The sequence below is a fragment of the Streptomyces sp. NPDC102441 genome (assembly GCF_044765585.1).
In the GTDB taxonomy this organism is placed as follows: Bacteria; Actinomycetota; Actinomycetes; order Streptomycetales; family Streptomycetaceae; genus Streptomyces.
Genome location: NZ_JBIWKH010000001.1, coordinates 118,359 through 349,044, shown reverse-complemented (window position 1 = coordinate 349,044; position 230,686 = coordinate 118,359). Strand labels below are relative to the sequence as shown.

The window sequence follows — 230,686 nt, the reverse complement described above, 5'->3', positions numbered from 1 at the left end:
AGCGCCAGGTGGTGACCGGATCACTCCATGCCTCGACGGTGTACGTCCAGTGCCCCTCCGACCCCGGGGTGACTTCGGCCCCCCACCGGTCCGTGCCCGGGGCGAGCTCACGCATCGGCGTCCAGGCACCCGGTCGTCCGTTCGGGTCGCAGAGCACGACGTTGGCGGCCACGGCGTCATGGCCCTCGCGGAACACGGTGGCGCTGACCTCGAAGGTCTCGCCCGCGACGGCTTTGGCGGGCCGTCTGCCGCAGTCGACGAGCGGACGGACGTCCAGGACGGGAATGCGACCGATCATGGAATCACCTGGGGGTCGGAGCTCGGCATGCGCGGCGCGCGACGTGGGCGTGAAGGGCTGACCGCGCTCGCCGCGATGGTGGGGTTGCGTCCTTTGTAGCTGCTCGGTTGACGGCTGACGGGCTGTGGGCATGGCCGCTCCTGTGCGCGTTCACTCGAATGGCACTCGAATGGCAGGCGCGCGGGGGATTCGTGCTCCGGACGGGCACCCGGACGGGCACCTGGATGTGCGGCGCGGGGTTACGACCCGGTGCGCGACGGAGAGCGGATCAGGTCGTTACCGGGGGAGCCTTCCCACCGTTTTCGGGCGGCCAACCCGATGGTGTGTTAACTCCTGGGTGCAACCGGTGCACGCGTCGTGGGCCGCACGCCGGTCCCCCGGCCGACGAGCGGGCACCCCCGCAGCCTTCCCTGCGGTGCGAGGTGCCACAAGCCCGCGTGAGGTGGGGAAATCAGCCATATCGCCCGTGACGGAAGGGGACGTAACTGGCGCATCTGGCCCATGGGGCGCCAGGGGCCCGAGATGCCTGCGGGCCCCCCGCGACGGGGGGCGCCCAGGAGCCGGCAGCGGGAGGGCGCGCACTGTGCGGCGCCGGGGGCGGGGGCGGGTGGACGGCGCCGTGCCGGACCCACTGAGCCGGTCGCGCGCCGTGGTCGCGTACGGCGGCACACCGCTAACGTCGAGGGTGACGGAGAGGGCGCCCACCGTCGTGCGTCCCCTCGGATCCGTACGTCCCCTGTAAAGGTGGGATACGTGAAGGCCATTCGTCGATTCACCGTGCGTCCCGTCCTCCCCGAACCCCTGCGACCGCTCAGCGACCTCGCACGCAACCTGCGCTGGTCCTGGCACACCGAGACCCAACAGCTCTTCCAGGCGGCCGACCCGGAGGGCTGGCGGCCCGCGGACGCCGACCCCGTGCGTCTGCTCGGGGCCGTCTCCACGGCGCGCCTCGCCGAGCTGGCCGGGGACCAGCACTTCATGCGCCGGCTCACCGAGGTGTCCGAGGACCTCCGGGAGTACCTCGGCGGCCCGAGGTGGTATCAGAGCCAGCTCTCCCAGGGCGCGGAGCTCCCCGCGGCCATCGCCTACTTCTCACCCGAATTCGGGGTCACCGCGGCCCTGCCCCAGTACTCCGGCGGGCTCGGCATCCTGGCCGGTGACCATCTGAAGGCCGCCAGCGACCTCGGCGTACCGCTGATCGGGGTCGGCCTTCTCTACCGGCACGGCTACTTCCGCCAGAGCCTGTCCCGGGACGGCTGGCAGCAGGAGCACTACCCCGTCCTGGACCCCAACGAGCTGCCGCTCACCCTCCTGCGGGAGGCCGACGGCACCCCCAGCAGGGTGGTGCTCGCCCTGCCGGGCGGTCGCTCCCTGTACGCCTCGGTCTGGCAGGCCCAGGTCGGGCGCGTCCCCCTGCTGCTCCTCGACTCCGACGTCGAGGAGAACGCACCGGGCGAGCGCGACGTCACCGACCGGCTCTACGGCGGCGGCAGCGACCACCGGCTGCTGCAGGAGATGCTGCTCGGCATCGGCGGCGTGCGCGCGGTGCGCACCTACTGCCGGCTGACCGGGCACGCCGACCCCGAGGTGTTCCACACCAACGAGGGGCACGCCGGATTCCTCGGCCTGGAGCGGATCCGTGAACTCTCCGAGACCGGTCTGGACTTCGACGCCGCGCTGGAGGTCGTACGGGCCGGCACGGTGTTCACCACGCACACCCCCGTGCCCGCCGGGATAGACCGCTTCGAACGCCAGCTCGTGGCCCGTCACTTCGGTGACGACGGCGAGCTGCCCGGGGTCGGCGTGGAGCGGATCCTGCGCCTCGGGATGGAGACCTACCCCGGTGGTGAGCCCGACCTCTTCAACATGGCGGTGATGGGGCTGAGGCTCGCCCAGCGGGCCAACGGGGTCTCCACCCTGCACGGAGCGGTCAGCCGGGAGATGTTCTCCGGGCTGTGGCCGGGATTCGACCCCTCCGAGGTGCCGATCACCTCGGTGACCAACGGGGTGCACGCCCCGACGTGGGTCGCCCCCGAGGTCCTCCGGCTCGGCGCCGGAAAATTCGGCTCCGAACGGGCGGAGAACGCCCTCGCCGGAGCGGAGGTCGGCCAGGGGTCAGGCACCGACGGCGGGACGGCGGGCACCCCCAGACGCTGGGACGCCGTGGCCGCCATCGGCGACCGGGAGATCTGGGAGCTGCGCAGGGGGCTGCGCGAGCAGCTCGTCACCGAGGTGCGTAAGCGGCTCTACGCCTCCTGGCGCAGGCGCGGCGCCGGCACCGCGGAACTGGGCTGGATCGACGGGGTGCTCGACCCGGACGTGCTGACCATCGGCTTCGCCCGCCGGGTGCCCTCGTACAAGCGGCTGACGCTCATGCTGCACGACCGCGACCGCCTCCGTGAGCTGCTGCTCCACCCGACGCATCCGATCCAGATCGTCGTCGCCGGCAAGGCCCACCCGGCTGACGACGGAGGCAAGCGGCTGGTCCAGGAGCTGGTGCGGTTCTCGGACGACCCACGGGTACGCCACCGCATCGTCTTCCTTCCCGACTACGGCATGGGGATGGCGCAGAAGCTCTACCCGGGCTGCGACGTCTGGCTCAACAACCCGCTGCGCCCCCTGGAGGCCTGCGGCACCAGCGGAATGAAGGCGGCGCTCAACGGCTGTCTCAACCTCTCCGTGCGCGACGGATGGTGGGACGAGTGGTTCGAACCCGACTTCGGCTGGGCGATCCCCACCGCCGACGGGTCCGCCACCGACGAGGAGCGGCGCGACGAGCTGGAGGCCAACGCCCTCTACGCGCTGATCGAGGACCGGGTCGCACCCCGCTTCTACGACCGTAACGCCGAGGACCTGCCCGAGCGGTGGATCGAGATGGTCCGCCGCACCCTTGTCACCCTGGGCCCCAAGGTCCTCGCGGGCCGCATGGTGCGCGAGTACGTCGAAAGGCTCTACACCCCCGCGGCGCAGTCCCGCCGGGCGCTGGAGCCGGCCGCCGCACGCGAGCTCGCCTCCTGGAAGGCCAAGGTCCGTGCGGCCTGGCCGCAGGTGGCGGTCGACCATGTGGAGACCGCCGCCGACGCGGTCGTCGGCGGCTCCGCGGAGCTGGGGGCCACCCTGGCGCTCCGGGTCCGGATCGCCCTGGGCGGCCTCGACCCGGAGGACGTGGAGGTGCAGGTGGTCGCCGGGCGGGTCGACTCCGGGGACGCGATCGCGGAGGCCCAGACGTTCCCGCTGAAGCCGGCGGGCGGTCACGACCTGGAGGACCGCTGGCTGTACGAGGGCCCGCTGGCCCTGGACCGTACGGGGCCTTACGGCTACACCGTCCGCGTCCTGCCCGCGCACCGGTTGCTCGCCTCCGGCGCGGAACTCGGCCTGGTCGCCGTGCCGAACGCGGCCACGGGCGACGGCGGCGGGGTGCTCCTGCGCTGACATCCTTCGCTCACGGTGGGCCCGGCGTGTTTCCACGCCGGGCCCGCCCCTGTGCCCTGCCGGTTCACCGGGTCCCGGCAGGGGTGGATCCGCCGCGACGTCGCTACCATGACAGCCCTGCCGGTGCGGTCCTGCGGCCACCGACACAGTTAGGGTCTTTCGTTTGGATCAGGCTGGGTCAGGGAGCGGGGTCTGGTGCCGTGCATCGCAAGGCGGAGGAGGGAGTCATGGCGGAGCCATGGCGACCGACGACAACGCCGCGAGGTGCGGTGCCAGGGCACGCGAGCCCGGCATGATCCAAACGAAAGACCCTAGGCGTCCCACCGGGCGCGAGTGGAGGTCAGCACGGTGAACGGCGGCGGAGGCCGAGCGAGACGCCTGACCCGTCGGCTGGCCGCCCGGAGCGGCACATCCCGGCAGCTGCGCACCCGCCCGCCGGAAGCCGCCGGGGCGCCGCGGGGCGACCGCTTCACCATCGCGGCCCGGTTGCGCTGGCTCAACGCGGCGAGCACCCGGATAGGCACCACGCTCGACCTGGAGCGAACGGCCCAGGAGCTGGCCGGATACAGCGTCCCGAGGCTGGCCGACGGCGCCGCCGTCGATCTCCTGGAGTCCGTGCTGCGCGGCGAGGAGGGCGAGCGTGTCACCGGCACGGCGGTGCCCGTCACCCGTGCCATGGCGGTGCGTGCCATCGACGCGCTGGACGGACTCGAACCCGCCCCCGTGGGCGAGGTGGTCGACCGCAGGGAGCGCCGCGAGACGCTGCTGACCACCGAGTGCCTGCGCAACGGCCGGCCCGTGCTGGTCAGCCGGATGACCCTGGAGGACTACGAGCGCGTCGCGCCGACGCCGAGCGCGGCCGTCGCGATGCGCCGTCAGGGAGTCCACAGCTACATGGCCGTGCCGCTGATCGCCCGCGGTGTCCTGCTGGGCTCCGCCGACTTCGTACGCGCGGGTGACAGCCCGCCCTTCAACCGTGTGGACCTCGACCTGGCGGGTCAGCTGGGCTCCATGGCGGCCGTGTTCATGGACAACGCCAGGCTCTACGGGCGCGAGCGCGAGCACGTCGTCTCGCTCCAGCGCTCGCTGCTCCCGCGCGCCACACCGCACACCCCCGGCCTGCGTGTGTACGCCCACTACGCGCCGGCCGTCGACGCGCACGGGGTGGGCGGCGACTGGTACGACGTGGTCGCGCTCCCCAGCGGGCGTACGGCGCTGGTCGTCGGTGATGTCACCGGTCACGGCCTGCCCGCCGCCGCCACGATGGGCCGGCTGCGGGCGGTCGCCCGTACGCTCATGATGCTGGACATCGCCCCCGACCGGCTGCTCGCCCGGCTCGACCTGGCCACCCGGGACCTGGAGGACGACCAGGTCGCCACATGTCTGTGCGCGGTCTACGACCCGGCGGACTCGAGCTACACGATCGCGAGCGCGGGTCATCCACCGCCGCTGCTGGTGGACGCGGACGGGGCCGCGCGCTACCCCGACGTGCCGGTCGGAGCGCCCCTGGGCGCCGGGGTCATCCCGTACGACCCGCTGAGACTGCGCGGGCCGGCGGGCGGCCGGCTGGTGTTCTACACCGACGGCCTGATCAAGACACGCACCGACGACGTGGACGTACAGCTGGAAGGGCTGCGCGCGTCCGTGTCCTCGATGGCGCCCGAGGAGCTCGACGCCGGCGGTCCGCTCACCTCGCCCCGACAGGACGACGGCCGGTTCGACGAGGCGGTGCTGCTGGTCGCGGGCGGCCACGAGCTGTCCCCCGAGGTGCGGTTGCGGGAGTGGGACCTGCCCACGGAGGGCAACCCCGCGTCCACCGCCCGCAAGCTGGTCACCGAGCAGCTCGCGCGGTGGGACCTCGCCGAACTCGCGGACGTGACGGAGCTGGTGGTCAGCGAACTGGTCGGCAACGCCCTGCGCTACGGCGGCGGTCCCGGCCGGCTCCGGCTGCTGTGCGACGAGCGGCTCCAGGTGGAGCTGGCCGACACCGGGCCCGACCTGCCGCAGATCCAGCACGCCGACGTCAGTGACGAGGGCGGCCGGGGGCTCCAGCTCATCAACCTGCTGTGCCGCAGGTGGGGTTCGTGCCGTACGGCGACCGGCAAGATCGTCTGGGCCGAGCAGAACATCCCGGGCCGGGGCGCGAACTCCCCACACTGACAGGCGGAACGGCGAACGGCCCCGGGGGGACGTACCCCCCCGGGGCCGGCTCATTCCCCCGGTGCTCAGAAGGTGAGCTTCAGACTGTTGAAGGTGCCGGTGTCGCCCGAGTAGACGTCCTGGACCCTGAGGTTCCACGTGCCGTTGGCCACCTCGGAGGAGGCGTTGACCGTGTAGGTCGCCACCACGTTGTCCGCGGAGTCGCTCGACGAGGAGTTCTTCAGGCGGTACGCCGTCCCGTCCGGGGCGACCAGGTCGAGGACGAGGTCACCGCGGTAGGTGTGGCTGATGTTCACCGCCACCGACAGGTCGGCGGGCGCCTTGCCGGTGACGCCGCTGACGACGACGGGGAAGCTGGTGGTGCTCCGGTCCGCGATCGCCTTGACGGTCGTGTTCTGGAAGACCGTGCCGCCCGGGTCGGGGTCGGTGCCGCCGCCGGGGCGGGAGCCGACGGCTATGCCGGCCCAGGCGTTGGCGACCGCGGTGTACTCGGCGCTCGTGGTGCCGTAGAGCTCACCGGCCACGGCGAGGGTGCCGGTGCGGGCCGCGGCGTAGTTCGTGGTGGAGGTGAACTTCGTGGTGAGCGCCTTGAACCAGATCTGCAGCGCCTTGTCCCGGCCGATGCCGGTCACCGGGAGCCCGTCGGACGTCGGGGAGTTGTAGGAGACCCCGTTGACGGTCTTGGCGCCGCTGCCCTCGGAGAGCAGGTAGAAGAAGTGGTTCGCCGGGCCCGAGGAGTAGTGGACGTCGACGCCGCCGAGGCCCGAGTACCAGGAGTCCTTGGACGCGCCGTCCTTGCTCGGCTTGTCCATGTAGCGCAGCGGGGTGCCGTCGCCGTTGATGTCGATCTTCTCGCCGACCATGTAGTCGCCCGGGTCCGCAGCGGTGTCGGAGTAGAACTCCACGCCGGCCGCGAAGATGTCCGAGGTGGCTTCGTTGAGCCCGCCCGACTCGCCGCTGTAGTTCAGACCTGCGGTGTTGGAGGTGACGCCGTGCGTCATCTCGTGCGCTGCCACGTCGAGCGAGGTCAGCGGCGCCGCGTTGCCGCTGCCGTCGCCGTACGTCATGCAGAAGCAGCCGTCGGTCCAGAAGGCGTTGACGTAGCTGTTGCCGTAGTGGACGCGGGAGTACGCGCCGACGCCGTCGCCCTTGATGCCGGTGCGGCCCATGACGTTCTTGTAGAAGTCCCAGGTCTCCGCGGCGCCGTAGTGCGCGTCGGCGGCGGCCGTCTCGGCGTTGGACGGGCTGCCGTTGCCCCAGACGTCGTCGGTGCCGGAGAACAGGGTCCCGGTCCCGGACGTCCCGTGGTTGAGGTTGTATGTCTTGTGGTTCCCTCGCGCGGAGTCGGTGAGGTTGTACGAGCTGCCGGAGCCCGAAGTGCCAAGCGTGACCGTGCCGTTGTACTGCGTGTTGCCGGTGCCGTTCTCGATGGCCTGCCACTCGAAGAGCTTCGCGCCCGAGGAGGCGTCCGTGATGACGTGCAGCTCGTTCGGGGTGCCGTCGTGCTGGAGGCCGCCGACCACGGTCTCGTACGCGAGCTGCGGGGTGCCGCTCGCCGCCCATACGACCTTGCGCGGGGCCTTGCTCGCCTCCGTGCTCTTCGAGCCGTCGGCCCTGGCCAGGGTGAGTGCCTGCTTCTCGGCGGTGGCCGGCGCGACGTCCGCGGTGGTGCCGACCGCCTTCAGCTGCGCGCCGGTCGCCCCGGAGGCCTTGGTGACGCCCTCGGTCGTCCCGGACTTCGACTCGGCCACGACCAGGTCGCCGCCGAGGACGGGGAGACCGTCGAGGGTGCGTTCGTAGCGGGTGTGCGTGGTGCCGTCGACGTCCTTGACGACATCGCGTACGACGAGCTTCTCCGTGGCACCGAGCCCGAGTTCATCGGCGGTGGCGGCCTTGGTGGAGTTGGCCTCGCGGAGCAGCTCGGCGCGCTGCGCGGGGGAGAGCTTCGCGGGGAGCGCGCCGGGGTCGGCGCCCTTCACCGCGGCCGCGGGGGCGGCGGTCGCGCCGTCCGGGGCGGCCGTTGCGGCACCGCCCTGCATTCCGACGGCGAGGAGAGCGGCTGCGGCAATCAGAGCGCCGGTCGCGGTGGCACGACGGCTGGGCGTGGGTCTCACGCGGACTCCTTCTGCGAAGGGGAGCCGGTCGACTGGGTGAGCCGGCCGGGCAGAGCAGGCGGTGCGTGGAACGGGGGAAGAGTGTCAGCCGGAGCTGGGGTGTGTCAGGACCGCGTCAACACATTGGCCGGAATTCGTCCGTTGGCGGAATGGTCATGTTCGTTAAGCGGACGTTTCGTTGTGTGTCATCCGTGTGGCGCGGGGGGTTGATGGGGTTGTCATCTTCCGTACACCGCAGGGCAGAGAGGGGTTTCCGTCGGTAGCCGCCGTGCACGGCGTGTGTGCGGGAAGCGGACGGGGACCACGGGCTGAGACGGCGCGCGGGGATGGCCGGTTCCGGGGCCGGGGCGGAAGCGCGCCACACGCTGTCAGCCTTCGAGATGACGCGACGGGCTCCCGCCCTGTCGTCCCCACCCCGGTGGGGCGGCCACGGGACCGGTGCGAGGCCCACCACTCCGCAAGCGGCCAGGCCGAGGGCGAGCACGGCGGGAGGTGCGGCCAGGACGTGCCGGCAGGAACGCGACACGGGTCACCTCAGCACTCGGTGCGGGACACAGGCGACGGGGTCGACCGGTGCGACCCGGAGCGTGGACCAGGAGGTCGGGAGGTGGCCGGCCGGGGGCGGACGCGGCGGTCCCCCGGGCCGGCGAGGCGTGGCCGGCCCGGGTGTGCCGCCGCCGGATACTCTCAGGCCAGGCTCTCCCGCCACGCGCGGTGCAGGCCCGCGAACCGGCCCGTACCGCCGATGAGTTCGGCCGGTGTGCCGTCCTCCACGATCCGGCCGTGCTCCATCACCAGGACCCGGTCCGCGATCTCCACGGTCGACAGCCGGTGCGCGATCACCACCGCGGTACGCCCGTGCAGCACTGTGTCCATCGCCCGCTGCACCGCCCGCTCACCGGGGATGTCCAGCGAGCTGGTGGCCTCGTCGAGGATCAGCACAGCCGGGTCCGCGAGCAACGCACGGGCGAAGGCGACCAGCTGGCGCTGTCCCGCGGAGATCCGGCCGCCCCGCTTACGGACATCCGTGTCGTACCCGTCGGGCAGGGAGCTGATGAAGTCATGCGCCCCGATGGCCTTCGCCGCGTGCTCGATCTCCTCCGGCGTCGCCTCCGGACGGCCGATCGCGATGTTCTCGGCGATCGTCCCGGAGAACAGGAACGCCTCCTGGGTCACCATCACCACGCCCCGGCGCAGCTCCGCCGTCGCCAGGTCACGCAGATCGGTGCCGTCCAGCAGGACCCGGCCCTCCGTCGGGTCGTAGAAGCGCGCCAGCAGCTTGGCCAGCGTCGACTTGCCCGCACCCGTCGACCCGACCACGGCCACGGTCTGGCCCGCCGGCAAGGCCAGATCGAAGCGCGGCAGGACCTCGCCACCCGTGCGGTAGGCGAACCGCACCCCGTCGAACGTCACCTCCCGGCCAGGCCGCTCACCGGCGAGGGCAGGCAGCGTGCTCGGCGCCACGGGCTCGGGCACCGTGGGCGTCTGTGCCAGCAGACCGGCGATCTTCTCCAGCGAAGCCGCCGCCGACTGGTAGGAGTTGAGGAACATCGCGAGCCGGTCGATCGGGTCGTACAGCCGCCGCAGATACAGCACCGCCGCGGCCAGGACACCGAGCGCCAGCGTGTCCGACGCCACCCGGTGGGCGCCCCACAGCACCATCGCCGCCACCGCCGTGTTGGCGAGGAGCCGGGAGCCGACGACATAGCGGGCCATCTCCAGCAGCGCGTCGCCGTTCCTCCGCTCATGACGGCGGTTGAGGACCGCGAAGTCCTTGTCGTTGGCGCGCTCCCTGCGGAAGGCCTGCACGGGGCGGATCCCGTTCATCGTCTCGGCGAACTTCACGATGACCGCGGCGATCGCGGAGGAACGCGCCGAGTACGCCTCGGCGGCGCGCCGCCGGTAGTTCCGCACCAGCAGATACAGCGGGACGAAGGAGGCCACGGCGATGGAGCCGATGCCGAGGTCGAGCCAGAGCAGCATCAGGGAGATCGACACGAACGACAGGACCACCCCGATGAGTTCCTGCAGCCCCTCGCTCAGCAGCTCGCGCAGGGACTCCACATCGGTGGTCGAGCGGGAGATCAGCCGGCCCGAGGTGTAGCGCTCGTGGAAGTCCACACTCAGTGCCTGCGCGTGGCGGAAGATCCTGCCGCGCAGATCGAGCAGCACGTCCTGGTTGATCCGCGCGGCCGCCCGGATGAAGGCGTACTGGAGCACGCCGGCACCGACCGAGCACACCGCGTATCCGATGCCCACGGCGGCCAGCGGGCCGTAGTCGTGGTCCCGGAACGCCGGCACACCGCTGTCGATGGCGAACGCGACCAGCAGTGGCCCCGCCTGCACGGCGACCTGCTGGACGAGCAGCAGGAGGGAGGCCACGACCACTCTGGCCCGCAGCGGTGCGAGCAGGGAGATCAGCAGCGCCCGGGTGGCACCGCGGGGGGTGGGCAGGGCGTCGGCGTCGAACTGGTCCCCGTCGCCCCGCGGCCGGCCGGACTTCTCCTCGGGGAGGTCCTCGTCTGCGAGGGCGGGGCCGTCGGCAGTCGTACTGGTCATCGGGTGCTGCCCTCCTCGGGGACGAGAACACCGGTGTCATGGGCTCCGGACATCAGCCAGGCGTACTCGGCGTGGGTGCGCAGGAGTTCCTGATGGGTCCCCACCGCGCTGATCCGGCCCCCGGACAGCAGGGCCACCCGGTCCGCGAGCATCACCGTGGACGGCCGGTGGGCGACGACCAGGGCCGTCGTCTCCTCCAGCACGCGCCGCAGCGCCGCCTCCACCAGCGTCTCCGTGTGCACGTCCAGTGCCGAGAGCGGGTCGTCGAGCACCAGGAAGCGTGGTGCGCCGACGACCGCGCGGGCCAGCGCGAGGCGCTGCCGCTGGCCGCCGGAGAGGCTCAGCCCCTGCTCGCCGACCTGGGTGTCCACGCCCTGCGGAAGCTCGTGCACGAAGTCGGCCTGCGCGACGGAGAGCGCACGGCGCAGCTCCTGTCCGCTCGCGCCCTCCGCACCCATCAGGACGTTCTCCCCGACGGTCGCCGAGAAGAGGGTGGGCTCCTCGAAGGCCACCGACACCAGCTCGCGCAGCCGGGGCCGCTCCATGGTGGCGACGTCCTCGCCGTCCAGCAGGATCCGGCCGCCTGTGACCTCGTGCAGCCGGGGGACGAGAGCGGTCAGTGTCGTCTTGCCGGAGCCCGTGGCGCCCACCAGGGCCATCGTCTCGCCGGGACGGATCCGAAGGTCGATCCGGGCGAGGACGGGAGGTGAGCCGGGCCCGGCGTCGGGGTAGCGGAACTCCACCCCTTCGAAGACGATGCCCTGGCCCGTCCCCCCGGCCGCCTCTCCCGGCGTCGCGCTCCCGGGCTCCTCCGCGACGTCCATGACCTCGAAGTAGCGGTCGGCGGCCGTCGCCGACTCCTGGCTCATCGCCAGCAGGAAGCCGATCGACTCGACCGGCCAGCGCAGCGCCAGGGCCGTCGAGAGGAACGCGACGAGCGTGCCCGCCGACAGACCGCCGTCCGCGACCTCGATCGTGCCGAGCACCAGCGCGGCTCCGATCGCCAGCTCGGGGATGGCCGTGATGAGCGCCCAGATCCCCGCGAGCAGCCTGGCCTTGCCCAGCTCCGTGGCGCGCAGCCGCTGTGCGAGCGCGCGGAAGGCCAGCGCCTGGCTGCGGTTGCGGCCGAAACCCTTGACGATCCGGATGCCCAGCACGCTCTCCTCGACGACCGTCGTCAGATCGCCGACCTGGTCCTGGGCCCTGCGCGCCACCAGTGCGTACTTCGTCTCGAAGAGCGAGCACAGGACCATCAGAGGGACGGCGGGCGCGAGCAGCACCAGCCCCAGCGACCACTCCTGGACGAACAGGATGACGAAACCGACCAGAATCGTCGTGGCGTTGACCAGCAGAAACGTCAGCGGAAAGGCCAGGAACATCCGCAGCAGCATCAGATCCGTGGTCCCGCGCGAGAGGAGCTGCCCCGAGGGCCAGCGGTCGTGGAACGCCACCGGCAGCCGCTGCAGATGGCGGTAGAGGTCGGCGCGCATCGACGCCTCGACACCGGCCAGCGGCCGGGCCACGAGCCACCTGCGGAGCCCGAACAGCGCCGCCTCGACGATCCCCAGCACCAGCAGGAAGAGCGCCCCCAGCCAGACCCCGCCCGGATCACGGTCCGCGACGGGGCCGTCCACCATCCACTTCAGGATCAGCGGGATCGCCAGGGCGAGACAGGACGCGAGAACCGCCACGAGGGCAGCACTGATCCAGCGCGCACGCACCGGTCTGACATAGGGCCACAGTCGCAGGAGGGAGCGCACGGCGGACCGGTCCGTGGGCTCTGCAGGTTGTTCGGGCATCAGGACCGAGCCTAAGGCCGGCCGGCACATGGGGGGCGGCGTCGCGGGGCTGGGCACGCACATCTGCGGCGTTGTCGTCAATCTTCCCCAAGGTCTCGGCTTCGCTCGACCAGGGGAGACCCCAATCGCTCCGCGTTGCCTCAATCCTCCGCCTTGCAGCTGCACGCACCCAACCCCGCTCCTTCTCCCACCCCCCATGTGCCGGCCGGCCTAGGTTCACCACTGACATCCCTCACGTGGTTTTCCGGTCACACGCCGCTGGTCGGAGGGGCCGGTCAACCGATCGGCTGATGCCGGGACGGGAGGGACGGCGGATACCGGCGCCGACCGCCCGCCGGAATCCTTACGGGCATGGCAATCATCGAAGTACACGGGGTGCACAAGGCCTACGGCGGCCGCCCCGCGGTCGACGGGGTGAGCTTCACCGTCGACGAGGGGGAGATCTTCGGGATCCTCGGCCCCAACGGGGCCGGCAAGACCACCACCGTCGAATGCGTCGAGGGACTGCGGGTTCCCGACGCGGGCACGGTCAGGGTCGCCGGCCTCGACCCCGCCGTCGACCGTCACGCGGTCACCCAACTCCTGGGCGCCCAGCTCCAGGAGAGCGAGCTCCAGCCCAAGCTGACCGTGCGCGAGGCGCTGGAGCTCTACAGCGCCTTCTACCCGCACCCCGCCGACCGGGGCGCGCTCGCCGAACGGCTCGGCCTCGACAGCCACCTCGACCGCCGCTTCGCCAAGCTGTCCGGCGGCCAGAAGCAGCGGCTGTTCATCGCCCTCGCCCTCATCGGGAACCCGCGCGTGGTCGTCCTCGACGAACTGACCACCGGCCTGGACCCCCGGGCCCGCCGTGACACCTGGCGGCTCATCGAGGAGATCCGGGAGAGCGGGGTGACCGTCCTTCTCGTCACCCACTTCATGGAGGAGGCCCAACGGCTCTGCGACCGGATCGCGGTGATCGACAAGGGCCGCGTCGTCGCGCTCGACACCCCCGGCGGGCTGATCGGCGGATCGAAGGGATCGACCGCCATCTCCTTCACCCCCTCGGAGCCGATCGCGTACGACGAACTCGAGGCGCTGCCCGGCGCCGTCTCCGTCGACGTGACCGGATCCGGCGGCCGGGTGGTCATCCACGGCACGGACGAGACCGCCAACGCCGTGATCACGCTCCTGGCCCGCCACCACATCACCGCCCGTCAGCTGCGCGTCGCAGAGGCCGGCCTGGACGACGTATTCCTCGACCTCACGGAACAGGCCTCATGACCATGACCACGACCGTCACCACGGCCCCGTCCCGCCCGGCCCCGCTCGCCGCCGTCCTCAGGACGGAGACCCGGCTCTTCCTGCGCGAACCCGGCAGCCTGTTCTGGATCCTCGTCTTCCCGATGGCCCTGATGACCATCCTCGGTCTGATCCCGTCCTTCAGGAAGGCCGACGACGCCCTCGGAGGCCGCAGCGTCATCGACCTGTACGTGCCCGTGGCCGTCCTGCTGGCCATGATCATGGCCGGCCTCCAGGCCATGCCGCCGGTCCTCACCGGATATCGCGAACGCGGCATCCTGCGCCGGATGTCGGCCACGCCCGTGCGCCCGTCGGCCCTGCTCGCGGCGCAGATCGTGCTGCACGGCGCGGCCTCGCTGGGCTCCGCGATGCTCGTCATGGCCGTCGGACGGATCGCCTTCGGCGTGCGGCTGCCGGGACAGGCCTTCGGTTATCTGCTGGCTCTTCTCCTGGCCGTCGCCTGTGTCCTCGCGCTCGGCGCGACCATCTGCGCACTGTCCCGGACGTCCAAGGTCGCGACCGCCGTCGGTTCGGTGGCCTACCTCCTCATGATGTTCACCGCCGGGGTCTGGGTGCCCGTCCAGACCATGCCGGACCTGCTGCGCCGGATCGTCGAGTTCACCCCGTTCGGCGCGGCCTCCCAGGCTCTCGATCAGGCGGCCTCGGGCAACTGGCCCGGCTGGGTGCACCTCGCGGTCATGGCGGTGTGGACAGTGGTGCTGGGCAGGGCGGCGACCCGGCTCTTCCGCTGGGAGTGACCCGCGTGAAGACTGTCCCCATGCGGACGGCACGGGACGGCACGACGGTCGAGCAGCGCTTCTTCCGGTACGGCCCGTACACGCTCCTGGGCATCGCCGTCCTGATGTCCGCCCTGTCCTCCGGCCTCGTCGGGATGACCGTGACGGACATGTACGCGGCGGGGATCCTGACGGCGGCTGCCTGCGCCCTTCAGCTGTGGTGGGGCCGCACCCGGCCGGGCTCCACCCCGCACGCGCCCGGCGCTCCCGTGTACTACGTCCTGCGGACCGTCATCGGTTTCGCGCTCTGCTGGTTCAACCCGTTCTTCTCCATCTACGCCATCACCGGCTACTTCGACGTCGGCGTACTGCTGCCGAAACGCTTCGCGCGTGCCGGGCTGATGTGCACCGCCGTCACGATGGCGGGGTCCCAGTCCGGGGGCGGTATGCCGCCGGCCTCACTCACCAACTGGGTGGCCTTCGGCGCGCTCTTCGTCCTGCACGCCTCTCTGGCCCTCGTCTTCGGCAACATCGGTGCCCGCGAGGCGGAGCGGACCCAGCGCCAGGCCGAGACCATCACCGAGCTGGAACGCGCCAACACCCGCCTGGAGCAGGCCCTCGCGGAGAACGCCACCCTGCACGCCCAGCTCCTGCTCCAGGCCAGGGAGGCCGGGATCGCCGACGAACGGCGGCGGCTCGCCGCCGATATCCACGACACCCTCGCGCAGGGTCTGACGGGGATCATCGCCCAGCTCCAGGCCGTCACCTCCATCGCCGATCCCGTACTGGCCCGTGAGCACCTCGACCGCGCGGCGGGGCTCGCCCGGCACAGCCTCGGGGAGGCACGCCGCTCGGTGCACAACCTGGTGCCCGCCGCGCTGGAGGACGACGACCTGCCGGCGGCCCTCAAGAAAACGGTCGCCGGCTGGACGGAACGCACCGCCGTACGCGCGGACCTCACCGTCACCGGGACCGTCGAGCCGCTCCACGACGAGGTCGGCGTCACGCTGCTCCGCATCGCGGAGGAGGCCCTCTCCAACGCCGCCCGGCACGCCGGTGCGACCCGGGCCGGCGTCACCCTCTCGTACATGGGCGACGAGATCACCCTGGACGTACGCGACGACGGCTGCGGCTTCGACCCGGCGGACCTGGCCCCGCACAGCGGCAGGGGCGGCTTCGGCCTCGGCGGGATGCGGGCCCGCGCCGAACGGATCGCGGGCACGGTCGAGATCGAGACGGAACCCGGGCAGGGCACGGCCGTCTCCGCCCGGGTGCCGCTGGTCCGGCGCACCTGACGGGACGTAACCTGGGCCGATATGACCGATGCTCCGGGAACCTCGCGCGTCATCACCCTGCTCGTCGTCGACGACCACCCCGTCGTGCGGGACGGCCTGCGCGGCATGTTCGCCTCGGCCCCCGGCTTCGAGGTGCTCGGCGAGGCGGCCGACGGGGTGGCGGCCGTCGAGCTCACCACCCGCCTGGACCCCGACGTCGTGCTGATGGACCTGCGGATGCCGGGCGGCGGGGGAGTCGCGGCCATCACCGAGCTGACCAGACTCGGTGCCCGGTCCAGGGTGCTCGTCCTCACCACGTACGACACCGATACCGACACCCTGCCCGCCATCGAGGCGGGCGCGACCGGCTATCTGCTCAAGGACGCGCCCCGGGACGAGCTCTTCACCGCCGTACGCGCCGCCGCCGACGGCCGCACCGTGCTGTCGCCCGCCGTGGCCTCACGGCTCATCTCGCGGGTGCGCGCCCCGGCCGCGCCCGGCCACGAGTCGCTGTCCGCGCGTGAGCGCGAGGTGCTCCGGCTCGTCGCCAAGGGCACCTCGAACAGGGAGATCGCCGCCGAGCTGTTCATCAGCGAGGCGACGGTGAAGACCCACCTCACCCATGTCTTCGCCAAGCTGGGCGCGAAGGACCGCGCGGCGGCCGTCGCCGTCGCCTACGAGCGCGGCATCCTCGGCTGAGACCGGTCACTCCACCACCCGCAGCAGCAGCACCGACCTGCCCTCCACCGTGAGCTCCGTGCCACCCCGGTGGAGTGTGCCGGGGGCCGTGGACTGTTCGTCGGCCGAGGTGTCCAGGACCAGTTCGTAGGCCTGGGCCCAGGGCGGTCCGGGGAGCCGGAAGCCGCAGGGCCGGTGGTCCGCGTGCAGGACCGCCAGGAAACTGTCGTCGGTGATCTGCTCGCCCCGGGCGTCCCGGCCCGGGATGTCGCGCCCGGAGAGATAGAGCCCGAGCGTCGCGGCCGGTGCGTACCAGTCGCCCTCCGTCATCTCCTCGCCCTGCGCGGTGAACCACGCCAGGTCCCGCAGGCCGTCCGGGGCCTGCGGTGTCCCGGCGAAGAAGGCACGCCGGCGCAGCACCGGATGGCGGTGGCGCAGGGCCAGCACCCGGGAGGTCAGCTCGGTCAGCCCCCGCCACCGTGGCTCCTCCAGGAGCGACCAGTCCAGCCAGCTGACCTCGTTGTCCTGGCAGTAGGCGTTGTTGTTCCCGCCCTGCGTCCGCCCCATCTCGTCGCCCGCCACCAGCATCGGCACCCCGGTCGACAGGAGCAGGGTGGTCAGCAGGTTGCGCAGCTGCCGCAGGCGCAGGGCGTTGACGCCGGGGTCGTCGGTGAGGCCCTCGGCGCCGCAGTTCCAGGCCCGGTTGTCGTTCGTGCCGTCGCGGTTGCCCTCGCCGTTGGCCTCGTTGTGCTTGTTCTCGTGACTGACCAGGTCGCGCAGGGTGAAACCGTCGTGCGCGGTGACGAAGTTGACCGAGGCGTACGGTCGCCTGCCGCCCCAGGCGTACAGGTCGCTCGACCCGGTGAGCCGGTAGCCGATGTCGCGCACGTCGGGCAGGGCGCCGCGCCAGAAGTCGCGTACGGCGTCGCGGTAGCGGTCGTTCCACTCGGTCCACAGCGGCGGGAACGCGCCCACCTGGTAGCCGCCGTTGCCGACGTCCCAGGGCTCGGCGATCAGCTTGACCCGGCGCAGCACGGGGTCCTGGGCGATCACCGCGAGGAACGGGGAGAGCATGTCGACGTCGTGCATCGAGCGGGCGAGTGCCGCCGCCAGGTCGAAGCGGAAGCCGTCGACACCCATCTCCGTCACCCAGTAGCGCAGCGAGTCCGTGATCAGCCGGAGGACCTGTGGCTGCACCACGTGCAGGGTGTTGCCGCAGCCGGTGTAGTCCGCGTAGCGGCGGGCGTCCTGCTGGAGGCGGTAGTAGCCGCGGTTGTCGATGCCGCGCAGGGACAGCATCGGGCCGAGCTCGCCGGCCTCCGCCGTGTGGTTGTAGACCACGTCGAGGATGACCTCGATGCCGGCGTCGTGCAGGGCGCGCACCATCTGCTTGAACTCGCCCACCTGCTGGCCGGTCGTGCCGCTCGCCGCGTAGTCCGCGTGCGGGGCGAAGTAGCCGATGGAGTTGTAGCCCCAGTAGTTGTGCAGCCCGCGGCGCAGCAGATGGTCCTCGTGGGCGAACTGGTGGACGGGGAGCAGCTCGACCGCTGTCACGCCGAGCCGCCGCAGATGACCGATCGCGGCGGGATGGGCGAGTCCGGCGTAGGTGCCGCGCAGCTCGGGCGGGATGTCCGGGTGGAGCTTCGTGAAGCCGCGTACGTGCAGTTCGTAGATGACGGAGTCGGCCCACGGGGTCTTGGGCCTGCGGTCCTCCGCCCAGTCGTCGTCGTCATGCACGACGACGGCCTTGGGGACGTACGGCGCGGAGTCCCGGTCGTCGCGCACGGTGTCGGCGACATGCTGCTCGGGCCAGTCCCTCACATGGCCGTACACCTCGGGCGGCAGGGTGAACGATCCGTCCACCGCACGGGCGTACGGGTCGAGGAGCAGCTTCGCCGCGTTCCAGCGGGCACCGGTCCAGGGGTCCCAGCGGCCGTGCACCCGGTAGCCGTACCGCTGTCCCGCGCCTACGCCGGGGACGAAGCCGTGCCAGATCTCATGGGTCAGCTCGGTCAGCGGGAGCCGGGTCTCGGTGCCCCGCTCGTCGAAGAGGCAGAGCTCGACGGCCTCGGCTCCACCCGCCCAGAGGGCGAAGTTGGTGCCCGCCACACCGTCCGGTCCGACGCGGAAGCGTGCCCCCAACGGCATAGGGGCACCCGGCCATACGGGTGGTTCGTCCCGTTCGTCCCTGAGGGTCGACGGGGCCGCCACCACCCTTCCCGTCGTACGCGGCGTTTCCTCCTGCTCGGCTGTGCTCGACACCTGTCAGCCTCCTGCGGCTCGTAGGAGCGGCCACCCGGCAGAAGGAGTGCGCGGCGTCCCGGCCGCGGCCTTCCTTGCGGTGTCCTCCCCTCTGTTCTGCCCACCCGGGAGCCCGCACTCACGTTTCCCCGGGGCGGCCACGTCGTTGGGGGGAACGTGAACCACGTAGCGAAGAGAGCACGGGCGGGTTCGGCCGCCGTGCTGACATGGGCAGGACTGTTCACCGTGCTGGCTGTACTGACGGGCTGCACCGAGGCGACGTCGTTCTTCGGGGACAACCGCTCACCCGGGGATGCCATCCGGGTCGTTCCCAGGGACGGCGCCGAGAACGTCGGCGCCGACAGCCGGCTCGGGGTGACCGTCCCCGACGGACGGCTCGAGCGGGTGAAGGTGACCCGGATGGAGGACGCGGAACACCAGGAGGTGCCCGGCCGGATCGCGGAGGACGGCCGTTCGTGGGCCCCCCGGGACGACGGATACCGGCTCGGGCTGGCCGGGAAGTACAGCGTGGAAGCCGTCGCGGTCGACGGTGACGGCCATCGCTCGGCCCGCAGCACCACGTTCACCACGCTGGTCCCCAAGGACCGCTTCATCGGCTACTTCAAGCCGGAGAACCGGTCCACCGTGGGCACCGGCATGATCGTCTCCTTCGACTTCAACCGGCCCGTCACGCATCGGGCCGCAGTGGAGAAGGCCATCAGGATCACCACGGAACCCGAGGTCGAGGTGGCCGGCCACTGGTTCGGCAAGGACCGGCTCGACTTCCGTCCCGCCGGGTACTGGGAGCCGGGGACCGAGGTCACCGTCGAGGTCGGCCTGCGCGATGTGGAGGGCGCGCCGGGGGTGTACGGCAGTCAGCAGAAGAAGGTGTCCTTCCGGGTGGGCCGCTCCCAGACGTCCGTGGTGGACGCCCGGGCCCACACCATGGAGGTACGCCAGGACGGCGAGGTCGTCAGCACGGTGCCGGTCACCGCGGGCGCCGCGAAGACGACCACGTACAACGGGAAGATGGTGGTCTCCGAGCTGCACGACATGACCCGCATGGACGGCAGCACCGTCGGTTTCGGCGGTGAGTACGACATCAAGGACGTGCCCCACGCCATCAGGCTGACGAAGTCGGGCACCTTCCTGCACGGCAACTACTGGGAGTCCCCGGACATCTTCGGCTCCGAGAACACCAGTCACGGCTGTATCGGACTGCGCGACGTGAAGGGCGGCGGCTCGGACACCCCGGCCGGCTGGTTCTTCGAGCGGACGCTCGTGGGCGATGTGGTCGAGGTGGTCAACTCCACCGACAAGACCGTCGCCGCGGACAACGGCCTCGGCGGCTGGAACATCAACTGGCCTCAGTGGAAGGCGGGCTCCGCCCTGCGCTGACCCCGGCCCGACCAGGGAAGGTCCCGGAGGCGGGCGCTCCGGGGCCACCCGTCGGCGGTGCGGGACGACTTGGGACCGAACAGTGACATTCCGGGGAAGTTCTCCTTACGCGCAGTGTGATTATCTTGCGCCGAGCGTGCGTGTACAGCGCGCTGGAGTGCGGGCCATGGCGGGGCCAGGCCGTGCGAGGGGAGACGACCACATTGAACGGGCAGCCGATATCGGGGGCATGGGCCGGCGCGAGCGGGGAACGGCGCGGGCGTGGAGCCCGTGGCCTCCTCGCACTGGTACTGGGTGCGCTGCTGCTGCTGGTGACCGCGTGCGGTGGCAGCGGGAACGCGGCGGACAAGAACGGTGAGAAGCCGGGAGCGGAGGTCGGCGACACCAGCGCCTCGCAGGCGGTGGTGACCATCGCGCCCAAGGACGGCGCCGACGACGTGGCGACCAGCGGGGCGCTGAAGGTGTCGGCGGCCGAGGGCAAGCTGAGCACGGTGAAGGTGGCCGACTCCAAGGGCAAGGCTGTCGACGGCAAGATCGCCGCGGACGGTCTGAGCTGGGTGCCCGACCGCCACCTGGCCGCCGCCACCAAGTACACGGTGCACGCGGTCGCCAAGGACGACGAGGGCCGCCAGTCGGCGAAGGACACCAGCTTCACGACGCTGGTCCCGAAGAACACCTTCATCGGTCAGTACACGCCCGAGGACGGCTCGACCGTCGGTGTGGGCATGCCGGTGTCGATCCACTTCACCCGGGGGATCACCGACCCGGCGGCCGTGGAGAAGGCGATCAGCGTGACGGCGGAGCCCGCCGTGCAGGTCGAGCCCCACTGGTTCGGCAACGACCGTCTGGACTTCCGCCCCGAGGACTACTGGGCGGCGGGCACGAAGGTGACCGTGCGGCTCGACCTCGACGGCGTCGAGGGACGGCCCGGGGTCTACGGCAAGCAGGCCAGGACCGTGAAGTTCACCATCGGCCGCAGCCAGGTCTCCACGGTCGACGCGAGCTCCCACCGGATGAAGGTGGTCCGCGACGGCAAGCAGATCAAGGACATCCCGATCTCCGCGGGAGCCCCTGCCACGACCACGTACAACGGGCAGATGGTCATCAGCGAGAAGCTCAAGGTGACCCGGATGAACGGTGACACCGTCGGCTTCGGCGGTGAGTACGACATCAAGGACGTGCCCCACGCGATGCGCCTGTCGACCTCGGGCACCTTCATCCACGGCAACTACTGGGGTGCGTCGAGCATCTTCGGCTCGACCAACACCAGCCACGGCTGTGTCGGTCTGCGGGACGTGCGCGGCGCCTACGACAGCAAGACGCCCGCCGCATGGCTCTTCGACAGCTCCCTGATCGGCGACGTCGTCATCGTGAAGAACTCGAACGACAAGGTGATCCAGCCGGACAACGGCCTCAACGGCTGGAACATGGACTGGTCGGAGTGGATCAAGTAGATCCGTTCCACGAGGCGGGCCCGGTGCTGTGACCAACGGCACCGGGCCCGTCCGCGTCAGTCCTGGTAGGGGCCTCTCGTTCTGGTCAGGCCGGGCTCGCGGGGCCTGACCAGAACGAGAGACCCTAACCTGCCTCCCATGACCGTAACCCTCGAAGTACACGACAACGTCGGCACGATCCGGCTGGACCGGCCGCCGATGAACGCCCTGGACGTCGCCGTCCAGGACCGGCTGCGCGAGCTCGCCGAGGAGGCGGGCCGGCGTGAGGACGTGCGGGCGGTGATCCTCTACGGCGGCGAGAAGGTGTTCGCGGCCGGCGCGGACATCAAGGAGATGCAGGCGATGGACCACGCGGCGATGGTCGTACGTTCCCGGGCTCTGCAGGAGTCCTTCACGGCCGTGGCGCGCATCCCCAAGCCCGTGGTCGCGGCCGTCACCGGCTACGCCCTGGGCGGCGGCTGCGAGCTGGCGCTCTGCGCCGACTTCAGGATCGCCGCGGACAACGCCAAGCTCGGCCAGCCGGAGATCCTGCTGGGTCTGATCCCCGGCGCCGGAGGCACCCAGCGGCTGGCCCGGCTGGTGGGCCCGTCCAAGGCCAAGGACCTGATCTTCACGGGCCGTCAGGTGAAGGCCGAGGAGGCCCTGACGATCGGTCTGGTGGACCGTGTGGTGCCCGCCGCCGAGGTGTACGAGCAGGCGCACGCCTGGGCGGCCCGGCTGGCCAAGGGGCCCGCGCTGGCGCTGCGGGCCGCGAAGGAGTCCGTGGACGCGGGGCTGGAGACGGACATCGACACCGGGCTCACGGTCGAGCGGACCTGGTTCGCAGGGCTGTTCGCCACCGAGGACCGTGAGCGCGGCATGCGCAGCTTCGTCGAAGAGGGCCCGGGCAAGGCCGAATTCCTCTGACCGAGCGTGAGTTGCGTACCGGGCGCGCACGTTCATCCGTGCGGGCGGATTAGCCGGGCCTTAAGAGAACCTTAAGGCCCGGCGTCCGCCCCGCTCGTGCAATTACTCGGTCCCCCTCCGTCGCCGCAGGTGGATGTGGCTGTCCGGGGCCTCTTTCTGCCCCTGGCATATGCCGGAGAACCGGCGCGGAATGACTGGTTCCGGTAGCAGGATTCGCCGGAACGGTCACGGAGAGCGTTCTGTGCGGCCATGATGGTGGGTATGGCGGGCCTGGAGGGTGTGGAACAGCCGCGACAGCGCAGTGACGCGACAGCGGCGCGCTGGACGACTGCCGTCGAAGACGAACAGGCGTTCAAAGCGCTGGAGTTGTTCGGAAATCCGACGGAGGGTGAAGTCCGGCTGCCCTCCCGCCCGGAGTCCGCCGCGACCGCCCGGCGGATCACCTCGTGCGTGATGCTGCGTCAGTGGCAACTGCCCCCGCAGACCGCCGAACACGGTGTGCTACTGGTCTCCGAACTCGTGGGCAACGCGGTACGGCACACGGGGGCGCGGGTCTTCGGTCTGCGGATGCTGCGCCGTCGCGGCTGGGTCCGGATCGAGGTGCGCGACCCCTCTCGCGGGCTGCCGTGCCTGATGCCCGTCCGTGAGATGGATGTCAGCGGGCGTGGTCTCTTCCTGGTCGACAAGCTCTCCGACCGCTGGGGCGTGGATCTCTTACCGCGCGGGAAGACGACCTGGTTCGAGATGCGCACCACCGACCGCTGACACGCAGAAGCCCCCGGGCCGCCTGGGTGATGGCATGTCGGGGGCTTCTGAGGGGGCCGCGGAATGGGGGGTGTGTCCACGGCCGCGCGTGGGACCTGGCTCGGGTCGGAGGAGGTCGTGTCCCCGACTATGGCAGACGGGCGACCTCGGAGCCAAAGCCGCAAATCGATCAAACCTCACCAAACATACTCATTGGGTTTCTGAATCATAGGTGTGATGGGTCACTTGCCTGGCATTTACCGCGTGCCAGGCAGCTTCACTCGGTGATTCATCGATCACTCCATGGTGTTAGCCACGCTCGGCCACCCCGGGTTTTCCGCTCGTTCCGCCTTACTGTGACTCGGGTCTCGGGGAAACAGCACCCGAACCGACCCGCGAGGTGGACGCCCATGAGCGGTCGCAGGACACCCGTGCCCCGCCGCAGCGCCCTGCGCGCGGCGGCCGGAGCGGCCCTCGCGGGAACCTCCGCCGTGGGCTGCGCACAGGACGGTGCCCCTGCGGGCCCGGCCCCCAAGGCGCAGAAGGGCGAGAGTGCCCAGGAGGGCGAGAGCGCCCAGAAGGCCCACGGCGCCGTACGCCCCGCCGCCGCCCCGCGGAGCTTCCCCGGGCAGCCGGTCCAGATCGAGCACGGACCCCGCGGCCGCCCCCGGGTCGCCCTCACCTTCCACGGCCAGGGCGACCCCGCCCTGGCCCGCGCCGTCCTCGCCGTAGCCGAACGGGCCGGCGCCCGGCTCACCGTCCTGGCCGTCGGCGCCTGGCTCGACGAGCACCCCGGCATGGCCCGCCGGATCCTCGACGGCGGCCACGACCTCGGCAACCACACCCAGAGCAACCTCGACATCAACACGATGGACGAGACTCGGGCGTACGAGGAGATCACCGGCTGCGCCCAGCGTCTGCGCCGGCTCACCGGTTCGATCGGCACCTGGTTCAGGCCCTCGCGCGCCCAGTACGCCACCCCGCTCGTCCAGGACCTCGCGCGCCGGGCCGGATACCCGCACGTCCTGTCCTACGACGTGGACTCGCTCGACTTCACCTCACCCGGGGTCGCGTCGGTCACCCGCAAGGTCGCCGGTGAACTCCGCAACGGCTCAGTGGTGAGCCTGCACTTCGGCTACCGGGACACCATCGCCGCACTGCCTCTCCTCCTCACCGAGATCGACCGGCGCCGGCTGCGCGCGGTGACCACCACGGAGCTGTTGACCTGATGCCTCCCTCCCCGCGCGCCCTCACCGCCGCCGCCCGGTCGCCCGCCGGATCCGCCGTCCGGGGCGCCGGATAATCTGACCTTCGTCAACGACGCTTAACGAAGGGGCGGAACAGTGGCGGACATCGAGTCGGCACGCACGGCATTCGAGCGCTTCGACCAGAACGGCGACGGCCGCATAACGGCCGGCGAGTACAAGAGCACGATGGCGCAGCTCGGTGACCCCTACGTCACCGAGACCGTCGCCCAGGCCGTCATCAACGCCCACGACGGTGACGGTGACGGCGAGCTCACCTTCGACGAGTTCTGGGCCTCGCAGAACAAGGTCTGATCCGTACCGGTCCGGCGGCCGGCGGTCCGGCCCTTCGCGCCGGCGAAGGGCTCAGGGCCTCTCGTTCGGATCATGCCGGGCTCGCGGGGGTCCGCCACCGCACCTCGCGGCGTTGTCGTCGGCCGGCATGGCTTCGGACCCACCGCCGGCAAGGACTCTAGCTGCGCGGGCCGGACGGATAGACGGTCTCGAACGACGCCCGGAACAGGGTCTGCACCTCCTCGGCGCCGAGGCCCTCTCCGCGCGCCTGGTGCAGCCATTCGTTCAGCGCGGTGCGCAGCGGCCACTCGGGTCCGGAACCCGGCTCGGCGAGGGTGCGGGTGACGAAGGTCCCCGCCCCCTGGCGCACCTCCGCCAGCCCCGCGCGCTCCAGCTCCCGGTAGGCCTTGAGCGTCGTGTTCGGGTTGACCTTGGTGGTGGCGGCGACCTGCGCCGCCGTGGGCAGCCGGTCACCCTCCTCCAGCGCGCCCATGCGCAGGGCCTGTTCGACCTGCCGGACGATCTGGAGATACGTCGCCACTCCGCTGCGCCGGTCGATGCGGAACACGACCACGGACATCACCTTCCGCTCGATGAGTACATTTTACGTAGGGAACGGCCGGCTCTACAGCGGGCGCCGGGAGGCCCACCACAGGGAGAACGCCGTGAGCGCGACGGCGGCGGCCAGCAGGAGGCCGGCGCCGGTCCACTGCATGGCGGCCATCTGGTCGTAGTCGAGGTATTCGTAGACGTTGTTGACGATGCCCTTCTCCTTGATGCACGCGTCCGTCGCCTTCTCGGTCGCCTCGGCGCACGAGCCCCATCCGTACAGCTGACCGTCCGCGGTCCCGATCCAGCTGTCCACCTCGTACGAGTCGTCGAAGCGCGCCGGCCGTTCGGCGTCCAGCGGATAGGTGATCGTGCGTGACGCGGCCAGCTGGACCCGGAGTACGGACCAGGCGACCTTCGCGGCCACACAGAAGACGAGGGTCGCCACCATGGAGGCGAGGACCCGGCGCAGCAGGATGCCGATCGTGATCCCGGCCGCGGTGAAGAACAGGGCGAGCGCCGGAAGGACGGGGCCCGTGGTGTCGAAGGCCGAGGAGTCCATCCATGGGGCGGGGAGGACCGAACGGTAGGGCCGCCACCACCAGGTGAAGACCGCGGAGAGCACCGAGCAGGCCACCAGAGTGATCAGGAGACACCAGCCGAGCTTCGCGACGAGCCAGCGGCGGCGCGTCACGGACTGCGTGGTGACGAGCTGCGCGGTGCCCTGCTCCTGGTCGGCGGCGATCAGCGGGGCGCCGAGGAAGACGGCGAGGCCGACGGGCAGCAGGCCCAGGAGGGAGGTGAGCCTGCTGTAGCTCCCGCCCACGACGGTCTGCGGCGCGGACTTCTCGGGCCACCCCGCCGCGGCGAGCAGATCGATCAGCTGGCCGCGCTGGTACACGATCCAGAGCGAGCCGAGCACCGTCAGGGCCAGGACGCCGATCAGCGTGGTCCGGTGCTGGCGCAGGACCAGCCAGGTCAGGCCGCGCAGCACCCTCGGGCGGGTGGTGCGGTCGGCCGGCGTGCCGGTCAGGGTGGTGCTCATGCGGTCCTGGTCCCCTCGGTCTCGGTCTGCGCGCCCGGTGTGTACAGCGTGGGAGCGTCCGGTGAGCGCAGATGCGCGAGCAGCACTTCCTCCAGGCTGGGCTCGGCCACCTGCCAGTCCCCGGACAGCGGGCCGTCGGTCCGCACCATGGCCTGGAACTGCCGCCCCTGCACCCGTTTCTCGATCACCGTGTGGCGGCCGAGAGCGGCGGGCAGGCCCCCGTCCTCGGCCAGCCCGGTCACCAGCGCGTGCGCAGGGACCAGTGCGTCGGCGTCGCCCGCCATCCGGATCCGGCCGGCGGCGACGACCAGCAGGTAGTCGCACATGTCCTCGAGCTCGGCCACGATGTGCGAGGACATCACCACCGTGGTGCCGCGCTCGACGGCCTCGGCCATCAGCAGGGTGCCCATCTCGTCGCGGGCCAGCGGGTCGAGATCCGCCATCGGCTCGTCGAGCAGCAGCAGGTCCGGCCGCTTGCCGAACGCCAGGGCGAGGCCGACCCGGGTGCGCTGTCCGCCGGAGAGCGTCCCGACGGCGGCGTCCATCGGCACGTCGCCCGAGCGCACGATCCGCTCCGCCGCCGCCCCGTCCCAGCCGGGGTTGAGCTCGCTGCCGATCCGCAGCGTCTCCGCCACGGTGAACCGCTTGTACATCGGCTTGTCCTGCCCGAGGAAGGCGAACCTCGGCATCACCTCGGGGTCGCCCACCGGCACCCCGAACACCCGCAGTTCACCCTGCGTCGGTACCACCTGGCGGGACGCGAGGCCCAACAGGGTGCTCTTCCCGGCCCCGTTGGGCCCGACCAGGCCGCAGATCCGCCCGGCCGGCAGCCGGAAGGAGCAGTCGCGCAGCGCCCAGCCGCGTCGGTAGCGCTTCCCCAGCCCGTCGGCCTCCAGGGCCCAGGGGCCCGGGTTGCTCGTACCCGCCATGCGCCTCACCTCAATTCCATTAGTCAATTAATGGAATCATGGTCATCGCGGAGCGTGACTGTCAAGCGGGGGCGCCCCGGGGTCCGGGGCCGGTGGATGGCCGCGGACCCCGGGGCGCCCGGGGCGTTCTCGTCTACCTCGCCGCGGCGTGGAACTCCCTCCGGAGCGCGACGATGCCGTCGCCCTCCCGCGTCGGATGAACCCGGTTGGTGAGCAGCACCGCGTGGCGTCCCGTGCCGGGATCGATCCACAGGCTCGTGCCGGTGAAACCGGTGTGGCCGTACGAGGCCGGGCCGAAGGACGGGCCGACGGGGGAGCCGTCCGGGTCCTGGCCCTGCCAGGCGAGGGCGCGGCGGAGGTTCAGCCCGTCGGTGTGACCCGCGGTCATCAGGGCGAACGTCTCCGGGCGCAGCAGCTCACGCGCCCCGCTCGCGAGGCAGAGGGCGAGCCGCTCCGTGTCGGCCAGGGTCGCGAAGAGTCCCGCGTGCCCGGCGATCCCGCCCAGGACGGCCGCGTTCTCGTCGTGCACCTCACCCACCACCGTCCTGCCGCGCCACGGGCACCGCTCGGTCGCCACGGCGCGCTCCCGGTCACCGGGGCCCGGGTTGAAGCCGGTGTCCTTCAGGCCCAGCGGGGCGCACACCAGCTCGGCGACCAGGGTCTCCAGCCCCTGCCCGCCCGCGTGTTCGGCGATCAGGCCGAGCAGCATGAAGCCCTGGGAGGAGTACTCGACGCGTACGCCCGGCCCGGACCGCAGCGGCAAAGTGCCGAGCGCGGTGAGCAGGGCCTCCCGGGTGGGGTGGCTGCGGTACATCGGGACCCGGCCGGGCAGGCCCGAGGTATGCGTGAGGAGGTCCGTGACGGTCAGCCGCGCCTTGTCGGTGTCCCGGTAGCGGGGGAGGAGTTCCCCCACCGTGCCGTCGAGGGGCAGGGTGCCGCGCTCGGCGAGCGCCATCACGACCAGACCCACCACGGGCTTGGTGACGGAGGCGAGATCCCACAGCTCCGTGCCGTCCAGCTCCGCCCCGCCCCAGCTCCTGGTGCCCAGCCACCCCCGGTCCACAGGGTCCTTCGCGGAGCCCGTCGACCACGCGGCACCCGAGTAGAGGCGCCGCGCCCGGCCCTCGGCCAGCACGGCGGCACGCCGGCCGTCGTCCGTCTTCCCGTCACCGCTCACAGGGCCGCGCCCCGGGTGTCGGACCGTGCCGTGTCGCGGGCCATCGTGAGCCGGGCCCGCCCGACGGAGCCCAGCCCCGCGGAGACCGCGCGCGCGGCGGCACGGACCATCGGGCCGTACAGCTCGACGCCTGCCCGGTCGAGGGTGAAGACGAGGCCGGTGAGTGCGACGGCCCCCACGATCCGCCCCCCGTCGTCCTGTACGGCCGCGGCGAGCGCGCGCCGGTCCTCCTGCTCGTACTGGTCGTCGAGGGCGTAGCCGCGCTCCCCGGCCGCGGCGATCTCCTCGCGCAGGTCAGCGGCGGGCACCGGCAGTGGGTGCCCGGCCGACTCCCCTGCGGTGAAGGCCAGTTCGGCCTCCGGGGCGGGGAGGGCGGCGAGCATCGCGAGGCCCGGTGCGGAGAGCAGCAGCGGTGCGCGTGAGCCGGGGCGCAGCTCCAGGGCGTACTCCCGGGCGGGCTCCGACACCTCCAGGCAGACAGCGAAGTCCCCGTCGCGTACGGCGTAGTGCGCGAGCAGCCCGGTGCGGGTGCGCAGATCGGCCAGCACCGGCCTGATCGTGCGCAGCCCCGGACCGCTGTCGAGCGCCGCCGCGGCGAGGCCGAGCAGCCGGGGCCCCGCCCGGTAGCTCCCCCCTGCGGAGGGCTCGACGAAGCCGGAGTCCGCGAGACCGCGCAGCAACCGGTGCACGGTGGGTTTGGTGAGCCCCGTGTGGCGGGCCAGGTCGGCCAGACGGTGCGGTGCACCGGTCTCGACCAGCGCGGACAGGACCTCCATGGCCTTGTCCACCGGGCCCATGACGGAGTGTTCGACAGCCCGGCCCGCAGGCGGCTGCTCCTTCGAACGGCTATTGACCGGTTTCCCCATGTCGCTTAGCTTACCCCCACTGCATTCCATCTGCCGGAACGGATGTGTTGGTCAATGGAACGAATACGTGGAGGGTGGATCGGGGACCGCAGCCGCCCCTCCCGCCGCACGATCCTGCGGTACGGCAGCGCGCTGCTCCCCGCGATCGCCGCGCCGGCACTGCTCACCGGCTGCGGCACCGACCCCGCAGCCGACGCCGGCAACGTCCTGCGGGTCTCCCAGACGGGCGATCCCAAGACCATGGACCCGCAGAAGCAGGGCGACATGATCTCGATGAACGCCCTGATCAACATGTTCGACACCCTCACGGCGCGGGGTCGCGACAACACCCTGATGCCCCGGCTCGCCCTGTCCTGGAAGGCGGTGTCGCCCCGCGTCTGGCGCTTCCGGCTGCGGCCCGGCGTCACCTTCCACAACGGTGAGGTCTGCGACGCCGCCGCCGTGAGGTTCAGCATCGAACGCCTCCTCGACCCGGCGACCAAGTCCCCCATCGTCGAACTGCGTTACGTCGAGGGCGTCACCGTCGTCGACCGGCTCACCGTGGATCTCCACACCACCGTCCACGACCCGATCCTGCCCGACAAGGTGTCCCTCTTCGGCGGCGTCGTCGTCCCTCCGCGCTACCTCGCCCAGGTCGGTGACGAGGGCTTCGCGGCGCGCCCCGTCGGTACCGGGCCCTTCGCCTTCAAGAGCTGGCGGCGCGACCACGAACTGCGGATGCGGGCCTACGCGCACCACTGGGACAGCAGGCCGGCGGTCGGTGAACTCGTCTTCACCCCCGCCCCGAACGCGTCCTCCGCGCTCGCCGCGCTCCAGAGCGGTGGTGTCGACCTCGTCGCCGGACTGACCCCCGACGCGGCCCAGCAGCTCGACGGCTACACCGGTGTGAGCCTCGACAACCACACCGGGATCCGCACCTCCTACCTCTCCCTCGACACCCTCACCGAGGGCCCCCTCCAGGACCGCCGAGTGCGCCAGGCGCTCAACCACGCGATCGACGTGCCTCTTCTCATCAAGGCGGTCCTCGGCGGGAAGGCGGCCGAGGTCCCCGCGATGATCCCGCGCGGCGCCTACGGATTCGACGCCGCCGTCAAGCCCTTCACCCGTTCCGTCGCCAAGGCCCGGGCCCTGCTCGCCGATGCCGGGCACCCGGACGGCATCAGCACGACCCTCACCGCGTCCAACGAGGACGCCAACGTCGCGGAGGCCGTCGCCGGCCTGCTCGACCGCGCCGGGGTGCACACCACGGTCGACCTCCTCGACCCCGGTACCTACGCGCAGCGCCTCACCTCCGACAACCACGGCGCGCTGGGCCCGATGTACCTGGCCGCATCCACCGTATGGACCCTCGACGGCGAGAGCATGATCCAGTCCAACGTACGCAGTGACCGGCGGCAGAGCCGCTGGCACAACAAGGAGGCCGACCGGCTCGTCGACCTCGAGGAACTCTCGGTCGACCCGGAGACCCGGCGACGCGCCTTCTCCGGCCTCCAGCGGCTCATCAAGACCGAGGCGCCCTTCGTGCCCCTCTACCAGGTCGACAACATCTACGCCCGCAACGACCGGCCGCACTGGACACCGGGCTTCGCCGGCGTCCTCGACATGGCGAGCGCGGAGGTCTCCCGATGAGCGACCTCGTGACCCTCCCCGCCCCCGGCGAGGACACCGAACGGCCGGCCGCACCGCGCCGCGATCCACTGCACATCCTGCGCATGACCGCGGCCCGCGTGGGAACCGCGCTGCTCGTCCTGCTGTGCGCCGCCACCGTGGCGTTCTTCCTCGTACGGCTCTCCGGCGACCCCGTCAAGGTCCTGCTGCCGCCGGACGCCACCGCGCACCAGGAAGGCGTCCTGCGCCACAGCCTCGGGCTCGACCGCCCCCTGCTCACCCAGTACCTCGACTACCTGTGGGGCATCCCGCGCCTCGACTTCGGCGACTCCCTCTTCTACAACCAGCCGGTGCGCGCGGTCCTCGCCGACCGCGTCCCCGCGACCCTCCTCCTGGCCGCCGGAGCGCTCGTCGTCACCCTGGTCGTCGCCCTTCCCGCCGGGACCCTCGCCGCGATGCGCCGCGGCCGGGCCACCGACCGGACCGTCATGACCGGTGTCCTGCTCGGCCAGTCCACCCCGCCGTTCTGGGTCGGCATCCTGCTCATCCTGGTCTTCGCGGTGGGCCTGCACGCCCTGCCCGCCTCGGGCTACGGGAGCTTCGCCCACCTCGTCCTGCCCGCAGTGACGCTCGCGGTGTACTCGGTCGCCGTCGTCGCCAGGCTCCTGCGCTCCTCCCTCATCGACGTACTGGGCGCCGACCACATCCGCACCGCACGCGCCAAGGGATTCGGCCCCGTCAAGGTCGTCCTCACCCACGGGCTGCGCAACGCCTCCCTGCCCGTGGTCACCGTCGTCGGCCTGGAGGTCGGCGGTCTCCTCGGCGGCGCCATCCTCACCGAACAGGTCTTCTCCTGGCCGGGAGTCGGACAGCTCACGATCGAAGCCATCTCCAACCGCGACTTCCCCCTCGTCCAGGCCACCGTGCTGCTGTTCGCCGCGACCTTCGTCGTGGTGAACCTGCTCGTCGACCTCTCCTACAGCCTCCTCGACCCGAGGGTGAGGACCTCCCGATGACGACCGTCTCCCCGAACCCGGCACTCGCCGGTGACCGCGCCCCCGCCGCGCCCGCGCAGCGGGCCGTGGCCCTGCGCACGCTGCTGCGCAACCGGCTCGCCGTGGCCGCCGTCGCCTTCCTCGCCCTCGTCGTGATCTGCGCGCTGCTCGCCCCGCTCATCGCGCCCGCCGACCCCAACGCGCAGAACCTGCTGGACCGGCTCCAGCCGCCCGCCTGGCAGCACGGCGGCAGCGGCGCCCACCTCCTCGGCACCGACCAGCTCGGCCGCGACCTGCTCTCCCGCGTCATCTACGGCACCCGTGTCTCGCTGCTCGTCGGTGCGGGCGCGGCCCTCCTCGCCGGGGTCATCGGCACCGTCGTCGGCCTCTCCTCCGGCTACTTCGGAGGATGGCCCGACCGCATCCTCATGCGCGTCGCCGACGTCCAGCTCGCGTTCCCCGCGATCCTGCTCGCGCTCGCCGTCGTCGGCTTCCTCGGCTCCGGCCTCTGGTACGTCATCCTCGTCCTCGGCGTGACCGGGTGGGTGTCGTACGCCCGCGTCGTCCGCTCCGAGGTGCTGTCCCTGCGCTCCCGGGACTTCATCACCGAGGCCCGTGCCATCGGCGTCACCGACACCACGATCATGCGCCGTCATCTGCTGCCCAACGTGATGGCGCCGCTGGCCACCATCGGCACCCTCCATGTCGCCGCCGCCGTCGTCGCCGAGGCCTCGCTCAGCTATCTCGGCCTCGGTGTCCCCAAGGAGACCGTGACCTGGGGCTCGATGCTCGCCGACGGACAGCTCTACCTCGGCACCTCCTGGTGGGTCGCCGTCTTCCCCGGCGTCGCCCTCATGCTCACCTCCCTCGCCGTCAACATCACCGGCGACGCCCTGCGCGACGTCGCGGACCCGAAGGCCTACCGCCGATGACCTCCACCACCTCCGCAGCGCCCGTCCTCGAGATCCACGACCTGCGCGTCGACTTCCGCCTCGCCAGCACGACCGTCCACGCCGTACGCGGAGTGAGCTTCGCCGTCGCGCCGGGGGAGACCCTCGCCGTCGTGGGCGAATCCGGCAGCGGCAAGTCCGCGACCGCGCTGTCCACACTCCGTCTCAACCCCGAACCGCCCTGCGTCTACGCCGGCGGCCACATCCTCCTCGACGGGAAGGACCTCCTCACCCGTGGTGAACGCGAACTCGGCCGCATCCGGGGCGCCGAACTGTCCATGATCTTCCAGGACCCGATGACCAGCCTCGACCCGCTGCAGCGCGTCGGGAACCAGGTCGCCGAGGTACTCCGCCACCACGGCGCCCACAGCCGGGCGGAGGCCAGGGCCGGCGCGCTGTCCGCCCTCGACGAGGTCGGCATCCCGGACCCCGAACGCCGCTACCGCCAGTACCCCCACGAGCTCTCCGGCGGACTGCGCCAACGCGTCATGATCGCCGCCGCGCTCGTCGCGCGTCCCCGCGTGCTCATCGCCGACGAACCCACCACGGCGCTCGACGTCACCGTGCAGCGCCAGATCCTCGACCTCCTCGTACGGCTCCAGCAACGGCACGGCATGGCCGTCGTCCTCATCACCCACGACCTCGGCGTCGTAGCGGAAACCGCCGACCGAGTGGTCGTCATGCACCGGGGCGAGGCCGTCGAGAGCGGCGACGTCCACGACGTCTTCGCCCGGCCCGAGGATCCGTACACCCGCCAGCTGCTCGACGCGACGCCCCGACTGGAGACCGCCGGATGACAGCCACAGCACCGCCTCTGCTGGAACTCGAAGCCCTGCGGAAGGAGTTCGGTGGCCGGCCCGGCAGTGTCGCGGTGGACGACGTGAGCCTCACCGTCCGCGAGGGCGAAACCCTCGCCCTGGTGGGGGAGTCCGGCTGCGGCAAGACCACACTGACCCGGCTGCTCCTGCGCCTGCTGGAACCGACCTCGGGCACCGTGCGCTTCGCCGGCACCGACCTCCTCGGTCTCGACGCGGCCGCGCTGCGCAAGGTCCGGCGTGAGATGCAGGTCGTCCTCCAGGACCCCTACTCCAGCATGAACCCACGGCTGCGGATCGTCGACATCGTCGCCGAACCGCTCGTCACCCACGACCCACGGGCCCGGGGGAGGCGCGGCCGGGCCTACACGCGGCAGCGCGTCGGCGAACTCCTCGAAGCCGTCGGCCTCGACGACACGATCCTCGACCGCTACCCCCACGAGTTCTCCGGCGGCCAGCGCCAGCGGATCTCCATCGCCCGCGCGATCGGCCTCGAACCCCGCCTCGTGGTCCTCGACGAACCCACCAGCGCCCTCGACGTGTCCGTCCAGGCCCGCGTCCTCGACCTGCTCGCCGAGCTCCAGCAACGCCTCGGCCTCACCTACGTCTTCGTGAGCCACAACCTCGCCGTCGTCCGGCAGGTGGCCGACCGGGTCGCGGTGATGCGCCGGGGCAGGCTGGTCGAAGTGGGAACCGCCGACCAGGTGTTCACCGCTCCCGCGCATCCGTACACCCGGCAGCTCCTCGACGCCGTACCGATACCGGACCCCACGAAGGCCCGCAGGACCCGGCGATCCGCCCCCGGCGACGGGGAGACGGCCGGAGCGGCCGCCTCCACCGCAGGACCCGCATGAGCACCGCCCCGCGCCTACCTGCCCGACAGCACGAGACCCGCCCCGCCGAGCAGTGCGACATCGTCCACCGCCGCCTCGCTCACCACCACCCGGGGGAGCTCGCCACCGCCCAGGGCGTCCGAACGCAGCCGGGACTCGACCAGGGCACGGAACGGCTCCCCGCCCTCACGGGCCTCCCCGTGCAGGACGAAGAGCCCGCAGGCGAAGAGCTGCTGGACCGTCGCGAGGCCCAGCACCAGATTCTCCGCGTACTCCGCCACCAGGGCCCGCGCCGCCTCGTCCCGCGACGCGACCAGCTCACCGAGCGAGACACCGGCCGCTCCGAGACCGAGCGCCTCGGCCCGGCGCCGCAGCCAGCGCGTGGTGGCCACCGTCTTCCAGCAGCCGCGACGCCCGCACGTACACAGCTCACCACTGGCCGACACCGTCATGTGTGCGCCGCTGCGGCCACCCTCGGGGGCCAGCACCTCACCCCCGTACAGGATGCCCACCCCCAGCACCTCGCCGGTGGACACCGAGGCGAAGGAGCGCCGCCCCCGGCCCGGCCCGAACCACCGGTCCCCGAGGACCTGGACCCGCGCGCGGTGCTCGACCCGCACCGGCGCCCCGGTCAGCTCCTCCAGCCGCTCGGCCACCCGGTAGCCGCGCAGCGCCGGCGCCTCGTCGACCTCGATCACCCGGCCGCCGGCCGGATCGATCACCCCCGCCGCCGCCACCCCGATCCCGGACGGACGGCGCCCATCGAACACCGCCGCGACCCGCGCGAGCGCAGCGTCGACCCCGGCAGGGGACGCGGACGCCGTGTCGAACTCCGCCTCGGCCCGGTCGAGCACGGCCCCCGAGCGGTCGAGCAGCGCCGCACGGATCCGTCCGGGCAGCAGCTCCACAGCCCCCAGGGCGCCGGGGACGGCCCGCACCTCCGGGCCCGCCACGGGGTCCGGCACCAACCGCAAGGGAGAACGTTCATGCGCCATACGCCGACTCTGCCACGTCGGTGTTCCGGGGAGACAGCCGTATGAGTTACCGGAACCTGACCGAAACCACCTGGCGGGAGACCAGGGCGGCGGCGCCCGACGCCATCGCGGTGCTCCCGATCGGCTCCCAGGAGCAGCACGCCGAGCATCTGCCGATGGGCACCGACACCCTCCTCGTGGAGGCCGTGCTCGACCGGGCCCTCGCCCTCCTCGACGAGGAGGCGGCGTCGGATGTACCCGCACTCGTCCGGCTGCCGACGCTGCCCTACGGCCACAGCCCGCACCATCTGTTCGCGGCGGCGCTGACACTCTCCGCCCCCACCCTCGGCGCGGTGCTCGGCGAGATCCTCGACTCCCTGGCCGAATCCGGCCACCGCCGCATCCTCGTGGTCAACGGGCACGGCGGCAACGACGAGATCATGAAGCTCGCCGTCAAGCGCTTCGCCCTGCGCGCCGAGGTCACCGCCGCCGCCTGCTCGTACTGGACCGTGACCAGCGGCGAGGAGGACGGCGGACGCCCGGACGTCACACCCGGCCACGCGGGCTGGTTCGAGACCTCCCTCATGCTCGCCGCGCACCCCGACCTGGTGCGCACCCCCGTGCCGGGGCGGGCCCCCGTGGATCCGCCGCCGCTCTTCGACCGGCCGCCCTACCCGGGGCTCACCGTCGAGCGGCACGGCGAATGGGAACGCGTCGGCGGCTCCACCGACGACGCCTCGACCGCCGACGCCACGCACGGCCACAGGCTCCTCGACGACCGTGCGCGCGGTCTCGCGCGTGCCCTCCTGGCGTTCGACACCGCCACCCGCACGAGCCCTTGAACCGCACCGACCGCATCGACCGCATCACCCGAACCGAACGAGGAACAGCATGAAGATCACCGATGTCGACGTCCAGGTCGTGAACCTGCCCCTGCTCAACCCGTTCACCAGCTCGTTCGAGACGAAGACCGGTGAGACCCGCACCGTCGTACGCATCCGTACCGACAGCGGCGTCGAGGGCTGGGGCGAGACCATGTGGGGCCGGCCCGTCGCCGAGATCGTCAAGATCCTCGCCGAGGACCTCATCGGCATGAGCCCCTTCGCCCTGGAGGCGTTCCACCGTAAGCAGCACATGGTGCCCTTCTTCTACGGCTACCTCGGCTACGCCGCGATCGCCGCTCTCGACGTCGCCTGCTGGGACGCCATGGGCAAGGCCACCGGCCAGTCCCTCACCGACCTCCTCGGCGGCCCCGTACGTGAGGAGGTCCCGCTCACCGCGCTGATCACCCGCGCCGACGCCCCCGGAGTCCGGCCCGCGGACCTGCCCGCCGCCCTCGCCGAGCACACCCTCCGTGTCGTCACCGAGGGAGGCTTCCAGGCCGTCAAGCTCAAGGGCACCAAGGACGTCCAGGGCGACGTCGCGATCCTGCGCGCCCTGCGCTCCGCCCTGCCCGAGGTCAGCCTGCGCGTCGACCCCAACGCCGCCTGGTCCGTCCCCGACTCGGTTCGGGCCGGCATCGCCCTGGAGGAGCTGGACCTCGAATACCTGGAGGACCCCTGTGTCGGCATCGAGGGCATGAGCCAGGTCCGTGCCAAGGTCCGCATACCGCTGTGCACCAACATGTGCGTCGTACGCTTCGAGGACTTCGCGCCGGCCGTACGCCTGGGCGCCGTGGACGTCATCCACGGAGACGTCTACAAGTGGGGCGGCATCGCGCCGACCAAGGCCCTCGCGGCGCACTGCGAGACCTTCGGGCTGGGCATGAACCTGCACAGCGGCGGCGAGCTCGGCATCGCGACGGCCGCGCATCTCGCGGTGGTCGCCAGCACCCCCGTCCTGTCCCGTGCCATCGACTCCATGTACTACCTGCACGCCGACGACATCACCGAGCCGATCCCGCTGGAGAACGGCAGCCTGCGCGTCCCGACCGGACCCGGCCTCGGTGTCACCGTCGACGAGGACAAGCTCCGCCACTACGCCGAGGTCAACGCCCGCGAAGGAGACCTGACCCGATGACCGGACCCACCCCCGGCGCCCGTCCCGCCGGGCGCGCCGTCCGCACCGACCGGGCGCCCGCGCCCGCCGGCGCCTACAGCCAGGGGATCGCCGCGGGCCCCTACCTGTTCACCTCGGGCTTCGGCCCCCAGGACCCGGAGACCGGCGCTGTCGCGGACACCGTCGGGGAACAGACCGCCCAGGTCCTGCGGAACATCGGGGCCGTACTGGAGGAGGAAGGACTCGGACCGCGGGACGTCGTCAAGGTGACGGCCCACCTCCAGCACCTGCGCCGTGACTTCGCGGCCTACGACGCCGCGTACCGCACCTTCTTCACCGCACCCCACCCGGTCCGCACCACGGTCGGCTCCGACCTCATGGACATCCTGGTGGAGATCGACGTCGTCGCGCTGCGCCCGGAGGCGCCCGCACGCGACTGACGGTCACCCGCCCGGCCGTCCATCAGTGGGCGGCCGGACGGGCCCGCTGGTCCACTGGCGCGGAGACCACGCCGGGTGCCCGGGGCGCGGGAACCCGGAGCTCGCCCGGTTCCAACAGGCTTATGGCCAGGTGGCCGTAGGCGTAGCCGCAGAACATGAGGAGTGGCACCCTGTGGACGCGACCATGGCGAACGATCCGAAGCTCCTCACCGAGGCGTTCCTGGAAGCCCTGCGGGAGCACCTCGGCGACCTCGTCGACGGCTCGTCCCTGGCCAGGGCGCTCTACTCGGCCGACGCGTCGAACTACCGGGTCGTCCCCCTGGCCGTGCTCACGCCCAGGTCGAAGGAGGACGTGATCACCGCCCTCGGCATCGCACGCTCCTTCCGTGTCCCCGTCACCGTCAGGGGCGGAGGCACCTCCTGCGCCGGCAACGCCGTGGGTCCGGGCCTTGTGATCGACTTCTCCCGCTTCATGAACCGCGTCCTGTCCGTCGACCCCGGTTCCTCCACGGCGGTGGTCGAACCGGGTGCGGTCCTGAGTACGCTCCAGAGCGCGGCGCTGCCCTTCGGGCTGCGGTTCGGGCCCGACCCCTCCACCGCCACCCGCTGCACGATCGGCGGGATGATCGGCAACAACGCGTGCGGTCCACACGGCCTCTCCTACGGGCGCACGGCCGACAACGTCCTGTCCATGACCTGGCTGACCGGCCGCGGCGACATGATCGAGGCCGGCTCGGGGGACGACGCGCTCACGGGGGTGCCCGGTCTCGAAGCCTTCGTGTCCAGGGAACTAGCCGTACTGCGAACCGAGTTCGGACGTTTCGGACGCCAGATCTCCGGCTACTCCCTGGAGCACCTGCTCCCGGAGAACGGACGCAACCTCGCAGCGGCCCTGACGGGCACCGAAGGCAGTTGCGGAATCCTCCTGGAAGCCACGGTCCGGCTCGTCCCCCAGGCGCCTGCACCGGCTCTGGCCGTCCTCGGCTACAGCGACATGGCCACCGCAGCGGACGACGTGCCGAGCCTGCTGCCCTTCCGGCCGCTCGCCCTGGAAGGCATGGACGCCCAGCTCGTCGATGTCGTCCGCCGGGCACACGGCAGCGCGGGCGTCCCCACCCTGCCCGCCGGCGGCGGATGGCTGATTGCCGAGGTCGGCGGCGCGACCACGGAAGAGGCCGTCGAGGCGGCGCGTGAGCTCGTCGCCTCCTCCGGCTCGGTCGACACCGTCGTCCTGCCCGCAGGCCCCGAGGCGACCAGGCTCTGGCAGATCCGCGCCGACGGTGCCGGCCTGGCCGGACGCACCGCCGACGGCAAGCAGGCCTGGCCCGGTTGGGAGGATTCCGCCGTTCCCCCGGAAAAGCTCGGAGACTACCTGCGCGGACTCGAAACCCTGATGGCTGATGAGGGCGTCTCGGGGCTGGCCTACGGCCACTTCGGTGACGGCTGTGTCCACGTCCGCATCGACTTCCCGCTCGACGCCGGGAGCACGCCCATGCGCAGGTTCCTCGAACGCGCCGCTGCCCTGGCCGCCGAGCACGGCGGCTCCCTCTCGGGCGAGCACGGGGACGGGCGCGCCCGCTCCGAGCTGCTGCCCACCATGTACAGCCCTGACGCCCTGCGCGCGATGGAGACCTTCAAGGCGCTGCTGGATCCCGATGACCTGATGAACCCCGGCGTCGTAGTCCGCCCGGCACCGCTGGACGCGGACCTCCGACGGCCTCAGGCCGGCCGGCTCCGCGCCACCGACGGCTTCGCCTTCGCGCACGACGGAGGGGACGTCACCGATGCCGTCCACCGGTGCACCGGGGTGGGCAAGTGCCGGGCCGATCTGCGCGGACAAGGGGGATTCATGTGTCCCTCGTACATCGCCACCCGCGACGAGAAGGACTCCACCCGAGGCCGCGCGCGGATGCTCCAGGAGATGCTCAACGGTGGAGTGGTCAGGGACGACTGGAGCTCCCCCGAGGTCCATGAGGCCCTCGACCTGTGCCTGAGCTGCAAGGCGTGCGTCAACGACTGTCCCACCGGCATCGATATGGCCATGTTCAAGTCCGAGGCCCTCCACCAGACGTACAAGGGGCGTCTGCGGCCGCTCGCCCACTACACGCTCGGCAGGCTCCCGCAGTGGCTCAGGCTCGCCGCGCCGGTGGCCCCGCTCGTCAACCTCGCGGGCCGTGTCCCTCTGCTCCGCAGAGTCATGACGACGATGATGGGAGCCGACCCCCGCCGTTCGCTGCCGACGCTGCCCCGGAAGCCGTTCCGCCGGACCAGGCCGGCTCCGACGGCGGGCGCGCGGACGGGCGGGCCCAAGGTCCTGCTCTGGGTCGACTCCTTCTCCGACGCCCTCGATCCGGACATCCCCCGGGACGCCCTCGAAGTCCTGACCGCCGCCGGTTGCGACGTCGAGATCGCGGGCCCCGGGGCCTGCTGCGGTCTGACCCTTGTCTCCACCGGCCAGCTCACCGCCGCGAAGGCCAAGCTCCGTAAGACACTCGACATCCTGATCCCGCACGTCAGGGACGGACGGACCGTCGTCGGTATCGAGCCCAGCTGCATCGCGACGCTCCGCTCGGACCTGGTGGAGCTCCTGCCCGACGACCCGCGCGCCGCCGAGCTCTCCCGCTCGGTCAGAACCGTCGCCGAGTTCCTCACCTCGACCGGATGGACACCACCGCGAGCAGCCGGGAAGCTCCTCGTCCAGCCCCACTGCCACCACTACTCGGTCATGGGGTACGACGCGGACCGGGCGCTCCTGGACGCCATGGGCTGCGACGTCGAGACCTCTGCGGGATGCTGCGGCCTCGCCGGGAACTTCGGTATGGAGAAGGGCCACTACGAGGTCTCCGAGAAGATCGCGCAGGACGGCATTCTCGCGAAGGCGTCCGCCGCCCCGGACCGGCGGATCCTCGCCGACGGGTTCTCCTGCCGCACCCAGGTGCGGGACCTCGCGGGCCTCGAAAGCCGCCACCTCGTGCAGATCATCGCGGAGGCCCTCCGACGCTGACGCGTCCCGCCGCGGCCCTTCGGTGCAGGTACGAACGCGCTGGTCAGGGCCTATGGCCTCAACACTCGATGATGTTCACCGCGAGTCCGCCGCGGGCGGTCTCCTTGTACTTGACGGACATGCGGACGGCTGTTGATCACGGGACTGACCTGCAGTTTTGACATGCCCAGGCTTGTCTTGAATCACGTCAGGGACTTTGTGGGGACTTTCTGTCGAGGGCTGATTACAAAGCATCGCGTGTTGCGTGAAAAGCTTGCGGGATTGCCCCGAAGGCCTGGTCGGTCGGCCAGGCCTGGTTCATGACCACGTGAGGGTCGCCGCACTCCAAGTGAGGGTGACGGCATCGCCGTTGAGGAGTGTGTCTGCGAAGACAGTGACTTGCCGGACGACGTCCGTGAAGCGCTCGGGGTAGCTCGTTGCGGCGGTGCCTTGCCGGCGGCGCCAGGCGGTGTAGGAGGTCTGGCGGCGCTCGCCGAGGTCGGTGATGGTGGTGCTGAGGGGTTTCAGAGTGATGCCGCGGTGTGTGGCGGTGGCGGCCAGCGCTGTGGTGAGTTCTTGGCCGTCCAGGTCGTTGAGGGTGAGCAGGCGGTAGAGGTCGCCGTAGTCGCGGTCGCGGGTGTTGAGGTCGCCGAGTGAGATGGCGGTGGAGAGTTTTTCGGCGATGACGGTGGCGAGTGGGTAGCCGAGGAGCTGGAAGCTGTCCGTCGTGAGTTGCTGCGGATAGTCGATGATCCGGGGGCCGGGGGTGACGGGGTCGCCGAAGCTGACATCCAGTTGGAGCTTGAGTCGTGCTCGGGCGATGGAGGCGGCCATCGACAGGCGTAGACCGTGGTACTCGTCCTCCTCACGAATGGGGACGGTCTTGAGTGTCGTGGGATCGAATACGACGCCGTCGTCGCCCTCGGTGGCGGCGATGGCCGCGATTCTGTGGATGATCTCTGTTTCTGTGCCTGTGAAAGATCGACCGAGGATGTCGATGTCGCGGGTCATTCGACGTGCGCCGAACTGGGCGAGCAGCAGGCCACCCTTGAGAACGAAGTGCTCCCGGCCCAGGGGTGATGAGGCCAGGCGGTAGAGGAACCGTTCGAGGACGTACTCGACCATGACCTCGTCCGTTGACCGGCTGGTGCGACGGGCCAGGTTACGCAGGTCGTTGTAGACGCGGCCGGCGGTGGTGTCGCGGGTGGGGTTGGCCATCAGGCGAGCACCGCCTCTACGGCGGGGCGGACGACGGAGAGGGCGTCCAACTCGCGTGCGATGTGCTGGAGTTCGCCAACCCCGCCGCGCCCGCTTCGACGCAGGTAGCGGCCGAGCGCGGACAGGGCGAGGGTTTCGCCGAGGCGGCTGCGGTGGCGCATTGCGTCGACGACGCTGCGAGCTGCGTTGTACATGGGGATGGTTTCTCCCGGGGCTGCTTCGAACCGTTCGATACCGAGGTCGAAGGTCTTTGCGGCGTACTGCGCCACCACGGTCGGCGGGTAGGAAATCGTCGGGCGGCGTGAACCGCGCGGCACGGCGATGTGTACTGCTGCGGGGATGTCGTCGATCAGTTCATGCAGGGCCAGGGCGGATTCACCGCACACGACGGCGCGATGGGCCCGTGCGCACACGGCCAGCAAATCCGCGTGTGCCGTTTCCGGGGCGTCCGCCCGCCGATACACCCCACGGGACAGTTCGTCTATCTCCCCCTCCGTGACCAAGTGCGCCAGATCGCGAGGGGAGAGCAGGGCCTGTCGCGCCTGCGCCGTCGTGAATGTGGGGGAGAGGCCGGCCAGCCGCTGCTCCAAGCGCGGGTTTTCCGCAGCGTTCATGTATCGGATGATACCCCTTGGGTGGGGGCGGGGGATCGATTTGATACATCAGCTGGTGGGTGAGCGGCCCATCCGGCGTTGATCACATGCCGCGAACCCGCAGGTCAAAAGCCCCTTCCAGAGGGATATCCCAGGGCGTTCCAGGGACTTTCCGCCGCATAGCAGGGAAGGCCCCGACAGCGCCGAAAGGCACGAACGCGCTGGTCAGGGCCTATGGCCTCAACACTCGATGATGTTCACCGCGAGACCGCCCCGGGCCGTCTCCTTGTACTTGACGCTCATGTCGGCGCCCGTCTCCTTCATGGTCTTGATGACCTTGTCCAGGGAGACCTTGTGGCTGCCGTCGCCGCGCAGCGCCATCCTGGCCGCCGTGACCGCCTTGACCGCCGCCATGCCGTTGCGCTCGATGCAGGGGATCTGGACGAGGCCGCCGACCGGGTCGCAAGTGAGGCCCAGGTTGTGCTCCATGCCGATCTCGGCGGCGTTCTCCACCTGCTCGGGAGAGCCGCCCAGGACCTCCGCGAGGGCGCCCGCGGCCATCGAGCAGGCGGAGCCGACCTCGCCCTGGCAGCCGACCTCGGCGCCGGAGATGGAGGCGTTCTCCTTGAAGAGCATGCCGATGGCACCGGCGGACAGCAGGAAGCGGACGACGCTGTCGTCCTTCTCGGCCTCGGTGCACCCGTCGGCGGCGAAGTTCATCCAGTAGTGCAGGACGGCCGGGATGATGCCCGCCGCGCCGTTGGTCGGGGCGGTCACCACGCGGCCCCCGGCGGCGTTCTCCTCGTTGACGGCCATCGCGTAGAGGGTGATCCACTCCATCGCGTGCGTCCGGGGGTCGCCCTCGGCCCGCAGCTGCCTCGCCGAGTTCGCGGCGCGGCGTCGGACCTTCAGGCCGCCGGGCAGGATGCCCTCGGTGGCCATGCCGCGCGCGATGCAGGCCTGCATGACGCGCCAGATCTCCAGCAGGCCTGCCCGGATCTCGGCCTCGGTCCGCCAGGCCTTCTCGTTCTCCAGCATCAGGGAGGAGATGGAAAGACCGGTCTCCCCGGCGAGCCGCAGCAGCTCGTCGCCGGTGCGGAAGGGGTGCTTCAGGACTGTGTCGTCCGGGACGATCGGGTTGTCACCCGCCACGGCGTCCTCGTCGACGACGAAGCCGCCGCCCACCGAGTAGTACGTCTTCTCCAGCAGCGGGGCGCCCTCGTGGTCGTACGCGAGGACCGTCATGCCGTTGGCGTGGTACGGCAGGGCCTTGCGCCGGTGCAGCACCAGCTGCTCGTCGGCGTCGAAGGGGATCTCGTGCATGCCCAGCAGGTTGATGCGCCCCGAGGTGCGGATCCTCTCGACGCGGGCGTCGGCGCCCTCGATGTCGACCGTGCGGGGCGACTCGCCCTCCAGGCCCAGCAGGACGGCCTTCGGGGTGCCGTGCCCGTGCCCCGTCGCGCCGAGCGAGCCGTACAGCTCGGCGCGTATCGACGCGGTGTGGGCCAGCAGACCCTCGTTCTTGAGGCGGCGGGCGAACATGCGGGCCGCGCGCATCGGGCCGACCGTGTGGGAGCTGGACGGGCCGATGCCGACCGAGAAGAGGTCGAAGACCGAGAGGGCCACGGGAGTACTCCTAAGGCGTTGGTGGACGTCGTTGTCCGCCGGGTGGTGCGGGAACGGGCCGGTGGGCCCGGGAGCGCGGGGCAAAGGGGTGGGGGCACCGTGCTCACTGTGTTCAGTGTGCGCGGTGCCCCCACCCGGTGTGCAAATTGCGGGTGACTACTTGATGCCGGGGTACAGCGGGAACTTCTCGGCCAGCGCGACCACGCGGGCCTTGAGGTCGTCGGCGTCGTACGTGGGCTTCAGGGCCGCCGCGATGATCTCGGCGACCTCGGTGAAGTCCTCCGTCCGGAAGCCGCGGGTGGCCAGGGCGGGCGTACCGATGCGCAGGCCCGAGGTGACCATCGGGGGCCGCGGGTCGTTCGGGACGGCGTTCCGGTTGACCGTGATGCCGACCTCGTGGAGCCGGTCCTCGGCCTGCTGGCCGTCCAGCTCGGAGTTGCGCAGGTCGACCAGGACCAGGTGGACGTCCGTGCCGCCGGAGAGGACGGAGACACCCACCTCGGTGACGTCCGGCTGCACCAGGCGCTCGGCGAGGATGCGGGCACCGTCCAGGGTGCGCTGCTGGCGCTCCTTGAACTCGTCGGTCGCCGCGACCTTGAAGGAGACGGCCTTGGCCGCGATCACGTGCTCCAGCGGGCCGCCCTGCTGGCCGGGGAAGACCGCCGAGTTGATCTTCTTGGCGAGCTCCTGCGTCGACAGGATGACGCCACCGCGCGGACCGCCGAGGGTCTTGTGCGTGGTGGTCGTGACGACGTGGGCGTGCGGCACCGGGCTGGGGTGCAGCCCCGCGGCGACCAGGCCCGCGAAGTGCGCCATGTCGACCATCAGGTACGCGCCGACCTCGTCCGCGACGCGGCGGAAGGCGGCGAAGTCCAGCTGGCGCGGGTAGGCGGACCAGCCGGCCACGATGAGCTTCGGCTTGGACTCCTTGGCGAGGCGCTCGACCTCGGCCATGTCCACGACGCCGGTGTCGTCGACGTGGTACGGGACCACGTTGTAGAGCTTGCCGGAGAAGTTGATCTTCATGCCGTGGGTCAGGTGACCGCCGTGGGCCAGGTTCAGGCCCATGATCGTGTCGCCCGGCTTCAGCAGCGCGAACATCGCGGCGGCGTTGGCCTGCGCACCGGAGTGCGGCTGGACGTTCGCGGCCTCGGCGCCGAAGAGCGCCTTGACGCGGTCGATCGCGATCTGCTCGATCACGTCGACGTGCTCGCAGCCACCGTAGTAGCGGCGGCCGGGGTAGCCCTCGGCGTACTTGTTGGTGAGGACGGAGCCCTGCGCCTCCATGACCGCGACCGGAGCGAAGTTCTCCGAGGCGATCATCTCGAGGGTGGACTGCTGACGGTGGAGCTCGGCGTCGACGGCGGCGGCGACGTCCGGGTCCAGCTCGTGGAGGGAGGAGTTGAGAAGCGACATCAGTTAAGTCCCTAAGGTCTCAGTTGCCGGAGAGCGCGGTGTACTCGTCGGCGGAGAGAAGGTCCTTCGGCTCCTCCGCGACGCGCACCTTGAACAGCCAGCCGCCCTCGAAGGGAGCGGAGTTCACCAGCGACGGGTCGTCCACGACGTCCTGGTTGGCCGCGGTCACCTCGCCGGTCACCGGCGAGTACAGGTCGCTGACCGACTTGGTCGACTCCAGCTCACCGCAGGTCTCGCCCGCGGTCACCGTGTCACCGACCTCCGGGAGCTGGGCGTAGACGACGTCACCGAGCGCGTTGGCCGCGAACTCGGTGATGCCGACCGTGGCCACGCCGTCCTCGAGGGCCGACAGCCACTCGTGCTCCTTGCTGTACCGCAGCTGCTGGGGGTTGCTCATGACCTGAATTCTCCTGTACGCGGGGGAGTGCTGATGAACGGTGGTCTTACGGTTTGAGACACGACTGCGTCACGTGCGCGTAGCGCCGTGTCACTTACGGCGCTTGTAGAAGGGCAGCGCCACGACCTCGTACGGCTCGTGCGTGCCCCGGATGTCGACGCCGACACCCTCGGTGCCGGGCGCGGCGTGCGCCGCGTCCACGTAGGCCATGGCGATCGGCTTGCCCAGGGTGGGCGACGGCGCGCCGGAGGTGACCTCGCCGACGACCTCCCCGCCGGCCACGACCGGGTAGCCGGCGCGCGGCACCCGGCGGCCCTCGGCGATCAGGCCGACGAGCTTGCGCGGCGGGGCGGTCTCCGCCCGCTCCGCCGCGGCGGTGAGCGCCTCGCGGCCGACGAAGTCGCCCTCCTTCTCGAACTTCACGACCCTGCCGAGGCCCGCGTCGAAGGGCGTCAGCGCGGTGGTCAGCTCGTGCCCGTACAGCGGCATGCCCGCCTCCAGGCGGAGCGTGTCGCGGCAGGAGAGCCCGCAGGGGATCAGGCCGTACGGGGCGCCGGCCTCGGTGAGGGCACTCCACAGCTGCTCGGCGTGGGCCGGGGCGACGAAGAGCTCAAAGCCGTCCTCGCCGGTGTAGCCGGTACGGGCGATGAGCGCGGGGACGCCGGCCACCGTTCCGGGGAGTCCGGCGTAGTACTTCAGTCCGTCCAGGTCGGCGTCGGTGACCGACTTCAGTACGGCGGGGGAGTCGGGGCCCTGGACGGCGAGCAGCGCGTACGCGTCGCGGTCGTCCCGCACCTCGGTGTCGAATCCTCCGGCGCGCGCGGTGAGGGTGTCCAGGACGACCTGGGCGTTGCCCGCGTTGGCCACCACCATGTACTCGGTGTCCGCCAGGCGGTAGACGATCAGATCGTCCAGGATCCCGCCGTCCTCCGCGACGATCATGGTGTAGCGGGCCCGGCCCGCGCCCACGGTGGCGATGTTGCCGACCAGCGCGTAGCTCAGGAAGGCCGCGGCCTGCGGACCGGTGACGGTGATCTCGCCCATGTGCGACAGGTCGAACAGGCCGGCCCGGGTGCGTACGGCGTTGTGCTCGTCGCGCTCGCTGGCGTACCGCAGCGGCATGTCCCAGCCGGCGAAGTCGGTCATGGTCGCGCCCAGGGACCGATGCAGGGCATCGAGGGCGGTGAGGCGGGGGGCGGCGCTCGGGGCAGTGCTCATGGACATGGCTCCAGGGCATGACGACAGGGGGTGGTTCCCTCCCCATCTGTCATCGGAACCTGAGAGGTTCGCCGAAAGCCCCTGAAAGGGTCCTGACGGGTTCACCCCGTCGACGTCGGCTTGCACCTTGGGTGGAGCCGCCGCAGCGGCCCGCTTTTCAGATCTGCCTCATCCACGCGGTACGGGGCCTGAGAGATTCAAGGGAGGAACTTGCTCCTTCGGCGCCCGGCGCACACGGTGACCGGGACTCTCCCGCGCGGATTCGAACGGCCTGTATGCAGTTGGCGGGGTCATCATCGCACGCATTGCGGAAGAGTGGGGCGTCCAGGTCCGGACGGGGGCCCGTCCTGACACGTACGGGTGGAACCGGTTGTGCCGCATTACCTTTTCTTTACACTTCTTGGGCAGGTCAGTGGGTGACTCGGCAGGGGGAGGGCGATGACGTTGCAGCGCTACGCGACTACCGCGGGGGCGGCACGCGGTGCGATGCCCGAGCAGCCGGGCGTACCCGCCCGGGAGCCGGCGGACGGGCACGCGCCGGTCGTGCGTGATCTGCGGGGCAGGGGCGGCCGGGGGCCGAGCGGCCTGGACTTCGCGGCGGGAGACGTCGTGGTGGTCTCGGGGCTGCCCGGCAGCGGGAAGTCGACGCTGATCCGGCGGGCCGTCGAGGACCACGCGATCGACTCACAGGACACCAGGGACCGCTGGGCGGCCGCACTGCCCCGGTTACTCCCCTACTCCCTCTACCGTCCCCTGGTGCGCGCCGCGCACTACGCCGGGCTGTGGCGTGCTCTGCGGTCGGGCGGATCCGCAGTCGTGCACGACTGCGGTACGCAGGCCTGGGTGCGGCGCTGGCTGGCGCGTGAGGCCCGGCGCCGGGGCAGCGGCCTGCATCTCGTCCTCCTCGACGTCACCCCCCGGACCGCCAGGCAGGGGCAGCGCGAGCGCGGGCGCGGAGTGTCCGGATACGCGTTCGCCCGGCACCGGCGAGCCGTCGGCCGGCTGCTGCGCGACATGGAGACCGGCCTGCTGCCCCCTGGGTGCGCCTCGGCTGTGCTGCTCGACCGGGAGGCGGCGTCGGCGATCGGCAGGATCTCGTTCCCGGAGGCCTGGCTCCCACGCGAGTAGAGGTGGGTGGGGCGAGTGGCGCGTCACCATTCGCATACGCACAGTTCCCGGCGCCCAGGTCGGCTGTCCGGAATCTGGACGGTGCGGTGGACACCGAGGCACCTCCCGCCCGCGGCGCCGCCCCTCATGTGCCGGACCGCCCAGGAGCATCTAAGGTTTCAGCCGCACCGCATGGCGAGAAAGGGACACAGACACCGTGGACATCCCGGCTCAGGCCCAGGCCCCGTCGCATCCGCCGCAGGGGTGGCCGGCCAACGAGCTCGAAGAAGTGCTCAGCGCCTCGCTCGGCGTGCCCGGAGCGGGCGGGCGACTTGTCGAGGTGCTCGGCCGCAGTCAGGTCTGGGTGCCCCTGCCGAACGGCGGCGGGCCCGACAGCACCGGCCTCGACCTGCCGACGGTCGACATCGGCGGCGGCGCGTTCGTCCCCGTGTTCAGCTCCGAGGCGCAGTTCCTCCAGTGCGTCGGCCCCCATCTCTCCTTCACTGTCGCGCCCGCACGCGAGTTCGCCCGTGGGCTGCCCCCGCAGCTCGGTATCGCGGTCAACCCCGGCGGTGCCGTCGGCGTGCCCCTGCCGCCGCCCGCCGTCGCCGAGCTCTGCCGGGCCGGGCGCACCCCGCTGGACGGCCCGGCGAGCGGGGGCCGGGTCCGGCTGTACGAGCCGGACTGGAAGGAGGACCCCGTCGACTTCCTCTCCGCGGTGTCCGCCGAATTCCAGGAGACCGGTGTGGTGAACACCGCGCGCCGGGTGCTGGCCAGCATCGAGGGCGACAGCCCCGTCCTCTTCGTCGGCGTCGAGTCCGCCGTATGGGAGGCCGCGGCGCAGAGCGCTCCGCTGGACGCGCTGGGCCGCGCGCTGGGCCGGATCCAGGTGCCCTGGCCGGTCAATCTCCTGCTGCTCGACGTGGCGCAGGACCCGGTGGGGGACTGGATGCTGGAGAAGGTACGCCCGTTCTACCGGCGCGACACGTACTGAGAGCCGGAGCACCCGGGCCACGTGGCGTCAAGCCGGTGTCGGGGGCGGCGCATAAGCTGGTTGGATGACGAGGCCGCTCCGTGTGCCCGGGAGCGGCACCACAGCACCGTGCGGCACGCGTGAACAGAGGAACTAAGAGGGGCGGGACCCAAGGGTGAGTGCGTCAGGCACCGCGGCGGCCGGGATCGAGCACATGCTTCGCCAAGTGACCCCGGGGCGCCTCGACGCGTACGAGGCGCTGCTGCGGTCCCTGGCGGACGGCCAGGTCTGGATGCTGCTCTGGCACGGCACGGCGGGCTCCCCCGACGCCCAGTACGGCAACATGGAGGTCGAGGGCATGGGTTACGCCCCGTGTGTGACCTCCGCCCAGGAGCTCTCGGCCAGCGGCTGGAACAGGGCCCACGAGGTGACCACGGGCCGAGACATCGCCCGTTCCCTCTTCCCCGACCGCTGGGGGATCTGGCTCAACCCGCACGCCCCCGGCGGCGGGGTCGGCATTCCCTGGCTGGACCTGCGCCGCATCGCCACCGGCCTCGACCGGATGCCCGCGGGGCCGCTGCGGCTCACCGAACCCGCCATCGAGCTCCCGCAGTTCTACGCCCTGCTGTCGCAGAACGCCCACCGCACCTCCGCCGTCCGCGCGCTGCGCCGCGCCTGGGTGCAGCCCGCGCTCGGTGCTCCGTACCTCGCGATCGGGCTCGACCTCTACGACACAGGCCGGCCTTCCGTCGACGCGGTCCGCGCGATGATGCAGCAGTCGATCGGTGTGGTCCCCGACGGGCTGCCCGTCTCCACGGTCTCGCTGTCCGACGAGTACGACCCCGTCGCGATGTGGCTGAACGCCAACTCCCGGCCGTTCTACGACCGTGAGGCGCACGCGGCTCCCGCGGCTCCCGGTTACGGCTACCCGCCCGCCGCAGGCCCGGCACCGCACGCGTACTGAGCGCCTGACGCCGTCACGGCCCGACGGCCCGACGGCCAAATAGTCACCCGAACAATGCAGTTGGGTGGCATGTCCGTTACCGACGGATTGATGACCAGAAGATCCGCTCACCAAGCACAGCTGTCCGGATAACGGAAGCCTCTTGGCAGCATCACGTTTGAGCAAACATTCCCCGCCAGGTCTGGCGGGTGATCGCAAAGTGGTTGAAGACTCCACACAGCAGGTGCTCCATGCCCGACTAACCCCTCCTTCAAACAGGGTCAGTTCGGCATGCATGATCGCATCTGTCATGTTTTGTTAGAGCCGCTACAGCGGCGGTCACAGGCCGGCCACCGTCGGCCGAGAGGGGTCTCCAGCGCAATGACGGCACCGATCGAGACCACCGGGGCGGATGCGCGGCCCGAAACGGTGCTGGAAGGCGCCGGGCGCAAGGAGATCGAGGGCCGCTCGCTCGGCCGGATCGCCTGGACGCGCTTCAAGCGGGACAAGGCCGCGATGGCCGGTGGCATCGTTGTCGTGCTGCTGATCCTCACCGCGATCCTGTCCAAGCCGCTCCAGTCGCTCCTCGGGCTCGACCCCGACGCGTTCAACCAGAGCCTGGTCGACCCCGTCATGCTGGCGCCCAAGGGCTCCCTCGGCGGGATCAGTTGGGACCACCCCCTCGGAGTCGAACCACAGACCGGACGCGACATCCTGGCGCGCATCCTCGAAGGCTCCTGGGTCTCCCTCGTGGTCGCCGTGGGCTCCACGCTGCTCTCGGTCGTCATCGGCGTCGTCATGGGCGTCGTGGCCGGGTTCTACGGCGGCTGGGTGGACAGCTTCATCAGCCGGCTGATGGACACCTTCCTCGCCTTCCCGCTGTTGCTCTTCGCGATCTCCATCTCCGCCTCCCTGCAGGGCAACGCCTTCGGGATGGAAGGGCTCACGCTGCGGATCGCGGTCCTGATCTTCGTGATCGGCTTCTTCAGCTGGCCCTACATCGGCCGTATCGTCCGCGCGCAGACCATGTCGCTGCGCGAGCGGGAGTTCGTCGAGGCCGCCAGGTCGCTGGGCGCACGCGGACCGTTCATCCTCTTCCGCGAGCTGCTGCCGAACCTGATCGCGCCGATCCTCGTGTACTCGACGCTGCTGATCCCCACGAACATCCTGTTCGAGGCCTCCCTGTCCTTCCTCGGCGTGGGTATCGCGCCGCCGCAGGCGTCATGGGGCGGCATGCTCACGCAGGCGGTCGACCTCTACGAGGTGGACCCGATGTTCATGGTCATCCCCGGTATGGCGATCTTCATCACCGTGCTGGCCTTCAATCTGCTGGGGGACGGGCTGCGTGACGCACTCGACCCTCGTGGCAAGTAATCGCGGCAGTGCCGCACCGGACTAGCGAGGGGGCTTTCCTCAGCATGCAGAACAGAAAGACAGCGGCAGCCATAGCCATGGCCGTAGCGGTGTCGCTCGGCGCATCGGCGTGCAGCGGCAGTGACTCGGGCGGTGACAGCAACGGCGGTGGGGGCAACGCCAAGGCTGACGCCGGTCTGACGAGCGTCGTCAACGCGACCGACAAGAAGGGGGGGACGGTCACGTACGAGCACTCCAGTGGCCCGGACTCCCTGGACCCCGGCAACACGTACTACGGCTGGGTGCAGAACTTCTCCCGCCTGTACGCCCGCGCCCTGGTGACCTTCAAGCCCGCCGCCGGCAAGGAGAGCCTGGAGGTCGTCCCCGACCTCGCCACCAGCCTCGGCAAGGCCAGCGCGGACGCCAAGACCTGGACGTACACCCTCCGCAAGGGCGTGAAGTTCGAGGACGGCTCCGAGATCACCTCGAAGGACGTCAAGTACGCCGTCGAGCGCTCCAACTTCGCGCCGGAGGCCCTGTCCAACGGCCCGACGTACTTCAAGTCGTACCTCGAGGGCGGCAAGGAGTACAAAGGTCCGTACAAGGACAAGTCGCCCGAGGGTCTCAAGTCCATCGAGACGCCTGACGACTACACGATCGTCTTCAAGCTGAGCAAGCCGTTCGCGGACATGGACTACCTCGCCGCGTTCTCGCAGACCGCGCCGATCCAGCAGAAGGCCGACACGGGCGCCAGCTACGTCCAGAAGATGGTCTCCTCCGGTCCGTACAAGTTCTCGGCGTACGACGAGAGCAAGGGCGCGACGCTCGTCCGGAACCCGGAGTGGGACCAGAAGACGGACCCGATCCGCAAGGCGCTGCCGGACAAGATCGAGCTGAAGCTCAACGTCAACGCCACCACGGTCGACGACCACCTTCTCAACGACGTGAGCACCGCTGACGTCGCCGGCACGGGTCTGCAGTCCAAGACCCAGCCCAAGGTCCTGGTCAAGGCCGACCAGAAGGCGAAGACGGACAACCCGTACGCCGGTGCCCTGCAGTACATGGCGCTGAACGTCAACGTGAAGCCGTTCGACAACATCGAATGCCGCAAGGCCGTTCAGTACGCCGTCGACAAGCAGAGCCTGATCGACTCGATCGGTGGCTCGGTCAAGGGCGACCCGGCCAGCACGGTCATTCCGCCGACCGTCGCCGGTTACAAGAAGTTCGACCTGTACCCGACCGAGGGCAGCAAGGGCGACATCGCCAAGGCGAAGGAGCACCTCACCAAGTGCGGTCAGCCCAAGGGCTTCAAGACCACGCTGACGGCGCGCTCCGACCGTCCTGACGAGATCACCGCCGCCACGCAGCTCCAGGGCAGCCTGAAGGCGATCGGCATCACCGCCGAGATCAAGCAGTTCCCGGCGGACAAGTACTTCACGGACTTCGCGGGTGTACCCGAGTGGGTCCACAAGAACAACGCGGGCATGATGATGATGCAGTGGGGTGCCGACTGGCCGACCGGCTTCGGTTTCCTGGACCAGATCGTGAACGGATCGGCCATCAAGCCGTCCGGTGGCACGAACCTGATGGAGCTCGACGACAAGGGTGTCAACGAGGCCCTCGTCAAGGGCATCGGCACCGTTGACACCACGGCGCGCAACGCCGTGTGGGGCGAGGTCGACCAGAAGGTCATGGAGAACGCCTCGGTCGTTCCGCTCGTCTACCGCAAGAACCTGCTCTACCGCCCGGAGTCCGCGGCGAACGTCACGGTCACGGACGCGTACCTCGGCATGTACGACTACGTGCTGATGACGTCCACCAAGTAACACCTGTTCATCGACAGCATCCCTTGAAAGGCAGGTGAAGGCGCCGGGCCGGCGGGCGTACCCCGTCCGCCCGCCCGGCGCCGCACGGCTGTGGCTGCGTACATCATCCGACGCGTATTCGCCGCGGTGTTGCTGCTGCTGGTGGTCAGCGCAGTCACGTTCGCGATCTTCTTCCTCGTGCCCCGCCTCGGCGGGCAGACCCTCGACTCCATGGCCGCCCAGTACGTCGGGAAGAGCCCCGACCCCGACGTCATCGCCGCGGTCAAGAAGAACCTGGGGCTCGACCAGCCCCTGTACCTCCAGTACTGGAACTTCGTCAAGGGCATCGTCGTCGGCGCCGACTACCAGTTCGGCCCCGACCCCGTCACCTGCAACGCCCCGTGCTTCGGGTACTCCTTCAAGACCCACACCGAGATCTGGCCGCAGCTCGTCGACCGCATCCCGGTCACGCTGTCGCTGGCCGTCGGTGCCGCGGTCATCTGGGTCGTCTCCGGTGTCGCGATCGGCGTCCTCTCCGCACTGAAGCGGGGTTCGTTCTTCGACCGCCTCTCCATGGGCGTCGCCCTCGCCGGTGTCTCGCTGCCGATGTTCTTCACCGGTCTCGTCGTACTGGCGCTGTTCGGCAACGGGGAGTACGTACCCTTCGCCGACAACCCGCTCGAGTGGGCGGGCAGTCTGGTCCTGCCCTGGTGCACACTCGCCCTGCTGTACTCCGCGCTCTACGCCCGGCTCACCCGGGCCGGGATGCTGGAGACGATGAGCGAGGACTACATCAGAACCGCACGGGCCAAGGGACTCCAGGAACGCAAGGTGGTCGTCAAGCACGGGCTGCGCTCCGCGCTGACCCCGCTCGTCACGATCTTCGGCATGGACTTCGCGCTGCTGCTCGGCGGCGCGGTCATCACCGAACGGGTCTTCTCCTTCCAGGGGCTGGGTGCTTTCGCCATCCAGGGCGTGACCACCGCCGACCTGCCCAAGGTGATGGGCGTGACCCTGGTCGCCGCCTTCTTCATCGTCATCTGCAACCTGCTGGTGGACCTCGTGTACGCCGCGATCGACCCCCGGGTGAGGCTCTCATGAGCGACGCAATCAAGAAGGACTCCCCGGCGGCGGACACCGTTCCCGCCCCGCGGTCCGGCGACGACAAGCAGTTCCTGTCCGTACGCAACCTCAGCGTCCACTTCGACACCGACGACGGTCTGGTCAAGTCCGTCGACGGCGTCAGCTTCGACCTGAAGGCCGGCCAGACCCTCGGCATCGTCGGCGAGTCCGGCTCCGGCAAGTCCGTGACCTCGCTGGGGATCATGGGCCTGCACACCTCGGAGCGCGCCCGGATCGGCGGTGAGATCTGGCTCGACGGCGAGGAGCTGATCGGCGCCGGCCCCGAGCGGGTACGCAAGCTGCGCGGTCAGAAGATGGCCATGATCTTCCAGGACCCGCTGTCCGCCCTGCACCCGTACTACAGCATCGGCGCGCAGATCGTGGAGGCCTACCGGGTCCACAACAAGGTCGACAAGAAGACCGCGAAGAAGCGCGCGGTCGAGATGCTGGACCGTGTCGGCATCCCCGAGCCGCACCGCCGCTACGAGGACTATCCGCACCAGTTCTCGGGCGGTATGCGCCAGCGCGCGATGATCGCGATGGCTCTGGTCAACAACCCGCAGCTGCTCATCGCCGACGAGCCGACGACTGCCCTGGACGTCACCGTCCAGGCGCAGATCCTCGACCTCATCCGCGACCTGCAGAAGGAGTTCGGCTCCGCGGTCGTCATGATCACCCATGACCTCGGTGTCGTCGCGGAGATCGCGGACAACCTGCTCGTGATGTACGCGGGACGCTGCATCGAGCGCGGCACCGCCGAGAAGGTGTTCTACGAGCCCCAGCACCCCTACACCTGGGGTCTGCTCGGTTCCATGCCGCGCATCGACCGGGAGCAGACCGACCGGCTCATCCCGGTCAAGGGCTCGCCGCCCAGTCTCATCAACGTCCCGTCGGGCTGCGCCTTCCACCCGCGCTGCCCGTACGCCGACGTCCCCCCGGACAACATCACCCGCACCGAGCGTCCGGAGCTGCAGCAGGTCAGCGACGGGCACTACTCCGCGTGCCACATGTCGCGTGAGCAGCGCGACCGGATCTGGACCGAAGAGATTGCGCCGAAGCTGTGACTGATCGAGACAAGAAGACTCCCGCGTCTCCTGCGGCCGGGTCGGACGGGTCCGGGTCCGAGCCGCTCCTCAAGGTCGAGGGCCTGGTCAAGCACTTCCCGATCACCAAGGGCGTGCTGAAGCGCAAGGTGGGCGCGGTCCAGGCAGTGGACGGGCTCACCTTCGACGTGCGTCCCGGGGAGACCCTGGGCGTGGTCGGTGAGTCGGGCTGCGGAAAGTCGACCATGGGCCGGCTCGTGACCCGCCTGCTGGAACCGACCAGCGGCAAGGTCGAGTTCCAGGGCCGCGACATCACCCATATGTCCGCGGGGCGGCTCCGGCCGATGCGCCGCGACATCCAGATGATCTTCCAGGACCCGTACGGCTCGCTGAACCCGCGCCACACGGTCGGCGGGATCGTCGGCACCCCCTTCCGGCTCCAGGGCGTCAAGCCCGAGAACGGTGTGAAGGCGGAGGTCCAGCGGCTGCTGGAGCTGGTCGGGCTCAACCCGGAGCACTACAACCGCTACCCGCACGAGTTCTCCGGCGGCCAGCGTCAGCGCATCGGCATCGCACGGGCACTCGCGCTGAATCCGAAGCTGGTCGTCGCGGACGAGCCGGTCTCGGCGCTGGACGTGTCGATCCAGGCGCAGGTGGTGAACCTGCTGGACGACCTCCAGGACGAGCTCGGTCTCACCTACATGATCATCGCGCACGACCTGTCGGTCATCCGCCATGTCTCGGACCGGATCGCGGTCATGTATCTCGGCAAGATCGTCGAGCTGGCCGACCGCAAGTCGCTGTACGAGGCGCCCATGCACCCGTACACCAAGGCGCTGATGTCCGCGGTGCCCGTGCCGGACCCGCGCCGACGCGGTACCAAGAGCGACCGCATCCTGCTCAAGGGTGACGTGCCCTCGCCGATCTCGCCGCCGAGCGGCTGCCGGTTCCACACCCGGTGCTGGAAGGCGACGAAGGTCTGCGGGACGACCGAGCCGCCGCTGCTCCAGCTGAAGACCGGGCACCAGGTGGCGTGCCACCACCCGGAGAACGGCGAGGACCAGGCCCCGGGGGACGCGCCGCTCGTCGCGGACGTCATCACGGTGAAGTCGTCGGGCACCGCGGAGCCGGCCGTGGCGGAGGATACTCCCGAGGTCGCTGCGGCGGAGGAGACCCCCGAGGCCGCTGCGGCGGAGGCGCCGGCAAAGCCCGCCGAGCCCGCTCCGGAAGGCGGCGGCAAGGGCTCAGTCGCACCGTCCACGGGTGCGGAGGACAAGCCGGAGAAGTAGGACCGGCACAATTGCACGGTGCTCAACGAACTCTTCACCCCCTCCGTCCAGCATGCGCTCGACATCGTCGGGATCTTCGTCTTCGCGATCTCGGGCGCCCTGCTCGCCGTACGCAAGAACTTCGATGTCTTCGGCATCGCGGTCCTCGCCGAGGTGACAGCGCTGGGCGGAGGGATCTTCCGTGATGTGATGATCGGCGCACTGCCTCCGGCGGCCTTCACGGATCTCGGCTACTTCGTGACCCCGCTGGTCGCCGCGGCCCTGGTCTTCTTCCTGCACCCGCACGTGGAGCGGATCCAGGTCGGCGTCAACGTCTTCGACGCGGCCGGACTGGGACTCTTCTGCGTGGCCGGCACGGTCAAGGCGTACGAGTACGGTCTCGGCCTCACCTCGTCCGCCGCCCTCGGGCTGGCCACCGCGGTCGGCGGCGGTGTGCTGCGCGACGTCCTGGCGAACGAGGTGCCCTCGCTGCTGCGCTGGGACCGGGACCTGTACGCCGTGCCCGCGATCGTGGGCGCCGTCATGGTGGCCCTCTGCATCCGTTTCGACGCCCTCGACGCCTATACGAGCGGCGCCGCCGCGATCACCGCCTTCGTCCTGAGGCTGCTGGCCATGCGCTTCCACTGGCGGGCCCCGCGCGCCTACAACAGGCGCTCGGCCACGGCGGAGGACAGTTCGGCCGTCATCTGACGGCAAACAAAAAGCTACCGCTCAGTAATGCGATCGGTGTAGCGTGCATTCCATGGCACAGGCAGCAGCGCAGGAGTCGCGCGCGGTACAGGCGACCATCGGTGACAGCGAGTTCGACCGTGACACCACCGTCACGCTCCGGGAGGAAGGCGTCTACGACGCGGAGCTCTCCGCGGGGTGGACGATCATCCACGCGGTCAACGGCGGTTATCTGCTCGCCATGCTCGGCCGCGCCCTCGGCGAGGCGCTCCCGCACTCCGACCCGTTCTCGGTCTCCGCGCACTACCTCACGGCCTCCGTCCCCGGCCCCGCCGTGATCCGTACCCAGGTCGTCCGCACCGGCCGCACGCTCTCCACCGGCGAGGCATCGCTCTTCCAGTTCGCGGAGGACGGCTCGGAGATCGAGCGCATCCGGGTGCTCGCCACCTACGGCGACCTGGACGGCCTGACCGGCGAGATCCGTACGTCGGCCGAGCCGCCGGCCATCCCGCCCCTGGAGCAGTGCCTCGGCACGAGCGACGGGACGGCGCCGATCCCCGGCAGCTCCGCCATCACCGAACGGCTGGACGTCAAGCTCGACCCGGCGACGGTCGGCTGGGCCGTCGGCGCACCGTCGGGCAAGGGCGAGATGCGGGGCTGGTTCGCGCTCGCGGACGGCCGTGACGCGGATCCGCTCTCGCTGCTGCTCACCGTGGACGCGCTGCCGCCGACCTCGTTCGAGCTGGGGCTTAAGGGCTGGACGCCCACCATCGAGCTCACCACCCACATCCGCTGCCGCCCGGCACCCGGGCCGCTGCGCGTCTCCATCACCACCCGCAACCTCGCGGGCGGTTTCCTGGAGGAGGACGCGGACGTCTGGGACAGCGCCGGCCGTCTCGTCGCCCAGTCCCGCCAGCTGGCCCGCGCGCCCCGCGGCTGAGCCCCGCCATGATGGTGCCGTGAAGTCCGACCGGCTGCTCTCCATCCTGCTGCTCCTCCAGACCCGCGGCCTGGTTCCCGCCGGTGAGCTGGCCGAGCGCCTCGAAGTCTCCGTACGCACCATCTACCGGGACGTCGAGGCGCTCTCGGCCTCCGGCGTGCCCGTGTACGCGGAGCGGGGGCGCAACGGGGGGATCGCACTGCTGCCGGGCTTCCGGACCGATGTCACCGGGCTCACCGCCGACGAGGCGCGCGCCCTGTTCGTCCTTGCCGCACAGGGCGCCCACGCCGCGCTCGGACTCGACGACGCCCTCGGCTCCGCGCTGCGCAAGGTGATGGCCGCCCTCCCGGCCCCGCACCGGCCCGCCGCCGAACGGACCAGCCGCCGCATCCTGGTCGACCCGGTCCGCTGGATGAGCGGCCCACGGGCAGCCGTCGACGTGGGCGAACTTCATGACGCGGTCTTCGCCGACCGGAGGCTGCTGCTCCACTACCGGCACAGCGGTACGGACACTCCGCGCGTCTACACCGTCGACCCGTACGGCCTCGTGGTGAAGGCGGGCGTCTGGTATCTGACCGCCGACCTGGACGGCGCGCCCCGGCTCTTCCGGGCGGACCGGGTGGGACGGGCGGTCCTCACCGAGGAACCGGTGGTGCGCAGGGCGGGCGTGGAGCCCGCCGCCGTATGGGAGGAGCTGCGCCGCCAGGTCGAGGAGCGGCCGGGGGACGTGCGGCTCCAGGTGCGCGTGCACCGTTCCCGGCTGGACCTCTTCGTACGCCTCCACGCGGGGGTCCTGACCGGGCCCCCGGAGCCGGAGCGGGCGACGGCGGGGGAGTGGCTGCTGGCCGGGCTCGCCGTGCCTGAGCTCGCGTGGGCGCGCTCCCTGCTCTCCTTCGGGCCGAACCTCGAAGTGCTGTCGCCGCCGGAAGCCCGCAGTGTGCTCGCCGAAGCGGCGGCCGCCGTCACGGAGCTGTACGCAGAAAACGGGTGAGGGCCGCGGTGAGCTCGGCGGGCGCGTCCTCCTGGACGAGATGCCCGGCCCCCTCGATCAGCCGCAGCTCGGCGCCCGGGATCATCCCGGCCAGCTCATGGCCGCGGGCGACCGGAATCCAGGTGTCCTCCGTGCCCCAGCACACCAGTACGGGCAGCTCCAGTTCCCCGTAGCGGTGCTGGATCTCGTCGGTGTACCGCTGGTCGTTCTGGGTGATCTGCCGGTAGAACGCGGGCTGTCCGGCCTCCGTGCACCAGGGGGCGACGAGGCTCTCCAGCACCGCGGGGTGCAGTCCCCGGTGGCTGGCCGATCCGACGTACTCGGTCACCAGGGCCCGGTGCAGGTCCGGCGGCAGCTCGCCGAAGACCTCGGACCGGCCGCCGAGCAGGCGGTAGGCCGGCGAGCCCCACGGGGCCAGCGCCACCGGGTCGACGAGGGCCAGGCGCCGGTAGCGCGCGCCGTGCAGGAGATGGGCGCGCAGGGCGACGCATCCCCCGAAGTCATGGGCGGCCACGGCCGGTTCGCCGAGTCCCCAGTGTGCGAGGAGTTCGGCGAGCACCGAGGCCTGGGAGCGGAGCGACACGTCCTGGCCCGTGTACTGCGCGGAGGCGCCGTACCCCGGCAGGTCCCACACGTACACGCGGTGGTCCTGCGCCAGCCCCCTGGCGATGCCGCGCCAGACGTACGAGGAGAAGGGCGTGCCGTGCACCAGGACGACGGGCGGAGCCTGCTCGGGGCCCAGCGCCCCCCAGCGCACCTCGCCCGAGGAGCTGATGAAGGTCCGGTCCAGGGTCCAGTCGCTCATGACGCCAACCCTACGACCTGCCGTCCAGCCAGTGGGCCCGGCCCAGCGTGACCAGGCGCAGCCGACGCCGGGCCACGCGGACGACCTCCTGCTCGCCGTCCGGGCCGGCGTCCAGCAGGGCCGAGGTGGTGAGCACCATGTGGTCGACGTACAGCCCGCCCAGCATCAGGAGGTCCTCCCGGTCCCAGCCGGCCGACTCGGGCTCCTCGCCGAGGACCTGGGCGACCTCCTCGGCGAAGCCGCGCAGCTGCGCGGCGATGGCCTCGCGGACCTCCCCGACACCGCCGTGCTGTTCGCGCGCGATGAAGCGGAAGTGGGCGGGCTGCGCCGTGACATGACTGGTTATCAGGCCGACGCTGCGGTCGAGTCGCTCCTCGCTGTCCCCGGTGTCCGCGAGGATCGCGCCGATCATGCCGTGCAGGCTGTCCAGGGCCTCCTCGACGAGGGCGACGCCGAGTGCCGCCGTGCCGTCGAAGTGGCGGTAGAAGGCGGTGGGGGTCACACCCACGGCCCGCGTCACCTCACGCAGGCCCAGGCTGCTCAGGCTCTGATGCTCCAGCAGTCCGAGTGCCGCGTCGAGCAGTGCCTGGCGCGTCTTCAGCTTCTGGGCCTGGCGGATGCCGACGGTGTGACTCATGCCATTCAGTAAACAACCGTTCTCCGAGTTTCGGAAGTGGTGCAGGGTCTAGACTCCTAAGTCAGTGCACAGTCGTACTCTCAAAGCTCGCAGAAAGGCCCGGTCATGTTCGTCCTCGTCGCCGCCCTGCTCTTGCTGGGGGTTGTCCTCGGAGCGGTAGCGCACCTCCCGCTCCCCGCCGCCCTGGCCGCCGCTGCCGTGATCGGTCTCTGGCTGGCGGTCTTCGGTGTCCGCGAACGCCTCGCCCGCCGCACCCGCTGACGAAGGAGCCGCACCATGACACTCATCACCGCACGCACCACGTGCACCGCACGCACCGCACGCACCGCTCCGCGCGACGCCCGCTCCGGCGAGGCCCGCTCCACCGCCCGGGAGGGTGACGGGCTCGCCGTCGCCTCGTTCGTGCTCGGGCTGCTCGGCCTCCTCGTGATGAACATCCTGCTCGGGCCCGTCGCCATCGTCATGGCGATCGTCGCTCTCGCCCGCTCCACCACCCGCCGGGGCCGCGCTCTGCTCGGACTGGCCCTCGGTGTGGCGGACCTGGTCGTCCTGGCCGTGCTGGTCACGGCCAACGGCACCGTCTCCTGGAGCCTCGCGGGCTGACTGGAGTGCGGCCCGTTCCGGGCATTCCGGGCGCGGGCTACGCGCGGACCGAGCGCCAGATCTGTTCCGGCAGAAGGTGTGCGGCCTCGTCGAGGTCGACATCGCCGACACCCGAGAGCGACCGGCGGGCGACGGCGACGACGGGGCCCATGACGAGGGACTCGATCAGCGGCACGGGGAGCGGGGCGAGCTCCCCCGAATCGGTGTGGAGCCGGATCCAGAGGCCCACTTCCGAGACCCTGGCCTCCTGGGAGTCACGGAACTCCCTGCCCCGCGTCATGCTCTTGCGGTCGGCGAGGGGGGAGTGCAGGAGGAGGGCGGGGGCGTGGTGCTCCTGGACGAAGGCCAGGTAGGCGCGCACCGCGGCGGCGATGCCCTCGCGCGCGGTGCCCGACTCCCGCAGGGCTTCGGCCAGTTCGCCCAGCAGTCGGTCCAGCCACCGGTGCCGGAGCGTGGCGATGAGCCCGTCGAAACTCCCGAAGTGGTGGTATAGGCTGCCCAGGCTCACGCCGCTGTCCTGGATGACGGCGTTGACCGTGAGGCCTTCCTCGCCCGACGTGACGAACACGCGCAGGGCGGCGTCCAGGAGCTGATCGGAAGTGACTTCGCCGCGATGCTGCTTCGGGCTCATCGAGTGGTCGTCCCCGTTGTCCGTGCGGCGGGCTCACCCGCGGTGAATTTCTAAAGCAATTTTCTAGAAGATGCTTCCGCTTCCAGTATCCACTGGTCAGACTTCCCCTGGTACCGAAAAAGCGTGTCACTGGGGGACGGTGTGGGTGTGTTAGATCTGACGGGCAGTGGGGCCAAGCCGCTGGAAGCGGACGATCCGGTGCAGATCGGTGGGATTCCGCTCGCGGGGCGTCTCGGTTCGGGTGGCATGGGGCGTGTGTTCCTGGGTGTCCACGAGGGGCGGTACGTCGCCGTCAAGCAGGTGCTGCCCTCGATCGCGGGTGAGGACCAGGACTTCGTCCGCCGCTTCGGGCACGAGCTGGACAATCTTTCCCGGTTGCCGGCGGAGGCGACCGCGCCTCTGCTCGCCAGCGACCGTGACGCGCGGCCGCCCTGGCTGGCCACCGCGTATGTTCCCGGCCTCACCCTGGGTAAGGCTCTTGAGCTGAACAAGGGCCCGCTGCCGGCCGGCACCCTGTGGCTCCTGCTGCGCGAGGCCGCCGCCGGGCTGGTCCCCGTTCATGAGCTGGGCATGGTGCACCGGGACCTCAAGCCGTCCAACGTGATGCTCACGGTCGAGGGTGCCACGGTCATCGACTTCGGCGTGGCCCGTGCCACCGAGCAGAGCCAACTGACCAGAAGCGGCATGGTGGTCGGCACGCCGGCGTACATGGCACCCGAACAGGCGACGACGAGACGGGACCTGACCGGCGCCGCCGATGTGTTCGCGCTGGGGTCGGTCATCGCCTACGCGGCCAGCGGCAGCCCGCCCTTCGGCGAGGAGTCAGGCCTCGCCGTGCTGTACCGCATCGTGCATGACGAGCCCGACCTGGAGGCGCTGCGGGAGCTGGACGCCGGTCTCGCCGACGTCGTCGCGGCCTGTCTCGCCAAGGATCCCGAGGCGCGTCCCACGGCGGCCGATCTGGTGCGGACCGCCACGGAACACGGACCGTTCACGGCCCCTCTGTGGCCGGAGTCCATCAGCGGGAACCTCGGCGAGAAGGCCGCCTTCGCGGCGGACGTGCAGGAGATCGAACTGCCGCCTCCCGTGTCCGTGAAGACACGGAACCTCGGGCAGAAGAGCCGTCCGAAGTTCCGTGAGCGCCAGCGGCGGACCCGCGTCGCCTTCGTTGTCCTCCCCGTCGTCCTGACAGTGGGCGGGGCGACACTCGCCTTCCAGCTGCTGCCCTACACCTTCGGACCGGGCGACCGTGCGGCCGCCGGGCCGTCCGCCACAGCCACGGCCGGGGCCGTGCCCACGGCCTCTTCCTCCGATTCCTCCGACGCGAGCCCGACCGGTTCGGCGTCACCGGGGAAGTCGCCGAAGGGCAAGGAGAAGGACGCGGGGGGCAAGGGCGAAGGCAAGCCGGCGGGTGGGGCTTCCTCGCCCGCCCCGGGAGCCGGCGACGCGGGAGCCGGCGACGCGGGGGGCGGTTCCCAGGACGGCGGATCGGGTGACGGTGCGGGTGGAAGCGCCTCCGGTGGCTCGGGGTCGTCCGGGGGCTCCAGCCCGTCCGGCGGCAGCGGCCCGACGGGCGGCGCGGGCACACCCTCCGGGACGCACCGCTACCGCAACGGCGACAACAACAAGTGCCTCGTCACCGTGTACGGCAGTACGGACGACGGCGACTGTGCCGACCCGAGCGCCACGTGGACCGTCCGGGGCCTGTCGGGCGGAGACTTCGAGCTGGTCAACAAGAAGGGCGGGCAGTGCCTGTCCGCGAACATGATCGGCCAGGCCGTCTTCGTGGGTGCGTGCGACCAGGCCGCCGCACGCCGCTGGCGCACGGGGTCGGGGGGCAGCATCGTGAGCGTCTCCAACAGCGGCTGTCTCGACCTGGCCTACGGCGGCGGCATCGCCGCGAACACCTGCGCGGGGGAGGCGTCGCAACGCTGGACGGTGCTGTGATCACAGCCCCGTAGGCGTTCTCCCGGCGCAGGTGCGGGGGCGCCGGCAGCCCCGGCCCGTGGGGCGCGGAGCCGGTCCGGGAGCGTCCGTCGCGGCCCCCGGTGCGATGCACCGGCGCGGTGCCGCGCCCCGGGCTCGTAGAATCGTCACCACCATGGCTTACCTCGACCACGCCGCGACCACGCCGATGCTTCCGGAGGCGATCGCGGCGATGACCGCGCAGCTCGCCGTCACCGGCAACGCGTCCTCCTTGCACGCTGCCGGGCGCCGGGCCCGCCGTACCGTCGAGGAGTCCAGAGAAACCCTCGCCGACGCCCTCGGCGCACGCCCGAGCGAGGTGGTCCTGACCTCCGGCGGCACCGAGGCCGACAACCTCGCCGTGAAGGGCCTCTACTGGTCCCGCCGCGACGCCGACCCCCGAAGGACCCGGGTCCTCGCGAGCCCGGTGGAGCATCACGCCGTCCTCGACGCGGTGGACTGGCTCGCCGAGCACGAGGGCGCCACCGTCGAGTACCTCCCGGTCGACGCGTACGGACGTGTCCACCCGGACGTGCTGCGCGAGGCGCTCGCACGCAACCCCGACGACGTCGCCCTGGTCACGGTGATGTGGGCCAACAACGAGATCGGCACCATCATGCCGATACGGGAACTCGCCCAGGTGGCCGTTGAGTTCGGCGTGCCCATGCACGCCGACGCGGTCCAGGCGTTCGGGCAGCTGGAGGTCGACTTCGCCCGTTCCGGGCTGGCCGCCATGACGGTCAGCGCGCACAAGATCGGCGGCCCGTTCGGCATCGGCGCGCTGCTGCTCGGCCGCGACCACACCCCCGTGCCCGTCCTGCACGGCGGTGGCCAGGAGCGGCATGTGCGCTCCGGCACCCTCGACGTCCCCGCCGTGGCCGCGTTCGCCGTGGCGGGACGGCACGCCGCCGACGGACGCGAGGGCTTCGCCCGTGAGATCGGCGCGCTCCGGGACGAGCTGGCAGCCGCCGTGCGGAAGGCCGTCCCCGACGCCATCCTCGGCGGCGACCCGGCCCCGGGCGGGCGGCTGCCCGCCAACGCCCACTTCACCTTCCCGGGCTGCGAGGGCGACTCCCTGCTGCTGCTGCTCGACGCCCAGGGCATCGAATGCTCCACCGGATCCGCCTGCACCGCGGGTATCGCCCAGCCCAGCCATGTGCTGCTGGCCACCGGCACCGACCCCGCGCTGGCGCGGGGCACGCTGCGCTTCTCTCTCGGCCACACCTCGACCGGACAGGACGTGGAAGAGGTCGCGCGGGCGATCGGCCCCGCGGTCGAACGGGCCAGGACGGCAGGGCTCAGCTAGCCCGCGATGTCTTGGCTCCCGCCGTGGACGCCGCGCGCACCAGCTTCATGTAGCGGGCCCAGTCCCAGTGGGGCCCGGGGTCGGTGTGGTCAGTGCCGGGCACCTCCACGTGCCCGATGATGTGCTCGCGGTCCACCGGGATGCCGTACCGCTTGCATATCGTCGCCGTCAGCCGCGCGGAGGACTCGTACATCTTCGTGGTGAAGTCCTGCGGGCGGTCGACGAAGCCCGCGTGCTCGATTCCGACACTGCGTTCGTTGAACGAGCGGTTGCCCGCGTGGTACGCCACGTCGAGCTCGCGGATCATCTGCGTCACCTGGCCGTCCTGGCCGACGATGTAGTGCGACGCCGCCTTGTGCGCCGGGTCCTGGAAGACGTTGACGGCGCTCTCGAAGCTGCCCTGGGTGACATGGATGATCACCCGGTCCACGCCGTAGTCGTCGGGGCGGTCGGCCCGCCGCCAGTTCGCCTCGGAGGCCGCGACCCAGGTCGCCGGTGCGTAGTCCCGCTCGCCCTCGTCACGGGGCTTGCCCACGCCTGGCACCCGCCACCAGACGTGCCGGATCTCGTCCACGGCCACTGCGGCGGTGGCCGCCGCCGCTGCCCCGCCCCCGATGAGCAGTGAACGCCGACTGATGCCCCGGCCAGGTCCTTTTCCCGGCGACCCGGCACTCCCGTTGTTCCCCATATGATCTCCAACGCATATCCGCGAGCATTCGGTTCCCGGGGCCCCGTACTCTGGAGAAGCTATGACTCAGACCTCCCAGCGCCCCCTCCGTGTGCTCGCCGCCATGTCGGGCGGAGTCGACTCCGCCGTCGCAGCGGCGCGAGCCGCCGAGGCAGGCCACGACGTGACCGGTGTACACCTCGCCCTCTCCGCGAACCCGCAGTCCTTCCGTACGGGTGCGCGCGGCTGTTGCACCATCGAGGACTCCCGGGACGCCCGCCGCGCGGCGGACGTCATCGGCATCCCGTTCTACGTCTGGGACCTGGCGGAACGCTTCCGCGAGGACGTCGTGGACGACTTCGTCGCGGAGTACGAGGCGGGGCGCACCCCCAACCCCTGCCTGCGGTGCAACGAGAAGATCAAGTTCGCCGCGCTGCTCGACAAGGCGCTGGCGCTCGGCTTCGACGCGGTGTGCACGGGGCACTACGCCACCGTCGTGCTGAACGAGGACGGCACCCGGGAGATGCACCGCGCCTCGGACATGGCCAAGGACCAGAGCTACGTCCTGGGCGTCCTGGACGAGAGGCAGCTCGCGCACGCCATGTTCCCCCTGGGCGACACCCTCACCACCAAGGACGAGATCCGGGCCGAGGCCGAGCGCCGGGGCCTTGCGGTCGCCAAGAAGCCGGACAGCCACGACATCTGCTTCATCGCCGACGGCGACACCCAGGGCTTCCTGGCCGGCCGTCTCGGCGGCCCGGCGGAGGGCGACATCCTCGACGAGGCGGGCGCGAAGGTCGGCACCCACGAGGGCGCCTTCGGCTTCACCATCGGCCAGCGCAAGGGCCTGCGCATCGGCCACCCCGCCCCCGACGGCAAGCCGCGCTACGTCCTGGACATCTCCCCGGTGGACAACACGGTGACGGTCGGCCCGGCCGAGGCCCTCGACGTGACCGCCCTCACCGCGATCAGGCCCCGCTGGTGCGGCACGGCCCCGTCCGGCCCCGGGACGTACACGGCCCAGCTCCGCGCCCACGGCGGCGAGACCGAGGTGACGGCGGAGCTGACCGACGGCACCCTGTCGGTCACGTTCAGCGAGCCTGTCCGGGGTGTGGCGCCGGGCCAGGCGGTCGTGCTGTACGACGGCACGCGGGTGGTCGGGTCGGCGACGATCGCGACGACGGTGCGCAGGGAGAAGACCTCGGCCCGCTGATCCACGGGGCCGTACGGCCCGGGCTGTCGTCATGGGCTGCGCCTGCGGATCGTCCGCAGGTGGTGTTCGTGCGACGGGGCCGCCTCCCGGCCGGCGAGCTCACGGCGCCAGGTACCGGTCGGTGATGGCCTGGTTGTAGCGGGCGAACATGCCGGCGATCGCGTGGCGGTCGTCATCGGACCAGTCGGTCAGCATCTGCGCGGTGCCCGCGCGGCGCCGTCGGCGTACGGTCTCCATTGCCGCCCGTCCTTCCGCTGTCGTCTCCACGACGGCGCGCCTGCGGTCATAGGGGGCGACCGTGCGGCTGACGAACCCCGCCTGGCGCATCGCGGCCACTTGACGCGCGGCCGTCGACGCGTCCAGTCCCAGCTCGGTCGCCAAGGTCACGACATCCGCCGAACCCAGGACATCCAGCGCGCGCAGCAACAGGTAGCCGGCCCTGTCGACCTCCAGGTAGAAGTCCGAACGCCGCCGGATCAGTTCGAGGTTGCGTACCAGCACTGCCGTCTGGAACTCGATCACGTCCGTCGGGTCCCACCCTGCTTGGTCGATCCGTTCACTGATCATGACGCTGTCCTCGGTGGTTGCGGCCGGGCGAACACATGTATCGTACATTCAAATGCAGGTATGATGCATCTGTCCAGACCGATGGGGAGGGCTGCCACGCGATGCGTTCCAGGAGTGTGACGCCGGGCGCCAGGAGCGGATGGGCCACACGCCTGGCCGGACGGCTGGCGGCCGCGGACCCAGGGCTCCCCCGGTGGCGAGTTGCCTGGGTTGCCACGTTGAGCATGGGCATCGCACTCGCGGCCGAATTCGCGTACGTGCGTCTGGCCTTCCCCGGGCGGAGCGCGCAGACGGCCATGCTGCTGGGCGCGGTCGCCGCCATGCAGGGGTCCGCCGTGGTGCTGCAGAGGTCCGCCGCGGCACGTCTGCGTTTCGGGCTGGCGCAGCCGGTGGCGGCCGGTGCCGGACTCTCCGCAGGCGTTCTGGCGCATGCCGCGTTCGGCGGCGGCTGGCAACTCGACTGCTGTCTGGTGGCGGCGACCTTCCCGGCGGTGGCCGTCCGCCGGTTCGGGCCCGCCTTCAGTGTGCTGGGACTGATGGGCTGGGCCGGTTTCTACATCACCACGATCCTTCAGCCGCCGCTGTCGGACCTGCCGTTCCTGTTGTCGGCGTACGTGGTCTCCGGGGTGTGCAGCGGCGTACTGGCGCTGGCGTTCTTCCGGCACCGGCCCCGTGCGTCGTTGCGCCATGCGCTGCGTGCCTGGCAGGCCCAGGCCGCGGCGGTGTTCCGTAGCGCCGAGCTGCTGATGGATGAACCAGGCGCGCGCCGCCGCCGCGTCCTGGCCTCACGGCACGGACAACTGGCTCACATCGCGCTCGTCATCGACGGGTGGCTCGCCGATCCGGAGGCGGACCCGGACGGATCGGCCGTTCTGGTCCGCCACCGCCTGATCGACAGCCAGTCGGCCATCGACACGATCGTGGCCTCGGTCCGGTCCCTGACGGGCGCGGGCAGGGACCCGTCCGCCGAGGACCCCGGCGTCCGTGCCGCAGCGGGAATTCTGCGCTGTCTCACACACTCCGATCACCACGGCGCGCGCCGTGGTGCGCTGCGTCTCCTGGACCGGCTGCCCCGGCACGAGGACGCGCGCAGCGCCCTGCGGCGGCTGTCGACGGCGGTCATCGCGCTGGCCGACGCGGAAGCCGATGGAGCGGGGGCCCTTCAGGAAGCGGCCGAGGCCGCCCGGTTCACGCCGGTGGTGACCGTGGCCGTCAGCGGTGCGCTGCCCGGAGCGGCCGGGCTTGCGGCCGAGGTCCCGCCACGGGGGGCCGGCCTGCTGGACCGCTGCGGGATGAAACCGCTGAGCCTGCCGGTGCGGCAGGCCGTTCAGGCCACGGTGGCCATGGCCATCGCCGCCGCCCTCGGTCGGCTCGTCTCTCCGGCACAGAGCTACTGGTCGCTGATCGCCGTGTTCATCGTGTTCCTCGGCCCGGTCACCCGCGAGGAACTCGCGGTCAAGGGCCGTGACCGTCTCGTGGGCACACTGCTCGGCGTCGCCGTCGCCGTCCCCGTCGACGACCTGGTGCGTGGCGAACCTGGAGCAGTGATCGCCGTGGTGCTGGTCAGCTGTCTGCTGGGGCACTACCTGGCGAGTCTCTCCTACACCTTCATGGCCTTCTTCATCACCGTCTGCGTGTTCCAGCTGTACGCGAGCATGCACCAGTACGAGACAGGAATGCTGCTCACCCGCCTGACCGAAACAGCCCTGGGGGCCGTGGTCGCGGTCACCGTCGCCGCTCTCGTCCTGCCCGTGAGTGCCCGGGACACGGCTCACCTCGCGCGGCGGAGGTTCCTGCGGTCGATCGGACAACTGCTCGACGACATCGGGACCTCGGCGGCGCGGGAACAGCACGACGAGGCCAGGCTCAGGATGCGGTTGCGCGTCGCGGATGAGCACGCCCGGCAGCTCACCGCCGCGGCCCGGCCGCTGGCGCAGCTTCCGTGGACGCCGGCGAACCGGAAGCGGATACGGACGGGGCTGGACCGGCACGCCTCACTCTCCTCCCGGCTGCGCGGGCTGACGGTGTCCGTACGCCGTGGGCCGGAGGCCATGTCAAAGGAGAGCACCGCCGTCATCCGCCACCTCGCGCACATCGCCCACAGCCTTGCCGAGCCGCATCCTGCTCATGGGCTCACGGAAGCGCCTGTCCTCACGGGTGAGCCGAACCCCGCGACGCACCATCTCCACCAGGTCGCCGAACTGCTCCACGTGGCCGTCGAGGATCCGCGATGACGTCGCCCGCGCGCGCTGAGGCGGCAGCGGGTGCCCGGACCGGTTGCGACGTCCGGGTGTTCAGCAGACCCTGTTCCAGGGCGCCGCCGACGGGGCGCGGTGTCCGGGAACCGGCCGACCGGGGACCGGCACGAGTTCCGTCGCTGAAAGACCGAGAGAAGTAAGGAAGCCACATGAAGGCCGTCCAGTTGCTGGAACCTGCCAGAGTCGAACTGTCCGAGGTGCCCGTCCCCGGGATCGGTCCGTCCGAGGTGCTGCTGAAGGTCCGCGCCGCGGGCGTGTGCCAGACCGATGTGCACTTCCGCCATCTGCGGGAGGAAGCGGTTCCCCGCGGCACCGTCCTCGGCCATGAGATCGCCGGCGAGGTGGCGTCGGCAGGAGCGGCCGTGACGGGCTGGAAGCCGGGCGACGCCGCGGTCGTCTACCCCTGCTGGGGATGCGGCACCTGCCGGATGTGCCTGGCCGGACGGCACAACATGTGCCGGCGGACCGGTGGCCGGTTCATCTCGCCCCCCACCCCCGGGGTGAGCCGGGACGGGGGAATGGCCGAGTACGTTGCCGTACCCGCGTGGGCCCTGGTCGCCATCGGCGATCTCGACCCGGATCTCGCCGCGCCCCTCGCGGACGCCGCGCTGGTGCCCTACCACTCCATCCATGCGGTCGAGGACCTGCTCATCCCCGGCTCCACCGCTGTCATCGTCGGCGCCGGGGGACTCGGCCAGATGGCGGCTCAGATCCTGCGTGCCGTCACCAGCGCACAGGTGATCGCGCTCGACGTCAACGACGACGCCCTCACCGCCGTACGCGACGAGGTCGATGTGACCCTGCGCTCCGACTCGCCCACGGTCGTCGACGACGTGCTGGCCCTGACCGACGGTTACGGCGCCGAGGCGGTGTTCGACTTCGTCGGACGCGACAGCACCATGGCCCTGGCCGCCGACCTGGTCGCCCCCGGTGGAGCGATCCGTTTCATCGGCCTCTCCGACGGCATCTTCCGCTTCGAAGCCGGCTCCGGCGTGACCGGCCTCCCCTGGGGGGTCGCGGTCACCCGCCCCTACAGCGGAACGATCGGCGAACTCGCCGATGTCGTCGCCCTTGCCCGAGCCGGCAAGCTCCGGCCCCAGGTGCAGCGCTACCCACTTGACCGGGCCCTGGAAGCCCTCGACGAACTCGAAGCGGGACGGGTCCGCGGCCGTGCCGTGCTCACTGTGGCCCCCGGCGCCGCCGACACCGAAGCCTGATCTGCCGAGGGCGGCAGAGCTGACCGTGTCGCCCTGTCCGTCGCCTTCACCGAGCCCGTCCGGGGCGTGGCGCCGGGCCAGGCGGTCTTGCGCTACGACGGGACGCGCGTGGCCGGGCCGTCCACGACCGCTACGACGGTGCGGCGGGAGACTGCGGCGGCGGGCTGAGGGCTGGGCGTCTTCGGTACCAATGCTGCGGAGTGACGCCTCAAATCTCCCGGCTCTTGATCGCGAGCACGAGAGCGCGCAGCGCGGACTGCTTGGTTGTCAGGACGGTGCCAGGGCTGTCGCTCTCCCGAAGCATGACGCCCTCGTCCTTCACCGCGCCTCCGAGCTGCATTCTGATCGCCGCTTCGTGGATCACACCGGAGTACGGGGTCCCCTGCCCTCTCATGATCACGGATTGGCGGGCCATGCGGTGAGCCACTCGTAGCTCGACTTCGAGGCGGGGAAGCGCCGGGACGAAGAGTTCGAAGATGGCGCGTGCGTGGTCCTCGGTGTGGAACAGGCCGGGCAGATGTGCAGTCTGGATCGTGCGCAGGCGAATGGCGTAGTTCTCCAGGGCCGACACATCCAGAAAGCCTGGCGGGATCTTGCCTCGGTACTCTTCCCACCAGCCCGTCTTGCGGCCGCCTGTCATCCCGGCCTGCCGGCGTACGGCTCCAGTGGCGGCACCCCGTGCTCCGGGTCAGCGTCTGGGACCTCAGCCCGGATCTGCCCAAGCCGTATACGCCGGCCGTCGGACCGGATGCTGAAGCCGGGCGGGGCCTGGCCATCCTCGAACTCGTCGCGGACCGCTGGGGCGGATGCGCCATAGGGGAGGGCGAGCTGGGTTCGGGTGGCAGGACCGTGTGGTTCGAGCTCGCGCTCGGAGCCTGACCACGGACGAGTTGCGTGGCATCGGCGACGCGTGGCTCGCGGCCTCGAAGGCCTCTGCCACCAACTTCACTTCGTGCATCGCTTATCTCACCGACGGCGGCAACAGCGAGTGGCAGGGGGCGATGCACTCCTTCTGCCAGTCGATATGGGGCACGACTGCGTGGGGTGGAACCCGGGGATCGTCGATGCCCAACCGTTGCCGTGACCGCAAGGTTCACCGGCCTGGGGCATGTGCCTTCCTTTGACCGAGCAGACTTTCAGGACCACTCGCGCAAGGGAACTGTCGCAGGAGCGCAGCGCATCACAGGCCAGCGGATGAGCCTTGTCGTCGGGAGAGGGCTATCCTGCGTCGCTCTCGGTCGATCTCGGTGACGACCACCGTGATTTGTCGCCGACCTGGACGACATCTGATGGAGTCTCCACCGGTCTCCAGGCGAGCTCCCGCAGGTGAACCAGTCCCTCGATTCCGTCGGCGACCTGGACGAAGACACCGATCGGGACCAGCTTGGTGACCTGGCCAGGCAGTTTCTGCCCCACCGCGACGGTGTCGGCGAATACTTGGAAGGGGTCCGGCTGTGTGGCCTTCAACGACAGTCTGGCCTCCAGGTTCCACGTGTCGAACTGGAGGAACTCGCATGAGACGCGCTGTCCAACCTGCACCACGTCGGAGGCTTCCTCGAAACGTCGCCAGGACAGTTCAGCGAAGGAGATGAACCCGACGCCGGGGAAGACCGGGTGGGCGGGGCCGTCGTCCAGCGAGACGAACACACCGAACCGTTCGATTGCTGTGACCGTGCCGGAAAGGAAACCGCCGCGGTGCAGTGACTCCAGGAATGCCCAGAGTTCTGGGTTCTCGGACGCTCCACCCATCGCGCTCCCAGCCTTTCACGAGGAGCTGCGCACTGGGTAGGAAGCGTGCTCACGCTGCGGCCCTGAGGGGACGTCCACCCCAGCGGATGGCTTTCTCGCTGCGGATACGGGCGCGTTCACGTCGTTCGGCGGCCAGGACGTCACGGTGGCGGGCGTTGGCGTTGGCGTTGGCGCCAGCGCAGGTAGGCGTGCAGGGCCCGTGTCTGGACGGTGTGGTTGGGGTGGTGGGAGTTGGAGATGGTGAACTGCATCAGCGGTCCGAAGGGGGCTTCGGTCGGGTACGCACCAGGATGCATAGGTCGGGGTAAGCGCAGCTCGACCTTGGTCTTCCTGGCCCAGCGGCGATTACGTCACCGGGCTGGCCGAACTCGGCCTGGAGGTCGAGCCGCCCGCCCCGCTGAGCACCGTCGGATGGCTTGTCGAACTCGCGCGAGCGGTCGACCGGCGCTGACCCGGGATAAAGGCATACGCCCCGCCGCGCGTCCGACCCCTGTACGGACGCGGCGGCGAGGCGGTTCAGGACGCGCGGCCGGCGAACACGTCCCTGGCGAAGAACTCCGCCAGCACCGGAGCGATCGCGTGCGGTGCCAGCTCGCGGGTCTGGCCGGTCAGGGTGCGGTGCCTCGCCCGGGGGATCGCGGCCGCGAGGGCGAGGGTCGTCCGGTGCGCCTGCTCCGTGCTGAAACCACCGGTCACCACCAGGGTGCGCGCGGTGATCGACGCGAACCTCCCTGCCGGGACCGAGCCGTCGCCGAGCAAGGCGTCGTCGTACGCGAGGGTGTGGGCCACTTCCTCCAGGCCGGACCACAGCGGGGCCCGGCGCATCCGGGCGATCGTCTCCTGCGGCACCCCGGTCCGGGACAGATACAGCTCCACGGCGCCGCCCCGGTCCCCGGCCGCCAGCAGCCGGTGCAGCAGCGCGGTGCAGCGGGACTTGTACAGGAGGCCGGCGGGACCCGGGGTGTACGGCGGCTCGTAGACCGCGAGGAGGTCCACGGGCAGCCCCGCGGCCTGCGCCTCCAGGGCCAGCGCCCCGCCCGACAGCATCCCGAACAGGGAGACGCGCTCACCCGTGGCCGCCGCGACCGCCGCCAGGTCCTCGATCTCGCGGCGGAGGGCGTACGGTCCGCTGTCGCCACTCGCCCCGCGGCCCCGGCGGTCGTAGGTGACCACCGTGAGACGCGGAGCCAGCAGGGTGGCCAGCGGTGCCTCGTCGGCCGCGGTGCTCAGGGCACCGCCGACCAGGATCACCGGCGGCCCGTCACCGTGGCGGCGATACGCGATCGACGTACCGTCACGGGAGAGAGTCTTGTCCATGTGAAGGTGGACTGCCGTGCCGCCCCGAACTCATCGCTGCGGCAGAAGTCTTTTTTGACGATCAGTCGGGGACGACCTCCGTGGCGTAGAAGCAGAAGTGGTCCTTGACCGCCGCGACCTGGTCCTTGGGCTCCGGATAGGCCCAGACGAGGTCCGCCGCACCGGGCAGTGACCAGTACGACGCGTCTCCCTTGAAGGGGCAGTGCGTGCGGGTGTCCGAGGGGGTGAGCAGGTCGGCACGGACGTCCTCGGGCGGCAGGTAGTAACGGTCGGGACAGCCCGTCTCGCGCAGCACCAGGGGCCGGCGGCTCTCTGCGAGCACCTGCCCGTCATGGACCGCGCGCACATGTACGGCTTCGGGGCTGACGGTGATGGTGTGTCCTGTGGTGGAGGTCATACCTGGTTCAGCCGCGGAGGAGGCCGGTTTCTTCCCGTGTGCCGGGCCGGCCGTACCGTGTCCGCATGAACATCTGTGTCTTCCTCTCCGCCGCCGACCTCGACGACCGCTACACCGTGCCCGCCCGTGAGTTCGCCGAACTGCTGGGCCGGGGCGGGCACACCCTGGTCTGGGGCGGGTCGGAGAGCGGGCTGATGAAGGTCGTCGCCGACGGCGTCCAGGAGTCCGGCGGACGGCTCGTCGGGGTGTCGGTGGACTTCCTGGCGGCGAAGGCACGGACGAACGCCGACGAGATGGTGACGGCCAAGGACCTGGCCGAGCGCAAGGCCCTGCTCCTGGAGAAGGCCGACGCCGTAGTGATCATGGTCGGCGGAACGGGGACGCTCGACGAGGCGACGGAGATCCTGGAGCTGAAGAAGCACGGCAAGCACACCAAGCCCGTCGTCCTGCTGAACACCGCCGGGTTCTACGACGGCCTGCACCAGCAGTTCCTGCGCATGGAGGAAGAGGGCTTCCTCCCCCTCCCGCTGACCGAGCTGGTCTTCTTCGCCGAGGACGGCGTCGGGGCGCTGGCCTACCTGGAGGAGTCGGCCGGCCTGCGGTGATGCGAGCATGAGTCCATGCCTACTCATCTCATCACCGGCGCCGGATCCGGCATCGGAGCGGCCGTCGCCCGTCGACTCCTGGAGCGCGGCGACGAACTCGTGCTGCTGGCCCGGGACGCGGGACGCGCCAAGGAACTGGCCGCGCTCCACCCCGGGGCCCGCACGCTCGTCGGCGACCTCGGCAACCCCGACCGGCTCTCCTGGGCGTTCGGGCAGCAGCCGATGCCCGAACGCCTCGACTCCCTGCTGCACGTCGCGGGCGTCGTCGAGCTCGGCACCGTCGGCGACCTCACCCCCAAGGCCTGGCACTTCCAGCTCAACGCCAACCTGGTCTCCCCGGCCGAGCTGACACGTCTGCTGCTGCCCCAGCTGCGCGTGACCCAGGGCCACGTCGTCTTCGTGAACTCCGGCGCCGGGCTCGCGGCGCACGCCGAATGGGGCGCGTACGCCGCGAGCAAGCACGGGCTCAAGGCCCTCGCCGACTCGCTGCGCCACGAGGAGCACGGCAACGGTGTCAGGGTCACCTCCGTCTACCCGGGCCGCACCGCCAGCCCCATGCAGGCCAAGGTCCACCAGCAGGAGGGCAAGGAGTACGACGCCTCGCGCTGGATCGACCCCGAATCGGTGGCCACCACGATCCTGCTCGCGCTCGATCTGCCCCGGGACGCCGAGATCAACGACCTGACGGTCCGCCCGGGCCGCTGAGGGGCCGGGGCCCCCGCGCCCCCCGGGCCCGTAGGCTTTCCGCGTGAGCGAGAAGAGCGGGTTCAGCGCGAGTGCAGCCACCGGGATCGGGTCCATGCCGGGGGGAGACGCCCGGGAGGCGGCCAAGACCGTCACCGGGTCCTTCGCCGACGGCCAGGGCATGCCGTATCTGGCGGAGCTGCCGGCACGGGGCCCCGGCGCGGACATGACCGGCCGGACCGTCGGCCTGCTCGTCGAGATGTACGGCCATGTCGAGCCCAGCGGCTGGCGGATCAGCGACCGCCCCGGCCGCGACACCCGCCGGGCCCGCTCCTGGCTCGGTGAGGACCTCGACGCCCTGGAGGAGTTCACCCAGGGCTACGAGGGGCTGCTCAAGGTCCAGGCCGTCGGCCCCTGGACCCTGGCCGCATCGCTGGAACTGCGGGGCGGCGAGGCCATGCTGGGCGACCCGGGGGCCTGCCGCGACCTGGCGGGCTCGCTGGCCGAGGGGCTGCTGTCCCACCTCGCGGAGGTGCGGCGGAGGATTCCCGGCGCCGAGGTCGTGCTCCAGCTCGACGAACCCTCCCTGACCGCCGTACTACAGGGGCGGGTCAGATCGGCGAGCGGCTACCGCACCTACCGTGCCGTGGACCGTCAGGTCGTCGAGGGAACGCTGCGCGAGCTGCTCGCGGTGAACGGCGGGGGCCCCACGGCCGTCCACTCCTGCGCCCCGGAGGTGCCCTTCGGGCTGCTGCGCCGCGCCGGGGCGGGCGCGGTCTCCTTCGACTTCTCCCTGCTCACCGAGCGTGAGGAGGAGGCGATCGGGGAAGCCGTCGAAGGCGGTACCCAGCTCTTCCTCGGCGTGGTTCCCGGTCTCGACGCCGCCTCGGACGCATTGTCGGACCCGGGCGGTAGCGTCAAGGAGGTCAGGACGTTGTGGAGCAGGCTGGGGCTGAATCCGGGGACTCTCGCCGAGTCCGTCGTGATCACGCCTTCCTGCGGGCTGGCGGGGGCATCGCCCGCGTACGCGCGCGCCGCGCTCGCCCACTGCGCCCGGGCGGCGAAATCGCTCGCGGACAACCCTGAGTAACGGGTCGTCGTAGAGGTCTCAATGGGGCAACGGAGGAACAGTCGATGGCCGGCGAAGAGCAGGCGCAGCAGCTGACCGGTGTGCCGGCGGAGGTGCAGGAACGGCACGCACTCCTCGCCGAGCAGATCGAGGAGCACCGCTTCCGGTATTACGTGAAGGACCAGCCCGTCATCGACGACGCCGAGTTCGACCGGCAGATGCGCGCGCTGGAGGCCATCGAGGACGAGCACCCCGAGCTGCGCACACCGGACTCGCCGACCCAGAAGGTCGCGGGTCCCTACGTCACGGAGTTCACCTCCGTCGAGCACCGTGAGCGCCTGCTCTCCCTCGACAACGCCTTCGACGACGCGGAGCTCGCGGCCTGGGCCGATCGCGTGGCCAAGGACGTGGGCAGGGGCGGGTACCACTTCCTGTGCGAGCTCAAGGTGGACGGCCTCGCCGTCAACCTCACCTACGAGCACGGCAGGCTGACCCGCGCGGCGACCCGGGGCGACGGACGGACGGGGGAGGACATCACCTCCAACGTCCGTACGATCGCGGAGATCCCACTCCGCCTCAAGGGCGACCGTGTCCCCGCGCTCGTCGAGATCCGGGGCGAGGTGTTCTTCCCCATGGAGGCCTTCGAGGGGCTCAACGCCCGGCTGGTCGAGGCCGGTGACAAGCCCTTCGCCAACCCGCGCAACGCGGCGGCCGGTTCGCTGCGGCAGAAGGACCCGAAGGTCACCGCCACCCGCCCGCTCCACATGGTGGTGCACGGCATCGGTGCCCGCGAGGGCTTCGACATCGACCGGCTCTCCCAGGCGTACGACCTGCTGAAGGAGTGGGGGCTACCGACCGCCCAGCACAACAAGGTGGTCGAATCCATCGACGAGGCTCGGGAGTTCATCGCCTGGTTCGGCGAGCACCGCCAGTCCGTCGAGCACGAGATCGACGGCGTCGTCATCAAGCTCGACGAGATCCCGCTCCAGGGCAGGCTGGGCTCCACCTCGCGCGCCCCGCGCTGGGCGATCGCCTGGAAGTACGCGCCGCAGGAGGTCAACACCGAGCTGGTCAATATCCGGGTCGGCGTCGGACGGACCGGCAGGGTCACCCCCTACGCCCAGGTCGAGCCGGTCGAGGTGGCGGGGTCGGAGGTCGAGTTCGCCACCCTGCACAACCAGAACGTGGTGAAGGCCAAGGGCGTCCTCATCGGCGACACGGTGGTGCTCCGCAAGGCGGGAGACGTCATCCCGGAGATCCTCGGGCCGGTCGTCGATCTGCGCGACGGCAGCGAGCGGGAGTTCGTCATGCCGTCCGAGTGCCCCGAGTGCGGGACGGCGCTGCGGCCCATGAAGGAGGCCGACATCGACCTCCGCTGCCCCAACGCCCGTTCCTGCCCCGCCCAGTTGCGTGAACGCCTCGCCTATCTCGCGGGCCGTAAGTGCCTGGACATCGACCACTTCGGCTATGTGGCCGCCGCGGCCCTGACCAAGCCCCTGGAGCCCGCCGAGCCGCCCCTGCTGGACGAGGGGGACCTCTTCGGACTGACGGTGGAGCAGCTGCTGCCGATCCGGGCGTACGTCCTGGACGCGGACAGCGGACTGCCCAAGCGCGACCCGAAGACCGGCGAGGAGAAGACCGCCACGGTCTTCGCCAACCAGCAGGGCGAGCCGAGGAAGAACGCTCTCGGCATGCTGGAGGGCATCGCGGCGGCCAGACAGGCCCCGCTGGCCCGGATCCTCACCGGGCTCTCGATCCGGCATGTGGGGCCGGTGGCCGCCGTCGAGCTCGCCCGGCAGTTCCGGTCCGTCGACCGGATCGACGAGGCGTCCGAGGAGGAGCTGGCCGCGGCCGACGGGGTGGGGCCCATCATCGCCGCCTCGGTCAAACAGTGGTTCGCCGAGGACTGGCACCGGGAGATCCTGCGTAAATGGCGGGAGGCCGGGGTCCGGATGGAGGACGAGGGCGCGGGCGAGGACGAGGGGCCGCGACCGCTGGAGGGGCTCACCGTCGTGGTCACCGGCACGCTGGCCACGCACACCAGGGACGGAGCCAAGGACGCGCTCCAGAGCCGTGGGGCCAAGGTCACCGGTTCCGTCTCGAAGAAGACCTCCTTCGTGGTGGTGGGAGACAACCCGGGGTCGAAGTACGACAAGGCGATGCAGCTGAAGGTTCCCGTCCTCGACGACGAGGGCTTCGCCGTGCTCCTGCAACAGGGGCCGGACGCGGCCCGGGAGGCCGCCGTTCCCGCCGAGGAGACCTGATCGAGGCGCGATCGAGACGCGGGCCGACGCGTGGTCAGGCGCATGGGGGGAAGTAGGGGGACGAGGCGGACAAGAGGGGACCGGGGCCCGGCCCTGACCGCATCACCCGTTCGGCGCTTATCAGACAGTGAGTGGTGTGGGACCGCATTCGGGCAAGAGCTGCAGAGCGCTGCCCGCGGGGGCCCTCATCGGCCTACTGTTGAACGAGCACCTGCCGTGCCCGGCCGCGTGGTGGGATTCGGGTCGTGGTGGCATGGGAGCGGGAGCCACCGTGGGACATCGGCACCGCCGGCTGTGAGAGGGACGGAATGAAACCGACCGAGAGCGCCGCACCGGTGTCGCGTCTGCAAGGTTTCGTGGGCCTCACATCAAAGGTGGGCGCCGTCGTCGTGGCGGTCGCCGCGGTGCAGCTCGCGGCCGGGTTCTACCGGACGGTCCACGACGGACACGCGCTCTTCCCCGCCGGCACCGCCGGCTGGTCGCTCGCCCTGCTCACCGGAATCATCGTGGGCCATCTGGTCGCCCTCGGGCGCGACCGCTGGTGGGGCGGCACCGGTTCCGGCGCCGCCCTCACCCTCGCCGTCCTGCTGCTCTACGGCTGGGTGGCCGCAGGGCTGGTCAGCCTCGTCGTCGTGGTGCTCGTCGGCACGGCCAGGCGCCACCGGTGGCGGCAGGGACTGCTGCACGGGGCCGTGGACATACTCGGCGTCGGGGCGGCCGCGCTGGTCCTGTCCGCCTTCGGCGAGGTGCCGAGCGTCGAATCGCCCTGGCGGCCACTCCACTGGGGCATCGACGCCGTACCGGAGGTGCTGCTCGCCGCCGGCACGTATCTCCTGGTCACCCGCTTCCTGCTCTGGTACGCCAGGGCGTCCCAGAGCGGCGGGCTGCCGACGATCGCCCGCACCGCACTGCTGCGCCAGGGGCTCGTCGCGGTCGCGCTCCTCGGCATCGCCCCCCTGATCTGTGTGGTGGCCTCGGCCAAGCCCGTGCTGCTGCCGCTCTTCGCCGTCCCGCTGATCGCCCTGGACTCCACGCTCTGGATCGCCCGGGCACGGGCCGAGGAACAGCTGAGGGACCCGCTCACCGGCCTGCCCAACCGTCAGTGGCTCCTGGAGAGAACGTGGACGGCGCTGGAGGAGGCCGACGGCACCGGCACCAGGACCGCCCTCGTCCTCATCGACCTCGACCGCTTCCGTGCCGTCAACGACACCCTCGGCCATCTCGCCGGGGACCGGCTCCTGCTCCAGATAGCGGAGCGGCTGCGGCTCGCCCTGCCGCGCGGTGCGGAGGCCGCGCGGCTCGGCGGCGACGAGTTCGCGGTGCTGCTGCCGACCGCGGACTCGGCCACCAGCGCCCAGCGCGTCGCCCGTCATCTGGTCGCCGAGCTCTCCTCGCCCCTCGACCTCGACGGACTCACCCTGGTGCTGGAGGCGAGCGCGGGGGTCGCCGTCCACCCCGACCACGCTCTGGACGCCGAAGGACTCCTCAGGCGCGCGGATGTGGCCATGTACCAGGCCAAGCGGGACCGCACGGGCGTGGAGGTCTACGAGTCCAAGCGCGACAGCAACACCCCGGACCGGCTCGGTCTGCTGGGCGACCTCAGGCGCGCCCTGGACGCCAGGGAAGTGGAACTCCACTACCAGCCGAAGGTCCGCTTCGACGGCCAGGTCGCCGGTCTCGAAGCGCTCGTACGCTGGGTGCATCCGGAGCGCGGGCGGGTCCCCCCGGACGAGTTCATCGCGATCGCGGAATCCTCCGGGCTGATGCCCCACCTCACCGAGTACGTGCTCGAGACCGCGCTGGCCCAGGTCGCCCGGTGGCGGGCGCAGGGCCTGTTCGTCCCCGTCGCGGTCAACGTCTCGCCGCGCGACGTCCACACCCCCGGCTTCGCGGGCAGCGTCGCCGCCCGGCTCGCCCGGCACGGCGTTCCGGCCGGTGCGCTGCAGCTGGAGATAACCGAGCACGTCCTGCTGGAGGACCCCCAGCGGGCCGCCGACACCCTGGCCGGGCTGACCGGGCACGGAGTGAAGATGTCGCTCGACGACTTCGGCACCGGCTACTCCTCCCTCGTCCATCTGCGGAAACTGCCGGTCAGTGAGCTCAAGATCGACCGTTCCTTCGTCGCGCGGCTGGCCGTGGACAACGAGGACGCCGAGATCGTCCGCTGCACCATCGACCTGGCCCATTCGCTCGGGCTGATCGTCGTCGCCGAGGGCGTCGAGGACGACGAGACCTGGGAGCGGCTGCGTGACCTGCGCTGCGACGCGGTGCAGGGGTGGCTCGTGGCCGCCGCGATGCCCCCGCAGGAGACGACGGCCTGGCTGCGGGCGAGGGGCGAGCACGGGTGGCGGCGGCCGGCGGACCTGGCGGCCCAGGCCGCGCAGGCGGTGGCCCCCGAGCAGTCGCCCAGGTCCGCGGGGCGCGCGCTGAACCCCGGCCCGGCCACGGCCTGACGGGGCGGTGCGGGGCCCCGGAAGGCGGTGTGTCCGCTGGCGTGTCCCGCGACCCCATAGGATTGGTGTCTTGAATCAAATCTGCCGAACCGAACCCTGAGGATCGCTGCATGCCTGGCATCACGCGCGAGGAGGTCGCCCACCTCGCCCGGCTGGCGCGTCTGGAGCTGAAGGGCGAAGAGCTCGAGCACTTCGCCGGCCAGCTCGACGACATCATCGGCGCGGTCGCCCGCGTCTCCGAGGTCGCCGACCAAGACGTCCCGCCGACCTCCCACCCGCTGCCGCTGACGAACGTCATGCGCGCGGACGAGGTCCGTCCGTCGCTCACCCCCGCGCAGGCGCTCTCCGGCGCCCCGGCCCAGGAGCAGCAGCGTTTCAAGGTGCCGCAGATCCTGGGGGAGGACTAACAGCCATGACGGACATCAGCACCATCATCAAGTTCACCGCGGCCGAGATCGCCGCGAAGGTCGCCTCCGGCGAGCTGACGGCCGTCGAGGTCACCGAGGCCCACCTGGCCCGGATCGACGCCGTCGACGAGAAGGTCCACGCCTTCCTGCACATCGACCGTGAGGGCGCGCTCGCGCAGGCCCGCGCGGTCGACGCCAAGCGTGAGGCGGGCGAGAAGCTCGGCCCGCTGGCCGGTGTGCCGCTCGCGCTCAAGGACATCTTCACCACCCAGGACATGCCGACCACCGTCGGTTCGAAGATCCTGGAGGGCTGGGTCCCGCCGTACGACGCGACCCTGACCACGAAGCTGAGGGCCGCCGACGTCGTCATCCTCGGCAAGACCAACATGGACGAGTTCGCCATGGGGTCCTCCACCGAGAACAGCGCCTACGGCCCGACCGGCAACCCCTGGGACCTCACCCGTATCCCGGGCGGCTCCGGCGGTGGCTCGGCCGCCGCGCTCGCCTCCTTCGAGGCCCCGCTGGCCATCGGCACGGACACCGGTGGCTCCATCCGCCAGCCCGCGGCCGTCACCGGAACCGTCGGCGTCAAGCCGACCTACGGCGGCGTCTCCCGCTACGGCATGGTCGCCTTCTCGTCCTCCCTCGACCAGGGCGGCCCCTGCGCCCGTACGGTCCTGGACGCGGCGCTGCTGCACGAGGCGATCGGCGGGCACGACCCGATGGACTCGACGTCCATCGACGCCCCGGTCCCGCCGGTCGTCGAGGCCGCGCGCAACGGCTCCGTACAGGGCATGCGCGTCGGTGTGGTGAAGCAGTTCGCGGGCGAGGGCTACCAGGCCGGTGTCGTCCAGCGGTTCAACGAGTCGGTCGAGCTGCTGAAGTCGCTCGGTGCCACGGTCGTCGAGCTGGACTGCCCGTCCTTCGATCTCGCTCTCTCGGCGTACTACCTGATCGCGCCGTCCGAGTGCTCCTCGAACCTGGCGCGCTTCGACGCCATGCGCTACGGCCTGCGGGTCGGCGACGACGGCACCCGCTCCGCCGAGGACGTCACCGCGCTCACCCGCGAGGCCGGCTTCGGCGACGAGGTCAAGCGCCGCATCATCCTCGGTACGTACGCGCTGAGCTCCGGCTACTACGACGCGTACTACGGCTCGGCGCAGAAGGTCCGCACCCTCATCACCCAGGACTTCGAGAAGGCGTTCGAGCAGGTGGACGTCATCGTCTCGCCGACGACACCCACCACCGCCTTCCCGATCGGCGAGCGCGCCGACGACCCGATGGCGATGTACCTCGCGGACCTGTGCACCATTCCGACCAACCTCGCCGGCAACTCCGCCATGTCGCTGCCCTGCGGCCTGGCCCCGGAGGACGGCCTGCCGGTGGGGCTGCAGATCATCGCCCCCGCCATGAAGGACGACCGGCTGTACAAGGTCGGAGCAGCCGTCGAGGCCGCTTTCGTGGAAAAGTGGGGGCACCCGCTGCTTGAGGAGGCTCCGTCACTATGAGCGCAATGGCTAAGAAGGCCAAGAACTTCAAGAAGTCCAAGTCCGGTGTGTACATGTCCCTGGGCACCACCGCCTTCGGCGCACTCAGCGTCGTCAAGCAGGCGAGGATGGCCCGCGAGGACAACGACACGCTGCGGCTGATCGACGCCGCCGTATCCGCCGCCGCGATCGTGACCGGACTCGCGATCCTCTACCGCGAGCTCAAGCGTCTCGGCGACGACGACGTCCTGCTGGGCTGAGAGGGAAAGTTTCATCGTGACTGTCATCGACCTGGAGTCGTACGAGGGTGCCCTCGCGACGTACGACCCCGTCATGGGCCTCGAGGTCCATGTGGAGCTCGGCACCAAGACCAAGATGTTCTGCGGATGCTCCACCGAGCTCAAGCAGGACGCGAACTCGCAGACCTGCCCGGTCTGCCTCGGACTGCCGGGCGCGCTGCCGGTCGTCAACGAGATCGGCGTCGAGTCCGCCATCAAGATCGGGCTCGCGCTGAACTGCGAGATCGCCGAGTGGTGCCGCTTCGCCCGGAAGAACTACTTCTATCCGGACATGCCGAAGAACTTCCAGACCTCCCAGTACGACGAGCCGATCGCCTTCGAGGGCTATCTGGACGTCCAGCTGGAGGACGGCGAGATCTTCCGCGTGCAGATCGAGCGCGCGCACATGGAGGAGGACACCGGCAAGTCGACTCACGTCGGCGGTGCCACCGGCCGTATCCACGGCGCCTCCCACTCGCTGCTCGACTACAACCGCGCGGGCATCCCCCTCATCGAGATCGTCACCAAGCCGATCGAGGGAGCCGGCGCACGCGCCCCCGAGGTCGCCAAGGCGTACGTCGCCGAGCTCCGCGAGCTCATCAAGGCGCTCGGCGTCTCGGAGGCCCGGATGGAGATGGGCCAGATGCGCTGCGACGTCAACCTGTCGCTGCGCCCGCACGGCCGCGAGAAGTTCGGCACGCGCTCCGAGACGAAGAACGTCAACTCGCTGCGCTCCGTCGAGCGTGCCGCCCGCTTCGAGATCCAGCGTCACGCGGCGGTGCTGAACTCCGGCGGGACGATCGTGCAGGAGACCCGGCACTTCCACGAGGAGGACGGCTCCACCACGGCCGGCCGCATCAAGGACAACGCCGAGGACTACCGCTACTTCCCCGAGCCGGACCTGGTGCCGGTCGCCCCTGCCCGCGACTGGGTCGAGGAGCTCCGCAAGGAGCTTCCCGAGCTTCCCCGGCTGCGCCGCAAGCGGCTGAAGGAGGAGTGGGGTGTAAACGACCACGACATGCAGTCCATCCTCAACGCGGGCGCGGTCGATCTGATCGTCGCCACGACGGACGTGGGCGCCCCGTCCGACCAGGCCCGCAAGTGGTGGATGGGCGAGCTGGCCCGTAACGCCAACGAGACCGGCCGCAGCCTGGACGAGCTGCCGGTCACCCCGGCGCAGGTCGCCCGGGTCGCGGAGCTCGTCGCCTCCGGCGATCTCAACGACAAGCTGGCGCGCCAGGTCCTCGAGGGCGTCCTCGCGGGCGAGGGCGACCCGGACACCGTCGTCGAGAAGCGCGGCCTGAAGGTCGTCTCGGACGAGGGCGCGCTGTCCACCGCCGTCGACGAGGCCATCGCGGCCAACGCCGCGATCGCAGACAAGATCCGTGGCGGCAAGGTCGCAGCGGCCGGTGCGCTGGTGGGCGCGGTCATGAAGGCCACCCGCGGCCAGGCGGACGCGGCGCGCGTGCGTGAGCTGATCCTGGAGAAGCTCGGCGTCGAGGGCTGATTCACGGCTGAGGGGGCGGTGGACCCGTGCGCGGGTGCACCGCCCCTTCCCGCTGTCCGGTGCCGTCACGGCCCAGGGACAGCGGGGACGTTCACCGCCGGGCCGTACCGCCGTCTTCCCGCCGCCACCCGGAGTGACTAGTTTCCGTGGTGGATACGGAACCGGGAGGCTCAATTGACCACGGACATGTCACGGCGTCGGCTCTTCGCGCTCGGGGGCGGCGCACTCGGCGCCGCGGCGGCGGGATCGTTCCTGCCCCCGTCGCTCCAGGCGGCGATCGCCGCACAGCCCGCAGCGGACAGGTCCGGTGGAGCGGGCCTGGACGCGATCGAGCACGTGGTGATCCTGATGCAGGAGAACCGTTCCTTCGATCACTACTTCGGGACGCTGCGCGGAGTGCGCGGCTTCGGCGACCGCAACGCCGTCGAACTGCCCTCCGGCAGGCCCGTCTTCGAACAGCCGGGCCCTCTGGGCACCACCGTCCTGCCCTTCCCGGTGCGCGAGGCGGCCCGGACGCAGCAGGAGGACCTGCAGTACATAGGCGCCCTCGACCACTCCTGGAGCGGCGGCGCGAAAGCCTGGGCGGACGGCAGGATGGACGGCTGGGTCACCGCGAAGACGGCCGCCACCATGGCGTACTACGACCGCCGCGACCTCCCGCTGCACTACGAGCTCGCCGACACGTTCACGGTCTGCGACGCCTACCACTCCTCGATCCACAGCTCCACGAGCCCGAACCGCAACCACCTGTGGAGCGGCAGGACGGGCTACGAGGCCGACGGCAGGCGGGCCGTGGGCAACGACGCGTACGACGAGGGCTCCCACCCCGGCTACGACTGGGGTACGTACGCCGAGCGGCTGGAGAAGGCCGGGCGCAGCTGGAAGACGTACACGGAGTGGGAGAACTTCACCGACAACCAGATCGAGTTCTTCACCACCTTCAAGGCCATCGCCCGCAAGGCACTGACGCGGACCGGGCACACCTACATGGAGTCCTTCTACGCCACCGTGCGCGACGCGGACACGGCCGGCGAGCGGGAGCGGCTGCTGGGCCTGCTCGACGAGGGTGTCGCCACCCTGACGACGGCCGAGCGCAGCCTGTTCGAGCGCGCGTTGCGCAGGGTCCCCACGGGCACACTCGCCGACGAGTTCGCCGCGGACGTCGCCGCGGGGACGCTGCCCGAGGTCTCCTACCTGGTGCCGTCGGCGGTGGACTCCGAGCATCCGAGCGTCTCCTCACCGGTGCACAGCGCGACGGTCGTCTACAAGATCCTGGACGCACTGGGCAGGCACCCCGATGTGTGGCGGCGCACCGTCGTCCTCATCACCTACGACGAGAACGACGGCTTCTTCGACCACGTGCCGCCGCCGGTCGCCCCCGCCGAGGTGACGGAGGAACAGTGGGAGGGCAAACCCACCGGACTCGGCATACGGGTGCCGCTGCTGGTCGTCTCCCCGTGGACGGTCGGCGGATACGTCTGCTCCGAGGTCTTCGACCACACCTCCGTGATCCGCCTCCTGGAGCGCTGGACCGGGGTGGAGGAGCCCAACATCGGTGACTGGCGACGTCAGGTCACCGGAGACCTCACCTCCGCCTTCGACTTCACGCGCGCGCGACGGCAGCCGGAGACGGGACACCCCGCCGCGATTCCCCCGTTCGGCGGGCGCTGGCAGCCGAAGCCCCCGGCCCTCCAGCGGATGCCCGTCCAGGAACCGGGCTCCCGCCCGGCCAGGCCCCTGCCGTACCAGCCCGACGCCCAGGCGAAGCGGGCGGGCGGGAAACTGCTGGTGGCTCTCAGCAACACCGGACGGTCCTCGGCACACTTCACGCTCCACCCCTACGCGAAGGAGTTCCCCGCTCCGCAGCACCTGGACGTAAGCGGCACGGCGCGGTGGAAGGTGCCGCTGACCGGCGACGGCTACCGCTTCACGGTCACCGGCCCGAACGGCTTCCGGCGGGAGTTCGAAGGGACGGCCGACGGCGGCGCCGAGGTGTCCTCGCGCATCGACGACCATGAGCGCGACCTGCACCTCACGCTCCGCAACAACGGCCGACGGACGCTGACCTACACCGTGCGGCCACTCGGGTACGTCGACGAGGACGACCTGCGTGACTGGCGCCGGACGGTCAAGGTCAAGCCGGGGCGCAGCCGCACGCTCGTGCACTCGGCGGCCGACGCCCACGGCTGGTACGACGTCCTGGTGACGGCGGAAGGGGACGGCTCCTTCCGGCGCCGGCTGATGGGACACATGGAGAACGGCAGGGCGAGCGTCTCCGGCTGAACGGACGGGGCGGCCGGGGAGACGCGGCGGAGGGCGGGCGGACCGGTGGTGTCACCATGGCCACGAACGGGGCCGATGATCAAGACTGGCTGTCAGAGTGACCGCTATCTGGTCATGTAGGGCTTAGCGGACATTGTCCGCTTAACTCACGACACCGGTCCCACCAGCCCCAGGAGCACCTCCGTTGGCCGCCATCGCACGCTGGTGTCTTGAGCACCGCCTCGCCGCCGTCCTCATCTGGCTGCTCGCTCTCGGAGGCACGGCAGGCGCCGCGGGGTACGCGGGGGCCGTGTACTCCAACGACTACGAGGTGCCGGGCACCGAATCGGGCCGCGCGGGGGAACTCCTCCAGACGGGGTTCGAGGACCTGGGCGGGGACACGTGCACCGTCGTCTGGCACACCTCGGGCTCCACCGTCACCGACGCCGGCGTCGAGCGGACGATGACCAGGACGCTGCACGCGATCGGCGCACTGCCGGGGGTCGGTGACGTCACCGGCCCCTACGGAGCGGCGGCTCAGGGCATGATCAGCGCGGACGGGCACACCGCCTACGCGACGGTCACCTTCGACCACCGGGCCGGCGGGATCCCGCCGGAACAGGCGCGGGCCGTCGTCGACACCGCGCGGGAGGCCGCGGGCGAAGGGCTCCGGGTCGAGCTCGGCGGCACCGCCGTCGCACTGACCGAAGCACCCGCCCTCCATCTGAGCGAGGCCATCGGAGTGGCCGTCGCCGCGGTCGTCCTCTTCCTCGCCTTCGGCTCGCTCGCCGCGAGCCTGCTGCCCATCGCGACCGCCCTCGTGTCCGTCGGCACGGCGTACGCGGGCATCGTGCTGCTCGGCCATGTCATGACCGTCGCCGACTTCGCACCGATGCTGGGCATGCTCATCGGGCTCGGCGTCGGCATCGACTACGCCCTCTTCATCGTCACCAGGCACCGGAGAGGTCTGCGGCGCGGCCTGTCCGTGCCCGAAGCGGCGCGGAACGCCGTCGCGACGACGGGGCGCGCCGTCGTCTTCGCCGGAGCCACCGTCTGCGTCGCACTCCTGGGCATGCTGGTCCTGCGCCTCGGCTTCCTCAACGGTGTCGCCGTCGCCGCCTCCCTCACCGTGGTGCTGACCGTCGCCGCCTCCGTGACCCTGCTGCCAGCGCTGCTCTCCTTCATCGGCATGCGGGCACTGAGCCGCCGTGAACGCGGGCGGCTCGCCGAGCACGGGCCGCAGAGCGAACGGGCCACCGGCTTCGCCGCCCGCTGGTCGGCCTTCGTCGAGCGGCGGCCCCGGCTGCTGGGAGCGGTCGCGGCGGCCGTCATGGCCGTGCTCGCGGTGCCCGCCCTCTCCCTGCACCTGGGCACATCCGACCAGGGCAACAACCCCGCGTCGGCCACCACCCGTCAGGCGTACGACCTGCTGGCCGACGGGTTCGGCCCCGGCGTCAACGGGCCGCTGACGATAGCCGCCCATCTCGACGGAGCCGACGACCGTCTCGCCCTGGACGGCCTGCCCTCGGTGCTGCGGAACACCGAGGGCGTCGCGTCGGTCGGCCCGGTGACGTACAACGGCAGCGGCGACACCGCGTTCCTCACCGTCGTCCCCGAGTCCGCACCCCAGTCGCAGCGGACCAGCGACCTCGTCGACCGGCTGCGCCACGACGTCCTGCCGCCGACCGGTGACACCACCTCGCTCCGGATGCATGTGGGCGGGGTGACGGCCGGCTACGACGACTTCGCAGAGATCATCGTCGGCAAACTGCCGCTCTTCGTGGGTGTCGTGATCGGACTCGGCTGCCTGCTTCTGCTGCTGGCGTTCCGCTCCCTCGCCGTTCCCCTCAAGGCCGCCGTGATGAACGTGGCAGCCGTCGCCGCCTCCTTCGGCGTCGTCGTCGCGGTCTTCCAGTGGGGATGGGGGAGCGAGCTGCTGGGACTCGGCAGCTCGGGCCCCATCGAGCCCTTCCTCCCGGTGATCATGGTCTCGGTCCTCTTCGGGCTGTCGATGGACTACCAGGTCTTCCTCGTCGGCCGGATGTACGAGGAATGGCTGGAGACCGGCGACAACCGCCGGTCGGTGCGCGTCGGCCTGGCCGAGACCGGCCGGGTGATCAACTCGGCCGCGGTGATCATGATCTCGGTCTTCCTCGCCTTCGTCCTCAGCGGCGACCGCGTCATCGCGATGTTCGGCATCGCACTCGCCGCCGCCGTCGCCCTTGACGCCTTCGTCCTGCGCACCCTGCTGGTGCCCGCGCTGATGCATCTGCTCGGGGGCGCGAACTGGTGGCTGCCCGCCCGGCTGGACCGGCTGCTTCCGCGCCTCAGCATCGAGCCGCCGGACCGCATGGCACCCCGTGCGAGGATCCCGGGGGAACGTGCGGGAGACGAGGCCGCGGTGGCCCCGCAGCGCGTTCACTGAGACATCACGAAGACCGAGGAGGAGCACTGTGTTCACGGTGTCACTGGGTGACGACGGGGCGGAGCTCCGCCCGCTCGAGCCCTGGCAGGCGGAGGAGTTCCTGGCGCACATGGACCGGGCACGCGCTCTTGTCGACCCCTGGATCCCGTTCGCGGCGGCCGCCACGGACCTCGCCTCCGCCCACGCGCTGCTCCAGCGGTACGCGGACAAGCAGGCCGCCGACACCGGCAGGCTCTACGGCATCTGGCTGGACGGCACGCTGGTCGGCGGCGTCCTCTTCCGGATATTCGAGGCGGGGACCGGCAACTGCGAGATCGGCTGCTGGCTGGAGGCCGCGGGTGAGGGCCGGGGCCTGGTGACCCGCGCGTCACGGAAGCTGATCGACTGGGCCTTCGGCGTGAGGGGCATGCACCGCGTGGAGTGGGTCGCCTCCGCCGCCAACAGGCGCAGCGTCGCGGTGGCCGAGCGGCTCGGAATGACCCGGGAAGCCGTGCTGCGCGAGGCCTACCCGTACCGAGGCAAGCGTCACGACGAGGAGATCTGGGCCGTCCTGGCGCCCGAATGGCGTAAGGGACGGGGCTGAGGGGCCCAGTGTTAAGGAGCTTCTCATATGGGACCCCTAGCGTGCGGCGCATGAACACCTCCCCCTCCACTCCGACCACCGACGACACCGAGGAGAAGAAGGCAGCCGCCGCGGCCCCCGCCGCGACGGACGTGACGAAGAAGGCCGGCCCGGCGGAAGCCGCCGCTCCGGACGCCGTCGCACCGGACGTCACCGCCATGGACGTGGCCGCGACGGACGCGGCCGCGGAGGACGGCCTGGAGACCGATCTGGAGCCCGACCCCTACGACGAGGCCGAAGCGGCCGCGAAGTCCGGGGTCGGAACAGGAGCAGCGGCCGTCGTGGCCGCCGGGCTCGGCGTCATCTCGCTCTCGGGCGCCTGGACCGGACGGGTCGCCGCCGAGCGCGAGACCCTGCTCGGCCAGATCAAGACCGCCGGCGGCGGCAGCGCCTCCCAGCAGATCTCCGAGATCTACGGCGACGCGTGGCACAGCACCGCCCTCGTCAACGGGGTCTTCGCGCTGCTCGCGCTGCTCGTCGGCGTCTTCGTCCTGGTCCGGCCCTCCTTCGGCACGCCTGCCCTCCACCCGCAGGCGGGCTGGGTACGCTCCGTCGCCGTGGCGGGCATCGCACTCGGAGTCCTCGGCGTGCTGATCTCCGTCGGCATGTACCTCGACCTCTTCGTCTCCATGCCCTCGGCGGCGGGCTGAGGCTCCCCGGGCAACCGGCTAGGGTCTTTCGTTTGGATCAGGCTGGATCAGGGAGCGGGGTCTGGTGCGTGCAGCTGCAAGGCGGAGGAGGGAGTCAACGCGGAGCGTTGGCGACTGACGACAACGCCGCAGATGTGCGTGCCAGGGCACGCGAGCCCAGCATGATCCAAACGAGAGGCCTAAGGCATCCGTCACCCGGGCCTAAGGCCCCCCACCCGCAGAGATGCGGCACTCGCCCCATGTGGCGCCGCCCCCTGGCGGACGAGAGTGGTGGCACGGCAAGAAGCCGTGCCACCACTCTTCGTTTTCCACCAGGGAGAAGACCATGTACGAGTACGAACTCCACCAGCTCGCCGTCGCCGAGCTGATCCGCAGGGCCGACGAGCAGCGCACCGTCCGCCAGGCGGTGCTCGCCCGCCGCGCCGCCCGCCGCACAGGACGGGACGACACCGGAGGGCGGGTGGGGAAGAACCGGAGCTGGTTCGTCCGTGCCGCGTAGCGATGAACCCGCGAAAACCGGTAGCCGGAGTGTCGTACGCGTATGCGATGCTCGGCGACGTGGAGACCAACACCGTCAGCCCCGTCTTCGTCGGCCGAGCCGGTGAACTCGCCGCGCTCACCGGGACGCTCGCCCGTGCCGCCGCCGGAGAACCGCAGGCCCTGCTCCTCGGCGGCGAGGCAGGCGTCGGCAAGACACGGCTGGTCGAGGAGTTCACCACGGCGGCCCGCCGCCGGGACGCCGTGGTGGCCGTCGGCGGGTGCGTGGAGATCGGGGCCGACGGCCTGCCCTACGCCCCCTTCGCATCCGCTCTCAGCGCCCTGCGCAGAGCACTGCCGGAGGAACTGGCCGAGGCGCTGGCCGGCCAGGAGGGCGAGCTCGCCCGGCTGCTGCCCGAACTGGGCGAGGCCGACCGGGTGCCGGACGACGAGCACGGCACCGCCCGGCTCTTCGAGCTCGCCGCCCGGCTGCTGGAGCGCGTCTCCGCCACCCGTACGGTCGTTCTCGTCCTGGAGGACCTGCACTGGGCCGACGCCTCCACGCGCCATCTGCTCGCCTATCTCTTCCGCACCCTGCGCAGCGGCCGTCTCGTCGTGATCGGTACGTACCGCGCCGACGACGTCCACCGCCGCCACCCCCTGCGCCCCCTCCTCGCCGAGCTGGACCGGCTCCGCACCGTGCGCCGTATCGAGCTCGACCGCTTCAGCCGCGCCGAGGTCGGCCGGCAGCTCACCGGGATCCTCGCGATGGTCCCCGACGCCACGCTGGTCGACGACATCTTCGACCGCTCCGACGGCAACGCCTTCTTCGTGGAGGAGCTCGCCCGCAGCGTGGAGTGCTGCGGCGACAGCTCCGGGCTCTCCGACTCCCTCCGCGACCTCCTCCTGGTCCGTGTCGAGGCACTGCCCGAGAACGCGCAGCGGATCGCCCGGATCATCGCCGAGGGCGGCTCCACGGTCGAGCACCCCCTCCTCGCCGCCGTCGCCGGCCTCGCCGAGGACGACCTCGACGAAGCGCTGCGCGCGGCGGTCGGCGCCAACCTGCTGCTGCCCGCCCCCGACACCGACGGATACCGCTTCCGGCACTCGCTGGTCCGCGAGGCCGTCAGCGACGACCTGCTGCCAGGCGAACGCACACGCCTCAACCGCCGCTACGCCGAGGCGCTGGAGAGCGACCCCTCACTCGTACGCGCCGACGAGCGCGCCGCACGCCTCGCCAGCTACTGGTACGCCGCACACGACGCGGTCAAGGCGCTGCCCGCCGTGCTCCAGGCAGCGGTGGCGGCCCGGCGCCGCTACGCCTACAGCGAGCAACTCCGGCTGCTGGAAAGGGCCATGGAGCTCTGGGACGACGTACCCGACGAGGTGCGCGCCACCCTGCGGCCGCTCGACCACGCCGAGGCCTACCCGGGGTGCGGCTGCGATCCGGCGGACCCGCTGGGCTACCTCGACCTGATGGCCGAGGCCACGGTGTCCGCCCGCTTCGGCGGCGATCGCGAACGGGCCCTGGCCATCGCGAAGAAGGCGCTGCGCATCCTGGACCGGAACCGGGACCCGCTGCGCGCGGCGTGGTTCTGGGTGCAGCGTTCCCTCCTGATGCAGAGCCTCTCCCGGGGGGACGGCCGGCAGGAACTGGCCACCGCCGAGGACCTGGTGCGGGGCCTGCGGCCTTCCGCCGTGCACGCCGACGTCCTGGCGTCCGTCGCGAGCTGGGGCGCCCTGCACAGGCCCGGACCCGAGACGCTGGTCGCGGCCGACCGGGCCGTGGAGTACGCCCGGCTCGTCGGCGAGGAGTCCATCGAGCTGCACGCCAGGCTCACCCGCGGCTGGCTCACGATCGACGCGGGCGACGTCGAGGAGGGCGTCGCCGAGATGTACGCCGTGCGGGACCGGTCCGAGGAACTGCACCTGGTGGGCGTCATGAGCCGTGCCGCGGTCAACCTGCCCTCGTCGCTCGAATCCTGCGGCCGCTCCCTCGAGGCGGTGTCGGCCGCCGACCACGGCATTCAGATCTGCCACAGCCACGGGGTCCCCGAGTCCGAGGCCTGGGCACGGGCCAACCAGGCGCAGTCGTACTACTCGCTGGGGCACTGGAAGGAGAGCCTGGCCGCCGCGGAGGCCGCGGCCCCGCTGGCCCGGTCCCGCAAGTCGAACGCCCTGGTGGCCGCCCGCCGCACCGACCTGGCCCTGGCCACCGGAGACTTCGAGGAGGCCGAGGGGCAACTGGCCCTGAACAGGCGTCACCTCGGCCACGACCCGCAGCCGCAGCACCTGATCAGCCCGGTGCGGCACGCCATGGTCCTCGCGGCCCGGCACGGCAGGATCCCCGAGGCGCGGGCCGCGTTCGAGGCACAGTCCGACATCGGTCTCCCGCCGGGAACGCAGCGGTACTCCCTGCCGCTGCTCCACGCCGCCGCCGCGATAGAGGCCGACGCACGCGGGCTGCCCGCCACGGAGCCCGGCCGGCCGGCGGTCCTGGAGCGGATCCGGAGCCATCTCAAGCGGCTGCCGATGCTGGTGCCCGTCTGGGCGGCCTACGGCGTGCTGATCGAGGCGGACCTGGCCAGGGCGGAAGGGGCGGACACCCCGGACCACTGGTGCAGGGCGGCCACCGCCTTCGCTCCCCTCCAGCGCCCCTACGAGCTGGCCCAGATCCGTCACCACTGGGCGGAGGCGATCCTCATCGCGTCCGGCGACCGGGCGCCGGCGGCGGGACTCCTGCGCGAAGCCCACGCGGTGGCGGTACGGCTCGGCGCGCGCCCGCTCGCGGAGAGCGTCGAGCTGCTGGCCGGCCGGGCACGTATCGAGCTCACCGGGCCGGACGGCGACGCCCCCGACCGGCCCGCCGGACCCGCCCCGGCGGTGGACGCGATCGAGTCGTTCGGGCTGACCTCGCGGGAACAGGAGGTGCACCGGCTGGTCGCGGCGGGATACACCAACCGCCGGATCGCGGAGGAGCTGTACATCTCGCCGAAGACCGCCAGCGTGCACGTCTCCAACATCCTGGCGAAGCTGAGCGTCTCCAGCCGTGGCGAGGCGGCCGCACTCGCCCACCGCTTCCGGCTGTACGCGGCGGGGTGAGAGCGGGCCTGCGGCGGGCCTACCGGTCGTCCGTGGGCGGCGGGCTGCTGTGCCCCCTCCGGCATTCCGGCCGGCTACCGCACCTTCAGCAGCAGGATCCGGTCGTCGCCCGACTTCGCGGTGCCACGGCCGTCCGTGTTGCTCGTGACCAGCCACAGCCTGTCGCCGCCTGCGGCGAGCACCGTGCGGAGACGGCCGTACTTCCCTTCCAGGAACGCCTGGGGGGCAGCCAGAGGTTCCCCGTCCGCCTTGCCCGACAGAGGAATCCGCCAGAGCCGCTCCCCCCGCAGCCCCGCCATCCAGATGGACCCCTCGGCGTACGCGATGCCACTCGGAGAGGCCTCGGAGGTCTTCCACTGGGCCACCGGGTCGACGAAACCCTGCTTCCCCTTCTTGCCCTCGACATCGGGCCAGCCGTAGTTCCTGCCCGGCTCGATCAGATTCAGCTCGTCCCAGGTGTCCTGGCCGAATTCCGCCGCCCAGAGCCGCTTCCCGCTGTCCCAGGCCAGGCCCTGCACATTGCGGTGACCGTACGAATAGACCAGCGAGTCGCCCTCGGGATTGCCGTGCACCGGCTCTCCGTCGGGCGTCATCCGCAGGATCTTGCCCGAGAGGGACTTCTTGTCCTGTGCGAGGCCCGAGTCGCCCGTCTCGCCCGTGCCCGCGTACAGCATGCGGTCGGGGCCGAAAGCGATCCGCCCGCCGTTGTGGATCGAGCCCTTCGGGATCCCCCGCAGGATGGTGTCCGGGGCACCCAGCTGCTGGCCGGCGGGCTTCTCCTCGTCGTACTGGAGGCGGGCGATGCGGTTGTCCGACTCGGTGGTGAAGTACGCGTAGACCAGGTGGTCCGCCCCGTAGGTCGGGGCGACGGCGAGACCGAGCAGCCCGCCCTCACCCGCGGGCGCGACTCCCGGCACCGAGCCCAGCAGGGTCTTCTTGCCGCTCTCCCCGTCGACCCGGGTGATCGTCGCCTCGTCACGCGAGGCGACCAGCAGGTCGCCCCCGGGCAGTGGAGCCAGGCCCCAGGGGGACGCGAGGCCGTCCGTGAGCGTCTTCACCACGTCGGCCGAGCCCTTGGCCGGCGGAAGGTCGGCCGACGGGCTCGCCGAGGCCGGGGGAGCCGACGTGGGGCTCGCCGGCGCGGTGGCACCGCCGGCCGGGCGGTCATCGGACGAGCACGCGGACAACAGGAGGGAGGCCGAGGCGAGCAGGGCCACCGCCCCCTTGCGCAGCACGGGAGTTTGCACAGCACCGATCCTTTCGACGGTCGCACGTCCACTGTTCTTACACCGCTGCTCCGCGCGGGTTCCCGGTCTCCGCCAATTCTCCAGCCGGAGAGCCGGAGAGTCAGGCCGACCGGCGGATGGGGGCCTCGTGGGGCTCAGTCCCACGACCCCCTGGCCCGTGGCACGCCGGCCACCTCGGCCAGGTCACGGTCCGTGAGGACCAGCCCCGCCGCCCCCGCGTTCTCCACGGCCCACTGCTCCCGCTTCGCGCCGGGCACGGGCACCACATGGCGGCCCTGCCGCAGGACCCACGCCAGAGCCACCTGCGCCGGAGTGGCGCCGTGCCGCTCCGCGACCCTGCGCAGCCCCGCCACAACCGGCTGGTTGGCCGCCATCATCTCCGCGGTGAAGCGCGGGTGCCTGGCCCGCGGGTCGTCCGGCTCGAAACCCTGGCCGGGCTTGAGGGTGCCCGTGAGATAGCCGCTGCCCAGCGGCATCGCCGCGAGCACACCCACCCCCCGGGCCGCGCACCACGGCAGCAGATCCTCCAGCGCCTGGGGCGACCACACGGAGAGCTCCGCCTGGACCGCGCTGACGGGAAAGACCTGCTGCATCCGCTCGAGCTGCCGGATGGTCCCGTCGTGCATCCGTGCCCCAGGTCCACGGCCCGCCCTGGCACCCACCGCGCACAGCCCGAGCGCCCGCACCTTGCCGGCCGTGACCAGATCCGCCATCGCGCCCCAGGTCTCCTCGACCGGCACCTCCGGATCCGCCCGGTGCAGCTGGTAGAGATCGATCACATCGGTCTGCAGCCGACGCAGCGATGCGTCACAGGCCCGGCGCACATAACCGGGCCGCCCGTTGGCCACGATGTGCTGATCGCCCACCAGCAGACCGCACTTGGTGGAGAGGAAGGCCTCGGAACGACGGCCCTTGAGCGCCCGGCCGATGAGCAGCTCGTTGGTGAAGGGCCCGTACATGTCGGCGGTGTCGAGCAGTTGGACGCCCGCGTCCAGCGCCGCGTGCACGGTCCGCACCGAGCGGTCACCGCGCTGCTGCGACGTGCTGTAGGCCCAGCTCATCGGCATACAGCCCAGCCCGACCGCACCCACGGCGAGCGCCGCCGCACCGATAGTCCTGCGCTCCAACTCCCCGAACCCTCCCTCGCCCCGTGATCACGGGGCCACCAGCCCCAAAGTAACCTCTGCGGTTCCGTGCCCTTCGCATAGCCTCCTGGCCATGACTTCCACATCTGCTGCCGACGTATGGCTCCCGTTCCCCGCCGATGAGATCGACGGCCTCCCCGAGGGTCTCAACTACCGCTTGTGGGACGGCGGCCGGGAGTACCCGGCGGATCCCGCCGACTGCGCGTTCTACGTCGTTCCTTACATGAAGGGCCCGGAGGTCGCGGTCCGTCCGCTCAAGGGGATGCACGCCGTCCAGGTCGTCCAGACCCTCTCCGCGGGAATCGACCACGTGGAGCCGGGGATCGGTCTGCTGCCCACCGGGGTGCGGCTGTGCAACGCCAAGAGCGTGCACGAGGCCTCGACGGCCGAGCTCGCACTCGCCCTGATCCTCGCCTCGCTCCGGGGGTTCCCCGGATTCGTCCACGGCCAGGACAAGGAGGAGTGGCGGTCCGGCTTCTATCCGGCGCTCGCCGACAAGTCGGTTCTCGTGGTCGGTTACGGATCGATCGGCTCGGCCATCGAGGACAGGCTCGAACCCTTCGAGTGCGCGCGGGTGGTGCGCGTCGCGCGCTCCGCACGGGCAACCGCACGCGGCCCCGTACACGCGCTCGACGATCTGCCCGCCCTGCTTCCCGAGGCCGACATCGTCATCCTGTCCACCCCGCTGAATCCGTCCACACAAGGGCTGGTGGGCCCCGGCTTCCTCGCCGCCATGCGGGACGGCGCACTGCTCGTGAACGTCGCGCGGGGCGCCGTCGTCGACACCGACGCCCTGTTGTCCGAACTCGAGTCCGGGCGACTGCGTGCCGCGCTCGACGTGACCGACCCCGAACCGCTGCCCGCGGGCCATCCTCTCTGGCATGCTCCCCACACACTGATCACCCCTCATGTGGGCGGCAGCACCTCCGCGTTCCTGCCCCGGGCCAAGCGCCTGCTGGCCGGACAGCTCACCCGGTTCGCCGCCGGAGAGCCGGTCGCCAACCTCGTCCTGACGACCGGCTGACCACGCTCCGAAGCTTTTCGGCGGCGCTGCGTTCCGGTAACACCGCAGGTGGTAACGGAGAGTAGAGAAGGTATGTCCCTGAGTGACGGCTCTGGTGTATCGTCCACAAGAGGGCTGCGCCGTGGAAGGGACGGCGCCGGGGGGAAGCGGAACGCGAGGGGGCGACGGGCGATGTTCGGCCAGTGGAGAGACGATCCGACGCGGCGGGGCGGGCAGGCGAGGCGGGCGGCGGCGAGGGCGCCGGGGCCCATCCCTGGAGCCCTCCGGTGAGCGCCCTCGCGGCCCTGCTCTCCCGGCAGCCGGCCTCCGGACGGACCGTGGGGCTGCGTTCCCAGCTCATCCTCGGTGCCGTCTGCGCCGGATATGCGGTGGGGGCCGCGTTCGGCTGGGGGTCGCCCGGAGCCGCCCTGTTCATGGGCGACTTCGGCCTCTGCGTCGCCGCCCTGATCGCCGCCGTGTCGTGCTTCCTCTACGCCCGCGCCGGCGGGAACCGGTTCCGGCCCGCCTGGCTCCTCTTCTCGCTCTCCTCGGCCATGGCCGCCGGAGGCAACGCGGTCTGGGGGTGGTACGAGGTGGTGCTCACCCGCCCGGTGCCCGCCCCCTCCCTCGCGGACCTCTTCTTCCTCTGCTTCGCACCGCCCGCCATCGTCGGGCTGCTCGTCCTGGCCAAGCGGCCCGTCACCCGGGCCGGATGGGTCTGCCTGGTGCTGGACGCCTGGCTGATCGGCGGATCCCTGCTGACGCTCTCCTGGAGCCTCGCGCTGGCCCACACCGCCCATGTCGTCAACGCCGCGGGGGAGAGCGTGGCCAGGGCGGCGCTCTCGCTGGCCTACCCGCTGCTCGACATCGTGCTGGTCTCCATGGTCCTCGCGCTGCACTTCCGGCGCGTCAACATGAACCGCTCCGCGGTGAACACCGCCATCGCCGGCCTCGCCCTGACCGTGCTGTGCGACGCCCTGTTCACAGCACCGCTGCTGCGCTCGGCCTACCAGTCGGGCCAGCTGCTGGACGCGGGCTGGTTCGCCGGTTCCCTGCTCCTCGCGTACGCCCCCTGGGGCGCTCGCCGGGGCCAGGACAACGCTGTCGAGGCCCCCTGCCCGGAGCCGCGAGCCGCGAGCCGCCCGATCGCCGGGTCCCTCGCCGCGCTCACGCCGTATCTGGCCGCGGCGGTCTGCACCCTGGGCATCCTGTACAACGTGGTGGAGGGCCGCAGGGTCGACCGGGTCGTGGTCCTCACCGGATGCACGGTCGTGCTCGCCCTGGTCCTCCGCCAGGCCATCATGCTTCTCGACAACATCACGCTCACCCAGGAACTCGCCCAGAAGGAGAACCACTTCCGCTCCCTGGTGCAGGGGTCGAGCGACGTCATCATGATCGCCGAACCCAGCGGAGTGCTCCGTTACGTGAGCCCGGCGGCGGCCGGGGTCTACCGCCGCGACGCCGAGGACCTCGTCGGTGCGGAGCTGTCGTCGATCATCCACCCCGATGACCTCGGGGGAGTGGTCCACGAGCTGCGGCGCTTCCTCGCCGCGCCTTCCAGGGAGGAGCCCACCACCCGGATCGAGTGCAGATTCGGATCGGGCTCGGGCGACTGGCTCCACGTGGAGTCCACCGTCAACCGTCACCAGGGCGGCCTGCTGCTCAACAGCCGTGATGTGACCGAGCGGGTCAGGCTGCAGGCGCAGCTCCAGCACAACGCCGAGCACGACCCGCTCACCGACCTGCCCAACCGCGCCCTCTTCACCACCCGGGTCCGTCAGGCGCTCGGAGGCCGCCGGGCCGGGGACCCGGGCACCGCCGTGCTCTTCATCGACCTCGACGGCTTCAAGGCGGTCAACGACTCCATCGGCCACCAGGCGGGCGACGAGCTCCTCGTCCAGGCCGCACGCCGCCTCCAGGAGTCAGTACGCACCTCGGACACCGCGGCACGCCTCGGGGGCGACGAGTTCGCCGCGCTCATCGTCGGGGACGGCACCCGCGACCAGGCGGCCAGGGAGTATCAGGTCCACGACATCGCCGACCGGCTGCGTCTCAGGCTCTCCCAGCCGTACCGGATCGGCACCGGTGAGGTCCGGGTGGCCGCCTCCATCGGGGTCGCCTTCGCCGAGCCCTCCATCACGCCCAAGGACCTCATGCGCAACGCCGACCTCGCCATGTACCGCGCGAAGGCGAGCGGCAAGGACCGCGTCGAGCTGTACGCCCCCCAGATGCAGGCGGACGTAGTGCGCCGCTCCGAGCTCGCGGCACGGCTCCGCACCGCCCTGCGCGACGGTGAGTTCTCCCTGCTCCACCAGCCCGTCGTCCACCTGGCCAGCGGCACGGTCGCCGCCGTCGCCGCCCAGGCCCGCTGGCGTTCGGCCCAGGGCATCCTGTTCACCCCCGCCGAGTTCCTCCGCGTCTCCGAGGACAGCGACCGCGCCGCCGAGCTCGGCACCTGGCTCCTGGAGGAGGCGGTCGAGCAGGCCGCCGACCGGTCCCGGGCCGGGCATCCGGTCTCCGTCTCGGTGCGTGTGTCGGCCGCCCGGCTCCTGGACCGAGCCCTGCCCCTGGGGTCCGTCGAGGCGCTCCTGACCCGGCACGGACTGCCCTCCGGCGCCCTGATGATCGAGGTGTCGGACAGCGACTCGCGGATCTCCGTCGACGAGCTGGAGCGGCGGCTGGTCGCTCTGCGCCGGCTCGGCGTCCGGATCGCCCTCGACGGATTCGGCAGCGGGTACGCCGCGGTCAACGCCCTGCGCCGGCTCCCCATCGACGTACTGAAGCTGGACAGGTGCCTGGTGGAGGGGGTCGTCGAGTCGGCGAGACTGCACAAGATCACCAGCGGGCTGCTGCGCATCGCCGGAGATCTCGGGATGCAGTCAGTGGCCGACGGGGTGGACGTGCCCGAACAGGTGCGCGCACTGCGGGCCATGGGGTGCACGCACGGGCAGGGGATGGCCTTCGCGGGCCCCCTCGACGAGTACCGGCTGCGGCGCACCCTGATCAGGGGGAAGTATCCCGTCCCGGGCATCGGCCAGGCCGCTCAGCCGGTGCTCGCGGGTGGCGCGATCCCGCTCCGGGGCCGCTCACATGATGAGACGCCCGTCCCACCCACTTGACACCTTCGCGTGCCGGAGAGAGGGTCAATGCCATGCGCACCCGAATTCTCGTACTTGGAAAGCGCGTCGGCTGAAGCAGGGTCACTCACAGACACCCTGCAGACCGCACCGGCGCGCTCCCCTCGCTTGCCTCACGGCACGAGGGGTTTTTTGTTGCACCGGGACCTTTCGAAACACCAAAAAAACACCGCATAAACCCTCAGCTTCGAGAAGAGAATGCCGATGACCGAGCAGGCCACCGGGGCCCAGCACCCGCAGCCGCGGGCCCGTAACGGCGGACCGTCCTCCGCCTCCGCCGTTGAGCACCTCACGGGCGCGCAGTCCCTCATCCGTTCTCTCGAGGAAGTCGGCGCCGACACCGTATTCGGGCTCCCCGGCGGCTGCATCCTGCCGGCGTACGACCCGCTGATGGACTCCACCCGGGTCCGTCACATCCTGGTCCGCCACGAGCAGGGCGCCGGTCACGCCGCCACCGGTTACGCCCAGGCCACCGGCAAGGTCGGCGTCTGCATGGTCACCTCCGGCCCCGGCGCCACCAACCTGGTCACCCCGATCGCCGACGCGGCCATGGACTCCGTCCCGATGGTCGCGATCACCGGGCAGGTGGCCTCCTCCGCCATCGGTACGGACGCCTTCCAGGAAGCCGACATCTGCGGCATCACCATGCCGATCACCAAGCACAACTTCCTGGTCACGCGCGCCGAGGACATCCCGCACACCATCGCCGAGGCCTTCCACATCGCCTCCACCGGCCGCCCGGGACCGGTCCTGGTCGACATCGCCAAGGACGCGCTGCAGTCGAAGACCACCTTCAGCTGGCCGCCGACGATGGATCTGCCCGGCTACCGCCCGGTCACCAAGCCGCACGCCAAGCAGATCCGCGAGGCCGCCAAGCTCATCACCCAGGCCAAGCGGCCGGTGCTCTACGTCGGCGGCGGCGTCATGAAGGCCGGTGCCACCGCCGAGCTGAAGGTCCTGGCAGAGCTCACCGGAGCGCCCGTCACCACCACCCTGATGGCGCTCGGCTCCTTCCCCGACAGTCACCCGCTGCACGTGGGGATGCCCGGCATGCACGGTGCGGTCACCGCCGTCACCGCGCTGCAGAAGGCCGACCTGATCGTCGCGCTCGGGGCCAGGTTCGACGACCGGGTCACCGGCAAGCTGGACAGCTTCGCCCCGTACGCCAAGATCGTCCACGCGGACATCGACCCGGCCGAGATCGGCAAGAACCGCGCCGCCGACGTCCCGATCGTCGGCGACGCCCGCGAGGTCATCGCCGACCTCGTCCAGGCGGTCCAGGCCGAGCACACCGAGGGCCGTAAGGGCGACTACGCGGCCTGGTGGAAGGACCTCAACCGCTGGCGCGAGACCTACCCGGTCGGCTACGACCTGCCGGAGGACGGCAGCCTCTCGCCGCAGCAGGTCATCCAGCGCATCGGCGAACTCGCCCCCGAGGGCACGATCTTCGCGGCGGGCGTCGGCCAGCACCAGATGTGGGCCTCGCACTTCATCCAGTACGAGCAGCCCGCCACCTGGCTCAACTCCGGCGGCGCCGGGACCATGGGCTACGCCGTCCCGGCCGCGATGGGCGCCAAGGCCGGCATGCCCGAGCGCGCGGTCTGGGCGATCGACGGCGACGGCTGCTTCCAGATGACCAACCAGGAACTCACCACCTGCGCGCTCAACAACATCCCGATCAAGGTCGCCATCATCAACAACGGCGCGCTCGGGATGGTCCGCCAGTGGCAGACCCTGTTCTACAACCAGCGGTACTCCAACACCGTGCTGCACTCCGGCGCGGACACGGACGGCATCCCCGCCAAGGGCACCCGTGTGCCGGACTTCGTCAAGCTGTCCGAGGCCATGGGCTGCTACGCCATCCGCTGCGAGGACCCGGCCGACCTGGACAAGGCCATCGCCGAGGCCAACGCGATCAACGACCGCCCGGTCGTCATCGACTTCATCGTCCACGAGGACGCCATGGTGTGGCCGATGGTCGCCGCCGGCACCTCCAACGACGAGGTCATGGCGGCGCGTGGCGTCCGCCCCGACTTCGGCGACAACGAAGACGACTGAGAGACAGAGAGAGACCGACTCCATGTCCACCAAACACACGCTCTCCGTCCTGGTCGAGAACAAGCCGGGTGTCCTCGCCCGGATCACGGCCCTGTTCTCCCGGCGCGGCTTCAACATCGACTCGCTCGCGGTCGGTACCACCGAACATCCCGACATCTCACGCATCACCATTGTCGTGAATGTCGAGGGCCTGCCCCTGGAACAGGTGACCAAGCAGCTCAACAAGCTGGTCAACGTCCTGAAGATCGTCGAACTCGAGCCCACCGCAGCGATCCAGCGGGAGCTCGTCCTGGTGAAGGTCCGCGCCGACAACGAGACCCGCTCCCAGATCGTCGAGATCGTCCAGCTGTTCCGCGCCAAGACCGTGGACGTCTCCCCCGAGGCCGTCACGATCGAGGCGACAGGGGGCGCCGACAAGCTGGAGGCCATGCTCAAGATGCTGGAGCAGTTCGGCATCAAGGAGCTCGTCCAGTCCGGCACCATCGCCATAGGGCGCGGCGCGCGCTCGATCACCGACCGTTCTCTGCGCGCACTCGACCGTACGGCGTGACCCCGCACGGGCCCCTCGCCGCTCGTATGGCGAGACCCGGCAACGTATCCGACGCACCCCGCCGTACGGTGGGACGCAACACCTGCACACCAAGGAGAAGACCCAGTGGCCGAGCTGTTCTACGACGACGATGCCGACCTGTCCATCATCCAGGGCCGTAAGGTCGCGGTCCTCGGTTACGGCAGCCAGGGGCACGCCCACGCGCTGTCGCTGCGTGACTCGGGTGTCGACGTCCGTGTCGGTCTGCACGAGGGTTCGAAGTCCAAGGCCAAGGCCGAGGAGCAGGGCCTGCGCGTGGTGACCCCGTCCGAGGCCGCCGCCGAGGCCGACGTCATCATGATCCTGGTCCCGGACCCGATCCAGGCCCAGGTCTACGAGGAGTCCGTCAAGGACAACCTCAAGGACGGCGACGCGCTGTTCTTCGGCCACGGCCTGAACATCCGCTTCGACTTCATCAAGCCGCCGGCCAACGTCGACGTCTGCATGGTCGCCCCGAAGGGCCCGGGCCACCTGGTCCGCCGCCAGTACGAGGAGGGCCGCGGCGTCCCGTGCATCGTGGCCGTCGAGCAGAACCCGACGGGCAAGGGCCTGGAGCTCGCCCTGTCCTACGCGAAGGGCATCGGCGGCACCCGCGCCGGCGTCATCAAGACGACCTTCACCGAGGAGACCGAGACCGACCTGTTCGGTGAGCAGGCCGTCCTCTGTGGTGGCACCGCCGCCCTGGTCAAGGCCGGTTTCGAGACGCTGACCGAGGCCGGCTACCAGCCGGAGATCGCGTACTTCGAGTGCCTCCACGAGCTGAAGCTCATCGTGGACCTCATGTACGAGGGCGGCCTCGACAAGATGCGCTGGTCCATCTCGGAGACCGCCGAGTGGGGCGACTACGTCACCGGCCCGCGCATCATCACCGACGCCACCAAGGCCGAGATGAAGAAGATCCTCGCCGAGATCCAGGACGGCACGTTCGCCAAGGCGTGGATGGCCGAGTACCACAACGGTCTGCCCAAGTACAACGAGTACAAGAAGGCCGACAGCGAGTCCCTGCTGGAGACCACAGGCAAGGAGCTCCGCAAGCTCATGAGCTGGGTCGACGACGAGGACGCCTGAGTTCTCGCCGAGGGGCAGGTCCGCACCGGGCCTGCCCCTCGGCGCAAGGCCGGCCTCACACCCCGTGTCACTGCGGGGAGAGGAGGGTGGCAGGAGACGGCGCCGTACGTCTGTACAGACCGTCCACCCCTTGCGGGTGATCCTTCCACCGGGGCGCAGTATGTGCCCGGCCGCATGACTACACTCTCACCAACACATACACGCGTCAGGGCCCACAGTGTCGTGCGTCTTCCACGCGGCTAGCCCCTCCACCGCCTGCGGCCGTCGGGACGGCCGTCCGCACTGGACTTGTGAGGACACACGTGAGCTCGAAACCTGTCGTACTCATCGCCGAAGAGCTGTCGCCCGCCACGGTCGACGCCCTGGGTCCGGATTTCGAGATCCGGCACTGCAACGGCGCGGACCGCGCCGAGCTCCTCCCCGCGATCGTCGACGTCGACGCGATCCTGGTGCGTTCCGCCACCAAGGTCGACGCCGAGGCCATCGCCGCGGCGAAGCACCTGAAGGTCGTCGCCCGCGCGGGCGTCGGTCTGGACAACGTCGACGTCTCCTCGGCCACCAAGGCCGGCGTGATGGTCGTCAACGCGCCGACGTCCAACATCGTCACCGCCGCCGAGCTGGCCTGTGGCCTTCTCGTCGCGACCGCGCGCAACATCCCGCAGGCCAACACCGCCCTGAAGAACGGCGAGTGGAAGCGCTCCAAGTACACGGGTGTCGAGCTCAGCGAGAAGACCCTCGGCGTCGTCGGCCTCGGCCGCATCGGCGTCCTGGTCGCGCAGCGCATGTCGGCCTTCGGCATGAAGATCGTCGCGTACGACCCCTACGTGCAGCCCGCGCGCGCCGCACAGATGGGCGTCAAGCTCCTCACGCTGGACGAGCTGCTCGAGGTCTCCGACTTCATCACGGTGCACCTGCCCAAGACCCCCGAGACGCTCGGCCTCATCGGCGACGACGCGCTGCACAAGGTGAAGCCCTCGGTGCGCATCGTCAACGCCGCGCGTGGCGGCATCGTCGACGAGGAGGCGCTCGCCTCCGCCCTCAAGGAGGGCCGGGTCGCCGGCGCCGGTCTGGACGTGTACACCAAGGAGCCCTGCACGGACTCCCCGCTGTTCCAGTTCGACCAGGTCGTCTGCACCCCGCACCTCGGTGCCTCCACCGACGAGGCGCAGGAGAAGGCGGGCATCGCGGTCGCCAAGTCCGTCCGCCTGGCGCTCGCCGGTGAGCTCGTCCCCGACGCGGTCAACGTCCAGGGCGGTGTCATCGCCGAGGACGTGCGCCCCGGACTGCCGCTCGCCGAGAAGCTCGGCCGGATCTTCACCGCGCTCGCGGGCGAGGTCGCGGCCCGCCTCGACGTCGAGGTGTACGGCGAGATCACCCAGCACGACGTCAAGGTGCTCGAACTCTCCGCGCTCAAGGGCGTCTTCGAGGACGTCGTCGACGAGACCGTCAGCTACGTCAACGCCCCGCTCTTCGCGCAGGAGCGCGGTGTCGAGGTCCGCCTCACCACCAGCTCCGAGTCGCCGGACCACCGCAACGTGGTGACCGTCCGGGGCACGCTGTCGAACGGCGAGGAGGTCGCGGTCTCCGGCACGCTGGCCGGACCCAAGCACCTCCAGAAGATCGTCGCGATCGGTGAGCACGATGTCGACCTGGCGCTCGCCGACCACATGGTCGTCCTGAGGTACGAGGACCGTCCCGGCGTCGTCGGCGCGGTCGGCAAGATCCTCGGAGAGGCCGGGCTGAACATCGCCGGCATGCAGGTCTCCCGGCAGGACGCCGGCGGTGAGGCGCTGGTCGTCCTCACTGTCGACGACACCATCCCGCAGTCGGTCCTCAACGAGATCTCCGACGAGATCGGTGCCGCCTCGGCCCGCTCGGTGAACCTCACCGACTGACCGTCTTCCGCACGTACGACCGCGCCCGGCGGACAGACTTCGCTCTGTCCGCCGGGCGCGGTCGTACGCGGCCCCCGGGGTCTCACGCGCTCACAGCCGAGCCTGCTTCAGCGCCATGTGCAGCAGCAGGCGGTCCTCGCCGTCGTTCAGGTCGAGGCCGGTGAGCTGCTGGACCCGGGAGAGCCGGTAGTAGAGCGTCTGGCGGTGGATCCCCAGCTCGGCGGCCGTCCGGCTCGCCTGGCCCGCGCAGTCGAGGAACACCTCGGCGGTGCGGGCCAGTTCGGCGTGGGGCGGGGTCAGCAGGGGACGCACGGCCCGGTCCGGCGGGGTGTCCGCGGCGCTGGGGAGGGCGGCCAGGAGCCGGTAGGGGCCGATGGCCGACCAGTCGGCGACCGGGCCGTAGCGGGACTCCGCCGAGGCGGCGCGGGCGGCGGACAGGGCCTCGTGCCAGGAGTCGGCCAGCTCCGCCAGACCCCGGCGCGGGGCGGCGAGACCACCGGTCGCGGCGGGCCCGGCGGCGGTGCGCAGCCGCTGGGCGGCCGTCGTCGCCGGGTCGAGCGCCTCGGGGGAGCGCAGCCGGACCAGGGCGGCCAGGGCCTGGCCGCCGGCCCCGGGCGCAGTGGCGAGGGCCGCCGCCGACGGCACCGTGCGCACGGACGGGGTCTCCCCGGGCCACGGGGTCACGCACACCACCGTGTGCAGTCCGTCCGCGTCGGCCCCCAGGGCGTCGTGCAGCGCGGCCACCGCCATGTCACGCTGCCAGCCGCGCCCCGCGACGAGCACCGCGCCGAACTCTCTCGACAGGTCCGAGCCCGCCCGCTCCTCGTCGGCGAGCAGGGCCCCGATCCGGGACGCCACGTCCATCGCCGCGGTCAGCTGCCCTTCGGCGGGCCCCGGGTCGGCGTCCAGCAGCCATACATAACCCAGGACGACACCCCGATGGCGTACCGGAAGGCAGATGCGGTCCCGGAAAACCCCGGCCTCCGGGGCTGCCGGGATGCGGACCGGGCCCGTCGCACGGGTGATGCCGAAACCCTCGAACCAGGCGCGGACCGCGGGGGTGGAGCGCCGGGTGAGGATCGAGCGCGTACGGACGGGGTCCATGGCCGTGTCGTCGTCGCTGTCGTGGGCCCCGAAGGCGACCAGGCCGAAATCGCGGTTCTCCAGCGTCGCGGGGGCGCTGAGCAGCGCGGAGATCTCGTCGACCAGCTCCTGGTAATCGCCCTTCACTCCGCCATTCTCGCACCTCTTCAGACATATGTCTGAGATCCAGTACACGGATGCGTGACAGCTGTCGATGGCAGGCGGGTACACGGGTCCCTAGATTTCACAGTGGTTCTCCGTGCCGTCCCGGTCTGTTCATATGCGTACCGGTCCGGCCTCGTTCGTACTCCGTGGAGGTGCCCCGTGCTGGGTCCCGTGATTCTCGCCGCGTCACGCAGCGACAAGATGCGTCGTTTCATCTCGGCCGCGCCGGGCACCAGGCAGGTCGTCGACCGCTTCATCGCCGGTGAGGGCGTCGACCAGGTCGTCCCCGTCATCCAGGACGCCGCCGCCAAGGGCCTCCAGGTCACCCTGGACGTCGTGGGCGAGGACATCACCACTCCGGAGCAGGCCGCCGCCGCGCGCGACGCCTACCTGGAGCTCGTCGGCCGCCTCGAGGAGCTGGGCCTCGGCACCCAGGCCGAGATGTCCGTCAAGCTCTCGATGTTCGGCCAGGCGCTGGAAAACGGCCACGAGCTGGCCCTCGCCAACGTCCGCCCCGTCGTCGAGGCCGCCGCCGCGATCGGTACCACGGTCACGCTGGACGCCGAGGACCACACCACCCTCGACTCGATGTTCGCCATCCACGAGGAGCTGCGGAAGGACTTCCCGCAGACCGGCTGCGTGATCCAGTCCTACCTGTTCCGCACCGAGGCCGACGCTCGCCGGCTCGCCGCCGCGGGCAGCCGGGTCCGCCTGGTCAAGGGCGCCTACAAGGAGCCCGCCTCCGTCGCGTACCAGAGCAAGCCGGAGATCGACAAGGCGTACGTCCGCATCCTGAAGACGCTGATGCTGGGCGAGGGCTACCCGATGATCGGCTCCCACGATCCCCGTCTCATCGCCATCGGCCAGGAGCTCGCACGCCAGGCCGGGCGCAAACTGGACGAGTACGAGTTCCAGATGCTGTATGGCATCCGCAGCGACGAGCACGTCCGGCTCGCGGCCGAGGGCCACCGGATGCGCGTCTACACGGCGTACGGCACCGACTGGTACGGGTACTTCATGCGCCGCCTCGCGGAGAAGCCGGCCAACCTCCTCTTCTTCGCCCGCTCTGTCGTCACCAAGGGCTGAACCACAGGGCTGACCTGCCCGGCCGACCACCCACCTCAACCAAGGAGACAAGGCACTCATGGACGCTGTCACCCAGGTCCCCGCGCCGGTCAACGAGCCGGTCCACTCCTACGCCCCCGGCACCGCCGAGCGAGCCCGCCTGGAGGCGAAGCTCAAGGAGCTCAGCCAGAACCCCGTCGACCTGCCGATGACCATCGGCGGCGAGAAGCGCATGGGCCGCGGCGAGCGTGTCGACGTCGTACAGCCGCACAACCACAAGGCCGTCATCGGCACCTTCGCCGGTGCCACCGAGCAGGACGCCCAGGACGCGGTCGACGCGGCCCTCGCCGCCGCTCCGGCCTGGCGCGCCATGTCCTTCGACGACCGCGCGGCCATCATCCTGCGCGCCGCCGAGCTGCTGTCCGGTCCCTGGCGCGAGACGCTGGCCGCCTCCACGATGCTCGGCCAGGGCAAGACCGCGCAGCAGGCCGAGATCGACTGTCCCTGCGAGCTCATCGACTTCTGGCGCTTCAACGTGCACTACGCGCGCCAGATCCTCGCCGAGCAGCCGCCGGCGAACTCCCCCGGTGTGTGGAACCGCATGGACCACCGCCCGCTCGAAGGCTTCGTCTACGCGATCACGCCGTTCAACTTCTCGGCCATCGCGGGCAACCTGCCCACCGCGCCCGCCCTCATGGGCAACGTCGTGGTGTGGAAGCCGTCCCCGACGCAGACCCACGCCGCCGTGCTGCTGATGCAGCTCCTGGAGGAGGCCGGGCTGCCCAAGGGCGTCATCAACCTGGTCACCGGCGACGGCATCGCCGTCTCCGAGGTGGCGCTGAACCACCGCGACCTGGCCGGTGTCCACTTCACCGGCTCGACCCCCACCTTCCAGCACCTGTGGAAGACGGTCGGCAACAACATCGCCAACTACCGCACCTACCCGCGGCTCGTCGGCGAGACCGGCGGCAAGGACTTCGTCGTCGCGCACCCGAGCGCCGACCGCGCCGTCCTGAAGACCGCGCTGACCCGTGGCTCCTTCGAGTACCAGGGCCAGAAGTGCTCTGCCTCCTCGCGCGCCTATGTCCCGGCCTCCATCTGGAACTCCGGTTTCAAGGAGGAGTTCGCGGCCGAGGTCGACTCCATCGCCATGGGTGACGTCACCGACCTGTCGCACTTCATGGGCGCCGTCATCGACGCGCGGTCCTTCGCGAAGAACAAGGCCGCGATCGACCGTGCCGCGGCCGACCCGACCTGCACGATCGTCGCCGGCGGCACGTACGACGACTCCGTCGGCTACTTCGTCCGCCCGACGGTCATCGCGTGCGACGACCCGGCCAACGAGGTCTTCACCACGGAGTACTTCGGCCCGATCCTCGCCGTGCACGTCTACGAGGACGAGAAGTACGACGCCATGCTGGAGCAGATGGAGTCGGTCTCCGACTACGCGCTGACGGGCGCGGTCATCTCCAACGACCGTGCGGCCGCCGCCTACACGATGGACAAGCTCCGCTACGCCGCGGGCAACTTCTACATCAACGACAAGTCGACCGGTGCCGTCGTCGGCCAGCAGCCCTTCGGCGGCGGCCGTGGCTCGGGCACCAACGACAAGGCGGGCGCCCCGCAGAACCTGCAGCGCTGGACGCTGACCCGCGCCATCAAGGAGACGCTGGTCGCGCCGACCGACTACACCTACCCCCACCAGGGCTAAGAGGGTGGCGGGTGGCCTCCGCCCTCCGGGGCGCCCCTCCGGGCGCCCCGCCCCGCACTCCGCCTCCCGACCGGCTCCCCCCGCCGGCCGGGAGGCGGTTCCCATTTCGGGGCCGGCCCTCAGCCCTTCACGGTGAAACCGGCCCGCAGGAGGGCGTCGTCGTCCGAGGACGGGCCGACGAGCAGCTCGAAGGCCCCGGGCTCGACGACGCGCCGTCCCGCGGCGTCCACGAGGGTGCACTCGGAGACCGGGAGTTCCAGCAGCACCTCGCGCGCCTCGCCCGGGGCGAGCGTCACCTGGCTGTAGGCCTTGAGCTCCTTCTCGGCCCAGGTCACGGACGTCACGGTGTCGCTGACGTACACCTGCACGGTCTCCAGGGCGGGCCGCGCCCCGGTGTTGTGGACGGTGACGCGCGCCCGCAGCGTGTCGTTCTCCCCGACGCTCGCCGTGAGCACCTCCAGAGCGGAGTAGGCCACGGTGGTGTAGCTCAGGCCCTCGCCGAAGAGGAAGGCAGGACGCTGGGTGAGGTCGGCGTACCGGGAGCCGTGCTGGCCGCGGATCTGGTTGTAGTACGTCGGCTGCTGACCGGCGTGCCGGGCGAAGGAGACGGGCAGCCGGCCCGACGGCTCGACGAGGCCCAGCAGGACCTCCGCCACCGCACGGCCGCCCTGCATGCCCGGGTTGAAGGCGTGCAGGATCGCCGCCGCGCCGAGTGCGGACGGCGGCAGCACCAGCGGCTTCGAGCTGATGACCACCACGACGAGCGGCTTGCCGGTCGCGGCGAGCGCGTCGAGCAGCGCGACCTGGCCGCCGACGAGCTCCAGGGTCGCGGTCGAGCGCCCCTCGCCGACCAGCTCGATACGGTCGCCCACCACGGCTACGACGTGATCGGCGGCCTCGGCGGCGGCGACGGCCTCGGCGATCAGGGCGTCGGAGGGCTCCGCGGGCACGACGACCTCCGGGCGGGGCTGCCCGTCCGGGAAGAACGCGCCCTCCGGGTCGGGACCCACCGAGAGGATCTCGGCGCCCCGCGCGTAGGTGACGTTCCAGCTGTCCGGTACATGCTCGCGGAAGCCGTCGAGGACGGTACGGATCATGGCGCGCGGGTGGCCGTCCGGCAGCCAGTCCGTCTGGCCGGAGGAACCCGCCCAGTCGCCCAACTGCGTCTGCGCGTCATCGGCGTTGGGCCCGATGACGGCGACCGTACGGGGAGCCGAGCCGGCCGGGGCGACGGCGCGCCCGTCCTCGTCCGGCACGAGAGTGCTGCCCAGCGGGAGGGCGCCGTCGTTGGTGAGGAGCACCAGCGAACGGCGGGCGGCCTCCAGGTTCAGCGTGGTGTGCGCGGTGCTGCCGATGACGGCGGCCTGCCGGGCGGCGTCGGGGTGGCGGGGGTTCTCGAAGAGGCCGAGCTCGAACTTCAGCGTCAGGACGCGCGCTACCGCGGCGTCGATCTCCGCCTCGTCCAGGGTGCCGTCGGCGACCGCGCTCTGCGCGCCCTCGAAGAACTGGGGGGTGGCCATCACCATGTCGTTGCCCGCCCGGACCGCCGCCGCGGCGGCCTGGGCGTGTTCGGCGTAGATCTTCTGCTCCCACACCATGCGGCCGACGTTGTCCCAGTCGGTGACCAGCGTGCCGGTGTAGCCCCACTCGCCGCGCAGCACGTCGTTGAGCAGCCAGTCGTTCACGGTGATCGGCACCCCGTCCATGGACTGGTAGCCGAGCATGAACGTACGGCAGCCCTCGCGCGCGACCCGCTCGAACGGGGGCAGGAACCAGGAGCGGAGCTTGCGCCGGGAGATGTCGGCCTCGCTCGCGTCCCGGCCGCCCTGCGTCTCGGAGTAGCCCGCGAAGTGCTTGGCGCACGCCAGGATCGCCGTCGGGTCGCTCAGGCCCTCGCCCTGGTAGCCGCGGACCATCGCCGACGCCAGTTCGCCGATCAGGAAAGGGTCCTCGCCGAAGGTCTCACTGACCCGGCCCCAGCGCAGGTCCCGGGTGATGCAGAGCACCGGCGAGAACGTCCAGTGGACGCCCGTCGCCGCGACCTCGACGGCGGTGGCCCTGGCGACACGCTCCACGAGCTCCGCGTCCCAGGCCGCGGCCAGACCGAGCTGCGTGGGGTAGATCGTGGCCCCCTCCCAGAAGGAGTGGCCGTGGATGCAGTCCTCGGCGACCAGCAGCGGGATGCGCAGCCGGGTCCGCCCGGTCAGCTCCGCCGCTTCGAGGACATGTGCCGGCGAGGCGTGGACGAGCGAGCCCGCGTGCAGGTCCTCGATGAGGTGGCGTACCCCGTTCTTGGCGTTCAGCTGGAGCATCTGACCGGTCTTCTCGGCCAGGGTCATGCGGCCGAGGAGGTCGCCGACCCGCTCGGCGACGGGGAGAGCGGGGTCCAGATAGGGCAGGGAGGGGGCCACCGGGGGTCCTTTCGCGAATGGTTCTCCTTCACCATAGAGTCAATACCGACCACCTGGTAAGTATCTCCGGGGCCCAATCTCGGGTGCCGGGGCCCCGGGCGGTTGAATGGGTGTCCGATGCGCGAAGTGCCGGCGGGACCGATGCCGGCGGACCGGGAGAGTGGGGCGAGTGGCGGCCGAAGCACCGCGCGGCTACGCGAAGGGCCGTGCGAAGCGGCGCGAGATCCTCGATCAGGCCATGGCCCTGTTCGGCGAGGCCGGCTACCGGGGTGCGTCGCTACGGGTGATCGCGACCCGCAGCGGCATCTCGCACACCGGCCTGCTGCACCACTTCCCGACCAAGGAGGCGCTGCTGCTCGCCGTGCTGGAGCACCGCGACGACGTGGACGACGCATGGCTCTCGGTCGGCGGCACCACGGGTGTCCAACGGCTGCGGCGCTTCGCCGAACTGGCCGCGCTGAACGCCGGACGGCGCGGGATCGTCGAGCTGTTCTCGGTGGTCTCCACCGAGGCGACGGCCGCCGACCACCCCGCCCACGGATACTTCGTACGCCGCTACGAGAACTCGGTCGCGGGTGCCCAGCTCGCCTACGAACAGGCGCGCGTGCAGGGCGCGCTGCGCGCCGGGATCGCACCCGCCGACGCCGGCCGGCAGCTGATCGCCCTGATGGACGGGCTCCAGGTGCAGTGGCTGCTCAGCGACTGCGCCACGGACATGGCCGGCGTCCTGCGCGCGCACATCGAGGCGCAGCTCACCGTGGCCCTCTGAGACCTGTCAGCCGGGGCTGGAGCGGCCGTTCCGCCAGTAGCCGTGGAACGCGATGTCCGGCTTCGGCACGCCCCGGTCGCGTACGAGATGCCGGCGCACCCCGGTGACCAGGCCGGACTCCCCTGCGGCCCAGGTGTAGGAGCGGCCGGGCGGCAGGGTGGCCGCCTTGACCGCGTCGAGTGCGAGCCGGCCGGGGAGAGCGTCGGAACCGTCCCGGGCCAGCCAGTGCACCCGGACGCCCTCAGGGGCCTCGGCGTCCTTGCGGATGTCCGCCGTCTCCGGAACCTCCAGGAAGACCTCCGCGACCAGGGAGGCGGGCGCGTCCTCGAGGATGGCGAGGACCGCGGGTACGGCGCTCTCGTCCGCGACGAGCAACTGGCCCACCGCGTCGGCCGGCGGGAGGTAGGTCATGCCTATGTCGAAAACGCCCGCCGGGTCGCCGGGACGGGCGCCCAGGGCCCAGGAGCAGGCGGGGGTGTCGCCGTGCAGGGCGAACTCGATGTCCAGTTCGGCGGATTCGGGCCGGATCCGGCGGACGGTGTAGTTGCGCACCCAGGGTCTGCGTGACTTCGGCAGGAGCAGCACCTGGGCCATCCACGCCTCGCTGGAGAGGGTGGGCATCGTCAGACCGGCCTGTCCCGCGCGGGGGAAGAACAGCCGCACGCCCTGGTCGGATCCGGTCGGCAGCAGATGCCCGATTTCGGGGCCGCCGAGGGTGACGGTGAGGAAGTTGGGCGTCGTTACGGTGGTCCGGCGCACCTCGAGCGTGATCATGCGCCGGGACTTGGGTGACTGCACCTTGGGCAGCATGCTGTTCGTCGTGCCTTTCAGAGGTCGAGGACGAGCCTGGGGGACAGCGCACGGGACACGCAGGCGTACATCCGGCGCTCGGGAGCGCCGATGTCGTCCCGGTGCTCGGGTGCGCCGTCCAGGACGGTGACCTCACAGCTGCCGCAGACGCCTTCGCGACACCCGGAGGGGACGGGGTGCCCGGCGTGGGCCAGGGCGTCCAGCAGCGACTCGTCGGCCGGCACGGCGACGGTGTCCCCGGACCGGGCGCAGACCGCCTCGAACGCCGTGTCGGGGCCGAAGGACCGGGCCACCGGCTGGAACCGCTCGGCGTGCAGCCGCTCGGCGGGGAACGCCGCGGCGGCCGCCGCCAGCATGGGGGCGGGACCGCAGCAGTAGACCAGCGTGCCGGCCTCCAGCCCGGCCGCGAGGGAGCCGAGGTCCGGCCTGCCCTGGCCTCTGGTCTCCACGATCCGCACCCGGTCCCCGTAGGAGCGGCGCAGCTCGTCCGCGAAGGGCATGCCGGCCGCCGACGGCCCCACGTACAGCAGGGTCGCGGGAAGTCCGGCGGCTGCCACCGAGCGCAGCATCGGCAGCAGGGGCGTGATCCCGATCCCTCCGGCGAGGAACAGGTAGCGCGGTGCGGGGACGAGCGGGAAGTGGTTGCGGGGCAGGGAGACGCCGAGGGGGCGGCCCGGTCGCAGGAACCGGTGGACGTACTCCGAACCGCCCCGGCTGAGCGGGTCGTACCGGACGGCGACGCGGTAGGCGTCCCGGTCGGCGGGGTCCCCGCACAACGAGTACTGCCGGGTCAGCCAGTTGGGCAGGGAAAGGTCGATGTGGGCGCCGGGGTCCCAGGGGGCCAGCTCCCCGGCGGTGGTGCGCAGGGTGAGTGCGACGACGTCCTCGGCGACCCGGTCGATGTGCTCGACGACGGTCTGTTGCATGGGTGAGTCCTCTGTCGGCCTGTGCGGCCTGGTCAGTAGAGCTTGCGGTAGCCGGCCTCCAGGGACTGTTCGAGCAGCCCCGGATCCACGTCGACACCGAGCTGCCCGGCCGCGATCTCACCGGGCGACGGCATCCCCTCGGCGAGCGCCTGGCCGGCGGGGTCCCACAGCCGGGAGCGGATCAGCGCCCGTCCGCAGTGGAAGTACGCCTCGGCCACCTCGACGACGATCGCCAGTTCTGGCTGTTTGGCCTCGGTACGCATCCGCACCAGCACATCGGGTTCGTCGGTGACATAGCCGCTGCCGTTGACGCGCAGGACCTCCCGCATGCCGGGGACCAGGAAACACAGCCCGACGCCGTCGTTCTCGGCGAGGTTGCGGAAGGAGTCGGCGATCTTGTTGCCGGGGCGGTCGGGAAGGGCGAGGGTGTGGTCGTCGAGGACCTTCACGAAACCCGGGTAGTCGCCGCGGGGCGAGCTGTCGGCGCGTCCGGCCGCGTCCGCCGTGGCCATCGTCAGGAACGGCGAGTGGGCGATGAAGTGGCGGAAGTAGTCGTCGATACGGTCCTTCGTCTTCGCCCGGACCATGGGCTCGGGCTGCCCGAGCCGTGCCAGCACCTCCTCCGGTGAGACCCGTCGAGGGCGCGTGGGGGCATACGTCATGGCACCTTCTCGCGTCGGCATCGGTACGCGGCTACGGACACTCAGATCCGCATCGCCGCAGTTCATGGCACTATTGTGAGTAATCAGTCAGGTTCTGGCTACTCGCTTTCACGGCCCCCCGCAGGAGGTGTCATGACGTCCGGTCACCGTGGACTTCAGCCACGTAAACAGCCCCGTCAGGTCCGGGCCGAGCTGACCCGGCAGCGCATCCTCGACGCGGCTGCTCGCGTTTTCGCCGAGTACGGGTATGCGGCGGGGACCACCAACCGGATCGCGGAGCGGGCCCGGGTGTCGATCGGGTCGCTGTACCAGTACTACCCGAACAAAGATGCGATTCTGGTCGAACTGCTGACCCGGCATCTCGACGCCGGGATGGCCGCCACCCCGCTGGACCAGGACGAACTGCTGCCGGAGTCCATCGAGGGCATCCTTCGCTTCCATGTGCACAACGTGATCGAGAACCACAGCGAGGACCCGCAGCTGCTCCGAGTGATGATGGAACAGGGGCCCCGGGCGCCGGAGTTGCTGGAGCGGGTCGCGCGCAGCGAGGGGAAGCGGATCGCCTACGCCCGCAGGCTGCTCGGGAACCATCCGGAGGTGCGGGTCGCGGACGTGGGGATCGCCGCCCGGCTCGTCACCACCACGGTGGAGATGGTGGTGCACAGGGTGATGGCGGGGCCCGGCGAGGTCGACATCGCGCGGTTCGAGGACGAACTCGTCACCATGCTCACCCGCTATCTGACGGGCGGCCCGTCGGTGACCCCCGAGGGCTGACACCCGGTCCTTCCGCGCGGGGCGCTGCCGCCCACCGGTCGCGACGATTCCCCTGTGCTTCCCCTGCGATTCCCCTGCGCGGACGGTGGTCATCGGCCGTCGCCGTCTCAGATAGTAGGAAGTCCGAGTATCTGTAGAGACAGATGGCCCGAGCTGTCCTAGCTTTGTAGAAGCCGAACGAATCGCTGATCCAGCGACCGGCGTGTGTGAGTGTGCCCGAAGCAGGCAATCCCTGCGGCATCCGCTCCCCGCCCCTGCAGGCGCCTCGAAATCCAGATCCCGGCATTCCGTCGTGCGAAGTCCGGGTCCGGAAATCCACGCGATCTCAAGGAGTCGATCCCTCATGGCCGAGACCACCGTCCGCCGCGTCCGTCACAGCTCCCGCTCCGCCGAGTCGGAGCGCAAGAACGCCGCCGCAGCCCTGCAGCGGGCCCTCGACCGCCGGGACAACGGCGGAGCGACGGGCCACTGAGGGCGCGCCCCCACCTCGTGACCCCCGTTGCGTCCGGGTCGCCGGGGCCGTACGGGCCCTGGTGACGTCCGTATCGTGGACGTCGAATGTCATGGGGTGGGACAGAACGCTAGGGTGCCTCTATGTCTCGCAGCATCGATCTCGCAGTGATCCCCGGCGACGGTATCGGCCAGGAGGTCGTCACCCAGGGCCTCAAGGTTCTCAACGCTGTTCTCCCGCAGGATGTGAAGCTGGAGACCAAGGAGTACGACCTCGGAGCCCAGCGATGGCACCGCACCGGTGAGACCCTCCCCGACGCGGAGCTGGAGGCCCTCAAGGGCCACGACGCCATCCTGCTCGGTGCCATCGGTGACCCGTCCGTGCCGTCGGGCGTGCTGGAGCGCGGGCTGCTGCTGAAGCTCCGCTTCGCCTTCGACCACTTCATCAACCTGCGGCCGTCGAAGCTCTTCCCGAACACCGCGACCCCGCTGGCCGGCCGTCCGGAGATCGACTTCGTCGTCGTACGCGAGGGCACCGAGGGCCCCTACACGGGCAACGGCGGTTCCCTGCGCACAGGCACGGAGCACGAGGTCGCCACCGAGGTCAGCGTCAACACGGCCTACGGTGTCGAGCGCGTCGTGCGTGACGCCTTCGCGCGTGCCGCCGCCCGCCCGCGCAAGAAGCTGACGCTGGTCCACAAGAACAACGTCCTCGTGCACGCGGGCCACCTGTGGAAGAACACCTTCGACAAGGTCGCGGCCGAGTTCCCCGAGGTCACCACCGACTATCTGCACGTCGACGCCGCGACGATCTTCTTCGTCACGCAGCCGGAGCGCTTCGACGTCATCGTCACCGACAACCTCTTCGGTGACATCCTCACCGACCTGGCAGCAGCCGTGACCGGTGGCATCGGCCTGGCCGCGTCCGGCAACATCAACCCGACGGGCGCCTTCCCGTCCATGTTCGAGCCGGTGCACGGCACCGCGCCCGACATCGCGGGCCAGGGCAAGGCCGACCCGACGGCCACGATCCTCTCCGTCGCCCTCCTGCTGCGCCACCTCGGCTACGAGGCCGAGGCCGTGCGCATCGAGGAGGCCGTCTCCGCCGACCTCGCGGAGCGTGACGGAAAGAGCGCACGCACCACCGACGAGATCGGCGACGCGCTCGCGGTACGCGTAGCGACCTGACCCGACGCCTCCACTTCGAAGCCGCCGGGTCGCAACCGCACCCGGCGGCTTCTCCTCGCGGTCCCCGGGTGCCACCATCGACCCCTGGACCGCGTTTTCGCGTCGCTCGAACCCCCGACGCCGACGTCACCGCAATCACGTCATTTCGTGCAGAGCCGCCCCCGGGAGATAATCGAACGGGACCGCGGCTCGCGGTAGAGCTCGGACGTCCTACAACCTGTCCGGCAGCCGCCGGGCGGGAGCGGGCGTGAGCGCGGTCCATCACATACAAGACCGGTGAAGGACACGCACTCATGACGACGCCCACGATCGAGCTCAAGCCCTCCTCGCACCCGCTGTCCGACGCAGAGCGCGAGGCGGCCATGGTCAACCCCGGATTCGGCCGGCACTTCACCGACCACATGGTGACGATCAGCTGGACCGAGGGCCGCGGCTGGCACGACGCACAGCTCGTGCCGTACGGTCCGCTGTCGCTCGACCCGGCCAACATGACGCTGCACTACGCGCAGGAGATCTTCGAGGGGCTCAAGGCCTACCGTCAGCCCGACGGCACGGTCGCCACCTTCCGGCCCGAGGCCAACGCAGCCCGCTTCCAGCGGTCCGCCGCACGGCTCGCGATGCCGGAGCTGCCCGTCGAGACCTTCATCGAGGCGTGTGACGTCCTGGTCCAGCAGGACCAGGCCTGGGTCCCGCCGCACGGCGGCGAGGAGTCGCTCTACCTGCGCCCGTTCATGATCGCCGCCGAGGTGGGTCTCGGTGTCCGGCCGGCCAACGAGTACCTCTTCATCGTCATCGCCTCCCCGGCCGGCGCCTACTTCCCCGGCGGTGTGAAGCCGGTCTCGATCTGGCTCTCCCAGGACCGGGTGCGCGCCGTTCCCGGCGGAGTGGGCGACGCCAAGACCGGTGGCAACTACGCCGCCTCCCTCCTCGCCCAGGCCGAGGCGGCTGCCCAGGGCTGCGACCAGGTCGCCTACCTCGACGCGGTCGAGCACAGGTGGGTCGAGGAGCTCGGCGGCATGAACCTCTACTTCGTGTACGGGCAGGAGGACGGCAGCAAGCGGATCGTCACCCCCTCCCTCTCCGGCTCGCTGCTCGCCGGCGTCACCCGTGACTCCCTCCTCACCGTCGCCCGTGACCTCGGATACACCTCCGAGGAGGGCCGCGTCTCCATCGACCAGTGGCGCGCCGACACCGAGAACGGCACCCTCACCGAGGTCTTCGCCTGCGGCACCGCCGCGGTCATCACGCCCGTCGGCACGGTGAAGTCCGCGGACGGTGAATGGACCCAGGGCGACGGCACCCCCGGTGAGGTCACCCTCAAGCTGCGCGAGCGGCTGCTGGACATCCAGCGCGGCATCGTCGAGGACACCCACGGCTGGATGCACGAGCTCGGCTAGTCACCGCTCCGTACCCACGAAGGCCGCATCCCCCGGGGTGCGGCCTTCGTCGTCCCCGAGTTTTGAGCACCGCTCAAACCTGGTTAGAGTGCTGCTCCAACCAGGAGGTGCCGTTTACGTGCGACTGACCCCCACCGAACGCGACCGGCTGCTGCTCTTCGGCGCGGCCGAGCTGGCCAGGGCCCGGCGCGCCCGTGGCCTGCGACTCAATGTCCCAGAGGCGACCGCCCTGATCGCGGACACCGTCTGCGAGGCGGCCAGGGACGGACGCCGGCTGGCCGAGGCGATCGATGCCGCCCGTGCCGTGCTGGGGCCGGACGACGTGCTGCCGGGCGTGGCCGACGTGGTCACCGAGGTCCATGTGGAGGCCGTGTTCGACGACGGCTCCAGGCTCGCGGTCGTCAGCGGCCCCCTCGGCGGCGGCACGCTCGGCGACGACGCCCCCGGCGCGCTCCTCCCCGGCCCCGCGACGCCCGGACGTGAACCCGCCCTGCGGCTCACCGTCCGTAACACCGCGACCGTCCCGGTCAGCGTGACGTCCCATTTCCACTTCTTCGAGGCCAACCCCCGGCTCGCATTCGACCGCGCGGCGGCGTACGGGATGCGGCTGAGCGTGCCCGCCGGATCCTCCGTCCGCTTCGGCCCAGGGGAGAGCGGTGAAGCGGCGCTCGTCCCCATCGGCGGCGACCGGATCGCGATCGGCTTCGCCGGACTCGTCGACGGACCGCTGGACGCGCCGGGCGCGAGGGAGGAGGCGCTGCGCAGAGCGGCTGCCTGCGGCTACCTCGGAGCGGGGGCGGGGGAGTGATGGACCCGTACGAGTACGCCTCCGTGCACGGGCCGCGCGCCGGGGACCGCGTCCGCCTCGGCGACTCCGGACTGACCGTCCGCGTGGAGTCCGATGCCCAGAAGCAGGGCGACGAGTTCCTCGCCGGCTTCGGCAAGACGGCCCGGGACGGCCTGCACCTCAAGGCCGCCGCCGTGCGGGAGACCTGCGACGTCGTCATCAGCAACGTCCTGGTCATCGACGCCGTGCTCGGCATCCGGAAGGTCTCCGTCGGCATCCGCGAGGGCCGCATCGCCGCGATCGGGCGGGCCGGCAACCCGGACACCCTCGACGGTGTCGACGTGGTCGTCGGCACGGGCACGACCATCGTCTCCGGCGAGGGCATGATCGCCACGGCCGGAGCCGTGGACCCGCACGTCCACCTGCTCTCCCCGCGCATCATGGAGGCGTCGCTGGCCTCCGGCGTCACCACGATCATCGGCCAGGAGTTCGGCCCGGTCTGGGGCGTAGGCGTCAACTCCCCGTGGGCCCTGCGCCACGCCTTCAACGCCTTCGACGCCTGGCCCGTCAACATCGGCTTCCTGGGCCGCGGTTCGTCCTCCCACGAGGCGCCCCTGGTCGAGGCCCTCGCCGAGGGCGGTGCCTGCGGCTTCAAGGTCCACGAGGACATGGGCGCCCACACCCGCGCCCTGGACACCGCCCTGCGGGTCGCCGATGAGTACGACGTCCAGGTCGCCCTGCACAGCGACGGGCTGAACGAATGCCTGTCCGTCGAGGACACCCTGAGCGTGCTCGAAGGCCGTACGATCCACGCCTTCCACATCGAGGGCTGTGGCGGCGGGCACGTGCCCAACGTGCTGAAGATGGCGGGAGTCCCCAACGTCATAGGCTCCTCCACCAACCCGACGCTCCCCTTCGGCCGGGACGCGGTCGCCGAGCACTACGGGATGATCATCTCCGTCCACGACCTCAAGACCGACCTGCCCGGCGACGCCGCCATGGCCCGCGACCGGATCAGGGCCGGGACGATGGGTGCCGAGGACGTCCTGCACGACCTGGGTGCCATCGGGATCACCTCCTCCGACGCGCAGGGCATGGGCCGGGCCGGCGAGACCGTACGCCGCACCTTCGCCATGGCCGCGAAGATGAAAGGAGAGCTCGGCCCGATGGAGGGCGACGGCCCCGGCGACGACAACGCCCGGGTGCTTCGCTACATCGCCAAGGTCACCGTCAACCCCGCGATCGCCCACGGTCTCGCCCACGAGGTCGGCTCCATCGAGACCGGCAAGCTCGCCGACATAGTGCTCTGGCGCCCGGAGTTCTTCGGTGCGAAGCCCCAGCTGGTCCTGAAGTCCGGCTTCCCCGCCTACGGCGTCACCGGAGACCCCAACGCCGCCACGGACACCTGCGAACCCCTCGTCCTGGGGCCGCAGTTCGGTGCCTACGGGGCCACCGCCGCCGACCTCTCCGTCGCGTTCGTCGCGGAGGCCGCCACCCAGCTGGGCGCCGACCTCATGCCCACCCGCCGCCGCAGGGTCGCCGTCCGGGGCACCCGGGGCATCGGGCCGGCGGACCTGCGTCTCAACTCCCGTACCGGAGAGGTCGGAGTCGACGGCGACACCGGACTCGTCACCCTCGACGGCGACCCCCTGCGCTCCCCGGCAGCGGAATCCGTCTCCCTCAACCGCCTCTACTTCCTCTAGGGATCCGCCATGACCTTCCGTATGCCGCCCGAGTGGGCCCCTCACGAGCGCACCTGGATGGCGTGGCCGGGGCCCAACCCCACCTTCGCCACCGCGGCCGAACTCGACGGGGCACGCGGGGCCTGGGCCGCCGTCGCCCGCGCCGTGCGCCGCTTCGAACCGGTCACCGTGATCACCGGACCCGGCCAGGAGGACAGCGCACGGGCGCTCCTCGGCCCGGACATCGAGACGGCCGTACGCCCCCTCGACGACGCCTGGATGCGCGACATCGGTCCCACCTTCGTCACCGACGGCCGGCAACTCGCAGCGGTGGACTGGACGTTCAACGGATGGGGCGGCCAGGGCTGGGCCCGCTGGGAGCGCGACCGGCACATCGCGCGGGGCGTCGCCGAGCTGGCCGGCGTGCCCGTCCACAGCTCACCCCTGGTCAACGAGGGCGGCGCGATCCACGTGGACGGCGAGGGCACCGTCCTGCTCACCGAGACCGTCCAGCTGGGCAAGGAGCGCAACCCCGGCTGGACCAGGCAGGCCGTCGAGGACGAGATCCACGCCCGCCTCGGCACCGAGACGGCGATCTGGCTGCCGCGCGGCCTGGCCGGGGACTACGGCACGTACGGCACCCTCGGCCACGTCGACATCGTCGCCGCCTTCGCCCGCCCCGGCGTGGTCGTCGCCCATGTCCAGCCCGACCCCTCCCACCCGGACCACGAGATCACCCGTGAGACGGTCCGGATCCTGCGGGCCGCCACCGACGCCGGGGGCCGCTCGCTGGAGGTCGTGGAGATCCCGGCCCCCACGGCGCTGCGCGACCCGGACGGCGCCTGGGCCGACTACTCCTACATCAACCACTACCTATGCAACGACGGCGTGATCCTCTGCGCCTTCGACGACCCGAGGGACGAGGAGGCGGCCGCCGCCTTCGGCGACCTGTTCCCGGACCGTACGGTGACACCCGTCGACGCCCGTACGATCTTTGCCGGTGGTGGAGGCATCCACTGCATCACGCAGCAACAGCCCAGGATCTGAACCATGCCCAGTACCCCGCGCCGCCGCAACATCGCCCCGCCCCGGGAGGACGTGCTCGCCGCCGTCATGGCCACCGTCGCCGAGCGCGGACTCGACGGGCTCACCATGGCGGGGCTCGGCCGCGAGGTGCGGATGAGCAGCGGCCACCTCCTCTACTACTTCCGCACCAAGGACGAACTGCTGCTGCAGACCCTGGAGTGGAGCGAGGCGAGGCTCGGTGCCGAACGCCGGGCCCTGCTCGCCCGGCCCGGCACCGCACGCGAGCGGCTCGACTCCTACATCGCGCTGTACGTCCCCGACGGCCACCGCGACCCGCACTGGACGCTCTGGCTGGAGGTCTGGAACCGCTCGCAGGGCGCCGACGACGACGCCCGCGCCCGGCAGGCCGCCATCGAGGACGCCTGGCACCGTGACCTCGCCGAGCTGCTCGCCGACGGCATCGCGCGCGGCGAGTTCCGCGCCGTCGACACCGGCCGGGCCGCGACCCGTCTGCGGGCCCTGATGGACGGGTTCAGCGTCCATGTCACCGTCGGCATCCCCGGCACCGGACGGGAGCAGGTCCTGGAGCAGATGCGCAGATACGCGGACGAGACGCTCATGGACCCCGGACCGGACGCCCGTGCGACGGACATCACGCCCGCATCCTGAGACGGGCCGGGGCCGGGGAGCGCCGCTGTGCCAGACTGCGTGCGTGTCCTCGTTCGCCATGATTATCGGCAGCAGGCGCGCCGGTCCGCAGTGACCGTCCCGTACGACCACGTACGGAACGGACATCGTGCCCCAGACCCGCGCGCAGACCTCTCGCACCCGCGAGGGGTTTTTTCGTTTTCAGGCCCACACCACGGCCGGGACGAGGCACGCGAGATGATGGGGGCAAGTGGAGCCGATTCGTCCGGATCCGCTCACCCGACAGGAGTCAGATCAGCATGACCACCAAGGCCACGGCCCCCGACGACACCTTCCATGTCTTCGACACCACACTGCGCGACGGTGCGCAGCGTGAAGGCATCAACCTGACGGTCGCGGACAAGCTGACCATTGCCCGGCATCTGGACGACTTCGGAGTGGGCTTCATCGAGGGCGGCTGGCCGGGCGCCAACCCCCGCGACACCGAGTTCTTCGCCCGGGCCCAGCAGGAGATCGACTTCGAGCACGCCCAGCTCGTCGCGTTCGGTGCCACCCGCAGGGCCGGCGGCAAGGCCGCCGAGGATCCGCAGGTCCAGGCACTCCTGGACTCGGGCGCCCCGGTGGTCACGCTGGTCGCCAAGTCCCACGACCGCCATGTGGAACTCGCCCTGCGCACCACCCTGGACGAGAACCTGGAGATGGTCCGCGACACCGTCAGCCACCTCCGGGAGCAGGGCCGCCGGGTCTTCGTCGACTGCGAGCACTTCTTCGACGGCTACCGCGCCGACCCGGAGTACGCCAAGGCGGTCGTGCGCACCGCGCACGAGGCCGGCGCCGACGTGGTCATCCTCTGCGACACCAACGGCGGGATGCTCCCCGCCCAGGTCCAGGCCGTGGTCTCCACCGTCCTCGCCGACACCGGCGCCCGGCTCGGTATCCACGCCCAGGACGACACCGGCTGTGCCGTCGCGAACACCCTGGCCGCCGTGGACGCGGGCGCCAGCCATGTGCAGTGCACCGCCAACGGCTACGGCGAGCGGGTCGGCAACGCCAACCTCTTCCCCGTCGTCGCGGCGCTGGAACTCAAGTACGGCAAGACCGTCCTGCACGAGGGCGCGCTCGCCGAGATGACGCGTATCTCCCACGCCATCGCCGAGGTCGTCAACCTGACACCCTCCACGCACCAGCCGTACGTCGGTGTCTCCGCCTTCGCGCACAAGGCGGGACTGCACGCCTCCGCGATCAAGGTCGACCCGGACCTCTACCAGCACATCGACCCCGAACGCGTCGGCAACACCATGCGGATGCTGGTGTCCGACATGGCGGGCCGGGCCTCCATCGAGCTCAAGGGCAAGGAGCTCGGCATCGACCTCGGAGACGACCGCGCGCTCGTCCAGCGGGTCGTCGAGCGGGTCAAGGAGCGCGAACTCCAGGGCTACACCTACGAGGCGGCCGACGCCTCCTTCGAACTGCTGCTGCGTTCAGAGGTCGACGGCAGGCCCCGCCGCTACTTCCGCGTCGAGTCCTGGCGGGCCATCGTCGAGAACCGCCCCGACGGCACCCACGCCAACGAGGCGACCGTGAAGCTCTGGGCCAAGGGCGAGCGCATCGTCGCCACCGCCGAGGGCAACGGCCCGGTCAACGCCCTGGACCGGGCGCTGCGCGTCGGTCTGGAACGGATCTACCCGCAGCTCGCCAAGCTGGAGCTGGTCGACTACAAGGTCCGGATCCTGGAAGGCCGCACCGGCACCGAGTCCACCACCCGGGTACTGGTCACCACGGGGGACGGCTCCGGTGACTGGGCGACGGTCGGCGTGGCCGAGAACGTCATCGCCGCGTCCTGGGAGGCGCTGGAGGACGCGTACACCTACGGCCTGCTGCGCGCGGGTGTCGAGCCCACCGACTGACGGACCCCTACCGGAGCCGCCACCTCTGGTGGGCGGCTCCGGCGCACCTCCCGACCGGAGACGGACGCGGCGCACCATCCCGGAGGTCTGCGGCTGTTCCGCCTTCGGGGCGCGGCAGGTGGCTGAGACTGCCGCGTTCAAGAGGTGAATGAAAGGGCTTACGGACCTGCTTCGAGAATGGGTACGGACCAATTGTGGTGTGAAGTATTGACGCCCCTGTTCCGGCGCGGTTAACTCCAGCCGCAACGCCGGTACCGGTTCCGGGACCGGTTACGGAACCGGTCCCGAAGCCCGTGCCACCCCTGCCCTGCCTTGTCCCTGGAGGCCCCGTTGCGTGTCACCATCGCCGATGTCGCCCGTGAGGCCGGCGTCAGCAAGACGACCGTGTCGCGGGTCATCAACCTCAAGGGCGAGGTGGACGGTTCGACCGCCGCCCGTGTTCGTGAAGTGATCGCGGACCTCGGCTACGTACCCAGCTCCGGCGCCGTCGGGCTGGCACGCGGCCGCAGCCGTACGGTCGGCCTGCTGGTGCCCTCGTTCACCTGGCCCTGGATGGGCGAAGTGCTCCAGGGCATCGTCGACACGGTCGAGGCCGCCGACTACGGGCTGCTGCTCTTCACGTGCACCCGGGGCGCGCAGTCCGTCGAGCGCTTCACCACCCAGGTGTCGGCGCGCGCCTTCGACGGGCTCGTCGTCGTCGAACCGGAGAACACGCTCGACCAGCTCACCGCACTGCACCGGGCCGGTCTGCCGATCGTCCTCATCGACGACCGGGGCCACCACCCGGAATTCCCCTCCGTCGTGACCACCAATCACGAAGGAGGCGCATCCGCCGCCCGCCATCTGCGGGCCGCGGGGCGCACCAGACCCATGGTCGTCACCGGCCCGGAGCACTTCGGCTGCGTACGCGACCGGCTCGCGGGCTTCCGGTCCGTCCTGCCCACCGAGCTGGTCGTGAGCGGGGACTTCACCGAACGCCGGGGACGCCTCGCCGTGGAGGAACTCCTGGCGGCGGGAACGGAGTTCGACGCCGTCTTCGCCCACAACGACATCACCGCGGCCGGGGTCCTGCGAGCCCTCAGGGCTGCCGGCCGCCGCGTACCCGACGACATCGCGGTGGTCGGCTTCGACGACATCCCGATGGCCGAACACACCGAACCGCCGCTGACCACCGTGCACCAGCCCACCCGGCAGATGGGCGAGGCTGCGGCCCGCCTGCTGCTCTCGCACCTCGGCGGCACCGCCGTGCCGGACGGGCCGGTCGTGTTGCCCACCGAACTGGTCGTGCGCCACTCGGCGCCGTAACGGAACCGGCCCCGCCGGTCACCCGTCCGCATCCCCGATCCAGCCGCACCCGCACGCTCGCCCCCGCGCGTCCAGCGCTGCCCACACCGCCGGATCTCCCAGACCGGCAGTCCTCCTGGAGTCGCCATGTCCGTACGTCGTCGTCACACACTGAGAGCGCTCTCAGCCGCCACTGCCGTGGTCGCGCTCGCCGCCGGCTGCTCGTCCGCCAACTCGGGTGCCGACAAGGGGGGCGGAGCCGGAGCCTCCGGCGTGCTGACCCTCGGCAAGCCGGACGGGCCGCAGACCAACAACAGCAACCCGTTCCTCGCGACCTCGGCGAGCGCCACGCTCGGCTACCGGCACATGATCTACGAGCCGCTGGCGATGACCAACCAGATCCGCCCCACCGACAAGGCGGACCCCTGGCTCGCGACCGCGTGGGACTGGGAGTCCAACTTCACCAAGGTCACCTTCACGCTCGACGACCGTGCCGAATGGGCCGACGGCAAGCCGCTGACCGCCGAGGACGTCGCGTTCACCTTCGAGCTGCTCAAGAAGCACCCGGCGCTCAACGGCAACGGCATCCCGTACGACGGCATCACCGTCGAGGGCAAGAAGGTCGTCCTGACCTTCAAGGAGTCCCAGTTCGTCAACCAGAACAAGATCATCACGACCTATGTCGTGCCCAAGCACATCTGGGAGAAGGTCGAGAACCCGGAGACCTGGCCCAACCGCACCCCGGTCGGCTCCGGCCCGTACAAGCTGAAGACCTTCACCCCGCAGACCACCACCCTGACCGCGACGCCCAGCTACTGGAAGGGCGAGACCAAGGTCAAGGAGCTGCGCTACACCGCGTACAACGACAACAGCGCGGCGACGACGGCCCTGGCGAACGGCAAGGTCGAGTGGTCGTTCGTCTTCATGCCGAACTACAAGCAGCTGTACGTCGCCAAGGACCCGAAGAACCACAAGCTCTGGTTCCCCTCCGGGCTCGGCATCCACGGGCTGTGGTTCAACACCGCCCGCAAGCCGTTCGACAACCCGGCGCTGCGCAAGGCGATGGCCATGGTCGTCGACCGCAAGGCCATCCACGTCCAGGCCGAGGCGACCCTCTATCCGGAGATCACCAACCCCACCGGCATCCCGCTGCCCGCCGGTGACCCCTTCCTCGCGCCCGAGTACAAGAACGCCACCACGAAGCCCGATGTCGCGGGGGCCAAGAAGATCCTCGCCGAGGCGGGCTTCAAGCTCAGCGGCGGAGTCCTGAAGGACCCGGGCGGCAAGCCGGTGGAGCTGACCTTCACCGACCCGGCCGGCTGGAACGACTACATCACCGGGCTGTCCATCATCAAGGACAACATCAAGCAGCTGGGCATCGAGGCAAAGGTCAAGACACAGACCGCCGAGGCCTGGGGCACCGACGTGGCCACCGGCAACTTCGATGCCACCCTGCACTGGACCAACAGCGGGGCCACGCCCTACGACATGTACCAGAACATCATGGACGGGGCGATCCTCCAGCCCGTCGGCAAGACCTCCCAGCTGGGCAACTTCGGACGCTTCAAGAGCCCGGAGGCCACCGCCGCACTGAAGGAGTTCGCCAACGCGACCGAGGACTCCGCGCGGACCAAGGCCATGAACACGCTCCAGAAGATCATGGTCGAGCAGGCGCCGCTGATCCCGACGGCCGCGGCCCCGATCGGCGCCGAGTACTCCACGAAGAACTGGGTGGGCTGGCCCACCGAGGAGGACCCGTACGCAGCCCCGCAGCACACCCAGCCCGACGCGCTGGAAGTCGTGCTGAACCTCAAGCCCGCCAAGTAAGTACGGGGTATACCGGCCATGACCACCGAACAGTCCGCAGACGTGCGCACCGATGTGGTGCTCGAAGCACGCGGAGTGACCAAGCACTTCCCGGTACGGCGCACCGCCGGCGACCTCGTCGCCCGCAGACGCCGCACCGTCCACGCCGTCGACGACGTCTCGCTGAAGCTCCGGCGCGGCACCGTCACGGCCCTGGTGGGGGAGTCGGGCTCCGGGAAATCCACCGTCGCACGGCTGCTCGCCCAGCTGTACCCGCTCACCGCGGGTGAGGTCCATCTGGGCGGCAAGGCGGTGAAGGCCGGGCGTGGCCGGTCCTTCCGTACGTACGTCAGACAGGTCCAGCTGATCTTCCAGGACCCGTTCGCCTCGCTCAACCCGGTGCACACCGTGCGCTACCACCTGACCCGTGCCCTGAAGATCCACGGCCGGGCGGGGAGCGGGGACGCGGAACTGGAGACGAATCTGGCGGCCCTGCTGGAACGCGTCCAGCTGACTCCTCCTCATCAGTTCCTGGACAAGTTCCCGCACGAGCTGTCCGGAGGGCAGCGCCAGCGCGTCGCGATAGCGCGCGCGCTCGGCGCCGACCCTCAGGTCCTGCTCGCCGACGAACCGGTCTCGATGCTCGACGTGTCGATCCGGCTCGGCGTCCTCAACCTGCTCCGTGACCTCAAGGAGCGGCTCCGTCTCGCGATCCTCTACATCACCCACGACATCGCCTCCGCACGCTACTTCGCCGACACCACCCTGGTGATGTACGCCGGCCGCATCGTCGAGGGCGGCGACAGCGAGCAGGTCACCCAGCACCCCGCGCACCCCTACACCCAGCTGCTCATCGCCTCCGCGCCGGACCCGGACCGGGTCGCTGACGAGGCGGACCAGGAGGAGACCGGGAGCGGCGAGCCACCGTCCCTGATCACCCCGCCGGCCGGATGCCGCTTCCATCCCCGCTGCCCCAAGGCGATGGAGCGCTGCCGCACCGAACTCCCGCCGCGCTTCGACCTCGCCGACGGCCAGTGGGCGGCCTGCTGGCTGTACGACGGCACGACCGCCGAGGGAGCAGCGAAGTGAAGTACATCCTCCAGCGGATCGCCTTCTACGCGATCACCGCGTGGGCCGCCATCACCATCAACTTCCTCATCCCGCGCCTGATGCCGGGCGACCCCGTCGAAGCGCTGATGAGCCGCTACCAGGGCCAGCTCGACACCAGCGCCATCGCCTCCCTGAAGGCGCTCTTCGGGCTCGACGAGAACCAGTCGCTCTGGGCGCAGTACACCGACTACTGGTCGAGCCTGCTCGACGGCGACCTGGGCCTGTCCTTCACCTACTTCCCGACCCCGGTGGGCGAGGTGCTCTCCGACGCGCTGCCCTGGACACTCGCGCTCGTCGGGATCACCACACTGATCAGCTTCCTGCTCGGCACCGGCATCGGCGTCTACAGCGGCTGGCGTCGGGGCTCCTGGCTGGACGGGCTGCTCCCCGTCACCACCTTCATCTCCTCGGTCCCCTACTTCTGGCTCGGCCTCATCGCCATCTCGCTGTTCGCGGTGAAGTGGCCGGTCTTCCCCTTCGAGGGCGGGTACGACAGCTCCCTGGTCCCGGCCTTCGACTGGCCGTTCATCTCCAGCGCCCTCTACCACGGGGTGCTGCCCGGGGTGACGATCGTGCTCAGCGCCGTCGCCGGCTGGATCCTCGGCATGCGCAACATGATGGTGACCGTCTCCTCCGAGGACTACGTCATGGTGGCGCAGGCCAAGGGCCTGTCCGAGCGGCGGGTGATGTTCGCCTACGCCGCCCGCAACGCGGTCCTGCCCAACATCTCGGGCTTCGCGCTCTCCCTCGGCTTCATCGTGAGCGGCACGCTGCTCGTCGAGATGGTCTTCAACTATCCGGGCATCGGCTTCCGGCTCCTCCAGGCGGTCGGCGCCAAGGACTACCCGCTGATGCAGGGCGTCTTCCTGATCATCACGCTCTCCGTGCTCGCCGCGAACCTGCTCGCCGACATGGCCTACGCCCTCCTCGACCCGCGTACCCGTAAGGAGGCATGACAGGTATGTCCGTCACCGCCACCGACGTAGCCGTACTGGACGACGTCCCCGCACCCGCCGCACCGAGCCGGGCCAGGCTCCGCTTCCTGCGCGGCGGGAAGACCCGCACCGGGCTGCTGATCCTCGCGTTCTTCCTGGTCCTCGCCGTTATCGGCCCCTGGATCGCCCCCTACGACCCTGACGCGATGAGCGACCAACTGCTCCAGCCGCCGTCCGCCGCCCACTGGTTCGGCACCACCCACACCGGGCAGGACGTCCTCTCCCAGATCCTCGTCGGGACCCGGGGCGTCCTCATGGTCGGGTTCATCGCCGGTGTCATCGCGACCGTGCTGTCCGTGGTCATCGGGGTCAGCGCCGGATTCCTCGGCGGGGCCGCCGACGAACTCCTGTCCATGCTGTCCAACGTCTTCCTGGTCATCCCGGGCCTGCCGCTGATCATCATCATCGCGAGCTTCGTCGAGGACACCACGGACCTGCTGATCGCGGCCGTCATCGCCCTCACGTCCTGGGCCTGGGGCGCACGCGTCCTGCGTGCCCAGACCCTGTCCCTCCGACGGCGCGACTACGTGGAGGCGGCCCGCGCCACCGGCGAGTCGACCTGGCGGGTCATCCTCTTCGAGGTCATGCCGAACCTCACCGCCGTCATCGCGTCCGGCTTCGTCGGCACCGTCATCTTCGCCGTCCTCTCGGAGATCACGCTCGCCTTCATCGGCGTCGCCGACATCTCCCACTGGAACTGGGGCACCGTGCTCTTCTGGGCCCAGTCCAACCAGGCCCTGGCCCAGGGCGCCTGGTGGTGGTTCGTCCCGGCCGGCCTGTGCATCGCCCTGCTGGGCACCGCCCTGGCGCTGATCAACTTCGGCATCGACGAGTTCGTCAACCCGCGGCTGCGTACCGCGACCGGCGCCTCGCGGAAGGTCAGGATGCGGGTCGGCTTCACCCCCGTGGCCCGTACGGGCACGCCCACGCCGCCCGGAAAGCCCAGCAAGGAGCACAGCGCATGACCGCCGAGCCGATCCTCACCATCAGCGGCCTCAACGTCGACTACGGCACCGGCGCGAGCAGCGTCCACGCGCTGCGGGACATCGACCTCACCCTGCACCGCGGCGAAGTCCTCGGCCTCGCGGGGGAGTCGGGATCGGGCAAGTCCACGCTGGCCTACGCCGTCACCCGGCTGCTCTCGCCGCCCGGGGTGATCACCGGCGGCGACGTCCACTACCACCGGCCGGGCGCCGGACCCGTCGACATCCTCTCCCTCACCCCGGACGAGCTGCGCGCCTTCCGCTGGCAGGAGCTGTCGATCGTGTTCCAGGGCGCGATGAACTCGCTCAACCCGGTGCACACCGTCCACAGTCAGCTCACCGACGTGCTCAAGGCGCACCGCCCCGGCATGCGCCAGGCCGAACGCACGGCACGGGCCGAGGAGTTGCTCGGCCTGGTCGGTATCTCCACCGACCGGCTCGCCGCCTACCCGCACCAGCTCTCCGGCGGTATGCGCCAGCGTGTGATGATCGCGATGGCGCTCGCGCTGGAGCCCGAGATCGTCATCATGGACGAGCCCACCACCGCGCTCGACGTGGTGATGCAGCGGCAGATCCTGCGCAAGCTCGTGCAGCTCAGGGAGCAGCTCTCCTTCTCCGTCGTGTTCATCACCCACGACATCTCCCTGCTGATCGAGTTCTCCGACCGCATCGCGATCATGTACGGCGGCCGGATCGTGGAGCAGGCGGGCGCGGCCGAGATCTACCGCGACCCCCGTCACCCCTACAGCGACGGCCTGCTGCACTCCTTCCCCGCGCTGCACGGCCCCCGGCGCGAGCTCACCGGCATCCCCGGCTCGCCCCCGCACCTGTCCGCGATGCCCGCCGGCTGCGCCTTCCACCCCCGCTGCGGCAAGGCCTTCGAGCCGTGCGCCGAGCGGGTCCCGGTCCTCACCGCGCCGGACGCCGGCCAGGACCGCGAAGTCGCCTGCTGGCTGCACAACTGACCGATCCAGTCATACGCCCCCAGGAAACCCGGAGTTACGGAGACCCATGAACCTCGTCACGCCCCGCAGCAGCCTGCAGCCCGCCGCCGTCCAGGGACTCCCTGACGACTTCCGCTGGGGCGTGGCCACCTCCTCGTACCAGATCGAGGGCGCGGCCTCGGAGGACGGCCGCACCCCGTCCATCTGGGACACCTTCTCCCGCGTGCCCGGCGCCGTGCACAACGCGGAGCACGGCGACGTGGCCTGTGACCACTACCACCGGATGCCCGAGGACGTCGAGCTGATAGCGGGCCTGGGCATCGACACGTACCGCTTCTCGCTGGCCTGGCCCCGCATCCAGCCGGGCGGCCGGGGGCCCGTCAACGCCAAGGGCCTCGACTTCTACAAGCGGCTGGTCGACGAGCTCCGGGCGAAGGGCGTCACCCCCTGGGTCACCCTCTACCACTGGGACCTGCCGCAGGAGCTGGAGGACGCAGGCGGCTGGCCGGCCAGGGACACCGCCCTGCGGTTCGCCGAGTACGCCATGCTCGCGTACGAGGCACTCGGCGACCGGGTCGAGCACTGGACGACCCTCAACGAGCCGTGGTGCTCGGCGATGCTCGGTTACGCCTACGGGGCGCACGCCCCCGGCCGCACCGACATGGGCGACGCCATGGGCGCCGTCCACCACCTGCTCCTGGGCCACGGCCTCGCCGCCCGGCAGATGCGCGAGGCCGCGGGGAGCAGCCCGCTGGAACTCGGCATCACCCTCAACCTCGGCACCGCCACCCCGGAGACCGACAGCGAGGCCGACCGGGAGGCCTGCCGCCGTGCCGACGGCATGGGCGCCCGCCTCTACCTCGACCCGGTCGTCCACGGCCGCTACCCGCAGGACGTGGTCGACGACCTCGCGGCCCAGGGCATCGAACTGCCCGTGCGGGACGGCGACCTGGCCGCCATCGCCACCCCCCTCGACGTCCTCGGCGTCAACTTCTACCGCGGCGCGCTGTTCTCCGGAGTGACCGAGGACGGCTCGCCGACCGATACCGACGGTCTCCCCGTCGTCCGCGGTGTGGAGCGCGACCTGCCCCGCACCGCCATGGACTGGGAGATCACCCCGACCGAGCTCACCGATCTGCTGCTGCGGCTCCAGCGTGACTACGCGCTGCCGACCGTCATCACGGAGAACGGGGCCGCGTTCGACGACACCGTCGCGGCCGACGGGACGGTCCCCGACACCGGCCGCACCGCCTATCTCGCCGACCACATCGCAGCCATGTCCGAGGCCCGCAGGCAGGGCGCCGACGTCCGGGGCTACTTCGCCTGGTCGCTGATGGACAACTTCGAGTGGGCCTACGGCTACGACAAGCGGTTCGGCATCGTCCGCGTCGACTACGACACGCAGGTGCGGACGCTCAAGGACAGTGCCAAGTGGTACCGCGACACGATTCACCTCACCCGGAACGCTCGTCACGACCGGCCGTAACAGGAGGGCAGAAGTAGCCCCCGGAACCGGTCGCGCCTGTGTAACAGCATGAAAGAGACCTGGGCGGGCGACGCGTTTGTCGCCCGTTCGGGTTACTTTCGGAGTATGCGGAAGAGGCTGTTCGCCCCCTTGTGGGCCTGCCTGCTGCTGTTGGTCTCAGCGGTTGTGCTGGCCATGATCCCCGCTGCTCAGGCAGCCGCCCCCTCCGCGGTCGACGACGTGGCCACCGCGCTGCGCGAGGACCCCGTGTACGTCGACCCGGCGGCGTCCGGCCGGCTCTCGGCGGCCCAGGAGGCCGCTCTGGAGAAGAAGATAGTCGACGCCGACAAGCCGGTCTTCGTGGCCGTGCTGCCCGCGACGTCCGAGTACCCGCCCGAGAACCTCCTGCAGAACCTGCGCACCGACACCGGAGTCACCGGCGTCTACGCGGTCCGCCTCGGTGACGGCTTCGACGCGGGCGCCGACCCGCAGGTCATGCCGGTCAGGGCCGTCGAGAACCTCACCACCGCAGTGAAGGCACCCGGCACGGACACCGACGCCGCGACCCAGCTCAACGCCTTCGTCGACCGCGCCCTCGACCAGGCCAAGGGCTCCGCTCCGGCCTCCTGGTCCGGCGGCGGGGCGGCGGACGACGGCGCGGCGAGCGGTGCACCGGTGACCGGTCTCGTCGTCCTCGGAGGCCTGGTCCTCGTGGGCGGAGGCACCGCCTTCGCGGTCGCCCACCGCAACAGGAAGCGCAAGGAGGAAGAGGAGCAGGCCTCCCTGGAGAAGCTCCGGGTCGTCGTGGACGAGGACATCACCGCTTACGGCGAAACCCTGGACCGGCTGGACTTCCACCCCGCCGAGAAGGGCGCGAACGACGCGATGCGCATCGACTACGAGCGCGCGCTCGACTCCTACGAGGACGCCAAGTCCCGCATGGGCAACGCCCAGCACCCCTCCGACGTACGCGGGGTGACCCAGGCCCTGGAGGACGGCCGTTTCTCCCTCGCCGTCCTGGAAGCCCGCCGCAAGGGCGCCGCCCTTCCGGCACGCCGCCCGCCCTGCTTCTTCGACCCGCGTCACGGGCCGGCGGTCGCGGACGTCCTGTGGACGCCGTCCGGCGGCTCGGCCCGCGAGGTCCCGGTCTGCGGCGCGGACGAGGTGCGGCTGCACGAGGGCGAGGACCCCATGAGCCGCACGGTCGACGTCGGCGACGGCCGACGGAGCCCCTACTGGGAGGCGGGCCCCGCCTACGGCCCCTGGGCCGGCGGATACTTCGGCGGCGGCCTGCTCCCGGGCCTGCTGGTCGGCACCATGCTCGGCTCGATGCTCTCCACACCGGCGTACGCGGCGGAGTACGGCGGCGGTGACTTCGGCGGCGGCGGGGGCGGCGACTGGGGCGGCGGCGACGTCTCCGGCTCCGACTTCGACTCCTCCGGCTTCGGCGGCGGCGGGTTCGGCGACGGCGGTGGCTTCGGAGGCGGCGGCGGCTTCGACGGCGGCGGGTTCTAGACCCTGCCTCCGGAGCCCCGGCTTCCAGGGGACCCCGGCCGCTTCTGCTAAGCCTTCCCGGCCGCGTTCTCCCACGTCTCAGGAGCCCACACGCCCGAGCGCTTGAGCGACGCCGGGCAGTGCAGATAGATCTCGTCGATCTCCACGACCAGGGCCAGGTCGGGGCGCCGGCCCTTCACCGTCATCTCGTCGAAGAAGGGGGCGTCCGTGAGGATGCGGGCACGGCCGTTGATCCGCAGCACGGTCATCACGCCGGGTATCAGGTAGAGCAGACCGACGTGCGGGTTGGACAGGATGTTGTGGAAGCTGTCGCCGCGGCGGTTGCCCGGCAGGTCGGGCAGGGCGAGCGTCCGCGAGTCCAGGACCCGGGTGAAGCCCGCAGCGCCGCCGCGCGGGGAGGTGTCGCAGTTGCCGTCGGCGTCGGAGGTCGAGACGGCGCAGAACGGCGCACGGGCCAGCAGGCCCAGATCGGCCTCGGTCAGCTCGTCGTGAACCTTGTCGATGACGATCGGCCACGGGTCGCCCAGGATCTCCCGCAGCTGCTCCGCCGACTCCAGGGGCACCGCCCCGGCCAGGGGGTCGCCGACGGGGGAGGAGACGTCGGCGGAGGCGGCCACGGGCGCGGCGTTCGACAAGGGGTTCTCCGTACATCGCGGGGGCCCGGCAGCGGATCACTGCCCTGGCGCTGTTAGGCTAACCTTACTTATGCCTGCGGGTGCGTCCCGTCCCGGGGCGACAAGCAAGGGTGAGAAACAGTGCACAACCGCATGCCGCCGCCCCGGGTGCACGGGCTGTGAGCGGCCCGGTTCTCCAGGGAGCGAAGGAACGGCCGGCCGGGACACCCGAGCGGCGCCGTGCGCGCAGCCGCCCCGTCCTGGCCCTCGGACTGCTCGCCGCCGCGGCCGTTCTCCTGCTGACGGCTCTGGCGAGCCTCGCCATCGGCTCCGGGGACGTGGCCTTCGACGACGTACTGAACGGCGTGTTCGACCCGGACCTCGGGGTCAAGGGCCAGCTCATCGTCCAGGAAGTCCGCATCCCCCGCACCATGGCCGGGCTCCTCGCCGGTGCGGCGCTCGGCCTCGCGGGCACGGTGATGCAGGGCGTCGCCCGTAACCCGCTCGCCGATCCGCAGCTCCTCGGCATCAACGCGGGCGCCTCCGTCGCCGTGGTGTGCTCGATCAGCTTCCTCGGATTCACGGTCGCCACGCAGTACATCTGGTTCGGCTTCCTCGGCGCGCTCCTCGCCGCGCTCCTCGTGTACGGCGTCGGCTCGCTCGGCCGCGAGGGTGCCACCCCGGTGAAGCTGGCCCTGGCGGGTGCCGCGACGAGCGCCGTGCTCACCTCCCTGACCAGCGTGGTCCTGCTCCAGGACCGCGACAGCTACGACCGTTTCCGCTTCTGGCAGCTCGGCGCGCTCACCTCCCGGGACGCGGACGTGCTGTGGCAGGTGTCGCCGTTCATCGCGGCCGGAGCCGTCCTCGCGCTGCTGCTCGGCCCGCAGCTCAACGCCCTGTCCCTCGGTGACGACCTGGCCCGCGGCCTCGGTCAGCGGGTGGGCCTCTCCCGGCTGGTCTCGGCGCTCGCCGTGGTGCTGCTGTGCGGTGCGGCGACCGTCGTCGCCGGCCCGATCGGCTTCGTCGGCCTCGCCGTGCCGCACGCGGCCCGGCTCATCACCGGCCCCGACTACCGCTGGGTTCTCCCGTACAGCATGGTGCTCGCCCCGGTCATGCTGCTCGTCGCCGACATCGTCGGCCGGGTCATCGCCCCGCCCGGAGAGGTGCAGGTGGGCGTGGTCACCGCGGCCGTCGGCTGCATCCCCTTCATCTGGCTCGTCCGGCGCAGGAAGCAGGTGGAGCTGTGACCGGGACCCGTCTCCAGGAGGCGCCCGACGCCCGCCTCGCCGACGCCGTGCGCACGGTGAGGCGCGTACGTGGCCGTGGACACCGGCGCTCCGTGCTGGTGGCGGCCGGTCTGCTGCTGGCCGTGGTGGCGGTGTTCTGCGTCTCGCTGAGCGTCGGCGACATGGTGATGCCGCTCGGCAAGGTCGTGGAGACCCTCTTCGGCGGCGGTGACGGCGGCTCGCGGTTCGTCGTGCTGGAACTCCGTCTGCCCCGCGCCCTGCTGGCCATCCTTGTCGGTATCGGCTTCGGGCTCTCCGGAGGCGTCTTCCAGTCCCTGCTGCGCAACCCGCTGGCCAGTCCCGACGTCATCGGCATCAGCGCCGGGGCGAGCGCCGTCGCCGTCACCGCGTCCCTGCTCTTCCAGGTCAGCGGTCTCGCCCTGTCCGGGAGCGCACTGCTCGGATCGGTGGGCGCCGGTGCGGCCATCTATCTGCTCGCCTGGCGCCAGGGCGTCGTGGGCCAGCGCCTCGTGCTGATCGGCGTGGGCTTCGGCACCGGGCTGAGCAGCGTGGTCTGGTACGTGATGGCACGCTCCGACACCGCCGACGCCCAGGAGGCGTACCTCTGGCTGACGGGCACCCTCAACGGCCGTTCCTGGGGCCAGGTGTGGCCGCTGCTGAGCGCACTCGCCGTCCTCCTGCCGCTCACCGTTCTGGCCGCCCGCGCACTGGGCCCGCTCCAGCTCGGGGATGACGCGGCAGCCGGTCTCGGTGCCCGCGTCGAGCCCGGCCGGCTGGCCCTGCTCGGCTGCGCCACCGCCCTCGCGGGAGTCGCCACCGCGGCGGCGGGACCGGTCGGTTTCGTGGCCTTCGTCTCCGCGCCGATCGCCCGCAGGCTGGTCCCCGGCCGGGGTGCCGCCCTGCCGCACGCGGCGCTGACCGGGGCCCTGCTCGTCCTGGTCGCCGACTTCGGCGCACAGCACCTGCTGCCCTCGGTCCAGCTGCCGGTGGGCGCCGTGACCAGCATCATCGGCGCCCCCTACCTCCTGCTGCTCCTGGCCCGCGCCAACCGAGGGGGCAGCGGTGGCTGACCCGCTTGCCTCCGAGACCGATGACAGACAACCAAGGAAGGCGTGGCCGCGTCGTGGCTGAGCACACTCTTCGAGCCCAGGACGTCCGCCTCGGCTACGGCGACCGGGAGATCGTCTCCGGTCTCACGGTGGGCGTCCCGCCGGGGCGGATCACGGTCATCGTGGGCCCGAACGCCTGCGGCAAGTCGACCCTGCTGCGGGCGATGGCACGGCTGCTCGCCCCCTCGGACGGTGCCGTGCTGCTGGACGGCCGGAGCATCCAGGAGATGCCGACGAAGGAGGTCGCCGCCGTGCTCGGCATCCTCCCGCAGAGCCCGTCCGCACCCGAGGGGATCACCGTCTCCGACCTCGTCGGGCGCGGCCGTTACCCCCACCAGGGCTGGTTCCGGCGCTGGGGCCCCGAGGACGACGCGGCGGTCGCCCAGGCGCTGCTCTCGACGAGCACCCTGGACCTCGCCGACCGCCCGGTGGACGAGCTCTCGGGCGGGCAGCGCCAGCGGGTGTGGATCGCTATGGCGCTCGCGCAGCGTACGGACATACTGCTGCTGGACGAGCCGACGACCTTCCTGGACGCCAGTCACCAGCTGGACGTCCTGGACCTGCTGACCGACCTGAACCACGAGCACGGCGTCACCATGGTGGCGGTGCTGCACGACCTCAATCTGGCCTGCCGTTACGCGGACCACATGATCGCCATGAAGGACGGGCAGATCGTCGCGGAGGGCCGGCCCTCCGACATCGTGACGGAGTCGCTGGTCGGCGAGGTGTTCGGCATGCGCTGCTCGGTGATGGAGGACCCGGCGTCGGCCACGCCCATGGTGGTGCCGCTGGGCCGCCACCACGTGGGGGGCAAGGCGGCCCACCCCGCACCATGATCAACAATTGGTTAGGCTAGCCTAATCGACATGAACGATTCCGCTCCCCGCTCCCGCCGCGCCCGTCGCACTCCGGTCCTGATGGCCGGCGTCGTCGCGGCCCTCCTCGTCGGCCTGGCCGCCTGCGGCTCCTCCGACGGGGACGCCGCCGGCTCCGCCTCCTCCTCGGGCGGGGCGGACGGGGGCGCCTTCCCCGCGAAGGTCGCGACGAAGTTCGGCGAGGTCACCGTCGACAAGGCCCCTCAGCGCGTCGTCGCGCTCGGCTGGGGCGACGCCGAGACGGTCCTCGCGCTCGGCGGGCAGCCCGTCGGGGCGAGCGACTGGCTGGCCTTCGGCGGCCAGGGCGTCGGGCCCTGGGCCAAGGGCATGTACGACAAGAGCCCGCAGATGATCGGCACGCTGGAGCCCGAGTTCGAGAAGATCGCGGCACTCCAGCCCGACCTCATCCTGGACACCAAGTCCAGCGGCGACCAGACGCGTTACGACACCCTCAGCAAGATCGCCCCGACCGTGGGAGTGCCCAAGGGCGGCGACCAGTACAAGATCTCCTGGGAGAAGCAGACCGAGATGGTCGCCGCCGCCATGGGTGTCCCGGAGAAGGGCAAGAAGCTGATCGCGGACACCGAGGCGAAGTTCGCCGACGCCGTGAAGGCGCACCCGGAGTTCAAGGGCAGCACGGTCACGCTCGGCTCCCGCACCTCCGAGGGCTACGGCGCCTACGTCTCCGGCACCGGCCGCGTCGACTTCGTCGAGCGCCTCGGCTTCGAGAACAACCCGGCCGTCGAGGCCAAGGCCGGTGAGGGCTTCTCGATCTCCGTCTCCAAGGAGAACCTCGACCTCCTCGACGCCGACCTGACGGTCATGTCCCCCATCGGCATCCCGGCCACCGACATCAGCGACGACCCGCTGTACAAGGCGGTCCCGTCGGTGAAGGCCGGACACTCCCTCGTCTTCGACGACCAGGGCATCAGCCAGGCGTTCGCCACCGACTCGGTGCTGTCGACCTCCTACGCGCTGGACAAGGTCGTCCCGCTCTTCGCCGCGAAGATGAAGTAGCACCCGGTCGCCGTGGGCCCCGTGCCATCTGGTGGCGCGGGGCGGACCAAGGCCGGCTGGCAGGCCCCCCTCGTCGTGGGCCCGGCCGCCACCCTGCTGGAACCGGGCGAGGAGGAGACCGCCCTCTCGCCCACCCGCCTCGCCCCGCACGCCGAGGGGCCGGGCGAACGCCCCTGGGAGGAATCTCAGTCGCGCGTGGCGGTGACATCACCGTTCACGGTGGCCAGGGTCATGTCGTGCCCGTTCCGCTCCGTGGCGGAGGGGACCGCCACGGAGGTCCGGCCGTTTCGCGTCGTGGCTTCGACGGTGTAGGCGGGCGCGTCGTGGGGGAGCGCCACCCGTACCGAGCCGTTGGTCGTGAGAGCGCCGAGACGGGTCGGTGAGGTGGTGCTGCCGAGCGCCACGTCCCCGTTGACGGTCTCCGCGTGCAGGTGTGACGACCGCAGGGTCCCGGCGCGCACGGAGCCGTTACGGGTGACCAGCCGGACGGTTGCGTCGCTCAGCCCGGACCGGGCGACCGTCACGTCCCCGTTGACGGTGGTCAGGTCGAGCGCCGTCGCGACGCCGGCCACGTCGATGCCCGCGTTCCTGGCGGTGACCGTGACCGAGACGCCGGCGGGGATGCCGACCGAGGGCATGCGGGGGCACGGCCCGTCCTCGTGATCCCCGCGATCCCCGTACTCCTCGTGCTCCTCGTGCCGAGGGCAGGAAAGATCGAGGACCCAGTTGTCGTCACGGTGGGACCAGCGGCTGTCGATCCGGGCTCCGGTGACGACCCGGTCTTCATCGGCCGGCCGGAGACGCACACCGTTGTCGGTCGTGATCACCAGGTGCGTCCCGCGTCCCAGGGCGGGCGGTGCCCCCTCGGGGCCGGCGCCCGGATCCCCGCCGCACGCCGCGAGGAGGGGCACGACTGCCAGCAGTGAGGCCCGTTGCCGTCCGCGCGTGAAAGCCGTGAAGTTCATGCCTGCTCGCTTTCCCCGACTCGGGCCGCCCAAGGGCGCGGGCTCGTGAACACGCCCCGCTGGGAGGTTACGGACACAAGAAACGGACATAAGCCTCACGATTCGGTCCGTAACCTCCCACCGAAGCTTGGGGATATCGTGGAGGGTCGGCTGGTCGGGCGGAGAGGTGGGCGTGGCGTGGTGGCGGAGTTGGGGTCGGGTGAGCTGATCGAGGTGTTCAAGGCCCTCGGCAACCCTGCGCGTCTGCAGATCATGCAGTGGCTCAGGGATCCCGACGCACACTTCGGCGCGTACGAGCCGATCGCGGACCGCCGGACGGTCGGTGTGTGCGTCACACACATCCAGGCGAAGTCCGGGCTCGCGCAGTCGACCGTTTCCAGCTACATGAGCACGCTCGAACGGGCCGGGCTGGTGCAGCCCACGCGGGTGGGCAAGTGGACCCACTACCGGCGCGACGAGCAGCGGCTGGCGCGGGTGGCGCGAGCGATGGGCGACAGCATCTGATTGACGTATCGCGATGCGTCGATATGATTTCGTCATGTCGACCTTCGCCGCTGCGCCCACCGCCCTGATCGTCCACGCTCACCCCGAGCCCCAGTCGTTCAGCACTGCCCAGATGGCTGCCACCGCCCAGGAACTGCGGGATGCCGGATACCGGGTCGATGTCCTCGACCTCTACGCGGACGCATGGGCACCGGTCCTCGGCCGCGAGGAGTTCGCGCCGGTCGAGGGCTACTTCAAGCCGCAGGCCGAGCAGCAGCGCGCGGTGAAGGACGGGACGCTCGACGCGGTCGTCAAGGATCACCTCGACCGGCTGCTCGCCGCCGATCTGCTGGTGCTGTCGTTCCCGCTGTGGTGGTTCTCGCTGCCCGCGATTCTCAAGGGGTGGGTGGACCGGGTCTTCGTGATGGGTGCGGTCTTCGGCGGCGATCACGGAATCCGTGAAGACGGGGCGCTCGCCGGGAAGCGGGCCATGCTGCTGCTCACGACCGGCGGGTCCGGCGAGCGGTTCCTGCCCGGTGGCGCCTTCGGTGCGATGGACGACTTCCTGTTCCATATCCGCCGCGGCATGCTGGAGTTCGTGGGCTACCAGGTCCTGGACTCCGTGATCACCTACGCGCCGGCGCGCATGACCGAGCAGGAGAGGGTGGCTGCGTTGGAGGCCGTCAGGGAGTCCGTCGCGCTCGTGGCGGCGGAACCGCAGCCGGCCGTTCGCTGATGGGGGCGGTGGTCGAGCGGCTGTGGGCGGCCGGCGAGTTCCCGTTCCGTGACGGGCTGTACCGGGCGGACGACACCGGGCTTGAGCTGTATGTGGAGGGCCCTGGGGCCTACCACCCGGACGCCGGACAGCCCATCCCATTCCGGCTCGGAGGGCCGCTCGACGTGGCCGGGACCATCGAGGAGGACGGCTCCACCGAGGCGGACCCCTGCTTCGAGAGCCCGCTGCCGGACGGGTCGGGCTGGATGACGGGTGGCGGCAGCGGGATGGGCAACATCGGCTACCTCGCCCGCCTGGACGCCGACCACTCCTTGCGGTGGGTCGCCACGATGTGGGCGTCCAACCCGTTCGTGGACGTGCGCTACGAAGGGACGACCGCGGTCTTCACCAACGACTGGCGGAACCATCTGGCCCTGGACCTCACCGACCCGGCCCTCGCCTGACCCTTCGACCGCACTGTCGTTCGAAGCGGGGCGTGGGGTTGGGGTGGCCGGATGTGTGGCAGACGAATTGTCTTACGCTCGGATCATGGCTGACACCGTAACGATTCGCATCGACTCGGAGACCGAACGCGCGCTTGATGTCCTTACCTCCGACGGCGATTCCCGGGCGGCGGCCATAAGGCAGGCGGTGCTGGAAGCAGCCCGGCGCAAGGAGCGCGCGGCTGCGATGCGGCGGGCCGCTCTGCGTATGCCGATGGGGGAGCCCGACGGCGTCGATGTGGCGGCGGAGATCTCTCGCGATCGCGAAAGCGAGAGCCGGGGATCTACCTGGAATCGGCCGTTGTCGTGAAGCTCGTCCACGCCGAATCCGAGTCACACGCACTGCGGACGTTGCGACGGCCCTTCGTCGGAGCACGGGGGCGGGCGCCCGCCCCCGTGCCCCGACGGGCCGTCAGCAGTCGACGGGCGCGGAGTCGACGGTCACGTCGTCGAACCACAGGGTGTCGTCACCCGTCCCGTAGCTCTCCCATCCCAGCCGCAGGGCCGTGGGCCGGGGTGGCGTGGTGCGGGCGAGCCACTGCTGGTCGATGTCCTGGGTCGGGTCACCGTCGGCGTGCAGGCCCGGAACCAGCTCGTCACCGAGCCAGGTGTCGAGGCCGGGCGCCGTCGTGTCGATCGCGAAGCGCAGGCACTGCCAGCTCTCCGTCGGCAGCGGCTTGCTCAGCGCCACCCCGGCCGGGCTCTGGGCCGGGAGCGTGGCGTCGTCGATCTCCCGGTTCCACTGCAGGGCACCGTTCTGGCCCCCGACGCGCAGGCTCCGCCCGTCCTGGGCGGTGTCGGGCATGGAGACGAACGTGACGTGGGCGGAGGGGAGCGCGGTGGTGTGCCGGACCCACATGCGTACGTACACCACAGGGCCGGCCGAGGACAGGTCCACGGTGGAGGCGACGAAGGCGTGGTTGCAGTAGCCGGCCCGGCCGTCGACCCGCAGCGATCTGGTGCCGCTGTGCGCGACGGCGGTGTCGATGGCGGCGGTGCCGGTGCCCTGGCAGTCGGGTGCGGTGAACTGCCAGTCGCCGGACGGGGCGGGACCGGTCTGGTCCTCGAAGTCCGAACAGATCACTGCGCTGCCGCAGTCCGCGGCGGGCGCCGGGGGAGCGGCCGGCTCCGCGCCGCTCGCGGATGTCGCCGTGAAGCCGGACGCCGTCAGCACGACGGCCGTGAGGGCTGCCGCCCATGGGCGGCGCGGTAAGCGAGGGGGAAGGATGCGCACGTGTTCCTCCGAGTTGGGGGGGTGAGGGAGTGCGGAGGTGTGGCGGGAGTGGTTGGTCCCCGCCGGAGGTCAGCCGGTGGGTCAGCTGGTGGGTCAGCCGGTGGGTCAGCTGGTGGGGAAGCTGTCCGGAGTGCTGATCCGGCTCTTGAGCAGTGCTCCGGACTCGGTCAGCACGCCGCTGCTGCTGTAGTCACCGCCGGCGCAGGTGCCGGGCTGGAGTGCCGCGCTGCCCTCGGGGGCGTCGGAGTACGTCCAGTTCGCGTAGCTGATCTTCAGCTGATCGAGCAGGTCCAGCCAGGCCGTGGTGCTCGCCTGGTCCATCGCGCCGTCGCCGGTCGCGCTCACCGTGCCGAACTCGGTGACGAACAGCGGCAGTCGGGAGGCCGCCCGGCTCACCGTCGAGCGGTAGGAGTCCTTGTGGCTCGCGGCGTAGAAGTGGAACGCGTACATGATGTTGGTCGCGTTGACGGGGCTGTTGACGATCTCGCTCTCGTCGGAGCCGTCCGAGACCCCCAGGGAGGACCAGCCGCGGGTGCCGACGATGACGACCGAGTCCGGGTCGGCGGCCCGGACCACCGGGATGACCTGCTCGGCGTAGCTCTTGATGGACGACCAGCTCACGCCGTTGGGCTCGTTGGTGATCTCGTAGATCACGTTGTCCTTGTCGGCGTTACGGGCCGCGACGGACGCGAAGAACGTCTTCGCGTTGTCGAGGTTGACGTTCGGATCACCCGGCGTCAGCGTGTGGAAATCGATCAGGGCGTACATGCCGCGGGCCTCGGCCATGTCGACGAGCTCGTTCACGCGGCGGGTGAAGCCAGCAGGATCGGTCTCGTAACCGTCCTCCTGGACGTACATGGAGACGCGCAGCAGGTCCGACTTCCAGTCGTTCGCCAACGCGTCCAGGGACGCGTCGTTGTAGCACTCATCGAACCACTGGATGCCGTGCGTGCTCATGCCGCGGAGCTGTACGGGGCGGTCGTACTGGTTGCACAGGTTCACGCCGCAGACGTGAAGTTTCCCGTTGACGTCCACGGGGGTGCCGGCGGCGGCCGTGGCCTGGGGGGCCAGTGCGACCGTGAGGCCCAGGATCGTCGCGCAGGTCGCCAGGAAGGCGAGTAGGCGTTTCAAAGCGTTCCTCCTCGTGCGAAGCGGAATCGGCGTGATGGGGAGTGGGAGCGCTCCCAAGGCCCATCGGCCCGAGACCGTACACGGCGTGCCGACGCGCGTACAGAGATTCGACAGGCTTCGACGAAGAGCGGCCGGGAAAACGGCATCACGGAGCCGGCGCTCAACACGCTGAAGCGGAAACGGGAGTAAGTCCCGCAGGGGGGCGGCTAGGCCGAGGCGCGGACGAACGCGGACCAGGCGGCCGGGGGCACGGTGAGGACCGGGCCGTCGGTGACCTTGGAGTCGCGGATGTGTACGGCGGCGGGGTGGGCGGAGACCTCGACGCAGTTGCCGCCCTGGTCACTGCTGTAGCTGGACTTCTGCCAGTCGTAGGCGACTTCGAGGCACGCGCCGCCCTGGTCGCTGCTGTAGCTGGACTTGAACCACGAGAGATCCGTGCCGTGTGCCGCGCGAGTCATGACTCTCCAAGCAGGTCGTCCAGTAGGCGCGCGCTGTTCTCGACGGAAAGCGCCTGCGAACGCAGCATCCCATATTTCTGCTGGAGGACACTGACGGTATCCGGATCATCGTGGAGCACGCTGGTCAGCTGAGCCTCCACATAGGCCAGGTGGTCGTGATCGGGCGTTTCGAGCAGGACCATCGGGCCTGCCAGGCCGGCGTGCTTGGGGAGCTTCGAGGGCATGATCTGCAGCCCCAGGAAAGGGAGTTCCATGCATCGGCGAAGGTGCAGGAGCTGTTCCTGCCGGATGGCGGAGTCGCCGATCTCGCTGCGCAGAATGCCTTCCTCCAGGATGAAGTGGAGCATCGGCCGTGGCCTGCGTTCGAGGAGCTTCTGCCGGTCGAGCCGGGCGGCGACCCACTCCTCGCGCTGCTCCTCTTCGAGGGGTGGGAAGAGGCAGGAGAACACGAAGCGCGCGTACTCCTCGGTCTGGAGGAGTCCAGGTACGACCTGAGTCTCGTACCAGAGCAGCGTCACCGCCTCCTGCTCGTACTCCACGAAGTCCTGCACGAACGCCGGGAACCGCTCCTTCTGCGGCACCTTCGCCACCGCGACCCCCAGCACCCCCTTGGTGTCCAGCAGTTCGTCCAGCTGCGTCGCGAAGTCCGCCTGGAGTGGCCGGCGGCCCTGCTCGATCGAGGCGATCGTGTCCTCGCCCACGCAGAACCGGTCGGCCAGTGACGTCTGCGTGTGCCCGGCCGCGCGGCGGAAGGCGGCGAGCTGTGCGCCGATCACATGCCAGGACGTGACCCGCTTGCTCTTCTTCTTTGCCGAATGCATGAAGTGTCTCTCCCCGTACGCGAACCCCGCCGGACCCGTCAGCGCTCGTACAAACACGGTGTACGACCTGACGCGGTGACCCACAGTAGTGACGTTCTGTGACAGTCGTCCTGTGAACGAAACAACACAACTCGCCTCCTTCCGTGAGGCGTTCTACCGCCGTGAACGCAGGTCGGTTCCTCTCGTGCGCCAGTTCGTCCGGGAGGCGCTGCTCGACTGGGCGTGCGAGGTCGATCACGGTGATGTGCTGCTCTGCGTGAGCGAGCTGGCGACCAACGCGCTGGTCCACGGCGTGCCTCCCGGGAGGGGTTTCCGCGTCCAGCTCACCTGGGGGAGCGTGCTCCGGATCGAGGTGCACGACAGTGGCGGCGGTCAGGTCCGGGAGCCGGCGCACCCCGGGGTGCTCGCCGAGTACGGGCGCGGGCTGACGCTCGTCGGGGCGCTCGCCGACGGCTGGGGGGTGGGGGAGCGGGACCCGGGGAAGACCGTCTGGTGCGAGTTTGCCGGTTCGGCAAGCAAGTTTGTCGAAACGCCGCCTCGCGCGCACCATCTGCCGTAACAGGAGGTGTTTCGCATGAGCGAGATGAACCAGCGGTACGACGTAGTGGTGATCGGCGGTGGGGCCGCCGGGCTGAGCGGGGCGCTCGCCCTGGCGCGGGCGCGGCGGTCCGTGCTCGTGATCGACGCGGGCAGCCCGCGCAACGCGCCCGCGTCCCACGTGCACAACTACCTGGGCCGGGAGGGCGCCCCGCCCTCGGAGCTGCTGGCCATAGGCAGGGCCGAGGCGGCGGACTACGGGGCGGAGATCATCCGGGGGAGCGTCGTGTCGGCCGAGAAGCTGGCCGACGGCTTCCGCGTCGTGCAGGAGGACGGGAGTGCCGTCCACGCACGTCGCCTGCTCGTGACCACCGGGATCGTCGACGAGCTGCCCGACGTGAAGGGCCTGGCCGAGCGCTGGGGCAACGAGGTGCTGCACTGCCCGTACTGCCACGGGTGGGAGGTGCGGGATCAGGCCATCGGCATTCTGGCGGTCAGCCCCATGGCCCTGCACCAGGCCCTGCTCTGGCGGCAGTGGTCCGACGACGTGGTGCTGTTCCGGCACGGCCGGCCCGATTTCAGCGACGAGGAGTACGAGCAGCTCGCCGCCCGGGGCATCTCGGTGGTGGAGGGCGAGGTCGCCGCGCTGGAGGTGGCCGGCGACCGGCTCACCGGTGTGCGGCTGGCCGGCGGCACGGTGATCCCGCGCGACGCGCTTGTCGTGCAGCCCCGCTTCACCGCACGCTCGGCGGTCCTGGAGAGCCTCGGCCTCCGGCCGACCGAACTGGAGGTGGGCGGCCAAGTCGTCGGCACGTACATCGCGGCCGACCCCGCCGGAGCGACCGACGTGCCCGGTGTGTGGGTGGCCGGTAACGTCGCCAACCTCATGGAGCAGGTCGTCGGTGCCGCCGCTGCCGGGCTGAAGGCGGCTTCGATGATCAATATGGACCTCGTCACCGACGACACCGGCCGCGCGGTCGACGCCCGCCGCGCGCCCTTCTCGGCCGAGGCCGAGCGCCAGGTCACCGAGCGTGTGCTCGGAGACCGCCGTCACGGACTTCAGGAGACATCACGATGACCACCGACAGCACCCGCACCGACGCCGAGATGTGGGACGACCGGTACCGCGAGAGCGACCGGATCTGGAGCGGGAACCCCAACGTCGCCCTCGTCCGTGAAGTGGAGGGCCTCGTGCAGGGGCGCGCCCTCGACCTCGGGTGCGGCGAGGGTGCCGACGCGGTCTGGCTCGCCCGGTCGGGCTGGCAGGTCACGGCCACCGACATCTCACGCGTCGCCCTGGAGCGGGCGGCGGTCCACGCGGCCGACGCCGGTGTCGCCGACCGGATCGACTGGCAGTGGCACGACCTGGGGGCCTCGTTCCCCGAGGGGGAGTACGACCTGGTCTCCGCCCAGTTCCTGCACTCGATGGGTGACCTGCCGCGCGAGGAGATCCTGCGCAGGGCGGCCGGGGCCGTCGCGCCCGGTGGCGTGCTCCTGATCGTCGGGCACGCCGGTTTCCCCTCGTGGGAGCACGACCACCCGGACATGGAGCTGCCCACGACGGACGAGGTCCTCGCATCCCTGGAACTGCCGGAGGGGGAGTGGGAGGTGCTCCTCAGCGAGGAGCACGAGCGGATCCAGAACGACCCCGACGGCAACCCCACCACCCGCACGGACAACGCGCTGAAGGTGCGCCGCAGGCGGTGACCGGGGAGGCCGTAACTCCGCGTGGTGAGTGGTGGTGGAACCGCATGGGTGATGTGCCCCGCCGCCCCGAGCGGCTGGAGTCTCGTACGCGGTTGCTCCTGTGCGGGAGCTGCCGCGCGTCAGCTGCTGGGGGCGTCGTACTCGTCGACCTTCGGTGGTTGTACGCGGGGGACTGGCCTGGCACAGCCGAGCGCCCGCCGTCCTCCCCAGGAAGGGGAGGGCCGGCGGGCGCGCTCGGTTCGGGAGGGTCAGGCCCCCGGGGCGGCCTTGATCGCGGAGATGTCGAAGTTCAGCTTGACCTTGTCGCCGACCAGCACGCCGCCGGTCTCCAGCGCCGCGTTGTAGGTCAGGCCCCAGTCGGAGCGCAGGATCTCGGCGCTGCCCTCGAAGCCCACGCGCTGGTTGCCGAAGGGGTCGGTGGCGGAGCCGTTGAACTCCAGGTCGATGGCGAGCGGGCGGGTGACGTCCTTGATCGTGAGGTCACCGGTGACGCGGAACGTGTCCCCGCCGAGCTGCTCGGCCTTGGTGGAGCGGAACGTCATCAGGGGGAACGTCTCGGCGTCGAAGAAGTCAGCGCTGACCAGGTGACCGTCGCGGTCGGCGATGCCGGTGTCGACGCTGGAGATCTTGACGTCGATGGAGGCGGAGGAGTTGGACGGGTCGGAGCCGTCCAGCTCCAGGGCGCCCTCGTGCTCACCGAAGGAGCCGCGCACGTTGGTGACCATGGCGTGGCGCACGGTGAAGCCGATGCTGCTGTGGGCCGGGTCGATCGCGTAGGTACCGGTCAGCGCGGCCAGCGCGGGGTCCACCGCGAGGGTGGCGGTGGCGGTCGGGGCGTCGTTGTTCTTGCGGTTGAACAGAGCCATGGCTCCTCCTCGGGGGACGGACTCGGACGAGTGGTCGTCGAAGCGTTGGTTTAACCTTCAACGATTTCGACTGTAGACCCATCTTGTTCAAAGTTCAACATCAAGGATCCAGGTCGGTCCGGAATTCACGGGAAGGGCTGACGGGGGCCTCGGCGGCCGAATGTCGCTCAGGCCGGCCCCGGCCCGAAGGGTCCGGCACGCCGACCGTGCCGGACCACCCCTTAAAGTTTGCCCATGGGTTTGACAGCAGGTCACGACGGAGGAGCCCTGCCCGGTCCGCCGGCCCCAGCACAGGGTGTACGTCGACGCGAACCCGGGCAACACCCGTGCTCCCTGCGGGAGGCGGAGGCGGAGGCGGCCGTGGTCCGCGCCGGCCGTCTCGTCCAGCTCAACTACCGGGTATGAGACCGCCCTCGCGACCCATCGCGCCCTGACCAGCGACCCGGCCAGCCCCTGGCGCACGCTCCCCTGGACCTGAGGTGCGCAGGCCCCTCCCGATCGGCGCTGTCGCGTTAGCGTCTTGGTGTGATCACAGAGAGCGCCTCCGTGTTGGTCGACATCCGGAAGTACGACGGCAGCTTGAGTGCGCGGTGGACGGCTGACCGGCTCGGCGAAGACGAGCACGGCGTGTGGCTGGGCACGGCACAGGGAGTTGCGGTCAGTTCTGCCACGGGTGGTTGGACAAGTCGGTTCGCGTACGTGATGGTGGTTCCGCAGGGCGAGTGGTGGACGGCCACGTTCTGTGTGGATCCGGGCCCCGAGATGTACTGCGACGTGTGCACGGCACCCGAGTGGAACGCGGACGAGACCGTTCTGCGCATGGTGGACCTTGATCTCGACGTCGTGCGGCCTCGTGGCGGCGTAGCCCGGGTCGAGGACGAAGACGAGTTCGCCGACCATCGAGTGATCTATGGCTACCCCGAGAGCGTCATCAGCAAGGCTCGACAGACCTGCGAGTGGCTGATGGAGGCGGGCCGTCGCGATGGTGACGGCGCCGAACCATTTGCCTCGGCACACCGTTACTGGCTCGATTTGATCAGGTAGGTCCGAGCTAGGACGGAAGTAACTGCGTTGGCCTTTGACCGCCCCCTGGCGGACGCGCGTAGAGCTGGGGCACTATCTCCCTGCCCGTAATTGTCATGGACAGGAGGACTTCCCCCATGCTGACCCGTCCCGGACTCCGCTCGGCCCTCACCGCTCTCGCCCTCGTCCTCGGCGTGCTTCTCGCGCCCGGCGTCGGCGTCCTCGGCGGCGCCACCGAGGCGCACGCCGTCACCAAGCTGTCCCACTCCCAGGCGACCTCCCGCTTCAGCTCGTCCGGGGTCACCTGGTCGTCCTCGGGCGGCTGTTCCAACCGGAACGTCTCCACCTGCACGTCCTTCGACCAGCTCAACCTGACCAGCGCCCAGGGAGCCCAGACGCTGAAGAGCGCCACGGGCTGCGCCCTCAACATCACCGGAGGCACCGAGACCGGGCACGCCAGTGGCACCTACTCGCACTGGAACGGCTACAAGATCGACTTCGGCAAGACCACGTGCCTGACGAACTACGTGAAGGGCGTGTTCAGTTACATCGGCCTGCGCGGCGACGGCGCCCCGCAGTACAAGTCCGGCTCCGGCAACATCTACGCCGACGAGGGAAACCACTGGGACGTGACGTACTACAACTGCGGCGGCTGCTGACCTCCCCCTGCATGCGCGAAGAGCCCCCGTCCGGCGGGACGGGGGCACCTCTCGGTACGGCGGCGCCGGCTCAGACCTGCGGTTTCAGCTCCGGCCCGAGCGAGGCGAACTTCTCCTTGCTGATGATCCGGCGCGGCGGCCAGGTGATGTTCTCCGGCGGCCAGCTCTGCCCCGTCTTCTTCAGGAACCAGGCGGGCGGCTCGTACATCGGCGGCTCGTACCCCTCCGGCAGCGCGGTCTTCCAGGTCAGGCCCTCGGTCCGCTTCTCGAACTCCTCCTTGACGCCCCGCAGCAGCTCCGGCTTCACCAGGAGGTCGACAGCGGTCGCCGCCAGATAGGCCGCGGCGGCCTTGATCGCCGCGTGGGCGGGTGCCGATCCCGCGCAGGAGGCGGTCGACCAGGTGTGCATCTTCGACCCGATGGGCGCCACGGCGGCGCCCATGGAGACCGTCGGCACCTGCCAGCTGATATCGGCCACATCGGTGGAGCCGCCGCCCATGAAGACCGGGTTGGGTGGTGCCAGCTCACCGACCTTGTCGTGCAGACCGCTCTCCGGCAGCCCCAGCGAGCTCTGGAGCTCCTTGGCCAGACGCTGGGCGTCCTCGGAGAAGACCGGGGGACCGATCTGCCGCATGTTGTCGTACATCAGCTCGGCGAACGCCTTGGAGGGCAGCTGGTTCCAGCACGCCGAGGTGATCCGGTGCTGCACGGAGGTGCGGCTGGCGGTCGCGGCGGCCTCCGAGACGGCGATGACCTTGTCGAGGAGCGAGGTGACGCGCTCGACGCTCCCCTCGCGGACGTAGTACGAGATCTCCGCGATCTCCGGTGTCACATTGGGGATGTCGCCGCCGTTGTTGATCACCCAGTGCAGCCGCGCCGTGGGGCCCATGCTCTCCTCGCGGAGGAACTCCGACATGGTCGCCATCATCACGGCCGCGTCCAGCGCGCTCTTGTTGCCGAGCGGGGTGCCTCCGTGGCCCGCGACACCGAGGAAGGTGAAGGTGACGGCCGTCATCGCGTTCGAGGTGCCCCACCCCGTGGCGTTGCCGGTGGACGGGTGCCAGTCGAGGAAGGCGTCGAGCCCGTCGTAGACGCCCTTGCTGACGGCGTACGTCTTGCCGATCAGCTGCTCCTCGGCGGTGGAGCCGAAGAACTTCACCGTCACATCGAGCTTGTGGCGCCGGGACGCCTCGGCGACGGCTGCCGCGGCGGCCGCCGCCGCGGTCCCCAGCGCACAGTGACCGCAGCCGTGGCCGGCCCCGTAGCCCGGGGCGAACGGGTCGTGGACGTACTCCTTCGGGTCGTGCTCGCCCACCCCCTTGTTCTGGGACAGGCCGGGGAGGGCGTCGTACTCGCCGCTGAAACCGATGACCGGGCCGCCTTTGCCCCGGCTGTACGTGGCGGTGAAGGCGGTCGGGAAGCCGGCCGTGCCGAACTCGACGTCGAAGCCCGCCTTGCGCAGGAAGTCGGCCTCGGCGAGGGAGGAGTTCCACTCCCGCAGGCTCAGCTCCGCGTGCTCCCAGATCTCGTCGTTCAGACCGTTGATCCGGGACGCGTTCCGCTCGATCCAGCCGAGCGCCGTCTTCTTGGCCGCCGAGTCCTGGGCGAGCCCCTCGGGCGCGGTGTACGAGGCGGCGTCCGCCGCCGCACCCGCGGCCTCGTCCGAGGCCGCCGCCATCGCCGGATCGGCGGTCGCGCCCATCGCCGTGGTGGCGATTCCGGCGGCCCCCAGCATCTGCATGATCCGGCGACGGCTCAGCCCGTCGCCCGTCTGTACCGCGTGGTCGTGGTCGCTGGGGTCATGCAGGTCACACACGGGCGCCTCCGGTCCGATGGCATGTACAAGTACAGTGCCCGGCACTCTCCATTCCGCGTGTTGCGAAGTCAATAGCTGTGCGTGTCCGCGGAGTTACGCCCTCCGGTTCCGGGGGGCGAGGGCGGCGGGCGGCACAGCGATGCCCGCCCGCCGCGGCAGGGCGGCGGGCGGGCACGGTGTCACGGGAGGAGCGGGAGGAGCGGGAGGAGCGGGAGGAGGGGGAGGGTCAGGAGCCCACGCTCACCGTGAAGCGCTGCGGGTTGCCATCGTGGGCCGCCCCCGACACGTCCGGCTCGCCGTCCGGGCGTACGTCGTCGTAGGGGAACGCGTAGCCGATCGGGGAGTTCGCGTGGACCACGCGCGACCAGTGGTTGGTCACGTCCCCCTTGTAGTAGTCCGCCACCGACGTGCCGTTCGGCTGGCTGGGGTGGCTGAGCATGATCGAGCGGTTGAAGCCTGCCGCGATCCTGGCCAGCAGCGCCTTCTTGTCGTCGTTGTCGGCAGGATTGTTCGTGAAGGGGCCGTGGTTGCAGGTGAAGATGTCCTTCGACGTCGGCTTGACGAACGTGTGGCCGCCCTCGAACGTCATGGTGTCGCCGCTGACCCGGCCGGCGAGCGTCCCCCGGCCGCCCTGCATGTCGATCTTCAGGTCGGTGGAGCGGTACTTCTCCCAGACCTCGTCGATCTGCGCGGTGAACAGGTCGCGGAACGGCATCTCGTCCGGGCGGTCGAAGAACGGCGCCATCAGGTTCTGCGGCGAGATGACCCGCAGGACCTTCCCGTCCGAGCCACGGGTGACCAGCTGGTCCCAGGGCTGCCCGTCGGCGGCCGCCTGGGCCGTGAGGTCGTCGGCGATGCGCTGGACCGCGCCGTCCGGGAGCGGGGCCACCGTGTGGGTCTCGTCGCCGGCGAGGGTCAGCCCGATCGGCAGCGCCGTCACCAGGTCGACGTAGCTGATGTTCGCGTACAGCTGCTGCGGATTGAAGGTGAACTCGCAGAACGACCAGGTCCTGCCGTAGTTCGGGTCGGTGGGCGTCGCGAAGGCCGGCTCGACCAGGGACGGGCCCGGGTTGACGTAGAAGTCCAGCTTGTCGTCGCGTACGAAGTAGACCCTCGCCCCGTACATCTGGGGCAGGGTGAGGACGACCGGCCCCGCGCCCGCGGCGTTCAGCGGGATGGCGCAGTCGACCGGCAGCGGGGTCTGCGGGGCACCCGGGGACTCGGGGTGGTAGACGCTGCCGTCGGGGCGCAGGAGCACCCACTGGTCCGTGCCCTGCTCGTGGCCGGTGACGTACGCGTGCACGGTGCCCGGCAACGACTTGTTCTCCAGGGCCAGTTCGCATGTCGCGGGGGCCGCCGACGTGCGCGGGCTCAGTGCACTTCCCCAGAGGGGGTAGGTGAGCGCGGTCGCGGAGGCGGCGGCGCCCGTCAGGAACATTCTGCGCGAAATCACGGAGGAACTCCCGAGGTGTGGGGGTCGCAGACAGGGGTCAGGTGCTGGTGCGGGGAGGTGGAGCGGTGGGGCCGTCTGCGGTGCGCACCACTCTCGCGATGCCTCCGGTGGGCGTCAAGAGTTAGGACTGAGAGCGCTCTCAAGAAGTCGCCGTTCTTCACAACTCGACGCTGTCGGCCGGGTTTTGGCCACGCCTGGTCCGCCGTCGTATGCGTGGAGTGAACAGGTTCTGAACGCGACGGCCGCCGGGGGCGGTGCCGGAGAGATCCTCCGGCCGGCGGGCGGGTACCGTCTCCCTCGCCCGGTGCCGGCCCCCCTGCCATTCCGGTGGGACCGGTCGCCCGCTCCGGTGGCTCCGCGGCGTGGCGCGCGGAGCCGTATGTGGCTGGGACCACATGTCCGGCTTTGTTGGAGACCTACAACGCGGAAGCCCTGTGAGCTGGCAGATGGGATGCATGATGCCCCGCTTCTGTCAGGTGCCACCAGGAAACCGGGCAGGAGACTGTTCGGAGTGGACGGCAGGGTTTCCGTGGTCGGGTTCGTAGGGTCGACGTATGACCGTTGTGGACGAAATCCCGGGCGAGCCGAGCGACACGCGTGGCCGGGTGGCCGAACTGCTGGCGTTGCGCGAGCAGGCCCGGCGTGGACCGAGCGACCGGGCGACCGAGGCGCAGCACGCCAAGGGCAAGCTGACGGCGCGGGAGCGCATCGAGCTGCTGCTGGACGAGGGATCGTTCAAGGAGGTCGAGCAGCTGCGCCGGCACCGGGCGACCGGCTTCGGCCTGGAGGCCAAGAAGCCCTACACCGACGGTGTCGTCACCGGCTGGGGCACGGTCGACGGCCGGACCGTCTTCGTCTACGCGCACGACTTCCGGATCTTCGGCGGGGCGCTGGGCGAGGCCCACGCCACGAAGATCCACAAGATCATGGACATGGCCATCTCGGCCGGTGCCCCGCTGGTCTCGCTGAACGACGGCGCGGGCGCCCGCATCCAGGAGGGCGTCAGCGCCCTCGCCGGATACGGCGGGATCTTCCAGCGCAACACCCGGGCCTCCGGTGTCATCCCCCAGATCAGCGTGATGCTCGGCCCGTGTGCCGGCGGCGCGGCCTACAGCCCGGCGCTGACCGACTTCGTGTTCATGGTCCGTGAGACGTCGCAGATGTTCATCACCGGGCCGGACGTCGTCAAGGCGGTCACCGGCGAGGAGATCACCCAGAACGGACTCGGCGGTGCCGACGTGCACGCCGAGACCTCGGGCGTCGCGCACTTCGCGTACGACGACGAGGAGACCTGCATCGCCGAGGTCCGCTACCTGATCGGGATGCTCCCCTCCAACAACCGGGAGAACCCGCCCGTCGTACCGAGCGACGACCCGGCCGACCGGCGCGGCGACGTCCTCCTGGACCTGGTCCCGGCCGACGGCAACCGTCCGTACGACATGCACAAGGTCATCGAGGAGCTCGTCGACGACGGCGACTTCCTGGAGGTCCACGAGCGCTGGGCCCGCAACATCATCTGCGCCCTGGCCCGGCTCGACGGCCAGGTCGTCGGGATCGTGGCCAACCAGCCGCAGGCGCTGGCCGGGGTCCTGGACATCGAGGCGTCCGAGAAGGCCGCACGATTCGTCCAGATGTGTGATGCTTTCAACATCCCCATCGTCACTCTGCTGGACGTACCCGGCTTCCTGCCCGGCGTCGATCAGGAGCACGGTGGAATCATTCGGCACGGCGCGAAGCTGCTCTACGCGTACTGCAACGCCACCGTGCCGAGGATCTCGCTGATCCTGCGCAAGGCCTACGGAGGCGCGTACATCGTCATGGACAGCCAGTCCATCGGTGCCGACCTCACCTACGCGTGGCCCACCAACGAGATCGCGGTGATGGGCGCCGAGGGCGCCGCCAACGTCATCTTCCGCCGGCAGATCGCCGACGCCGAGGACCCCGAAGCCATGCGCGCCCGCATGGTCAAGGAGTACAAGGCCGAGCTGATGCACCCCTACTACGCGGCCGAGCGTGGCCTGGTCGACGACGTCATCGACCCCGCCGAGACGCGCGAGGTACTGATCGCCTCGCTCGCGATGCTCCGCAACAAGCACGCAGACCTGCCGTCCCGCAAGCACGGCAACCCTCCGCAGTAGTCGCAGCCGCAGCGGCGACCCCGCCCACGCCCGCGACCACCTGCCCAGAAGACGGAGACATCCATGAGCGTCACTCCCGCCGAATCAGTCCTGCGCGTCGAGAAGGGCCAGGCCGGGCCCGAGGAGCTCGCCGCCATCACCGCGGTCCTGCTCGCCCGCGCCGCCGCACAGCCCGACGCCCCCGCCCGCCGTGGCCGCAGCACCGCCGGATGGCGCCGGCTGGAGCGCACCCCCGGTTTCCGCGCCCCGCACAGCTGGCAGGGCTGAGAACGGCCGCTGAGGCCGTTCCAGGGCCCGCGGGCCCTCACGGCGAAGGCCCCGTACTCCTTCCCAGGAGTACGGGGCCTTCGCCGTGCGGCGGCGGGGTCAGCGCAGTCGGGCCATGAGTGCGTGCTCGACCAGTGTGATCAGCGCGCTCTTGGCGTCGGCGCGGTGCCGGGCGTCCGTGGTGAGGATGGGGGTGTCCGGGCCGATCTGGAGGGCTTCGCGTACTTCGTCGGGTGTGTAGGGCTGGTGTCCGTCGAAGCCGTTGAGGGCGATGACGAAGGGGAGGCCGCTGTTCTCGAAGTAGTCGACTGCGGGGAAGCAGTCGGCGAGGCGTCGGGTGTCGACGAGGACGACGGCGCCGATGGCGCCGCGGACCAGGTCGTCCCACATGAACCAGAAGCGGTCCTGTCCGGGGGTGCCGAACAGGTAGAGGATCAGGTCCTGGTCCAGGGTGATGCGTCCGAAGTCCATGGCCACCGTCGTGGTGGTCTTGTCCCCGGTGTGGGTCAGGTCGTCGATGCCCGCGGACGCGGACGTCATCACGGCTTCGGTGCGCAGCGGATTGATCTCCGAAACGGCACCGACAAACGTGGTCTTACCCACGCCGAAGCCCCCTGCCACCACGATCTTCGCCGAGGTAGTGGAGCGGGCCGCTCCGCCGCTAGAGCTTGCGAAGTCCACTGAGCACCCTTTCGAGCAGTGTCACATCTGGTTGGCCGCCGGCGGCCTCGTCGCCGCCGGGCTGATGGATAGCGACGAGTCCGGCCTCGGCCAGGTCGGCTACGAGGATCCGGGCAACGCCGAGGGGAATCGAGAGCAGGGCCGACACCTCGGCCACCGACTTGATCTCGATGCAGAGCCGGCAGATCCGCTGGTGCTCGGGCAGCTGCCCTTGCAGCCGGGCGGGATCGGCCGTGGTGCTGACCAGCGCCTCGATGGCGAGCTGGTACCGCGGCCGGGTCCGGCCACCGGTCATGGCGTACGGACGGACCAGCGGGTTGTGTACCGCGGGCTTCGCCGGCTGGGGGGTCTGCCGCTGCACCGGCTGGATGCGCGACGGCGGCGCGTCGTACCGCTGCGGCGGCTGCTGTCCGTGCCGCGGCTGCGGGTGGTGCGGCTGCTGCTGCGGCCACCCGGACCCCGGCTGCTGCTGCCAGCTGCCCTGCTGCTGCCAGCCGCCCTGCTGGGGCTGCTGGTAGGGCGGATACGGCTGATAAGGGTCTTGCGAGCCCTGTCTGCCGGGCATGGAGGGGGTGTCGAAACGGTTGTCACCCTGCTCACCCGGAACCCGCTGACCGCCCTCGTACGGGTGTCCGCCTGTGGGTGCTGCCACGTTTCCTCCTCCGACTGCCGTTCGCCATCCCAGTGGTATCGCGCCACCGCACCATATGGCGCGGTGACGGGAAACGCACTGTCCGTCTATTAGTTAAGAAGACTCCCCTGGAGTTCGGCGCGGAGATCCGGGGTAAGGACACCTCCTGCACGGTCCACGAGAAGCGCCATTTCATACCCAACCAGACCGATATCGGCGTCCGGGTGGGCGAGGACAGCGAGTGAAGATCCGTCAGAGATGGACATGATGAAGAGGAATCCTCGCTCCATCTCCACAACGGTCTGATTCACGGCACCACCTTCGAAGATCCGTGAAGCCCCCGCGGTGAGCGACGTCAGACCGGAGGCGACAGCCGCCAGCTGATCGGCGCGGTCCCGTGGGAAACCTTCGGACATCGCCAGCAGGAGTCCGTCGGCGGAGACCACCACCGTGTGCGACACCCCAGGGGTGTTGTCCACGAAGTTGGTGATCAACCAGTTCAGATTCTGCGCCGCCTGGCTCATCGGGCTCACACTAACGCTCCTGGTTGTAGGTATTACTTGTGTCCGACCCCGCGGTCCGTCCCCGCAGAACACCACGCCGCAGGTTGCTCAACCTGCCCCGTACGTCCTCAGGGGCGCGGGAGACCTGTGGGCCGCCCTGCTGGGTCTGCTCCGCCGTGCCCTCGACCAGGTTGGCCTTGGGCACACGCACGGGGAGTCCGGACGGGGTGATCCCGCCCGCCTTCGGATCCCGCAGCTTCTCGGCCCGCTCCCAGCGCTCGTCGTTCGAGGAGCGCCAGTCGTCGTCGGGGCTCGCCCCGTCGGCAGGCCCCTCCTGCTGCTGAGCCCGGGGCTGCTCCTGCTCCTGCTGCTCGGGCGCGCCGGGCTGATCGTTTCCGCGGCCGGTGGGCTGCCAGTGCTGCTGGCCCGCGCCCCGGCGCGGGAGGCCCGCATCGGTCAGGTCCTGACCGGGATTCGGGGTGGGCCCCGGACGGTCGAAGCCTACGTGCTCCTGTGTCTCCGCGGGAGGGCCGGTCACCACGTCCGCCTGGGGCTGCGCCAGGGGATCGAAGGCTCCCTGGTACGCACCCTGATCCGCCCATTCGCTCTGGCGGGGGAGCCCCTCCTGCGGAGCGAACTGGTCGGCGTACTGCTCCTGCCGGCCGTCCGGAGCGCCGTACGAGGCTTCCGTGTAGGTGTTCTGCTGCGGATCCTGGTAGCCGTTCCCCGCGGCGTACGGGTCGTAGCCGCCCTCGTACCCGGGCTGCGGCTGTGCGTACTGCTGCTGCTGTTGGGCGTACTGCTCGGGGGCGTACTGCTCCTGTGTGAACTGCTCCGGGGAGTAGTCCTGCCGCTGACCGGAGCCCTCGTCCTGGAACGCCGGACGCTCGCCGCCCGACTGGGCCTCCAGCGCCGCGCGCCGCTCCTCACGCATGAGCGAACGGTTCACCGGGTCCAGCTGCGGGGAGTCCGCCACCGAGGTCTCGTACCGCGAGTCGTCGAAGCCGAGCTCCGCCGCCGTACGTATCGGAACCTGCTGCGGCATCGGGTCGAACGTCTGCTGCTGCTGCTCGGACATGATCGAGGAGACCGTGAAGTCGTCCTGCGGGACACCCTCGCCACCGCCACCATGGGTGATGGCGTCCGGCAGCATGACCAGCGACGTCGTCCCCGCCTGCTCGCCCGAGGGCCGCAGCTGGACACGGATGCCGTGCCGGTCGGCCAGCCGGCCGACCACGAACAGGCCCATCCGCTGGGACACCGCGGCGTCCACGGTCGGCGGGTTGGCCAGCTTGTGGTTGATGTCCGCGAAGTCCTCGGCGGTGAGACCGATTCCCTTGTCGTGGATCTCGACCATGACGCGGCCGTCGGGCAGCCGGGTCGCGGTGACCCGGACCTTGGTCTGGGGGGAGGAGAAGGTGGTGGCGTTCTCCAGCAGCTCGGCAAGCAGGTGCACGAGGTCGGTCACGGCCTGGCCGTGGATCTCGCTCTCCGGCACACCGGTGAGTTCGATGCGTTCGTAGGACTCCACCTCGGAGGACGCGGCCCGCAGCACGTCGACGAGCGGCACCGGCTGGTTCCAGCGGCGGCCGGGCTCCTCGCCCGCGAGGACGAGGAGGTTCTCGCCGTTACGGCGCATACGCGTGGCCAGGTGGTCCAGCTTGAAGAGGCTCTCCAGCTGGTCCGGGTCGGCCTCGTTGTTCTCCAGGTCGGTGATGAGGGTCAGCTGGCCCTCGATGAGCGACTGGTTGCGCCGCGACAGGTTGGTGAAGATCGCGTTGACGTTGCCCCGCAGCATGGCCTGCTCGGCGGCGAGCCGGACGGCCTCGCGGTGCACCTGGTCGAAGGCTCGGGCGACCTCGCCGATCTCGTCCTGGCTGTTGATCGGGATCGGCTGCACCCGGGTGTCCACCCGGCCCGGCTCGGTCCGCGACAGCTGGTCGACCAGCATCGGCAGCCGCTGCTCGGCGATGCCGAAGGCGGCCGTACGCAGCTGGCGCATCGAGCGGCTCATCTGGCGGGCCATGAGACCGGCGATGATGAACGCGGCCAGCAGCGAGATGATCACGATCGCGGCGTTGACGATGGCGTCGTTCCTGGCGTCGGACGAGATCTCCGCCGCCTCGGCCACCGCCTTGTCGACGAGCTCGTTCTCGACCGTGGTGTAGCCGTCGAACTTCGCGGTGGCCGCGGCCATCCAGGTCTCGGGGGTGATGCCCTTGGCCTTCAGGGCGTCCGGCTGCTTGCCCTGGCCGATCTGCTGGGCCATGCCGTCGAAGACGGAACCGTCGATGCTCGGAGGCGCCACGAAGGGCTTGCCGGCGGCCTTGGCCTGCGCCTGGGCGGCTTTCAGCTGCTCGGCTCCCTCGGCCGCCTTGCCGGCCATGACCTCCTTGAGCCGCGCCGCGTCGGCCTCCGTGCCACCGGAGACGAACTCACCGAGGGCGATCTGTTCCAGGTAGTTGTACGAGCTGAACGCCGTGACCTGGCCGTTGAAGTTGCGCTCCTCCTGGCTCGGGCGCACCAGCAGGTGCGTGCCGATCGAGCGCTGAAGCGATTCTGCGGCCTTGGCCAGTTCGATCGCGTACACGGTCCGGCCGTAGCTGGTGATGTTGCCGGTACCCAGGCCGAGCTCGTTGGAGAACTCCATCAGCGAGTGCTGGACCTTGGTGTAGCCCTCTTCCGTCTTCACCGGGTCCATCGCCTCGGCGTAGGCGGCCTTGCGCAGCTCGGGAAGGAGCGGCTCCTCCACCTTGAACAGCTTCAGACGGCGGTGGAGGCCCTCCTTGTCCGGCATGTTCTGCACGGCGGCGTCGAACTTGGACGCGGCGCCGTCCGTGACGGCGCGCACCTTCTCCACCTCGGCGGCGGTGCGCTTGTTGGACAGCAGCGGTTCGGCGGTGAGGTCACGCTCGTTCAGCAGCGCCTGCCCGTACGCCGCGGCCGCGCGGACGACCAGGGCCGTCTTCTCGGCGTCCTGGGCCTCGTTCCAGGTGTCGACCGACCCCTTCACCTGGAAGCCGCCCATGACCAGACCTACGAGAGCCGGGATCAGGAGGATCGCGTTCAGCCGGGTGGGCACCCGCCAGTTCCGCGGCGACAGACGACTGGTGCTGCCCCCTGCCGGTTCCGCCTGGGACGACATGCCCGCGGGCGGGGACAGCGCGGTGCGCGGCGGCGGCGTGAAGTTGCCCCGCTCCGGCTGGGCCGCGGAGCCCTCGTTGCTTCGCCTCACTCGACCAACAACCTCTCGGCGTCGGCACCTACGTTGTGCCGGATTATCGTTCAGGAGCCGTACTACTGGGTAGTTCGAGGCATTGCAGCACGCGGAGCGGTCGCGTTCCAAACAGTCGGAATGTGCGATTCCGGCTGTGACCGACCGCAGATAAAACGGGCATAAAGAGCGAGCCCCGCCAAAAGGCGAGGCTCGTATGAGCGCAGCGGTACCGTTCGTGCGCGTCGGGTGTTGATAGGCCTTCAATTCTCTGTCGAAATGTTATGAACACGGGGGCGGATCGTGTCAAAGGACACAGGCCGCCCCCGCTTGACTACAGCAACTTCCGTAGATCGCTACCGACTTATGGCTACTTCAGCCGGGCCATGAGCGCGTGCTCGACCAGTGTGATCAGTCCGCTCTTGGCGTCGGCGCGGTGCCGGGCGTCCGTGGTGAGGATGGGGGTGTCCGGGCCGATCTGGAGGGCTTCGCGTACTTCGTCGGGTGTGTAGGGCTGGTGTCCGTCGAAGCCGTTGAGGGCGATGACGAAGGGGAGGCCGCTGTTCTCGAAGTAGTCGACTGCGGGGAAGCAGTCGGCGAGGCGTCGGGTGTCGACGAGGACGACGGCGCCGATGGCGCCGCGGACCAGGTCGTCCCACATGAACCAGAAGCGGTCCTGTCCGGGGGTGCCGAACAGGTAGAGGATCAGGTCCTGGTCCAGGGTGATGCGTCCGAAGTCCATGGCCACCGTCGTGGTGGTCTTGTCCCCGGTGTGGGTCAGGTCGTCGATGCCCGCGGACGCGGACGTCATCACGGCTTCGGTGCGCAGCGGATTGATCTCCGAAACGGCACCGACAAACGTGGTCTTACCCACGCCGAAGCCCCCTGCCACCACGATCTTCGCCGAAGTGGTAGCGCGGGCCGTACCGCCGCTAGAGCTTGCGAAGTCCACTGAGCACCCTTTCGAGCAGTGTCACATCCGGCGCGCCGCCGGCCTCTCCGTTGCCCGGCTGGTGGATGGCCACCATGCCGGCTTCCGCCAGGTCCGCCACGAGGATCCGCGCCACGCCCAGGGGCATGGACAGCAGGGCCGACACCTCGGCCACCGACTTGACCTCGCGGCACAGGTGGCAGATCCGCTGGTGCTCGGGGAGCAGGGTCCCGAGGTGTGCGGGGTCCGCTGTGGTGCTGACCAGTGCCTCTATAGCGAGCTGGTAGCGCGGCCGGGTCCGGCCGCCGGTCATGGCGTACGGACGGACCAGCGGCTGGTCGCCTTCACCGTCGTACGACGCGTGGTGCAAGGCGCCGTACGGATCGGGTGAGGCGGGTGGCGGGGTCATAAATCCTCCGGGCGTGACAGCAGGGTGTCGGCTTGCCGTCTGAAGGTGGCCGGTGAGGGGCTGTGTCGGCCGGACGGGTGAGGGTTTTGAGTAGTACCTGGGGGGATCGTGTCAGGTGTCTGCCGCATGGCCGTCTAGTGGAGCAGACTTCCTTGTAGTTCGGCACGGAGGTCAGGGGTGAGGACGGTCCCCGCGCGGTCGACGAGGAGCGCCATCTCGTACCCGACCAGACCGATGTCGGCGTCCGGGTGGGCGAGGACGGCGAGTGACGAGCCGTCAGAGATGGACATGAGGAAGAGGAAACCTCTCTCCATCTCCACGACCGTCTGGCTCACGGCGCCGCCTTCGAAGATCCGTGAGGCACCCGCGGTGAGCGACGTCAGACCGGAGGCGACAGCCGCCAGCTGATCGGCGCGGTCGCGCGGGAAACCTTCGGACATCGCCAGCAGCAGGCCATCCGCGGAGACCACCACCGTGTGGGACACCCCAGGGGTGTTGTCCACGAAGTTGGTGATCAGCCAGTTCAGATTCTGCGCGGCCTGACTCATGGGGCTCACTAACGCTCCTGCTGGTGAGTGGGGCCGAGTTGGAAACTGCCGGTAGACGGGCCTGTGTTGGCCTGTCGTCCCTGCTGGATGCCCCGGCGGAGATTGGTCAGACGGCCGCGTACGTCATCCGGCGCACGCGAAACCTGGGGTCCGGACTGATGATTCTGCTGCTGAGCAGTGCCCGGCACCAAATTGGCACGTGGGACACGGCGGGGCAGTCCGGAAGTCGTGATACCGCCCGCTGCGGGCTTCTTGACCCGCTCCGCCTGACGACCGAGGTCGTCGTTGGGCGAAGCGCGCCATGAACTCGTGGCGCCGGTGTCGGCCGCACCACGCCGCGGCATGGGCGGGGGCGGGGTACCGGCGGGCTGCTGGGGAACGGCCGGTGCCTGCGGCTCGGCGGCGGGCGGCTGCTGGCCACCCGGCGGCGGCCCGTGGAACCAGTTTGTCTCCAGCGTGTCGTACAGCGGCGTACGCCCGTCACCAGGACCGGCCGGCGGAAGCGCCTCGGGCTGCTGCGGCAGGGCAGGGCGCTGCGGCAGCTCACCCGAGGAGGGCGCGGGCGGACGCGGTGCGCCGAAGTCGGCGTTGTCGCGGCGGCGCGGTGCCGGTGCCTGCGGGGGCTGAGCACCGAAGCCCTGGTCCTGTTGGGGCCAGTCGCCGAAGCCCTGGTCCTGCTGGGGCCGGTCGCCGAAGCCCTGGTCCCGCGGCATCGGGGCGTTGAAGTCGGGGCGGGCGAACTGCGCGGTGCTCGCCGGGTCCGGCGCCTGCGGGGCGTGAGGTGCCTGCGGCGCGTTGAAGTCCGGGCGGGTGAACTCCTCGGTGCTACCGGGGCCCTGACGGTCGTTCATCGGCGGACGCTGGTTCGGAGGGCTGAACGGCTGGTTCGGACCGGAGGTTCCGGGCCGGGCGAACCGGCCGGCGTCGTGCTCCTCGTGACCACGCGGAGAGTCCGGCTGCGGACGCCGGGGAGCGCCCTGCTCCTCGACACCCCAGCTCGCGCTCTGGGGGCGCTGCGGCTGTGGGTTGCCGCCGGGCAGCTCGGCCCGGGGTCCGCCCGAGGGCGGCAGCTGGCGGCCGGGGCCGCCGGGCTGCTGCGGGCCGCCCTGGCCGTTCTGGCCGTTCTGGCCGCCCTGGCCGAGCTGGGCCTGCTGTGGCTGCGGAGTCTGCCGTCCGGGCAGGCCGCTCTGCTGGCCGGAGTGGCCGAAGAGGTTGGGCCGGCCGGAGTCCGAACCTGCCGAGGGGTCCTGCGGCGGGCGTGCTCCCGGCCGGGCGCCGCCGGCGAAGGCACCGGCGAGGCCGCCGCCCTGCCGAGGGGCCTCGGGGCGGCCCTGACCGGGCAGTCCGGGGCTCTGCTGCTGGCCGGGGCCCTGCTGGCCGGGGCTCTGCTGCTGGCCGGGACCCTGCTGCCCGGGACCCTGCTGCCCGGGGCCCTGCTGGGGCTGACGTGGTCCGCCTTCGCGGGTGGGCAGCGCGGCCCGGGGGGCCGAGCCCGCACCGACCTGGCCGCGCGGGGCGGCCGCTCCCAGCCCCTTGGCGGGAGCCGAAGCGGAGCCCGCGAGTCCGGGACGCTGACCGCCCGCGGGGGGAGCGCCACCGCCGGCGAGGAGGCCGCCCGGGGCGCCGGCCTGCGGGTCCTTGCCCTGGGGGCCCTGCTTCGACGGCTGCTTGCCGCCGTGCGCGACCTCCATGGGCAGCATGACCAGTGCGGTCGTGCCGCCGGAGTCGGAAGGGCGCAGCTGGATACGGATGCCGTGACGCAGCGACAGCCGGCCGACCACGAACAGACCCATGCGGCGGGAGACCGAGACGTCCACGGTGGGCGGCGAGGCGAGCCGCTCGTTGATCGCGGCCAGGTCCTCGGGGGAGAGGCCGATGCCGGTGTCGTGGATCTCGACGAGCACACGGCCGTCGGGCAGCGCGTGACCGGTCACCCGGACCTTCGTCTGCGGCGAGGAGAACGACGTGGCGTTCTCCAGCAGCTCGGCGAGGAGGTGCACGAGGTCGTTGACGATGCGGCCGGCGACCTCGGTGGCGGGCACCGCGGCCAGTTCGATGCGCTCGTACTGCTCCACCTCGGAGGCGGCGGCACGGAGCACGTCGACCAGCGGCACGGGACGGGTCCAGCGGCGGCCCGGCTCCTCGCCCGCGAGGACGAGGAGGTTCTCGCCGTTACGGCGCATGCGGGTCGCGAGGTGGTCGAGCTTGAAGAGTGAGGACAGCTGGTCCGGGTCGGCCTCGCGGGACTCCAGTTCGGAGATGAGCGAGAGCTGGCGCTGGATGAGGCCCTGGCTGCGGCGCGAGAGGTTGGTGAACATCGCGTTGACGTTGCCTCGCAGCAGCGCCTGCTCGGCGGCCAGTCGGACCGCCTCGCGGTGCACGTCGTCGAAGGCCGCGGCCACCTGGCCGATCTCGTCCCGGGAGTGCACACCGACCGACTCGACGGAGGTGTCGACGTCCTGCGGGTCCGTCTCGGAGAGCTGGCGGACGAGCTCGGGCAGCCGGTCCTGGGCGACCCGGGTCGCGGTCTCCTGCAGCCGCCGCAGTGAGCGGATCATGGACCGCGCCACGACGAAGGCGCCGACCAGCGACACACCGAGGACGATCAGGATGATCGCACCGTTGAGGATCGCGTCGCGCTGCGACTCCTCCTTGAGGTCGCGGGCCTTGCTCTCCATCTCACCGAGGAGCGTCTCCTCGATGGTCTTCATGGCCTGGATCTTGTTGGAGCTCTGGTCGTACCAGTCCATGTAGGTGCGCGTCTTGCCGCTGCCCTCCATGCCCAGGGGGCTGTCGAGCACCTTCTTCGCGTACATGTCGGCGGCGGTTATCTCGGGATTCCCGTTGTCCAGCGGCGCCAGCAGCTCGGCGGAGTTCTTGCCGGTGGACTCGTAGGTCGTCTCGAAGGTCCTGAGCGTCGTGCTCGCCTTGTTCAGCGCGTTGCGGCCGAAGGTCTGGTCGTTGGGGTTCAGGTGCGTCTTGGTGCTGTCCCCGCCCGGCAGCGCCGCGGCGATGATGGCGCGCTCGACGGAGGCGTACTCCTTGGAGGAGGAGAAGGCGGCCAGCGCACGCGTCCGCTTGATCATCTCCGGGCTGCTGGTGGCCTGCGCCATGTCCTGCGAAAGGCTCAGCAGCGAGGTGATCAGCTGGCTGTACTGGTCGACCGTGTTGAGACTCGGGCTGTCGCCGGCGTACGCGTCCTTGCGGATGCTGGTGATGTTGCCGAGCTGCTGGCCGATCTGGCTGACGCTCGCGTGGATGCTGTCCAGGGCCGCGTCGCCGGGGGTGTTGCCGATCTCGTCGGTGGCCTCGAAGAAGGCGTCCTTGGCGCGGTCGGTGCGCTCCCTGGGCTGGGTGACCTTGTAGTCGGTCGCCTTCACGCCGTTCGACAGGGGGCCGGCCGACTTGTCGCGCTCCTCCTGGAGCGCGTTGGCGAGCGCGGTCGCCTTCTTGGTCATCTTGGTGAGCAGCTGCATGTGCTCCAACTGGTCCATGTCGTTCATGGACTCGTTGATGCGCAGTCCGCCCAGGGTGGTCGCCGCGACCACGGGGAGGGCGAGCAGAGAGACCAGACGCGTGCTGATGCGCCAGTTGCGCAGCGCCACCCGCGATCCGGCGGTGGTGGGACCGGCCGGCTTGAGGGGCGGTGCGGTCTCGGCACTGCCGACGCTCGTGGTGCCGGAGCGTTTCGCGCGGTCGCCGCCGTCACCGGCCGGACCGGGATTCTGGGCGTGCTGGGGCGAGGAACCGCGGTCGTTCCCGCCGCGCGGCTCCTGATCAGCCGGGGTTTCCCCTCGGCCCTGGCGGGGCTGGGGCGACCCCATGCCATCCCTCTTGAAACGTCCCTGCACTAGCGTCGCAACCTCTGGACCAGGCGTCTCTCCGCGGCATGCGCGACGAGACGGTGTCGGCGTCTCGGGGCGCTGGACGCGCCCCATGGTGGTCGTGAGTGACCGGCGTACTTCCCCCTCCCGCCGCCACTCGGCGCTGCGTTGCGCCCCTGCGCGTTGGGCCTGAAACCCGCGGCGGTGCGTGGAATTCCAGCACAGTGGAGGATCTCCAACAAGGCCCGCGTACCGGGCTGTGACCTGGATGACACGGTGTGATTGCCGGGTAACAAGGTGTGGAGCGTGTTCAGGGTCAAAACGGTCAATTAAGGGTGAGGTCCCCCGGGGTGACGGGTGTCCCAGACGCCATGATCGGGAGCGGAATAGTGGATTCAGCACCGTATTGTCTGGTTTGCATCCCATGGTCAACTGACCGCAATGGGTGTTTTGTCATCAAGTTCGTGAGCAAACTCACATGATGATCGCCGTCTCATCCCGGCCACGGCGGGGAATCGGATGTTTAGCCTGACGCTTTACAGGGATAGCGAATCCGACAACCGGCGCACCTCCGGGCAGCGCCCCAGCGGCAAGGACCCGAACGGCAGATGAAGACGACGATGATGTTCCGCAACATTGCCAACCCCCGGCGCACGACGCTGGCGCACCTCGAGGACGCCGAAGCGCTGCAGACGCCGGAGCAGCAGGAGCACGCCGTCGCCCTCCCCGCCCAGACGGCCAACCCCCGCCGCACCATCCTCATGGAAGCCCCGGTCGCGGCGGCGAAGTAGCGGCCGCCCCCAGCGGTAACGCGCGAGGCCGGGTGCCCCTCACGCGCGCTAGCCTGGAGCGTCAGTCTTCAGCCAGCCAGCAAGTGAGGGGCGACAGCAACCCGTGCGCATCGCCAGGTTCTCCATCGACGGCAATGTCGCCTTCGGCGCGGTCGAGGGCGACAGCCCCGACAGCCTCGTCCTCGACATCATCAAGGGCATCCCGTACTCCGACTTCGAGCTCTCCGGGACCAAGGTCCCGCTGAAGAAGGTCCGGCTGCTGCCGCCCGTGCTTCCCAACAAGGTCGTGGCCATCGGCCGCAACTACGCGGAACACGCCGCCGAAATGGGCAACGAGGTCCCGGATGTGCCCGTCGCCTTCTTCAAGCCCACCACCTCGGTGATCGGCTCCGGCGACTCCATCGAATACCCCTCCTTCTCCGAGGAGCTGCACTACGAGGCCGAGCTGGCCGTGGTGATCGGCCGCATGTGCCGGGAGGTCCCGCGCGAGCGCGTCAAGGACGTCATCCTCGGCTACACCTGCGCCAACGACGTCACCGCACGCGATGTACAGCGGCGCGAGAGCCAGTGGGCCCGGGCGAAGGGCTTCGACACCTCCTGCCCGCTCGGCCCCTGGGTGGAGACCGACGTCGACCCCGGCGACCTGGCCGTCCAGGCCACGGTCAACGGCGAGCAGCGCCAGCTCGGCCGCACGAGCGACATGATCCGCTCCGTCGAGGACCTGGTCGTCCACATCTCGGAAGCCATGACGCTGCTCCCGGGTGATGTGATTCTCACCGGGACCCCCGCAGGGGTCGGCCCCCTGCACGTCGGCGACGAGGTCGCCGTCACCATCGAAGGCATCGGCACTCTCACCAACAAGGTGATCAAGCGTGGTTAACGGACCAGTCCGCGTACGTTTCTGTCCCTCCCCGACCGGTAACCCCCATGTGGGCCTGGTCCGGACAGCTCTCTTCAACTGGGCTTTCGCCCGGCACCACCAGGGCACCCTGGTCTTCCGTATCGAGGACACCGACGCGGCCCGCGACTCCGAGGAGTCCTACCAGCAGCTGCTCGACTCGATGCGCTGGCTCGGCCTCGACTGGGACGAGGGCCCCGAGATCGGCGGTCCGCACGAGCCGTACCGCCAGTCGCAGCGGATGGACCTCTACAAGGACGTCGCGGAGAAGCTCCAGGCCGCCGGGCACGCGTACGCGTGCTACTGCACCACCGAGGAGCTCGACGCCCGCCGCGACGCCGCCCGCGCGGCCGGCAAGCCGTCTGGCTACGACGGTCACTGCCGCGACCTGAGCGACGAGCAGAAGGCCGCGTACGAGGCCGAGGGCCGCACCTCGATCGTCCGCTTCCGGATGCCCGACGAGGCGATCACCTTCACCGACCTGGTCCGTGGCGACATCACGGTCCAGCCGGAGAACGTCCCGGACTACGGCATCGTCCGTGCCAACGGCGCTCCCCTCTACACGCTCGTCAACCCGGTCGACGACGCCCTGATGGAGATCACCCACGTCCTGCGCGGCGAGGACCTGCTCTCCTCCACCCCGCGCCAGATCGCCCTCTACCGGGCGCTCATCGAGCTGGGCGTCGCCAAGGACACCCCGGCCTTCGGGCACCTCCCGTACGTCATGGGGGAGGGCAACAAGAAGCTCTCCAAGCGTGACCCGCAGGCCTCGCTCAACCTCTACCGCGAGCGTGGCTTCCTGCCCGAGGGGCTGCTCAACTACCTCTCGCTGCTCGGCTGGTCGATCGCCGAGGACCGTGACATCTTCGGCCGCGACGAGCTGGTCGCCGCCTTCGACATCGCGGACGTCAACGCCAACCCGGCGCGCTTCGACCTGAAGAAGGCCGAGCACATCAACGCCGAGCACCTGCGCATGCTCGACGTGAAGACCTTCACCGAGGCGTGCGGCCCCTGGCTGAAGGCCCCCTTCGCCCCCTGGGCCCCCGAGTCCTTCGACGCGGAGCAGTTCGCCGAGATCGCCCCGCACGCCCAGACCCGTGTGACGGTTCTCTCGGACATCACCGCCAACGTCGACTTCCTCTTCCTGGACGAGCCCGTCCACGACGAGGCGTCCTGGGCGAAGGCCATGAAGGAGGGCTCCGACGCCCTGCTCGTCACGGCCCGCGCCGAGCTGACCGCCGCCGAGTGGAACGCCGAGGCGCTCAAGACGGCCGTCCTCACCGCCGGTGAGAAGCACGGTCTGAAGCTCGGCAAGGCGCAGGCCCCGGTCCGTGTCGCCGTCACCGGCCGCACGGTCGGCCTGCCGCTCTTCGAGTCCCTGGAGATCCTGGGCCGCGAGAAGACGATCGCCCGCATCGACGCGGCGCTGGCGAAGCTCGCCGCGTAGCGTCCCGCTCGCACGAAGGGGTGGCCGCCCGAGCCGGGGCGGCCACCCCTTCGGCATGGGGCGGATGTACCGGTAATCTGGCCGGCATGCCGATCCGAGCGGTTCTCTGGGACATCGACGACACGATCTTCGACTACTCGGGAGCCGACCGCACCGGCATGCGTGAGCATCTGGCGCACGAGGGCTTTCCCGAGGGGTACGACTCCCTGGAGCGGGCCCTCGACGCCTGGAAGGCGATCACCGACGTGCAGTGGGCGCGTTTCGCCGCCGGGGAGCTCGACTTCCAGGGGCAGCGGCGCGAGCGCGTACGAGCGTTCCTGGGGCGGCGGCTGGGCGACGGGGAAGCCGACGAGTGGTTCGGCCGGCACGCCACCCACTACGAGGCGGCATGGGCGCTCTTCCCGGACGCCATGCCCGCCCTGGACCGGCTGGCCGCGGGCTACCGGCACGCCGTGCTGTCGAATTCGAGCATCCACAACCAGGACCGCAAGCTCCGCGCCCTCGGGGTGCGGGACCGCTTCGAGGCGGTGGTGTGCGCCGTGGAGATCGGGGTCGCCAAGCCGGACGCGGCGGCCTTCCACGCCGCCTGCGAGACCATGGCCCTCGACCCGCACGAGGTGGCCTACGTCGGCAACGAACCCGACATCGACGCGGGCGGCGCGGTGGCCGCCGGACTGACGGGGATCTGGCTGGACCGCGAAGGGCGGGGCGGGCGTCCCGAGCTCGTGAGGATCACGGGTCTGGATCAGCTTCCGGGCCTGCTGGCGGGCGATACCCGTTTTGGAGCGCCGGACACCTTCAGGTAATGTTCTTCCTGCGCCACCCGAGCGGGCCGAAAGATCCGGCCGGGAGGCGCAGACAGAAACAGAACCCCCAGGGGTTGCGTTTCAGTGGGCTATGGTGTAATTGGCAACACTACGGTTTCTGGTACCGTCATTCTAGGTTCGAGTCCTGGTAGCCCAGCGCAAGACCGAAGTAACAAGCCCCCGTTGTGTAGCGGCCTAGCACGCTGCCCTCTCACGGCAGTAGCGCCGGTTCGAATCCGGTCGGGGGTACAGATCCTTCCCGCGAGAACATCTGGGTCGCACCCACGTTCTTGATGCAGGATCGCTAGGGCCCCCGTTGTGTAGCGGCCTAGCACGCTGCCCTCTCACGGCAGTAGCGCCGGTTCGAATCCGGTCGGGGGTACTTGTCACACCATGGGCTATGGTGTAATCGGCAACACTACGGTTTCTGGTACCGTCATTCTAGGTTCGAGTCCTGGTAGCCCAGCGCAAGACCGAAGTAACAAGCCCCCGTTGTGTAGCGGCCTAGCACGCTGCCCTCTCACGGCAGTAGCGCCGGTTCGAATCCGGTCGGGGGTACAAGACAGCAGTAGGGAAAGGCCCTTCACCCCGGTGGAGGGCCTTTCCCGTGTGCGCGGCCTTTCAGAGCCCGTACCGCTGCGCGGACTCCTCCGCCTGCGCCAGCCGGCGCAGTGACGTCAGTAGTGGCTCGTACAGCACGGCCGATGCCACGGCGGCCTCCACCTGCTCGGCCTCCGTGGGGAACTGCTCCAGTGCGTCCAGGTCCTGCACCGCCACCTCTCGCATGAGACGGGCCTGTTGGGCGAGGTAGGACACTTCGCAGGGATAGCCGAGGCGGATGAGCGTGGCCATCGAGGCGACCAACGAGCGGTGTACGGGGGAGAGTTCGCCGAGCTCCAGGGCTGTCGTCCAGCCCAGTTCGGTGAGCAGCCGGGCGACTTCGGCGCGCGCGGTGGCCGTCTCCGGCGCGTCCTCGTCCGGCTCGGGGCCCTGTGGCAGAGCCCAGAGGGCGGCGCCCAGCCGGATCGTACGGCCCAGCGACTCGTCGTCGACGTGCGCCAGCACCTCGCGTGCCGTGGCCACCGGGAGGCGTCCGACCTGGAGCAGGGCCCGCACCAGGCGCAGCCGGCGCAGATGGTTCTCGTCGTAGTCCGCCTGCGTCGCGCTGATCCGGGTGCCGGCGGGGAGCAGCCGCTCGCGCAGGTAGTACTTGATCGTCGCGGTGGGGACACCGCTCCGCTCGCTGAGTTCCGACAGCCGCATCCCTGCGCCTTCCCTTGCGCCGCCCCGTTGGGCGGTGCCACTATCCAACCATTGGATAGTTGAACTCTCCAAGAATGAGGAGTGGGTGCCGCGTCGGCTCCCGACATGCTGCACCGCAAGGCGTGGGCGATGATCAACCGCCAGGAGAAGAAGTCCCGGCAGCATGTGGGGCTGTGGCACGAGAGCTACGTAGTGCCCGAGGGGGCGTACGAATCGATCTACGCCGACATGCCGGCCTACGGGCCGGCGGCTGCGACCGGCGTGCTGCCGGTGGAGAAGAGGGGGCGACGGGCGGCGGACCGCTTCGCGCATCGCGCCTCCGGGGAGCGGACACCGGAGGGTTCCGGGGAGACGGCACCGGAAGAAGGGGGCCGCCACGGCGCTGGGGCGGCCTCGGGTAAGGGATAGGAGCGGTCGGCCGGCTCGCGCGGCGCGGGGTTCAGCCCGTGCGGCGCGGGGTTCAGCCCGTGCGGCGCAGGGCCTCGCTCAGTCGCGCAGCCGAGTCGATGATGGCCTGCGCGTGCATCCGGCCCGGGTGGCGGGTGAGGCGCTCGATCGGGCCGGAGACGGACACCGCGGCGACCACCCGGTTCGACGGCCCGCGGACCGGGGCCGAGACCGAGGCCACGCCCGGCTCGCGCTCACCGATCGACTGGGCCCAGCCCCGCCGCCGTACGCCCGAGAGGGCCGTCGCGGTGAAGCGCGCCCCCTGCAGGCCCCGGTGCAGGCGCTCCGGCTCCTCCCAGGCCATCAGGATCTGGGCGGAGGAACCCGCCTTCATCGTGAGCGTGGAGCCGACCGGCACGGTGTCCCGCAGTCCGGACAGCCGCTCCGCCGCCGCCACGCAGATCCGCATGTCGCCCTGCCGGCGATAGAGCTGCGCGCTCTCGCCGGTGATGTCGCGCAGATGCGTGAGTACCGGCCCGGCCGTCGCCAGGAGGCGGTCCTCGCCGGCCGCTGCCGCGAGCTCCGAGAGCCGGGGGCCGAGAATGAAACGGCCCTGCATGTCCCTTGCCACCATGCGGTGGTGTTCGAGTGCCACGGCCAGTCGGTGTGCCGTGGGCCGTGCGAGCCCTGTCGCTGCGACCAGCCCGGCGAGGGTGGCCGGACCGGACTCCAGGGCGCTCAATACCAGAGCTGCCTTGTCGAGAACGCCGACGCCGCTAGAGTTGTCCATACGACGATACTCGCGTCTCACTCTGTGAAACGCAAGTTCAATTTTCCCCGGAAGTTGCGAACCTGTACAGGCGGCCTTACAGCGGCCCGCAGCCACCGCCCCGGTCGGGGGTCCGGACGGCGGCACCCAAATCTCTAGTTGGGCCGGCGAAGACGCCGGCCGGAGGGAAAGCGATGGGTAGGACACTCGCGGAGAAGGTCTGGGACGACCACGTCGTCCGGCACGCCGATGGCGAGCCCGACCTTCTCTTCATCGATCTGCACCTGCTGCACGAGGTGACCAGCCCACAGGCCTTCGACGGTCTGCGCCAGGCCGGACGGCCGGTGCGGCGACTCGACCTCACCATCGCCACCGAGGACCACAACACCCCGACCCTCGACATCGACAAGCCGATCGCGGACCCGGTGTCCCGCGCCCAGCTGGAGACCCTGCGCAAGAACTGCGCGGACTTCGGCGTGCGGCTGCACCCGCTGGGAGACGTCGAGCAGGGCGTCGTGCACGTGGTCGGCCCGCAGCTCGGCCTGACCCAGCCCGGCACCACGGTCGTCTGCGGCGACTCGCACACCTCCACCCACGGCGCCTTCGGAGCACTGGCCTTCGGCATCGGCACCAGCCAGGTCGAGCACGTCCTGGCCACCCAGACGCTGCCGCTGGACCGCCCCAGGACCATGGCGATCACGGTCGAGGGCGAACTCCCCGACAGCGTCACCGCCAAGGATCTCATCCTGGCCATCATCGCCCGGATCGGCACCGGCGGAGGCCAGGGCTACATCCTCGAATACCGCGGCTCCGCCATCGAGAAGCTCTCGATGGAAGCCCGGATGACCATCTGCAACATGTCGATCGAGGCCGGCGCCCGCGCGGGCATGATCGCCCCCGACGAGACCACCTTCGCCTACCTGCGGGGACGCGACCACGCCCCCCAGGGCGAGGAGTGGGGCACCGCGGTGGAGTACTGGAAGACGCTCCGCACCGACGACGACGCCGTCTTCGACGCCGAGGTGGTCATCGACGGCACCGAGCTCGCGCCGTTCGTCACCTGGGGCACCAACCCCGGCCAGGGCGCCCCCCTGTCGGCCGCCGTCCCCGACCCCGCCTCGTACGAGGACGCGTCGGAGCGCCACGCCGCCGAAAAGGCCCTGGAGTACATGGGGTTGACCGCCGGCCAGCCGCTGCGCGAGATCAACGTGGACACGGTGTTCGTAGGTTCCTGCACCAACGGACGCATCGAGGACCTGCGCAACGTTGCCTCCGTCATGGACGGCCGTAAAGTCGCCGACGGCGTACGCATGCTGGTCGTCCCGGGCTCCGTCCGGGTCGCCCTCCAGGCCGTCGAGGAGGGTCTGGACAAGGTCTTCACCGCCGCGGGCGCCGAATGGCGGCACGCGGGCTGTTCGATGTGCCTCGGCATGAACCCCGACCAGCTCGCCCCCGGTGAGCGCTCCGCCTCCACCTCGAACCGGAACTTCGAGGGCAGGCAGGGCAAGGGCGGCCGCACCCACCTGGTCTCCCCGCAGGTCGCCGCCGCCACCGCCGTGCTGGGCCATCTGGCCTCGCCCGCCGATCTGTCCGACGTCCGTACGCCCGCCGGAGTCTGAGAGCCATGGAAGCATTCACCGCACACACCGGCCGGGCCGTCCCGCTGCGCCGCAGCAACGTCGACACCGACCAGATCATCCCCGCGCACTGGCTGAAGAAGGTCACCCGCGACGGCTTCGAGGACGGACTCTTCGAGGCCTGGCGCAAGGACGAGAGCTTCGTTCTCAACCGCCCCGAGCGCAAGGGCGCCTCGGTTCTGGTGGCCGGTTCCGACTTCGGTACGGGCTCCTCGCGTGAGCACGCGGTCTGGGCCCTGCAGAACTTCGGCTTCAAGACCGTCATCTCCTCGCGGTTCGCCGACATCTTCCGTGGCAACTCCCTGAAGAACGGTCTGTTGACCGTCGTCCTCGACCAGAAGGTCATCGACAGGCTCTGGGAGCTGACCGAGGCCGACCCGACGGCCGAGGTGACCGTCGACCTGGAGAAGCGCCAGGTACTCGCGGAGGGAATCACGGCCGACTTCGAGCTCGACGAGAACGCCCGCTGGCGACTGCTGAACGGGCTCGACGACATCAGCCTCACTCTTCAGAACGAAGCGGACATTGTGACTTATGAGGCGGCCAGGCCGTCCCACAAGCCGCGTACGATTGACGCCTGAGCAGCACTTTTCCCGAACTGCGCCCCCTGCCGGAAGGTAGGGGGCGCAGTCGCTTGTTGAGACCCCCTCGGGCGACAACTCGCCCCAGATGGCACAATCGGTGCATGGAACGCGACAGCCAACTCGAGCTCTATGGCCAAGTCGCCGACCGATTGAAAGAAGCGCACGCAAAGGTGCGCGCACTGCAAGTCCCGGAGGGCGTACGGATGGCGCTGTCCCGGAAGCTGCTGGTCGTCACGGCCGCGGCTAAGCACGATCTCCCAGGCGCGGCAAGGCGTCTGGACCGGTTGATGAAGGACCTCGACGAGGGCCGATTCCCCGAAGGTGACTGACTCTGCGGACAGCGCAGCGGTCGACTTCGTTGCGGCACTAGGGTGATTAGCCCGTTTCGTGTTTGATTTGCGGTATATATCTGCCTAACGTGCGAAAAAGCCTGAACAGTTTCGTTCCGGCAATGTCTCCGAAGGGGAAGACGTGAACAAGGCGCAGCTCGTAGAAGCGATTGCCGACAAGGTCGGCGGCCGCCAGCAGGCCGCAGACGCTGTCGACGTGGTACTCGACGCGATCGTCCGTGCGGTTGTCGCGGGGGACCGTGTCTCGGTCACCGGCTTCGGCTCGTTCGAGAAGGTCGACCGCCCCGCCCGGTACGCCCGCAACCCGCAGACGGGTGAGCGCGTACGGGTCAAGAAGACCTCCGTGCCCCGTTTCCGTGCGGGACAGGGCTTCAAGGACCTGGTGAGCGGCTCCAAGAAGCTCCCCAAGAACGACGTGGCCGTGAAGAAGGCCCCCAAGGGCAGCCTCTCGGGCGGTCCTTCCACCCGTACGACGGCGAAGGCGGCGGCGAAGAAGGCCACCGCCAAGAAGGCCACGGCGCGCAAGACCACCGCGGCGGCGAAGAAGACGACCGCGGCGGCCAAGAAGACCACCACCACGGCGAAGAAGACCACGCCGGCGGCGAAGAAGGCGGCCCCGGCGAAGAAGACGACGGCCACGAAGAAGACCGTCGCCGCCAAGACGGCGCCCGCCAAGAAGACCACGGCGAAGAAGGCGCCCGCGAAGAAGACCACGGCACGCAAGACCACCGCCAAGAAGGTCACCGCACGCAAGAAGTGAGACCGGGCACCACTCGTTCTCAAACGCGCCGGGCCGGGCTCCCCTCGGGGAGCCCGGCCCGCGGGCTGTTCGGGGGGCCGTTCAGAGCGTCTGCAGCGTCACCAGAGTGATCCGCAGCGATCCGCCCTCGCCCTCGGTCTCGATCCGGACCCGCTGACCCGGCCGCAGCAGCCGCAGCCCGCCCGCGTCGAACGCGGGTGCGTCGAAGTCCACCGGGGTGCCGTCGTCGAGAAGCACACTGCCGGTGCGGGTCTCGGAGTCGTACGTGAACGAGGTCGCCTGCATGAGCGGCAGCCTATCGGTCCGCGACCGGCGCCACGGGGGCCGCCAGGGCAGCGGTGAACCGCCCCACTCCCAGGCTCAGCGCGACTCCCAGGTCGTCGCCCGTGTCCACGTCCCTGCGGACCGAATCGATGCCCGGCAGAGAGATCTCCACCGCCCCCGACGCGAGGTGCCGCGCCCGTGACGCCCCGCCGAAGGCCGGCCGCAATTCCACACCGGGCGTCGCGGAAAGAAATGTGGTGCCGATTCCCTGCGCATCGCCGACAAATGCGCGGGGAAATGCCGCGGAGAATTCGAGCACCCGCGCCAATTCGTCGGGACGCAGTGCGGGCAGATCCGCGTTGAGCACGGCCACCGCCGCGTCCCCGCGCCGTGCGCGCACCGACCGCGCCCCGTGCTCCATGGCCGCGTCGAGCCCGGCCGCCGGGGTGTCGGCCACCGCACGCGCGCCGAGCGCGGCCAGCGCCGCTCCGGCCACCGGGTCATCCGTGACGACCACCACATCCCGCACGGCCGGGCAGGACAGCGCTGCCGCGACGGTGTCCTGTGCGAACGCCAGGGCCAGACGCGGGCGCAATTCCCCGCCCACCGCCCGGCCGAGCCTGCTCTTGGCCCGTGCGAGCGGTTTCAGCGGGACGACCAGGGACCAGGGGCCGGTCGGGTCGGTGTTCGTGGCGATCTCCCCCTCCGTACGCATCAGCCCCTATTCTCGCCTGCCGGTACGACAACCCGGAGGTCCGCCCCCACGGGTGAGGCGTACGGTGTTCTCCACACAGCAGGGGCCCAGGGGCGAGGCAGTACCGCCCGAGCCCCGCGCAGCTCAGTTCCTAAAGGAAGGCGTCCGAGTGTCCCCCCGCAGAATCGGCTTCTGGTACCGCCTGGCAGCGGTCATCGCAAAACCGCCCCTGGTGGTTCTGTTCAAGCGCGACTGGCGGGGAATGGCAAACATTCCGGCCGATGGCGGATTCATCACCGCGGTCAATCACAACTCGTATCTGGACCCACTGTCGTACGGACACTTCCAGTACAACACCGGACGGGTGCCCCGACTCCTCGCGAAGGCCGGACTCTTCAGGACGCCTTTCGTCGGAATGATCCTGCGCGGCACCGGACAGATCCCCGTCTACCGCGAGACGACGAACGCGCTCGACGCCTTCCGCGCCGCGGTCGACGCCATCGAACGGGGCGAGTGCGTCGCCTTCTACCCGGAGGGCACGCTCACCCGCGACCCCGACATGTGGCCGATGGCCGGCAAGACCGGCGCCGCCCGGGTCGCCCTGATGACCAGGGCCCCGGTCATCCCCGTCGCCCAGTGGGGCGCCAACCTCGCGATGCCGCCCTACGCCAAGGAGAACAAGCTCCAGCTGTTCCCCCGCAAGACTTTGGTGGTGCAGGCCGGGCCGCCGGTCGACCTCACCCGCTACTACGGCCTCGAGCCGACCCCCGACGTCCTGCGCCAGGTGACCGGGACCATCATGGCCGCGGTCACCGCCCAGCTCGAGGAGGTGCGCGGCGAGAAGGCCCCCGCCGAGCTCTACGATCACCGTAAGGCCCGTGCTGAACAGCGGCGCAAGGCAGAGGGAAAGGGAACGACGTGACACACCCCGTCAAGGCGGCCGTCTTCGGAACCGGCTCATGGGGTACGGCCTTCGCCGTGATCCTCGCCGACGCGGGCTGCGAGGTCACCCTCTGGGGCCGTCGCGCCGAGGTCGTCGAGGCCGTCAACACCACCCGGGCCAATCCGGGCTATCTGCCGGGCGTCGAGCTGCCCGCCTCGGTCCGGGCCACGACCGACGCCGCCGAGGCGCTTCGCGGCGCCGACTTCGCCTTCCTCGTCGTGCCCTCGCAGACCCTGCGCGCCAACCTCGCCGACTGGAAGCGGCATCTGGAGCCCGGCACGGTGCTCGTCTCCCTGATGAAGGGCGTCGAACTCGGCACCGCCAAGCGGATGAGCGAGGTCATCGAGGACGTCACCGAGGTCGCCCCCGACCGGATCGCGGTCATCACCGGCCCCAACCTCGCCAAGGAGATCGCCGAACGCCGCCCCGCCGCGGCCGTCGTCGCCTGCGCGGACGAGAGCGTCGCCCAGCGTCTCCAGGCCGCCTGCCACACCCCGTACTTCCGGCCGTACACCAACACCGACGTGGTCGGCTGCGAGCTCGGCGGCGCCGTGAAGAACGTCATCGGCCTCGCCGTGGGCATCGCCGACGGCATGGGCCTCGGTGACAACGCCAAGGGCTCCCTCATCACCCGGGGCCTCGCCGAGACCACCCGGCTGGGGCTCGCCATGGGCGCCGACCCGCTCACCTTCTCCGGACTGGCCGGACTCGGCGACCTGGTGGCGACCTGTTCCTCGCCGCTCTCGCGCAACCACACGTTCGGCACCAACCTCGGGCGGGGGATGACGCTCCAGGAGACGGTCGCCGTCACGAGCCAGACCGCCGAGGGCGTCAAGTCCTGCGAATCGGTGCTCGATCTGGCGCGCAGGCACGGTGTCGACATGCCGATCACCGAGACGGTCGTCGGCATCGTCCACGAGGGCAAGCCGCCGGTCGTCGCGCTCAAGGAACTGATGTCGCGCAGCGCCAAGCCCGAGCGACGCTGACTCGAGCCTTACCAGCAGGTACGCTCATCGCGATATGAGCAGCCAGAACCTCCCCCAGAGCCCTGAGAGCCCGCTGAGCTCCGAGCCGGGCCGCAAACCGCGTGTGGCCGTCGTGTTCGGCGGCCGGAGCTCCGAACACGGCATCTCGGTCGTCACGGCCGGTGCCATCATGAGCGCCATCGACCGGACGAAGTACGACGTCCTGCCGATCGGCATCACCAGGGACGGTCGTTGGGCCCTCACGTCCGACGACCCGGCCCGCATGGCCATCACGGACCGGCAGGTGCCGGACGTGGAGCAGCTCGCCGACTCCGCGCAGGGCGCCGTGACGCTCTCCGTCGACCCCGGAAACCGTGACGTCGTCGTGAGCGAACCGGGCGCGGTGCCCACGGTCCTGGGCGAGGTCGACGTCGTCTTCCCCATGCTGCACGGCCCCTACGGCGAGGACGGCACGCTCCAGGGGCTCCTGGAGCTCTCCGGCGTCCCCTACGTCGGTGCGGGAGTCCTGTCCTCCGCCGTCGGCCAGGACAAGGAGTACATGAAGCGGGTGTTCACCTCCTTCGGGCTGCCGGTCGGCCCGTACGAGGTCGTCCGCCCCCGGGAGTGGGAGTCGGACCGCCCCGCCGCACGCAAGCGCATCATGGAGTTCGCCGCCGAACACGGTTGGCCGCTCTTCGTCAAGCCCGCCCGTGGCGGCTCCTCGATGGGCATCACCAAGGTCGACGACGCCGCCGGACTCGACGAGGCGATCGAGGAGGCCCGCCGGCACGACCCCAAGTTCCTCGTGGAGTCCCTGCTGCACGGCCGGGAGATCGAGTGCGGCGTGCTGGAGTTCGAGGACGGACCGCGTGCCAGCGTGCCCGCGGAGATCCCGCCCGTCACCGCGCACGACTTCTACGACTTCGAGGCCAAGTACATCGACTCGGCGGCCGGGCTGGTTCCCGCGCCGCTCACCGAGGAGCAGACCGCCGAGGTGCGACGGCTTGCCGTCGAGGCCTTCGAGGCGGCCTCCTGCGAGGGCCTGGTGCGCGCCGACTTCTTCCTCACCGAGGACGGCACGTTCGTCATCAACGAGATCAACACCATGCCGGGCTTCACCCCGATCTCCATGTTCCCCCGCATGTGGCAGGCGAGCGGCGTGGAGTACCCGGAGCTGGTGGACCGGCTGATCACGTCCGCGCTGAACCGCTCCACCGGACTGCGCTGACCCGGTGAGGGCTGTCCCGCGCGGGACAGCCCTCAGAGGCTGTCGGGGACCGTCTTCTTCACGGGTACGGCGAACGCGGACAACGGGGTGATGTCATGGGCGTACTCCGTCCCGAGCGTCACCTCGACATACGCCTTGCGGTAGGTGGTCGTGAACCTCGGGCCGGCGTCGTCGGGCTGCTCCAGCAACCAGTTGACGCCGTCCGCGTCGACACCCTTCGACTGGGAATCGTCCATCCTCGCGGGCCGGGTGACACCGCAGCGCAGTACGATCGCCCCGTCCCCCCAGCCGGCGGTCAGGTCCGAATCCGGTGAGGGATCACTCCGCTCGAGACCGGCGACGGTCTCCGGCAGCTCCTTGTGCAGCTTCTCGCAGTACCCTGCGGCCTCCGAAGACGGTGTGGGAACCGCCACCGAGGGGCCGGAGGAGCAGCCCGCCGCTGTCAGGACGAACAGGGCGGCGGACGGTGCGAGAACACGGGATCGGGGGAACCGGCGGCGGGTGTGAGTCACCGGACCAGCGTAGACAGGGGTCAGAGGTGGACTACCGGGCAGGTCAGGGTGCGCGTGATGCCGTCCACCTGCTGGACTTTGGCGACCACCATGCGGCCGAGTGCGTCGACCGTGTCGGCCTGCGCGCGCACGACCACGTCGTAGGGGCCTGTGACGTCCTCTGCCTGGATCACTCCCGGGAGCTTTGCGATGGTCTCGGCGACGGTCGACGCCTTGCCCACCTCGGTCTGGATAAGGATGTACGCCTGTACCACGGAACCTCCAGGGCGGCCACGAGGATCATGTGGGGGAAAGGGACGCCACGTTATCGCGTTGCCCCGGGCCGCGGGGAGACCTACGGGCCGGTTGACGCCCACAGCGTGGCGTACGCACCACAGAAGTTGACGTATCCCTTGACGGTACCGACAGCAGTTGGGGCTCGCGACCGCAAGCCCACCGGTGCGGAACAGCAGCCCGGACAGGTGTCCGGTGCGATAGATGAGAGGTGAGACTCGGTGAAGGGAACCGTGGGCGAGTTGGGGGAGTTCGGGCTCATCAGAGAGCTCACGTCCCGGCTCACCACCACTCCGGCGGTACGGCTGGGGCCCGGCGACGACGCCGCGGTCGTGGCCGCTCCCGACCGCAGGGTCGTGGCCAGTACGGACATCCTGCTGGAAGGGCGGCACTTCCGCCGTGACTGGTCTACGGCGTACGACGTCGGCCGCAAGGCCGCAGCCCAGAACCTCGCCGACATCGCGGCCATGGGTGCCGTGCCCACGGCGCTGCTGCTCGGCCTCGTCGTACCGGCGGACCTGCCGGTCACCTGGGCCGCCGAGCTGATGGACGGGCTGCGCGACGAGTGCCAGGTCGCCGGTGCGGCCGTGGTCGGCGGCGACGTGGTCGGCGGCGACACCATCACCGTCGCGATCACCGCGCTCGGCGACCTCCGCAACCACGAACCCGTCACCCGGGCGGGGGCCCGGCCCGGGGACGTGGTGGCCGTCACCGGATGGCTCGGCTGGTCCGCTGCCGGATTCGCCGTCCTCTCCCGGGGGTTCCGCTCGCCGCGTGCCTTCGTCGAGGCGCACCGGCGTCCCGAACCGCCGTACCACGCGGGCCCCGCGGCTGCCGGTCTCGGCGCCACGGCCATGACCGACGTCAGCGACGGGCTCGTCGCCGACCTCGGGCACATCGCCGAGGCCAGCAAGGTCCGCATCGACCTGCGGTCCGGGCTCATCGACATCCCCTCGCAGATGTCCGACATCGGGCAGGCGGTCGGGGTCGACCCGTTGCAGTGGGTGCTCACCGGGGGGGAGGACCACGCGATCGTGGCGACGTTCCCGTCCGACGTGAAGCTCCCTGCCCGCTGGAAGGTCATCGGAGAGGTCCTCAACCCGTCGGCGCTGCCCCAGGTCACCGTCGACGGGGCGCCCTGGACGAGCAAGGGCGGCTGGGACCATTTCGGATCCATCGAGGACGCTTAGGGCGTGATGGGGAGGTCCCGCCTGCCCGGCGGCGCCCGCCCTCCGGGCGGACGGCGCTACTTCCCCAGCACGCCCTAGTAGATTCCGGGGCATGACCGCACCTGCCCCGATACCGCCCCGTGTCCTCACCGTCGCCGGATCCGACTCCGGCGGCGGTGCGGGCATCCAGGCCGACCTGAAGACGATGCTGGCCCTCGGCACCCACGGCATGAGCGTGCTGACCGCGGTGACCGCCCAGAACTCGCTGGGCGTGCAGGGCGCCTGGGAACTGCCGGCGGAGGCCGTACGCGCCCAGTACCGCAGCGTCGTCGACGACATCGGCGTCCAGGCGGTGAAGACCGGGATGCTGTCCTCGGCCGTGCTCGTCGACACCGTCGCGGAACTCCTCGCGGAGACCGCCGCACCGGTCGTCGTCGACCCCGTCGGGGTCTCCAAGCACGGGGACGCGCTGCTGGCCGCCGAGGCCCTCGACTCCGTACGCACGAAGCTGCTGCCTGTCGCCACGGTCGCCACCCCGAACCTCGACGAGGTGACCCAGCTCACCGGCGTCGCCGTGACCGACGAACCGGGGATGCGCCGGGCCGCCGCCGCGATCCTCGGCTACGGACCCCGCTGGGTGGTGATCAAGGGCGGCCATCTGCCCGGCGCGGCCGTGGACCTGCTGACGGACGGCAGCGAGGAGCACTGGCTGCGCGCCCCGAGGCTGGACAACCGGCACACCCACGGCACGGGCTGCACCCTCGCCTCCGCCATCGCCTGCGGACTCGCCCGCGGCCAGGACGTCCCGACCGCCGTGCGGGGCGCGAAGGATTACGTCACCGGCGCGATCCGGGCCGGTTTCGCACTGGGCGAGGGCATCGGCCCCGTCGATCACGGCTGGCAGACGCGCCCCGGGCGCTGAAGCACAGCAAAAAGCCGGTCCACCGAGGTGGACCGGCTTTTTGGGCAACCGGAAGGCTGCGCTACGACGGGGACGTCAGCGCGCGACCTTGCCGGCCTTGATGCACGAGGTGCAGACGTTGAGCCGCTTCGGCGTCCGACCGACCACTGCACGCACGCGCTGGATGTTGGGATTCCAGCGACGGGACGTACGGCGGTGCGAGTGCGAAATGCTGTTGCCGAAGCTCGGCCCCTTGCCGCAAACGTCGCAGTTGGCAGCCACGGGTCACTCCAAAGACTTCAGATGCACTTACAGTGAATTCCGGCGCGCCGGATTCATTTTACTGAAGTGGCGGTACCGGAGGAATGTCCCGACTTCCGTCGGGCAACCGAAGCAGCATACAACGGCTGCGTCGGAGATACGAAACTACCACGGCTCCCCGGGCTCTCCGTCCCGCACCTGCACCCGCCGGGCCCGCGACGCGAGGGCTACCCTGCGGTGCAGCCGGCCCCCCACGGCCGCCCCCAGGGTCTCTCGTCCGGATCATGCCGGGCTCGCGGGGGTCCGGCACCGCACCTCGCGGCGTTGTCGTCAGTCCTCCCCGAGCTCTCGGTTTCCCCTCTCTCGGCTTCGCTCGAGCGGGGGGACCCCCATGAGCAGGGGAGGCCCCGTCGCTCCGCGACCCCGCTCCCTGATCCGGCATGATCCAGACGAAAGACCCCAGGAGGACCAACGGTGCCGCAGTCCCCCGACGATCTCGACGCCGTCGCGGTGCGCACCTGGTGCTCACTGGCCCTTGAGGCCCTGGGGCGTGAGCGGGCGGCCATCGATGCCATCAACGTCTACCCCGTCGCCGACGGGGACACCGGCACCAACCTCTATCTCACCGTCGAGTCGGCGGCAGCCGCCGTCGAAGCGGTCTTCGCCGCCCATGAGACCGGTTCCACCGTGCCGGCTCCCGCCGACGCCGTACGGGCCATGGCGCACGGCGCGCTGATCGGCGCCCGGGGGAACTCCGGAACCATCCTGGCCCAGCTGCTGCGCGGGATGGCCTCGGTGCTGGCCGAGTCCGGTGACGCCCGTCACCTGAGGACCGCGCTGACGGAGGCCGCCGCCGCCGCGCGGCTGGCCGTGGCCCATCCCGTCGAGGGCACGGTGCTCACCGTCGCCACCGCCGCCGCCGAGGCGGCCTCGGCCACGGCGGGGAGCGCCGGCCTCACGGACGTGGCCGAGGCGGCGTACGAAGGGGCGCGCACCGCCCTCGCCGCCACCCCGGGCCAGCTCGCCGTACTCGGGCGCGCGGGTGTCGTCGACGCCGGCGGGCAGGGCCTGGTGACCGTGCTCGGCGCACTGCTCGAAGCGGTCGGCGGACGTGTGCGGGAGCGTGCCGTCACACCCGCCCCCGACGTCCTGCCCGTGACCGGCGACTGCGCCGCCGCGGACCCGGACGGGGGCCCTGCCTTCGAGGTCATCTATCTGCTGGAGGCCCCCGACGACGCCGTCGCCCGGCTGCGGAACCGGCTGGACGCCCTGGGGGACTCCCTCGTCGTGGTCGGCGGCGACGGCCTGTGGAACGTCCACGTCCATGTCGACGACGCCGGGGCGGCCGTCGAGGCCGGGGTCGAGGCCGGCCGGCCCTACCGGATCCGGATCACCCACTTCGCCGCCGACCGCGGCTCCGCCCACCGGGAACCCGCCCAGCGCGCGGTCGTCGTGGTCGTACCCGGCGACGGGCTCTCCGGCCTGTGCGCCGAGGCCGGGGCGACCACCGTGCTTGCGCGCCCCGGCGAACCGCCCGCCAGCGGCGAACTGGTCGACGCCATCCGCCGGGCCCACGCCCGCGAGGTGGTCCTGCTGCCGAACGACGCACAGCTGCGCCACACCGCCGCAGCTGCCGCCGAACAGGCCAGGGGCGAGGGCATCCGCGTCGCCCTGGTCCCCACCCGTGCCGCGGTGCAGGGCATCGCGGCACTCGCCGTCCACGAACCCGGCCGCAGTTTCGACGAGGACGTCGTCGCGATGACCTCGGCCGCCGGCGCGACCCGTTACGCCGAACTGGCCGTCGCCGAACGGCAGTCGTGGACCATGGCGGGCATCTGCCAGGCCGGCGACATCCTCGGCCTGATCGACGGGGACGTCGCCGTCATCGGTGCGGACGTCCCCGGCACGGCCCGCACGGTCCTGGACCGGATGCTGTCGGCCGGCGGTGAACTCGTCACGCTGGTCCTCGGCGAGGACGTGCCCGACGCCCTGGCCGACGAGCTGGGCGAGCACATCCGTGAGGGCCACATCGCCGTCGACACGGTCGTCTACCGGGGCGGCCACCAGGCTGCGCCCCTGCTGATCGGTGTCGAGTAACAGGCCCGGTGCGGCGCGCGGCGACATTTGTCAGTGCCGTGGTGTGCAATGGACCGCGTGTCCGCGTTCGATGAACCTCTCAAGAAGCTGCTCGGCGGAGCCACCGCGAAGGTGATGGCCGAACACCTCGACCTGCACACGGTCGGTGATCTGCTGCACCACTACCCGCGGCGTTACGAGGAGCGGGGCCGCCTCACGGCGCTCACCGAGCTCCCGCTGGACGAGCATGTGACGGTCGTCGCACAGGTCGCCGACGCGCGGGTCATGATGTTCAACAACGGCCGGGGCAAGCGGCTGGAGGTCACCCTCACCGACGGGAGCGGCCGGCTCCAGCTGGTCTTCTTCGGACACGGCGTCCACAAGCCCCACAAGGAACTCCTCCCCGGCCGGCGCGCGATGTTCGCGGGCAAGGTCTCCGTCTTCAACAGGAAGATGCAGCTCGCCCACCCCACGTACCAGCTCCTCGACGCGAATGACGAGGACGAGGCGACCGAGGCCGCCGACGCCTTCGCGGGGCAGCTGCTGCCGATCTACCCGGCCTGCAAGCAGCTCGACTCCTGGCGGATCGCCAAGGCCGTGGACACGGTCCTGCCCAGCGCGCAGGAGGCGGTGGACCCACTGCCCCCGGCACTGCGCGAAGGGCGTGGCTTCGTCCCCCTGCCCGAGGCGCTGCTCCGGATCCACCGTCCGCACACCAAGGCGGACGTCGCGTCGGCCCGGGACCGGCTGCGCTGGGACGAGGCCTTCGTCCTCCAGGTCGCGCTCGCCCGCCGCCGCTACGCCGACACGCAACTCCCGGCCGTGGCCCGCAGGCCCGTCCCCGACGGGGTGCTGGACGCCTTCGACGCCACACTCCCCTTCACCCTCACCGAAGGCCAGCAGAAGGTCACCGAGGAGATCTTCGGGGCCCTGGCGACGGAACACCCCATGCACCGGCTGCTCCAGGGAGAGGTCGGCTCCGGCAAGACGCTGGTCGCGCTGCGGGCCATGCTCCGGGTCGTCGACGCGGGCGGCCAGGCGGCGATGCTCGCGCCCACCGAGGTGCTGGCCCAGCAGCACCACCGGTCCGTCACCGAGATGATGGGCTCCCTCGCCGAAGGCGGCATGCTGGGCGGATCCGACCTGGGCACGAAGGTCGTCCTGCTGACCGGCTCCATGGGGACGGCGGCCCGCAGACAGGCGCTGCTCGATCTGGTCACGGGCGAGGCCGGGATCGTCATCGGTACCCATGCGCTCATCGAGGACAAGGTCCAGTTCCATGACCTCGGCCTGGTCGTCGTCGACGAACAGCACCGCTTCGGCGTGGAACAGCGCGACGCCCTGCGCTCCAAGGGGAAACAGCCGCCCCACCTGCTCGTCATGACGGCCACCCCCATTCCCCGTACGGTCGCGATGACCGTCTTCGGTGATCTGGAGACCTCCGTACTCGACCAGCTCCCCGCGGGCCGTTCACCGATCGCCAGCCATGTCGTCCCCGCCAAGGACAAGCCCCACTTCCTCAGCCGCGCCTGGGAACGCGTCCGTGAGGAGGTGGAGAACGGCCACCAGGCGTACGTGGTCTGCCCCCGCATCGGCGACGACGCCGAGGAGGCCGGGGCGAAGAAGGGGAAGGCGGGGAAGAAGGCCGTCTCCGGCGAGGACGCGGAGAAGCGGCCACCGCTCGCCGTGCTGGACATCGCCGAGCAGCTCGCCAAGGGCCCGCTGGCCGGCCTGCGCGTCGAGGTCCTCCACGGCAGGATGCCGCCCGACGACAAGGACGACGTCATGCGCCGGTTCGCCGCCGGCCAGGCCGACGTCTTGGTCGCCACCACCGTGATCGAGGTCGGGGTGAACGTCCCCAACGCCACCGCGATGGTGATCATGGACGCGGACCGCTTCGGCGTGTCCCAGCTGCACCAGCTCAGGGGCCGCGTGGGGCGTGGCTCGGCCCCCGGTCTCTGCCTGCTGGTCAGCGAGGCCCATGAGGCGAGCCCCGCGCGGGCCAGGCTCTCCGCGGTCGCCGCCACCCTCGACGGCTTCGAGCTCTCCCGCATCGACCTCGAACAGCGGCGCGAGGGCGATGTCCTCGGCCAGGCCCAGTCCGGCGTCCGCTCCTCCCTGCGGGTGCTCAGCGTCATCGACGACGAGGAGGTCATCGCGGCTGCCCGCGAGGAGGCCGTCCGTGTCGTCGCGGACGACCCCGGGCTCGAACGCCTGCCGGAGCTGCGCACCGCGCTGGACGCCCTGCTCGACAAGGACCGGGAGGAGTACCTCGACAAGGGGTGACCGGGCGGATCCATGAGGACGCCATATCGTGGGGAGCACGGCACGCGTTCCGTCCTGTGTGCCGCCCGCGACCCGAGGAACAGACACCCATGACCCGCGTGATCGCCGGCTCGGCCGGGGGACGCCGCCTGGCCGTCCCGCCCGGCACCGGCACCCGCCCCACCTCCGACCGTGCGCGCGAGGCCCTGTTCTCCACCTGGGAAGCGCTCCTGGGCACGCTCGACGGCATCCGTGTCGCCGATCTCTACGCGGGCTCCGGCGCGGTGGGCCTGGAGGCGCTCTCGCGCGGAGCCGCCCACGCGCTGCTCGTGGAGGCCGACGCCAAGGCCGCGCGCACGGTCCGCGACAACATCCGCACCCTGGGTCTGCCCGGCGCCGAATTCCGGGCGGGCAAAGCAGAACAGATCGTGACGGGACCGGCACCCTCGGACCCGTACGACGTGGTTTTCCTCGATCCGCCGTACGCCGTCACCGACGACGATCTTGGGGAGATCCTGCTCACACTCCGTGCTCAGGGGTGGCTCACGGGCGATGCTCTCGTCACGGTGGAACGGAGCACCAGAGGCGGGGAATTCAGCTGGCCCGACGGATTCGAGCCACAGCGGTCCCGTCGCTACGGCGAAGCCACGTTTTGGTACGGTCGCGCCGCCTCTACGTGCGAAGACGCACGATGACCGCACCGGAGAGCGAGGGAACCACGTTGCGCCGCGCCGTCTGTCCGGGGTCGTTCGACCCCATCACCAACGGACATCTCGACATCATCGGACGAGCCTCGAAGCTGTACGACGTCGTGCACGTCGCCGTGATGATCAACCAGTCCAAGAAGGGCCTGTTCACCGTCGACGAGCGGATCGAGCTGATCCGCGAGGTCACGGCGGACTTCGGCAACGTCGAGGTCGAGTCCTTCCACGGCCTGCTGGTCGACTTCTGCAAGCAGCGCGACATCCCGGCGATCGTGAAGGGCCTGCGGGCCGTCAGCGACTTCGACTACGAGCTGCAGATGGCACAGATGAACAACGGCCTCTCGGGGGTCGAGACGCTCTTCGTGCCGACGAACCCGACCTACAGCTTCCTGTCGTCCTCGCTGGTCAAGGAGGTCGCCACCTGGGGCGGTGACGTGGCCCACCTGCTGCCGCCGACGGTCCACGAGGCCCTCGTGAAGCGTCTCGGCGAGAAGTGATGCGCTGACCGCCCGTCACCAGGTGTCGGACGGGCGGCGACTGGCCTTACAGTCGTCCCGTCCGTCTCCAACAGCAGCAGAGAGTGGCGAGCACACGGTGGACGTGCAGAAGAAGCTCGACGAGATCGTCGAAACGGTCGGGAACGCCCGGTCCATGCCCATGTCGGCGTCCTGCGTGGTCAACCGGGCCGAACTGCTCGCCATGCTCGAAGAGGTGCGCGAGGCCCTGCCCGGCTCGCTGGCCCACGCCGAGGAGCTCATCGGCGGACGAGAGCAGCTGGTCGAGCAGGCCAGGCAGGAGGCCGAGCGGATCATCGAGTCCGCCCGCGCCGAGCGCGGCTCGCTGATCTCCGGCACCGAGATCGCCCAGCGCTCCCAGTCCGAGGCGGACCGGATCCTGTCCGAGGCCCGCAGGGAGGCCGACGAGGTCCGCGGCGAGGCCGACGAGTACGTCGACAGCAAGCTCGCCAACTTCGAGGTCGTCCTCACCAAGACCATCGGCTCCGTCGACCGGGGGCGCGAGAAGCTCCTGGGCCGCAGCGAGGGCGTCGACGAGCAGGGCTACGAGGACCCCGACTTCGCCGAGGCGCCGGAGCGCAGCGCCGACCCCGAGACGCTCCGCCGTCGCGCCGACGACTACGTGGACACCAAGCTCGGCGCCTTCGAAGCCGTCCTCGCCAAGACGCTGGAGGCCGTCGGCCGGGGCCGCCAGAAGCTGCTCGGCCGGGTCGCCACGGACGATCTCGGCGCGCACATGGCCGCCCAGGACGCCGCGGGCGGCGGGCAGCACACCAGCGACGAGGACCACTGGGCGGGCCTGGCCGATCTGGCGGCCGCCGACCCGCGCCGCAGCCCCCAGCAGCCTTCCTACGCGCAACCCGCGCAGCCGGACTACGCGGATCCTGCCCAGCCGGGCTACGCGGATCCTGCCCAGCCGGGCTACGCGCCGGCCGCCGACTACCAGGACCCCGCACAGGCCGGCTTCCCGGTCCAGGGGCAGCCCGAGCCGCAGTACGCGCAGACGTACGGCTACCAGGACCAGCAGCAGCTCCAGGCCGACCCCTACACCGCCTACCAGCAGCAGCCCGATCCGTACGGCGCGTACCAGCAGCAGGCGTACGACCCGAACCAGCAGCAGGAGTACGGCTGGCCGCAGCAGGCCCAGGCCCCCGTGCAGCAGGGTGAGGGCGCGCTCGACGAGACCAGCCTCTTCGACACCGGCATGATCGACCTGGAACAGCTGCGCCGCTACGAACAGGGCCGCTGACCGGGGCGGGACCTACCGGATTGGGAGCTGGGCGGTACGTCCAGTATCCTGGCTCTTCGGTCGCGTGTTTGTCCGCGATCCAGGCTGCCCTCTTTCCGTCAGGACAGGGGCGGCCCTCCCGTAAACCGCACCACGCACATGATTTCGAAAGCAGGAAAAGCCCTGAACGGCCACCTCGATCACCGCAGCCCTCTCGTGTTCGATACGCGCGAGCTGGGCCGGCGTCCTGGTGCCATGAAGCGGCTGCCCCGCACGGTGGAAGCACCGAAGGACCTCGGTATCGACGGGGTCATCGGTGTGCCGGAGAACGCGCCTGTGGCGCTGGACCTCCGCCTCGAATCCGTCATGGAAGGGGTGCTTGTCACAGGCACCGCCCGTGCGACGGCCGAGGGGGAGTGCGTAAGGTGTCTGGAGCCGCTGGCCATCGAGGTCGAAGCGGACTTCCAGGAGATGTTCTCGTACCCTGACGCCGATGACCGGAACCGCAGCAGGACCGCGGACCCGGTCGACGACGCCGAGGACGACGAGGACAGGTTCTTTCTCGAGGACGACTCGTTCGACCTCGAGCCTGTGCTGCGTGACGCGGTGGTGCTCGCACTGCCGCTGCAGCCGGTGTGCAAGGAGACCTGCGCCGGCCTGTGTTCCGAATGCGGAATCAGGCTGGACGAGAATCCGGACCACCACCACGATGCCGTCGACATCCGTTGGGCGGCACTGCAAGGACTCGCCGAGACCGTTCAGGACGGCGAGAAGGACAACATGGGCGGCGCCGAACCGGGCGTCGACGAGAAGCAGGAGAAGTAGCCGTGGCTGTTCCGAAGCGGAAGATGTCGCGCAGCAACACGCGCCACCGCCGGTCGCAGTGGAAGGCTGCGGTCCCCACCCTGGTTTCGTGCGAGCGTTGCCAGGAGCCGAAGCTCCAGCACATTGCGTGCCCGAGCTGCGGCACCTATAACAAGCGCCAGGTCCTCGAGGTCTGAGCGGCTGGTGAGAGGCCCGATGTCTGAGTTGTCCAGCTCCAAGAAGCACAACGACAACATCAACACAGCCTCGTCCCACACGCTTCTGGAAGGGCGGCTCGGTTATCACCTCGAGTCCGCCCTTCTGGTGCGTGCGCTGACCCATCGCTCGTACGCGTACGAGAACGGCGGTCTGCCCACCAACGAGCGGCTGGAGTTCCTCGGGGACTCGGTGCTCGGCCTGGTGGTCACGGACACGCTGTACCGCACCCACCCCGACCTGCCCGAAGGCCAGCTGGCCAAGTTGCGGGCCGCGGTGGTCAACTCGCGTGCACTTGCGGAAGTGGGCCGCGGCCTCGAACTCGGCTCCTTCATCCGGCTCGGCCGTGGTGAAGAGGGCACGGGTGGCCGGGACAAGGCTTCCATCCTCGCCGACACCCTTGAAGCGGTGATCGGCGCCGTCTATCTCGACCAGGGCCTCAGTGTGGCCTCGGAGCTGGTCCACCGGCTCTTCGACCCGCTGATCGACAGGTCCTCCAACCTCGGAGCCGGCCTGGACTGGAAGACCAGTCTCCAGGAGCTCACCGCCAGCGAGAGCCTCGGAGTCCCCGAGTACCTCGTCACGGAGACCGGCCCCGATCACGAGAAGACCTTTACTGCTGCCGCTCGCGTCGGTGGTGTCTCGTACGGCACCGGCACCGGCCGTAGCAAGAAGGAAGCGGAGCAGCAGGCGGCGGAGTCCGCCTGGCGCGAGATCAGCGCCGCCGCGGAAGCACGGGAGACAGCGGCCAAGGCCGCTGTCGACGGAGGGGTCGCCGACACTCCTGCCGACCCGTCGCCGCACTCGGACGCCGCTCCGGCCTGAACGAAGGGGAAACCCCTCGGTGCCCTCGCGCACCGGGGGGTTTTCGCTGTCCTGTCACACCCCCGAAGGAGCGCCCGCCGTGCCCGAACTGCCCGAGGTCGAAGTCGTGCGGCGGGGTCTGGAGCGCTGGACCTCCGGCCGCACCGTCGAGGACGTGGAGGTCCTGCACCCGCGCGCGGTGCGCCGGCACCTCACGGGCGGCGCGGACTTCGCGGCCCGGCTCCGTGGTCTGCGTTTCGGCACGGCGATGCGGCGCGGCAAATACCTCTGGGTCCCCCTCGACGAGGTGGAGTCCTCACTCCTGGGCCACCTCGGCATGAGCGGGCAGCTGCTCGTGCAGCCCGAGGAGGCCGCCGACGAGAAGCACCTGCGGATCAGGGTCCGCTTCGACGACGCGCTCGGAACCGAGCTGCGCTTCGTCGACCAGCGGACCTTCGGCGGGCTGTCGCTGCACGAGAACACCCCTGACGGCCTTCCCGACGTCATCGCGCACATCGCACGCGACCCTCTCGACCCGGCCTTCGACGACACCGCCTTCCACCTGGCGCTGCGCCTGCGCCGTACGACGGTCAAGCGCGCCCTCCTCGACCAGTCCCTGATCAGCGGTGTGGGAAACATCTATGCCGACGAGGCGCTCTGGCGCAGCCGGCTGCACTACGAGCGGCCGACCGCGACCCTGACCCGCCCGAGGACCGCGGAGCTGCTCGGCCATGTCCGGGACGTGATGCGGGAGGCCCTCGACCAGGGCGGCACCAGCTTCGACAGCCTGTACGTCAACGTGAATGGCGAGTCCGGCTACTTCGACCGGTCGCTGGACGCCTACGGACGTGAGGACGAACCCTGCCACCGCTGCGGCACGCCGATGCGCCGGCGGCCTTGGATGAACCGCTCCAGCTACTTCTGCCCGCGCTGTCAGCGTCCGCCGCGAATCTCCTGACGCCCCTGGCGCAGGCTCCATCCGGGGCCTCCCGCCGTGGAGCCGCGGACAGCAGCAGCCCCCGCACTGTGTGTCTCAGGTGCGGGGGCTGTCGGTTCCGGCGGTGCGGAAGGGCTCAGAAGCCGAAGTCCTGCGTCCACCAGGGGCCGCCGGAGCCGAGGTGGACCCCCACGCCGAGCGTCTTGTAGTCGCAGTTGAGAATGTTCGCGCGGTGGCCTTCGCTGTTCATCCAGGCGTCCATCACGGCCTGGGCGCCGGCCTGGCCCCGGGCTATGTTCTCGCCGCCCAGACCCTGCACGCCGGCTGCCGCGGCACGGTCCCAGGGGGTCGCGCCGTCGGGGTCGGTGTGGCCGAAGAAGTCCCGGGCCGCCATGTCCTCGCTGAAGTCCTGGGCGAGCGAGGTCAGTGAGGTGCTGGTGGTGACCGGGCTGCAGCCGACCTTCGCGCGCTCCTCGTTGACCAGGGAGAGCACCGCGGCCTGAGCGGTGGTGGCGGACGGGCTCGCCGGGGCGGGAGCCTTGCTGCTCGGGGCGGCGGACGAGGACTTCGGAGCGGCCGGAGCCTTGGCCGCCGGGCTGGACGACGTGGTCCTCTTCGGCTTCGGGGCGGGCGCCTTCGTCCGTTCCGGTGTCTTCGTCGCCGGCTTCGAGGCGGTGGCTGACGGCTTCGTGCTCGGCTTCTCGCTGGGGGTGGCCGAGGGGGACTTCGTGGGTGGAGCGGTACGGCCGGCACCACGGTTGGCCTCGGCCGACGCGGAGGCCGACGTGCGGCCGGTCGGCTCGGCCGACGACTCGCCCTGGGTCAGCAGGTCGGGAGCACCGCCCGCTTCGACCTGGTCGGCGGACCCGCCACCGCTGACCCTGTAGCTGTCGCCGCCGGGCAGCAGCCCGGAGGCCACCGCCACCGCTCCGACGGCCACCGCCGCGGACACGCCGAGGAGCCCGGCGCGTACGGGTATACCGGCTCGCTTCTTGCGGCGTGCACCCCGGTGCCCGTCCTCCGCGGTCGCCGCGTACTGCTCAGCGGCGGGGGCCGCGCCTGCGCGTCGATGCCGTCCCATGCGCTGTGCCTTCCTCGTGCTCCGGGCGTCGTTCCGACGTCACCGTATTCAAGATCAAACTCACCCGTTCGGGTGAGGCTATTGCGAGGGGACCTTACGCCATGGCGGATTGGGGCGGCGTGCTCGCTGAGCAATTGGCCGGTTAGCGTTCGGGCATGAACGAAGATGCACGACTCGTCGTATGGGTACGCGGCCGAGTACAGCAAGTAGGATTCCGCTGGTTCACCAGGGCAAATGCTTTGGAGATCGGAAACCTCGCCGGCTTCGCCCTCAATCTCGACGACGGCCGGGTGCAGGTGGTGGCCGAAGGGCCGCGTGAGAATTGCCACCGTCTGCTCGACTGGCTCGGCTCCGACGACACACCCGGCCGCGTGGAAGGCGTCACTGAGATCTGGGACACGCCCCGCGGCGGATATGAGGGATTCGCGATCCGCTGATCGCGCCCGGGAAAGCGGGCCGGATCCGCTGTGCGTACAAGGGGTGGCGAGCGGTGGACGGAGGGCCGACAGGAGCCCCGCACCCGAAATGACCTGCGGAGGAAGGGGGCGCCCGGACATGGTTGCCAAGAAGGGCGCGTCGTGCCAGGCTGCGGCATTGACGAAGATCTACACACCCTTCGGGACCCCGCGAGAGAGTCGCGCCGCATGATCGTCAGGCCGCGCACCCCCGGGACGCCCGGCCCGTCGGCGTGTGATCGTGTTGACCGTCAAACTTTTTGGTGAGACGCTGAAAACCCCGCGCACCCTAGCTGTTCGGCAGAGCTGGTGACAGCAGAACAGCAGTGAATACAGAAGTACTGCCGAGCACCGCGGGTGCGATTTCCCATACGACCCACACCGCATCGGTCGGTCACTCAGTGTGGAGGACCATCCATCATGGCAAAGGCGCTTCTCGGTTACGTCGGCGGTTCCGACCCGCGACTCCTCGCCGAGATGCGACGGCTTCAGAAGCGCGTCCAGGACCTGGAATCCGAGCTCGTACGGATCCAGGACGAGAACGACGCGCTCAACGCCGCCGCCCAGCACCAAGAGTCGCTGCTCGACAGCATCGACATCGACGTACCCCAGGCGGAGCCCGCGCTGACCTGACCCCAAGGCCCTGCCGGGGCCGGTCGGGCCACACGCCAGCCGCTCGGGATCAACCACCGAAGTCTTCGTCACGGATCGTCGTCCCGGAACACCGAGGACTGCTCGTGATCCGGTCCGCCCGCGATCCGTTACGCAAGACTGTGCTCGGATGACTGCACAGCAGCACCGTGCAGGATTTACAAGGGACGCTCCGGCGTCCCTTCTTTCTTTCCCCCCGGGCTGTCCCCGGCCTATCGCTCTTCGCTTACCGTCTGATGTGCCCTGCACCTTCATCAGCGAAACCGAGAGTGAAAGGTAGAGTCCGGCGGCGTGCACCTCAAGGCTCTGACCCTCCGTGGTTTCAAATCGTTCGCCTCCGCCACGACCCTGCGGTTCGAACCGGGGATCACCTGTGTCGTCGGCCCCAACGGGTCGGGTAAATCCAATGTGGTGGATGCCCTCTCGTGGGTCATGGGCGAGCAGGGGGCCAAATCCCTGCGCGGCGGCAAGATGGAAGACGTGATCTTCGCCGGCACCACGGGAAGGCCGCCTCTGGGCCGTGCGGAAGTGTCGCTGACCATCGACAATTCCGATGGCGCGCTGCCCATCGAGTACGCCGAAGTGAAGATCACCCGGATCATGTTCCGCAACGGCGGCAGCGAATATCAGATCAACGGCGAGACGTGCCGGCTGCTCGACATCCAGGAACTCCTCTCGGACTCCGGTATCGGCCGCGAGATGCACGTCATCGTCGGCCAGGGCCGGCTGGACTCGGTCCTGCACGCCGATCCGACGGGGCGCCGCGCCTTCATCGAAGAGGCGGCGGGAGTGCTCAAGCACCGTAAGCGCAAGGAGAAGGCGCTGCGGAAGCTGGAGGCGATGGGCGCCAACCTCGCCCGCGTCCAGGACCTCACCGACGAACTGCGTCGTCAGCTCAAACCGCTGGGCCGGCAGGCCGCCGTGGCACGCCGGGCCGCCGTCATCCAGGCCGATCTGCGGGACGCCCGGCTGCGTCTGCTCGCCGACGACCTGGTGCGGCTGAGGGAGGCGCTGCGCGGCGAGATCGCCGACGAAGCGGCCCTCAAGCGGCGCCGGGAGGCGGCGGAGGCAGACCTCAAGGCGGCGCTCGCCCGCGAGGCGGACCTGGAGGACGAGGTGCGCCGGCTCGCGCCGCGCCTGCAACGGGCCCAGCAGACCTGGTACGAACTCTCGCAGCTGGCCGAACGCGTGCGGGGCACGATCTCGCTCGCCGACGCCCGGGTGAAGAGCGCCACTGCCGCACCGGAGGAGGAGCGGCGCGGGAGGGACCCGGAGGACATGGAGCGGGAGGCCGCCCGGATCCGCGAGCAGGAGGCGGAGCTGGAGGCGGCGCTCGAAGCGGCGGAGCACGCCCTGGAGGACACCACCGCGCACCGGGCCGAACTGGAGCGGGAGTTGGCCTCGGAGGAGCGCAGGCTCCGGGACGCGGCCCGGGCCATCGCCGACCGGCGCGAAGGGCTCGCCCGGCTCACCGGGCAGGTCAACGCGGCACGCAGCCGGGCGGGTTCGGCCCAGGCCGAGATCGACCGGCTGGCCGCGTCGCGGGACGAGGCGCAGGAGCGGGCGGTCGCGGCCCAGGAGGAGTACGAGCAGCTCAAGGCGGAGGTCGAGGGGCTCGACGCCGGTGACGCGGAGCTGGCGGAGCAGCACGAGGCGGCCAAACGGGAACTGGCCGGGGCGGAGGCCGCCCTGAGCACCGCACGCGAGGCGGTCACCGCGGCGGAACGCAGCCGCGCGGCGGTCTCCGCCCGGCACGAGGCACTGTCGCTGGGCCTCCGGCGCAAGGACGGCACCGGGGTGCTGCTCGGTGCGGGGGAGAGGCTCTCCGGGGTGCTCGGGCCGGTCGCGGAGCTGCTCACGGTGGCCCCGGGGTACGAGGTCGCGGTCGCCGCCGCACTGGGCGTGGCCGCCGACGCCGTCGCGGTGGCGGGTCCGGCCGCCGCGGCGGACGCGATCCGCCTGCTGCGCAAGCAGGACGCGGGGCGCGCGTCGCTGGTGACGGGCGGGGCCGGCGGCGGCCAGGTGCCCGCGCAGGGTACGGAGCCGCTGCGGGAGCCCGCCGACGGCCCTGCGGGCCAGGTACCCGGACAGTCGTCCGGTGCGGAGCACGGTCCCACGGCCGTCACGCTCCCCGGTGCGGAGCACGGTCCGGCAGCCTCCGGTGCGGAGCACGGTGCGGCGTCCGCCGGCCGGGCCGTCGCCACCGGGGCGTCCGCCCCGCCTGTCGTCGCCGGCCTGGTGCGGGGGCCCGGAGAACTGATGGCGGCGGTGCGGCTGCTGGTGCGCGACATGGTCGTCGTCGGAACACTGGAGGACGCCGAGGAACTGGTCGCCGCCCACCCCGGGCTGACCGCCGTCACCGCTGAGGGCGATGTGCTGGGCGCCCACTTCGCACACGGCGGATCCGCCGGGGCACCCAGCCTGCTGGAGGTCCAGGCATCCGTCGACGAGGCCGCCGCCGAACTGGCCGAGCTCGCCGTGCGCTGCGAGGAACTCGCCTCGGCCCAGCGCGACGAGGCCGCACGGCGCGGCGAGGGCGCGGCCCGGGTGGAGGAGCTCGGGGAGCGGCGCCGGGCCGCCGAGCGGGAGAAGTCCGGAGTGGCTCAGCAGCTCGGGCGGCTTGCCGGACAGGCCCGTGGCGCCGCGGGGGAGGCCGAGCGGATGACCGCGTCCGCCGCCCGGGCGCAGGAGGCGCTGGAGCAGGCCACCGAGGAGGCCGAGGAGCTGGCCGAGCGGCTGCTGGTCGCGGAGGAGACCCCGGTCGAGGAGGAGCCCGACACCTCTGTACGGGACCGGCTCGCCGCCGACGGGGCGAACGCGCGCCAGACCGAGATGGAGGCCCGTCTCCAGGCCCGTACCCACGAGGAACGGGTCAAGGCGCTTGCAGGGCGGGCCGATGCCCTCGACCGCGGGGCCAGGGCCGAGCGCGAGGCGCGTGCCCGTGCGGAGCAGCGCCGCGCCCGGCTGCGCCACGAGGCCGCCGTGGCCACCGCCGTGGCGTCGGGCGCCCGGCAGCTGCTCGCCCATGTCGAGGTCTCGGTCGTACGGGCCGAGGAGGAACGGACCAGGGCCGAGGCGGCGAAGGCCGAACGCGAGCGGGACCTGGCGGCCGAACGCGGGCGGGGCCGTGACCTCAAGAGCGAGCTCGACCGCCTCACCGACTCGGTTCACCGGGGCGAGGTGCTCGGCGCCGAGAAGCGGCTGCGCATGGAGCAGGTGGAGGCCAAGGCGCTGGAGGAGTTCGGTGTCGAGCCTGCCGGCCTGGCCGCCGAGTACGGTCCGGAACAGCTGGTGCCGCCGTCCCCCGCGGCGGAGGGCGAGGAGCTTCCGGCCGATCCTGAGCACGCGCGCAACCAGCCCGTGCCCTTCGTCAGGGCCGAGCAGGAGAAGCGGCTGAAGGCGGCCGAACGGGCGTATCAGCAACTCGGGAAGGTGAATCCTCTCGCCCTAGAGGAGTTCTCGGCACTGGAGGAACGGCACAAGTTCCTCTCCGAGCAGCTCGAAGACCTGAAGAAGACCCGGGCCGATCTGATGCAGGTGATCAAGGAGGTCGACGAGCGGGTCGAGCAGGTGTTCACGGAGGCCTTCCGGGACACCGCACGCGAGTTCGAGGGTGTGTTCTCCCGGCTCTTCCCGGGCGGCGAAGGCCGTCTGATCCTCACGGACCCGGACAACATGCTGACGACCGGTCTGGACGTCGAGGCCAGGCCGCCGGGCAAGAAGGTCAAGCGGCTCTCCCTGCTGTCCGGTGGAGAGCGATCCCTTACGGCCGTTGCCCTGCTGGTCTCCATCTTCAAGGCGAGGCCGAGCCCGTTCTACGTCATGGACGAGGTGGAGGCGGCGCTCGACGACACGAATCTGCAGCGCCTGATCCGGATCATGGTGGAGCTCCAGGAGAGCTCCCAGCTCATCGTCATCACGCACCAGAAGCGGACGATGGAGGTCGCCGACGCGCTGTACGGCGTCTCGATGCAGGGCGACGGCGTCTCCAAGGTGATCAGCCAGCGGCTCCGCTGAGCCCTCCGTTCGCTGACTGACGAGCGGTCACATCTCCTTTACCTAATCTTCAACAGTTCAACGCACCTTTTGGGCGTTCCTGGGTACTTGTGAGGGACTACTTCACGAGAATCGAGTCTTGACTTCGAAACTTGAACGCATAACCTCAGCAATGTTGTTTTTACCTTCAAGTGGTGGTCGACCGGAAGTTGTGAACCACTAGGAGGGCTCACCCCCCACACCTGACGTTGCGGCCAGGTACCAGGAGTTCATGTGACCAGCACAGCGCGCGGACCGGAGTCCGGAGCCCGGGAGGCCCACCCGGACCATCTCGGCCATGTCATCTTCATCACCGCAGCCGCAGCGATGGGCGGCTTTCTCTTCGGCTACGACAGCTCCGTCATCAACGGCGCCGTCGAGGCCATCCGTCACCGCTACGACATCGGGTCGGGGACGCTTGCCCAGGTGATCGCCATCGCGCTGATCGGCTGTGCGATCGGTGCGGCGACGGCGGGACGCATCGCCGACCGGATCGGCCGTATCCGCTGTATGCAGATCGCCTCGGTGCTGTTCACCATCAGCGCCGTCGGATCCGCGCTGCCGTTCGCCCTCTGGGACCTCGCCATGTGGCGGATCATCGGCGGCTTCGCGATCGGTATGGCCTCGGTCATCGGCCCGGCCTATATCGCCGAGGTCTCGCCGCCCGCCTACCGCGGCCGCCTCGGCTCCTTCCAGCAGGCTGCCATCGTCGTCGGTATCGCCATCTCCCAGCTGGTCAACTACGGCATCCTGCAGATCGCCGACGGCGATCAGCGGGGCAAGATCGCCGGCTTCGAGGCCTGGCAGTGGATGCTCGGCGTGATGGTCGTACCGGCCATCCTGTACGGGCTGCTGTCCTTCGCGATCCCCGAATCGCCGCGCTTCCTGATCTCCGTCGGCAAGAAGGACCGCGCCCGGAAGATCCTCGAAGAGGTCGAGGGCAAGAACATCGACCTCGACGCGCGCGTGGACGAGATCGAGACGGCCATGCACCGGGAACACAAGTCCAAGTTCAGCGACCTGCTGGGGAGCCGCTTCGGCTTCCTGCCGATCGTCTGGGTCGGTATCGGCCTGTCGGTCTTCCAGCAGCTCGTCGGCATCAACGTCGCCTTCTACTACTCGGCGACGCTGTGGCAGTCCGTCGGCATCGACCCGACCGACTCGTTCTTCTACTCGTTCACCACGTCGATCATCAACATCATCGGCACCGTGATCGCCATGGTCCTGGTGGACCGGGTCGGCCGCAGGCCGCTCGCGCTCGTCGGATCCATCGGTATGGCCGTCGCCCTGGCGTTCGAGGCCTGGGCCTTCTCCGCGGATCTCGTCGACGGCAAGCTGCCCACGACCCAGGGCACCGTCGCCCTGATCGCCGCCCACGTCTTCGTGCTCTTCTTCGCCCTGTCGTGGGGTGTCGTGGTCTGGGTCTTCCTCGGCGAGATGTTTCCGAACCGGATCCGCGCCGCCGCGCTCGGTGTCGCCGCCTCCGCGCAGTGGATCGCCAACTGGGCGATCACCGCGAGCTTCCCGAGCCTGGCCGACTGGAACCTGTCGGGCACCTACATCATCTACACCTGCTTCGCCGTGCTCTCGATCCCCTTCGTGCTCAAGTTCGTGAAGGAGACCAAGGGCAAGGCGCTGGAGGAGATGGGCTGATCCCCGCTGCCCCTCTCCTCGACCCCGCTGCCCCGGTCCGGCCCATGCCGGCCCGGGGCAGCGTTCTGTTCCGTCCCGGGCCGTCCGCCGACGCGGCGTCAGAACCGGGCCGGGGCGCCGCCCGTCCCGTCCGCCGGGCGCGGCAGTACCGCGTACGCCCCGGCCGCGACAAGGAGTGTGGCCGCCCAGCCCAGCCCGTGACGCCCGGTCCAGGAAGTGGCGAGCGGGCCGGAGAACCACTCGACGTCGGTGAACAGCAGCCCCGTCACGAGCGCCAGGGCCCAGGCGCCCATGGCCTGCGGGCTGAACCCCCTTGTGTACCAGTAGCCGCTGCCCGGTGTGGTGTCCATGAGGGCCACCGCGTCGTACGTACGGCCCCGCAGCAGATCCACACCGAAGACACCGATCCAGGCGGAGAAGGTCACACCGAGCAGCGTCAGGAACGAGAGGAAGGTGTCGATGAAACTCGTCGCCACCATCATCAGCGTTCCGCCGAGCAGCAGACTGATCGTCGCGTTCACGCCCACGGCCCAGGCGCGGGGAATGGCGAACCCGAGCGTCTGCGCGGTGAAACCGGCGGAGTACATCGACATCGCGTTGATCAGCACCATGCCGACGACGGCTGTCAGGAGATAGGGCACCGAGATCCACTTCGGCAGCAGCTCGCCGATGAACGCCACGGGATCCTTCGTGACCGCCAGGTGCGGTGAGCTCACCGCCATCACCGCGCCCATCATGACCATCGGTAGCACCGTGACCAGCGCCCCGCCCACGGTCGCGCCGACCATCGCCCGGCCGGACGCGGTGCGCGGCAGGTAGCGGGCGAAGTCCGGGGCCGAGGGGACCCATGAGATGCCACCGGCCGCCAGTGTCCCGATCCCCGCGATCATCATCGCCGCCGGACCCGGCGGCCGGTCCAGGATCGTCCGCCACGGGGCCGAGCCGATCAGGTCGGCCAGGACCAGGAGACTCGCGGCCCCGAAGAGCCGTACGGACACCCAGGAGGACATCCGTAGCGCCCTGATCCCGAGCCCCGACACGAGGAAGCCGGCGGCGACGAAGGCCGTCAGCGTCACCAGGACCAGAGTGTGGGTGCGCTGGATGTCGAACAACAGATCGAGTGCCGCCAGCAGGGCATAGGAGCCGGTGACCGCGTTCACGGTCTCCCACCCCCAGCGGACCACCCACAGCAGGGCCCCGGGGAAGAAATTGCCGCGCTGTCCGAAAACAGCCCTGGAAAGTGCCATGCCGGGAGCCCCGCCGCGCTTGCCCGCGATCGACACGAGGCCGACCAGTCCGAACGAGAGCACGGGGGCCGTGACCGCCACGGCCAGCACCTGCCAGAAGTTCAGCCCGTTGAAGACGGTGAGCCCGGCTCCCACGGTCAGCAGCAGCACCGTCATGTTGGCCGTCACCCAGGTGGGGAACAGGGTGCGGACCCGGCCGGTGCGTTCGTCGTCGGGGACGGGATCCAGGCCGCGGTTCTCCACGGGCAGCAGCGTACCTTTACGCCCAAAAGTGGCATACAGGCCATGCGGTCGACGCCCCTCGCTCTCCGGGGCCGCGCCGGACCCCGGCTGTGGCCGATACTGGACGCGTTATGGAAATCGTCATCCTTGCTGTAGTCATCGCCCTGGTCGCGGTCGGCCTGATCAGCGGGCTCGTGGTCAGCAGCCGCAAGAAGAAGCAGCTGCCGCCCGAGGCGCCGTCGAGCACGCCGACCCTCACTCCTCCCGCCGAACCCCGCGTCGGCGAGGAGGCCGAGACGCCGCGCGACGAAGCGCGGCGCACCATCGAGGAGGTCGGTCTCCCCGGCGCCGGGACTCCCGTCGAGGAAACCCCCGTCGTCATCGAGCCGGAGATCCCCGAGCTCGAAGTCCCCGAGCCCACCGCCGGCCGGCTGGTCCGGCTCCGCGCCCGGCTCGCCCGTTCACAGAACTCCCTGGGCAAGGGGCTGCTCACGCTTCTGTCCCGCGACAATCTCGACGAGGACACCTGGGAGGAGATCGAGGACACCCTCCTCACCGCCGATGTCGGCGTCGCGCCCACCCAGGAGCTGGTGGAGCGGCTCCGTGAACGGGTCCGTGTCCTCGGCACCCGTACGCCCGACGAACTGCGCACCCTGCTGCGTGAGGAGCTCATCACCCTCCTCGGCCCCGACCTCGACCGCGTGGTGAAGACGGAAGGCGGCGAGGAGACACCCGGCGTCGTGATGGTCGTCGGAGTCAACGGCACCGGCAAGACGACCACGACGGGCAAGCTCGCCCGGGTGCTCGTCGCCGACGGCCGCAGCGTCCTGCTCGGCGCAGCCGACACCTTCCGCGCCGCCGCCGCCGACCAGCTCCAGACCTGGGGCGAGCGCGTCGGCGCCCGTACGGTACGCGGCCCCGAGGGCGGCGATCCCGCTTCGATCGCCTTCGACGCGGTGAAGGAGGGCATCGCCGAGGGCGCCGACGTGGTGCTCATCGACACCGCGGGCCGGCTGCACACCAAGACCGGTCTCATGGACGAGCTGGGCAAGGTCAAGCGGGTCGTGGAGAAGCACGGGCCGCTCGACGAGATCCTGCTCGTCCTCGACGCCACGACCGGACAGAACGGTCTCGTCCAGGCGCGGGTCTTCGCCGAGGTGGTCGACATCACCGGCATCGTGCTCACCAAGCTGGACGGCACCGCCAAGGGCGGCATCGTGATCGCCGTCCAGCGCGAGCTGGGCGTCCCCGTGAAGCTCATCGGCCTCGGCGAGGGTCCGGACGACCTCGCCCCGTTCGAGCCGGACGCCTTCGTCGACGCGCTGATCGGCGACTGACGGGACGCATCCCACGTACGCCGAAGGGCGGTGGACCCGAGAGGGGTTCACCGCCCTTCGGCTTTCACCACCGGTGGCATATGTAGGCGAGCGTGCCCAGCAGCAGCCGGGCCTGCGGGGGAGCGGAGGCCGTGTCCGGCACCGGCGGACGCAGCCAGCGGACCGGGCCGAGGCCCCCGAGGTCCGACGGGGGAGCGGTGACGTACGCACCCCGGCCCAGCGCCCGCAGGTCCAGATCCGCGTCGTCCCAGCCCATCCGGTAGAGCAGTCCGGGCAGCCCGGCCGCGGCCCCGGGGGCGACGAAGAACTGTGTACGACCCGTCGGCGTCACCGCCACCGGCCCCAGCGGCAGTCCCATCCGCTCCATGCGTACCAGCGCACGCCGGCCGGCGGCCTCGGGGACGTCGAGGACGTCGAAGGACCGGCCGGCGGGGAGCAGCATCGAGGCCCCCGGAACCTCCGCCCAGGCGTCAGCGGCCATGCCGAGGGTGGCGCCCGGCGGCACCTCGCGTGCGAAGTCGAGCGGATGCGCGCCGGGCGCGGCGCAGGCGCTGTCGCCGCACGAGCAGACCCCTGCCGCGGCGCGCGCGCCGGGGGCCACCGCCCAGCCCCAGAGTCCTGTGTATTCGGCCACCGCGGTCGCCCCGGCCGTGCGGCCGCGGCGCCGCGTGCCGGACCGTATCTCCCGGATGCCGCCGATCGTGAAGCCCATGCCCCCTCCAACGGGTCCGACTCACCGGTGGTTACGACCCGGAGCACCGGACGTCCTCCGTCGCCGCCGATCCGTCGGAGCTCGGGGTGGTGTCCCAGGGGTGTGCGAGCTGAGCCGCGCGCCCCTGAATGCTTCACTCCGCTTGCTGCTGATCGCGGCCTGTCAAGTGAATCGCGGACTACGCCGAACGGGTTCATCCGAAGGGGTGGCGAATGGTGGCGTTTCCGCAACGGCCCTCGCCGAAGCGGTGATCGTAGGATTACTGTGGGTACTCGAAGCTGCAATTGCATCTGCAGTTGAGTATGCCCAGGGCAATTCGCCGATCTGTTCGATCATGCGGGACGTGCGTACGGACAGTACCGGGGCGCGGCATTCTGATAGAGGTTCGCGCGACAGGTTTCAGCGGGATGGGGGCGTTCCAGTGAGTGGCAGTGGCGCAGGCGAGACGAGTGCCGGGAAGCGCCCCAACGGGCAATTGGGATCGTGGTTCGTGCGGAGCGGCTGGTCGAAGGGCGAGCTCGCCCGCCAGGTGAACCGTCGGGCCCGGCAGCTGGGTGCCCACCACATCAGCACCGACACGTCCCGGGTGCGCCGCTGGCTCGACGGCGAACAGCCCCGCGAACCGATTCCGCGCATCCTCTCCGAGCTCTTCTCCGAGCGCTTCGGCACCGTCGTCTCCGTCGAGGACCTCGGGCTGCGCGCCGCCCACCAGGCACCCTCGGTGGCGGGGGTCGACCTGCCCTGGGCGGGACCGCAGACCGTCGCGCTGCTCAGCGAGTTCTCCCGCAGCGACCTCATGCTCGCCAGGCGCGGCTTCCTCGGCAGCTCCCTCGCACTGGCCGCCGGCCCCACCCTCATCGAGCCCATGCAGCGCTGGCTGGTGCCCGTCACCCGCCCGGGGCAGCCGGAACCCGAGCTGCCGGCCGCGGACAGCCGCCCCTCGCGGCTCTCCGGCCCCGAGCTGGACCTGCTGGAATCCACCACGGCGATGTTCCGCCAGTGGGACGCCCAGTGCGGTGGCGGGCTGCGGCGCAAGGCCGTCGTCGGCCAGCTCCACGAGGTCACCGACCTGCTCCAGGAGCCGCAGCCCCAGTCCACCGCCAGGCGGTTGTTCCGCTGCGCCGCCGAACTGGCCGAGCTCGCGGGCTGGATGAGCTACGACGTGGGCCTCCAGCCCACCGCCCAGAAGTACTTCGTACTCGCCCTGCACGCCTCCAAGGAGGCCGGCGACAAGCCGCTGGGTTCCTACATCCTCTCCAGCATGAGCCGCCAGATGATCCACCTCGGCCGGCCCGACGACGCACTCGAACTGATCCATCTCGCCCAGTACGGCAGCCGTGACTGCGCCACGTCACGGACCCAGGCCATGCTGTATGCGATGGAGGCCCGCGCCTACGCCAACATGGGCCAGCCGAGCAAGTGCAAGCGAGCGGTCAGGATGGCCGAGGACACCTTCGCCGACGCCGCCCTCGACGACGAGCCCGAGCCCGACTGGATCCGTTTCTTCTCCGACGCCGAACTGCACGGCGAGAACGCCCACTCCTACCGTGACCTCGCCTATGTCGCGGGCCGGAGCCCCACGTACGCCTCGCTCGCCGAGCCCGTCATGGCCCGCGCCGTCGAGCTCTTCGGCGACGACGACGAACACCAGAGGTCCTACGCGCTCAATCTGATCGGCATGGCCACCGTGCATCTCCTCAAGCGGGAGCCGGAGGAGTCGACGGTCCTCGCCACCACGGCCCTGAGGATCGCCAAGAAGGTCAGGTCGGAGCGCGTCAACACCAGGCTCCGCAAGACCGTCGACACCGCTGCCAGGGACTTCGGGGACATTCCCGAGGTCGCCCGGCTCACCGACCTGCTCACCGAGCAGCTCCCGGAGACCGCCGAAGCGGTCTGACCGGCACCTCCGCCACCGGCCACGACGGCCGCCCCGTACCACCCGACTCGGCTCCCCCATCGCCAGGTCAGCGGGTCGCCGTCGTGGCCGGTTCACGTCGTCGTGCGCTCCTGCCGCACCGTATGCGGCGCAGGCAGCATGGTAGGCACCACACCGGGCCCGACACCCCGGGTTCATCGGTACGTAACACGCGGAGCTCCTTCGTCACTGCGGTGAAACACCGTGCGGCATTCGTGGAAACCGCGCTGCGCGAATCTCATGGCGCATAACCGGCCCGCACCTTTTCACCGTGGTCCCGCACCCCCGCACGTGGCCGCACCGACGACGAGGAGACGCCGATGCCCCCAGGCATCACGACGCTTGCCGCAGACGCCCCGCAGCTGTCTGCCGCCAACACAGGGTTCATGCTCATCTGCTCCGCGCTGGTGATGCTCATGACCCCGGGTCTGGCCTTCTTCTACGGAGGCATGGTCCGCGTCAAGAGCACCCTGAACATGCTGATGATGAGCTTCATCAGCCTCGGGATCGTCACGATCCTCTGGGTGCTCTACGGGTTCAGCCTCGCCTTCGGCACCGACGTCGGCTCCGTCATCGGCTGGAGCTCGGACTACGTCGGCCTCAGCGGAATCGGTGTGACCGAGCTCTGGGACGGCTACACCATCCCGACCTACGTCTTCGCGGTCTTCCAGCTGATGTTCGCCGTGCTCACCCCGGCTCTCATCAGCGGCGCCCTCGCCGACCGGGTCAAATTCACCTCCTGGGCCCTGTTCATCACCCTCTGGGTCACCGTCGTCTACTTCCCCGTCGCCCACTGGGTATGGGGTGCGGGCGGCTGGCTGTACGAGCTGGGTGTCATCGACTTCGCGGGCGGTACGGCCGTCCACATCAACGCGGGCGCGGCGGCCCTCGGCGTGATCCTCGTCATCGGCAAGCGGGTCGGCTTCAAGAAGGACCCGATGCGGCCCCACAGCCTGCCGCTCGTGATGCTCGGTGCGGCCCTCCTGTGGTTCGGCTGGTTCGGCTTCAACGCCGGCTCGTGGCTCGGCAACGACGACGGTGTCGGCGCCGTCATGTTCGTCAACACGCAGGTCGCCGCCGGTGCGGCGGTCCTCGGCTGGCTCGCCTACGAGAAGATCCGCCACGGCTCCTTCACCACCCTGGGTGCCGCCTCGGGCGCCGTCGCCGGCCTTGTCGCCATCACCCCCGCGGGCGGTTCCGTCAGTCCCCTCGGCGCCATCGCCGTCGGTGTGATCGCCGGTGTCCTGTGCGCCATGGCCGTCGGCCTCAAGTACAGGTTCGGCTACGACGACTCCCTGGACGTCGTCGGCGTCCACCTCGTCGGCGGTGTCATCGGCTCGCTCCTCGTCGGCTTCTTCGCCACCGGCGGTGTGCAGTCCGACGCCAAGGGCCTCTTCTACGGCGGTGGCCTCGACCAGCTCGGGAAGCAGGCCGTCGGAGTGTTCGCGGTCCTCGCGTACTCCCTGGTGGTCTCCGCGGTCCTCGCCTTCATCCTGGACAGGACGATCGGGATGCGGGTCTCCGAGGACGACGAGATCTCCGGCATCGACCAGATCGAGCACGCCGAGACGGCATACGACTTCAGCGGCGCCGGCGGAGGCGCGGTCACGCGCACCGCGCCTCCGGCGCCCGGCACCACGGCAGCCCCGACGAACAAGAAGGTGGACGCATGAAGCTCATCACCGCAGTCGTGAAGCCACACAGGCTGGACGAGATCAAGGAGGCCCTCCAGGCCTTCGGCGTCCAGGGCCTCACGGTCACGGAAGCCAGCGGCTACGGGCGTCAGCGCGGACACACCGAGGTCTACCGTGGTGCCGAGTACACCGTCGACCTCGTCCCGAAGATCCGCATCGAGGTCCTCGTCGAGGACGAGGACGCCGAACAGCTCATCGACGTGGTCGTCAAGGCCGCCCGGACCGGCAAGATCGGTGACGGCAAGGTGTGGAGCGTCCCGGTCGAGACCGCGATCCGCGTACGGACCGGCGAACGCGGCCCGGACGCACTCTGACCGACGGTCCCTGTGAACGGAAAGGCAGCTGGGTGACGAGCACCGAAGTGACCACCGAATCCGAGGACTCGGGACCCAGCGGCTACGCGGCGGCCCGGCTGCGTCTTCTCCAGGAGAAGACGCGGTCCGGGCCGCCGCGCCGTGCGGCCCTGGCCCGGCTCACCGACGACTGGCTCACCGGGCTGTTCACCGCGGCCGCCGAGCGGGCGGGCGTCCGCGGCGCCGCCCTCGTCGCCGTCGGCGGGTACGGGCGCGGCGAGCTGTCCCCGCGCAGCGACCTCGACCTCCTGCTCCTGCACGACGGCACCGCCGACGCCGGAGCCGTCGCCGCGCTCGCCGACGGGATCTGGTACCCCGTCTGGGACCTGGGCCTCGCCCTCGACCACTCCGTACGCACCCCTGGCGAAGCGCGCAGGACCGCGGGGGAGGACCTCAAGGTCCAGCTCGGACTGCTCGACGCCCGCCCCGTCGCCGGAGACCTCGGCCTCGTCGCCGGACTGCGGACCGCGGTCCTCGCCGACTGGCGAAACCAGGCCCCGAAACGCCTCCCCGCCCTCGACGAGCTCTGCCGCGAGCGGGCCGAACGTATGGGCGAGCTCCAGTTCCTCCTGGAACCCGACCTCAAGGAGGCCCGCGGCGGCCTCCGCGACGCCACCGCCCTGCGTGCCGTCGCCGCCTCCTGGGTCGCGGACGCGCCCCGTGAGGGCCTCGCGGAGGCACGCCGTACGCTCCTCGACGCGCGCGACGCACTCCACCTGACCACCGGCCGGGCCACCGACCGCCTCGCGCTGCAGGAACAGGACCAGGTCGCCGAAGCCCTCGGTCTCCTCGACGCCGACGCCCTGCTCCGTCAGGTGTACGAGGCCGCCAGGACCGTCTCGTACGCCACCGACGTCACCTGGCGCGAGGTCAACCGGGTCCTTCGGGCCCGCTCCGTCCGGCCACGGCTGCGGACGATCCTCGGCGGGGGAGCCAAGGCCGCCCCGGAACGCACCCCGCTCGCCGAAGGCGTGGTCGAGGCCGACGGCGAAGTCGTCCTCGCGCGCACGGCCCGCCCCGAACGCGACCCCGTGCTCACGCTCAGGGCCGCCGCCGCGGCGGCGGAGGCCGGGCTGCCGCTCTCCCGCCACCTCGTACGCCACCTGGGCACCGCGGCCCAGCCGCTGCCCGTGCCGTGGCCCGCCCAGGCCCGAGAGGAGCTCGTCACCCTGCTGGGTGCCGGCGAATCCACCGTCGGCGTGTGGGAAGCCCTCGAAGCGGAAGGCATCGTCACCCGCCTGCTGCCCGACTGGGAGCGGGTCCACTGCCGGCCCCAGCGCAACCCCGTGCACACCTGGACCGTCGACCGGCACCTCGTCGAGACAGCCGTCCGCGCCTCCCACCTCACGCGCCGCGTCGGCCGCCCCGACCTTCTCCTGATCGCCGCCCTGCTCCACGACATCGGCAAGGGCTGGCCCGGGGACCACTCCGTCGCGGGCGAGGTCATCGCCCGCGACATGGCCGGCCGCATCGGCTTCGACAAGCAGGACGTGGGCGTCGTCGCCACGCTCGTACGCCACCATCTCCTGCTCATCGACACCGCGACCCGGCGCGACCTCGACGACCCGGCGACCGTCCGCTCCGTCGCCACGGCCGTGGGCAGCGCCTCCACCCTGGAACTCCTGCACGCGCTCACCGAGGCCGACGCGCTGGCCACCGGCCCCGCCGCCTGGAGCTCCTGGCGGGCCTCCCTCGTCGCCGACCTGGTCAAGCGGGTCGCCGCGCTCCTGGCCGGTGAGGAACCCCCCGCACCGGAGCCGCTCGCGCCCAGCGCCGAGCAGGAACGCCTGGCCGTGGAGGCCCTGCGCACGGGCGAGCCCGTCCTGTCACTCCACACCCGCCCCGAACCGGCCCCCGAGGACGGCGGGCCCGAACCCGTCGGCGTCGAACTCCTCATCGCGCTGCCCGACCGCCCGGGTGTCCTGCCCGCCGCGGCCGGAGTGCTCGCCCTGCACCGCCTCACGGTGCGCGCCGCCGACCTGCGGGCCGTCGAGCTCCCCACGGAGATGGGCGAATCGGCCGGCCTGCTGGTGCTCAGCTGGCGGGTCGCGGCCGAGTACGGCTCACTGCCGCAGGCCGCCCGGCTGCGCGCAGACCTCGTGCGCGCCCTGGACGGCTCCCTGGACATCCGGGCCAGGCTCGCCGAACGCGAGGCGGCCTATCCACGGCGGCGCGGCGTGAAGGCCCCGCCCCCCAGGGTGACCGTCGCGGCGGCGGGCTCCCGGCTGGCCACCGTCATCGAGGTGCGCGCCCAGGACGCCCCCGGGCTGCTGCACCGGATCGGCCGGGCGCTGGATCAGAGCGCGGTGCGGGTGCGCAGCGCTCATGTCTCCACCCTCGGAGCGAACGCGGTGGACGCCTTCTACGTCACGGACCGCGACGGTGAACCACTGGCTCCGGAGCGGGCCGCGGCGGTGGCAGGGGAGGTCGAGAAGGAGCTCGGCTGACGCCCTGTCCCAGGCCCTTTCGTCACGAGAAACGGGCGAGGGCTTTGCGTCCTCCGGGGTCCGGATACCCTGGAGAGCGACTGACCTGCCACGCCCCCGACCCTGAGGACCGACGAGCGCCGTGTTCGATACTCTCTCCGACCGCCTTAGCGCGACTTTCAAAAACCTCAGGGGCAAGGGCCGCTTGTCCGAGGCGGACATCGACGCCACGGCTCGCGAGATCCGTATCGCCCTGCTCGAGGCCGATGTCGCCCTCCCTGTCGTCCGCGCGTTCATCGCCAACATCAAGGAGCGGGCGCGAGGCGCCGAGGTCTCCCAGGCGCTGAACCCCGCCCAGCAGGTCGTCAAGATCGTCAACGAGGAGCTCGTAGGCATCCTCGGCGGCGAGACCCGGCGGCTCAGGTTCGCCAAGAACCCGCCCACCGTGATCATGCTCGCGGGTCTGCAGGGTGCTGGTAAGACCACCCTCGCCGGAAAGCTCGGTCTCTGGCTCAAGAGCCAGGGGCACTCGCCGCTGCTCGTCGCGTGTGACCTCCAGCGCCCCAACGCCGTCAACCAGCTGAGCGTCGTCGCCGACCGCGCGGGTGTCTCGGTGTACGCGCCGGAGCCGGGCAACGGAGTGGGCGACCCGGTCAAGGTCGCCAAGGACTCCATCGAGTTCGCCAAGGCCAAGGTCCACGACATCGTGATCGTCGACACCGCCGGCCGCCTCGGCATCGACGAGGAGCTGATGCGGCAGGCCGCGGACATCCGCGACGCCGTCAGCCCCGACGAGATCCTCTTCGTCGTCGACGCGATGATCGGCCAGGACGCGGTCAACACCGCGGAGGCCTTCCGTGACGGCGTCGGTTTCGACGGCGTGGTGCTCTCCAAGCTCGACGGTGACGCCCGAGGTGGTGCCGCCCTGTCGATCGCCCACGTCACGGGCAAGCAGATCATGTTCGCGTCGAACGGTGAGAAGCTCGAGGACTTCGACGCCTTCCACCCCGACCGCATGGCGTCCCGCATCCTCGACATGGGTGACCTGCTCACCCTGATCGAGCAGGCGGAGAAGACCTTCAGCCAGGAAGAGGCCGCCAAAATGGCCTCCAAGCTGGCGTCGAGCAAGGGTAAGGACTTCACGCTCGACGACTTCCTGGCGCAGATGGAGCAGGTCAGGAAGATGGGCTCCATCTCCAAGCTGCTCGGGATGCTGCCCGGAATGGGGCAGATCAAGGAACAGATCAACAACATCGACGAGCGCGACGTCGACCGCATGGCCGCGATCATCAAGTCGATGACCCCGAAGGAACGCGCCGAGCCGACGATCATCAACGGCTCGCGCCGGGCCCGTATCGCCAAGGGCTCCGGTGCCGAGGTCTCCGCGGTCAAGGGCCTGATCGAGCGGTTCTTCGAGGCCCGCAAGATGATGTCGAAGATGGCCCAGGGCGGCGGCATGCCGGGGATGCCCGGGATGCCGGGCTCGGGCGGCGGCCCCGGCCGTCAGAAGAAGCAGGTCAAGCAGGCCAAGGGCAAGCGCAAGAGCGGCAACCCGATGAAGCGCAAGGCCGAGGAGGAGGCCGCGGCCGCCCGCCGCGAGCAGGCGGCGCAGGGCGGCGCGCTGGGTCTGCCGGCCCAGGAGGACAAGAACTTCGAACTGCCGGACGAGTTCAAGAAGTTCATGGGCTGACCGGCCGGGAAGTGAACGAAGGGGCACCCCGCCGTGCGGGGTGCCCCTTCGTCTTCCCGTGTGACCGTTTCCCGTGACCGTTTCCCGTGACGACTGTGCGCGACGACGGTTACGCCACGCACACCAGGTAGCGGAAGACGTTCGGCATCCACACCGTGCCGTCGGGCCGCAGATGCGGATGCAGGGCCTCCGCGACCTCCTTCTCCACCTGGATACGGTCCGTCGCCCGGATCGCCGTGTCGAACAGCCCGGTCGACAGCAGGCCGCGCACCGCGCTGTCCACGTCCGCGTATCCGAACGGGCAGGACACCCGCCCCGAGCCGTCCGGCTTGAGCCCGGCCCGCGCCGCGACCTCTTCCAGGTCGTCCCGCAGCGCCGACCGCCAGCCGTTGCCCGAACGCGGGCGCGCCGACTCCGTGAGCCTGGCGGCCACCCTCAGCACCGGAGCCGTGGCGCACCGCTCGGGCGGCCCCCAGCCGGCCAGCACCACCGTGGCGCCCCGCACGGCCAGCGGCACGGCGGACGCCAGCGCGGGCGCGAGCCCCTCGGAATCCCCGGCCGCACAGCCGATCGGCTGGAAGGCGGTCAGCAGGTTGTACGGCGCCTCGCCGTCCGGGACGGCCGACGGAATGCCGTCCACCAGCCTGGCCCGAGGACGCGTACGGCCTGGGCCCGCGTCCTGTCCGGGATCGGAGTCGAGGCGCGCGCGGGCCAGGGTGAGCCGTTCGTGGTCGGTGTCGACGCCGGTGACGCGCGCCCCGCGTGAGGCCGCGATCAGCAGCGCGAGCCCGGAACCGCAGCCGAGGGAGAGCATTCGCGTACCGCCTCCGACTTCGAGGCGCTCGTACACCGCCTCGTAGAGCGGTGCCAGCATGCGCTCCTGGATCTCGGCCCAGTCGCGGGCGCGGGTACCGGCGTCCACCGGGGCGGACGGATCCGCGTACCTGTGGTGCCGGACGAGCGTAGGTGTCATGGAATGCGCCCCAATCCGCCGTGAGGTCGGTCGTGCCCGAGTGAGGTCCCCCATGTCTATGTGCTGTGTATGTGCGCCCACAGCCCCCGTATGTCAGAGAACTCCGCATCGGCGGTCCCGTCCAGAGGCGGGACGGGGTGGGATGGCAATGCTTGCGTGCTCCGGTCGTGCGCCCCCGGGCGCAGCGCCGCCGGCGCGGGCGCCGGGAACAGCACGCCTGCTGCTCGCTTCCTCACAGTCTTACCCGACACGCGGGGCGCAGCACGTCGAGCGCCCCGGCACCGGGCTGTGACCGGTGCGCGGCCGTCGCTCCGTGCCGGGTAGTGTCACCCGCGGGGCGCCTGTCCACGCCGGTGCGTACGCGTTGCTACGTACCAGCTTGGTGCGAGCTGTGAGACTTCTCCGCTGATCTGCGCACCCGCCCTCGTCCGGACGCATCAAGGGCAACTGACTGGTACGTGCAAATTATTTGAGATGCCCCGGAATAGGAACACCGGAGCACTCAGGCTCGTTGTTCACGACGTGAGCACGACACCACCTGTACTTGCCGCAGAGCTGGCACAGGCGTGGGCCGACATTCAGCGGTACCACCCCGAGCTGCCCGATCTTGCCGCGCCCGAGTCCCTGATCGGAGAGTCCTCGTCCGCCTGTGGCGCCGAGCTCTCCTTCGAACGGCTGCTCCATGAGGCAGTCCACGGCATCGCCGCCGCGAGAGGTGTCCGGGACACCTCACGCGCCGGCCGTTACCACAACCGACGCTTCCTCGCGATCGCCGAGGAGCTGGGCCTCGATCATGCCGAGGAACCCCACCCCAGCAGCGGATTCTCGCTGGTGACGCTGAATCCTGAGGCCAAACGCAGATACCGCCCTACGACAGAACGGCTGCAACGGGCGCTCAAGGCGCACACCGTGGCCACCGCCGCGGACACCAAGCGCTCGTTCCGCGGTCCCGCCGCGCGGCACGGCTCGTCCGGGGGAGGGGTGCGGGTCAAGGCCGTCTGCGACTGCGGGCGTAACGTCCGCGTCGTTCCCTCGGTCCTCGCCCAGGCCCCGATCGTCTGCGGTGGCTGCGGCAAGCCCTTCCGCATCCCGGAAGCGGCGGTCGCGGTGGGGTGACCCGATGTGGTGTGGCACAATGGACAGCTGTACTCGACAGTCGCACAGGACCCCTCTCTCCTCCGGCTGACGCGTCCATCGGGCACCCGAGTACCGCAACCCCACGTGGCATCTTTTGTGCCCAACCACGTCAGAGACCAGGAGACACCACTTCCGTGGCAGTCAAGATCAAGCTGAAGCGTCTGGGCAAGATCCGTTCGCCTCACTACCGAATCATCGTCGCCGACTCCCGCGTCCGCCGCGACGGCCGGGCCATCGAGGAGATCGGCCTGTACCACCCGGTGCAGAACCCGTCCCGCATCGAGGTCAACGCGGAGCGCGCTCAGTACTGGCTGTCCGTCGGCGCCCAGCCGACCGAGCCGGTCCTCGCGATCCTGAAGCTCACCGGTGACTGGCAGGCCCACAAGGGCCTCCCGGCCCCGCCGCCGCTGCTGCAGCCGGAGCCCAAGGCTGACAAGCGCGCCCTGTTCGAGGCCCTGACCACGGACGGCGACGAGGCCAAGGGTGAGGCCATCACCCAGAAGGCCAAGAAGTCGGACAAGAAGGCGGACGAGGCGGCTGACGCTGCCGCGTCCACCGAGTCGACCGAGGCCTGAGCATGCTCGAGGAGGCTCTTGAGCACCTCGTGAAGGGCATCGTCGACAACCCCGACGATGTGCAGGTCGCCTCGCGTGACCTGCGCCGTGGGCGTGTGCTGGAGGTCAGGGTCCACCCCGACGACCTCGGCAAGGTGATCGGCCGCAACGGCCGCACCGCGCGCGCCCTGCGTACCGTCGTGGGTGCCATCGGCGGCCGTGGAATCCGTGTCGACCTCGTCGATGTGGATCAGGTTCGCTGAAAGAGTTGAACACCGGCCGGGGCCGGGGAGGGCTTTCGAGCCGTCCCCGGCCTTTGTCGTCCGTACATCACCGCCTCCTCAGCAGGACCGGCCGCCCTCATGTGCCGGTCGGCCCGAGAGATCACCGGGAGAAGTAGCGTGCAGTTGGTAGTTGCGCGGATCGGTCGCGCCCATGGCATCAAGGGCGAGGTCACCGTCGAGGTGCGCACCGACGAGCCCGAGCTCCGGCTCGGGCCGGGGGCCGTGCTGGCCACGGAACCGGCGGAGACGGGGCCCCTGACGATCGAGACCGGCCGGGTGCACAGCGGCAGGCTGCTGCTGCGGTTCGCGGGCGTACGCGACCGTACGGGCGCCGAGGCGCTGCGCAACATCCTGCTGATCGCCGAGGTCGACCCGGCGGAACTTCCCGAGGACCCCGAGGAGTTCTACGACCACCAGCTGATGGATCTCGACGTCGTCCTCACGGACGGCACGGAGATCGGCCGGATCACCGAGATCACGCACCTGCCGTCGCAGGACCTGTTCATCGTGGAGCGGCCGGACGGCAGCGAGGTGATGATCCCGTTCGTCGAGGAGATCGTCACCGAGATCGACCTCGAGGAGCAGCGGGCCGTCATCACCCCGCCGCCGGGCCTGATCGACGAGAGCGAGGCCGTGATCGCCTCCACGCGTGACGAGGACGGCTCCGGGAGCGACGCGGCAGGCGATGCAGGGAAGGGCGACACGTGATGCGGCTCGACGTCGTCACGATCTTCCCCGAGTACCTGGAGCCCCTGAACGTCTCCCTCGTCGGCAAGGCGCGCGCCCGGGGCCGCCTCGACGTGCGTGTCCACGACTTGCGGGACTGGACGTACGACCGGCACAACACGGTCGACGACACCCCCTACGGCGGTGGCCCCGGCATGGTCATGAAGACTGAGCCCTGGGGTGACGCCCTGGACGAGGCGCTGGCCGGCGGATACGAGGCCGGGGCGCACTCCCCGGTGCTCGTGGTCCCCACGCCCAGCGGCAGGCCCTTCACCCAGGAGCTGGCCGTCGAGCTCTCGGAACGGCCGTGGCTGATCTTCACCCCTGCCCGCTACGAGGGCATCGACCGCAGGGTGATGGACGAGTACGCGACCCGGATGCCGGTCGTCGAGGTGTCCATCGGGGACTACGTCCTCGCGGGCGGGGAAGCCGCCGTCCTGGTGATCACCGAGGCTGTGGCCCGTCTGCTGCCCGGGGTGCTCGGCAACGCCGAGTCGCACCGCGACGACTCCTTCGCGCCCGGGGCCATGGCGGACCTGCTCGAAGGCCCGGTCTACACGAAGCCTCCGGAGTGGCGTGGGCGCGGTATCCCCGAGGTACTGCTCAGCGGCCACCACGGCCGGATCGCACGTTGGCGACGGGACGAGGCCTTCCGCCGTACCGCTCTCAACAGGCCCGACCTCATCGAGCGTTGTGAGGCCTCGGGGTTCGACAAGAAGGACCGCGAGATGCTCTCCATCCTCGGCTGGTCCCCGGGCCCCGACGGACGATTTTGGCGCAGGCCCGAGGCCGTGGAAGAATAGGCCCGCTGTACGTCCGGCGTGCGCCCCTGCCGCAGGGGGACAGACGCCCGCCCGATGTGATCAGCATCCGAACTTCACTCTCTCCCGTCGATGACCTGTGGCATCGGCGAAGAAAGCAGACAACATGACTTCCCTGCTCGATGGCGTCAACGCCGCCTCGCTCCGTACCGACCTCCCGGCGTTCCGCCCGGGTGACACGGTCAACGTCCACGTGCGCGTGATCGAGGGCAGCCGCTCCCGTATCCAGCAGTTCAAGGGCGTCGTCATCCGTCGCCAGGGCTCGGGCATCAGCGAGACCTTCACGGTCCGCAAGGTCTCCTTCAGCGTCGGCGTCGAGCGCACCTTCCCGGTGCACAGCCCGATCTTCGAGAAGATCGAGCTCGTCACCCGTGGTGACGTCCGTCGCGCCAAGCTGTACTTCCTCCGTGAGCTCCGCGGCAAGGCCGCGAAGATCAAGGAGAAGCGCGACCGCTGATTCACCTCCGGCGTCCACAGCGCGGCCGGATAGGATTCGGCCCCGATGGACACGGAAGCACAGCACATGGAGCGCGATCGTTCCTCCGGCCCCGCAGAAGGGCCCGAGGAGGGGTCGCGCTCCACGCATGTCCGGGACCGGCCGGTCATGTCGGTCACCTGGGGGCGGGCGATCTTCCTGGGCATGCTCTGCACGGTCGCCCTGCTGCTCTTCAGCGCTTTCGTGCTGCAGCCCTTCCTGATCCCCAGTGGCTCGATGGAGCCCACGCTGCGGGTCGGGGACCGCGTCCTCGTCAACAAACTGGCGTACCGTTTCGGCTCGGATCCCCGGCGCGGCGACGTGGTGGTCTTCGACGGCACCGGATCCTTCGTACAGGAGCCGGCGTCCGGCGGGAACGCCGTCGGCGAGCTGCTGCACGGGGTGGCCGCGTCCCTGGGGCTGGCCGAACCCGCCGGCTCCGACTTCGTGAAGCGGGTGGTGGGGGTGGGGGGCGACCGTGTGGTCTGCTGCGACGAGCGGGGGAGGCTCCAGGTGAACGGTGCTCCGGTGGACGAGGAGTATCTGCACCCCGGTGACCATCCGTCCGATGTGGCCTTCGACATCGTGGTGCCCGACGGCAGGCTGTGGGTGATGGGTGACCACCGCAGCAACTCGCGGGATTCCCGGGACCACCTGGGGCAGCCAGGGGGCGGCATGGTGCCCGTCGAGCGTGTGATCGGGCGGGTCGACTGGCTCGGCTGGCCGCTCGGGAGGCTCGGCTCCCTGGAGGGCACCGACGCCTTCACCGGCATACGGCCGGCGGACGCCCACCATGGGTAACCGGGGGCGCAGGCCGGGGGCACCGGACACGGGCCCGCCACTGCCCACGGGGTCGAGGCCGGCCACGGGCCGCTCGCTGCCCACCCGGGCGGAGCGCCGCAAGCTGGCCCGCAAGGTGAAACGCCGCCGACGCCGGTCCGCGATCAAGGAGATACCCCTCCTCGTCCTGGTCGCGCTGCTGATCGCGCTCGTACTCAAGACCTTCCTCGTCCAGGCCTTCGTGATCCCCTCCGGGTCGATGGAGCAGACCATCCGGATCGGTGACCGGGTACTGGTGGACAAACTGACGCCGTGGTTCGGGTCCGAACCACAGCGCGGCGACGTCGTCGTCTTCAAGGACCCGGGCGGCTGGCTGCAGCAGGAGAGCGCCGCCACCGAGGACCCGCCGGCCGGGGTCAAACAGATCAAGGAACTGCTGACCTTCATCGGGCTGCTGCCCTCCGAGGACGAGCAGGATCTGATCAAGCGCGTGGTGGCGGTCGGCGGCGACACCGTGAAGTGCTGCGGCACCGACGGCAGGATCACGGTCAACGGCGTGGCGCTCGACGAGCCGTATCTGAATCCCGGCGATGTGCCCTCCACGCTCAAATTCGAGGTAAAGGTTCCTGAGGGCCGAATCTTCGTGATGGGGGACCACCGGTCCAATTCCGCGGACTCCCGATTCCATCTCGACAAGCCGGGGAAGGGCACGGTTTCGGAGGACGAGGTCGTGGGGCGGGCTGTGGTGATCGCCTGGCCGTTCGGGCATTGGCGCAGGCTGGAAGAGCCCGAAACGTACGCCTCCGTCCCCGAGGGGAGCGTCGGAGCGACGGCTGCGAAGGCCCCGTCGAATAGTGTGTCCTCCCAGGATCGCAACGGAATGGTCCTGCTCCCGACCCCTGCGGAACTCCCGCTCGTTATGGGAGTGGTGGGCCTGCGCCGAATCAGGCGCGGGCGGTGGCACGGAGTGAGGAGTGGATGTGGGGGATTTGGCGGTCGGCGCACGATCCGGACACGACGAGCCCGAGGACCGGCCTTCGGACAACGAGGTCCCGGTGGAGGCGGAGAGTGACGGCGATTCCCCGGGCGGTGGAAGTACGGCGGTGAAGAAGCCGCGTTCGTTCTGGAAGGAGCTGCCGCTCCTCATCGGCATCGCGCTCATTCTCGCGCTGCTGATCAAGACGTTCCTGGTACAGGCCTTCTCGATCCCCTCGGACTCCATGCAGAACACCCTGCAGCGGGGTGACCGGGTGCTGGTCGACAAGCTGACGCCGTGGTTCGGCTCCGAGCCGGAGCGCGGGGAGGTCGTGGTCTTCCATGACCCGGGCGGTTGGCTTGAGGACACCGTGACGCCCGAACCCAACGTGGTGCAGAAGTTCCTGAGCTTCATCGGGCTGATGCCGTCCGCCGAGGAGAAGGACCTGATCAAGAGGGTCATCGCCGTGGGCGGCGACACCGTCCAGTGCAAGAAGAACGGGCCGGTGACGGTCAACGGCAAGGCTCTGGACGACAAGTCGTTCATCTTCGAGGGCAACAGCGCCTGCGACGACGAGCCGTTCGGGCCGATCCACGTGCCCGAGGGCCGGATCTGGGTGATGGGCGACCACCGGCAGAATTCGCTGGACTCCCGTTACCACCAGGAGCTGCCCGGTCAGGGCACGGTCTCCACGGACGAGGTGGTCGGACGCGCCGTGGTCGTGGCCTGGCCCGTCAACCGCTGGGCGACCCTTCCGGTGCCGAGCACATTCGACCAGCCCGGGCTGAACGCGGCCGCGTCTGCCGCTGTCCCCGGAGCACTGGGTGTAGCCGGAGCGCTGCCCCTCGTGTTCTGGCGTCGCCGCAGGCTGACCCGCGGGCATACCGCCGGGTAGGGTGCCGCTCGGATCAGCGATTGTCGATCTCCGATGGGGGAGCGCTGGGATGAGTGGATCAGGACGTACGGACGGCCGCGGCCGGCTCGGCAGCACGTTGTCGAACCTGGCCGTGGCTGTCGGCTGTGTGCTCTTCCTCGGCGGATTCGCCTGGGGAGCCGTGGTGTACAAGCCGTACACCGTGCCGACCGAGTCGATGACGCCGACGGTGAACGCCGGTGACCGGGTTCTCGCGGAGCGGATAGACGGCGACGACGTGCGGCGCGGAGACGTGGTCGTCTTCACCGACTCGGCGTGGGGCGACGTGCCCATGGTGAAGCGGGTCGTCGGAGTGGGCGGCGACAAGGTCGCCTGCTGCGACAAGGAAGGCCGGCTCACCGTCAACGGTGAGCCCATCGAAGAACCGTATCTGCAGGCGAAGGGCGCTTCACCGCTCATCTCGTCGAACGGTGAAGCCTCGGCCTCGCCGCAGGACTTCACGGCGGACGTGCCCGAGGGACAGCTCTTCCTCCTCGGCGACGAGCGCACCACCTCCATGGACTCCCGCGTCCATCTGGAGGACCCGGGGCAGGGCTCGGTGCCGCGCAGCGCCGTCGAGGCGCGGGTGGACGCCGTCGCATGGCCCATGAACGGCATGATCGGCCGGCCCGAAGCCTTCGCTTCCCTGCCGGGCGGCGTGTCGTCCGACGGGCCGCTGCCGCTGCAGGTCGGCGCGCTCGTGGCGGGTGTGGTGCTCATCCTGGGCGGAGCGGCGTACGGTCCGCTGGCGGCGCGCTCCGCACGGGGAAGCAGGAGGCCGAAGGTGTCCGCCGGTGCCCACTGAGGTGCGCAGGGTCGCTCGTGTGGTGCTTCTGGACCCGGACGACCGGATCCTGCTGCTGCACGGCTTCGAGCCCGGGAATCCGGCCGAGAGCTGGTGGTTCACCCCGGGCGGCGGCCTGGAGGGCGACGAGACCCGTGAGGAGGCCGCCCTGCGTGAGCTCGCGGAGGAAACGGGGATCACGGACCTCTCTCTCGGTCCGCTGCTGTGGACGAGAACCTGCTCCTTCCCGTTCGACGGGCGGCGCTGGGACCAGGACGAGTGGTACTTCCTGGCGCGTACGTCGCAGACGCGGACCGACCAGACGGGTCTCACCGAGCTGGAGCTGCGCAGTGTCGCCGGTCTGAGGTGGTGGACCTCCGCCGAACTTCTCGCCACGCGTGAGACGGTGTATCCGACCAGGCTCGCCGGGCTGCTGCGCACGCTGCTCGACGAGGGTCCTCCGAGTGTTCCGCTGGTCCTTGCCCCTGAAATCGTCTAATCGGCCAGGGGTGCGTGGGGCTGACGCACAATAGGGGGACGCGCGGCTGAAGGGGAACATGCCATGAGTGCCGAGGACCTCGAGAAGTACGAGACCGAGATGGAGCTGAAGCTCTACCGGGAGTACCGCGATGTCGTCGGTCTGTTCAAATATGTGATCGAGACCGAACGGCGCTTCTACCTCACCAACGACTACGAGATGCAGGTGCACTCGGTCCAGGGTGAGGTCTTTTTCGAGGTTTCCATGGCGGACGCGTGGGTCTGGGACATGTACAGGCCCGCCCGGTTCGTCAAGCAAGTTCGGGTGTTGACGTTCAAGGACGTGAACATCGAGGAGCTCAACAAGAGTGATCTCGAGCTTCCGGGCGGCTGACCCCGGCGTGCTCCCCCAGGATCCCGGTTCACTCTTCCGAGTGGCCGGGATCTCCACATCGACCCGGTTGTCCACCAAGATCCACTAGATCCGGCGGGGCGCGTCACAGTCGGTGCCGGAGGTGGTGCCGATATGAACGCACGGGGGGCACTCGGGCGGTACGGCGAAGATCTGGCGGCACGGCTGCTGACGGACGCCGGCATGACTGTGCTGGAGCGCAACTGGCGGTGCCGCGCGGGAGAGATCGACATCGTCGCCAGGGACGGTGACGCGGTGGTCGTCTGCGAGGTGAAGGCCCGCAGGGCGGGCTCCTTCGAGCATCCCATGGCAGCCGTCACACCGGCCAAGGCCGACCGGTTGCGCAGGCTCGCCGAGATCTGGCTCGACCGGCACGGCGGGCCGCCGCCCGGCGGGGTCCGGATCGATCTGGTCGGCGTGATCCTGCCCAGGCGCGGTGCCCCGGTCGCCGAGCATGTGCGGGGCGTGGCCTGATGGGGTTCGCACGGGCGTGCTCGGTGGCGCTGGTCGGCGTCGAAGGTGTGGTGGTGGAGGTCCAGGCCGATCTGGAGCCGGGTGTGGCGGCGTTCACGCTCGTGGGCCTGCCGGACAAGAGCCTGGTGGAGAGCCGGGACCGGGTGCGGGCCGCCGTCGTCAATTCCGGGGCCGAGTGGCCGCAGAAGAAGCTCACGGTGGGGCTGTCCCCCGCCTCAGTACCCAAGGGCGGTTCGGGGTTCGACCTCGCCGTGGCGTGTGCGGTGCTGGGCGCGGCCGAGCGGATCGACCCCGCCACCATCGCCGATGTGGTGATGATCGGGGAGCTCGGCCTCGACGGCAGGGTGCGCCCGGTGCGTGGGGTGCTGCCCGCGGTCCTCGCGGCGGCGGAGGCGGGGTATCGGCACGTCGTCGTCCCGGAGCAGACCGCGGGGGAGGCCGCGCTTGTGCCCGGCGTCTCCGTCCTCGGCGTACGGAGCCTGCGCCAGCTGATCGCCGTCCTCGGCGACGAACCCGTGCCCGAGGAACCGCCCGCCGACCGGGGCCGCCCCGACACGATGCTCGCCGGGCTCATGGTGCCCGGGGCGGGCCTCGGCACGGGCCTGGCCCCGCTGTCGGCCGACTCCACGGCGCACCGGCCCGAACTCGCCGATGTAGCGGGCCAGGGCCGGGCGCGCAAGGCGCTGGAGGTGGCGGCGGCAGGGGGCCACCATCTGCTGCTCTCCGGGCCGCCAGGGGCGGGGAAGACCATGCTGGCCGAGCGGATCACGGCGATCCTGCCGCCGCTCTCCCGGCAGGAATCCCTCGAAGTGACGGCGGTGCACTCGGTCGCGGGCATCCTCCCGCCGGGTGAACCCCTGATCAGCAGAGCGCCGTACTGCGCGCCGCACCACTCGGCGACGATGCAGTCGCTCGTGGGCGGGGGGAACGGCCTGCCGAGGCCGGGAGCGGTATCCCTGGCGCACCGGGGTGTCCTCTTCCTCGACGAGGCCCCGGAGTTTTCGGGAAGGGCCCTCGACGCGCTGCGCCAGCCCCTGGAGTCCGGACACGTGGTGGTCGCGCGCGCTGCCGGGGTCGTCCGGCTGCCCGCACGTTTCCTGATGGTCCTGGCCGCGAATCCCTGCCCGTGCGGCCGGCACACCCTGGCCGGTGCGGGCTGCGAATGCCCTCCCTCGGCGGTCCGCCGCTATCAGGCGCGACTGTCGGGCCCGTTGCTCGACCGTGTGGATCTGCGCGTCGAGGTCGAGCCGGTCGGAAGGGCCGACCTGATGGGGAACGGCGGCCGAGGGGAGTCATCGGCGGAGGTGGCCGCCCGGGTGCGGGGGGCCAGGGAGCGCGCCGCCGAGCGGCTCGCGGGCACCCCATGGACCACCAACAGCGAGGTTCCCGGGCATGAGCTGCGGACCAGGCTCGTCGCCGCACCCGGTGCGCTGATGGCGGCCGAGCGGGACATGGAGCGGGGTGTCCTCACGGCCCGCGGCCTCGACCGGGTCCTGCGCGTGGCATGGACCGTGGCGGACCTGAGGGCGGCCGACCGCCCGGACGCCTCGGACATCGCGGTGGCGCTGGAGCTGCGGACAGGCATCCAGCGGGGGGTCCCCGTGCAGGCGGGCGCCCGGTGAACGCCCCGCAGGCCCCCGGCGGCCGGGAGCGGCTGGCGCGCGCCGCCCTGACCAGGGTGTTCGAGCCCGGGGACGAGCGCGGCGGCCGCTGGATCCGTGAGATCGGGCCCGTCGAGCTGATACGGCGTCTCACGGGCGCGGAGGCACCCGCGCAGGCGATCGAGGGGATGACGGCGGCCCGGCTCGCCGGCTACCGCCTACGGGCATCGAGCGCCGCCCCCGGAAGGGATCTGGCGGACATGGCCGCGATCGGCGGGCGGTTCGTCTGCCCCGGCGACCGGGAATGGCCGAGCCAGCTCGACGACCTGGGCGACGCGCGGCCGATCGGGCTCTGGGTGCGAGGCCGGTCCGACCTGCGCCTCTGGGCGCTGCGCTCGGTCGCGCTGGTCGGCGCCCGGGCCTGCACGCCCTACGGGGCGCACATGGCGGCGACGCTCGCCGCGGGGCTGGCGGAGCGGGGCTGGGTGGTGGTCTCCGGCGCGGCGTTCGGGGTGGACGGTGCCGCCCACCGCGGGGCGCTGGCAGCGGGCGGGGCGACCATGGCGGTGCTGGCGTGCGGGGTGGACGTGGCCTATCCCCGGGGGCACGCCGAGCTGATCGGGCGCATCGCCGAACAGGGCATGGTCATGGGCGAGCTGCCGCCCTCGGACCATCCGACACGCAGCAGATTCATCCTGCGGAACAGGGTGATCGCGGCGCTCACGAGAGGCACCGTGGTGGTGGAGGCCGAACACCGCAGCGGCTCGCTGGTCACCGCGAGGAACGCGCAACGGCTGGGCCGCTTCACCATGGGCGTCCCGGGCCCGGCGACCAGCGGGCTCTCGGCCGGGGTCCACGAACTCCTGCGTGGGGAGGGCGTCCTGGTCACCGATGCCGCCGAGATCACCGAACTGGTGGGGGAGATGGGTGAGCTCGCTCCGGCCAGAAGCGGCCCGGTCCTGCCCAGGGACCTCCTCGGCGCCGCCTGCGCGCGGGTGCTGGACGCACTGCCCGGGACGGGCGTCATGGGCGCCCGTGACGTGGCCCGGAGCGCAGGAGCGTCCACGGATGAAGCCCTCGGGCGGTTGTACGAACTCCACTCACTGGGGTTCGTCGAACGCGAGGGCGACGGATGGCGGTTGACGCGGGGACGGACACGCAATGGGGAGGCGCGGCGAGGCGGTACTTGACCCGGAGCATTCGGGTGAAAAGGTGATGCAGGTGACCTCGGCGGCACCCGGTCAGGCCTCCGGGGACGGCGCGAGCGGTGACGCACCTCGCCGTCGGCCCTGCCAGGCGGCGCGAGAACGACGGGGGATTTGGAACGCAATCACACCACACGGTTCCCTTGTCCTGCGCGCACCGCTACACCGCAGTCACGCTACGCTCACAAGGATTCCGCCCCCAGAGACACGTCCCAGCACTTCACAGCAGAACGGCTCAAGGCACCACATGCCCCAGCACACCTCCGGGTCTGACCGCGCGGCAGTACCACCGGCTGCGCGTGGCACTGTGCGTCCTCCCGCCCCCTCCTCGCTCGACGAGTTGTGGCGTTCGTACAAGACCACCGGTGACGAGAGGCTGCGGGAGCAGCTGATCCTGCACTACTCGCCTCTGGTGAAGTACGTCGCCGGTCGGGTCAGTGTGGGTCTGCCGTCCAACGTGGAGCAGGCGGACTTCGTCTCGTCCGGTGTCTTCGGGCTGATCGACGCCATCGAGAAGTTCGACATCGAGCGGGCCATCAAGTTCGAGACCTACGCGATCACCAGGATCCGCGGCGCGATGATCGACGAACTCCGGGCGCTGGACTGGATTCCACGGTCCGTGCGGCAGAAGGCGCGCAACGTCGAGCGCGCCTACGCCACGCTGGAGGCGCAGCTCCGGCGCACACCCTCGGAGGCCGAGGTCGCCGCGGAGATGGGTGTCGCCCTGGAGGAACTGCATGCTGTTTTCAGCCAGTTGTCGCTCGCCAATGTGGTGGCGCTGGAGGAGTTGCTGCATGTCGGCGGCGAGGGCGGCGACCGTCTGAGCCTGATGGACACCCTCGAGGACACCGCGGCCGACAACCCGGTCGAGGTCGCCGAGGACCGCGAGCTCAGACGGCTGCTCGCCCGGGCCATCAACACGCTTCCCGAGCGGGAGAAGACCGTGGTCACGCTCTACTACTACGAAGGCCTCACCCTCGCCGAGATCGGCAACGTCCTGGGGGTCACGGAGAGCAGGGTCAGCCAGATCCACACCAAGTCCGTGCTGCAGCTCCGGGCGAAGCTGGCCGACGCCGGACGCTGAGCCGGAGAGGCTTCGGCCACATGGCAGCGGACGCGGACCTCCCTTCGGACCGGCGCCGCCGTAGAGTGGACGGGTGCCCAGGATTCGAGCGGCCTCCGTGGCCGAGCACCGGACCATGCAGCGCGGCGCCCTCCTGGACGCCGCACGCTCCCTGCTGTCCGAGGGCGGTACGGAGGCGCTGACCTTCCCCGCCCTCGCCGAGCGCACCGGCCTCGCCAGGTCCTCCGTCTACGAGTACTTCCGCTCCCGCGCGGCCGTGGTCGAGGAGCTCTGCGCCGTCGACTTCCCCGTCTGGGCCGCCGAGGTCGAGAACGCGATGGAACGGGCCGGCACACCCGAGGCGAAGATCGAGGCCTATGTGCGCCGGCAGCTCGATCTGGTCGGAGACCGGCGGCACCGCGCGGTCGTGGCGATCTCCGCGAGCGAACTGGACGCGGGCGCCCGGGAGAAGATCCGCGCCGCGCACGGCGGCCTGATCGCCATGATCGTCGAGGCGCTCGCCGACCTGGGCCACACCGAGCCGAGGCTCGTGGCCATGCTCCTGCAGGGGTCCGTGGACGCGGCGGTGCGCAGGATCGAGCTGGGCGCGGCCGAGGAGCCGGGCATCGTGGCGGACACGGCCGTGGCCATGGTCCTGCGCGGCGTCCGGGGCTGAACGGGTCTCCGGCCCGCCTCCGGGAGCGGCACCCCGAACACGGGCAGCAGCCTGGAGGGGCCCCTTCGCAGCAGTGACGGAGGAAGCAGCGACAGCGGATCCAGATAGACGTCTCCGCGCCGCAGGCCCCAGTGCAGACAGCCGGAGGCGCAGTGGGAGGGCTCCGGTCCGGCCACGCCCAACACCTGCCCCGCGACCACGTCGTCGCCCTCGGAGACCCGCGCCCGCACCGGTTCGTAGGTGAAGCGCAGCGGTGGCTCCCCGCTCCCCGTCACATCGACGGAGATCACCCCACGCCCCGCCACCGGCCCCGCGAAGGCGACCCTGCCCGGGGTGGCCGCCCGCACCGGGGTGCCCGGCCGGGCGGCGAGGTCGACCCCGCGGTGGCCCGGTCCGTACGGACCGGCGGGCGGTTCCCAGCCCCGTACGACCAGGGGCCGGCCCGCCAGCGGCCAGACCCGGTCACCGCCCGGCGGCGCTCCCGCCGAGGCTCTCGCGGAAGCCGGCCCCAGCAGGACGGCGAGCAGTGCGGTGAGGAGGACGGCCACCGGTGCGGCCCACGTGCGGGCCGGTGACGGCCCCGTCCCCGGCGGCCTCGACAACAGGGCGTCACGGGCCGGGCCGACGGGTTTTCCAGGTGAGCGGCGCATGGCGCAACGATCTCCCGGAGGCCCGTCCCGCGGGGATCATGGTCCGGATCTGTGGACGACCGGGGGGTTGTGGACATCGCCGTCACCCTGCACCCGGCGGGTCCCGTACACTTCTTCTGGCGATCCGGGTCACCGGGTCGACTTCGCACGCCCCGCCACCTCCCTCTCTGCGGATGGTGGCCGCGCTCCTCGGTCCCTCGTGGCACGGCGCGTCGGGGCGTCAGGCGCGACCGCAATCCTGCGGTCGCGACAACCGAGTAAATCAAGGAGTACGGCCATGGCCGTCGTCACGATGCGGGAGCTGCTGGAAAGCGGCGTCCACTTCGGTCACCAGACCCGTCGCTGGAACCCGAAGATGAAGCGCTTCATCTTCACCGAGCGCAACGGCATCTACATCATCGACCTGCTCCAGTCGCTGTCGTACATCGACCGCGCCTACGAGTTCGTCAAGGAGACCGTCGCCCACGGCGGATCCATCATGTTCGTGGGTACCAAGAAGCAGGCCCAGGAAGCCATCGCCGAGCAGGCGACGCGCGTCGGCATGCCGTACGTCAACCAGCGTTGGCTCGGTGGCATGCTCACCAACTTCTCCACCGTCTA

Annotated in this window: 207 protein-coding genes, 5 tRNA genes, 6 pseudogenes and 1 riboswitch (2 of these 219 only partly in view); of the genes and pseudogenes, 155 read left to right on the top strand and 63 right to left on the bottom strand. The window is 70.6% G+C overall.

All coding sequences use genetic code 11. From position 1 onward, the window contains the following. Positions 1-298, bottom strand: the 5' end (the start) of a protein-coding gene (locus tag ACIREO_RS01605; RefSeq protein WP_404103467.1) for an alpha-1,4-glucan--maltose-1-phosphate maltosyltransferase. 1,811 nt of this gene lie to the left of the window's left edge; only the first 298 of its 2,109 coding nucleotides appear in the window; the start codon lies at positions 296-298; the stop codon falls past the left edge of the window. A gap of 753 nt (positions 299-1,051) precedes the next feature. On the opposite strand from ACIREO_RS01605, the gene glgP reads away from it, so the two are divergent. After that, positions 1,052-3,730, top strand: coding sequence for an alpha-glucan family phosphorylase (glgP, locus tag ACIREO_RS01600; protein ID WP_404103464.1), 2,679 nt, complete (start codon positions 1,052-1,054; stop codon positions 3,728-3,730). A 333-nt stretch (positions 3,731-4,063) separates the two neighbouring features. Continuing rightward, entirely contained in the window at positions 4,064-5,890 is a 1,827-nt protein-coding gene (locus ACIREO_RS01595) for a SpoIIE family protein phosphatase (protein WP_404103461.1), read from the top strand. A 65-nt stretch (positions 5,891-5,955) separates the two neighbouring features. Here ACIREO_RS01595 and ACIREO_RS01590 read toward each other — a convergent pair whose 3' ends face one another. The 3 genes from ACIREO_RS01590 to ACIREO_RS01580 all read right to left on the bottom strand — a co-directional run bounded on the left by ACIREO_RS01590 (position 5,956) and on the right by ACIREO_RS01580 (position 12,362). Beyond that, a complete protein-coding gene (locus ACIREO_RS01590; RefSeq protein ID WP_404103458.1) occupies positions 5,956-8,004 on the bottom strand; it encodes a M4 family metallopeptidase in 2,049 nt (682 codons plus the stop codon). A 687-nt stretch (positions 8,005-8,691) separates the two neighbouring features. Beyond that, positions 8,692-10,563 (bottom strand): ABC transporter ATP-binding protein, encoded by a 1,872-nt coding sequence (locus ACIREO_RS01585; RefSeq protein WP_404103455.1) that lies wholly within the window; start codon positions 10,561-10,563, stop codon positions 8,692-8,694. Continuing rightward, positions 10,560-12,362: an ABC transporter ATP-binding protein gene (locus ACIREO_RS01580; RefSeq protein WP_404103452.1), complete on the bottom strand. Its 1,803-nt coding sequence runs from the start codon at positions 12,360-12,362 to the stop codon at positions 10,560-10,562. The genes ACIREO_RS01585 and ACIREO_RS01580 overlap by 4 nt, the downstream gene beginning before the upstream one ends. Before the next feature lie 351 nt (positions 12,363-12,713). Between ACIREO_RS01580 and ACIREO_RS01575 the strand changes: the two genes are divergently transcribed. Genes ACIREO_RS01575 through ACIREO_RS01560 form a run of 4 tightly spaced genes read left to right on the top strand, consistent with a single transcriptional unit; the run spans position 12,714 to position 16,350 of the window. Further along, positions 12,714-13,622, top strand: coding sequence for an ABC transporter ATP-binding protein (locus tag ACIREO_RS01575; protein ID WP_404103449.1), 909 nt, complete (start codon positions 12,714-12,716; stop codon positions 13,620-13,622). 2 nt (positions 13,623-13,624) lie between these two features. After that, positions 13,625-14,398: an ABC transporter permease gene (locus tag ACIREO_RS01570; RefSeq protein WP_404104456.1), complete on the top strand. Its 774-nt coding sequence runs from the start codon at positions 13,625-13,627 to the stop codon at positions 14,396-14,398. A 20-nt stretch (positions 14,399-14,418) separates the two neighbouring features. After that, complete coding sequence (locus ACIREO_RS01565; RefSeq protein WP_404104453.1) at positions 14,419-15,672, top strand: sensor histidine kinase; 1,254 nt, start codon at positions 14,419-14,421, stop codon at positions 15,670-15,672. Positions 15,673-15,693: 21 nt separating this feature from the next. After that, positions 15,694-16,350, top strand: coding sequence for a response regulator (locus tag ACIREO_RS01560; protein ID WP_404103447.1), 657 nt, complete (start codon positions 15,694-15,696; stop codon positions 16,348-16,350). Positions 16,351-16,356: 6 nt separating this feature from the next. On the opposite strand, the gene glgX is transcribed toward ACIREO_RS01560, so the two are convergent. After that, entirely contained in the window at positions 16,357-18,591 is a 2,235-nt protein-coding gene (glgX, locus tag ACIREO_RS01555; protein WP_404103444.1) for a glycogen debranching protein GlgX, read from the bottom strand. Positions 18,592-18,747: 156 nt separating this feature from the next. On the opposite strand from glgX, the gene ACIREO_RS01550 reads away from it, so the two are divergent. The 6 genes from ACIREO_RS01550 to ACIREO_RS01525 all read left to right on the top strand — a co-directional run bounded on the left by ACIREO_RS01550 (position 18,748) and on the right by ACIREO_RS01525 (position 24,631). Further along, entirely contained in the window at positions 18,748-19,968 is a 1,221-nt protein-coding gene (locus tag ACIREO_RS01550; protein ID WP_404103441.1) for an Ig-like domain-containing protein, read from the top strand. A gap of 203 nt (positions 19,969-20,171) precedes the next feature. Further along, entirely contained in the window at positions 20,172-21,422 is a 1,251-nt protein-coding gene (locus ACIREO_RS01545) for an Ig-like domain-containing protein (RefSeq protein WP_404103439.1), read from the top strand. Positions 21,423-21,560: 138 nt separating this feature from the next. Beyond that, complete coding sequence (locus tag ACIREO_RS01540) at positions 21,561-22,328, top strand: enoyl-CoA hydratase/isomerase family protein (protein WP_404103436.1); 768 nt, start codon at positions 21,561-21,563, stop codon at positions 22,326-22,328. Positions 22,329-22,577: 249 nt separating this feature from the next. Next, positions 22,578-23,093, top strand: coding sequence for an ATP-binding protein (locus ACIREO_RS01535; RefSeq protein ID WP_404103433.1), 516 nt, complete (start codon positions 22,578-22,580; stop codon positions 23,091-23,093). A 389-nt stretch (positions 23,094-23,482) separates the two neighbouring features. After that, positions 23,483-24,301 carry a polysaccharide deacetylase family protein gene (locus ACIREO_RS01530; protein WP_404103430.1) on the top strand — a complete coding sequence of 273 codons (819 nt, stop codon included), beginning with the start codon at positions 23,483-23,485 and terminating at the stop codon, positions 24,299-24,301. A gap of 114 nt (positions 24,302-24,415) precedes the next feature. After that, entirely contained in the window at positions 24,416-24,631 is a 216-nt protein-coding gene (locus ACIREO_RS01525) for an EF-hand domain-containing protein (protein WP_404103428.1), read from the top strand. A 157-nt stretch (positions 24,632-24,788) separates the two neighbouring features. On the opposite strand, the gene ACIREO_RS01520 is transcribed toward ACIREO_RS01525, so the two are convergent. From ACIREO_RS01520 to ACIREO_RS01500, 5 genes are all read right to left on the bottom strand, one after another. Further along, positions 24,789-25,190 (bottom strand): GntR family transcriptional regulator, encoded by a 402-nt coding sequence (locus tag ACIREO_RS01520; RefSeq protein ID WP_404103425.1) that lies wholly within the window; start codon positions 25,188-25,190, stop codon positions 24,789-24,791. Between the two features lie 45 nt (positions 25,191-25,235). Then, entirely contained in the window at positions 25,236-26,204 is a 969-nt protein-coding gene (locus tag ACIREO_RS01515; protein ID WP_404103422.1) for an ABC transporter permease, read from the bottom strand. Then, positions 26,201-27,133, bottom strand: coding sequence for an ABC transporter ATP-binding protein (locus ACIREO_RS01510; RefSeq protein WP_404103419.1), 933 nt, complete (start codon positions 27,131-27,133; stop codon positions 26,201-26,203). The genes ACIREO_RS01515 and ACIREO_RS01510 overlap by 4 nt, the downstream gene beginning before the upstream one ends. Positions 27,134-27,266: 133 nt before the next feature. Continuing rightward, a complete protein-coding gene (locus ACIREO_RS01505; RefSeq protein ID WP_404103417.1) occupies positions 27,267-28,310 on the bottom strand; it encodes a serine hydrolase domain-containing protein in 1,044 nt (347 codons plus the stop codon). Further along, on the bottom strand, positions 28,307-29,176 hold the full coding sequence (locus tag ACIREO_RS01500; protein WP_404103414.1) for an IclR family transcriptional regulator: 870 nt from the start codon (positions 29,174-29,176) through the stop codon (positions 28,307-28,309). Before ACIREO_RS01500 ends, ACIREO_RS01505 begins: the two co-directional genes overlap by 4 nt. Before the next feature lie 54 nt (positions 29,177-29,230). Between ACIREO_RS01500 and ACIREO_RS01495 the strand changes: the two genes are divergently transcribed. The 5 genes from ACIREO_RS01495 (at position 29,231) to ACIREO_RS01475 (ending at position 34,398) form a co-directional block, all read left to right on the top strand. Next, a complete protein-coding gene (locus tag ACIREO_RS01495; RefSeq protein ID WP_404103412.1) occupies positions 29,231-30,805 on the top strand; it encodes an ABC transporter substrate-binding protein in 1,575 nt (524 codons plus the stop codon). Between the two features lie 83 nt (positions 30,806-30,888). After that, on the top strand, positions 30,889-31,800 hold the full coding sequence (locus ACIREO_RS01490; protein ID WP_404104451.1) for an ABC transporter permease: 912 nt from the start codon (positions 30,889-30,891) through the stop codon (positions 31,798-31,800). Further along, positions 31,797-32,711, top strand: a complete 915-nt coding sequence (locus tag ACIREO_RS01485) for an ABC transporter permease (protein ID WP_404103409.1) — start codon at positions 31,797-31,799, stop codon at positions 32,709-32,711. The genes ACIREO_RS01490 and ACIREO_RS01485 overlap by 4 nt, the downstream gene beginning before the upstream one ends. Then, positions 32,708-33,526 (top strand): ATP-binding cassette domain-containing protein, encoded by an 819-nt coding sequence (locus ACIREO_RS01480; RefSeq protein WP_404103406.1) that lies wholly within the window; start codon positions 32,708-32,710, stop codon positions 33,524-33,526. The genes ACIREO_RS01485 and ACIREO_RS01480 overlap by 4 nt, the downstream gene beginning before the upstream one ends. After that, positions 33,523-34,398 carry an ATP-binding cassette domain-containing protein gene (locus tag ACIREO_RS01475; protein WP_404103403.1) on the top strand — a complete coding sequence of 292 codons (876 nt, stop codon included), beginning with the start codon at positions 33,523-33,525 and terminating at the stop codon, positions 34,396-34,398. The genes ACIREO_RS01480 and ACIREO_RS01475 overlap by 4 nt, the downstream gene beginning before the upstream one ends. Before the next feature lie 14 nt (positions 34,399-34,412). Here the strand turns inward: ACIREO_RS01475 and ACIREO_RS01470 are convergent, their stop codons facing one another. Further along, a complete protein-coding gene (locus ACIREO_RS01470; RefSeq protein WP_404103400.1) occupies positions 34,413-35,372 on the bottom strand; it encodes an ROK family protein in 960 nt (319 codons plus the stop codon). A gap of 41 nt (positions 35,373-35,413) precedes the next feature. Between ACIREO_RS01470 and ACIREO_RS01465 the strand changes: the two genes are divergently transcribed. From ACIREO_RS01465 to ACIREO_RS01450, 4 genes are all read left to right on the top strand, one after another. Next, positions 35,414-36,193, top strand: a complete 780-nt coding sequence (locus ACIREO_RS01465) for a creatininase family protein (protein WP_404103398.1) — start codon at positions 35,414-35,416, stop codon at positions 36,191-36,193. 49 nt (positions 36,194-36,242) lie between these two features. Beyond that, positions 36,243-37,370, top strand: a complete 1,128-nt coding sequence (locus ACIREO_RS01460; RefSeq protein WP_404103395.1) for a mandelate racemase/muconate lactonizing enzyme family protein — start codon at positions 36,243-36,245, stop codon at positions 37,368-37,370. Next, the gene (locus ACIREO_RS01455; protein ID WP_404103392.1) at positions 37,367-37,789 is read left to right on the top strand and encodes a RidA family protein; all 423 of its coding nucleotides are present in this window, start codon (positions 37,367-37,369) and stop codon (positions 37,787-37,789) included. The genes ACIREO_RS01460 and ACIREO_RS01455 overlap by 4 nt, the downstream gene beginning before the upstream one ends. 184 nt (positions 37,790-37,973) lie before the next feature. Next, on the top strand, positions 37,974-40,793 hold the full coding sequence (locus ACIREO_RS01450) for an FAD-binding and (Fe-S)-binding domain-containing protein (RefSeq protein ID WP_404103390.1): 2,820 nt from the start codon (positions 37,974-37,976) through the stop codon (positions 40,791-40,793). Between the two features lie 297 nt (positions 40,794-41,090). On the opposite strand, the gene ACIREO_RS01445 is transcribed toward ACIREO_RS01450, so the two are convergent. The 6 genes from ACIREO_RS01445 to gcvT all read right to left on the bottom strand — a co-directional run bounded on the left by ACIREO_RS01445 (position 41,091) and on the right by gcvT (position 47,240). After that, positions 41,091-41,990 (bottom strand): nucleotidyl transferase AbiEii/AbiGii toxin family protein, encoded by a 900-nt coding sequence (locus ACIREO_RS01445; protein WP_404103387.1) that lies wholly within the window; start codon positions 41,988-41,990, stop codon positions 41,091-41,093. Then, complete coding sequence (locus tag ACIREO_RS01440) at positions 41,990-42,604, bottom strand: type IV toxin-antitoxin system AbiEi family antitoxin domain-containing protein (protein ID WP_030351863.1); 615 nt, start codon at positions 42,602-42,604, stop codon at positions 41,990-41,992. The genes ACIREO_RS01445 and ACIREO_RS01440 overlap by 1 nt, the downstream gene beginning before the upstream one ends. A gap of 219 nt (positions 42,605-42,823) precedes the next feature. After that, positions 42,824-44,209 carry an L-serine ammonia-lyase gene (locus ACIREO_RS01435; RefSeq protein ID WP_404103384.1) on the bottom strand — a complete coding sequence of 462 codons (1,386 nt, stop codon included), beginning with the start codon at positions 44,207-44,209 and terminating at the stop codon, positions 42,824-42,826. A gap of 156 nt (positions 44,210-44,365) precedes the next feature. Next, a complete protein-coding gene (glyA, locus tag ACIREO_RS01430) occupies positions 44,366-45,625 on the bottom strand; it encodes a serine hydroxymethyltransferase (RefSeq protein WP_404103381.1) in 1,260 nt (419 codons plus the stop codon). Between the two features lie 19 nt (positions 45,626-45,644). After that, a complete protein-coding gene (gcvH, locus tag ACIREO_RS01425) occupies positions 45,645-46,022 on the bottom strand; it encodes a glycine cleavage system protein GcvH (protein ID WP_404103379.1) in 378 nt (125 codons plus the stop codon). Between the two features lie 90 nt (positions 46,023-46,112). Beyond that, positions 46,113-47,240, bottom strand: a complete 1,128-nt coding sequence (gene gcvT / locus ACIREO_RS01420; protein ID WP_404103376.1) for a glycine cleavage system aminomethyltransferase GcvT — start codon at positions 47,238-47,240, stop codon at positions 46,113-46,115. A gap of 167 nt (positions 47,241-47,407) precedes the next feature. Beyond that, a riboswitch (glycine riboswitch) is annotated at positions 47,408-47,505 on the bottom strand. A gap of 173 nt (positions 47,506-47,678) precedes the next feature. Between gcvT and ACIREO_RS01415 the strand changes: the two genes are divergently transcribed. The 11 genes from ACIREO_RS01415 to ACIREO_RS01365 all read left to right on the top strand — a co-directional run bounded on the left by ACIREO_RS01415 (position 47,679) and on the right by ACIREO_RS01365 (position 59,475). After that, on the top strand, positions 47,679-48,368 hold the full coding sequence (locus ACIREO_RS01415; RefSeq protein ID WP_404103373.1) for an AAA family ATPase: 690 nt from the start codon (positions 47,679-47,681) through the stop codon (positions 48,366-48,368). A gap of 196 nt (positions 48,369-48,564) precedes the next feature. After that, positions 48,565-49,341 carry an enhanced serine sensitivity protein SseB gene (locus tag ACIREO_RS01410; RefSeq protein WP_404103370.1) on the top strand — a complete coding sequence of 259 codons (777 nt, stop codon included), beginning with the start codon at positions 48,565-48,567 and terminating at the stop codon, positions 49,339-49,341. A 154-nt stretch (positions 49,342-49,495) separates the two neighbouring features. Continuing rightward, a complete protein-coding gene (locus ACIREO_RS01405) occupies positions 49,496-50,284 on the top strand; it encodes an enhanced serine sensitivity protein SseB C-terminal domain-containing protein (RefSeq protein WP_404103367.1) in 789 nt (262 codons plus the stop codon). Positions 50,285-50,644: 360 nt separating this feature from the next. Further along, a complete protein-coding gene (locus tag ACIREO_RS01400; protein ID WP_404103364.1) occupies positions 50,645-51,637 on the top strand; it encodes an ABC transporter permease in 993 nt (330 codons plus the stop codon). 44 nt (positions 51,638-51,681) lie between these two features. After that, positions 51,682-53,442, top strand: a complete 1,761-nt coding sequence (locus ACIREO_RS01395; protein WP_404103362.1) for an ABC transporter substrate-binding protein — start codon at positions 51,682-51,684, stop codon at positions 53,440-53,442. A 90-nt stretch (positions 53,443-53,532) separates the two neighbouring features. Continuing rightward, positions 53,533-54,522 carry an ABC transporter permease gene (locus tag ACIREO_RS01390; protein ID WP_404103359.1) on the top strand — a complete coding sequence of 330 codons (990 nt, stop codon included), beginning with the start codon at positions 53,533-53,535 and terminating at the stop codon, positions 54,520-54,522. Then, entirely contained in the window at positions 54,519-55,607 is a 1,089-nt protein-coding gene (locus ACIREO_RS01385) for an ABC transporter ATP-binding protein (RefSeq protein ID WP_404103357.1), read from the top strand. Before ACIREO_RS01390 ends, ACIREO_RS01385 begins: the two co-directional genes overlap by 4 nt. Beyond that, entirely contained in the window at positions 55,604-56,875 is a 1,272-nt protein-coding gene (locus ACIREO_RS01380; protein WP_404103354.1) for an ABC transporter ATP-binding protein, read from the top strand. Before ACIREO_RS01385 ends, ACIREO_RS01380 begins: the two co-directional genes overlap by 4 nt. 18 nt (positions 56,876-56,893) lie before the next feature. Continuing rightward, positions 56,894-57,565 (top strand): trimeric intracellular cation channel family protein, encoded by a 672-nt coding sequence (locus tag ACIREO_RS01375; protein ID WP_404103351.1) that lies wholly within the window; start codon positions 56,894-56,896, stop codon positions 57,563-57,565. A 52-nt stretch (positions 57,566-57,617) separates the two neighbouring features. Further along, complete coding sequence (locus ACIREO_RS01370) at positions 57,618-58,484, top strand: thioesterase family protein (RefSeq protein WP_404103349.1); 867 nt, start codon at positions 57,618-57,620, stop codon at positions 58,482-58,484. 19 nt (positions 58,485-58,503) lie between these two features. Then, positions 58,504-59,475, top strand: a complete 972-nt coding sequence (locus tag ACIREO_RS01365; RefSeq protein WP_404103346.1) for a helix-turn-helix transcriptional regulator — start codon at positions 58,504-58,506, stop codon at positions 59,473-59,475. Here ACIREO_RS01365 and ACIREO_RS01360 read toward each other — a convergent pair. Both ACIREO_RS01360 and ACIREO_RS01355 read right to left on the bottom strand, forming a co-directional pair. Next, on the bottom strand, positions 59,447-60,280 hold the full coding sequence (locus ACIREO_RS01360; protein WP_404103344.1) for an alpha/beta fold hydrolase: 834 nt from the start codon (positions 60,278-60,280) through the stop codon (positions 59,447-59,449). The two genes, ACIREO_RS01365 and ACIREO_RS01360, sit on opposite strands and share 29 nt — an antisense overlap. Before the next feature lie 10 nt (positions 60,281-60,290). Beyond that, positions 60,291-60,917 (bottom strand): TetR family transcriptional regulator, encoded by a 627-nt coding sequence (locus ACIREO_RS01355; protein WP_404103341.1) that lies wholly within the window; start codon positions 60,915-60,917, stop codon positions 60,291-60,293. Between the two features lie 105 nt (positions 60,918-61,022). Here ACIREO_RS01355 and ACIREO_RS01350 point away from each other — a divergent pair, with 105 nt between their 5' ends. Continuing rightward, a complete protein-coding gene (locus ACIREO_RS01350) occupies positions 61,023-61,178 on the top strand; it encodes a hypothetical protein (RefSeq protein WP_187355833.1) in 156 nt (51 codons plus the stop codon). Between the two features lie 15 nt (positions 61,179-61,193). Continuing rightward, positions 61,194-61,520: a DUF4190 domain-containing protein gene (locus tag ACIREO_RS01345; RefSeq protein WP_404103338.1), complete on the top strand. Its 327-nt coding sequence runs from the start codon at positions 61,194-61,196 to the stop codon at positions 61,518-61,520. A 37-nt stretch (positions 61,521-61,557) separates the two neighbouring features. Here the strand turns inward: ACIREO_RS01345 and ACIREO_RS01340 are convergent, their stop codons facing one another. Beyond that, positions 61,558-62,151 carry a TetR/AcrR family transcriptional regulator gene (locus ACIREO_RS01340; protein ID WP_404103335.1) on the bottom strand — a complete coding sequence of 198 codons (594 nt, stop codon included), beginning with the start codon at positions 62,149-62,151 and terminating at the stop codon, positions 61,558-61,560. Between the two features lie 147 nt (positions 62,152-62,298). On the opposite strand from ACIREO_RS01340, the gene ACIREO_RS01335 reads away from it, so the two are divergent. Together ACIREO_RS01335 and ACIREO_RS01330 are read left to right on the top strand one after the other, a co-directional pair. Continuing rightward, positions 62,299-64,098, top strand: a complete 1,800-nt coding sequence (locus tag ACIREO_RS01335) for a protein kinase (RefSeq protein WP_404103332.1) — start codon at positions 62,299-62,301, stop codon at positions 64,096-64,098. Positions 64,099-64,252: 154 nt separating this feature from the next. Then, positions 64,253-65,422, top strand: coding sequence for a cysteine desulfurase family protein (locus tag ACIREO_RS01330; protein ID WP_404103329.1), 1,170 nt, complete (start codon positions 64,253-64,255; stop codon positions 65,420-65,422). Here ACIREO_RS01330 and ACIREO_RS01325 read toward each other — a convergent pair. Continuing rightward, complete coding sequence (locus ACIREO_RS01325) at positions 65,415-66,110, bottom strand: N-acetylmuramoyl-L-alanine amidase (RefSeq protein ID WP_404103326.1); 696 nt, start codon at positions 66,108-66,110, stop codon at positions 65,415-65,417. The two genes, ACIREO_RS01330 and ACIREO_RS01325, sit on opposite strands and share 8 nt — an antisense overlap. 61 nt (positions 66,111-66,171) lie before the next feature. On the opposite strand from ACIREO_RS01325, the gene mnmA reads away from it, so the two are divergent. Next, a complete protein-coding gene (mnmA, locus tag ACIREO_RS01320) occupies positions 66,172-67,302 on the top strand; it encodes a tRNA 2-thiouridine(34) synthase MnmA (protein WP_404103324.1) in 1,131 nt (376 codons plus the stop codon). A gap of 99 nt (positions 67,303-67,401) precedes the next feature. Here the strand turns inward: mnmA and ACIREO_RS01315 are convergent, their stop codons facing one another. Further along, positions 67,402-67,869: a MarR family winged helix-turn-helix transcriptional regulator gene (locus tag ACIREO_RS01315; RefSeq protein WP_404103321.1), complete on the bottom strand. Its 468-nt coding sequence runs from the start codon at positions 67,867-67,869 to the stop codon at positions 67,402-67,404. A 224-nt stretch (positions 67,870-68,093) separates the two neighbouring features. Here ACIREO_RS01315 and ACIREO_RS01310 point away from each other — a divergent pair, with 224 nt between their 5' ends. The 3 genes and pseudogenes from ACIREO_RS01310 to ACIREO_RS01300 all read left to right on the top strand — a co-directional run. Beyond that, positions 68,094-70,103 (top strand): FUSC family protein, encoded by a 2,010-nt coding sequence (locus ACIREO_RS01310; protein WP_404103318.1) that lies wholly within the window; start codon positions 68,094-68,096, stop codon positions 70,101-70,103. Positions 70,104-70,276: 173 nt separating this feature from the next. After that, positions 70,277-71,344, top strand: coding sequence for an alcohol dehydrogenase catalytic domain-containing protein (locus tag ACIREO_RS01305; RefSeq protein WP_404103315.1), 1,068 nt, complete (start codon positions 70,277-70,279; stop codon positions 71,342-71,344). Positions 71,345-71,377: 33 nt separating this feature from the next. Then, a pseudogene (locus tag ACIREO_RS01300) lies at positions 71,378-71,512 on the top strand (aminomethyltransferase beta-barrel domain-containing protein); the annotation flags it as partial. 40 nt (positions 71,513-71,552) lie between these two features. On the opposite strand, the gene ACIREO_RS01295 reads toward ACIREO_RS01300, so the two are convergent. Then, positions 71,553-71,984 carry a Scr1 family TA system antitoxin-like transcriptional regulator gene (locus tag ACIREO_RS01295; protein WP_404103312.1) on the bottom strand — a complete coding sequence of 144 codons (432 nt, stop codon included), beginning with the start codon at positions 71,982-71,984 and terminating at the stop codon, positions 71,553-71,555. Between the two features lie 38 nt (positions 71,985-72,022). Between ACIREO_RS01295 and ACIREO_RS01290 the strand changes: the two genes are divergently transcribed. Continuing rightward, positions 72,023-72,223, top strand: a complete 201-nt coding sequence (locus ACIREO_RS01290) for a hypothetical protein (RefSeq protein WP_404103309.1) — start codon at positions 72,023-72,025, stop codon at positions 72,221-72,223. Between the two features lie 339 nt (positions 72,224-72,562). Here the strand turns inward: ACIREO_RS01290 and ACIREO_RS01285 are convergent, their stop codons facing one another. The 4 genes and pseudogenes from ACIREO_RS01285 to ACIREO_RS01270 all read right to left on the bottom strand — a co-directional run bounded on the left by ACIREO_RS01285 (position 72,563) and on the right by ACIREO_RS01270 (position 74,807). After that, a complete protein-coding gene (locus ACIREO_RS01285; protein ID WP_404103306.1) occupies positions 72,563-73,093 on the bottom strand; it encodes a S1 RNA-binding domain-containing protein in 531 nt (176 codons plus the stop codon). 49 nt (positions 73,094-73,142) lie between these two features. Next, positions 73,143-73,437, bottom strand: a pseudogene (locus ACIREO_RS01280) (IS630 family transposase); the annotation flags it as partial. 172 nt (positions 73,438-73,609) lie between these two features. Beyond that, positions 73,610-74,410 carry an alpha/beta fold hydrolase gene (locus ACIREO_RS01275; RefSeq protein ID WP_404103303.1) on the bottom strand — a complete coding sequence of 267 codons (801 nt, stop codon included), beginning with the start codon at positions 74,408-74,410 and terminating at the stop codon, positions 73,610-73,612. A gap of 61 nt (positions 74,411-74,471) precedes the next feature. After that, positions 74,472-74,807, bottom strand: coding sequence for a DUF427 domain-containing protein (locus ACIREO_RS01270; protein ID WP_404103300.1), 336 nt, complete (start codon positions 74,805-74,807; stop codon positions 74,472-74,474). 65 nt (positions 74,808-74,872) lie between these two features. Here ACIREO_RS01270 and ACIREO_RS01265 point away from each other — a divergent pair, with 65 nt between their 5' ends. From ACIREO_RS01265 to ACIREO_RS01195, 15 genes are all read left to right on the top strand, one after another. Further along, the gene (locus ACIREO_RS01265) at positions 74,873-75,412 is read left to right on the top strand and encodes a TIGR00730 family Rossman fold protein (RefSeq protein WP_404103297.1); all 540 of its coding nucleotides are present in this window, start codon (positions 74,873-74,875) and stop codon (positions 75,410-75,412) included. A 15-nt stretch (positions 75,413-75,427) separates the two neighbouring features. After that, the gene (locus ACIREO_RS01260) at positions 75,428-76,117 is read left to right on the top strand and encodes an SDR family oxidoreductase (protein ID WP_404103295.1); all 690 of its coding nucleotides are present in this window, start codon (positions 75,428-75,430) and stop codon (positions 76,115-76,117) included. A 43-nt stretch (positions 76,118-76,160) separates the two neighbouring features. Beyond that, positions 76,161-77,186, top strand: a complete 1,026-nt coding sequence (locus ACIREO_RS01255; protein ID WP_404103292.1) for a methionine synthase — start codon at positions 76,161-76,163, stop codon at positions 77,184-77,186. 44 nt (positions 77,187-77,230) lie between these two features. Then, on the top strand, positions 77,231-79,429 hold the full coding sequence (gene ligA, locus ACIREO_RS01250) for an NAD-dependent DNA ligase LigA (RefSeq protein WP_404103289.1): 2,199 nt from the start codon (positions 77,231-77,233) through the stop codon (positions 79,427-79,429). 308 nt (positions 79,430-79,737) lie between these two features. Then, a complete protein-coding gene (locus ACIREO_RS01245; protein WP_404103286.1) occupies positions 79,738-81,882 on the top strand; it encodes a putative bifunctional diguanylate cyclase/phosphodiesterase in 2,145 nt (714 codons plus the stop codon). A 110-nt stretch (positions 81,883-81,992) separates the two neighbouring features. After that, entirely contained in the window at positions 81,993-82,289 is a 297-nt protein-coding gene (gatC, locus tag ACIREO_RS01240; protein ID WP_014048481.1) for an Asp-tRNA(Asn)/Glu-tRNA(Gln) amidotransferase subunit GatC, read from the top strand. A 5-nt stretch (positions 82,290-82,294) separates the two neighbouring features. Next, entirely contained in the window at positions 82,295-83,797 is a 1,503-nt protein-coding gene (gene gatA, locus ACIREO_RS01235) for an Asp-tRNA(Asn)/Glu-tRNA(Gln) amidotransferase subunit GatA (RefSeq protein WP_404103283.1), read from the top strand. Continuing rightward, positions 83,794-84,036, top strand: coding sequence for a hypothetical protein (locus tag ACIREO_RS01230; protein ID WP_404103280.1), 243 nt, complete (start codon positions 83,794-83,796; stop codon positions 84,034-84,036). Before gatA ends, ACIREO_RS01230 begins: the two co-directional genes overlap by 4 nt. A gap of 16 nt (positions 84,037-84,052) precedes the next feature. Continuing rightward, positions 84,053-85,561 carry an Asp-tRNA(Asn)/Glu-tRNA(Gln) amidotransferase subunit GatB gene (gene gatB, locus ACIREO_RS01225; protein ID WP_404103277.1) on the top strand — a complete coding sequence of 503 codons (1,509 nt, stop codon included), beginning with the start codon at positions 84,053-84,055 and terminating at the stop codon, positions 85,559-85,561. A 174-nt stretch (positions 85,562-85,735) separates the two neighbouring features. Beyond that, positions 85,736-87,844 carry a phosphocholine-specific phospholipase C gene (locus ACIREO_RS01220; protein ID WP_404103274.1) on the top strand — a complete coding sequence of 703 codons (2,109 nt, stop codon included), beginning with the start codon at positions 85,736-85,738 and terminating at the stop codon, positions 87,842-87,844. 184 nt (positions 87,845-88,028) lie between these two features. After that, positions 88,029-90,248, top strand: a complete 2,220-nt coding sequence (locus ACIREO_RS01215; protein ID WP_404103271.1) for an MMPL family transporter — start codon at positions 88,029-88,031, stop codon at positions 90,246-90,248. 28 nt (positions 90,249-90,276) lie between these two features. Then, positions 90,277-90,831, top strand: coding sequence for a GNAT family N-acetyltransferase (locus tag ACIREO_RS01210; RefSeq protein ID WP_404103268.1), 555 nt, complete (start codon positions 90,277-90,279; stop codon positions 90,829-90,831). Between the two features lie 50 nt (positions 90,832-90,881). After that, the gene (locus ACIREO_RS01205; protein ID WP_404103266.1) at positions 90,882-91,520 is read left to right on the top strand and encodes a hypothetical protein; all 639 of its coding nucleotides are present in this window, start codon (positions 90,882-90,884) and stop codon (positions 91,518-91,520) included. Between the two features lie 325 nt (positions 91,521-91,845). After that, a complete protein-coding gene (locus tag ACIREO_RS01200) occupies positions 91,846-92,019 on the top strand; it encodes a hypothetical protein (RefSeq protein WP_404103263.1) in 174 nt (57 codons plus the stop codon). A gap of 47 nt (positions 92,020-92,066) precedes the next feature. Then, positions 92,067-95,099: an AAA family ATPase gene (locus ACIREO_RS01195; RefSeq protein ID WP_404104449.1), complete on the top strand. Its 3,033-nt coding sequence runs from the start codon at positions 92,067-92,069 to the stop codon at positions 95,097-95,099. Between the two features lie 74 nt (positions 95,100-95,173). Here the strand turns inward: ACIREO_RS01195 and ACIREO_RS01190 are convergent, their stop codons facing one another. Together ACIREO_RS01190 and ACIREO_RS01185 are read right to left on the bottom strand one after the other, a co-directional pair. Next, positions 95,174-96,346 carry a PQQ-dependent sugar dehydrogenase gene (locus tag ACIREO_RS01190; protein WP_404103262.1) on the bottom strand — a complete coding sequence of 391 codons (1,173 nt, stop codon included), beginning with the start codon at positions 96,344-96,346 and terminating at the stop codon, positions 95,174-95,176. Positions 96,347-96,480: 134 nt separating this feature from the next. Continuing rightward, the gene (locus tag ACIREO_RS01185) at positions 96,481-97,437 is read right to left on the bottom strand and encodes an aldo/keto reductase (RefSeq protein WP_404104446.1); all 957 of its coding nucleotides are present in this window, start codon (positions 97,435-97,437) and stop codon (positions 96,481-96,483) included. A 127-nt stretch (positions 97,438-97,564) separates the two neighbouring features. Here ACIREO_RS01185 and ACIREO_RS01180 point away from each other — a divergent pair, with 127 nt between their 5' ends. From ACIREO_RS01180 to serA, 6 genes are all read left to right on the top strand, one after another. Then, positions 97,565-98,515 (top strand): 2-hydroxyacid dehydrogenase, encoded by a 951-nt coding sequence (locus ACIREO_RS01180; protein WP_404103260.1) that lies wholly within the window; start codon positions 97,565-97,567, stop codon positions 98,513-98,515. Between the two features lie 266 nt (positions 98,516-98,781). Beyond that, a complete protein-coding gene (locus ACIREO_RS01175; RefSeq protein ID WP_404104444.1) occupies positions 98,782-101,613 on the top strand; it encodes a putative bifunctional diguanylate cyclase/phosphodiesterase in 2,832 nt (943 codons plus the stop codon). Between the two features lie 216 nt (positions 101,614-101,829). After that, the gene (locus tag ACIREO_RS01170) at positions 101,830-103,689 is read left to right on the top strand and encodes an acetolactate synthase large subunit (protein WP_404103257.1); all 1,860 of its coding nucleotides are present in this window, start codon (positions 101,830-101,832) and stop codon (positions 103,687-103,689) included. A gap of 22 nt (positions 103,690-103,711) precedes the next feature. Continuing rightward, a complete protein-coding gene (ilvN, locus tag ACIREO_RS01165) occupies positions 103,712-104,239 on the top strand; it encodes an acetolactate synthase small subunit (protein ID WP_014153920.1) in 528 nt (175 codons plus the stop codon). A 105-nt stretch (positions 104,240-104,344) separates the two neighbouring features. Next, positions 104,345-105,346, top strand: a complete 1,002-nt coding sequence (gene ilvC, locus ACIREO_RS01160) for a ketol-acid reductoisomerase (RefSeq protein ID WP_404103254.1) — start codon at positions 104,345-104,347, stop codon at positions 105,344-105,346. Positions 105,347-105,648: 302 nt separating this feature from the next. Beyond that, entirely contained in the window at positions 105,649-107,241 is a 1,593-nt protein-coding gene (serA, locus tag ACIREO_RS01155; protein WP_404103251.1) for a phosphoglycerate dehydrogenase, read from the top strand. A gap of 90 nt (positions 107,242-107,331) precedes the next feature. On the opposite strand, the gene ACIREO_RS01150 is transcribed toward serA, so the two are convergent. Beyond that, a complete protein-coding gene (locus tag ACIREO_RS01150) occupies positions 107,332-108,471 on the bottom strand; it encodes a PucR family transcriptional regulator (protein ID WP_404103248.1) in 1,140 nt (379 codons plus the stop codon). A 177-nt stretch (positions 108,472-108,648) separates the two neighbouring features. Between ACIREO_RS01150 and ACIREO_RS01145 the strand changes: the two genes are divergently transcribed. Further along, positions 108,649-109,575 (top strand): proline dehydrogenase family protein, encoded by a 927-nt coding sequence (locus ACIREO_RS01145; RefSeq protein ID WP_404103245.1) that lies wholly within the window; start codon positions 108,649-108,651, stop codon positions 109,573-109,575. A 58-nt stretch (positions 109,576-109,633) separates the two neighbouring features. Next, a complete protein-coding gene (pruA, locus tag ACIREO_RS01140; protein ID WP_404103242.1) occupies positions 109,634-111,265 on the top strand; it encodes an L-glutamate gamma-semialdehyde dehydrogenase in 1,632 nt (543 codons plus the stop codon). Positions 111,266-111,384: 119 nt separating this feature from the next. On the opposite strand, the gene ACIREO_RS01135 is transcribed toward pruA, so the two are convergent. Then, complete coding sequence (locus ACIREO_RS01135) at positions 111,385-113,676, bottom strand: glycoside hydrolase family 3 N-terminal domain-containing protein (RefSeq protein WP_404103239.1); 2,292 nt, start codon at positions 113,674-113,676, stop codon at positions 111,385-111,387. A 169-nt stretch (positions 113,677-113,845) separates the two neighbouring features. On the opposite strand from ACIREO_RS01135, the gene ACIREO_RS01130 reads away from it, so the two are divergent. Continuing rightward, positions 113,846-114,445, top strand: a complete 600-nt coding sequence (locus tag ACIREO_RS01130; protein ID WP_404103237.1) for a TetR/AcrR family transcriptional regulator — start codon at positions 113,846-113,848, stop codon at positions 114,443-114,445. A gap of 6 nt (positions 114,446-114,451) precedes the next feature. Here ACIREO_RS01130 and ACIREO_RS01125 read toward each other — a convergent pair whose 3' ends face one another. From ACIREO_RS01125 to ACIREO_RS01115, 3 genes are read right to left on the bottom strand one after another with little or no spacing between them, the layout of a single operon-like run. Next, complete coding sequence (locus ACIREO_RS01125; protein ID WP_404103235.1) at positions 114,452-115,255, bottom strand: siderophore-interacting protein; 804 nt, start codon at positions 115,253-115,255, stop codon at positions 114,452-114,454. Between the two features lie 17 nt (positions 115,256-115,272). Continuing rightward, positions 115,273-116,181 (bottom strand): PDR/VanB family oxidoreductase, encoded by a 909-nt coding sequence (locus tag ACIREO_RS01120; RefSeq protein ID WP_404103232.1) that lies wholly within the window; start codon positions 116,179-116,181, stop codon positions 115,273-115,275. A gap of 32 nt (positions 116,182-116,213) precedes the next feature. Next, on the bottom strand, positions 116,214-116,843 hold the full coding sequence (locus ACIREO_RS01115) for an MSMEG_1061 family FMN-dependent PPOX-type flavoprotein (protein ID WP_404103229.1): 630 nt from the start codon (positions 116,841-116,843) through the stop codon (positions 116,214-116,216). A 132-nt stretch (positions 116,844-116,975) separates the two neighbouring features. Here ACIREO_RS01115 and ACIREO_RS01110 point away from each other — a divergent pair, with 132 nt between their 5' ends. The 17 genes from ACIREO_RS01110 (at position 116,976) to ACIREO_RS01030 (ending at position 136,804) form a co-directional block, all read left to right on the top strand. Then, positions 116,976-117,617: a TetR/AcrR family transcriptional regulator gene (locus ACIREO_RS01110; RefSeq protein WP_404103226.1), complete on the top strand. Its 642-nt coding sequence runs from the start codon at positions 116,976-116,978 to the stop codon at positions 117,615-117,617. A 343-nt stretch (positions 117,618-117,960) separates the two neighbouring features. After that, on the top strand, positions 117,961-118,089 hold the full coding sequence (locus ACIREO_RS01105) for a hypothetical protein (RefSeq protein ID WP_404103223.1): 129 nt from the start codon (positions 117,961-117,963) through the stop codon (positions 118,087-118,089). Between the two features lie 122 nt (positions 118,090-118,211). Beyond that, a complete protein-coding gene (locus tag ACIREO_RS01100; RefSeq protein WP_404103220.1) occupies positions 118,212-119,255 on the top strand; it encodes a 3-isopropylmalate dehydrogenase in 1,044 nt (347 codons plus the stop codon). A 293-nt stretch (positions 119,256-119,548) separates the two neighbouring features. Further along, positions 119,549-120,652 carry a branched-chain amino acid aminotransferase gene (locus ACIREO_RS01095; RefSeq protein ID WP_404103217.1) on the top strand — a complete coding sequence of 368 codons (1,104 nt, stop codon included), beginning with the start codon at positions 119,549-119,551 and terminating at the stop codon, positions 120,650-120,652. Positions 120,653-120,770: 118 nt separating this feature from the next. Next, the gene (gene ureA / locus ACIREO_RS01090) at positions 120,771-121,460 is read left to right on the top strand and encodes an urease subunit gamma (RefSeq protein ID WP_404103214.1); all 690 of its coding nucleotides are present in this window, start codon (positions 120,771-120,773) and stop codon (positions 121,458-121,460) included. After that, a complete protein-coding gene (locus tag ACIREO_RS01085) occupies positions 121,460-123,142 on the top strand; it encodes an urease subunit alpha (protein ID WP_404103211.1) in 1,683 nt (560 codons plus the stop codon). Before ureA ends, ACIREO_RS01085 begins: the two co-directional genes overlap by 1 nt. Before the next feature lie 9 nt (positions 123,143-123,151). Continuing rightward, positions 123,152-124,168 carry an agmatine/peptidylarginine deiminase gene (locus tag ACIREO_RS01080; protein WP_404103208.1) on the top strand — a complete coding sequence of 339 codons (1,017 nt, stop codon included), beginning with the start codon at positions 123,152-123,154 and terminating at the stop codon, positions 124,166-124,168. Positions 124,169-124,171: 3 nt separating this feature from the next. Then, entirely contained in the window at positions 124,172-124,816 is a 645-nt protein-coding gene (locus tag ACIREO_RS01075) for a TetR/AcrR family transcriptional regulator (RefSeq protein ID WP_404103205.1), read from the top strand. A 278-nt stretch (positions 124,817-125,094) separates the two neighbouring features. Beyond that, entirely contained in the window at positions 125,095-126,702 is a 1,608-nt protein-coding gene (gene cimA, locus ACIREO_RS01070) for a citramalate synthase (protein WP_404103202.1), read from the top strand. A gap of 330 nt (positions 126,703-127,032) precedes the next feature. Next, complete coding sequence (locus ACIREO_RS01065; RefSeq protein ID WP_404103199.1) at positions 127,033-128,007, top strand: LacI family DNA-binding transcriptional regulator; 975 nt, start codon at positions 127,033-127,035, stop codon at positions 128,005-128,007. Positions 128,008-128,133: 126 nt separating this feature from the next. Further along, positions 128,134-129,813, top strand: a complete 1,680-nt coding sequence (locus ACIREO_RS01060) for an ABC transporter substrate-binding protein (RefSeq protein ID WP_404103196.1) — start codon at positions 128,134-128,136, stop codon at positions 129,811-129,813. An 18-nt stretch (positions 129,814-129,831) separates the two neighbouring features. Beyond that, positions 129,832-130,881 (top strand): ABC transporter ATP-binding protein, encoded by a 1,050-nt coding sequence (locus ACIREO_RS01055; protein WP_404103193.1) that lies wholly within the window; start codon positions 129,832-129,834, stop codon positions 130,879-130,881. Beyond that, a complete protein-coding gene (locus tag ACIREO_RS01050; protein ID WP_404103190.1) occupies positions 130,878-131,858 on the top strand; it encodes an ABC transporter permease in 981 nt (326 codons plus the stop codon). The genes ACIREO_RS01055 and ACIREO_RS01050 overlap by 4 nt, the downstream gene beginning before the upstream one ends. Positions 131,859-131,863: 5 nt before the next feature. Beyond that, complete coding sequence (locus ACIREO_RS01045) at positions 131,864-132,862, top strand: ABC transporter permease (protein WP_404103187.1); 999 nt, start codon at positions 131,864-131,866, stop codon at positions 132,860-132,862. After that, positions 132,859-133,845 (top strand): ABC transporter ATP-binding protein, encoded by a 987-nt coding sequence (locus tag ACIREO_RS01040; protein WP_404103184.1) that lies wholly within the window; start codon positions 132,859-132,861, stop codon positions 133,843-133,845. The genes ACIREO_RS01045 and ACIREO_RS01040 overlap by 4 nt, the downstream gene beginning before the upstream one ends. A gap of 46 nt (positions 133,846-133,891) precedes the next feature. Continuing rightward, entirely contained in the window at positions 133,892-135,310 is a 1,419-nt protein-coding gene (locus ACIREO_RS01035) for a GH1 family beta-glucosidase (RefSeq protein WP_404103182.1), read from the top strand. A 105-nt stretch (positions 135,311-135,415) separates the two neighbouring features. Next, entirely contained in the window at positions 135,416-136,804 is a 1,389-nt protein-coding gene (locus tag ACIREO_RS01030) for a hypothetical protein (protein ID WP_404103179.1), read from the top strand. A 47-nt stretch (positions 136,805-136,851) separates the two neighbouring features. Here the strand turns inward: ACIREO_RS01030 and ACIREO_RS01025 are convergent, their stop codons facing one another. After that, positions 136,852-137,439 (bottom strand): MSMEG_1061 family FMN-dependent PPOX-type flavoprotein, encoded by a 588-nt coding sequence (locus ACIREO_RS01025; protein WP_404103177.1) that lies wholly within the window; start codon positions 137,437-137,439, stop codon positions 136,852-136,854. 158 nt (positions 137,440-137,597) lie between these two features. Between ACIREO_RS01025 and ACIREO_RS01020 the strand changes: the two genes are divergently transcribed. The 5 genes and pseudogenes from ACIREO_RS01020 to ACIREO_RS01000 form a co-directional block, all read left to right on the top strand. After that, positions 137,598-138,665, top strand: a complete 1,068-nt coding sequence (locus tag ACIREO_RS01020) for a FecCD family ABC transporter permease (RefSeq protein ID WP_404103174.1) — start codon at positions 137,598-137,600, stop codon at positions 138,663-138,665. Beyond that, positions 138,662-139,735, top strand: a complete 1,074-nt coding sequence (locus tag ACIREO_RS01015; RefSeq protein ID WP_404103172.1) for a FecCD family ABC transporter permease — start codon at positions 138,662-138,664, stop codon at positions 139,733-139,735. Before ACIREO_RS01020 ends, ACIREO_RS01015 begins: the two co-directional genes overlap by 4 nt. Positions 139,736-139,755: 20 nt before the next feature. Next, positions 139,756-140,610: an ABC transporter ATP-binding protein gene (locus ACIREO_RS01010; protein ID WP_404103169.1), complete on the top strand. Its 855-nt coding sequence runs from the start codon at positions 139,756-139,758 to the stop codon at positions 140,608-140,610. Between the two features lie 30 nt (positions 140,611-140,640). Further along, complete coding sequence (locus ACIREO_RS01005) at positions 140,641-141,666, top strand: iron-siderophore ABC transporter substrate-binding protein (RefSeq protein WP_404103166.1); 1,026 nt, start codon at positions 140,641-140,643, stop codon at positions 141,664-141,666. Positions 141,667-141,732: 66 nt separating this feature from the next. Continuing rightward, a pseudogene (locus ACIREO_RS01000) lies at positions 141,733-141,840 on the top strand (polyphosphate kinase 2); the annotation flags it as partial. An 11-nt stretch (positions 141,841-141,851) separates the two neighbouring features. Here the strand turns inward: ACIREO_RS01000 and ACIREO_RS00995 are convergent. Beyond that, entirely contained in the window at positions 141,852-142,631 is a 780-nt protein-coding gene (locus tag ACIREO_RS00995; RefSeq protein ID WP_404103163.1) for a DUF4097 family beta strand repeat-containing protein, read from the bottom strand. A gap of 177 nt (positions 142,632-142,808) precedes the next feature. On the opposite strand from ACIREO_RS00995, the gene ACIREO_RS00990 reads away from it, so the two are divergent. From ACIREO_RS00990 to ACIREO_RS00975, 4 genes are all read left to right on the top strand, one after another. Next, on the top strand, positions 142,809-143,135 hold the full coding sequence (locus ACIREO_RS00990) for an ArsR/SmtB family transcription factor (RefSeq protein WP_404103160.1): 327 nt from the start codon (positions 142,809-142,811) through the stop codon (positions 143,133-143,135). Between the two features lie 34 nt (positions 143,136-143,169). Beyond that, a complete protein-coding gene (locus ACIREO_RS00985) occupies positions 143,170-143,850 on the top strand; it encodes an NAD(P)H-dependent oxidoreductase (RefSeq protein WP_404103158.1) in 681 nt (226 codons plus the stop codon). Next, positions 143,850-144,293, top strand: coding sequence for a hypothetical protein (locus ACIREO_RS00980; RefSeq protein ID WP_404103156.1), 444 nt, complete (start codon positions 143,850-143,852; stop codon positions 144,291-144,293). The genes ACIREO_RS00985 and ACIREO_RS00980 overlap by 1 nt, the downstream gene beginning before the upstream one ends. Before the next feature lie 85 nt (positions 144,294-144,378). Beyond that, positions 144,379-144,642: a hypothetical protein gene (locus ACIREO_RS00975; protein ID WP_404103153.1), complete on the top strand. Its 264-nt coding sequence runs from the start codon at positions 144,379-144,381 to the stop codon at positions 144,640-144,642. 102 nt (positions 144,643-144,744) lie between these two features. On the opposite strand, the pseudogene ACIREO_RS00970 reads toward ACIREO_RS00975, so the two are convergent. From ACIREO_RS00970 to ACIREO_RS00955, 4 genes and pseudogenes are all read right to left on the bottom strand, one after another. Continuing rightward, positions 144,745-145,443 (bottom strand): annotated as a pseudogene (locus ACIREO_RS00970) (cellulose-binding protein); the annotation flags it as partial. A 228-nt stretch (positions 145,444-145,671) separates the two neighbouring features. Beyond that, the gene (locus ACIREO_RS00965) at positions 145,672-146,754 is read right to left on the bottom strand and encodes a glycoside hydrolase family 5 protein (RefSeq protein WP_404103150.1); all 1,083 of its coding nucleotides are present in this window, start codon (positions 146,752-146,754) and stop codon (positions 145,672-145,674) included. A gap of 149 nt (positions 146,755-146,903) precedes the next feature. Beyond that, positions 146,904-147,155 (bottom strand): DUF397 domain-containing protein, encoded by a 252-nt coding sequence (locus ACIREO_RS00960; protein WP_404103147.1) that lies wholly within the window; start codon positions 147,153-147,155, stop codon positions 146,904-146,906. Next, a complete protein-coding gene (locus tag ACIREO_RS00955) occupies positions 147,152-147,976 on the bottom strand; it encodes a helix-turn-helix domain-containing protein (RefSeq protein WP_404103144.1) in 825 nt (274 codons plus the stop codon). Before ACIREO_RS00955 ends, ACIREO_RS00960 begins: the two co-directional genes overlap by 4 nt. A 112-nt stretch (positions 147,977-148,088) precedes the next feature. On the opposite strand from ACIREO_RS00955, the gene ACIREO_RS00950 reads away from it, so the two are divergent. The 3 genes from ACIREO_RS00950 to ACIREO_RS00940 are packed head-to-tail and all read left to right on the top strand — an operon-like array spanning position 148,089 to position 150,220. Beyond that, the gene (locus tag ACIREO_RS00950) at positions 148,089-148,535 is read left to right on the top strand and encodes an ATP-binding protein (RefSeq protein WP_404103142.1); all 447 of its coding nucleotides are present in this window, start codon (positions 148,089-148,091) and stop codon (positions 148,533-148,535) included. 15 nt (positions 148,536-148,550) lie between these two features. Next, positions 148,551-149,591, top strand: coding sequence for an NAD(P)/FAD-dependent oxidoreductase (locus ACIREO_RS00945; RefSeq protein ID WP_404103139.1), 1,041 nt, complete (start codon positions 148,551-148,553; stop codon positions 149,589-149,591). Beyond that, on the top strand, positions 149,588-150,220 hold the full coding sequence (locus ACIREO_RS00940; protein ID WP_404103137.1) for an SAM-dependent methyltransferase: 633 nt from the start codon (positions 149,588-149,590) through the stop codon (positions 150,218-150,220). The genes ACIREO_RS00945 and ACIREO_RS00940 overlap by 4 nt, the downstream gene beginning before the upstream one ends. A gap of 248 nt (positions 150,221-150,468) precedes the next feature. On the opposite strand, the gene ACIREO_RS00935 is transcribed toward ACIREO_RS00940, so the two are convergent. After that, entirely contained in the window at positions 150,469-151,086 is a 618-nt protein-coding gene (locus tag ACIREO_RS00935) for a YceI family protein (protein WP_404103135.1), read from the bottom strand. Positions 151,087-151,320: 234 nt separating this feature from the next. Here ACIREO_RS00935 and ACIREO_RS00930 point away from each other — a divergent pair, with 234 nt between their 5' ends. From ACIREO_RS00930 to ACIREO_RS00920, 3 genes are all read left to right on the top strand, one after another. Next, positions 151,321-151,491, top strand: a complete 171-nt coding sequence (locus tag ACIREO_RS00930) for a hypothetical protein (RefSeq protein ID WP_404103133.1) — start codon at positions 151,321-151,323, stop codon at positions 151,489-151,491. A 120-nt stretch (positions 151,492-151,611) separates the two neighbouring features. Further along, the gene (locus tag ACIREO_RS00925) at positions 151,612-152,130 is read left to right on the top strand and encodes a DUF402 domain-containing protein (protein WP_404103130.1); all 519 of its coding nucleotides are present in this window, start codon (positions 151,612-151,614) and stop codon (positions 152,128-152,130) included. Positions 152,131-152,246: 116 nt separating this feature from the next. Further along, positions 152,247-152,768, top strand: a complete 522-nt coding sequence (locus ACIREO_RS00920; protein ID WP_404103128.1) for a hypothetical protein — start codon at positions 152,247-152,249, stop codon at positions 152,766-152,768. Positions 152,769-152,838: 70 nt separating this feature from the next. Here the strand turns inward: ACIREO_RS00920 and ACIREO_RS00915 are convergent, their stop codons facing one another. Further along, the gene (locus tag ACIREO_RS00915; protein ID WP_404103125.1) at positions 152,839-154,584 is read right to left on the bottom strand and encodes an amidohydrolase; all 1,746 of its coding nucleotides are present in this window, start codon (positions 154,582-154,584) and stop codon (positions 152,839-152,841) included. Positions 154,585-154,810: 226 nt separating this feature from the next. After that, positions 154,811-156,022, bottom strand: coding sequence for a glycoside hydrolase family 64 protein (locus ACIREO_RS00910; RefSeq protein ID WP_404104442.1), 1,212 nt, complete (start codon positions 156,020-156,022; stop codon positions 154,811-154,813). Positions 156,023-156,591: 569 nt separating this feature from the next. On the opposite strand from ACIREO_RS00910, the gene ACIREO_RS00905 reads away from it, so the two are divergent. Then, complete coding sequence (locus ACIREO_RS00905; RefSeq protein WP_404103123.1) at positions 156,592-158,175, top strand: acyl-CoA carboxylase subunit beta; 1,584 nt, start codon at positions 156,592-156,594, stop codon at positions 158,173-158,175. 63 nt (positions 158,176-158,238) lie between these two features. Beyond that, on the top strand, positions 158,239-158,442 hold the full coding sequence (locus ACIREO_RS00900; protein WP_404103120.1) for an acyl-CoA carboxylase subunit epsilon: 204 nt from the start codon (positions 158,239-158,241) through the stop codon (positions 158,440-158,442). A 99-nt stretch (positions 158,443-158,541) separates the two neighbouring features. Here ACIREO_RS00900 and ACIREO_RS00895 read toward each other — a convergent pair whose 3' ends face one another. From ACIREO_RS00895 to ACIREO_RS00860, 8 genes are all read right to left on the bottom strand, one after another. Beyond that, positions 158,542-159,123, bottom strand: coding sequence for an ATP/GTP-binding protein (locus ACIREO_RS00895; RefSeq protein ID WP_014048542.1), 582 nt, complete (start codon positions 159,121-159,123; stop codon positions 158,542-158,544). Further along, positions 159,104-159,775: a DUF742 domain-containing protein gene (locus ACIREO_RS00890; RefSeq protein WP_404103117.1), complete on the bottom strand. Its 672-nt coding sequence runs from the start codon at positions 159,773-159,775 to the stop codon at positions 159,104-159,106. Before ACIREO_RS00890 ends, ACIREO_RS00895 begins: the two co-directional genes overlap by 20 nt. An 89-nt stretch (positions 159,776-159,864) precedes the next feature. Continuing rightward, a complete protein-coding gene (locus tag ACIREO_RS00885) occupies positions 159,865-160,278 on the bottom strand; it encodes a roadblock/LC7 domain-containing protein (RefSeq protein ID WP_073771622.1) in 414 nt (137 codons plus the stop codon). A gap of 10 nt (positions 160,279-160,288) precedes the next feature. Then, positions 160,289-163,492, bottom strand: coding sequence for a nitrate- and nitrite sensing domain-containing protein (locus ACIREO_RS00880; RefSeq protein WP_404103114.1), 3,204 nt, complete (start codon positions 163,490-163,492; stop codon positions 160,289-160,291). A 349-nt stretch (positions 163,493-163,841) separates the two neighbouring features. Beyond that, a complete protein-coding gene (locus tag ACIREO_RS00875) occupies positions 163,842-164,423 on the bottom strand; it encodes an ATP/GTP-binding protein (RefSeq protein ID WP_127466601.1) in 582 nt (193 codons plus the stop codon). Beyond that, on the bottom strand, positions 164,404-164,811 hold the full coding sequence (locus tag ACIREO_RS00870) for a DUF742 domain-containing protein (protein WP_003966010.1): 408 nt from the start codon (positions 164,809-164,811) through the stop codon (positions 164,404-164,406). Before ACIREO_RS00870 ends, ACIREO_RS00875 begins: the two co-directional genes overlap by 20 nt. 134 nt (positions 164,812-164,945) lie before the next feature. Then, positions 164,946-165,359 carry a roadblock/LC7 domain-containing protein gene (locus ACIREO_RS00865; protein ID WP_006127850.1) on the bottom strand — a complete coding sequence of 138 codons (414 nt, stop codon included), beginning with the start codon at positions 165,357-165,359 and terminating at the stop codon, positions 164,946-164,948. 8 nt (positions 165,360-165,367) lie between these two features. Continuing rightward, entirely contained in the window at positions 165,368-169,183 is a 3,816-nt protein-coding gene (locus ACIREO_RS00860; protein ID WP_404103110.1) for a nitrate- and nitrite sensing domain-containing protein, read from the bottom strand. A gap of 608 nt (positions 169,184-169,791) precedes the next feature. Between ACIREO_RS00860 and ACIREO_RS00855 the strand changes: the two genes are divergently transcribed. The 9 genes from ACIREO_RS00855 to ACIREO_RS00815 all read left to right on the top strand — a co-directional run bounded on the left by ACIREO_RS00855 (position 169,792) and on the right by ACIREO_RS00815 (position 173,683). Beyond that, positions 169,792-169,974: a hypothetical protein gene (locus ACIREO_RS00855; RefSeq protein ID WP_404103108.1), complete on the top strand. Its 183-nt coding sequence runs from the start codon at positions 169,792-169,794 to the stop codon at positions 169,972-169,974. A 103-nt stretch (positions 169,975-170,077) separates the two neighbouring features. Then, positions 170,078-170,854, top strand: a complete 777-nt coding sequence (locus ACIREO_RS00850; protein ID WP_404103105.1) for a fumarylacetoacetate hydrolase family protein — start codon at positions 170,078-170,080, stop codon at positions 170,852-170,854. Beyond that, entirely contained in the window at positions 170,847-172,319 is a 1,473-nt protein-coding gene (gene gltX, locus ACIREO_RS00845; RefSeq protein WP_404103102.1) for a glutamate--tRNA ligase, read from the top strand. Before ACIREO_RS00850 ends, gltX begins: the two co-directional genes overlap by 8 nt. A gap of 86 nt (positions 172,320-172,405) precedes the next feature. Then, on the top strand, positions 172,406-173,125 hold the full coding sequence (locus ACIREO_RS00840) for an HAD family hydrolase (RefSeq protein ID WP_404103100.1): 720 nt from the start codon (positions 172,406-172,408) through the stop codon (positions 173,123-173,125). 85 nt (positions 173,126-173,210) lie between these two features. Further along, positions 173,211-173,282, top strand: a tRNA-Gln gene (locus ACIREO_RS00835). Between the two features lie 19 nt (positions 173,283-173,301). After that, a tRNA-Glu gene (locus tag ACIREO_RS00830) sits at positions 173,302-173,374 on the top strand. 60 nt (positions 173,375-173,434) lie between these two features. Beyond that, positions 173,435-173,507 (top strand) — tRNA-Glu (locus ACIREO_RS00825). Between the two features lie 12 nt (positions 173,508-173,519). Then, a tRNA-Gln gene (locus tag ACIREO_RS00820) sits at positions 173,520-173,591 on the top strand. Positions 173,592-173,610: 19 nt separating this feature from the next. Then, positions 173,611-173,683: transfer RNA gene (locus ACIREO_RS00815), tRNA-Glu, on the top strand. A gap of 63 nt (positions 173,684-173,746) precedes the next feature. Here the strand turns inward: ACIREO_RS00815 and ACIREO_RS00810 are convergent. Further along, complete coding sequence (locus tag ACIREO_RS00810; protein ID WP_404103097.1) at positions 173,747-174,388, bottom strand: MerR family transcriptional regulator; 642 nt, start codon at positions 174,386-174,388, stop codon at positions 173,747-173,749. A 90-nt stretch (positions 174,389-174,478) separates the two neighbouring features. On the opposite strand from ACIREO_RS00810, the pseudogene ACIREO_RS00805 reads away from it, so the two are divergent. Beyond that, a pseudogene (locus ACIREO_RS00805) lies at positions 174,479-174,796 on the top strand (monooxygenase family protein); the annotation flags it as partial. 52 nt (positions 174,797-174,848) lie between these two features. Here the strand turns inward: ACIREO_RS00805 and ndgR are convergent. Next, positions 174,849-175,565 carry an IclR family transcriptional regulator NdgR gene (ndgR, locus tag ACIREO_RS00800; RefSeq protein WP_024490257.1) on the bottom strand — a complete coding sequence of 239 codons (717 nt, stop codon included), beginning with the start codon at positions 175,563-175,565 and terminating at the stop codon, positions 174,849-174,851. Between the two features lie 173 nt (positions 175,566-175,738). On the opposite strand from ndgR, the gene leuC reads away from it, so the two are divergent. The 4 genes from leuC (at position 175,739) to ACIREO_RS00780 (ending at position 178,875) form a co-directional block, all read left to right on the top strand. After that, a complete protein-coding gene (gene leuC / locus ACIREO_RS00795; RefSeq protein ID WP_404103095.1) occupies positions 175,739-177,163 on the top strand; it encodes a 3-isopropylmalate dehydratase large subunit in 1,425 nt (474 codons plus the stop codon). Positions 177,164-177,168: 5 nt separating this feature from the next. Beyond that, positions 177,169-177,762, top strand: a complete 594-nt coding sequence (leuD, locus tag ACIREO_RS00790) for a 3-isopropylmalate dehydratase small subunit (RefSeq protein WP_404103092.1) — start codon at positions 177,169-177,171, stop codon at positions 177,760-177,762. Between the two features lie 104 nt (positions 177,763-177,866). Beyond that, positions 177,867-178,094, top strand: coding sequence for a hypothetical protein (locus ACIREO_RS00785; RefSeq protein ID WP_031100634.1), 228 nt, complete (start codon positions 177,867-177,869; stop codon positions 178,092-178,094). Between the two features lie 142 nt (positions 178,095-178,236). Further along, positions 178,237-178,875: an HU family DNA-binding protein gene (locus tag ACIREO_RS00780; RefSeq protein WP_404103091.1), complete on the top strand. Its 639-nt coding sequence runs from the start codon at positions 178,237-178,239 to the stop codon at positions 178,873-178,875. An 81-nt stretch (positions 178,876-178,956) separates the two neighbouring features. Here the strand turns inward: ACIREO_RS00780 and ACIREO_RS00775 are convergent, their stop codons facing one another. Both ACIREO_RS00775 and cofC read right to left on the bottom strand, forming a co-directional pair. Then, positions 178,957-179,160 carry a hypothetical protein gene (locus ACIREO_RS00775; RefSeq protein ID WP_404103088.1) on the bottom strand — a complete coding sequence of 68 codons (204 nt, stop codon included), beginning with the start codon at positions 179,158-179,160 and terminating at the stop codon, positions 178,957-178,959. A gap of 10 nt (positions 179,161-179,170) precedes the next feature. Then, the gene (cofC, locus tag ACIREO_RS00770; protein ID WP_404103086.1) at positions 179,171-179,854 is read right to left on the bottom strand and encodes a 2-phospho-L-lactate guanylyltransferase; all 684 of its coding nucleotides are present in this window, start codon (positions 179,852-179,854) and stop codon (positions 179,171-179,173) included. 148 nt (positions 179,855-180,002) lie between these two features. Between cofC and ACIREO_RS00765 the strand changes: the two genes are divergently transcribed. Genes ACIREO_RS00765 through ACIREO_RS00755 form a run of 3 tightly spaced genes read left to right on the top strand, consistent with a single transcriptional unit; the run spans position 180,003 to position 182,969 of the window. Beyond that, the gene (locus ACIREO_RS00765) at positions 180,003-180,755 is read left to right on the top strand and encodes a lysophospholipid acyltransferase family protein (protein WP_404103083.1); all 753 of its coding nucleotides are present in this window, start codon (positions 180,003-180,005) and stop codon (positions 180,753-180,755) included. Then, positions 180,752-181,762 (top strand): NAD(P)H-dependent glycerol-3-phosphate dehydrogenase, encoded by a 1,011-nt coding sequence (locus ACIREO_RS00760; RefSeq protein WP_404103080.1) that lies wholly within the window; start codon positions 180,752-180,754, stop codon positions 181,760-181,762. The genes ACIREO_RS00765 and ACIREO_RS00760 overlap by 4 nt, the downstream gene beginning before the upstream one ends. A 34-nt stretch (positions 181,763-181,796) precedes the next feature. Next, the gene (locus ACIREO_RS00755) at positions 181,797-182,969 is read left to right on the top strand and encodes a D-alanine--D-alanine ligase family protein (RefSeq protein ID WP_404103077.1); all 1,173 of its coding nucleotides are present in this window, start codon (positions 181,797-181,799) and stop codon (positions 182,967-182,969) included. Positions 182,970-183,001: 32 nt separating this feature from the next. On the opposite strand, the gene ACIREO_RS00750 is transcribed toward ACIREO_RS00755, so the two are convergent. Further along, complete coding sequence (locus ACIREO_RS00750) at positions 183,002-183,481, bottom strand: DUF3515 domain-containing protein (protein ID WP_404103074.1); 480 nt, start codon at positions 183,479-183,481, stop codon at positions 183,002-183,004. A gap of 20 nt (positions 183,482-183,501) precedes the next feature. Next, positions 183,502-183,735 (bottom strand): Lrp/AsnC family transcriptional regulator, encoded by a 234-nt coding sequence (locus ACIREO_RS00745; protein ID WP_104789405.1) that lies wholly within the window; start codon positions 183,733-183,735, stop codon positions 183,502-183,504. A 240-nt stretch (positions 183,736-183,975) separates the two neighbouring features. Between ACIREO_RS00745 and ACIREO_RS00740 the strand changes: the two genes are divergently transcribed. Together ACIREO_RS00740 and thiD are read left to right on the top strand one after the other, a co-directional pair. Further along, the gene (locus tag ACIREO_RS00740; RefSeq protein WP_404103072.1) at positions 183,976-184,944 is read left to right on the top strand and encodes a thiamine-phosphate kinase; all 969 of its coding nucleotides are present in this window, start codon (positions 183,976-183,978) and stop codon (positions 184,942-184,944) included. 91 nt (positions 184,945-185,035) lie between these two features. Continuing rightward, positions 185,036-185,845 (top strand): bifunctional hydroxymethylpyrimidine kinase/phosphomethylpyrimidine kinase, encoded by an 810-nt coding sequence (thiD, locus tag ACIREO_RS00735; protein WP_404103070.1) that lies wholly within the window; start codon positions 185,036-185,038, stop codon positions 185,843-185,845. A gap of 75 nt (positions 185,846-185,920) precedes the next feature. Here thiD and rpmB read toward each other — a convergent pair whose 3' ends face one another. Next, complete coding sequence (rpmB, locus tag ACIREO_RS00730) at positions 185,921-186,106, bottom strand: 50S ribosomal protein L28 (protein ID WP_003965989.1); 186 nt, start codon at positions 186,104-186,106, stop codon at positions 185,921-185,923. 453 nt (positions 186,107-186,559) lie between these two features. Between rpmB and ACIREO_RS00725 the strand changes: the two genes are divergently transcribed. The 9 genes from ACIREO_RS00725 (at position 186,560) to mutM (ending at position 195,655) form a co-directional block, all read left to right on the top strand. After that, positions 186,560-188,182 carry a DAK2 domain-containing protein gene (locus ACIREO_RS00725; RefSeq protein WP_404103067.1) on the top strand — a complete coding sequence of 541 codons (1,623 nt, stop codon included), beginning with the start codon at positions 186,560-186,562 and terminating at the stop codon, positions 188,180-188,182. A 48-nt stretch (positions 188,183-188,230) separates the two neighbouring features. Continuing rightward, a complete protein-coding gene (recG, locus tag ACIREO_RS00720) occupies positions 188,231-190,447 on the top strand; it encodes an ATP-dependent DNA helicase RecG (protein ID WP_404103065.1) in 2,217 nt (738 codons plus the stop codon). 89 nt (positions 190,448-190,536) lie between these two features. Beyond that, positions 190,537-191,121 carry a 16S rRNA (guanine(966)-N(2))-methyltransferase RsmD gene (gene rsmD, locus ACIREO_RS00715; RefSeq protein WP_404103062.1) on the top strand — a complete coding sequence of 195 codons (585 nt, stop codon included), beginning with the start codon at positions 190,537-190,539 and terminating at the stop codon, positions 191,119-191,121. Between the two features lie 26 nt (positions 191,122-191,147). Beyond that, the gene (gene coaD, locus ACIREO_RS00710; protein WP_041667884.1) at positions 191,148-191,627 is read left to right on the top strand and encodes a pantetheine-phosphate adenylyltransferase; all 480 of its coding nucleotides are present in this window, start codon (positions 191,148-191,150) and stop codon (positions 191,625-191,627) included. A 97-nt stretch (positions 191,628-191,724) separates the two neighbouring features. Then, a complete protein-coding gene (locus ACIREO_RS00705) occupies positions 191,725-192,894 on the top strand; it encodes a cell division initiation protein (RefSeq protein WP_404103059.1) in 1,170 nt (389 codons plus the stop codon). A 138-nt stretch (positions 192,895-193,032) separates the two neighbouring features. After that, positions 193,033-193,698, top strand: coding sequence for a YceD family protein (locus ACIREO_RS00700; protein WP_404103056.1), 666 nt, complete (start codon positions 193,033-193,035; stop codon positions 193,696-193,698). A 2-nt stretch (positions 193,699-193,700) separates the two neighbouring features. After that, a complete protein-coding gene (gene rpmF, locus ACIREO_RS00695) occupies positions 193,701-193,874 on the top strand; it encodes a 50S ribosomal protein L32 (protein WP_003965982.1) in 174 nt (57 codons plus the stop codon). A 19-nt stretch (positions 193,875-193,893) separates the two neighbouring features. Then, positions 193,894-194,718, top strand: coding sequence for a ribonuclease III (gene rnc / locus ACIREO_RS00690; RefSeq protein WP_404103054.1), 825 nt, complete (start codon positions 193,894-193,896; stop codon positions 194,716-194,718). Positions 194,719-194,797: 79 nt separating this feature from the next. Next, on the top strand, positions 194,798-195,655 hold the full coding sequence (gene mutM / locus ACIREO_RS00685) for a bifunctional DNA-formamidopyrimidine glycosylase/DNA-(apurinic or apyrimidinic site) lyase (protein WP_404103051.1): 858 nt from the start codon (positions 194,798-194,800) through the stop codon (positions 195,653-195,655). Between the two features lie 115 nt (positions 195,656-195,770). Here the strand turns inward: mutM and ACIREO_RS00680 are convergent, their stop codons facing one another. Then, positions 195,771-196,715, bottom strand: coding sequence for a CAP domain-containing protein (locus ACIREO_RS00680; RefSeq protein ID WP_404103048.1), 945 nt, complete (start codon positions 196,713-196,715; stop codon positions 195,771-195,773). A 155-nt stretch (positions 196,716-196,870) separates the two neighbouring features. Between ACIREO_RS00680 and ACIREO_RS00675 the strand changes: the two genes are divergently transcribed. The 4 genes from ACIREO_RS00675 to ACIREO_RS00660 all read left to right on the top strand — a co-directional run bounded on the left by ACIREO_RS00675 (position 196,871) and on the right by ACIREO_RS00660 (position 203,509). Continuing rightward, positions 196,871-197,152 (top strand): acylphosphatase, encoded by a 282-nt coding sequence (locus tag ACIREO_RS00675; RefSeq protein ID WP_404103045.1) that lies wholly within the window; start codon positions 196,871-196,873, stop codon positions 197,150-197,152. Positions 197,153-197,590: 438 nt separating this feature from the next. Further along, positions 197,591-197,803 carry a hypothetical protein gene (locus ACIREO_RS00670; RefSeq protein WP_033304037.1) on the top strand — a complete coding sequence of 71 codons (213 nt, stop codon included), beginning with the start codon at positions 197,591-197,593 and terminating at the stop codon, positions 197,801-197,803. A 309-nt stretch (positions 197,804-198,112) separates the two neighbouring features. Next, the gene (locus ACIREO_RS00665; RefSeq protein ID WP_404103042.1) at positions 198,113-201,838 is read left to right on the top strand and encodes an AAA family ATPase; all 3,726 of its coding nucleotides are present in this window, start codon (positions 198,113-198,115) and stop codon (positions 201,836-201,838) included. Positions 201,839-202,090: 252 nt separating this feature from the next. Continuing rightward, on the top strand, positions 202,091-203,509 hold the full coding sequence (locus tag ACIREO_RS00660; protein WP_404103039.1) for a sugar porter family MFS transporter: 1,419 nt from the start codon (positions 202,091-202,093) through the stop codon (positions 203,507-203,509). Between the two features lie 98 nt (positions 203,510-203,607). Here the strand turns inward: ACIREO_RS00660 and ACIREO_RS00655 are convergent, their stop codons facing one another. Then, positions 203,608-204,999 (bottom strand): purine-cytosine permease family protein, encoded by a 1,392-nt coding sequence (locus ACIREO_RS00655; protein ID WP_404103036.1) that lies wholly within the window; start codon positions 204,997-204,999, stop codon positions 203,608-203,610. Between the two features lie 110 nt (positions 205,000-205,109). Between ACIREO_RS00655 and ftsY the strand changes: the two genes are divergently transcribed. Then, positions 205,110-206,315, top strand: coding sequence for a signal recognition particle-docking protein FtsY (ftsY, locus tag ACIREO_RS00650; protein WP_404103033.1), 1,206 nt, complete (start codon positions 205,110-205,112; stop codon positions 206,313-206,315). Positions 206,316-206,379: 64 nt separating this feature from the next. On the opposite strand, the gene ACIREO_RS00645 is transcribed toward ftsY, so the two are convergent. Then, entirely contained in the window at positions 206,380-207,027 is a 648-nt protein-coding gene (locus ACIREO_RS00645; protein ID WP_404103031.1) for a bifunctional DNA primase/polymerase, read from the bottom strand. 421 nt (positions 207,028-207,448) lie between these two features. On the opposite strand from ACIREO_RS00645, the gene ACIREO_RS00640 reads away from it, so the two are divergent. From ACIREO_RS00640 to ffh, 5 genes are all read left to right on the top strand, one after another. Continuing rightward, the gene (locus ACIREO_RS00640; RefSeq protein WP_404103028.1) at positions 207,449-208,924 is read left to right on the top strand and encodes a hypothetical protein; all 1,476 of its coding nucleotides are present in this window, start codon (positions 207,449-207,451) and stop codon (positions 208,922-208,924) included. 338 nt (positions 208,925-209,262) lie between these two features. Continuing rightward, positions 209,263-210,615, top strand: coding sequence for an ammonium transporter (locus ACIREO_RS00635; RefSeq protein ID WP_404103025.1), 1,353 nt, complete (start codon positions 209,263-209,265; stop codon positions 210,613-210,615). Further along, positions 210,612-210,950 carry a P-II family nitrogen regulator gene (locus ACIREO_RS00630; protein WP_014048583.1) on the top strand — a complete coding sequence of 113 codons (339 nt, stop codon included), beginning with the start codon at positions 210,612-210,614 and terminating at the stop codon, positions 210,948-210,950. Before ACIREO_RS00635 ends, ACIREO_RS00630 begins: the two co-directional genes overlap by 4 nt. A gap of 32 nt (positions 210,951-210,982) precedes the next feature. Beyond that, a complete protein-coding gene (locus ACIREO_RS00625; RefSeq protein WP_404103022.1) occupies positions 210,983-213,436 on the top strand; it encodes a [protein-PII] uridylyltransferase in 2,454 nt (817 codons plus the stop codon). A 121-nt stretch (positions 213,437-213,557) separates the two neighbouring features. Further along, the gene (gene ffh / locus ACIREO_RS00620; RefSeq protein ID WP_404103020.1) at positions 213,558-215,105 is read left to right on the top strand and encodes a signal recognition particle protein; all 1,548 of its coding nucleotides are present in this window, start codon (positions 213,558-213,560) and stop codon (positions 215,103-215,105) included. A gap of 109 nt (positions 215,106-215,214) precedes the next feature. Here the strand turns inward: ffh and ACIREO_RS00615 are convergent, their stop codons facing one another. Next, positions 215,215-216,078: a class I SAM-dependent methyltransferase gene (locus ACIREO_RS00615; RefSeq protein WP_404103017.1), complete on the bottom strand. Its 864-nt coding sequence runs from the start codon at positions 216,076-216,078 to the stop codon at positions 215,215-215,217. 522 nt (positions 216,079-216,600) lie between these two features. Between ACIREO_RS00615 and ACIREO_RS00610 the strand changes: the two genes are divergently transcribed. The 17 genes from ACIREO_RS00610 (at position 216,601) to ACIREO_RS00530 (ending at position 229,436) form a co-directional block, all read left to right on the top strand. After that, on the top strand, positions 216,601-217,194 hold the full coding sequence (locus ACIREO_RS00610) for a hypothetical protein (RefSeq protein WP_003965961.1): 594 nt from the start codon (positions 216,601-216,603) through the stop codon (positions 217,192-217,194). 155 nt (positions 217,195-217,349) lie between these two features. Further along, positions 217,350-217,790: a 30S ribosomal protein S16 gene (rpsP, locus tag ACIREO_RS00605; protein ID WP_404103015.1), complete on the top strand. Its 441-nt coding sequence runs from the start codon at positions 217,350-217,352 to the stop codon at positions 217,788-217,790. A gap of 2 nt (positions 217,791-217,792) precedes the next feature. Further along, positions 217,793-218,032 carry an RNA-binding protein gene (locus ACIREO_RS00600; protein WP_014153811.1) on the top strand — a complete coding sequence of 80 codons (240 nt, stop codon included), beginning with the start codon at positions 217,793-217,795 and terminating at the stop codon, positions 218,030-218,032. 138 nt (positions 218,033-218,170) lie between these two features. Next, entirely contained in the window at positions 218,171-218,761 is a 591-nt protein-coding gene (rimM, locus tag ACIREO_RS00595; RefSeq protein ID WP_404103012.1) for a ribosome maturation factor RimM, read from the top strand. Beyond that, complete coding sequence (gene trmD, locus ACIREO_RS00590) at positions 218,761-219,582, top strand: tRNA (guanosine(37)-N1)-methyltransferase TrmD (protein ID WP_404104439.1); 822 nt, start codon at positions 218,761-218,763, stop codon at positions 219,580-219,582. Before rimM ends, trmD begins: the two co-directional genes overlap by 1 nt. Positions 219,583-219,706: 124 nt before the next feature. Beyond that, on the top strand, positions 219,707-220,057 hold the full coding sequence (gene rplS, locus ACIREO_RS00585; RefSeq protein WP_404103009.1) for a 50S ribosomal protein L19: 351 nt from the start codon (positions 219,707-219,709) through the stop codon (positions 220,055-220,057). A gap of 45 nt (positions 220,058-220,102) precedes the next feature. Next, positions 220,103-220,876 (top strand): signal peptidase I, encoded by a 774-nt coding sequence (lepB, locus tag ACIREO_RS00580; RefSeq protein ID WP_404103006.1) that lies wholly within the window; start codon positions 220,103-220,105, stop codon positions 220,874-220,876. Then, positions 220,869-221,927 carry a signal peptidase I gene (gene lepB, locus ACIREO_RS00575; protein WP_404103003.1) on the top strand — a complete coding sequence of 353 codons (1,059 nt, stop codon included), beginning with the start codon at positions 220,869-220,871 and terminating at the stop codon, positions 221,925-221,927. The genes lepB (ACIREO_RS00580) and lepB (ACIREO_RS00575) overlap by 8 nt, the downstream gene beginning before the upstream one ends. Beyond that, the gene (gene lepB / locus ACIREO_RS00570) at positions 221,845-222,726 is read left to right on the top strand and encodes a signal peptidase I (protein WP_404104436.1); all 882 of its coding nucleotides are present in this window, start codon (positions 221,845-221,847) and stop codon (positions 222,724-222,726) included. Before lepB (ACIREO_RS00575) ends, lepB (ACIREO_RS00570) begins: the two co-directional genes overlap by 83 nt. Positions 222,727-222,775: 49 nt before the next feature. After that, a complete protein-coding gene (lepB, locus tag ACIREO_RS00565; protein ID WP_404103000.1) occupies positions 222,776-223,549 on the top strand; it encodes a signal peptidase I in 774 nt (257 codons plus the stop codon). After that, positions 223,539-224,027 (top strand): NUDIX hydrolase, encoded by a 489-nt coding sequence (locus ACIREO_RS00560; protein WP_404102997.1) that lies wholly within the window; start codon positions 223,539-223,541, stop codon positions 224,025-224,027. The genes lepB (ACIREO_RS00565) and ACIREO_RS00560 overlap by 11 nt, the downstream gene beginning before the upstream one ends. A 63-nt stretch (positions 224,028-224,090) precedes the next feature. Beyond that, positions 224,091-224,399: a DUF2469 domain-containing protein gene (locus ACIREO_RS00555; protein ID WP_003965949.1), complete on the top strand. Its 309-nt coding sequence runs from the start codon at positions 224,091-224,093 to the stop codon at positions 224,397-224,399. A gap of 132 nt (positions 224,400-224,531) precedes the next feature. Then, positions 224,532-224,891 (top strand): YraN family protein, encoded by a 360-nt coding sequence (locus tag ACIREO_RS00550; protein ID WP_404102994.1) that lies wholly within the window; start codon positions 224,532-224,534, stop codon positions 224,889-224,891. Further along, positions 224,891-226,513, top strand: coding sequence for a YifB family Mg chelatase-like AAA ATPase (locus tag ACIREO_RS00545; protein ID WP_404102991.1), 1,623 nt, complete (start codon positions 224,891-224,893; stop codon positions 226,511-226,513). Before ACIREO_RS00550 ends, ACIREO_RS00545 begins: the two co-directional genes overlap by 1 nt. After that, positions 226,396-227,682: a DNA-processing protein DprA gene (gene dprA / locus ACIREO_RS00540; RefSeq protein ID WP_404102988.1), complete on the top strand. Its 1,287-nt coding sequence runs from the start codon at positions 226,396-226,398 to the stop codon at positions 227,680-227,682. Before ACIREO_RS00545 ends, dprA begins: the two co-directional genes overlap by 118 nt. Before the next feature lie 262 nt (positions 227,683-227,944). Beyond that, positions 227,945-228,781 (top strand): RNA polymerase sigma factor WhiG, encoded by an 837-nt coding sequence (gene whiG, locus ACIREO_RS00535; protein ID WP_033304072.1) that lies wholly within the window; start codon positions 227,945-227,947, stop codon positions 228,779-228,781. A gap of 97 nt (positions 228,782-228,878) precedes the next feature. Then, positions 228,879-229,436, top strand: a complete 558-nt coding sequence (locus tag ACIREO_RS00530) for a TetR/AcrR family transcriptional regulator (protein WP_404104433.1) — start codon at positions 228,879-228,881, stop codon at positions 229,434-229,436. Between the two features lie 155 nt (positions 229,437-229,591). Here ACIREO_RS00530 and ACIREO_RS00525 read toward each other — a convergent pair. Beyond that, a pseudogene (locus ACIREO_RS00525) lies at positions 229,592-230,086 on the bottom strand (murein hydrolase activator EnvC family protein); the annotation flags it as partial. 277 nt (positions 230,087-230,363) lie between these two features. Between ACIREO_RS00525 and rpsB the strand changes: the two are divergent. Next, positions 230,364-230,686, top strand: partial view of a 30S ribosomal protein S2 gene (gene rpsB / locus ACIREO_RS00520; protein WP_404102985.1) — the start only. The gene runs 649 nt beyond the window's last position; the window shows 323 of its 972 coding nt (coding positions 1-323); it begins with the start codon at positions 230,364-230,366; its stop codon lies off the right edge, out of view.

Coding starts and splice junctions, on each gene's coding strand:
- ACIREO_RS01560 (WP_404103447.1), top strand. CDS start 15,694: ATGACCGATGCTCCGGGAACCTCGCGCGTCATCACCCTGCTCGTCGTC.
- ACIREO_RS01360 (WP_404103344.1), bottom strand. CDS start 60,280: ATGAGCGACTGGACCCTGGACCGGACCTTCATCAGCTCCTCGGGCGAG.
- ACIREO_RS01455 (WP_404103392.1), top strand. CDS start 37,367: ATGACCGGACCCACCCCCGGCGCCCGTCCCGCCGGGCGCGCCGTCCGC.
- ACIREO_RS01415 (WP_404103373.1), top strand. CDS start 47,679: ATGACGTTGCAGCGCTACGCGACTACCGCGGGGGCGGCACGCGGTGCG.
- pruA (WP_404103242.1), top strand. CDS start 109,634: ATGGACGCTGTCACCCAGGTCCCCGCGCCGGTCAACGAGCCGGTCCAC.
- ACIREO_RS00680 (WP_404103048.1), bottom strand. CDS start 196,715: ATGGGACGGCATCGACGCGCAGGCGCGGCCCCCGCCGCTGAGCAGTAC.
- ACIREO_RS01400 (WP_404103364.1), top strand. CDS start 50,645: ATGACGGCACCGATCGAGACCACCGGGGCGGATGCGCGGCCCGAAACG.
- ACIREO_RS01120 (WP_404103232.1), bottom strand. CDS start 116,181: ATGCAACAGACCGTCGTCGAGCACATCGACCGGGTCGCCGAGGACGTC.
- gatA (WP_404103283.1), top strand. CDS start 82,295: ATGACGGACATCAGCACCATCATCAAGTTCACCGCGGCCGAGATCGCC.
- ACIREO_RS01395 (WP_404103362.1), top strand. CDS start 51,682: ATGCAGAACAGAAAGACAGCGGCAGCCATAGCCATGGCCGTAGCGGTG.
- ACIREO_RS00920 (WP_404103128.1), top strand. CDS start 152,247: ATGCTGACCCGTCCCGGACTCCGCTCGGCCCTCACCGCTCTCGCCCTC.
- ACIREO_RS01315 (WP_404103321.1), bottom strand. CDS start 67,869: ATGATCAGTGAACGGATCGACCAAGCAGGGTGGGACCCGACGGACGTG.
- ACIREO_RS01245 (WP_404103286.1), top strand. CDS start 79,738: ATGAAACCGACCGAGAGCGCCGCACCGGTGTCGCGTCTGCAAGGTTTC.
- ACIREO_RS00985 (WP_404103158.1), top strand. CDS start 143,170: ATGTCGACCTTCGCCGCTGCGCCCACCGCCCTGATCGTCCACGCTCAC.
- ACIREO_RS00980 (WP_404103156.1), top strand. CDS start 143,850: ATGGGGGCGGTGGTCGAGCGGCTGTGGGCGGCCGGCGAGTTCCCGTTC.
- ACIREO_RS01510 (WP_404103419.1), bottom strand. CDS start 27,133: ATGGCGGGTACGAGCAACCCGGGCCCCTGGGCCCTGGAGGCCGACGGG.
- ACIREO_RS01080 (WP_404103208.1), top strand. CDS start 123,152: ATGACCTTCCGTATGCCGCCCGAGTGGGCCCCTCACGAGCGCACCTGG.
- ilvN (WP_014153920.1), top strand. CDS start 103,712: ATGTCCACCAAACACACGCTCTCCGTCCTGGTCGAGAACAAGCCGGGT.
- ACIREO_RS01230 (WP_404103280.1), top strand. CDS start 83,794: ATGAGCGCAATGGCTAAGAAGGCCAAGAACTTCAAGAAGTCCAAGTCC.
- ACIREO_RS01045 (WP_404103187.1), top strand. CDS start 131,864: ATGTCCGTCACCGCCACCGACGTAGCCGTACTGGACGACGTCCCCGCA.
- ACIREO_RS00630 (WP_014048583.1), top strand. CDS start 210,612: ATGAAGCTCATCACCGCAGTCGTGAAGCCACACAGGCTGGACGAGATC.
- ACIREO_RS00860 (WP_404103110.1), bottom strand. CDS start 169,183: ATGGGGTCGCCCCAGCCCCGCCAGGGCCGAGGGGAAACCCCGGCTGAT.
- trmD (WP_404104439.1), top strand. CDS start 218,761: ATGCGGCTCGACGTCGTCACGATCTTCCCCGAGTACCTGGAGCCCCTG.
- ACIREO_RS00885 (WP_073771622.1), bottom strand. CDS start 160,278: ATGAGCCAGGCGGCGCAGAATCTGAACTGGTTGATCACCAACTTCGTG.
- ACIREO_RS01440 (WP_030351863.1), bottom strand. CDS start 42,604: ATGAACGCTGCGGAAAACCCGCGCTTGGAGCAGCGGCTGGCCGGCCTC.
- ACIREO_RS01035 (WP_404103182.1), top strand. CDS start 133,892: ATGAACCTCGTCACGCCCCGCAGCAGCCTGCAGCCCGCCGCCGTCCAG.
- lepB (WP_404103003.1), top strand. CDS start 220,869: ATGGGTAACCGGGGGCGCAGGCCGGGGGCACCGGACACGGGCCCGCCA.
- leuC (WP_404103095.1), top strand. CDS start 175,739: ATGGGTAGGACACTCGCGGAGAAGGTCTGGGACGACCACGTCGTCCGG.
- mnmA (WP_404103324.1), top strand. CDS start 66,172: ATGACTCAGACCTCCCAGCGCCCCCTCCGTGTGCTCGCCGCCATGTCG.
- ACIREO_RS01075 (WP_404103205.1), top strand. CDS start 124,172: ATGCCCAGTACCCCGCGCCGCCGCAACATCGCCCCGCCCCGGGAGGAC.
- ACIREO_RS00905 (WP_404103123.1), top strand. CDS start 156,592: ATGACCGTTGTGGACGAAATCCCGGGCGAGCCGAGCGACACGCGTGGC.
- ACIREO_RS01270 (WP_404103300.1), bottom strand. CDS start 74,807: ATGACCTCCACCACAGGACACACCATCACCGTCAGCCCCGAAGCCGTA.
- ACIREO_RS01310 (WP_404103318.1), top strand. CDS start 68,094: ATGGGCATCGCACTCGCGGCCGAATTCGCGTACGTGCGTCTGGCCTTC.
- ACIREO_RS01095 (WP_404103217.1), top strand. CDS start 119,549: ATGACGACGCCCACGATCGAGCTCAAGCCCTCCTCGCACCCGCTGTCC.
- lepB (WP_404103006.1), top strand. CDS start 220,103: ATGGACACGGAAGCACAGCACATGGAGCGCGATCGTTCCTCCGGCCCC.
- ACIREO_RS01085 (WP_404103211.1), top strand. CDS start 121,460: ATGGACCCGTACGAGTACGCCTCCGTGCACGGGCCGCGCGCCGGGGAC.
- ACIREO_RS01260 (WP_404103295.1), top strand. CDS start 75,428: ATGCCTACTCATCTCATCACCGGCGCCGGATCCGGCATCGGAGCGGCC.
- ACIREO_RS01520 (WP_404103425.1), bottom strand. CDS start 25,190: ATGTCCGTGGTCGTGTTCCGCATCGACCGGCGCAGCGGAGTGGCGACG.
- ACIREO_RS00550 (WP_404102994.1), top strand. CDS start 224,532: ATGAACGCACGGGGGGCACTCGGGCGGTACGGCGAAGATCTGGCGGCA.
- ACIREO_RS01385 (WP_404103357.1), top strand. CDS start 54,519: ATGAGCGACGCAATCAAGAAGGACTCCCCGGCGGCGGACACCGTTCCC.
- ACIREO_RS00930 (WP_404103133.1), top strand. CDS start 151,321: ATGGGTTTGACAGCAGGTCACGACGGAGGAGCCCTGCCCGGTCCGCCG.
- whiG (WP_033304072.1), top strand. CDS start 227,945: ATGCCCCAGCACACCTCCGGGTCTGACCGCGCGGCAGTACCACCGGCT.
- ACIREO_RS01105 (WP_404103223.1), top strand. CDS start 117,961: ATGGCCGAGACCACCGTCCGCCGCGTCCGTCACAGCTCCCGCTCCGCC.
- ACIREO_RS01110 (WP_404103226.1), top strand. CDS start 116,976: ATGACGTCCGGTCACCGTGGACTTCAGCCACGTAAACAGCCCCGTCAG.
- ACIREO_RS00955 (WP_404103144.1), bottom strand. CDS start 147,976: ATGCATTCGGCAAAGAAGAAGAGCAAGCGGGTCACGTCCTGGCATGTG.
- ACIREO_RS01585 (WP_404103455.1), bottom strand. CDS start 10,563: ATGACCAGTACGACTGCCGACGGCCCCGCCCTCGCAGACGAGGACCTC.
- ACIREO_RS00810 (WP_404103097.1), bottom strand. CDS start 174,388: ATGCGGCTGTCGGAACTCAGCGAGCGGAGCGGTGTCCCCACCGCGACG.
- ACIREO_RS01180 (WP_404103260.1), top strand. CDS start 97,565: ATGACTTCCACATCTGCTGCCGACGTATGGCTCCCGTTCCCCGCCGAT.
- ACIREO_RS00910 (WP_404104442.1), bottom strand. CDS start 156,022: ATGTTCCTGACGGGCGCCGCCGCCTCCGCGACCGCGCTCACCTACCCC.
- ACIREO_RS01515 (WP_404103422.1), bottom strand. CDS start 26,204: ATGAGCACCACCCTGACCGGCACGCCGGCCGACCGCACCACCCGCCCG.
- ACIREO_RS01265 (WP_404103297.1), top strand. CDS start 74,873: ATGAACATCTGTGTCTTCCTCTCCGCCGCCGACCTCGACGACCGCTAC.
- ACIREO_RS01450 (WP_404103390.1), top strand. CDS start 37,974: ATGGCGAACGATCCGAAGCTCCTCACCGAGGCGTTCCTGGAAGCCCTG.
- gcvH (WP_404103379.1), bottom strand. CDS start 46,022: ATGAGCAACCCCCAGCAGCTGCGGTACAGCAAGGAGCACGAGTGGCTG.
- ACIREO_RS01575 (WP_404103449.1), top strand. CDS start 12,714: ATGGCAATCATCGAAGTACACGGGGTGCACAAGGCCTACGGCGGCCGC.
- ACIREO_RS01060 (WP_404103196.1), top strand. CDS start 128,134: ATGTCCGTACGTCGTCGTCACACACTGAGAGCGCTCTCAGCCGCCACT.
- ACIREO_RS01030 (WP_404103179.1), top strand. CDS start 135,416: ATGCGGAAGAGGCTGTTCGCCCCCTTGTGGGCCTGCCTGCTGCTGTTG.
- ACIREO_RS01465 (WP_404103398.1), top strand. CDS start 35,414: ATGAGTTACCGGAACCTGACCGAAACCACCTGGCGGGAGACCAGGGCG.
- ACIREO_RS00865 (WP_006127850.1), bottom strand. CDS start 165,359: ATGAGTCAGGCCGCGCAGAATCTGAACTGGCTGATCACCAACTTCGTG.
- ftsY (WP_404103033.1), top strand. CDS start 205,110: ATGGAAATCGTCATCCTTGCTGTAGTCATCGCCCTGGTCGCGGTCGGC.
- leuD (WP_404103092.1), top strand. CDS start 177,169: ATGGAAGCATTCACCGCACACACCGGCCGGGCCGTCCCGCTGCGCCGC.
- ACIREO_RS00675 (WP_404103045.1), top strand. CDS start 196,871: ATGAACGAAGATGCACGACTCGTCGTATGGGTACGCGGCCGAGTACAG.
- ACIREO_RS01125 (WP_404103235.1), bottom strand. CDS start 115,255: ATGCTGCCCAAGGTGCAGTCACCCAAGTCCCGGCGCATGATCACGCTC.
- ACIREO_RS00840 (WP_404103100.1), top strand. CDS start 172,406: ATGCCGATCCGAGCGGTTCTCTGGGACATCGACGACACGATCTTCGAC.
- ACIREO_RS01330 (WP_404103329.1), top strand. CDS start 64,253: ATGGCTTACCTCGACCACGCCGCGACCACGCCGATGCTTCCGGAGGCG.
- ACIREO_RS01200 (WP_404103263.1), top strand. CDS start 91,846: ATGTACGAGTACGAACTCCACCAGCTCGCCGTCGCCGAGCTGATCCGC.
- ACIREO_RS01355 (WP_404103341.1), bottom strand. CDS start 60,917: ATGAGTCACACCGTCGGCATCCGCCAGGCCCAGAAGCTGAAGACGCGC.
- cofC (WP_404103086.1), bottom strand. CDS start 179,854: ATGCGTACGGAGGGGGAGATCGCCACGAACACCGACCCGACCGGCCCC.
- ACIREO_RS00870 (WP_003966010.1), bottom strand. CDS start 164,811: ATGACCCCGCCACCCGCCTCACCCGATCCGTACGGCGCCTTGCACCAC.
- lepB (WP_404103000.1), top strand. CDS start 222,776: ATGAGTGGATCAGGACGTACGGACGGCCGCGGCCGGCTCGGCAGCACG.
- ACIREO_RS01565 (WP_404104453.1), top strand. CDS start 14,419: ATGCGGACGGCACGGGACGGCACGACGGTCGAGCAGCGCTTCTTCCGG.
- recG (WP_404103065.1), top strand. CDS start 188,231: ATGGACCGCGTGTCCGCGTTCGATGAACCTCTCAAGAAGCTGCTCGGC.
- thiD (WP_404103070.1), top strand. CDS start 185,036: ATGACCGCACCTGCCCCGATACCGCCCCGTGTCCTCACCGTCGCCGGA.
- ACIREO_RS01460 (WP_404103395.1), top strand. CDS start 36,243: ATGAAGATCACCGATGTCGACGTCCAGGTCGTGAACCTGCCCCTGCTC.
- ACIREO_RS00775 (WP_404103088.1), bottom strand. CDS start 179,160: ATGCAGGCGACCTCGTTCACGTACGACTCCGAGACCCGCACCGGCAGT.
- ACIREO_RS01580 (WP_404103452.1), bottom strand. CDS start 12,362: ATGCCCGAACAACCTGCAGAGCCCACGGACCGGTCCGCCGTGCGCTCC.
- ACIREO_RS00940 (WP_404103137.1), top strand. CDS start 149,588: ATGACCACCGACAGCACCCGCACCGACGCCGAGATGTGGGACGACCGG.
- ACIREO_RS00700 (WP_404103056.1), top strand. CDS start 193,033: ATGATTTCGAAAGCAGGAAAAGCCCTGAACGGCCACCTCGATCACCGC.
- ACIREO_RS01325 (WP_404103326.1), bottom strand. CDS start 66,110: ATGGGGAACAACGGGAGTGCCGGGTCGCCGGGAAAAGGACCTGGCCGG.
- ACIREO_RS01295 (WP_404103312.1), bottom strand. CDS start 71,984: ATGACAGGCGGCCGCAAGACGGGCTGGTGGGAAGAGTACCGAGGCAAG.
- ACIREO_RS01195 (WP_404104449.1), top strand. CDS start 92,067: ATGCTCGGCGACGTGGAGACCAACACCGTCAGCCCCGTCTTCGTCGGC.
- ACIREO_RS01170 (WP_404103257.1), top strand. CDS start 101,830: ATGCCGATGACCGAGCAGGCCACCGGGGCCCAGCACCCGCAGCCGCGG.
- ACIREO_RS01285 (WP_404103306.1), bottom strand. CDS start 73,093: ATGGGTGGAGCGTCCGAGAACCCAGAACTCTGGGCATTCCTGGAGTCA.
- ACIREO_RS01055 (WP_404103193.1), top strand. CDS start 129,832: ATGACCACCGAACAGTCCGCAGACGTGCGCACCGATGTGGTGCTCGAA.
- ACIREO_RS00785 (WP_031100634.1), top strand. CDS start 177,867: ATGGAACGCGACAGCCAACTCGAGCTCTATGGCCAAGTCGCCGACCGA.
- ACIREO_RS01500 (WP_404103414.1), bottom strand. CDS start 29,176: ATGGGGAAACCGGTCAATAGCCGTTCGAAGGAGCAGCCGCCTGCGGGC.
- ACIREO_RS01495 (WP_404103412.1), top strand. CDS start 29,231: ATGGAACGAATACGTGGAGGGTGGATCGGGGACCGCAGCCGCCCCTCC.
- ligA (WP_404103289.1), top strand. CDS start 77,231: ATGGCCGGCGAAGAGCAGGCGCAGCAGCTGACCGGTGTGCCGGCGGAG.
- ACIREO_RS01445 (WP_404103387.1), bottom strand. CDS start 41,990: ATGGCCAACCCCACCCGCGACACCACCGCCGGCCGCGTCTACAACGAC.
- ACIREO_RS01540 (WP_404103436.1), top strand. CDS start 21,561: ATGACCGTAACCCTCGAAGTACACGACAACGTCGGCACGATCCGGCTG.
- ACIREO_RS00855 (WP_404103108.1), top strand. CDS start 169,792: ATGAAGACGACGATGATGTTCCGCAACATTGCCAACCCCCGGCGCACG.
- ACIREO_RS01475 (WP_404103403.1), top strand. CDS start 33,523: ATGACAGCCACAGCACCGCCTCTGCTGGAACTCGAAGCCCTGCGGAAG.
- ACIREO_RS00545 (WP_404102991.1), top strand. CDS start 224,891: ATGGGGTTCGCACGGGCGTGCTCGGTGGCGCTGGTCGGCGTCGAAGGT.
- ACIREO_RS01530 (WP_404103430.1), top strand. CDS start 23,483: ATGAGCGGTCGCAGGACACCCGTGCCCCGCCGCAGCGCCCTGCGCGCG.
- ACIREO_RS00945 (WP_404103139.1), top strand. CDS start 148,551: ATGAGCGAGATGAACCAGCGGTACGACGTAGTGGTGATCGGCGGTGGG.
- ACIREO_RS01340 (WP_404103335.1), bottom strand. CDS start 62,151: ATGAGCCCGAAGCAGCATCGCGGCGAAGTCACTTCCGATCAGCTCCTG.
- ACIREO_RS00635 (WP_404103025.1), top strand. CDS start 209,263: ATGCCCCCAGGCATCACGACGCTTGCCGCAGACGCCCCGCAGCTGTCT.
- ACIREO_RS01535 (WP_404103433.1), top strand. CDS start 22,578: ATGATGGTGGGTATGGCGGGCCTGGAGGGTGTGGAACAGCCGCGACAG.
- rsmD (WP_404103062.1), top strand. CDS start 190,537: ATGACCCGCGTGATCGCCGGCTCGGCCGGGGGACGCCGCCTGGCCGTC.
- rnc (WP_404103054.1), top strand. CDS start 193,894: ATGTCTGAGTTGTCCAGCTCCAAGAAGCACAACGACAACATCAACACA.
- ACIREO_RS01490 (WP_404104451.1), top strand. CDS start 30,889: ATGACCGCGGCCCGCGTGGGAACCGCGCTGCTCGTCCTGCTGTGCGCC.
- ACIREO_RS00975 (WP_404103153.1), top strand. CDS start 144,379: ATGGCTGACACCGTAACGATTCGCATCGACTCGGAGACCGAACGCGCG.
- ACIREO_RS00935 (WP_404103135.1), bottom strand. CDS start 151,086: ATGGCTCTGTTCAACCGCAAGAACAACGACGCCCCGACCGCCACCGCC.
- ACIREO_RS01010 (WP_404103169.1), top strand. CDS start 139,756: ATGACAGACAACCAAGGAAGGCGTGGCCGCGTCGTGGCTGAGCACACT.
- ndgR (WP_024490257.1), bottom strand. CDS start 175,565: ATGGACAACTCTAGCGGCGTCGGCGTTCTCGACAAGGCAGCTCTGGTA.
- ACIREO_RS00900 (WP_404103120.1), top strand. CDS start 158,239: ATGAGCGTCACTCCCGCCGAATCAGTCCTGCGCGTCGAGAAGGGCCAG.
- ACIREO_RS00555 (WP_003965949.1), top strand. CDS start 224,091: ATGAGTGCCGAGGACCTCGAGAAGTACGAGACCGAGATGGAGCTGAAG.
- rplS (WP_404103009.1), top strand. CDS start 219,707: ATGACTTCCCTGCTCGATGGCGTCAACGCCGCCTCGCTCCGTACCGAC.
- ACIREO_RS01570 (WP_404104456.1), top strand. CDS start 13,625: ATGACCACGACCGTCACCACGGCCCCGTCCCGCCCGGCCCCGCTCGCC.
- ACIREO_RS00960 (WP_404103147.1), bottom strand. CDS start 147,155: ATGACTCGCGCGGCACACGGCACGGATCTCTCGTGGTTCAAGTCCAGC.
- ACIREO_RS00615 (WP_404103017.1), bottom strand. CDS start 216,078: ATGACACCTACGCTCGTCCGGCACCACAGGTACGCGGATCCGTCCGCC.
- gatC (WP_014048481.1), top strand. CDS start 81,993: ATGCCTGGCATCACGCGCGAGGAGGTCGCCCACCTCGCCCGGCTGGCG.
- ACIREO_RS01100 (WP_404103220.1), top strand. CDS start 118,212: ATGTCTCGCAGCATCGATCTCGCAGTGATCCCCGGCGACGGTATCGGC.
- ACIREO_RS01205 (WP_404103266.1), top strand. CDS start 90,882: ATGAACACCTCCCCCTCCACTCCGACCACCGACGACACCGAGGAGAAG.
- ACIREO_RS01345 (WP_404103338.1), top strand. CDS start 61,194: ATGACACTCATCACCGCACGCACCACGTGCACCGCACGCACCGCACGC.
- ACIREO_RS01480 (WP_404103406.1), top strand. CDS start 32,708: ATGACCTCCACCACCTCCGCAGCGCCCGTCCTCGAGATCCACGACCTG.
- ACIREO_RS00670 (WP_033304037.1), top strand. CDS start 197,591: ATGGCAAAGGCGCTTCTCGGTTACGTCGGCGGTTCCGACCCGCGACTC.
- ACIREO_RS00755 (WP_404103077.1), top strand. CDS start 181,797: ATGAGCAGCCAGAACCTCCCCCAGAGCCCTGAGAGCCCGCTGAGCTCC.
- ACIREO_RS01005 (WP_404103166.1), top strand. CDS start 140,641: ATGAACGATTCCGCTCCCCGCTCCCGCCGCGCCCGTCGCACTCCGGTC.
- dprA (WP_404102988.1), top strand. CDS start 226,396: ATGGACCGTGGCGGACCTGAGGGCGGCCGACCGCCCGGACGCCTCGGA.
- ACIREO_RS01275 (WP_404103303.1), bottom strand. CDS start 74,410: ATGGACAAGACTCTCTCCCGTGACGGTACGTCGATCGCGTATCGCCGC.
- ACIREO_RS01115 (WP_404103229.1), bottom strand. CDS start 116,843: ATGACGTATGCCCCCACGCGCCCTCGACGGGTCTCACCGGAGGAGGTG.
- ACIREO_RS00995 (WP_404103163.1), bottom strand. CDS start 142,631: ATGAACTTCACGGCTTTCACGCGCGGACGGCAACGGGCCTCACTGCTG.
- ACIREO_RS01305 (WP_404103315.1), top strand. CDS start 70,277: ATGAAGGCCGTCCAGTTGCTGGAACCTGCCAGAGTCGAACTGTCCGAG.
- glyA (WP_404103381.1), bottom strand. CDS start 45,625: ATGTCGCTTCTCAACTCCTCCCTCCACGAGCTGGACCCGGACGTCGCC.
- ACIREO_RS00600 (WP_014153811.1), top strand. CDS start 217,793: ATGCTCGAGGAGGCTCTTGAGCACCTCGTGAAGGGCATCGTCGACAAC.
- ACIREO_RS01040 (WP_404103184.1), top strand. CDS start 132,859: ATGACCGCCGAGCCGATCCTCACCATCAGCGGCCTCAACGTCGACTAC.
- gcvT (WP_404103376.1), bottom strand. CDS start 47,240: ATGAGCACTGCCCCGAGCGCCGCCCCCCGCCTCACCGCCCTCGATGCC.
- ACIREO_RS01370 (WP_404103349.1), top strand. CDS start 57,618: ATGGCACAGGCAGCAGCGCAGGAGTCGCGCGCGGTACAGGCGACCATC.
- ACIREO_RS01350 (WP_187355833.1), top strand. CDS start 61,023: ATGTTCGTCCTCGTCGCCGCCCTGCTCTTGCTGGGGGTTGTCCTCGGA.
- cimA (WP_404103202.1), top strand. CDS start 125,095: ATGACCACCAAGGCCACGGCCCCCGACGACACCTTCCATGTCTTCGAC.
- ACIREO_RS01485 (WP_404103409.1), top strand. CDS start 31,797: ATGACGACCGTCTCCCCGAACCCGGCACTCGCCGGTGACCGCGCCCCC.
- ACIREO_RS00645 (WP_404103031.1), bottom strand. CDS start 207,027: ATGGGCTTCACGATCGGCGGCATCCGGGAGATACGGTCCGGCACGCGG.
- ACIREO_RS01470 (WP_404103400.1), bottom strand. CDS start 35,372: ATGGCGCATGAACGTTCTCCCTTGCGGTTGGTGCCGGACCCCGTGGCG.